Genomic DNA, 192,927 nt, shown 5'->3' on the forward strand with positions numbered 1-192,927 from the left:
GACCACCTGCTGGGCTACATCAACGTGGCGAACCTCAAGCCGCTGAAGCTGGTCATCAACTCCGGTAACGGCGCGGCTGGTCCGGTGGTGGATGCGCTGGAAGCCCGCTTTAAGGCGCTGAACGTGCCGGTCACCTTCGTCAAAGTGCACAACACCCCGGACGGCAACTTCCCGAACGGTATTCCTAATCCGCTGCTGCCGGAGTGCCGCGACGACACCCGCAACGCGGTGATTGAGCACGGCGCGGACATGGGCATCGCCTTTGACGGTGACTTCGACCGCTGCTTCCTGTTCGACGAGAAAGGGCAGTTCATCGAGGGCTACTACATTGTCGGCCTGCTGGCGGAAGCGTTCCTTGAGAAAAACCCGGGCGCGAAAATCATTCATGACCCGCGCCTTTCCTGGAACACCGTCGACGTGGTGTCAGCGGCGGGCGGCACGCCGGTGATGTCCAAAACCGGCCACGCCTTCATCAAAGAGCGCATGCGCGAAGAAGACGCCATCTACGGCGGCGAGATGAGCGCCCACCACTACTTCCGCGATTTTGCCTACTGCGACAGCGGGATGATCCCGTGGCTGCTGGTGACCGAGCTGCTGTGCCTGAAGGGGCAGACGCTGGGCGAGCTGGTGCGCGACCGCATGGCGGCGTTCCCGGCGAGCGGGGAGATCAACAGCAAGCTGGCGCAGCCGGCCGAGGCCATTGCCCGCGTGGAGCAGCACTTTGCGATCCACGCGCTGGAAATTGACCGTACGGACGGCATCAGCATGGCGTTCCCGCAGTGGCGCTTTAACCTGCGCTCGTCCAACACCGAGCCGGTGGTGCGCCTGAACGTGGAGTCCCGTGCTGACACGGCGCTGATGGAAGCCCGAACGAAGGACATTCTGGCGCTGTTGAATCAGTAATAATTGCCCCTCCCGGCGGGAGGGGGAACCGAATACAGGAACAACGATGACGAATCTAAAAAAACGCGAACGAGCGAGAACGAATGCATCGTTAATCTCTATGGTGCAGCGTTTTTCTGATATCACCATCATGGTCGGTGGATTGTGGGCGGTGTGTCGGATCGGCGGGCTGCCGTTCTTATATATGCATCTGCTGATGGCTCTCATTGCGCTAGTCGTGTTTCAGATGATCGGCGGGATGACCGATTTCTACCGCTCGTGGCGCGGCGTGAAAATGACCACTGAACTGATGCTGTTGCTGCAGAACTGGACTCTGAGCCTGATCTTCAGCGCAGGCCTGGTGGCCTTCAGCCATGATTTTGATAATCGCCTCGTCACCTATCTCTGCTGGTATTTGATCACCAGCGTCGGCATGGTGGTGTGCCGTTCCCTTATCCGCTTCGGCGCGGGCTGGCTGCGTAACCGCGGTTATAACCGTCGCTTCGTTGCGGTAGCGGGCGATCTTCCGGTTGGTAAGGTCCTGCTCGACAGCTTCCGCAAAGAGCCGTGGTTAGGGTTTGAAGTGGTCGGGATTTATCACGACGCGAAGCCGGGCGGCGTGCCGTCGGACTGGGCGGGCAATTACGAACAGCTTATTGAAGACGCGAAAGCCGGTAAAATTCACAACGTCTACATCGCCATGCAGATGAGAGACGAATCTCGCATTAAGCAACTGATGCGCGAGCTGGCGGACACCACCTGTTCGGTGATCCTGATCCCGGACGTCTTTACCTTTAACATCCTCCATTCACGCATTGAAGAAGTGAACGGCGTGCCGGTGGTACCGCTGTACGACACCCCGCTGTCGGGCATTAACCGCGTGCTGAAGCGCGCGGAAGATATTGTGCTCTCTTCGCTGATTTTACTGCTCATCTCCCCGGTGCTGTGCTGCATTGCCCTCGCGGTGAAGCTGAGCTCTCCAGGCCCGGTTATCTTCCGCCAGACCCGCTACGGTATGGACGGTAAGCCGATTATGGTGTGGAAATTCCGCTCCATGAAGGTGATGGAAAACGACAAGGTGGTGACCCAGGCAACGCAGAACGATCCGCGCGTCACCCGCGTGGGGAACTTCCTGCGCCGCACCTCGCTGGACGAGCTGCCGCAGTTTATCAACGTCTTCACCGGCGGCATGTCGATTGTTGGCCCGCGTCCGCACGCGGTGGCGCACAACGAGCAGTACCGCTCGCTGATTGAAGGCTACATGCTGCGCCATAAGGTGAAGCCGGGCATTACCGGCTGGGCGCAGATCAACGGCTGGCGCGGCGAAACCGACACGCTGGAAAAAATGGAAAAACGTATCGAATTCGATCTGGAGTACATCCGTGAATGGAGTATCTGGTTCGATATCAAGATTGTTTTTCTGACCATCTTCAAAGGTTTCGTGAACAAAGCGGCGTACTAAGATGAGCTTACGTGAAAAAACCATCAGCGGGGCGAAGTGGTCAGCGATGGCGACCATCGTCATCATTGGCCTCGGTCTGGTGCAGATGACCGTGCTGGCGCGCATTATTGATAATCACCAGTTCGGTCTGCTGACCGTCTCGCTGGTGATTATCGCGCTGGCCGATACGCTGTCTGATTTTGGTATCGCCAACTCGATTATCCAGCGCAAAGAGATCAGCCATCTGGAGCTGACCACGCTCTACTGGCTGAACGTGGGGCTCGGGATTTTCGTGTTCGTGCTGGTGTTCCTGCTGAGCGATACCATCGCCAGCGTGCTGCACAACCCGGATCTGGCTCCGCTGATGCGCACGCTGTCGTTTGCTTTCGTGGTGATCCCGCACGGGCAGCAGTTCCGCGCGCTGATGCAGAAAGAGCTGGAGTTCAACAAGATCGGCATGATCGAGACCAGCGCGGTGCTGGCGGGCTTTACCTTCACCGTGGTGAGCGCCCATTTCTGGCCGCTGGCGATGACCGCTATCCTCGGATACCTGGTTAACTCTGCCGTGCGTACGCTGCTGTTCGGCTACTTTGGCCGCAAGATCTACCGTCCCGGGCTGCATTTCTCTCTCGCATCCGTCTCGTCCAACCTGCGCTTTGGCGCGTGGCTGACGGCGGACAGCATTATCAACTATGTGAATACCAACCTGTCGACGCTGGTGCTGGCGCGTATTCTTGGCGCGAGCGTGGCGGGGGGCTACAACCTGGCCTACAACGTCGCGGTGGTGCCGCCGATGAAGCTGAACCCGATAATCACCCGCGTGCTGTTCCCGGCCTTCGCCAAGATCCAGGACGACACCGAGAAGCTGCGCGTTAACTTCTACAAGCTGCTTTCCGTGGTGGGGATCATTAACTTCCCGGTGCTGCTGGGGCTGATGGTGGTTTCCAGCAACTTCGTGCCGCTGGTGTTTGGCGAGAAGTGGAACGGCATCATCCCGATCCTGCAGCTGCTGTGCGTGGTGGGGCTGCTGCGCTCCGTGGGGAATCCGATTGGTTCCCTGCTGATGGCAAAAGCGCGCGTCGACATTAGCTTTAAGTTCAACGTGTTCAAAACCTTCCTGTTTATTCCGGCGATTATCGTCGGCGGGCATATGGCGGGCGCCATCGGCGTCACGCTGGGCTTCCTGCTGGTGCAGATAATCAATACCGTTCTGAGCTACTTCATCATGATCAAGCCGGTGCTGGGCTCCAGCTACCGTCAGTACATCCTGAGCCTGTGGCTGCCGTTCTATCTCTCGTTGCCGACCCTGGCGGTGAGCTACGGCCTGGGCATCATCCTCAGCGGTCACCTGCCGCTGGCCGCGCTGCTGGCGGTACAGGTTGCCGCGGGCGCGCTGGCATTTGGCGTGATGATTGTGCTGTCACGCAATGCGCTGGTGGTGGAGATGAAGCGCCAGTTTTGCCGTAACGAAAAAATGAAAACGCTGCTTCGCGCAGGCTAGTTATTTAAGAGGCCATTATGAAATTATTAATTCTTGGCAACCATACCTGCGGCAACCGTGGCGACAGCGCCATCCTGCGCGGTTTACTGGATGCAATTAACACCCTTAAGCCTGAGACTGAAGTGGACGTGATGAGCCGTTATCCGGTCAGCTCATCCTGGTTACTGAACCGCCCGGTGATGGGCGACCCGCTCTATAGCCAGATGAAACAGCATAACAACGCCGCGGGCGTGATGGGCCGCGTGAAGAAAGTGCTGCGCCGTCGCTACCAGCACCAGGTGCTGCTTTCCCGCGTGACCGATACCGGCAAGCTGCGCAATATCGCTATCGCGCAGGGCTTTACCGATTTTGTCCGTCTGCTGTCCGGCTACGACGCCATTATCCAGGTCGGCGGTTCGTTCTTCGTCGATCTCTACGGCGTGCCGCAGTTTGAGCATGCGCTCTGCACCTTTATGGCGAAAAAGCCGCTGTTTATGATTGGCCACAGCGTCGGGCCATTCCAGGATCCGCAGTTTAACCAGCTCGCAAACTACGTGTTCGGCCACTGCGACGCGCTGATCCTGCGCGAGTCGGTCAGCCTCGACATGATGAAGCGCAGCGAAATTGACACCTCAAAAGTTGAGCACGGCGTGGACACCGCGTGGCTGGTGGATCACCAGGACGACAGCTTCCAGCCGAGCTACGCGGTGCAGCACTGGCTCGACGTGGCGGCGAAACAGAAAACCGTCGCGATTACCCTGCGCGAGCTGGCGCCCTTCGATAAGCGTTTAGGTACGACCCAGGCGGCGTATGAGAAAGCCTTCGCCGACGTGGTGAACCGCGTGCTGGACAGCGGGTACCAGGTGCTGGCGCTCTCCACCTGCACCGGCATCGACAGCTACAACAAAGACGACCGTATGGTGGCGCTGAACCTGCGCAATCTGGTGAACGATCCGTCCCGCTATCACGTGGTGATGGACGAACTTAACGATCTGGAGATGGGCAAGCTGCTCTCCGCCTGCGACCTGACCGTCGGCACGCGCCTGCACTCCGCCATTATCTCCATGAACTTTGGCACGCCGGCCATTGCCATCAACTACGAACACAAATCAGCAGGCATCATGCAGCAGCTCGGTATGCCGGAAATGGCCGCGGATATCCGTCATCTGCTCGATGGTTCGCTCGGTGCGATGGTGGGCGACACGCTCGGCCAGCTGCCTGCGATCAATGAACGCCTGGCGGTGGCGGTGAAAGCCGAGCGCGAGAAGGGCATTGGGATGGTGAAATCGGTACTTGACCGCGTACGGGAGGGGAAATGAAGGTTGGTTTCTTCTTACTGAAATTTCCGCTGTCGTCTGAAACGTTTGTCCTGAACCAAATCACCGCGTTTATCGATATGGGATATGACGTGGAGATTATCGCCCTGCAAAAGGGCGATACCAAAAATACCCATGCGGCGTATGCCCAGTATGGGCTGGAGGCGAAAACCCGCTGGCTGCAGGATGAGCCTTCCGGGAGACTGAGTAAGCTGCGCCACCGGGCCAGCCAGACCTTGCGCGGGATCCACCGCGCGTCGACGTGGCGAGCGCTGAATGTTTCCCGCTATGGTTCCGAATCCCGCAATCTGATCCTCTCGGCCATCTGCGGGCAAACCGCGCAGCCGTATCGTGCCGACGTGTTTATCGCCCACTTTGGCCCGGCGGGCGTCACCGCCGCGAAGCTGCGCGAGCTGGGCGTGATTGACGGCAAAATTGCGACCATCTTCCACGGTATCGATATCTCCAGCCGCGAAGTGCTGAACCACTACACGCCGGAGTATCAGCAGCTGTTCAGGCGCGGCGACATGATGCTGCCTATCAGCGACCTGTGGGCCGGGCGCCTGAAAAACATGGGCTGCCCGGGAGAGAAAATTGCCGTTTCGCGTATGGGCGTGGATTTGACGCGCTTCACTCGCCGTCCTGTTAAGGTGCCGGGAAAACCGCTGCAGATCATCTCCGTTGCTCGCCTGACCGAGAAGAAAGGCCTCCATGTGGCCATTGAAGCCTGCCGCCAGCTGAAAGCGCGCGGGGTGGATTTCCACTATCGCATTCTCGGCATTGGGCCGTGGGAGCGTCGTCTGCGCACGCTTATCGAACAGTATCAGCTGGAAGATGTCGTAGAGATGCCGGGCTTCAAGCCGAGCCACGAGGTCAAGGCCATGCTCGACGAGGCGGATGTCTTTCTGCTGCCTTCCGTAACGGGCGCCGATGGCGATATGGAAGGCATTCCGGTGGCGCTGATGGAGGCGATGGCCGTAGGTATTCCGGTGGTATCAACCATGCACAGCGGGATCCCGGAGCTGATTAAGTCTGACCACTCCGGCTGGCTGGTGCCGGAGAATAACGCGTTGGCCCTTGCGGACCGATTAGCAGCCTTCAGCGATATTGACCAGCAGGCGCTGGAGCCCGTGCTCCAGAACGCCCGACAAAAAGTGGAAACCGATTTTAACCAGCAGGTGATTAACCGCCAGTTAGCGAGCCTGCTGCAAACGTTGTAACGCCGAGGATGTATGCTGAAAAAGATTACCCGACGCACCTTTGTCTCTTCTCTCTCCGTTCTGGCGGCCACGCCGCTGCTGTCGTCACGCATCGTCCGGGCGGCAAGCGGCAGAACGGTCTCTGTTAATCAGTACAATAACAACGACTGGATCGCCGCTTTTAAGCAGGCGTTTAATGACGGCGACACCGTTGTGGTCCCTGCCGGTCTCACCTGCGAAAACATCAATACCGGCATTTTCATTCCTGACGGTAAAACGCTGCTGATCCGCGGGGCGTTAACCGGCAACGGGCGCGGCCGCTTTGTTCTGCAGGAAGGCAGCAAAGTGATAGGCGAAGGTGCTGGCCGCACGGAGAACATTACGCTCGACGTTCGCGGCTCTGACTGCGTTATCAAAGGGCTGGCCATGAGCGGTTTTGGCCCGGTGACGCAGATCTACATCGGCGGCAAGAAACCGAGCGTGATGCGCAACCTGCTGATTGATAACATCAGCGTAAGCCAGGCCAACTACGCCATCCTGCGCCAGGGTTTCCACAACCAGGTTGACGGTGCCCGCATCACCAACAGCAAATTTAGCCATCTCCAGGGGGATGCGATCGAGTGGAACGTCGCCATCAACGATCGCAATATCCTGATCTCTGACCATGTCATCGACAACATCAACTGCACCAACGGCAAGATCAACTGGGGCATCGGCATTGGCCTCGCCGGCAGCACCTACGATAACGACTATCCGGAGAAGCAAACCGTCAAGAACTTCGTGGTGGCAAACATCACCGGCAGCAACTGTCGCCAGCTGGTGCACGTTGAAAACGGTAAACATTTTGTTATTCGCAATATCAAGGCCAAAAATATTACCCCCGATTTCAGTAAAAAGGCGGGTATAGACAACGCCACGGTGGCCATCTATGGCTGTGATAATTTCATTATTGATAATGTCGATATGGTGAACAGTGCGGGAATGTTAATCGGCTATGGGGTGATAAAAGGCGATTATTTGTCCATCCCGCAGAACTTCAAGCTCAACAATATTCATCTCGATAATCGTCAGCTTGCGTATAAATTGCGCGGAATACAGATTTCATCCGGTAACGCCACCTCGTTTGTGGCGATAACCAACGTGGAAATGCAGCGTGCAACGCTTGAGCTGCACAACAAGCCGCAACATCTTTTTTTACGCAATATCAATGTGATGCAGGAAGCCGCTGTGGGGCCCGCCCTGAAGATTAACTTCGACCTGCGTAAGGATGTGCGGGGTAAATTCATGGCGAAAGACGAGACGTTGCTGTCGCTGGCGAACATAAAAGCAGTGAATGAGAAGGGGCAAAGCTCGGTCGATATTGACCGGGTCGACCAGCAGGTGGTGAATGTGGAAAGGCTTAACTTTGCGCTTCCGCACAGATAATCGACAATCATCAGTTTTGAGACTATTCCTGGCATAAAAGCGCGATCTAATCAGATTACAACTACAGAAATTTGTGATGCTAAGGCGTAACATTGCCCAAGGATTACGGCAAATCATGCTGGCGAAAACAGGTTTAAGAGCTATAATTCGTCAACCATTTTAAGGTGGAAGAAATAATGATTAATTTGAAAGCAGTCATTCCGGTAGCAGGCTTGGGCATGCATATGCTGCCAGCCACAAAAGCCATTCCTAAAGAGATGCTGCCGATCGTCGACAAGCCAATGATTCAGTACATTGTCGATGAGATTGTTGCTGCAGGGATCAAAGAAATCGTCCTGGTTACGCACTCCTCCAAGAATGCGGTAGAAAACCACTTCGACACCTCTTACGAACTCGAAGCGCTGCTTGAGCAGCGCGTCAAACGCCAGCTGCTGGCGGAAGTGCAGTCTATTTGCCCGCCGGGCGTGACCATCATGAACGTGCGTCAGGCGCAGCCGCTGGGCCTGGGCCACTCTATCCTGTGTGCTCGTCCGGTTGTGGGTGATAACCCATTCATTGTTGTTCTTCCGGACATCATCATCGATACCGCTTCTGCCGATCCGCTGCGTTACAACCTGGCGGCAATGGTGGCGCGTTTCAATGAAACCGGCCGTAGCCAGGTGCTGGCGAAACGCATGAAGGGCGATCTCTCCGAGTACTCCGTTATCCAGACTAAAGAACCGCTGGAAACGGAAGGGCAGGTGAGCCGCATCGTTGAGTTCATCGAAAAACCGGATCAACCACAGACACTGGACTCAGACCTGATGGCGGTTGGCCGTTATGTTCTGAACGCCGATATCTGGGCAGAGCTGGAAAAAACTGAGCCAGGCGCCTGGGATCGTATTCAGCTGACTGATGCGATTGCCGAGCTGGCGAAAAAACAGTCCGTTGACGCTATGCTGATGACCGGCGACAGCTACGACTGCGGTAAGAAAATGGGGTATATGCAGGCGTTCGTGAACTATGGACTGCGTAACCTGAAGGAAGGGGCGAAATTCAGAACCCGTATTGAGAAGTTGCTCGCAAACGACTGATATTCCTGCAACGTCTTGGACAAGCGGCAGTCATTATTTTGGTGTATTGAAACATAGCCAAAATGATGACTGCCTTTTTTTATTATTAATCCTATGATTACATAGAGTTACAGGGTTTAAATCTGGATCGCTTTGTAGCGATTTGTGCTTGTTTCTGAGGTCGTTTAGGACGACAATTAACGCCAGTTTTTTGTCTGGATCCAGACAAAAAAATCATTTAATCAGAGATCGCTCAGTGCACTGGTAGCTGTTAAGCCAGGGGCGGTAGCGTGCTCAATTTCTGAAACCGTCAATAAATGCTCAGGTTTCAGAACGCCAGTATCCAGACATATATACTAGACGGAACAGATAACGTGAAAATTCTTGTGACGGGCGGGGCCGGCTTTATCGGCTCAGCGGTTGTACGACATATTATTAAAAATACCCAGGACGACGTCGTCAATGTGGATAAGCTGACCTATGCCGGCAACCTTGAGTCGCTTAGTGAAGTCAGCGAAAGCGATCGATATGTTTTTGAGCATGCGGATATTTGCGATAAAGACGCCATGGATCGCATTTTCGCAAAACATAAGCCTGATGCGGTGATGCACCTGGCCGCCGAAAGTCACGTCGATCGTTCTATTACCGGCCCGGCTGCGTTTATCGAAACCAATATCGTCGGCACTTATGTACTGCTGGAAGCCGCTCGTGCTTACTGGTCAACGTTGGATGAGCAAGCGAAGAAAGCCTTCCGTTTCCATCACATCTCTACCGACGAAGTGTATGGTGATTTGCCGCATCCTGATGAGCACCCGGCATCAGCTGAGCTGCCGCTCTTCACTGAAACCACGGCTTATGCGCCTAGCAGCCCGTATTCAGCATCAAAAGCCTCAAGCGACCATCTTGTTCGTGCCTGGCTGCGTACCTATGGTTTCCCAACTATTGTCACCAACTGTTCGAATAACTACGGCCCGTACCATTTCCCGGAAAAACTGATCCCACTGGTTATCCTGAATGCGCTGGACGGAAAAGCTCTGCCTATTTACGGCAAGGGTGAGCAGATTCGTGACTGGTTGTATGTGGAAGATCATGCGCGTGCACTGTACACCGTTGTCACTAAAGGTAAACCGGGTGAAACGTACAACATTGGTGGTCATAACGAGAAGCAGAACCTGGACGTGGTCCATACGATTTGCGATCTGCTTGATGAGATTGTGCCTAAAGAGGGGTCTTATCGCGATCAGATTATGTATGTTGCTGACCGTCCGGGCCATGACCGTCGCTATGCGATTGATGCACATAAAATAGGTGTTGAACTGGGCTGGAAGCCTGAGGAGACATTCGAAAGCGGGATTCGTAAGACGGTGGAATGGTATCTAACGAATGAGCAGTGGGTGAGTAATGTTAAAAGTGGAGCATATGCTTCATGGCTTTCAACACAATATGGAGATAACAATAAATGAAAGGCATTATTTTAGCCGGTGGCTCAGGTTCACGCTTGCATCCAATTACATTGGGAACCTCGAAACAGTTATTACCGATTTATGACAAGCCAATGATTTATTATCCGCTTTCAGTGCTAATGTTGGCTGGTATTAGGGATATCCTTATTATCACAACTCCCGAGGATTGTGATAGCTTCAAACGTCTCTTGGGAAATGGTGCTCGTTTAGGCATTAATCTTAGTTATAAAGTTCAACCTTCACCAGATGGCCTCGCGCAGGCGTTTATCCTCGGAGAAGAGTTTATTGCGAATGATAAAGTATGTTTAGTCCTGGGGGATAATATCTTTTTTGGACAGGCATTTGGAAAACAATTGCGGCATGCAGTAGATAATTTGAGCGGCGCCACGGTGTTCGGTTATAAAGTAATGGATCCTGAAAGATTCGGCGTAGTCGAATTTGATGATAACTTCAATGCTATTTCCATCGAAGAAAAACCGAAACATCCGAAATCAAATTGGGCCGTTACGGGGCTGTACTTTTATGATAATCAGGTAGTTGAAATAGCAAAAAAAGTGAAACCGTCTGATAGGGGTGAGTTAGAAATAACAAGTATTAACCAAGAATATCTCAACCAGGGGGCTTTAAAGGTTGAGCAATTAGGACGTGGATTTGCATGGCTTGATACTGGAACACATGATTCTCTTCTTGAAGCTTCGCAATTTGTGCAAACTGTCGAGAAGCGACAGGGATTCAAGATCGCTTGTCTCGAAGAAATTGCTTATAATCAAGGCTGGCTGAGTAAAGAAGATATTAAGTCGATAGGGAGTTCACTTTCTAAAACAGGTTACGGGAATTATTTATTAAGCCTTATCAAGTAAGAGTATTTTGAATAAATGAATATCATAAAAACTAAATTAGATGGTCTTTTAATAATTGAACCAAAAGTGTTTGGTGATGAACGTGGTTTTTTTTATGAGACATATCACGAGCAACGCTATAAAAACGCTGGAATTAAAGAGAGTTTTGTTCAGGACAATCGCTCCCGTTCCACAGGTAATGTGCTCCGTGGTTTACATTTTCAAAAAAGAAAGCCGCAAGGTAAATTGGTAACGGTCACCGCTGGTACAGTGTTCGATGTAGCGGTAGATCTACGTGAAGACTCCCCAACTTTTGGTCAGTATGAATCTATTATTCTTTCTGGTGATAATAGGCTCCAGTTTTATATCCCACCTGGGTTTGCCCATGGATTTTGCGTTTTGAGTGACATTGCTGATTTCCAGTATAAATGTACGGATTTTTATGATCCTACGGATGAAGGAGGAATTATTTGGAATGATAATTCTATAAATATCAATTGGCCGATTTCTGAGCCAAATTTGTCTTTAAAAGATAAGGAGCTTCCTTCATTGGAAGACGTTCGTAAGCAATTGAAATTTGGAAAGTAAATGAGTATTTATACAGTAGTCGGCGGGAATGGCTTTATTGGAAGTGAAATAGTAAGACATCTACATTCTTTGCACAAAGATGTGTGGATTCCTGAACGGAACGATCCAAATATTTTTTCAAAAAAACTTGGCACCCTGATTTATTGCGCAGGCAATGGCGATTGCCAACTAAAACCATTTGATGTCTTGACTGCTAATTGCTTATTACTCTCTGAACTTCTCCAGAATGCTAACTTTGACCGCTTAATATATGTTTCTTCCACGAGATTATATATGAATGGGGATGAAAGCTCTGAAACAAGCGATCTGATAATCAGGCAGGATGATAATCGTCGACTCTTTAATCTAACAAAATTAGTCGCGGAAGAATTATGCTTTAAAAGTGGTAAGCCATTTACTATTGTGCGCCCAAGTAATGTTTATGGGGTAGCACTAAAAAGTCCCTTGTTTTTGCCTTCTATAACACGTAATGCAATAATCAACGGACGCATTGATATGTACGTTGATAAAAATTATGAAAAAGATTATGTCTCAGTTACTGATGTAGCGGAAAGTGTCATAAAGCTGAGTAATAACAAAAAAGCTGAAGGAGAAATAATTAACATTGCCTCAGGAACTAATACATCATCAGAACAGATCGCTAGCGTGCTTATTCAAAATACAAATTGCGTTGTGAATTGGCATGAAAATAATGCGACAAAAGAGATATTCCCTATTACAGATATTTCATTACTAAAAAAATTGATTCCTGACTACAAACCTCGTTCTGTTCTGTCTGATTTGTCAGACATGATTCAATTATTCAAAAGTGAACTACAAATTAAATCATGAAACATGTAGTTAGAAAAAAGGATGTTTTATGGGGATACCTCTCTCAATTCTTGAGTATTGCATCCAGTTTACTACTGTTGCCCTTTATTCTTAGATATTTAGGGCAAGAAGAAATAGGGTTATGGTATGTTTTTGTTGCTCTTGCAGGATTGGTACAGCTTTTAGAGTTTGGTCTGTTACCTACAGTTTCAAGGTTTATATCTTATGTATATTCTGGGGCCAAAGATATAACTTATAATAAAATACCTGAATGCAAAGATGAAGAGATAAATCAAGAGCTTCTGAATGCTTTAATAATAGCGGCGAGGGAAATTTATTTTAAAATAACCACTCTCGCATTTGTAGGGATCGTGATATTTGGGAATATATATTTGTACAGTTTGCACACAACTCTAGATTTTCTCTATGTGATGAGTTGTTGGACTCTGTATGGTATAAGTATATGTGTTCAATTGTATTTTGGATATTATAATTCAATTTTGAAAGGAAGGGGGGATCAAACTGTTTTAAATAAAGTTATAGTGTTAACGAAGTCTATCCTTCTGGCCGTTAGTATCCCCATGTTAGTAAGTGGTCAAGGATTAATATCCCTCGCAATTGGATCTGTCATTGCTGTAATCATCGATAGATGGATTATAACCAAGTGTGTCTACAACAATGATCATTATATTATTAAAAATTATATCCCACTTCAAGCAGCAAAAGAGTTAAAAACAATTGTCTGGCAAAGTGCTAAAGACATGGGAATAGTTCAATTAGGTAATTTCCTGTGTGTAAGGGGTAGTATCCTTATAGTATCAAGCTTCATTGGTTTGAAAGCTGCAGCCGCTTATGGATTGACGGTACAAGTAACGATGGTTATTGTGATTGTCGCCTCTATGTTGTTTGGTCTTAATTTACCTCGTATGACTGCTGAACAGGCATTACAGAAATATTCATCTGTTAAGCGGTTATTTAAAAAATCGCTATTGACAGCTAATGCTATTTATATGGCTTCTGCTTTTTCCTTGGTTTTTCTTGGTGATTTTCTTCTAAAACATATAACGCAGCAAACACATTTTTTGCCAACAGAAATGCTAGTGCTATATTTGATCTGCAGTTTATTAGAAATGAATTACTCATTATGCACTTCATATCTAACAACAAAAAACCAGATTCCATTTGTTAAAAGCATGATAATAACGGGGATGTCAATTATTTTGCTTTCTTTTGTGGTCACTTATTACTTAAAGGCAGGGTTGTTAGGGGTGATATTGTCTCAATTGTTTGTACAGTCACTCTATAATAACTGGAAATGGCCGCTAACTGTTTATCAGGACCTAAGAAATGTCAAGAGCTGAAGTCGCAATAATTGATTTACTCAGAAAGAAAGAAGAGCATTATGTTTTTAATTCTTTAACAATTAAAGCTATTAGTGAAGAGAATAAAGCAACTATTTGGTTATCAGATGATGCAACACTAATATCCGAATTAAACTCGGATGTTAAAGTAAATAAAATTAATATCATGAGGACAAAATTATACCTCTGGCTATATTCAACATTGCATCTGGCTGTCATTTTATTAAAGTTACCTAAAACATTAAGTTCAGTCTTTGTACTGTCTGCAACACCTCTTCAGTACGCCTTATTAAGTGCATTGAGCCTAATCATAAGGCCAAAAATTTTTCTTTTTATGCACGGAGAGCTTGGTTATTTAAAAACCCCATCTGGTTTTGGTCAGAAATTAGGACGCTTCTTTATTTCGTTGGGCTTTAGATTTGGTGATGTAAAATTCATTTGTATTAGTTCATCAATACATGAAAGCTTGTCACAGCTTTTCAAAAATAGAACATTTTATTATGTGCAACATCCTATATCCACGCATCAAAAATTGCTAAAAAGCAGAAAGGATATAAACTTTGGGAGCTTTGGCATCCAAAGTGGAAATAAAGGTAGCGACAAGATTTATGAGCTTGCGAATTATATAAGTTCGATGGATTTGACCTGTATCAGGTTGATGACCGTAGGGGTGAGTGATGGAGGGTTTATTTATGATAAATGTACAAATGTTCATCACTTATGCAAAGGATATCTTAAAGAATCACTGATAAGTAAAAATGAATTTTATAGTAATGTTCAGAAAATAGATGTCGCACTTATTTTTTCTGGTCAGTCTACAATTTCTGACACGACATATGACCTGGTATCAAGCGGTGTTTTTGCGGATTGCATTGCCTTTAATATGCCTGTAATAGCTATGCGCAATAAACAGCTGGCTCATTATTTTGAAAGATATGGACAGTTTGGTTACCTTTGTGACTCTGTAAGGGAAATGGCTGATGCAGTCCTGGAAATTGCACAAAACAGAGAACTACTTGATAAATTCGAAGAGGTATTAAGTAAAGTTCGTGAAGATTTTAAATTTGAAAATTATAAAGTAAGAATCGCAGAGATTATGCGGAATGAATAAAATTTCTAAGTATATGGTGTATGTATATATTGCACCAATCATCGTGTCCCTATATTTTATTTATAATACTGGATATCTGTTAGGTGATTTTAGAAGTTATTCCTATAGCTTGGGTTTCACTGAAGCATCCAGTATTTTCCTTTTTTACATGCTGCCATTGCTTTTTATATATTTCATGGTGAAAATTTCTGGGCATGTATATATATATGACTGTGAAAATAAACGCCTCGATGTTATATTTTTTAGATTGTTATTGCTAACTGGTATTATTACTTTACTCTTTGGTGCAAACCAGATTGGGCAGGTTGCGCAAACTGGGTTTTCCGGTTTAATGATAAAAATTGCAAGTAAGTTAAACCCTTTAGCGATACTACCATTACTCACTTTCTCTGCAATATCACACCGAAAGTTTTTAGTAAGTGTAATGATTGTGATCTTCTTTTCTTACATGCAACATTCCTTGCAGGGAATATTCATTAGTATTTTATGTATTGGTGCGTATTACATTGTTAACAACAAAATAAATAGAATTACACTGAACTTTTTATTTTTACTCCCACTCATTTTTATAGGTCCATTACTTGACTTGATAAGCTATGTATATACGCTTAGGAATGAAATGCGTGGAGTGGCTTTCGATTCTAATGAAATACTGTCTCTTACGATTGGTCGCATATCGACAACATCCTCTTTGATTGAAATTCTGCACAATAATTACTTTAGTCAATCAGTTTCTGACTTCTTTAGTCTGGGAATAATGCTCGAAAGATTGCTTGGGATAACACTCTTTGATACAACCTCCCCATCAAATATATTCAACCTGGCAATCGTGGGGCAAGATGCTGGATACAGTATATTTATGGGGATGCCGGGTTTTTTAGCCTTTCTCATGAAAGGAGATGTAACTAGTTTTATATTTAACGTTATAATAATATCATTAGTGCTTGTCAGTATTTACTTGCTAATTCCTGTTTTCAATAGACGTTACAGAATAGTTGCTTTTTTCCTCATTATGTATTTATCTTTTTTGTCATTTGATATATGGGAAATATCTATTGCCTTTCAGACTGTTGTACTCTGGCGCATAATTTTGTTATTTAATAATCTGAGCTTTCGAAGGATATAATGAAGAGTATTTTATTTATAATACCATCAATGTCTCCTGCTGGTGGTATTGAAAGAGTAATTTCAACACTCGTTAATAAACTCTCGGAGCTTTATGAGTGTGATGTACTAACTTTTGACAATAAAGATTATTTTTACCATGTCGATAAAAATGTTGGTCGGCACACCTTAAATCAAAAACTCAATCTTGATATGAATCATAGATGGAGGCGTTTAATACAAGTCGGCACTAACTTTTGGATAACGATATTTAATCTAAAAAGATTTTTTTCGACCAACGTCTACGACTATGTCTATGTAACTCACCCTTTGGTCCATTTAATGCTACTCCTTGCAGGCGTTGACTCGAGAAAAATAATTATAAGTGAACATGGGGCACGTAATAATTATAATAAAATATATAGATTCATTCGAAAAGTTACGTATAAACATTGTCATGCATACTGTTTACCAACTAAAAGTGATTTTGCCTTTTATAAGGAAATGGGTTTTCCGGTGCGGTATACGCCTCACTATAAACCTAATTTAAAATATAGAATGCATGCTGATGATGTTAGAACTGTTTTGTGTGTGGGAAGACTAACACCCGATAAACAGCACTTACTTTTACTAGACATTTGGCGAGAGTGTATACATCAACTACCAAAAGGTTGGTTGCTCCATATTGTGGGTGATGGTGAATTAAAACCAGATATCGAGAAATTTATCACCAACAATAAACTTGAAGATAATGTTAAGTTAAGTTGTGCTGTCCGGGATATATCAGATTTATATTATAACTCTTCAATTTTTGTTTTGACTTCACGTAGTGAAGGCTTTGGAATGGTGTTGCTTGAGGCTATTTCTTTTGGTTTGCCCGCTATTAGTTTTAATTGTCCTTCAGGACCAATGGATATTATCAATAATGAAAACGGATTTTTAATAGAAGATGGTAATCGAGATTTATTCAAAAATAAATTAATTGAATTGATAAATTCAGACGAGTTGCAGGATAGCTTAAGTTCTGGTGCTTATAAATCAGCACAGCAATGGAATGACGAAAAGATAACAGAGTATTGGCAGGATATTTTTAAATGAATTTATCAGTAGTTATACCTGTATACAATGGGGCAAAAACAATTGTTAATGCAGTCAAGTCTGTAGTTGAACAAAAAAAACCTGCTGACAATTTTAATATTGAAATTATCGTTGTTAATGATGGTTCTGTGGATAATACACTACAGGTCTTGAATGAATATGTTTTGGCTCATCGAGTAAAAAATATTTCAATATATACGACTGAAAATGGTGGCGTTTCCAGGGCCAGAAATTATGGAATAAAGAAATCGCGTCATGATTGGATTGGTTTCCTTGATGCTGATGATGTTTGGATTAGTAATAAACTTGAAATACAATATAAATATCTTACAGAATCTTGCATTGAACCCGTTTTTATAGGTTCCGCTCGCAACGAAGAAGCTCTTTTTTTATATGGTAAAAAGATTACTTCGTTGTATAAAGCACGTTTAATAGATCTACTCATTAAAGTTTTTCCGCAAACGTCTACAGCACTGGTGCGCAAAGATGTGATAATGGATTGTGGTCTATACGACACTAACATGACACATAGCGAAGACGCAGATTTATGGGTCCGAATTTGCGCCAGTGGAGGTAATTTTTATTACCACCCTGAATCTACGGTTTTAACAGGCTCTGGAAAGCATAATTTTGGTGACTCAGGCTTATCAGCGAACTTGAAGTTAATGGAGAAAGGGGCCTGTTATATGTTACACAAGGCTCGTAAACGTGGAGATATATCTTTTTTAGTTTATGCTCTCTTGTATATATTCTTTAAAATTAAGTATTTAAGACGTTTGATAATTGTCAAGCTTAGGGGATGAAATGTTTTTCAAAATAAAATGGTTATTCTCAGCATTATTTTTATCTCTCTTCTTAAAAAAAATTAGATTCCCTACGTTTATTGCCTTTCCAGTTTTTTTTAAAGGCCTGAACCGCGTTTCCATTGGAAAACATGTTCGTATTTTCCCTGGGTGTCGGTTAGAAACTCATGGCGATGGTGAAATAATTATAGAAGATGATGTTTCATTAGCTCAAAATGTTCATATCACTTCTGGGGCTAAATTAGTTATCAGGCAGGGAACATTAATTACTGCTAATGTATATATAACTTCTATTGATCATAATTATGAAGAAATTGGTGTGCCAATTCCACGGCAGAGCCACAAATATAGCGAAACTATAATTGGCAAAAATTGTTTCATAGGTATGGGTGTTGCAATTCAGGCTGGTACAATTCTTGGTGAACAGTGCATTGTTGGTGCGAATTCCGTAGTGCGAGGAACTTTTCCTGATTATTGCGTAATAGCTGGGGTTCCTGCAAAAATAATCAAAATATATAATAAAGAGTCAGGAGAGTGGGTTCGTGTTTGAGTCTAAAAAAGCTTTAGTTTTCTGCCCAAAATTTTTCTCATATGATGTTGAGATAAAGAAAGCAATTGAAAACCAAGGCTATGATGTTGAGCTGCATGATGAACGTCCATCCACGAATATATTTATTCGTGCACTTATAAGGCTTGGTTACAACGACATTTTGAAAAAAAAGATCGAAAGTTATTATCTGAAAATTTTTAATACATTGACCGAGCCAGTGGACTTTCTGATCATCATTAGCCCTGAATGTATTACGCCTGAAATACTAAAAAAATTTAGAGAAAAATGCAGTAATATAGTTGTTTATATGTGGGATTCGTTTAAAAACAAACCACAGGCACTAGATTTAATATCCTGTTCCGATGCGTTTTATACTTTTGATTCAAATGATGCTGAATTATATGACATTAAACTTAAGCCGCTCTTCTATTCAAATGTCTATAAGATTGATGAGTTGAGTGAAAGTCCACAATTCGATATATCTTTTATAGGGACTGTGCATTCATCGAGATACGAACAAGTAAAAAAAATATGTTGTGGCTTTAGGTGTTATGTATTTTTCTATTGCCCGAGCTATATCGTTTTCTTATTTAAAAAATATATAACTCGTGAGATTAAAAGAGTTTCGCTTAAAGATGTTTCATTTAGCTCTCTGAGTAAAAAAGATGTTGTTTCGGTAGTTATCAATTCCAGATGTATTCTTGATATATCTCACCCATTACAACAAGGACTTACCATGCGCTCTATAGAAACATTGGGGGCTAAGCGCAAACTAATCACAACTAATAAGAATATCTGTGATTATGATTTTTATAACGAAGACAATATACTTGTAATTGATGGTTCGGTTACAAAAAAACAAATTCAAAACTTCCTGCAAAAAAACTATAAAGCATTAACGGCAGAGTTGTATAATAAATATTCTGTTGATTACTGGGTTAAAGATTTCTTGAGAGATAATTAATGAAAATTATTCCTATAATTATGGCTGGCGGCAGCGGTTCGCGGCTGTGGCCACTTTCGCGTTTGACTTATCCCAAGCAGTTCTTAACGCTTGAAGGTGAGCAAACTATGCTTCAGCAAACAATTTCACGACTAAATAAGCTTGAAATTGAATGTCCAGTTGTTATTTGTAATGAAGAACATCGATTTATTGTTGCTGAACAGCTTAGGCAAATAAATGCTCTCAACGAAATCATTCTTGAACCCATTGGCCGCAATACTGCTCCTGCAGTTGCGTTAGCTGCAATTCAGTGTTTAAAAGAACTTGCTGATAATGAAGACGCCCTTTTATTAATTTTAGCGGCAGATCATCTTATTAAAGATAACGCTGCCTTTATTAACGCCATTAAGATTTCCACATCCTATGCTATAGATGGTAATTTAGTTACTTTCGGTATTGAGCCTTCCTCGCCAGAAACAGGTTTTGGTTATATTCAGGCTGGTGATGAAATAAGCGTTGGTGGAGTTTCTGGTGCCTTCAAAGTTAATGCATTCGTTGAAAAACCAGAACGGATAGTAGCAGAAAGTTTTTTATCTGACGGCGGTTATTATTGGAATAGTGGTATGTTTATGTTTGGTGCTCGGAAGTATCTCTCTGAGCTGCATAAATTCTGCCCTGATATTTATGATTCTTGTAGTAAAGCGATACAATCGCCTGACAAGGATCTGTGCTTTATCCGCATTGATCACGAGATCTTTTCTCGTTGCCCTGATCTTTCTATTGACTACGCCGTGATGGAACATACAGCTAATGCCGTTGTTGTACCGATGAGTGCGGGTTGGAGTGATGTGGGATCATGGTCTTCATTATGGGACATTAGTGATAAAGATGAACGAGGAAATGTTTTAATTGGTGATGTCATAACTCATAATAGTTCAAACAATTATGTCCATGCACAATCTGGACTTGTGACTATGCTTGGTGTTGAAGATTTAATTGTTGTCCAAACTAAAGATGCCATCTTAGTAACTAAACACAATGCCGTCCAGGATGTTAAAAAAATTGTTGAAGAGTTGAAAACGGCCGGTCGTAGTGAATACAGAATCCATCGAGAAGTTTATAGACCATGGGGGAGATGTGATTCTATTGATGCTGGTAAGCGGTATGAAGTTAAAAGAATTGAAGTAAATCCAGGCGAAGGTATTTCCCTTCAAACACATTTCCATCGATCGGAGCATTGGGTTGTCGTTGCTGGTACTGCGAAAGTTACTCTAGAGGATAAACAATTCTTATTAGGTGAAAATGAATCGGTGTATATTCCGGTAGGAGCGCAACATTGCCTTGAAAATCCGGGCAAAATTCCACTAGAAATTATTGAGGTTCGCTCTGGTCCTTACCTTGGGGACGATGACATCGTTCGGATAGCTGATCGATATGGTCGAGTTTAATTTATATACTATGAATACGTTATCTTGTTTTAAAGCCTACGATATTCGCGGCAAGCTGGGCGAAGAGCTGAATGAAGACATCGCGTGGCGCATTGGCCGCGCGTACGGCGAATATTTAAAACCGCAGACCATCGTGCTGGGCGGCGACGTGCGTCTGACCAGTGAATCCCTCAAGCTGGCCCTGGCGAAAGGGCTGCAGGACGCGGGCGTGGACGTGCTGGATATCGGCCTTTCCGGGACCGAGGAGATTTACTTTGCCACCTTCCACCTGGGCGTGGACGGCGGTATCGAAGTGACGGCCAGCCACAACCCGATGGACTACAACGGGATGAAGCTGGTGCGCAAGGGCGCCCGTCCTATCAGCGGCGACACCGGCCTGCGCGACGTGCAGCGCCTGGCGGAAGCCAACGACTTCCCGCCGGTGAACGACGCGAAGCGCGGCAGCTACAAAAAAATCAACCTGCAGAAAGAGTACATCGACCACCTGCTGGGCTACATCAACGTGGCGAACCTCAAGCCGCTGAAGCTGGTCATCAACTCCGGTAACGGCGCGGCCGGCCCGGTGGTGGATGCGCTGGAAGCGCGCTTTAAGGCGCTGAACGTGCCGGTGACCTTCGTCAAGGTGCACAACACCCCGGACGGCAATTTCCCGAACGGTATTCCTAACCCGCTGCTGCCGGAGTGCCGCGACGACACCCGCAACGCGGTGATTGAGCACGGCGCGGACATGGGCATCGCCTTTGACGGTGACTTCGACCGCTGCTTCCTGTTCGACGAGAAAGGGCAGTTCATCGAGGGCTACTACATTGTCGGCCTGCTGGCGGAAGCGTTCCTCGAGAAAAACCCGGGCGCGAAAATCATCCATGACCCGCGCCTTTCCTGGAACACCGTCGACGTGGTGTCAGCGGCGGGCGGCACGCCGGTGATGTCCAAAACCGGCCACGCCTTCATCAAAGAGCGTATGCGCGAAGAAGACGCCATCTACGGCGGCGAGATGAGCGCCCACCACTACTTCCGTGATTTTGCCTACTGCGACAGCGGGATGATCCCGTGGCTGCTGGTGACCGAGCTGCTGTGCCTGAAGGGGCAGACGCTGGGCGAGCTGGTGCGTGACCGCATGGCGGCGTTCCCGGCGAGCGGGGAGATCAACAGCAAGCTGGCGCAGCCGGCCGAGGCCATTGCCCGCGTGGAGCAGCACTTTGCGATCCACGCGCTGGAAATTGACCGTACGGACGGCATCAGCATGGCGTTCCCGCAGTGGCGCTTTAACCTGCGCTCGTCCAACACCGAGCCGGTGGTGCGCCTGAACGTGGAGTCCCGTGCTGACACGACGCTGATGGAAGAGAAAACGCAAGAAATTCTGGCTTTGCTCAGGAAGTGAGGGTCTGCCGCCGGCGTATTTCTGGCGGCTTGACTGTACCTGGATTGTGCAATCAGTGTGACATAGATCAGCAAAAGCTATTCATGTCACCTAATACTGAGTTAACATCTCAACCACATTTCAAGCCGCGCATAAGCCGTGGTGACCACACCTGACAGGAGTATGTAATGTCCAAGCAACAGATCGGCGTTGTCGGTATGGCAGTGATGGGGCGCAACCTGGCGCTCAACATCGAAAGCCGTGGTTATACCGTCTCCGTTTTCAACCGCTCCCGTGATAAGACCGAAGAAGTGATTGCCGAGAACCCAGGCAAGAAACTGGTTCCTTTCTATACGGTGAAAGAGTTCGTTGAATCTTTGGAAACGCCTCGTCGTATCCTGTTAATGGTGAAAGCAGGCGCAGGTACCGATGCAGCTATCGACTCCCTGAAGCCTTACCTTGAAAAAGGTGACATCATCATTGATGGCGGTAACACCTTCTTCCAGGACACCATTCGTCGTAACCGTGAGCTGTCTGCTGAAGGCTTTAACTTCATCGGCACCGGTGTATCTGGTGGTGAAGAGGGCGCACTGAAGGGCCCATCCATCATGCCTGGTGGCCAGAAAGAAGCATACGAACTGGTTGCTCCTATTCTGACTAAAATCGCTGCCGTTGCCGAAGATGGCGAGCCGTGTGTGACCTACATCGGTCCGGACGGTGCTGGTCACTATGTCAAAATGGTGCACAACGGCATCGAATACGGCGACATGCAGCTGATTGCTGAGGCTTATTCCCTGCTGAAAGGCGGTCTGAACCTTTCCAATGAAGAACTCGCGGAAACTTTCACCGAGTGGAACAAAGGCGAGCTGAACAGCTATCTGATCGACATCACCAAAGATATCTTCACGAAGAAAGATGAAGAGGGTAAATACCTGGTTGATGTGATTCTGGATGAAGCTGCGAACAAAGGTACCGGTAAATGGACCAGCCAGAGCTCTCTGGACTTGGGTGAACCGCTGTCTCTGATCACCGAATCCGTCTTCGCGCGTTACATTTCTTCTCTGAAAGAGCAGCGCGTCGCGGCATCTAAAGTGCTGTCTGGTCCGCAGGCTAAACCAGCGGGTGATAAAGCCGAATTCGTTGAAAAAGTGCGCCGTGCACTGTACCTGGGTAAAATCGTTTCTTACGCGCAGGGCTTCTCTCAGCTGCGTGCAGCGTCAGACGAGAACAACTGGGATCTGAACTACGGTGAGATCGCGAAGATCTTCCGCGCGGGTTGCATCATTCGTGCGCAGTTCCTGCAGAAAATCACCGATGCCTATGCTGAAAACGCCGGTATCGCCAACCTGCTGCTGGCACCGTACTTCAAGAAAATTGCGGATGAATATCAGCAGGCGCTGCGTGACGTGGTTGCCTACGCTGTCCAGAACGGTATCCCGGTTCCGACCTTCTCTGCTGCAGTAGCCTACTATGACAGCTACCGTGCTGCTGTGCTGCCAGCTAACCTGATTCAGGCACAGCGTGACTACTTCGGTGCGCATACTTACAAACGTACCGATAAAGAAGGCGTGTTCCATACCGAATGGATGGAATAAGTTAACTTACTCGCTGTAATCAAAACCCGGAGCTTGCCTCCGGGTTTTTTTATGCAAAAAGTGTCGCCTGTTATTCGAAGTAGTCTGAATCTCGCCCCGCTCGTAGTGATTACTCCTGGTTTGCCTTGACAGTTCAGTTTGCCAGGAGGTACAAAGCCCAACAGTTATGTTTATCGCGATGGTCTGGCGGCCATCAGTACAGTTAACTCACAGAAGTCATTAGCGAATGAAAATAACAATCTCCGGAACAGGGTATGTCGGTCTTTCTAACGGCATTCTGATTGCCCAGAATCATGAAGTGGTTGCGCTGGATATCGTGCAGGCCAAAGTGGATATGCTCAATCAGAAAAAATCGCCGATTGTGGATAAAGAAATCCAGGACTATCTCAGCAATAAATCGCTGAATTTCCGCGCCACGACAGATAAAGAAGATGCATACCGCGATGCGGATTACGTCATCATTGCGACGCCTACTGACTACGATCCTAAAACCAACTACTTCAACACCTCAACTGTAGAAGCGGTTATCAAAGACGTTATCGCGATTAACCCTGACGCGGTGATGGTTATTAAATCGACCATTCCTGTTGGGTTTACCAAATCTATTAAAGAAAAGTTCGGTATTGATAATATCTTCTTCTCGCCTGAATTCCTGCGTGAGGGGAGAGCGCTTTACGATAACCTCCATCCTTCTCGTATCGTTATTGGCGAACGTTCTGAGCGCGCTGAACGCTTTGCTGCGCTGCTGCAGGAAGGCGCAGTGAAGAAAGATATTCAGGTGCTGTTCACCGACTCCACCGAAGCTGAGGCGATTAAGCTCTTCGCGAATACCTACCTGGCAATGCGAGTGGCTTATTTCAATGAGCTCGACAGCTACGCAGAGAGTCTTGGCCTGAATACCCGCCAGATTATTGAAGGTGTGTGTCTCGATCCGCGTATTGGCAACCACTACAACAACCCGTCATTTGGCTACGGCGGCTATTGCCTGCCAAAAGATACTAAACAATTGCTGGCAAATTATCAGGCTGTGCCGAATAACCTCATTTCGGCGATTGTTGACGCTAACCGTACACGTAAAGATTTCATCTCCGATTCCATCCTTGCGCGTCAACCGAAAGTGGTCGGCGTATACCGTCTGATCATGAAGAGTGGCTCCGATAATTTCCGCGCCTCTTCCATTCAGGGGATCATGAAGCGCATTAAGGCGAAAGGGGTTGAGGTTGTAATCTATGAGCCTGCCATGCCGGACGATCAGTTCTTCAATTCCCGGGTGATCCGCGATCTGGATGCCTTTAAGAAAGAAGCCGATGTCATCATTTCAAACCGCATGGCGGAAGAGCTGGCTGACGTGGCGGATAAGGTTTATACCCGCGATCTGTTTGGTAGCGACTGATTCTCTGCGTTATTTTGTAAAAAACCCGGCTGAATTGCCGGGTTTTTTATTTTCAAACCTTGTAGAAATCGCGGTACCAGCCGACGAAGTTCTTCACCCCTTCTTTAACCGAGGTTTGCGGTTTAAATCCGATCACCTTATAAAGCGCCTCGGTATCGGCACTGGTTTCCAGAACATCGCCTGGCTGGAGAGGTAGCATGTTTTTCTCTGCTTTTTTACCCAGCGCGTCTTCCAGGGCGGTAATGTAATCCATCAGTTCGACTGGCGAGCTGTTACCGATGTTGTAGACCCGGTAAGGCGCTGAACTGGTTGCTGGGGAGCCGGTCTCAACGGTCCAGTTTGTGTCTGATTGAGGAATAACATCCTGCAGACGAATAATTGCTTCAGCGATGTCATCAATGTACGTAAAGTCGCGCTTCATCTTACCGTAGTTATAGACATCGATGCTTTTGCCTTCAATGATCGCCTTAGTAAACTTAAATAGCGCCATGTCCGGGCGTCCCCACGGACCGTACACGGTGAAGAAGCGCAGGCCGGTGGTCGGCAAGTTGTAAAGATGCGAATAGGTGTGCGACATCAACTCGTTGGCTTTTTTGGTCGCGGCATAGAGCGAGACCGGGTGATCCACGGAGTCGTCAGTGGAGAAAGGCATCTTGCGGTTGAGACCGTATACTGAGCTCGATGAGGCATACAGAAGATGCTGAACATTGTTATGGCGGCAGCCTTCCAGCACGTTGAGATGCCCAATAAGGTTGGCATCTGCATACGCGTGAGGGTTTTCAAGAGAGTAGCGTACACCCGCCTGCGCGGCCAGATGAATCACACGATCAAACTTCTCACTGGCGAAAAGCGTGGCCATATCTTCCCGGTCAGCTAATTCCAGCTTGTGGAAGGTGAAACTCTCAGATTTTAACAGTTCCAGGCGCGCCAGCTTCAGGTTGACATCGTAGTATTCATTGAGGTTATCGATACCAACAACCTGATGACCAGCCTCAAGGAGGCGTTTACTGACATTCGCACCGATAAAACCTGCAGCGCCCGTGACTAAAAATTTCATAGCTTCCCTCATAAACCCTATTTTATAGATGCCGTAACGCATCACATGGCGTCTATGATAGCGCGAAGGGTGTAAGTTACATAACCCATCTTTCCGATATTACTCATCGGATTCTTATAGAAAAATCGCCAGTAATGGATAAACTATACAAACAAAATTATGTTTGCCCTTTTTTTATCAGTTAGGGATTGTATGACGCAAAATAACAATAGCCAGGTCAGCCGAGGCAATGACCCGGAACAAATTGATTTACTTGATTTAATGCTGCAGCTGTGGCGTGGGAAGTGGGTGATAGCCGCCTTTGTTGTTGTTTGTATCGCCCTGGCAATTGGATATTTATCCGTTGCTAAAGAAAAGTGGACCTCTAGTGCAATCATTGCACAACCTGACGCAGCTCAGATTGCCACCTATTCTAATGCGTTGAATATTCTGTACGGTACCGCCGCACCTACAATGACTGACAACCAAACGCGCGCTATCGGCCGTTTTAGCACCTCATTCTCGGCATTGTCACAGGCGCTTGAAAATCAGGCTGAGCCTGAAAAACTGACGATTGAGCCCAAGGTTAAAGATCAGCCGCTCCCGTTAATTGTATCGTATACCAGTTCATCGGCAGAAGCCGCGCAAAAGCAGCTAGCGCAGTACATTCAGCAGGTTGATAAGCAAACGGCTAAAGAACTCGCCGCTGACCTTAATGACAATATTAAGGAGCAGATAAAGACCCTGAACGATTCTCTGAAAAACCAGGAGAAGGTCGCTCAGGAACAGAAAGATCTGCGTATCAAACAGATTGCTGAGGCACTCAAGAACGCTGAAGCAGCGAAAATTACCTCGCCGCGCCTCCAGCAAACCCAGGAGGTGACTCAGGAAACGATGTTCTTGCTGGGAAGTGAGGGGCTGAGATCAATGATTGACAACGAAGCTTCTCTCCCGTTGGTCTTTCCCAGAGCTTATTACCAGACCAGGCGAAATCTGCTGGACATCCAGAATCTGAGCGTTAACCCAGACACGATCCACGTTTACCGTTATGTCATGAAGCCGGAACTCCCTGTGCGTCGTGACAGCCCGAAAAAAGCAATTACTCTTATTCTTGCTGTACTGCTGGGCGGGTTGCTTGGTTCCGGTTTTGTGCTTGGCCGCAACGCATTGCGCAACTACAAACCAAAAGTCTGATTTGCAGATTAAAAAAAACCGGGGATATTCCCCGGTTTTTTTATTTGTGACGTTTGCGAAGATTCTCAATCACCGCCGTCAAATCCAGCTCCTGATCCTGCAGCAGCACCAGCAGATGATACATCAGGTCCGACGCTTCATTCGTCAGCTCCTCGCGGTCATGCACCGTCGCGGCCAGCGCGGTTTCAACGCCTTCTTCACCTACCTTCTGCGCAATACGCTTGGTTCCGCTGGCGTACAGTTTCGCGGTATAGGAACTCTCGGGATCCGCTGTTTTACGCTCTGCCAGCAGCTGTTCCAGTTGATACAGGAACAACCACTGGTGGCTCGCCTCGCCGAAGCAGCTGCTGGTGCCCTTATGGCAGGTTGGGCCGACTGGGTTTGCCAGCACCAGCAGGGTGTCGTTATCGCAGTCAGGCGTTATGCTCACTGCATTCAGGAAATGACCCGAGGTCTCGCCTTTGGTCCACAGGCGCTGTTTCGTGCGCGAGTAGAAGGTCACTTTGCCGCTGTCGATCGTTTTCGCCAGCGCGTCCTGGTTCATATACCCCAGCATCAGCACTTCGCCTGAGACGGCATGCTGGACAACCACCGGCAGTAACCCGTCCGTTTTTTCCCAGTCCAGCTGCGCCTGTTGTTGCTCTGTTAACATACCCTGATCTCCACGCCCTGGTCGGCCAGGTACGTTTTTAACTCACCAATATTAATAATCTGTTTGTGGAACACGGACGCGGCCAGCGCGCCGTCCACGTTGGCGTCGCGGAAGGCTTCTAGGAAGTGTTCCATGGTGCCCGCGCCGCCGGAGGCGATCAGCGGAACGTGGCAGACCGCACGGACTTTTTTCAGCTGCTCAAGGTCATACCCGTTACGCACGCCGTCCTGGTTCATCATGTTGAGGACAATTTCGCCCGCGCCACGCTTCTGCACTTCCTGCACCCAGTCGAGCGTTTCCCACTGCGTCACGCGCGTGCGGCTTTCATCTCCGGTGTACTGGTTCACGTGGTACTTACCCGTTGCGGCGTCATACCAGGTGTCGATCCCAACCACAATACACTGCACCCCAAAACGATCGGCGAGGCGGGTGATCAGCTCCGGGTCGGCCAGGGCAGGGGAGTTAATCGAAATCTTGTCGGCGCCAAACGAGAGAATTTTGGCCGCGTCGTCAGCGGATTTAATACCGCCCGCCACGCAGAACGGAATGTCGATCACTTCCGCCACGCGTGCCACCCAGCTTTTATCGACCACGCGGCCATCGCTGGAGGCGGTGATGTCGTAAAAGACCAGCTCGTCGGCGCCTTCATCGGCATAGCGTTTTGCCAGCGGAACGATGTCGCCAATGATCTCGTGGTTGCGGAACTGCACGCCTTTCACGACCTGACCATCGCGTACGTCCAAGCAGGGGATTATCCGTTTTGCCAGCATTGAATCGCCTCCGTCACAGTAAATTTACCTTCCAGCAGGGCCCGGCCCACAATCACGCCCTGCACACCGGTACCGCGCAGCGCGGCCACGTCGCCGATATCACCGATACCGCCCGAAGACTGGAACGCTACCTGCGGATAACGCGCACAGACCTCTTCATACAGCGAGACGTTGGAGCCCGCCAGCGTCCCGTCGCGGGAGATGTCCGTACACAACACGTGCTTCAGGCCAACGGGCAGATAGATATCGACCAGCTCTTCCAGCGTCACGCCGGAGTTTTCCTGCCAGCCGCTAACGGCCACCTGCTTATTACCCTGTTCGTCAATACGCACGTCCAGCGCCAGCACCAGGGCATCGGCACCAAAGCGGCGGAACCAGCCTTTCACCGTCTCAGGATCTTTCACGGCGGTTGAACCCACCACCACGCGGGCCACGCCAGCCTCCAGCAGCGCCGCGACGTCATCTTCCGTACGCACGCCGCCGCCGACCTGGACGGGCACATCAACGCCCGCAACAAGTTGTTTTAGCAGTGGGATCTGGCGCTTCGCCGGATCTTTCGCGCCCGTCAAATCCACCAGGTGCAGTACCTGCGCACCCTGGGCGGCATAATCCTGCAGACGCGGCAGCGGGTCGTTTCCGTAGTCGCGCTGCTGGCCGTAATCGCCCTGATGCAGACGGACAACCGTACCGTCAATTAAATCTAACGCGGGAATAATCATCACATCTCCAGGAAGTTTTTCAGCAGCTGCGCGCCAGCGGCGCCAGAGCGCTCCGGGTGAAACTGCACGCCGAAGAAATTGTCTTTCTGTACGGCCGCCGTAAACGCCTCGCCGTAGGTGCACTGGGCGATCGTATTCACGTTCACCGGCATGGCGTAGCTGTGCACGAAGTAAAAATACGCGCCGTCTTCGATGCCGCGAAACAGCCGGTCGCCCGCTTTGGCGTACACGCGGTTCCAGCCCATATGCGGCAGAGGCAGGCCGCGATCGGTCATTTTCGGCACGTCTTCATCAATAATGCCCAGCAGGTCAACGCCGTTGCTCTCTTCGCTGCGGCGGCCCAGGATCTGCATGCCCAAACAAATGCCCAGCACCGGCTGGGTACAGGCTTTGATCAGGTCGACCAGCTCGCGTTCGCGAATCTGATCCATCGCCGCCTGCGCGGTGCCCACGCCCGGTAAAAAGAGTTTGTCGGCGCGCAGCACCACGTCCGGGTCACGGCTTACCACCGGCTCATAGCCGTGGCGCGCAATGGCCGATTTCACGGAGTTCAGGTTGGCGCATCCGGTATCCAGAATGACCACGTTCATTACAGCACTCCTTTCGATGAAGGTAGGGCGTCACCTTCCACGCGAATTGCCTGGCGCAGGGTACGGCCAAAGGCTTTAAAGAGACTCTCCACGCGGTGGTGGTCGTTCTTGCCCTTGGTCTTCAGGTGCAGCGTCAGGCCCATGGTGTAGGACAAGGAGCGGAAGAAGTGCTCCACCATTTCGGTGCTCAGATCGCCCACGCGCTGGTAGGTGAAATCAGCTTTGTATTCCAGGTGCGGACGGCCGGAGATGTCCATCGCGCAGCGCGCCAGACACTCGTCCATCGGCAGGACAAAGCCGAAACGGTTAATGCCGCGCTTGTCGCCGAGCGCCAGCTTCAGGGCTTCACCCAGCGCCAGGCCGGTATCTTCCACGGTGTGGTGATCGTCTATGTAGAGATCGCCTTTTACCGTAATTTCCATCCGGAAACCACCGTGGGTGGCAATCTGGTCCAGCATGTGATCGAAGAAACCGACGCCGGTGTGGATCTTGCTGCCGCCTTCACGGTCCAGCCAGACCTTCACATCAATCTGCGTCTCTTTGGTGTTGCGCTCTACGTGGGAATAGCGGTCGCGTTTTGTCAGCTGCTCGCCAATCTTTGCCCAGTTCAGGTTGTTGCGGTCGTAGCGCAGCCCCGCTATGCCCATATTTTCCGCCAGAGTAATATCGGTGATGCGATCGCCGATGACATAGCTGTTGGTTTTATCCAGCGCATCTTCAGCCAGGTAGCGTTCTACCAGCTTCACCTTTGGCTTACGGCAGTCGCACTCGTCGGCCGGCAGGTGCGGGCAAATCAGCACGTCATCAAATACCACGCCCTGAGAGGTCAGCACCTGCATCATCAGATTATGCGGGCCGTCAAAGTCCGCCTGCGGGAAGCTGTCGGTACCCAGACCATCCTGGTTGGTGATCATCACCAGCTTAAAGCCTGCTTTTTGCAGCTTAAGCAGCACCGGGATCACGTCCGGTTCAAAAGCCAGCTTGTCGAATCGGTCGACCTGAAAATCGGCTGGTGGTTCCGAAATAAGGGTGCCGTCACGATCGATGAAAAGGATCTTCTGGGTCATACTTTCTCCGCTTTCAGGGCGTCAATCACGCGCTGGCTCTCTGCGCGGGTGCCTACGGTAATGCGCAGGCAGCCGCTCAGAGAAGGTTGTTTATTCTGGTCTCGTAAGATAATGCCCTGATCCCATAAAGATTTAAATACGGCACTGGAGGCGGTGAAGCGCACCAGGATGTAGTTAGTTTCCGAGTCGAATACCTGCTCCACGCAAGGGATATCCTTCAGGGCGGTCACCAGATACTGACGTTCCTCCAGGATTTGCGCCACGCGCTCGCGCATCGCGTTGATCCCCTGAGGCGTCAGCGCCTGTGCCGCAATATCGGCAACCGGCGTTGAGAGCGGGTACGGGGCGATCACTTTCAGCAGCAGGTCGATGACCTCTTTATTTGCCAGGGTGAATCCGCAGCGCAGACCCGCAAGGGCAAAGGCTTTCGACAGCGTACGCAGCACCACCAGGTGCGGATACTCTTCCAGCCAGCCTGCCAGCGTCGCCTGGGGGCAGAACTCGATGTAGGCTTCGTCGGCAACCACCAGCGCTTTACCGCGCGTCATCTCCAGCAGGGTGCGGATATCCTGCGGGTTGATAATCTGTCCGGTCGGGTTGTTCGGGCTACAGACAAATACCACTTTTACACCATCGAGATTGTCGGCAATGCCCTGCAAATCCAGCTGCCAGTTCTCCAGCGCCTGCACGTTGCGGCACGCTACGCCGAAGGTTTCCGCGCTGACGCTGTACATGCCGTAGGTAGGCTGGCAGTACATCACCGCGTCTTTGCCCGGCTCGCAGAAGGCGCGAATCAGCAGTTCAATACCCTCATCCGCGCCGCGGCTGACCAGCACCTGCTCTGGCTTCACGCCCGCATACTGCGCGTAGTTTTCAATAACGGCCTTTGGCTGACACTCCGGATAGCGGTTCAGCGTTTGCTGCGACAGTTCAAACTGCACCGCCGTCGGGAATTCGTTGGCGTTCAGCCAGACATCCCCTTTACCGCCCAGACGACGCGCCGACTGGTAAGGCGTCAGGCGACGGACATTTTCGCGGGCTAACTCTTCAATGTTCATGCTTGCTCCTTCAGGGCTGCAACGCGCAGCGTAACGGCATTTTTGTGGGCGGTCAGCCGCTCGGCGGCAGCCAGGGTTTCAATAGTAGACGCCAGTGACGCAAACCCTTCGCGGGAGAGCTCCTGCACGGTCATGCGTTTCTGGAAATCCGCCAGGCCCAGGCTCGAACAGGTAGAGGTGTAGCCATACGTGGGCAGCACGTGGTTGGTGCCGGAGGCGTAATCGCCCGCGGACTCCGGTGACCAGTCGCCGAGGAACACCGAGCCCGCGCTGGTAATGCTGTCAACCAGATCGCGCGCGCTGCGGGTCTGAATGATCAGGTGCTCCGGGCCGTACTGGTTGGAGATGGTAATACACTGGTCCAGGTCGCGCGCCACAATCAGGCGGCTGGCCGCTAGCGCCTGACGTGCCGTGTCGGCGCGGGGCAGGTCGGCAAGCTGGCGCTCAACGGCTTCGCCCACGCGTTTCGCCATATCGGCGTCCGGCGTCAGCAGGATGACCTGCGAGTCCGGGCCGTGTTCCGCCTGAGAAAGCAGGTCGGAGGCCACGAAGTCCGGCGTTGCGCCGCTGTCGGCAATCACCAGCACTTCAGACGGGCCGGCAGGCATATCGATGGCCGCGCCGTCCAGACGCTGGCTGACCTGTCGCTTGGCTTCGGTCACGTACGCATTGCCCGGGCCAAAAATTTTGTCGACCTTAGGAATGGATTCTGTGCCGAACGCCAGGGCTGAAATCGCCTGCGCGCCGCCCACCTTATAGACCGCCTGCACGCCGCAGAGCTTCGCCGCATAGAGGATCTCGTCGGCAATCGGTGGCGGTGAGCACAGCACCACTTTCTGACACCCGGCAATTCGCGCGGGTGTCGCCAGCATCAGTACGGTGGAGAAAAGCGGGGCAGAGCCGCCAGGGATATAGAGGCCAACGGACGCAACCGGGCGCGTGACCTGCTGGCAACGCACGCCGGGCAGGGTTTCGACATCCACGGTCTGCAGCTTTTGCGCGGTGTGGAAGGTATCAATGTTTTTCACCGCGATGGCCATCGCCTGCTTGATATCGTCACCCAGACGATTGCTGGCATCAATGATTTCCTGCTCGGTAACCTGTAATGCACCGACTTCCGTCTTGTCAAACTTCGCGCTGTATTCACGCAGCGCGTCATCGCCACGGGCTTTGACGTTATCCAGGATCTCCGCCACGGTGCGTGAGATGCTCTCAGAGGCGGAAATCGCCGGGCGCATCAGTAGCTCGCGCTGCTGTGCGTCGCTACAGGTATTCCAGTCGATGATTGTGTTAAAGCTCATGGCCATTACTCCATCATCTTCTCAATAGGCAGCACCAGGATGGAGCTTGCGCCCAGCGCCTTCAGTTTTTCCATGGTTTCCCAGAACAGGGTTTCGCTGCTCACCATGTGCATCGCCACGCGCTGCTGATCGCCCGCCAGCGGCAGGATGGTTGGACGCTCAGCGCCCGGCAGCAGGGCAATCACTTCATCCAGACGCTCGGTTGGGGCGTGCATCATGATGTATTTGGACTCACGAGCCTGAATCACGCCCTGAATGCGGGTCAGCAGCTTGTCGATCAGCTGCTGCTTGGCGTCGGCCATGTCGCCGTCGCGCTGAATCAGGCACGCTTTAGAGCGGTAGATCACTTCCACTTCGCGCAGACCGTTGGCTTCCAGCGTCGCGCCGGTAGAGACGAGGTCACAGATGGCGTCCGCCAGACCCGCACGCGGCGCCACTTCAACGGAGCCGTTCAGCAGGCAGGATTTAAACTGCACGCCTTTCTGGTCGAGATAACGCTTTAACAGGTGAGGGTAAGAGGTGGCGATACGTTTGCCGTTCAGCGCGGCCGGGCCGTCCCACGCTTCGTCAACCGGCGTAGCCAGCGACAGGCGGCAGCCGCCGAAGTCCAGACGACGCAGGGTGAAATAACGCGGATCTTCGCCCTGCGCGCGGCGGGTCAGCAGCTCTTCTTCCAGCACGTTTTCCCCGATAATGCCGAGGTCAACGACGCCATCCATGACCAGGCCGGGGATATCGTCATCACGCACGCGCAGAATGTCGATTGGCATGTTTTCAGCCAGAGCAATCAGGCGCTGGGTGTGCAGGTTAATTTTAATCCCGCAGCGGGCCAGCAGTTCGCGTGAGTCATCGCTCAAACGGCCTGATTTTTGAATAGCTATGCGTAAGCGTGAGTTATCTAACATTCTTTATTCCTCGTTAACCTGTTTTAACCTGTCTGAATTCGGTCCAAAAAAAAGCCCCCGGAAGAAGATCTTCCGGGGGCTTTTTCATGCGTTCATGCACCACTGGAAGATCCAAACGTCTTCCAGCACACATCGCCTGAAAGACTAGTCAGGATGATGGTGATGATGGTGGTGTTTAAATTGAACGCGTGTCATATAAATTCTCGATGAATGCTTATTCATTTGATGTCTTTTAACCTAAACCAGTTGTACGACATATTGCAAGGGCTTTTTTTGATCATTAATTCATTTCATATTGATGCTATGAATTGTGTGTTCTGCCGGGCTGGCGTAGCCTTATAAAAGACGAGTGAGAGTCAGGAGAATTCGCATGAAAAAGGTCGCAATTGTCGGTTTAGGGTGGCTGGGAATGCCGCTGGCGATGTCATTAGCCGCGAAAGGCTGGCAGGTGACCGGGAGCAAAACCACGGCGGATGGGGTAGAGGCAGCGCGCATGTGCGGTATTGATGGCGTTGAGCTGCGCCTTGAACCGGAGCTGGTGTGTGATGCTGACGATCTGGACACGCTGATGAACGTCGATGCGCTGGTGATCACGCTCCCCGCGCGGCGCAGTGGCCCGGGCGAGTCGTTTTATCTGCAGGCGATGCAGGAGATCGTCGACAGCGCGCTGGCGCACCATGTTCCGCGCATCATTTTTACCAGCTCGACGTCGGTGTATGGCGAAGTTGAGGGCGTTGTTAAGGAGACTTCAGAGCGCCGTCCCGTGACGGCGAGCGGTCAGGTTCTGAAAGAGCTGGAAGACTGGCTGCATAATCTTCCCGGCACGCAGGTCGATATCGTACGTCTGGCGGGGCTGGTGGGCCCTGGCCGCCATCCAGGACGCTTTTTTGCCGGGAAGTCTGCGCCCGACGGCCAGCATGTCGTCAATCTTGTACATCTTGACGATGTTGTAGGCGCGATTGAGCTACTCTTACAGGCTCCGAAAGGTGGACACATCTATAATATATGTGCACCTTCTCATCCGGCACGCAGCACGTTTTACCCGCTGATGGCACGTCAGCTGGGCCTGGCGGCGCCGGTTTTCGGTGAGGCAAAGGATGACAGTAAAGGCAAAATTGTTGATGGCAATCGCATTTGTCATGAGCTGGGGTTTGAGTATCAGTATCCCGATCCGCTGGTGATGCCCATGGAATAAGACCCGCAGCGGAGACGATCGCGCACCAGAAGGGGGGCGAGCATGAAACCGCTGCTGGATGTTCTTATTATTCTGGATGCTCTGGAAAAAGAGGGGAGCTTTGCCGCTGCGTCAGCAAAGCTCTACAAAACCCCATCTGCGCTGAGCTATACCGTTCAAAAACTGGAGAGCGATCTCAATATTCAGATCCTCGATCGCTCCGGACACCGCGCACGTTTCACCCGTACCGGACAGATGCTGCTGGAAAAAGGCCGCGAAGTCCTCCATACCGTTCGTGAGCTCGAAAAACAGGCCGTAAAGCTTCATCAGGGTTGGGAAAACGAGCTGGTTATTGGCGTGGATGATACTTTTCCGTTTTCTCTCCTGACGCCGCTGATTGAAGCCTTCTATCAACACCACAGCGTGACCCGGCTTATTTTTATCAACGGCGTGCTGGGTGGCTCCTGGGATGCCTTAACGCAGGGCAGGGCGGACATTTTCGTCGGTGCACTCCATGAGCCTCCCCAGCTGAGTGATTTTGGTTTTGCCCGGCTGGGCGTGCTGGAGCAGGTATTTGCCGTGGCGCCCCATCACCCGCTGGCTCAGGAACCCGAGCCGCTTAACCGTCGCGTGATTAAAGGCTACCGCGCCATCGTGGTCGGGGACAGCTCTCGTCCGGAATGCTCGGTCTCCTCGCAGCTACTTGATGAGCAGGAGGCCATTACCGTTTTCGACTTTAAAACCAAGCTGGAACTGCAAATAAGCGGCCTGGGCTGCGGCTATTTACCGCGCTATCTGGCGCAGCGGTTTATTGACAGCGGCGCGCTTGTTGAAAAACAGGTACTTGCTCAAAGCAGTAATGAATCGGTGTGGGTAGGCTGGAATGAACAAACTGCCGGGCTTGCAAGCGCCTGGTGGCGAGACGAGATTTTAGCAAATAGTGCTATCGCCGCCGTTTACTCTCAGCCCGACGTCCAGAAATCAGCCAGTTAGTAAAAAGAAAATTGTCCCATGCTTTGCAAAGTATTGCCTTTTGTATCCGATGTGGGGCAAAATGCGGCCGCTGCAACCAAATGAATAATCGACGATATAAAAGGCGTCGGTTATTTTTTTTTGCATGTACGAAACGAAACTAAAAACCAAGAGGCCGGGCTTCGTACCGGATAGATATTTACTAAAATCCGACAGTTGTTGTCGCTGAGGAAGAAAGAAATGGGGCAATTTTTCGCTTACGTGGCGGTTATCACCGTAAAGGAGAATAACTATGTCGCATAACGCAACTCCAAACACCTCTCGCGTGGAATTACGTAAAACGCTTACGTTGATTCCGGTTGTTATGATGGGCCTTGCCTATATGCAACCGATGACGCTGTTCGATACATTCGGTATCGTATCAGGCCTCACAGACGGTCATGTGCCGACGGCTTATGGCTTCGCGCTGATTGCAATCCTCTTTACCGCGCTGAGCTACGGTAAACTGGTGCGTCGCTATCCGTCTGCTGGTTCCGCCTACACCTATGCCCAGAAATCCATCAGCCCGACAGTTGGCTTTATGGTGGGCTGGTCTTCGCTGCTCGACTATCTGTTCGCGCCGATGATCAACATTCTGCTGGCAAAAATTTATTTTGAAGCGCTGGTGCCGTCGATTCCATCCTGGATGTTCGTCGTGGCGCTGGTAGCCTTTATGACCGCCTTTAACCTGCGCAGCATTAAGTCCGTTGCCAACTTTAACTCCGTGATCGTCGTCCTTCAGGTTGTCCTGATTGCCGTTATTCTTGGCATGGTGATTTACGGTGTGTTCCACGGCGAAGGCGCCGGCACTCTGGCGAGCAGCAAGCCGTTCTGGTCTGGTGATGCCCATGTGATCCCGATGATTACCGGGGCAACCATTCTGTGCTTCTCCTTTACCGGTTTTGACGGCATCAGCAACCTGTCTGAAGAAACGAAAGACGCAGAGCGCGTGATCCCTCGCGCCATCTTCCTGACGGCGCTGATTGGCGGTCTGATCTTTATTTTCTCGACCTATTTCCTGCAGCTGTACTTCCCGGATATCTCCCGCTTCAAGGATCCGGATGCGTCTCAGCCGGAAATCATGCTCTATGTGGCGGGTAAAGCGTTCCAGGTTGGCGCGCTGATCTTCTCCACCATTACCGTACTGGCGTCCGGTATGGCCGCGCATGCAGGCGTTGCGCGTCTGATGTACGTGATGGGCCGCGATGGCGTATTCCCGAAAAGCTTCTTCGGCTACGTTCATCCAACCTGGCGTACCCCGGCAATGAACATCATCCTGGTCGGTGCCATTGCGCTTCTGGCGATTAACTTTGACCTGGTGATGGCAACGGCGCTGATTAACTTCGGTGCGCTGGTGGCGTTCACCTTTGTTAACCTGTCGGTTATCTCTCAGTTCTGGATCCGTGAAAAGCGTAACAAGACGCTGAAAGATCACTTCCAGTATCTGTTCCTGCCGATGTGCGGTGCCCTGACCGTGGGCGCGCTGTGGGTTAACCTGGAAGAGAGCTCTATGGTGCTTGGCCTGATTTGGGCGGGTATCGGCCTGATTTACCTGGCCTGCGTCACGAAGAGCTTCCGTAACCCGGTTCCGCAGTACGAAGACGTCGCGTAATGACTTGCCGGGTGGCGCTAGCGCTTGCCCGGCCTACAAAACGACACACCCGTTGGCCTGTGCCAGCGGGCAAAAAAAAGCCGGAGACATCGCCTCCGGCTTTTTTTATACCCCTCGCTCAGACTATCTCTTGCGCGTACTGGAACAGGGATTTCAACAGCGCCTGTTTCTCACCATTCCCCTCATACTGGCCATAAAGCATTTCCAGCTCCTGAGCATAGCTATTAAGGAACTCAGGGGTAAAGACATTGCGACGATGCTGCAGCCAGCGATCCTGCTCTGCCTCGTCCAGCGTGCCGGGGAAGTTACGCGCGCGGTAGTTAAACATCAGCTTTTCGATGCGTTTATCGGCGAAAGTAATATCCAGCGCCGGTAAGTTACGCGGCTCGGTTTGCAGAACGATATTCATCGCCGCGCGGTCGGCATCGCTGAAGAAGCCGTTGTAGAGCTGGGCATCCACGTTTTCAGACGGCACGAACGGCTCCGCCTCGGCAAAGATAGCAACTACTTTCTCGCGCACCTGCGGGTTATCGCGCAGCACTTTCAGGTTATCAAGGCAGCGCTGACGGTTAATGCCCAGTCTGTCCGCATCTTCCGGGCGCAGCGTATTCGCCTGCGCGAGTACCGGACATTTATTGATATGCACCAGTTTGACCGGCACCGCGGGCAGATCGCCGAGTTCATTTTTCGGGGTATAGAGCCGTTCGCGCAGGGTATCGCTGTCGAGCTCCAGCAGCGGCGAAATATCGCCGGCTAAATCCACCATGATGACCGCATTACGGTTGTCCGGATGCCAGGCCAGCGGGGCGACCCAGCTGGTATTACCGCGCCAGGCACCAAACATGCCGGAAATATGCACCAGGGGTTTCATCTGCGGCACGTCGATAAGGGTCATCAGCTTCTGCTTGCTGCGGTGGCTCAGCAGATACTCAAACAGCCGGGGCTGCGCGTTTTTCACCAGCTTCGCCATGGCAATGGTGGCATAGACGTCCGCCATCGCGTCGTGGGCATTGCTGTGCTCGATGCCGTTGGCGCGCGTCAGGTGTTCCAGCCGGAAGCTGGTCAGCCCTTCCTCGTTTTCCGGCCAGTTAATGCCCTCAGGACGCAGGGCATAACAGGCGCGCATGATGTCGAGCAAATCCCAGCGTGAATTGCGGTTCTGCCAGCTCCAGGCATAGGGATCGTAGAAGTTGCGATAGAAGATGTTGCGCGTTACTTCGTCATCGAAGCGGATGTTGTTGTAACCGACCACGCAGGTATTGGGGATGGTAAACAGATCGTGGATGCGTCGGGCGAATTCTGCCTCGTTAACGCCTTTCTCGCGCGCTTCCTGAGGCGTGATCCCGGTGACCATGACCGCCCCGGGCTGCGGCAGGTAGTCATCCGCAGGCTTGCAGTAAAAGACCTCAGGCTCGCCAATAATGTTGAATTCGTCGTCGGTACGGATGGCGGCAAACTGCGCCGGTCGGTCCAGCGCCGGGTGTGTGCCAAAGGTTTCGTAGTCATGGAATAAAAAAGTCGGGCGAGCGGCAGAGTCAGACACCAGTAATACCATCCTGTTAAAAAATGACGTCACTATGGTAAACGATCGTGCGGTTCAGACCGAATAAAAAGCACCGCCGTGACGTAAATTTGCGCGCCAGCTTCAGAGAAAAATCTGCGTTCTGTCACATTTTTTTGCAATTAAGCCAGGTAACGACATCAGAACTCCCGTAAAAAGGTCATCGATTTTTAATGACCTGAGGATATACCGTTGAAACGCCGTCTGTTTATTGCTGTTTCTTTACTCGCTTCGAGTGTCTCATCTGCTTTTGCGGCCGAACCACTGGATTTTTCGCCGCAGCCTCCGGCCATTCAGGCTGGCTCCTGGGTGCTGATGGACTACACGACTGGTCAGATCTTAACGGCGGGCAACGAACATCAACAACGCAATCCGGCGAGCCTGACCAAGCTGATGACGGGGTATGTGGTTGATCGGGCCATTGATAGCCATCGCATTACGCCGGACGACATTGTCACCGTCGGGCGTGACGCGTGGGCAAAAGGCAACCCGGTTTTTGACGGCTCATCGCTGATGTTCCTGAAAGAGGGCGATCGCGTCTCCGTGCGTGATTTAAGCCGCGGTCTGATTGTCGATTCCGGCAACGACGCCTGCGTGGCGCTGGCCGATCACGTGGCGGGCGGTCAGCCGCAGTTTGTGAAGATGATGAACGACTACGTGCAGAAGCTGAACCTGCGCGATACGCACTTTGAAACCGTCCACGGGCTGGACGCGCCGGGCCAGCACAGCTCGGCCTATGACCTGGCCGTACTCTCCCGCGCCATCATTCACGGCGAGCCTGAGTTTTATCATATGTACAGCGAAAAGAGCCTGACCTGGAACGGGATCACCCAGCAAAACCGTAACGGCCTGCTGTGGGATAAAACCATGAACGTGGACGGGCTTAAAACGGGGCACACCTCGGGGGCGGGCTTTAACCTGATTGCGTCCGCCGTTGACGGCCAGCGCCGTTTAATCGCGGTGGTGATGGGGGCGGACAGCCCGAAAGGCCGTGAGGACCAGGCCCGAAAACTGCTGCACTGGGGGCAGCAGAACTTCGATACGGTGCAAATCCTGCATAGCGGTAAAAAAGTGGGGACAGAGCGTATCTGGTACGGCGATAAGGAGCAGGTGAAACTGGGCACCGACCAGGACTTCTGGCTGGCCTTGCCGAAAGCGGAAGTGCCGAACATCAAAGCCAAATACGTGCTGGATAAAAAAGAGCTGGAAGCGCCGATTGCTGCGCATCAGCGGGTCGGGGAGATCCAGCTCTATGACCGTGACAAGGTGGTGGCGCACTGGCCGCTGGTGACGCTGGAAGCCGTTGATAAGGGCGGACTGTTCTCTCGCGTGAGCGATTATCTCCACCACACGCTTTAACCGCTGATGGGCAGACTGGCAGGGTTGCGAGTCTGCTCACATAATAAACACTCCTCGTTTGCCGATAATAGTAATCCAGCTTTATAGTGTATAAATATACAGTAATAAATGGAGGCAGCATGGACTACAGCATCAAGCAGCAACAGAAACGTAAGATTGCCGGTTTTCATTTGGTCGGACCGTGGGAACAAACGGTTAAACAGGGCTTTGAACAGCTGGTGATGTGGGTGGACGGGCGCCACATTGAGCCGCTGGAGTGGGTTGCGGTCTACTACGATAACCCCGATGAGGTCCCGGCAGAAAAACTGCGCTGCGATACGGCCGTTACGGTGCCGGACGATTTCGTTATCCCGGAAAACAGCGAAGGCGTCATGATGACGGAAATCGCGGCCGGGGATTATGCCGTGGCGACGGCGCGCGTGGAAAACTACGACTTCGCCACGCCGTGGTATCAGTTCTTCAACTCTCTGCTGCAGGACAATAAGTACCAGATGGCGCTTAAACCCTGCTTCGAACGCTATCTCAATGACGGCAATGCAGACGGCTACTGGGATATCGAAATGTATATCGCGGTAGAGCATAAAACGGCTTAAGCCTGCTAAATGAAGGGTTTTTCAGCCGGGAGCGATCCGCCCGGCTGAAAACACAGTACAATTGTGATTTGCCGTGTAGCTGGAGAGCGGGTGTGCGTCCCGACAAATCATTAACCCCTTTTGAAATTCGCTTGTACAAACATTACCGCGTGGTGCACGGGTGCCGCATCGCGCTGGCGTTCGTATTGACGTTTGTACTGGTCCGTTTGCTTGATGTTCCGGAAGGGACGTGGCCGCTGATCACCCTGGTGGTGGTGATGGGGCCCATCTCGTTTTGGGGGAACGTTGTTCCGCGCGCCTTTGAGCGAATTGGCGGGACGGTTTTAGGCTCGGCCCTTGGGCTTATTGCCCTGAAGCTGGAACTCATCTCATTTCCCGTGATGCTGGCATGGTGCGGGGCCGCCATGTTCCTGTGCGGCTGGCTGGCGTTGGGCAAAAGACCGTATCAGGCCTTGCTGATTGGGATTACTCTCGCGGTGGTTGTCGGTGCGCCCGCCGGGGATATGACCACCGCGCTGTGGCGAAGCGGGGATGTCATCCTGGGGTCACTGCTGGCCATGCTCTTCACCGGCATCTGGCCGCAGCGCGCTTTTCTGCACTGGCGTATTCAGATGGCGAACTACGTCACCGCCTTTAACCGCGTCTATCAGGCCGGTTTTTCCCCGAATCTGGTCGAACGTCCCCGGCTGGAAAAGCATCTGCAAACAATCCTCAACGACGTGGTCAAAATGCGCGGCCTGATCACGCCCGCCAGCAAAGAAACCCATATTCAGAAATCGATTTTCGAAGCCATCCAGACGGTAAGCCGCAATCTGGTCTGCATGCTTGAACTGCAAATCAACGCCCACTGGGCCTCGCGTCCCAGCCATCTGTTGATGCTTAACGCGCAGACTCTCAAAGAGACCCAGCAGATGACGCAGCAAACGCTGTTGACCATCGCCCATGCGCTCTACGAAGGGAACCCGCAGCCGATACTGGCCAACAGCGAGCGGCTGAATGAGATCGTTGCGGAGCTGAAGCAGTTAATCAATGAACGCCAGAGCGATAACGTTGCGGAAACGCCTATTCATGGCTACGTCTGGCTGAGCATGGAACTGGCGCGGCAGCTTGAGCTGTTATCGCACCTTATTTGCCGGGCGCTGCGCAAATAAAAGGCGTATGTGACGGCTGCTGCTTCGATTCAGCAGCAATTGGGGTTATGATAGCTTTAAACGATATACTCATTGTCATTCGCAGCCGCTGTCAGTAAGGTTATTGTTACAACGGTTGCCTTAACGAATCCGAATCTCACATTATCAGGGGTGTAAAAATGGAAACTACCAAGCCTTCGTTCCAGGATGTTCTGGAATTCGTCCGCCTGTTCCGCCGCAAAAACAAGCTGCAGCGTGAAATCCAGGACGTTGAGAAGAAGATCCGTGACAACCAGAAACGTGTTCTGCTGCTCGACAACCTGAGCGACTACATCAAGCCAGGTATGAGCGTTGAAGCTATTCAGGGCATCATCGCCAGCATGAAGAGCGACTATGAAGACCGCGTTGATGACTACATCATCAAAAACGCTGAGCTGTCCAAAGAGCGTCGCGACATCTCTAAAAAGCTGAAAGTGATGGGCGAAATCAAAAACGGCGAAGCAAAAAGCGAGTAATCGCAGCGAATAGTGAAAAAGGCTCCCTGGTGACAGAGAGCCTTTTTTTATGACTCAGAACGCGGCTGTAGCTGATAAATCCAGGCCTGAACCTGCTTGCCTTCAAGGGTGGTCACCGTGACCTCAACCCGATCGTAGCCGTCTTCAAATTCGTCCAGCATTTGCCAGTGTGCGGCAAGGTTATCCGAGATAAACAGATAGCCTTCGACGCGGGGGCCGTCAGGGTGGAGCACAATTCCCGGGAAGTCCGCCGCGGCGCCCCAGCCGCGTTCGTAAAACGTGCCGGATACGGAACCGGCCAGCCATTCGCCGCCGATGTTTTCAAGAATATGCGCATTAGCGTGGCCCGGGCGCAGCGTGCCGTAGACAAACAGAGCGTTCATTTTCCCTCATCCGCAAAGCAAAAAGCCTGCTTTAAAAGCAGGCTTTTTAAATTTGGCTCCTCTGACTGGACTCGAACCAGTGACATACGGATTAACAGTCCGCCGTTCTACCGACTGAACTACAGAGGAATCGTTGTGGAGGCTTATCTTAGCGGCGAAAAAACTTTTGTCAAACCTGATCTTAGGGAAAACCGACTGATTGCTGATTCTGTCATCAGTTTGTTGTAAATCCACACATCTTTTTCTGGAAAATACTTTGCAGGATTAGCATTTGTCCCCCATCATTTGAAATGGAGTTTCAACTTTTCTCGCTAAGGTCCATTTTGAACGTCACTGCCTCCTTACGCCAGGCGATAACGCGCACGCCGTGGTATGCAAAACGTAAAAGCTATCGTGTCCTGTTCTGGCGTGAAATCACCCCTCTTGCCGTGCCTATCTTCCTGGAAAATACCTGCGTTCTGTTGATGGGGGTTTTGAGCACCTTCCTGGTGAGCTGGCTGGGGAAAGAGGCGATGGCAGGGGTTGGGCTGGCGGACAGCTTTAACATGGTGGTGATCTCGTTCTTTGCCGCCATAGACCTCGGGACGACGGTGGTGGTGGCCTTTAGCCTCGGCAAGCTTGATCCCAAACGTGCACGCGAGGCGGCCCGCCAGTCGCTGATGATCATGACCATTTTTTCGATCGTTCTGGCGGCGGTGATCCACTATTTCGGTAAAGAGATTATCGATTTTGTCGCCGGGGAGGCCACTAACGAGGTTAAAGACCTGGCGCTGACCTACCTGGAAATGACCGTCTTAAGCTATCCGGCGGCGGCCATTGCGCTGATTGGCAGCGGTGCGCTGCGCGGGGCGGGCAACACCAAAATTCCGCTGCTGATCAACGGCGGGATGAATATCCTGAATATCATTATCAGCAGCGTGCTGATCTACGGCGTGTTCTCGTGGGAGGGGCTGGGGTTCGTCGGTGCCGGACTGGGGTTAACCATTTCACGCTATATCGGTGCGGCAGCCATCATCGGGGTGCTGATGGCGGGGATTACTCCCTCGCTGCGTCTGACGCTAAAAAGCTATTTCCGCCCCTTTAATTTCGCCATTATCTGGGAAGTGATGGGCATCGGCATTCCCGCGAGCATTGAATCGGTCTTGTTCAACGGCGGGAAGCTGCTCACGCAGATGTTTGTCGCCGGGATGGGCACCGACGTTATCGCCGGTAACTTTATCGCCTTCTCTATTGCCTCGCTGATTAACCTGCCGGGTAACGCGCTGGGTTCAGCATCGACCATTATTACGGGTAAACGGCTCGGGAAAGGGCAGATAGGCCAGGCGGAGAGGCAGCTGCGGCACGTGTTCTGGCTGTCGACCATTGGGTTGACGCTGATCGCCTGGGGAACCGCGCCGTTTGCCGGGCTGATGGCCTCGTTCTATACCCACGAAGATGACGTTAAAGAGGTCGTTAAGATCCTCATCTGGCTCAACGCGGCCTTTATGCCCATCTGGGCGGCCTCATGGGTATTACCCGCCGGGCTGAAAGGGGCGCGCGATGCCCGCTTTGCGATGTGGGTATCGATGCTCGGCATGTGGGGATGTCGCGTTGTCGCGGGGTATACGCTCGGGGTGATGCTTGGATGGGGTGTGGTCGGCGTCTGGCTGGGGATGTTCCTCGACTGGGCCGTGCGGGGTGCGCTGTTCTACTGGCGGATGGTCAGCGGACGCTGGCTGTGGAAATATCCGCGAAAAAATGCCTGACAATTGCGCGAAGTGGAGAATAATTCGGCAAACGATCGGAAATGTGCATTCTGCCTTTGACATCCCGGGGGAGCATCGATAATATGCGCCCCGTTCACACGATTCCTCTGTAGTTCAGTCGGTAGAACGGCGGACTGTTAATCCGTATGTCACTGGTTCGAGTCCAGTCAGAGGAGCCAAATTTGAAAAGCCTGCTTTTAAAGCAGGCTTTTTGCTTTTCTGCGCAAGGTAAATGCAAAACGGCAACCTTGTTGCCGTTTTTAGTGTGTGCACCCTCTCCCGTGGGAGAGGGTTGGGGTGAGGGCACCAGCCCGCACAATGCACTATCGATCCAAACCAATCGGCGCCGTCGCCTCAACCAGCCACTCACGCGCTTCGCTATTCACCAGAGGTGAGAGCGCCTCGCATACCTGCCGGTGATACGCATCCAGCCACTGCTTTTCCTGCTCGCTCAGCAGATGCAGCTCAACCTGACTTAAGTCGATCGGGATCAGCGTCAGCGAGGCAAATTTGCAGAAACCCGGACGGCTCTCCACAATCTCCACCTGGTTTTCAATACGAATACCGTGGCTATCGCCCAGATAGTAGCCTGGCTCGATAGTCATGATATTGCCCGCGACCAGCGGCCACGGGTTAACCTTTTTGGCGATGCGATGCGGGTTCTCGTGGATCAGCAGCTGGTGCCCCACGCCGTGTCCCGTGCCGTGATCGTAATCCAGCCCCATCTCCCACAGCGGGCGACGCGCAAACGCATCCAGCTGATGCCCCTGAGTCCCAGAAGGGAACTGCAGGGTAATGAGCGACAGGAAGCCTCTCAGCACGGCAGTGTAGTGCAGGCGCTGCTGCGGATCGACGTTACCCCACGCCAGCGTGCGCGTGGCATCGGTGGTGCCGTTAGCATACTGGCCGCCGGAATCGTTCAGGTAAAAATGGTCATGACCGATGGGCTTATTGCTGGCCTCGCTCGAATGGTAGTGGCACATCGCCGCATTGCTCGAAGAGGCGGAGATGGTTGCAAAACTCTGCTCGATGAACCCGGGCTGCTGCTGACGGAACGCAAGCTGCTGCGCCTGCGCGTCCAGCTCGGTGAGCGGTTGTCCTGCCGCCTCGCGCAGCGGCACTTCGCGGCTCAGCCAGGCGAGGAAGTTGACCCACGCGGCCCCGTCCCGGTGATGGCACTCGCGATAGCCTGCCAGCTCGACCGGGTTTTTAGTCGCTTTCATCAGGGTGATGGGATCGGTCCGCCAGACAATTTCTCCCCGTGGCTCAATGGCGAAGCGCAGGGCAACCGGCGCGGAATCGGCATCAATCATCACCCGTTTGCCTACGGCAATCTGCTGGCAGCGTTCAATAAAGGTATCCTGCGGCGCAATGGTGAACGCATTGCGCACATCGTCAGGCAGGGCGCTGGGCTTATTGTCGTTAACAAACCACTCAACGTGACCGTCACGACCGAGAAGGGCAAAGGAGAGCGGTACAGGGCTGTAAGGGATATCCGCACCGCGGACGTTTAACAGCCAGGCGATGTTATCCGGCAGGGTGACGGCGAGATAATCCACATTGTTTGCGGCCAGCACGGCGGCGACGCGCTGACGTTTGTCCGCGCTGCGTTCGCCGCTGTGTTCAACCGGCATCTCACGGATAAGCCCCGCCGGTGCGGCAGGGCGATCGGTCCATAGCGTGTCAAACGGCGAGGCCTTCAGCGGCACCAGCTCGCACGGCGTGGCAGACAGTTGCTCAAATTCCGCGTTGGTCATCAGTAGCGCGTCAAAACCGATGCGCGTTCCTGACTCAACGTTTTCTGCCAGCCATTCCGCCAGCGGCTCGTTGTGCAGGTGGTGGATCTCAACCTCATCCGTATTGACCTGAACGCGCGCCTGAACCTGATAGCGCCCGTCGACGAACAGCAGCGCTTTGTTTTTCAGCACCAGCGCCACGCCGGCCGAACCGTCAAAGCCCGTCAGCCAGGCCAGCTTTTCGTCGTAAGGCGCGCAGTATTCGCTCTGCCAGGCATCCGCGCGCGGGACGATCATCCCGTCGAGATGGCTGGCCTCAAGCCAGTGGCGCAGGGCAGAGAGCGGTGATGTGCTGGACATTGTTTTTCCTTATCGTGATTAGCGGAACGGCGGCTCGTTGAAGGTGCGCAGCTTGCGGGAATGGAGCCTGTCACCTTCAGCCCGCAGCAAATCAATGGCGCGAATACCAATCTGCAGATGCTCGGAGATTGCCCCTTCGTAGAAACGGTTGGCCTGGCCCGGCAGCTTAATTTCACCGTGCAGCGGCTTATCGGAGACGCACAGCAGCGTGCCGTAAGGAACGCGGAAGCGATATCCCTGCGCGGCAATGGTGGCGCTCTCCATATCGATCGCTACCGCGCGGCTCAGGTTGAACCGCAGCGCGGAGGCGGAGTAGCGAAGCTCCCAGTTGCGGTCATCCGTTGTGACGACCGTACCGGTGCGCAGGCGCTGTTTAACCTCTTCGCCCGGCATGCCGCTGACCTCTTTGGTGGCGTCATACAGCGCGCGCTGTACTTCGGCGATGCTCGGGATTGGGATATCCGGCGGCAGCACCGCATCAAGCACGTGATCATCGCGCAGATAGGCGTGGGCCAGCACGTAGTCGCCAATCAGCTGGCTTTCGCGCAGGCCGCCGCAGTGGCCAATCATCAGCCACACGTCCGGGCGCAGTACCGCCAGATGGTCGCAGATGGTCTTGGCATTTGACGGGCCAACGCCGATGTTAATCAGCGTGATGCCCTGGCCGTCGGCGGTGATCAGGTGCCAGGCGGGCATCTGGTGCTTTTTCCACGCCAGGTCGGAAATGGCCTGCTCGGGCGCTTCGGTTTCAGCGGTGATCCAGATCCCGCCCGCGCAGGACAGCGCGATATACGGGCTCTCCGGGTCGAGGATCTGGCTGCAGCCCCAGCGGACAAACTCGTCGACGTAGCGGGTGTAGTTGGTAAAGAGCACGAACGGCTGGAAATGTTCGACTGGCGTACCGGTGTAGTGACGCAGACGCGCCAGGGAGAAATCGACCCGTCGGGCATCAAAGTGCGACAGGGGAGAAAATTCTGCCGGGTGATAAATCCCGTCGGCCGTCTCATCGCCAATCTGGGAAAGTTCCGTCGTCGGGAAGTGGCGGGTCAGCCCCGCGCTCATGGAGCGGTCAAGGGTTAACGCCGAACCGTCAATCACGTACGGATACGGGATCTCATGCTGCGAGGGCTCAACGGCAATGTGCGCGCCGTAATCCTGGTACAGTAGCGTAAGCTGTTCTTCAAGATACGGGCGGAACAGCGCAGGGCGGGTGACGGTGGTGCTGTAGCAGCCGGAGTGGGTAAAGCGCGCGTAGGCGCGGGTTTTGGGATTACTGCTGGCGCTGCCGTCCCAGGTCACAGAGAGCGATGGATAAACAAAAAGGCCCTCGGTTCTGGCCTTTTGGTCGGGAAGTTTCCCTGTTTCGATATATTCGCTGATGGCGCCGCGCAGCGCGTTGACGGACTGTTCATACAGCGCGTCGAGTTTTTCCAGCGCCTGAGCCGGGGTCAGGCTGGAGCCCTTATTATTCATCTCTGTCTCCTTGTTCCACAGGTGTGCGACTCTACCCGATAGTATGTCACACGCCTGTGAAACAAAAGGGAGATCAGCCGTGGCTCGTCTCTTTCATCAGCAGCGCCGTCGCCGCCGACAGCAGGCAGCCGGCCAGCAGATAAATCGCCACGCTGTGCCAGTTGCCGCCGGAGAAGGTCACCAGCGCGGCGGCAATAAACGGCGTAAATCCGCCACCGACCACGCTTGCGACCTGATAGCCCACGCCCGCGCCGCTGTAGCGGTAGCTTGCGCCAAACAGTTCGGTGAACATCGGCTGCTGCACGCACACCACCATGTCGTGAGCGATATTGGCGAGCATGATGGCGAAGAAGACAATCCAGAAGATCGACTGCGCCTCGAGCGCCATAAAGAATGGCCAGGCGCTGAGGGTGCCAATCAGCGCCCCGGTGATGTAAACGCGACGGCGGCCAAACCTGTCAGCCAGCCAGGCGAAGCAGGGGATAGTCAGACAGCTTATCCCGCCGACCAGCAGGCCAATATTCAGGAACAGCTCGCGGGGAAGACCGAGGTTCTGCGTCGAGTAGTTCAGGGCAAAGGCGGTGACGATATACATCGTCAGCAACTCGCACAGGCGCAGGGCGATAATTTTCAGAAAAGCGCCAGGGTGCTGAACCAGCGCTTCCATCACAGGCAGACGCTTTTTGGCGAGCGGTTTTTCCAGCTGTTGTTTTTCAAACTCAGCCGACTCCTCCATCCCGTTACGGATCCACAGCGCGGCGATGACCAGCACGATGCTGAAGATGAACGGAATACGCCAGCCCCAGCTCAGGAACTGCTCGTCGGTGGTGAGCTGGCTGATTAGCGATACCAGCCCGGTGGAAAGCAGAAGGCCCACGCCGTACCCGACCTGTACGCCGCTGCTGTAAAACGCTTTCTTATTTTTCGGCGCGCTCTCTACGGACAGAAGCGCCGCACCGCCCCATTCGCCGCCGACGGCGAAGCCCTGGATGGCGCGCAGGGTGACCAGCAGTACCGGCGCCCACCAGCCGATAGAGGCAAACGAGGGGAGAATACCAATCAGCGCGGTGGCGATCCCCATCATCCAGACGGTGAGCATCAGCATGCGCTTGCGGCCCAGGCGGTCGCCGAAGTGGCCGAAGATCACACCGCCCAGCGGGCGAAACAGAAAGCCGACGCCGAAAGTGGCAAACGCGGCAAGCGTGCCCATCGCAGGGCTGACCTGGGGAAAAAACTCGCGGTTAAACACCAGGGCGGCAGTGATGCCGTAAAGCAGAAAATCATACCAGTCGACGACGGCACCCGCGAAGCTGCCTAAGGCTGCGCGGCGGGCACGATTGAGCGAAGGTGTCTCCTCGTTGGGACGATCGGAGATGAGGGTGGAGTCCATAGTTGTCCTGTCCGTACTGATTTTTTAATTATTGGTATAAGAAAAGGTCACTCACGTTGCGCCCGTCATATAAACGGAACCTATGAGACTACCGCGACAGAACGCCTGAGAAAACGTTTTTATCTTTCCGGATGGTGCTGAATAAATAAATTTCATCCCCGCCTGCAGCGAGATAATTGTGTCTTCTGGCTCCGTTAAAGGCTGAATGGTTTACAGTAATAGTGACCGCTGCGTAAGTTAAGCTGAGGGAATAACGATGCAACGCACCTTTTCGGCATTCTGGATGGTCCTGTTTTTATTCGTCGCACCGCTTCATGCGGAGCCCAACGTCTATGGTGAACAGCGTATCAGCGGCTGGTGGAATGCGCTGACGGATGATATTTCGCAAACCTGGGAAGAGCCCCAACGTTACGACCTGTACCTGCCGTTTCTGAGCTGGCACGCTCGCTTTATGTACGACAAAGAAAAAACCGACAATTACAATGAAATGCCGTGGGGCGGCGGGCTGGGCGTTTCCCGCTATAACGAAGAGGGCAACTGGAGCGCGCTGTTCGCGATGATGTTCAAGGACTCGCATAACGAATGGCAGCCCGCGATGGGCTATGGCTGGGAGAAGGGCTGGTATCTGGATGATGCCAAAGATTTCCGTCTTGGGCTCGGTGCCGCGGCGGGCATCACGGCGCGAGATGATTTTGCAAACTATGTCCCGCTACCGTTTATCTTCCCGCTGTTTTCCGCCGGGTATAAGCGCGGTACCGTCCAGTTCACCTATATTCCCGGAACCTATAACAACGGCAACGTGCTCTTTGCCTGGCTGCGCTTAGGCTTCTAAAGGGTGATCACCTTTTTTGCCACGGCGTTAGACAATACCAGCATGGAGAACAGAACTGAGGTGACGAAGGTGAGCACAATCAACGCCAGCTTCATACCGAGAGAGGTCACCGGTATCAGCGCCGTCAGCAGATGAAACACCGAGTAGTGCACAATATACACGCCGGTCATCGTTTTGCTGATGGCGGCCAGAATGGACTCCTTAAATTCAGCATTGCGGCGAAAGCGCACGCCGTTCGCCGCAATCACCAGCGCGATGATCAAAATGTAAATCTGCGAGCCGGTGAGAATAAAGGCGTTTCTGTCCGCCTTGAACAGCGCGAAGAAAAAGTGGCGCTCGTAAAACCAGGTGAAGAGGTAGATAAACGGGATGGCGACAACCGCCGCCCTGACGACATTTTTGCGGCTAATCCACTCGGCAATTTTCGGGTCGCAAAAGAGTTGCCCCGTCAGATAAAACAGCAGCCATGTCCACAGCCGATACTGCGGTGAAAGAGAAAGGGCGTGCGTTCCAGGATAGAGCGCTGACAGCAGATCGTATCCGTAGGAAAAGAGCAGCAGGGCGGCAATCGCGCCGCAGAACAGCCTTCGCCGCTGGCTGAGCCACTCCACCGCCGGGTGGAAGGTGTAAATCACCACAAACGCAAACACGAACCAGGGCTGGATTAAATACCCGCGCTGATAGGGCTCCCACAGGTAGTAGATCGTAATCCAGAACAGAAAAACAATCACCAGACTTTTAATTTTACCCAGCTGCCAGCGGGTGCCGTGCCGTGATTGTCCGTCGAGATAGCCCGCAACGACAAAAAACAGCGGCGTGGCAATCGTCGAAATAAAGGTTAAAAACCCCAGGATCCAGTGATAGTCATAATCATAATGATCCCAGGTGTTGTAGATGGTAAAGAAGGTCACCGCCGTCATACAGCCCAGCGTCTTGATAATGTTCAGCCCTGTCGCATTCATTGTTGTTTGGCTTCGTCCTTACGATGGAAACACGCATAGATCACGGGGAGTACCAGCAGCGTCAGGATTGTAGCAAACCCCAGTCCAAACATAATCACAACGGTCATGCTCTGGAAGAACACATCCAGCAGCAGCGGAGCCAGGCCAAGTACGGTCGTAAACGCGGTGAGCAGGATGGGGCGCAGGCGCGAGGTCGCGGCGTACACGATCGCCTCGTTCTGATCCTTTTGCGTTTTCTGCTGTTCGATCTCTTCCACCAGCACGATGCCGTTGCGGATGAGCATTCCGCTCAGGCTCAGCAGACCAATCAGCGCCATAAAGCCAAAGGGAATGCCGGTAAGTAAAAATCCCGGCGTGACGCCAATCAGCGCCAGCGGTACGGTCAGCCAGATGGCGACCGCATTTTTCACCGAACTGAACATCAGCACCGTAATGACAAACATCACCAGATACCCGAGAGGTAGCGTAGTGAATAGCCCCTGCTGCGCTTCGCTGGAGTTTTCCGCGTCGCCCCCCCACTCGATGCTGTAGCCGTGTGGCAGGGGAAGGGCATCTACTTGCGGCTTCACCCGGGCGAGAATGTCCCCGGAGGTTTGCTGGCTCAGCGGGTCCGGGTCCGTCTGAACCGTCAGCACCCGCGAGCGGTCGCGGCGAAGGATGAGCGGGTCTTCCCACTCCAGCGAGAAGCGGCTGACGACGTTACTCAGCGGGATATACTGCTGCCGCGTCTGGCTCCAGACCAGCACGTTGTTCAGGTGACTGGCGTCCAGCCGTTCGCTCTCAGGCGGGCGCACCACGACCGGGAGCAGGTCGCTGCCTTCCCGATACAGCCCCGCCCGGCTGCCGGAAAAGTTCATCTCCAGCGCGTTGTCAACGTCCTGCTTATCTACGCCAAGCTCGCGGCCCAGGGCGGCAACGTACTGTGGGCGGATCACCTTGCTGCGGTTTTGCCAGTCGTTCCTGACGCTGCCCGTGGCCGGGTCGCGCGTGAGGATATCGTCCACCTGGCTGGCAATCAGGCGCAGCCGGTCAGGGTCGGGGCCTTTAATGCGCACCTCAATGGCGCTATCGCCGGAGGGGCCAAACATCACGCGTTTGGTGCTGGCGTTGACCTGCGGATAGTTTCGCGCGATGTACTCGTCCACGTGGCGCGTCAGGGCGGAGATGTTGCGCTGGTCGTCCATGCGCACCATGATCTGCGCATAGTTGCTGTACTGGCGCTGTCCGCTGTAGGTCAGAATAAAGCGCATACTTCCCTGACCAATGGTTGAGACGGTGGTCTCCACGCCAGGCTGGCCGTTAATGGTTTTTTCGATATCGCCGGTCATTTTCTCAGTCCACTTGATATCGGTACCGTAGGGTAACCACAGGTCGACAAAGAAAATGGGCGTATTAGACGACGGGAAAAAGTTTTGCCGTACGGCGCCGAAGCCCCAGACAGACGCTGCCAGCAGCGCAGCCATCACAATGAGCGTCGGTGCCTTATGGCGCAGCAGCGTGTTAAGCAGGCGCTGGTAGGCGCGGTAGAGTCGTTTATCGTAAGGGTCTGACTCGTCGGTTTTATCGGGCGCGCTGTTGTTTTTAAACAACCACCACTTAATCAGCACCGGGGTGAGGGTGAGCGCCGAAAACCAGCTCAGCATCAGGGAAATCAGCAGCACCTGGAACAGGGATTTACAGTATTCCCCGGTGGAATCCTGCGACAGCCCGATAGGGGCAAACGCCAGGATGGCAATCACCGTCGCCCCCAGCAGCGGCAGGGCGGAGCGGCGGATGATGTAGTTTACGGCGGTTAACAGCGGGGAGCCCTGCTGTCGGGCAATCAATACCCCTTCGACAATCACGATGGCGTTATCCACCAGCATGCTGAGGGCGATAATCAGCGCCCCAAGCGAGATGCGCTGTAGCTCAATGCCACACAGATACATAATCAGCAGCGTGCCCAGCACGTTAAGGGCGAGAGAAACCGCAATGATGATCCCGCTGCGTACGCCCATAAAAATCAGCAGCACGCCGATGACAATCGCCAGCGCCATCAGGAAGTTAATAATAAAACCGTTAACAGAGTGGCCCACTTCGGCTGCCTGATCGTAAAACAGGTCTATCCGTATGCCGGCCGGTTTTTCCGCCGACATCTGGTTTAGCTTCGCCTCCAGCGCGTGGCCCACGTCGATCACGTTTACCCCGGGAATAAACGAGACGCCCATCGTGACGGCTTTTTTGCCGTTGGCATGGTAGATACTGGCTGGCGATTCGTTCAGCCCGCGCGACAGCGTGGCGATATCCCGCAGACGCGTCGCCGCCCCGGTGCCGGAAGGCGTGATGATGAGATCCGCCAGTTCATCAAGATTCCCGAACTCGCCGGTCGGGTGCAGGCGAATGGATTCGGTGCCGGAGGTGATTTCTCCTGCGCTGGAAACAACGTTAAGTCTGCTGAGCAGGGCGGAAAGCTGGTTCAGCGTAATGCCGCGCGCGGCCATTTTGCTCAGGGAGATATCAATGTTGACCTGCTGGCTAATCGCCCCACCGATGGCGACCTTCGCAACCCCGGGGACCAGAATTAACTCGCGGCGAAGCTGCTCCGCGTATCTCACCAGTTCAGGGTTACTGAATTCATCCCCGGAAATGGCGAAGAAGAAGCCGAACACGTCGCCGAAATCGTCATTCACAAAGGGCGTGACGACGCCGGGCGGGAACTGACGCGAGGCATCACCCACGCGGCGGCGCAGTTCATCCCAAATCTGCGGCAGCTCGTTCGAGTGATAGCGTGACGCGATGTTAACGGTGATTTGCGACAGACCGTTTGACGAGATAGAGCTGACGTTATCCAGATAAGGCAGCTGCTGAAGGGCATTCTCCAGCGGAAGCGTCACCTCTTCTTCCACCTGCTGAGCGGATGCGCCGGGGTAGTGGGTGACCACCACTGCGGTTTTGATGGTAAAGGCGGGATCTTCCAGCCTGCCGATATTCAACAGGGCGAAAATCCCCCCGATGCCCAGCAGCAGGATCGTTAGCCAGACGCGAACGGGGTTATTGATAAATTGACGAGAGATATCCATTACAGTCCCCGTTCACGCGTCCAGATACGCACCGGCTGATTAGCATGCAGCTCCCCAACGCCCGCGGCCACCACGCGTTCGCCCGCCTTAAGCCCGCTGGTAATCACCACGCCTTCGGTGCTCACTTGCCCCACGCTGACCTTGCGGTCTTCAAGATGGAGCGCGTCGCCTTCGCCCGTTACGACCCAGACGTGCGGCTCATTGCGCGGGCTGTTGTCCGGGTTAAAGACTGCCTCAACCGGTACGACCAGCGCCTGAGCGCCCGCGCCCGCCGGGAGGTTGGTTAAATTGATGGTCACCGTACCGCTTACGCCACCGACGGCGGGAAAATCATCTGGCCGCGGCATGGTGAGTATCACCTGCCAGGTCAGGGTATTGCTGTCGCTGCTGCCCGAGTGCTCTTTGTAGACGGCGGTAAATTCCCGATCAGGAATGGCGTTAATTCTCACCACGGGCCGATACTGCGCGTTGCGGATATCAAAGGTCTTAAACAGGTTTTCAGGGATGCTGAACACCACGTCAAGCAGGTCGGTGCGGGTTAACGTGGCAATGGGCTGACCGGGGGACACCACCTGATGATTTCGGACATGTACGCTGGCCACCGTCCCGCTGAAGGGGGCGACGAGCGTCATCTGATTCAGCTCTTCCCGGGCAATTTGTAGCGCCGCATTCGCCGAATCGCGGTTCGCACGCTGCACGTCCATTTCCGCTTTCGAAATCGCCTGCCTGCCCGCCAGCGTCTGGAAGCGATCGAACTGCCTCTGGGCCAGCGTCGCCGCCGTTTGTCTGTCGTTAACCCGCTGCTGGGCTTCACGGGCGTTCAGTCTGGCAAGCTGTTGCCCCTGCTTGATGGCTGCGCCCTGACGCACATCGAGCGCTTCAATTTGTCCTGCGCGCTTGAAGGAAAGGTCTGTGGCATCGCCCGATTCAATGCGGGCGGGGAAAACGCGCTGCTGGGCGTGACCGGGAACCGTCACCTCCGCCACTTTTACCATCCTGGGAAGGGGAGAGTCTTGCTTCGGTTTCGGGTCGCACGCCGTGAGCGTTAACAAAACGAACGGTAAAAGAGAGAGGTAGCGGTTCACTGTATTCCCCTAATAAATAACTGTTTTATTTATTCCATAACCTGGACAGGGGTGACACTATTCTGCCAGAACAGTGACGACCATATAGGTAAATAAACCAATCGCCGTGCTGGCGATAATGGCAAGCGCAATAAACATACCCAGACGGATCAGGCTTAAACCATACATACATTCCTCCATGAGCCGGAAGCGGTAGCTGACTATGAGCATAGTCGGCGAAAAGATAAATGTTAAATAACCATTATCAGTGGGGAGGCGCTAAACCTGATATTCCTGTGCTACGTTTAATGTTAATCATCTTTTTTTACCGTAACTGGCATTAAGGGCAACCCCCTGCATTTAATGCGTTTTTTTGCTTCATTCACTCTCGTGTTGGTTATAAAAAGGATGCTCGATATGTATAAAAACATTCTCGTTCCGGTGGATGTCTACGAGACAAGCCTTGCGGATAAAGCGTTGCAGCATGCACAGTTTCTGGCGCAAAGCGCATCGGGTGACATTCATTTGCTGCACGTCATGCCCAAATTTTCAGCCGAACTGACGCGTGGTTTTATTTCAGATGCGCGCAAAATGGATGAATATATGATTAATAATTCGAAAGAAAAGCTGTCTGACCTGGTCAAAAAAGTAAATCTGCCAGAAGAGCGTGTTCATCTCCACGTCCGTAGCGGAAATGTTCGTGATGAGGTTATTAAGCTGGCGGATGAACTTACCGTCGGCGCGATTATTGTCGGCTCGCGAAATCCAAATATTCAAACCCATTTGTTAGGATCGGAGGCGGCAAGTATTGTTCGTTACGCACATGTTCCTGTTTTCGTTATTCGTTAATTACAGAGAAGCAAGGTGATTTCTGAATAGAACCTGAGGAAGGAACGATGAAAACAGGAAAACCTGAACGTCCGTATTATCAACAAACCGTTGATGAAACCCTGTCGAATATTCACTCCACCCTGGAAGGCCTTAGCGGCACAGAGGCATCAGCCCGGCTTCAGCAGCACGGTGAGAATGCGTTACCGCAAAAAAAGGGCAAACCCGCCTGGCTGCGCTTCCTGGCGCATTTTAACGACGTATTGATTTACGTTCTGCTGGTGGCCGCGTTGCTTAAGCTCTTCATGGGCCACTGGGTAGACATGTTTGTGATCCTTGGGGTTGCCATCATTAACGCGCTGATTGGCCATATCCAGGAGAGCAACGCTGAAAAATCGCTGCAGAGCATTCGCAATATGCTCTCCAGCGAAGCCGTGGTGGTACGACAGGGGAATCATGAAACGATCCCCACCACGGCGCTGGTTCCGGGAGATATCGTGGTGATCCGCGCCGGGGATCGTATCCCTGCGGACCTGCGCGTGATTGAAGCGCATAACCTTCGCGTGGAGGAGGCCATCCTGACCGGCGAATCCACCGTTGTTGAGAAAAACAGCGATGCGTTAAGCGGGGAACTGCCCTTAGGTGACCGGTATAATCTGCTCTACTCAGGCACTACCGTTAGCTCCGGCGGCGGTAAAGGCGTGGTGGTGGCAACCGGGGGCGAGACCGAACTGGGCCACATCAATCAGATGATGTCCGACATTGAAAAACACCGCACGCCGCTGATGGTGCAGATGGATAAGCTCGGTAAGACCATCTTCATCACTATCCTGGTGATGATGATGGCGCTGTTTGTCTTTAGCCTCCTGTTCCGGGATATGCCGGTTTCTGAACTGGTGCTGTCGCTTATTAGCCTCGCCGTTGCCGCCGTGCCGGAAGGCCTGCCGGCCATCATTTCCATCATCCTTTCGCTTGGCGTACAGGCCATGGCGCGTCGCAAGGCCATCATTCGCAAGCTGCCTACCGTGGAAACGCTGGGGGCGATGACGGTCATCTGCTCGGATAAAACCGGCACCCTGACGATGAATGAAATGACGGTCAAAGCGGTGATTACCGCTGACACGACCTATCGCGTAGAGGGCGACAGCTACGAACCGGTGGGGAATATTCACCCCGTAGATGACCCGACGCCCGTCAGCGTGACGCAGGGTTCCCTGCTGGAACGCTACCTGCGCACCATTGACCTCTGTAATGACAGCCAGCTGATCAAAGACGAGCAGGGGCTGTGGAAAATCACCGGGGGGCCAACCGAGGGCGCTCTGAAGGTGCTGGCGGCGAAAATCCCGCTCCCACCGGTCGACACCGAAATGCGCAGTAAAATCCCGTTTGATTCGCAATATAAATACATGTCCACCCTGTACCGGCTGGGCGATGAAGAGGTGATTTTAATCACCGGCGCGCCGGACGTCCTGTTCCGCCTCTGCCAGTACCAGCAGACGAATGACGGACTGCAGCCGTTCGATCAGCCTTACTGGGAAGGGAAGATTGAAGAGTATGCCCGGGAAGGTCTGCGCATGGTGGCCGCGGCCTGGAAACCTGCCCGCGAGGGACAACGCGAGCTGGATCACCCGGACCTGCATGACGGCGTGATCCTGCTGGGTATCGCAGGAATGATGGATCCGCCGCGTCCGGAGGCCATTACCGCCATTGCCGACTGTCTGCAGGCCGGGATCCGCGTGAAAATGATCACCGGCGACCACCCGCAAACGGCAATGAGCATTGGGCAAATGTTGGGGATTGGTAACGCCGCAAGCGCTATCACCGGACGTGAGCTGGAGGCGATGGACGATCGTCAGCTGAGCGACGCCGCACAGCAGTACGATATTTTCGCCCGAACCAGCCCGGAGGATAAATTCCGCCTTGTGCAGGCTCTGCAAAGTAAACAGGAAGTCGTGGGCATGACCGGGGATGGCGTAAATGATGCCCCGGCGCTCAAGCGGGCGGATGTGGGTATCGCCATGGGGATTAAGGGGACTGAAGTCACCAAGGAAGCCGCCGACATGGTGTTAACGGATGACAACTTTGCCACCATTGCCAGCGCGGTGCACGAGGGGCGTCGGGTTTACGATAACCTGAAAAAGACCATTCTGTTCGTTATCCCCAGCAACATCGCGCAGGCCCTGCTGATTATCATCGCGCTGCTGGCGGGGAACCTGATCCCGCTGACGCCGGTCCTGATCCTGTGGATGAACATGGCGACGTCGGCAACGCTGTCGTTTGGCCTGGCGTTTGAAGCGGGTGAGAAGGACATCATGAACCGGCCACCGCGAAAGGCGAATCTCCATGTGATGGACGGCTATGCCATCTGGCGCGTGGTGTTTGTCGGTCTGATGATTGCCATCAGCGCCTTCGTGCTGGAAGCCTGGCTACAGCCGCGCGGCTACTCGGCAGAATTTATCCGCACCGTGCTGCTGCAAACCCTGGTCACTGCGCAGTGGTTCTACATGCTCAACTGCCGCGTTAATGACGGCTTCTCGCTGAGCAAAGGCCTGCTGGCGAACAAAGGGATTTGGATCGTGAGCGGCGTACTGCTGGCGCTACAGCTTCTTATCATTTACGCACCGTTCATGCAGATGCTGTTTGGCACCGAAGCGCTGCCGTTCCGCTACTGGGTCATCACCTTCCTGATTGGTTTTGTGATGTTCCTTATTGTCGAGGCGGAGAAAGTGCTGACGCGCAGGTGGCGCAAAACCGAGGCGTGATAGCGTAAACTGAGAAAGCCTGCCTGAGTCCGGGCTTTCTCTTTTTTGAGCGCAGAAAACTATGATTCGACTTACCTGGTTCGTCCTTACGCTGTGTGCCGCTGTACCCGGTGCGTTTGCCGTAACCTATACGCTTCCGCCGGAAGGCAGTCGTCTGGTGGGAAACCCGATTATCATCACCGTTCCCGAAGGCAACACGCTGCCTCTGGAAGCCTTTGCCGCGCGGTACGGGCAGGGGCTGAGCAACCTGCTGGAAGCAAACCCGGGCGTGGATCCTTTTTTGCCCAAACCCGGCACCCGGCTGGTGATACCCCAGCAGCTGATTTTGCCTGACACCGTCCGCGAGGGCATTATCGTTAACGCGGCAGAAATGCGCCTCTACTACTACCCGCCCGGCGGTAACACCGTTGAGGTGCTGCCCATCGGTATCGGTCAGGCCGGGCGTGAAACCCCGCGTAACTGGGTGACGGCCGTTGAGCGTAAGCAGGAGGGGCCAACCTGGTCTCCGACGCCGAATACGCGCCGTGCCTATGCGGCAGAAGGGAAAACGCTGCCGGCATTCGTGCCCGCCGGGCCGGATAACCCGATGGGGCTGTATGCGATTTATATCGGCAGGCTGTATGCCATTCACGGCACAAACTCGAATTTCGGCATCGGGCTGCGGGTAAGTCAGGGCTGTATCCGTCTGCGTAATAACGACATCAAGTATCTTTTCGATAACGTTCCCGTGGGAACCCGCGTGCAGCTGATCGACAGGCCCGTTAAAGTCACCACGGAGCCGGACGGCAGCAGCTGGGTAGAAGTTCACGAGCCATTATCGCGTAACCGCGCGGAGTTTGAGTCAACCCGGAAAGTGCCGCTGCCTATTTCAGCCGCGCAGCGGACGCAGCTGATAAACGAGGGCGCGGGCGCTGAACTGGAACGGCGGTCGGGAATGCCGGTTAAGATTGGCATGTGAAGGGATAGCGCGGGCTGGTGCCCTCACCCCAGCCCTCTCCCGCGGGAGAGGGTGCAAACACTAAAAACGGCAACCCGGTTGCCGTTTTGCATTTACCTTGCGCAGAAAAGCAAAAAGCCTGCTTTAAAAGCAGGCTTTTCAAATTTGGCTCCTCTGACTGGACTCGAACCAGTGACATACGGATTAACAGTCCGCCGTTCTACCGACTGAACTACAGAGGAATCGTGTGAACGGGGCGCATATTATCGACCTGCGTTCGCCTTGTCAAAGGGTGGATCAACGCCTTTTGATCGTTTGCTGACAAAATCGGCAAAGTGATGTTTTTGGCAGCGGAATGCACCGTCATGGTGCGGGTATACCCCTAATGGGGCAGATCATAAACTGCTGTTTCGGTAATAAAACCCCCTCCATGATTAGGTTTCCTTATTTTCAGGCGCTTAGCGAACAATTTGGACCGCCTGGTAAAAGTGGCATTCATATTGCAAAACCTGTTCAACAACGACAGCCGGTTCCGGCACAGCATTTCGAACAGGGGGCAAAATGAACTTAAGACGACTGAAATACTTCGTAAAAATCGTCGATATCGGCAGCCTGACTCAAGCGGCAGAAGTGCTGCATATCGCGCAGCCTGCGCTGAGCCAGCAGGTGGCTACTCTGGAAGGCGAGATGGATCAGCAGCTGTTGATCCGCACCAAACGCGGCGTCACGCCAACGGAAGCAGGCAAAATCCTGTATACCCATGCGCGCACCATCCTCCGCCAGTGTGAACAGGCGCAGCTGGCGGTGAATAACGTGGGACAGACCCTGAGCGGGCACGTGTCTATCGGCCTGGCGCCGGGAACGGCCGCATCCTCTATTACCATGCCGCTGCTGCAGGCCGTCCGCGCCGAGCTGCCTGAAGTGCTGGTGTACCTGCACGAAAACAGCGGTTCCGTGCTGAATGACAAACTGCTCAACGGCCAGCTGGATATGGCGGTCCTTTACGATCGCTCCCCGGTCGCCGGCATCACCAGCCAGCCGCTGCTGAAAGAAGATCTCTATCTCGTGGGCACCCGCGACTGTCCGGGCCAGAGCGTAGACCTTACCGCCGTGGCAGAGATGAACCTTTATCTGCCGCGCGACTACAGCGCCGTGCGCGTGCGCGTGGACGAAGCGTTCTCCCTGCGCCGCCTGACGGCCAAAATCATCGGCGAAATTGACTCAATCTCCACGCTCACCGCGGCCATTGCCAGCGGAATGGGGGTGACGGTTCTGCCGGAATCCGCAGCACGCTCGCTGTGCAGCGCGGCGAACGGCTGGATGGCGCGGATCACCACGCCTTCGATGAGCCTGCCGCTGTCGCTGAACATGTCTGCACGCGGTTCGCTGTCGCCGCAGGCGCAGGCGGTAAAAGAGATTTTGATGTCGCTGGTCAGCAAGCCGTCGCTTGAGAACCGTGAACTCCAGCTCGTGAGCTGATATTCCATAAAAGCATAAGATGCTGGTTTTTATTATTTGTTCTGCAGCGCGGCTGACTCTAACAATAGAGCTATGTCAGATGCGCCGGAGTGAATCGTGAATTTCCAGCAACTTAAAATTATCCGTGAGGCGGCCAGGCGGGACTACAACCTGACCGAGGTCGCCAATATGCTTTATACCTCTCAGTCCGGCGTCAGCCGCCACATCCGCGAGCTGGAAGAGGAGCTGGGCATAGAGATCTTTATCCGTCGCGGCAAGCGGCTGCTCGGCATGACGGAGCCGGGTAAGGCTTTGCTCACCATCGCTGAGCGGATCCTCAACGAGGCAAGCAACGTGCGTCGTCTGGCGGATCTCTTTACCAATGACGCCTCGGGCGTACTCACCATCGCCACCACCCACACCCAGGCGCGCTACAGCCTGCCGCCGGTGATTAAAGCGTTCCGCGAACTTTTCCCCGACGTCCGTCTGGAGCTCATCCAGGGCACGCCGCAGGAAATTGAAGTGCTGCTGCAAAACGGTGGGGCGGATATCGGCATTGCCAGCGAACGCCTGAGCAACGACCCGCTGCTGGTGGCCTTTCCCTGGTTCCGCTGGTACCACAGCCTGTTACTCCCGGTCGATCATCCGCTGAATCAGGTTTCCCCTCTGACGCTGGAAGACGTTGCGAAATGGCCGCTGATTACTTACCGCCAGGGGATCACCGGACGCTCGCGCATAGACGAGGCCTTCAACCGCAAAGGGCTAACGCCGGACGTGGTGCTGAGCGCGCAGGATTCTGACGTGATCAAAACCTACGTCGAGCTGGGTCTGGGCATTGGTCTGGTGGCGGAACAGTCCAGCGGAGAACGCGAGGACGGGAACCTGGTGCGTCTTGATACGCGTCATCTGTTCGACGCAAACACCGTATGGCTTGGCCTGAAGCGCGGGCAGCTGCAGCGCAACTACGTGTGGCGCTTTATCGAACTCTGTAACGCCGGGCTGTCGGTGGATGAGATTAAACGCCAGGTGATGGAGCCGGAAGAAGTGGCGATTGATTATCAGATTTAGGTGCTGATTTGCCCGGTAGCGCTGCGCTGACCGGGCTCATCGCTTAGCTGAACGGATATTTTTTAAAGACCGCCTGTGATTCGAATGATTCGGTAACCGCCTGAATCTCTCTAAAATCCGCTGCGTTAACGACGTGCGGGATCATCGACTGAATAAACGTCCAGACAACCGTGCTCGTGACGGCAACCTGATCGGGAACGGCGGAGGCCGGACGCGTCTCCAGCAAGGCATTCCATTCCCTGCAGGCCGCCAGCAGCTGGGTGGTAATGCGATCGACCCATAAAGCGTGCTGCTTTTCCACCGGGCGCTGGTTGTGCTCATACACATTTTGCACGGCTTTCTCTGCGGCGGCGAGGATAAAACCCAGCGTCTGAATATCGTTTGCCAGCGCATCCGGCGCGACGGGCAGAAGTCTCCGCTCGGGTGTGGCCTGAGCCTCGAAATAATTCAGTATCAGCGACGAATCCATCAAACGTATTCCGTTATCCAGAATCAGCGTGGGCGCTTTTACCGCGGGGTTGATTCGGGAGAACGCGTCGAAGGTGCTGAATACCGACAGCGGCTGGCTTTCAAACTCAACGCCATAAAGCTCAAGGGAGATCGCCACGCGCCGTACATAAGGTGAATCCATCATGCCAACAAGCTTAATCATCGTTGCCGTTTTCCTGTCTCTGTGAAATAACGCGTCATTGAAGAGGATGAACAGACAGTACAATACAAACTTCCTGGCGAATATCTTCAGTATCTTACCGTAAAGGTTAGTATTACTGACATGTGGGCAAGTTGCCGTTATACATCCAGCGCGGATAAGGGAGTGCTTTCATGTCGGATTTTCCACCCATTGCCAGTTTGCGAAGCTTTGAAGCCGTCGCCCGTCTTGGCAGCGTGACGCTGGCGGCGAAAGAACTCCACGTTACCCATTCCGCAATCAGCCAGCAGATCAAACTGCTGGAGGAGATGGTGGGCGTAAAGCTCTTTATCCGTCAGGGACGCGGGGTGCAGATCAACGAAGAAGGGAGGCTCTATGCCTTACAGGTACGCGAGGCGTTGAACCATATTGCGGATGCCACCCGGCTTGTACAGGTGAAGCCGAGAAAGCAGGAGCTGACGCTGGCGATGGTGCCGTCTTTTGGATGCCACTGGCTGTTGCCGCGTCTGGAACGCTTTCGGGCGAAATATCCGCTTATCACCCTTCGGAACCAGGCCAGCCTGACGGTCACCAGCCTGCAGCAGGAGGGGATAGACATCTCGATACGGATGGGGAAAGGAAACTGGGAAGGGAGCGAAAGCCAGTACCTTTTTTCCGATGAACTCATTGTGGTGGCCGCGCCTGGCTATAACGACGGTGTGTTGCCCGCTACGCCGGCTGAGATTGCAAAAAGTCATATTATTTTTTCCATGGAGTCGTGGAAAACGTGGTGCGTGAATGCGGGGCTGGAGAAAGAGATCGTGCCTGGCGGTTTATGCATTAACGACTCGAATTTAATTATCGAAGCCGTTCGGCTCGGGAAAGGGATCGCGCTGGAGCGCCGCTCTCTGGTTCAGGATGCCATCACCCGGGGTGAACTGGTCCAGCTAACCTCCATTACCGCGCCGTATCCCTGGCCTTACTGGCTGGTGACAGCGCGGTCAACGGAGACGAAGCCGGAGGTGGCTCTTTTTGTCGCGTGGCTGGATGAGGAAGTGGCAGCCTGGCGGCAGTTGACGGGCTGCTGAACTTTTTTCGATGCTGCTCGTAACAAAATGAATATCCAACAAGGGATACATAGAATTACTCCGGCACGCATTCAGTATTTCCGTAACCCCACAAGATTCTGCTTTTCCATCTCTGCATAATCATCGCTATAGCTTTGCATGTATATAGCTTTTGATCTATATTGGATGGGGGGTCTTGTGTGGGCAATTAACACGACGGACAGGTTTGATCGCTGGTTCACTTCGCTTGACGATACCGATCGCGCCAGCGTACTTGCAGCACTGTTTGTTTTGCGAGAGAAGGGGCCGGGTTTATCGAGACCCTACGCTGATACGCTTAAAGGCTCTCGTCACAGCAACATGAAAGAGCTACGTATTCAGAGTAAGGGCGATCCCTTGCGGGCGTTTTTCGCCTTTGATCCAAACCGCACGGGTATCGTGCTTTGTGCGGGCAATAAGATCGGCAATGAAAGGCGATTCTACGATGAGATGCTTCTCGTTGCTGACCAGGAATTCACTCACTGGCTGGATACATTAAAAGAGAGGGAATAGCGCGATGGGAAGAACCCTTGAGCAGCTTATAGCGGATGAAAAGCCGGAGGTTGTCGCCAGCGCTCAGGCGATAGCAACGGATATTTTGCTCAACATTCATCTTGCTGAGTTACGCGAGAAAGTACAAAAAACGCAGGTAGAAATGGCGCAGGCGTTGGGTATCAGGCAACCTACCGTTGCGGTAATGGAAAAGCCCGGGCGCGATTTGAAACTCTCTTCTCTCAAGCGCTACGTTGAGGCGGCGGGCGGAAAGCTGCGGCTTGATGTGGAGCTGCCGGACGGCTCGCACTATGAGTTAGTGCTGTAGGGCAGAAAAGCAAAAAACCTGCTTCAAAACCGCCAGCATGACCGTCACTCGCGGTGATGAACGAATAGATGCAGTTATTTATGGGTAGAAGTGGGGACATGCTGCTGCATCAATTCAACGATCCAGTCAATAAAAACGCGCAGTTTGGCGTTAACGTGGCGGTTCGGCGGAAAGGCCAGGTACAGGGGCATTGGGTTAATACGCCAGTCTTCAAATAGCGGAATCAAGGAGCCACAAGCCTGATGTGCTGCCGCCATATAAACGGGTAGCGCAATCACGCCTAATCCCGCGAGCCCGGCTTCGAGGTAGGCATTGCCATCATCCACTGCAAGCACGTAGCTACCCGTGATTTCAATATGTTCGCTCTCACCGTGCAGTACCAGAGGATCAACCTTACCGGTGCGTGAGGACAAGAATCCCACTATGCGATGGTCCGTGTTTTCCAGCTCTCGCGGATGCGCAGGTGCGCCGAGGCGTTCCACATAGCTCGGTGCGACGTAAACACCGATTTGCAAATCGCCGACATGGCGTGCGATCAGGGACTGGTCGTTGATTTCACCGCCGCGCACGACGCAATCCACGTTGTCGCCGATCAGATCCACCACCCGGTCACTCACGCCCATGTCGAACTGGATATCCGGGTAGCGCGCGTGAAAAGCCGGTAGCGCGGGCACCAGCACCAGGCGGGCAAGAGGAGTGGCACGTCCACCCGTAGTCGCCCCCGGGGCGTCATCGTCGCACTGGACAGGCTGTTTTCAGCATCTTCCATGTCCGCCAGCAGGCGGATGACGCGCTCGTAGTAGACCGCGCCATCAGGAGTTACACCGAGCCTGCGGGTGGTGCGGTGGAGCAGCTTGACGCGCAGGCGCGCTTCCAGCTGTTGAATAAGCTGCGTCACCGTGGTTTTGCTCATATGAAGCGTTTGGGCAGCCCTGGTGAAACTGCCTGCCTCCACCACGCGAGCAAAGGCGCGCATCGCATCGAAACGATCCATCCGTTGTTCTCTCTTTTCACCGATTGTTTGGATATTACAAACAATGATGGACAAAGTCGCTTGTTTATCCGCCCGCTACAGCAACTGTAAAGTGTCTTTATGTTCACCGGGCAGATTTCGCCCCATTACAGAGGCACAAACATGACAACACGCGAAGCCGTTTTTCCCTTCGGTCGGCAGGCGCTCTACGAGCGCAACCGGTATTCACCCGCCATCAAATCTAACGGCTTCCTGTTTGTTTCGGGACAGGTTGGTAGCCGGGAGGATGGTTCGCCTGAAGAGGATCTCAACGCGCAGATCCGGCTGGCATTCGATAACCTTAATGCTGTTCTTGCGGCTGCGGGCTGCACGTTCGATGACGTGGTTGACGTTACCCGCTTTGTCGTCGATCCCGAGTCAAACCTCGACGCTATCTGGAGTATCCTGCCAGAATATTGGGGGGAAGCGCCTTACCCTACGTTGACCGGGATCGGCGTGACGTGGCTGTACGGATTCCAGTTTGAAATTAAGGTGATTGCCAGGCTGCCCTGAGCGTTACGGGTCTTTCCGACGGTCAAAAGACAATACAGCGGGCGCAGCTCCGATCCGGAAGCCGCCTCGCATTTCGTTTATCCGATTCGCCATAATCCTTTGAACCGCAAAAAGAGTTTTCTATTATCAGCCTTCTTAGTTCCGCGCTTCGTTCCCGCCTGCACTGTCCTTCGATGGATAACGGCTTTATGGACACCTAAATACGAAAAGGAAATCACCATGAATCTGATGACTAATTGTGCACTTCCCGCCATAAATGTTATATTAAAATATAATATTCGGAGGTGCGCTATGTATACAACTCGTCTGAAAAAGGTCGGCGGATCCATCATGCTGGCGGTTCCTCCCGCCGTGCTGAAAACGCTGGAGCTGTCGACGGACAGCGAAGTCGGCATGACCATTAATAATGGCTGCCTGATTATTGAACCCCAGAAGCGGCCTCACTATTCGCTTGAGGAGTTGCTGGCGCAGTGCGATCCGCACGCTGAAATGAGCGAAGAGGAGCGGGAATGGATCGATGCGCCTGCGGTGGGCAGGGAGATCCTGTAAATGGACAGAGGGGAAATCTGGCTTGTTTCGCTGGATCCGATTGCTGGCCACGAGCAAAGTGGAAAACGTCCGGTTCTTATCGTATCGAAGGCATCGTTTAACAAGCTGACCCGGCTACCGGTAGTGGTTCCCGTCACCAGCGGCGGAAACTTTGCACGTACGGCAGGTTTCACCGTTTCACTGGAAGGGGCGGGAACAACAACAACGGGCGTTATTCGCTGCGACCAGCCCAGAACCATTGATATGGCTGCCCGGAACGGCATGCGGCTGGAACGCATACCTGACGCCGTTGTAAATGAAGTGCTTGCCAGGCTGGATGCGATTCTGAATTAACATCAGTGACGCAGAAAAGCAAAAAGCCTGCTTCAAAAGCAGGCTTTTCAAATTTGGCTCCTCTGACTGGGATCGCCTTTGCCAATAACTGGCTAATAAGTAAGCTAAACCTGAATTCCTTTTCTGTCAAGACCACCAGAATGACCCCCTCTAAGAAATGTATGCACTTGTAAGAAGAAGCAATGCCCATTGGGGGGATAAGGTACAATCGGTACTCTGCCGGTGCATTATGTTTTAGTGATCTGTGACCGTCCTGCATTGCCACAGACAGCTAGCTGATGAAGATATCCACTGCTTGTCTAGAGAAAACTCCAATGCATTCCATCAGATATACGCAAATTTTTAATCAGGCTGCGAAAAGTGAAATTGATATCCTGAAGGATTTCGGAGAAATCCGAATCAGGGTATAGTAATCTCTGAGCATTAATTAGTAATTGTGTTATGTGGCTTTAACTCATTGATAATAGTGAATAATATTTTTTTTCAGTATGTTGATAAAAATGCAACTTGATTGAAATTTTTCATAAGGATTCGCTTATGGTCAGGGGATTGTTACTAGTTGGAATTATTTTAATAGCAATTATTTTAATGGGGTGCTTCTCTTTTTTACCGGCCTCACAATGGTGGTTTATAAAAAATATCATATCAAATTTTGATTTTGTAAAATCGCTCCTTTCAATTCTTATATTATCATTGATTACTATATTTTTGTTTTTCGGTATTTTAGAGAGAAAATATTCATTAAAGTTAGAAAAATTAACTTTCGGTGGGTTAAATATTTTATTTGATAGTTCTGACTTGCTATATAAAAGATCTGTTCGCAATTTTCTTGATACTAAAAGAAGTGTGTTCAAAATTGATCCACATTCTGACTCATTTGAGGAGGTTTTTAACTCTTTATATGATATCTATAATTTCATTCGTGTTGAAATAAGAGTGCTGGATGTTAAGCGGAAAAGAGATATGGAGTTGTATCGTATATCTAATAAAATGCTAAAAAAACTGAATCAATTGCTTACCAAACATCAGAATAATTACAGGCGTTGGCATAAGTACATCTCAACAAACGATATTGTATTGACGAGGGATAAGGATTCTAACGGTGAAAATGTTTCTTTAACTTATCATTTAACACCAATTGGAATAATCCAGACTCATTACTATCATTTCAGCCAATTGATGGCTGATTTTGAATGCATTAATAAATTTTTCTGTGAGGAAGTTAGTGGTATTTTTAACATCGATATTGCTAAGTGGGAGGAGTAATGCATAAAACTTTTCTGAGTTATCATCATGCAAACGAACAAGATTTGAAGGACGGAATCATTGAAGCATTTGGTGGTGCGTCATTTATTGACAAGTCCGTAAGTGACGGGGATATCAGCAGTAATGTCAGTGAAAATTACATTATGCGGAAAATTCGGGAGGACTATCTTGGTGACTCTACCGTAACAGTAGTACTCATAGGTACAGAAACTGCCAACAGACCTTTCATTAACTCAGAAATTCAAGCATCTTTATGGGGGGCGAATCCTGCTGGATTAATCGGTGTAATTAGAGATGAAATATATTCGAGCGTATTTAGCTCTGGTGTATGTAGTGATGTTTTTTGCAATTGCGGCATTGGAATTAGAACCATTGATTGGGGTTATGAACATTATCTCCCTTGGTTAATTAAAAAAAATCATAACTTTTCAAAAGTCGTCCCTCAGTATGAGGATATGGATGTTTATTGCTCACTAGTTAAGTATTCAGATTTTATAGGGAATAGTGAATTTTATATTAACCAGGCATTTGATGAAAGAAATGTTATGGAACCAGCAGCAAAGAAAAATCCCGCGGATGTTCCTGCTATAAGAACTAATTTACTATGGTGATTAGATTGTTTTTACGCTAAGATAAATTTAAGGGGTCAGATATGTATAATAGCGGAATAATTAAAAGAAAGGTTTTTTTAAGTTACCACCATGATGGTGACCAATATTACTATAATGAATTCTCAAAAAAATTTCATGACGAATATGAGGCTGTAACGGATAATTCCCTTGATCGTCGAGTTGATAGTGAGGATATTGACTATGTCATGCGACGTATTCGTGAGTGTTATATCACAGGGACTTCATGTTCTATTGTCTTGGTCGGTAATGAATCATGGGGGAGGAAATATATTGACTGGGAAATTAAAGCGACGCTTGATAAACAACATGGACTTATTGGTGTCCAGTTACCAACATTGTTATCAAATTCTTCTGGACGAGTGAATGTGCCCGCTCGACTCAGTGATAATATTGATTCTGGATATGCACTGTGGGTAAGTTGGGCTAATTTTACAGCTAACATTTCGTCGTGTAGGGGATATATCGAACAAGCCAATTGCCGTAGTAATACTCTGATAAGAAATACTCGTGAACGCCGCTTAAGGAATGCATAATATGCTTGAGACGAATTTAGCAAAACCATTTCTTGTTGTTTATATCATTTGGCACCCGGATTTCGCCGCTGGTGCTGGACTGGCTGAAATATTGCGGGGACACTTTCGTCGGGAACTCTATCAGAACGTTGCTGGAGGAACCGGTTTAAGTGTTATTTTTCGTTCTGAGCCTCTACCTGAAACGGGGAAGCCGTTGCCGATCAATTTTTCAGAATCAGAGACCACCGCAGTCCTTATACTTGCAGAATCATGTATGGCAAATGATCCTGAATGGGGGACTTACCTTCGGGAGCTATCCGCGCAGTCGGAAATAGCTGGACTGGGTACACATCTTTTCCCCATTGCTATTGAAGTAGAAGGATTAAATCTTGGACTGGAAGAGCAGGCATTGCGCTGGGACCAATGGATACAGGATGGGAGTAACAATACTGCAAATCTTCATATACGATTGATTAGTGAGCTTACATACGAATTTTGCAGGATGCTGCGCCATTACCTGGAACATCTGAAACAACCAGAAAAAGATGAAGATGATTTGCTTAATTATCTCAAGAAAGTTCAGATATTTCTTAGCCATTCTAAACATGATGAAGATGGAGAGAGGATTGCTCGTTTGATACGTGAGCAATTACATAGTGGACATGGGTTAAGTTCATTCTTTGATGTCCATGATATCCCTGCTGGGCTTCGGTTTCATCAGGTGCTATTGAAACAGCTGGCGCAAAGCGCAGTTGTTGCCATACATACCGACTCTTATTCCTCGCGTGAGTGGTGTCGCAGAGAGATTATAGAAGCTAAACGTAATAGTGTACCTTTAGTTGTTGCCAACTGTATTAGCGAATTGGATGAAAGGGGATTTCCTTATATGGGAAATGTCCCCATAGTGAGAATGGATCCCCAGCAGGCTGAACGAATTAATATCATTATTGCACGCCTGCTTGATGAGGTTCTGAAAGATTTTCTGTGGCGTTGTCGTATACAATTGGTTAATACTAAACAAAGTGCAGTGCAGTGCAGTTTGTTCCACGTGCGCCGGAGTTAATTTCACTTGCTGGTTTAAAGTTCCCCGGTATTGGGCAACCTACAATTGTATATCCTGACCCACCCTTAAGTTCGGAAGAAGAGCGATTATTTGAAGAAGTTAAACCCGGTATCAGGCTTAGAAGTTTTACCGAATGGCTGGCAGAGGGAACATCATGACTTATCGTGAAATGCTTAGTCAGCATATTATTGCAATATCTACATCAGATAGCCCAGATATGCCTGTATTGGGGTTAAGTAAACAGCATTTATATGACGCGATGACAGAAATTGCGCGTCATTTATTAGCCTTGGGAGCCAGGATTGTTTATGGCGGAGATCTACGTGCTAATGGTTTTACTGAACTGTTATTTGAGTTAGTAGCACGCCATAGAAGAGATGCCGATGAGGGGGATGAACGTTCCAGTATATTGAACTATCTTGCATGGCCGGTGCATATGCAAAAAGATGCCAGTGACTTGGAAAGGCTCAGTGCGGACCTGAAAGGAATGGCAAGACTTGTTTTGTTCAATCGCGATGGCGAGCCGTTACCAATGGCAGAACGAGCCCATTACATAGCAACTATTCCTTCTGATGAAGATTGGGCAATAGGTTTGACAGCAATGCGACATGTTATGTTATAAGACACACATGCCCGTATTATTCTTGGCGGGCAGGTTGATAAGTATAAGGGGGCAATGCCCGGTATAGCAGAAGAGGCTGTATTATCACTTCGTGCTAAACAACCCCTTTTTATTATGGGAGGCTTTGGTGGATGTGCAAAAGATATCACGGAGTCTCTGAATATTGTGGCATCTGACGGAATGCAGCAACGCAACTGGAGAGGGCGGGAAGAATTTGCCGGTTTTTCTTACAAGGATCTGAACAATGGACTTACTGAGTTGGAAAATGTTGTGCTAGCACAGACTCCTCATGTAGATCAGGCTATCGCTATGATTTTGAGAGGGCTTTTTCGATTAGTAAAACGTGGCTGAAAAAAATCTATCGTCCATTTTATGTATCAGCTTAGACTTAATTTGGAACTCTAATGGCGCAGAGCTAAATCTAATCTTACAGACAGTTCTGTGCCGAGAGCGGACGTGTCTATCAGAACGGCTTGCACTATTGTTCGGATATATCAAACCCTCAATTAATCTTCCGACTTTTTCTGTAGTCTTCTGCCATTTTTTTTTGTGCAATCAAGATTTTCCTTTCCTTTTCAGGAAAGAAACTATAATCTAAAAAGTTATCAATTCTTTCTTTAGTGCAAATTCTAATGATGTCAGGTGTGTAATATTCATATATAGGATCGAAATCTCCGTTGACCTTCATCATTATTTCAGCATCTAGTATTCTACGATCTAACTCATTCAAACTTAAATTCAACCAATGCATTAACTCATGAAAACTGTTAATTGGATCTATTTGTTTCCCTGTGTAGTGAGAAACATCAAATGGATAGGTAATCTCTTCATCGATAATTAAGTCGGTAACAATAATGAGAATTACAGCGCATGAAAGGATTTCTCTATCATCAAACATTTCATATCTAAGTTCATATTTTATCCTTGTTTTCTTTGTATGCCCCCAGTATCTAGTGCTAGTTAAAATAGCACGATTCAAAAAAGATTTTAATATATTAGATTGCACAAGATGGTTTGTTTTTTTCTTAAATTCGTCAAGTGTATACAAACTTATATTTGTATGCTTCGTGGCTTCTATTGCACCTGATTGAAAACCTTTTTTTGAAATGATGAAACCTCTATCGGCACCGGTATTTTGAAGCACTGTAAAAAAAGCATGAACAATTTCTTTTGTGACATTACTATTCCAATACTTAGCCTCTACGAACCATTTGAAATCAGTCCCAAGATATTTGGATTCCACTACCACATCTATATTCGAAATTCCTCTTACACCTTCTACTGTAACATTCGTCTTAGCGTTGGCACCTAAATTTTTAAAATGTTCACAAATCTCTTCTTGGAAATTATACCAATCTGTATCGATATTTTTCTTATGGTTGCTCATTTAAACTTCCTCTTAATGTCTGGTGCATAGTGGGCATGATAGAAGAATGATATCTGTCGAATATTCTGGCGATGTCATACAAGGAATCATCATGGTTATATCTGTCCCAGATAATCGCTTTCTGTTCTGGCTTGTAGTTAATAGACGTTCTTCGTTTCATGGTAACACCCCCCTTGATTAAGGATGGCATTGCATCGATACGTTGAACTCACAGCTCAAAACTGACGATCAGATTTGATTGTACGCTGCCAGAGAAAAGAGTCAGTTCAATTTTGAGCTAATAAATTTTATATGTAACAATTTGTTAAATCAGGCAGGTGTCACTTACATAAATAAACCGTTTATCTTACTGATTATACACCACACTCAATCGAATGTCTTTTTACTGGGCATAACGGTGGAAGCTTTGGGCTTTATTTTTTTTAGAATATTTAATGATGTCTGAGGTACTATTTAACGCCTATCTAAAGAATATAACAGCAAGCTATTTCATGAGTTTTTGTCTAGACTCCCTCCGGGAGAGTAACAGCGATGGTTGAAAAAATGATAGACTAAAAATATATGGAACACAAAATATGTGCACCTATCAATAAAGTTCTCCAGTTCGCTGATCTACACGTTTATAGAAATCAGAAAAATTGCATGGGTCAGATATAACTGAATTTTTATCACTTCTAAAATCAAATTCAATTCTTTTTATAAGGTTAATGGCTGGTATTGTAGAATTTAAAGGAATCTTTTTATAGTTTCTAATTCTATGATATTCAAGAGAGTCTAAGTCTACTTCAATCGCTTTATTACCGAAATAATAAAAATGATCAGAAATCAACACGTTATTAGAACTAGTATCTCGTTCAAGATTTGTCATGTTAAATGAACCATCAGGATTGCTATGATGAGAATCTTCTTGTATCCATTCATTTTTTTCATTTTGATGGTAGATGTTATCGCCCAGAATTTGTACATGACTACCATTTCTAGCAGGCTTTTTGATAGAAAACCTGGTATCCTCCCAATAAGCATTGAAACTAATTTTTTCTGAAACTTTCATTAATAGGATACATTTTTTTTTAGCTGATTTTAAATTAGCTCCACCAACTCCGAGTATCCAATCACCCACTTTAGCAGACTTTCTAATTCCAGGTTTGCATGTTGCCAAGGTACAACTTCCATGAAATGGATTGGGTGCAAAACCAAAGTCTCTCGTTATTGCATAGACATAAAGGTAAGAGTTAGGCTCAATTAGCATACGACATTCCCACCTTGAACTTTATCACGATCCGTACCATCAGGTTTTTCAAATGAAGTTTTACCTTCTAGTGCGTTGATAATGGCGTCACTTCTCCAGGCCACTATAGAGGTTGCATACTTTTCGAGATTCTCTGGTAGTTTTACATCGCCTTTTAAACCATTTTCATATACACCTATGATTGGTTTTCCAAGTTGATGAGCTACTTGAATTTCCCAGTTTACCCAAGGTCTGGTATGCGTTTCTTTCCCGATAACAACTATAACTTGACTAGCCCACCTCATTTTCATTCTAAGTAAACGTGCAATCGTTCTATCACTAAGTTTTTTTTCCTCAACTCGTTGCTGGTTTTCAGGTTTCATTCTGATAGAACTATTACGTAAATGATAACCTTTTGCTGCAGCTAAACGAGAAATCCCATCAACACTAGCGTCATCTTTATGATGATGGCTAACAAAAACATTTTTCTTAATTTCTTTAACCATTTTAAAATCCTTTGTAATTTTCTAATTATAAAATAATTCTATATTATTACTTTGATAATGATACTTTTGTTTCGGTCTTTTATTGTTAAATTTAGTTCGGCATCTTTTATCTATCTCGCATGCACCACTATTTTCCATATCCATTAATGTGTAAACTCTTTCTTCTTTAGGCAGGAAATGGAATATTTCATCCATGTTCCAGTGTTCATTATATTTTTCTGCGATGTTTTTTTGGTTAATAGTGAACCAGAACAAACACTCTTCGCTATTCATTCCATCTCTATTAGAAAAAATCCAATTAATTCCTCTTTCACAACCAGGACCTGAAATAACAAAATTCAACTCTGTAAACGGAAAACTGGCTAAGTATGTCAGATCTATGAAAATTTGATATGCTAGAAAATTCCCAATCCCTGAAAATGATTTTAAATGTTCAAAAACTTCAAGCTGATTTCTTGATGATTTTACACCATTAACGATTTTATCTTGGTTATAATAAACAAATTTGATCATTCTAATTACCATGTCATTTTCCGTTGTGCCCTCTATATTTTCTAAGTATTTCCCGAAATTAAACTTCGGACCTCCTAAAATATAGGCTGCACTAAAAAATACATAGCCTGGTTTTTTTATGGATATATTGAGAGTCTTCTCCCTGATTTTTTCATTAATATCACGAATCGTCATATTTGTGAAATCAAAGGGCGCATCAATTTCATTGAATGTATCGCTTTTATTTACCACTCTAAATAGAAATGAATTGAGTATTTTATTATCATAACTCAATTTATCATTGTTTGTTATATTTGTTAATAACCACTTGGTTTCTTTGTCCCATGTTCTTTTAGTATTTACAAATTTATAGTTTCTCAATATCTTGTCTTCTGTCCAATATGGCGGAAGGTTAAGTATCTCTTTCTTGTAATATATAGAGGTTCTCTCTCGTTGATGATAAAACCATTCCCTGATAACAGCTTCATTTAAGATGGGTTTAGCGGTTTTAATTTTCATTTCTCTGACATTACAAAAAAGTTGATCGTTTTTACTGTTCACTAAATAATACCCTTTCGAAAAAGTTTTTAAAACTATCAATTCCGTTCACACTATTGTTAAAATGATAGTCTGATTTTGTTTTGTTCTCATTTACATACTTGTCAATTTCGTATCTTTTATAATTATTATTTTCCCGTTCTATATGAACTATTGTGAATTGATTGTTCTTACACCATGCGAATTCTTCATTTGATCTTATGTCAGTAATTATTATGTTTTTATTCGTCCCTTCATTTTCCTCTAAAACTTTCAACTCTTCTGATAGCATTCTAATAAATATTTTTTCTTCAATTTCCCTTAGTTTGTCTAAGCTCAGCCATATATCTCTTGGTGAATGGTTGATAAAGTCGCCTGTAGGTAAGGTTATATTGAGTGATAACGTTTTCTTTTCAGGGCTATAATCCTTTTCCATCCAAGGGTAAATATGATTGGCCAATTTTTTGAGTTGATCGCTAAATGATAATCTAACAAATTCATAGTTGGATATTAGATAATTAGCAAGGAAATCTTTTCCACTACCCGATATTCCCATGAATGCAATTTTCATAGGCGCTCCTTATTAGAATTATTGAAGTGATTGGAAGTTACGCTTAGATTGAAATCATCGCTTAACTTAGCTGTTAACACTATTGGTTGTTTAAACCTTTCCTGAAAAATATATGATAAAGCTGCTTCTGCATATCCCCAGAGTAAATTTCTTTCAGTTTCTACAAAATGTTCAATAAATATTTTTTTTAGTTTTTCAGTTTCCTTCTCTATTGTGTCTATTTTATATGCATTTTCTGTTATTATTCTTTCAAGGAATAAGACTATATCACAGAATAATGATTTTATAATTGGTAGTGATGGAGGAAATGATATTTCATCATCGTTTATCAAATCTGTCATTTGTTCTTCTTTTCTTTTGTGTATTTCATTGGCTTGTTCTATTCTATCATCATATATATGAAGATTAGTTACTGAATGATGTAAGTATCCTAGTTTAATCTCGCTATCAACTTCCCTCTGTAACATTGAAAGTACTATCTCTTGAAGTAAACTAAACTCGAAAATGTTTATATTGCTTACTCCAAATATTAGATCGCCACTTCTTTGGACTATTTTAATATTTAAATTTTTTTCAGGAGTGATAAAAAAATGAATTAAGTTATTACAAGGTATATCGACACTATGTTCTATGTTGTATAATTTTATGAGGCTTTCACTTGTATCTCTGTCAGGCATGTATAGGCTAATGACCGCTCTTCTTGTAAATATTCCTTCGTTTTTGAATTGTTGCACGACATTTTCAAGTTGCCCGTGAGCGTATAGTCTTTCTCCATAAGCTGCTCGCCAAGTGACACCATCATCTGAGTATTTAGGCGCTCTTGCTAAAAAAAAAGTTAGATATGGTTTAATTCGGTTATCGCCTGCAAATACCCATATAGCTTCAGCAAATGTGGAGAATATGTTGTTTTTTCGACCCGCTAAACTTAAATGTCTTGATCTAGGGTTTCGCAAGATCATACTAACATCATAAATAGTTATAGCATCCCCATTCCTTGTCGAAACACGAACTCCTTCATTAAGCACTTTTTCCAAGAGTTTCATTATTACATCGTTAATAGTTTCTCCGTAAATGACGTGCATAAACAAAACCTCATGCTATTAAAAATATTTTTCTAGTTGATATAGTTTATTGGACCTAATCCAGAATTTGGTCCAGCCATAGTCTGGACTAACCGGATAGCACGTATCAATCTCTTGCTGCTAAGAACAGGCTCGAACGTGATAGCCAATTGGCTTCCAATGTAGAAAGTGAGACCTCGACCCACGCTACCGCCCTCAGTTGCCTAGGCACTGCACTTGTATGAATATTTACAAATGTTACTCATGTTATGGGTTTGGTCAATCTGGCAATCAGATAATTACGAAACTTTAGACTTATTACTTAAGTGGGGGGGGCGAGTAGCTAGCTAGTAAGATCGCCTCTTATATGTACTAGAAGCACAACTGACAATGTTGGTTACTACCAAAACCATAGTCACACCTGCGTAGCAAGCTGGGGCCGCTCGTTACGCCCGGCTGCCCCGGTTAAGGCGCTGTGGCCTGTTTCAAGAAATCTCTAACCCCGGGTCCGGGAGGTGTTAGATAGACTCTATGCCGCGTTCAATACGTAGACAGCCCAGAACAGGTAGTGATTGATGCCGGAACGAGACAATTTAACAACAAACCGCCCCCAGTTAGCAGAACCGTCTCGTCCGGCAGGAAAGCATGCTAACACCTACATGAAGTTCCTGTCAGTGCCAGTCTCCGGCTCAACATCACCAAATCTGCTTTTCACCACTGCGGAGTAAGGGGTGCTACGCCCGGCTATGCAGGGGCAATTTTTTTCTCCTGTGTGCTTTCCGTTCCCCGTATTCGCTTCCGGTTAATCGTTTCCCAACACAACCCGTCCCGCAAGGGTAAATGGCACGCATTCTGCGCCCTTGCAGGACAGAACGATGCCGGGAAAGCGAACCGTCAGGCGATACGAAGACGAAAATCACACACTGGCGGAGAAAAAACCATGACGAATTCCCTGCATACCTCCCTGACAAGAGCCCCTAACGCCGCAGCGGCGACCAGCGTATCCCCGCTGGACCCGTCAGGCTCCTCAAAAACGAAATTTTCTAAAACCAGAACCGACATTTATCAGACCGTCACCGACAACATCATTGCAGCGCTGGAAGCCGGTGTTAAACCCTGGTCCTGCCCGTGGCAGCGTGTATCCGGCATGTCTGGATTGCCATCTAATTACGCCACCGGCGTAGCCTACAGTGGCATGAATATCATGTTGCTGTGGAGCAGTGCATCAAAACAGGGGTTCAGTGATTCACGCTGGTTGACCTATAAACAGGCGCAGATGGCAGGTGGACAGGTTCGCACGCGTGAACGTGGCACCACAGCCATTTTCTACACCACGCTGGAGAAGGAAAACGACGCCGGAGAAATTGACCATATCCCGATGCTGAAAACTTTCACCGTGTTTAACGTTCAGCAAATCGACGGCCTGCCCCTGACGACTGAAACTGTCAGTCCGGAAGCAACCTTTGACCCGTTGCCGCAGGCTGAGAATCTGTTACGGAAGAGTGGCGCAAACATCATTGAGAAAGGACAAAACGCCTTTTTCAACCCCTCAACTGATGAAGTCTGGCTACCGGAGCGCCATCTGTTTTCGAATGCGGCTAACTTCTACGCTACCGCCCTGCATGAGCTGGTTCACTGGAGTAGTGGCAAAAAACGCCTGAACCGTGAAATGAAAGGGAAGTTTGGCAGTGCCGATTATGCAGAGGAAGAACTGGTGGCGGAGCTGGGAAGTGCTTTTCTGATGGCGGACCTGGGGATTGATGGAGAGGTACAGCATGAAAGCTATATTGCTTCCTGGCTGAAAGCGCTGAAAAACGACAGGCGCTATATTTTCAAAGCGGCCAGCGCCGCCTCTAAAGCACATCGTTACCTGATGGATAAACTCTGAGACCGGAATCAGACAACCGCAAGGGAATGCGGTTACATGGTTTTTACCGGCAACGCTGCAAGGCGCAGACTGAGGCGGAACGCAGCACAGCGAGTACCGAACAGTCTGCGCCTCGCAGTGGAATAAAAAAATTCCGGCCTGGCGGTATCGCCGCCAGGCCGATGAGGCCATCACGATGGCCTGAGTAAAAGCTTATGTATAGCTGCCTAATGACAGGTGTTTCAGTTCATCAAAGGTATAAATGCGAAACACCCGACGGTGGCGTTCTTCCAGCGGGACGTGCTGATGGTTGATGATGACATGCCTGATGCTGTCAAACAGCAGTTCAAGCGCACGCTTCTTCTGTGGATCGGGCACAACATAAAAAACGTAAATCCACTGCTTGCGGGTACGTGCCAGCAGGTGGCTTGCCATGATCGACTGATAACGGGCCCGGGTTTTCAGGCGGCGCTCGGTTTCAATGGCAATAATGTTACCGTCAGGCAGTGTCAGTAACCCGTCCGGGCGATGTTTCACCTGATACTGGCTGATAAAAGTGGTCCGGTCGCCGTTAATCCATCCCGAAGCACCTTTTTTCTCCAGAATAAGCCTGGCGGCCTGATTATCAAGATGGTGCTCCAGCGTCCAGCCGGTGATTTTTGATGGTTCAAACCGCGCAGGAAAGATTTTATCATTCGGGGTTAATACCACCGCCAGCCCGTCGCTGGTGATCCCCCATAATGAAATCCTGATTGTCCGTGATTCAAGCATATGCTTCTGGATTAACCCCATTCGCTCCGTTTTTGCCAGCAGCGAATAAAGCGACTTATGATCCCGGAAACCAAATAACTGCATCAGCGTTTTAAAATCACTGTAGGTTTCTTCTTTCAGGAAGTTCAGCAGTTGTTTTATTTTTTCGTTGTTACGTGTCTGGCGCTCATGAAAGGACGAAATCAGCATAACCGCTCCTTAAAAATCCAGCGGGGACAGGTGTTCTTCATCATCAGGTTTCGGCTTTACCGGTTTTACTTCGATTTCGTCGAAGAAAAGAGCCGGGTGCGTTGTCATCACATCCGGCATGGCTGGTTTATCATCCTCGCTAAAATCCAGCATGATCTTCACCGGGGCTGCCGTTGCGGCAATATCAGGGGAAACTGAAAAGATTTTTAGCTGACGCTTTCTGACCTTTATCGGTGAAATCAGTGAGGCAGAAGGAAGCGTTTTTGTCGTAAAGATAAAGCTGACAAAATCGGGCAGGTTCAGGATCATATTACTGTCAATAAAGAAACGTTCGGCCTGGCGGATTGTACGCTCACTGTCGATGGTTTCCGTCAGCATATTATCCGTCTTGGCCTTGCGGAGTTCGTCATCCACCAGAATCGTGCCTGACATTCTCGCCACCCATTCCGCTGTATCCGGGTCCATAACCCGGTAAACCAGTTTGAATTTGGCATTTTCAACGACCGCACCGACAACGGCGTCACCTTTCAAATCTGCCGGGCAGTCTTTTAAATCGGCAATGGACTGGTGGTCCATAATAATATGCACGCCTTTATCACGCGCCGCACCTAAACCTTCCAGCGCTGGCCGGGATAAATGGTATTTCAGTTCGGAAAGATAAATAGCTATGGGGCGGGGGACGTTTGTTACACGGTTGCGCCTTTCTGCTAACTGGTAAAGGCGAACCAGCAGCATCCGCTGGGCGGTAATAATTTTACTGTTTCGCATGGAGCCGACAACATAACAGCAGCCGCCTTCATCAAATATGTGCTTAAGCGAAAAGCCTTCTGGTGAGTTAATGGCATTGAGTAATGCCTGCTCTTCAACCTTCCCAAAGAACGCTTTGATTTTTTCGGCAACTCCCTGAACGTAATCACCATTATAAACATCACGGATTGTTGCCGATGGATTATCACTGACAAATTGTGCGGCGATACGCGCGGCTTTTCGGTCGTCGATCCGATAAAAGTCAGATTCCTGACCTTTTTCCGCCAGACTGAAACCGGCAACAAACAATTCTTCCAGTTCATCGGGCGTGATATCTTCAATCAGATTTAACTGGTATTGCTGTTTTCGCAGGTCAATTAAGGCAAAGGGTTTGCCTGCATCCTCGCAGGCTTTGCGGTAAAGATGCGGTGCCCATTCATCATCCTTTGGGTCCATAACAAACACACCTTCACCAGCAATAATACTTTGATAAAGCAATATCCCGGTGGCAACCCCTTTACCGGCTCCGGTGGTGCCGATAATATCCGCGTGCTGTTTCTGCCAGTCTTTTAGCGGGAGATACATTGGTTCGTTCTCCCTGTCCATGCCGATAAATAGCCCTTTACTCAGGTCGATATAATGCAGCGGGTCATAATGCAGTGTTTCCGGTAGCAGGGATTTTACGGTGCGGACATCAGTACGTAATTCCCGTTCAAGGGTGGTCTTTTTAACAAGGCGTTTCTTTATTTTGTCCAGTTCCGGCGTGAATACCCGGCGAAGCATAATATGAAAAATAATCCCGGTTACAGTGAAAGCAATCCGTACTGACCACGCCAGTGCTGAGTTATCACTGGTGAGTCTGATTTTATACAGCCACTGAAAGGATCCGATAACTATCGGAGCCAGTGTGCCGGAGAGAAAACACAGCAGGGAAAAAGCAATAATCAGCTTTTTCCAGAGTGGAGCTTTCTGCCGTTCATCGCTTTTCATTGATGCAAAAAACGGCATCGTCAGCCCCGCTAATAACGCCAGCATCAGTTGTTGCTGTTGCACAAAAGCGAGCAGCACCAGCATCTCGTTCACTATCGGGGACAGTGAAGCGGCAAGCTTATTTAAAATCATCGAGCCTCCTTCGTCAGCGATTCGCCCCATGACATCGCCCCGTCAGTTCGCCCCACGGTGTCGGGCGAAAAGTCGGGGCGAGCGTATGGGGTAAAGAAGGTGGCCGCTGTGCGGCCATGTGCCGGAAAGCATGCTTCCCGGTACGAAACGGTGTGCGCCAGTACATGCGGGCTGGACGCCCTTATTGTCTGTCGCATGGGGGTAATGTCGTGGCTGGACGCCGCGCCAAAACCCCCAGGGTCAACGGCGGCACACCGTCGCACGCTACGCGCGACCACCCCCTTTAAGACGGTCGCTTTCGCCTTTTTCTTCCCTTTGCTCGTTCCTCGCTGCGGGAATAAAACGGAAGCTGACCTTTAAAGAGGGTGGTCGCGCCACGCTACCGGCTTTTGGCCGGAGACTTGGCTGCGACGGTGTGCGGGGCTGTGCCCCCCGGTAAACCGCTGTCGTGGGCGACAGCTTTTCGCTCGCTGGGGCGGCGAAATTTATCCGGCTCCCCCCGGCCTGCAAAATCCGCGTGGGCGCGGCTGTTTGCAGGTGAGGCGCGGTGCCTGAAATATTTTCGCTCCTTAATCCGCGAAAATATTTCTGTCCGCTGCCTCATTTTTACGGCCCCTGTTTCTTCGCTCCTTAATCCGCGAAAAACAGAAGCCGTAAAAACCTGAAAACCGTCATGCTCTGTGCCGTCTCGCCAGTATTAACCACGAACGCGGCCATATTTACTGATAATTTGACCGATGGCCGCCGGGTCTGCCAAATCACATTCACTTAAAAATAATTGTCTGGCATCGGCCGTATGGTCAGGAAGAAAGCCGTGTTTATTCTTTTTCACGATATTAAAGAATGCACGTTCAGCGGAATGACATTCACTGCCGCCGCCATTTCCGGTTGCTTTACCGTACATACATAACACCACTTCGCAGGCATCAGCAGCCAGTACAGTTGTTGAACATGACGCAATAACGCAGAACAATAATACGGAGGATATTGCTTTTTTCATTTCAGTTACCGTTATGATTAATGAAAGGTTACGTATTTTGATAATGTTATTTACCGGAGTTATTTTCTGAATGTCTCTTTCATGCTGTTTAAATGAACTGGCTTAAAGTAAATATCATGCATCCGGCGAACATCGCCGTGTATATCAATACTGACGATGACATCAATGCTTTTAAGTACCTTGCGTAACAACACATCAAAAGGAATGTTCCGGCAGTCAGGGTTTTCATAGCAGCGGTCAATGATCCCTTCAATGCATTCTTCCGGGCTGCCCGCATGCAGGGAGGTGATTAACCCCTCATGCCCGGAGCCGACAATTTTCAGCGCGTCCCACGCTTCCTGCCCACGAATTTCCGCCAGTAATATCCGGTCAGGGTTCATACGATAATTAGCCCGGATCAGTCTGCCAGGGGTGATAATGGCGTTATCCCCGGCATCCGCCGGGTAAAAAAGATGCACATAATTGGCATGGTGATAAAAACGGATTTCGGGATTATCCTCAATCGTTACCAGCCGGAGATGCAGCGGAATATAATGCAGCAGCGTTTTCATATAGGTGGTTTTGCCGGAGCCGGTTTCACCCACAATAAAAATCGTTTTGCCGTATTCCACCGCCTTTTCCATAAAGCGGGGAATATTCCCGCTGTGATATAACCGGACCAGTGCATTATCCTGGCTTTTCGTTTTTTCCTGACCGGCCACGCGCTGATAAAATCCCGCATCAATCCATGACTGATGTGTTTTCTGCTCAAACGAGGGTTTGCGCAGCGTAATGGACACCGTATTACGTTCGCAGGCCGGGGGAATAATCGCCTGAACACGTTCGCCGGATCCTAATGTTGCAGAAAGGATGGGTGATGTATCGTCAATATTATCGTCATGCCAGGACGCCAGCGCTCTGGCAAAAGCATGACACTGACGCAACGTGATGGGGGATGCCTGTTTTTGCCATTTTCCCCGAATTTTTGTATGCAGCTCACCCGGTCGGTTAACCGCAATTTCTGTCAGGCCATCCTGAGCAAGAAAATCACCAAACAGACGGTTTTTCATAAAATCCAGTGACAGGTTTTCAGCGCTCATACCATTTCTTTTTCAGCCGTAGTTGATAAACAGAGGAAAAATCAATATCCGTGCCGGTCATGATGCCGATCACATCGCCCTGGTTCAGGTACATCGTGGGCGGGATACTGATGCTGTTTTCCAGTGTCGTTTTCGCCATTTCCGCCGTGGCGGCGCGGGTGTTTTCGGTATAGTCAGTATTGCGGTCTTTACCCGGCGCGGCATCTGATGCCGCTGCCGCCACGTCCTGCACGGTACTGAGCATCAGGGCGTTGCCGAAACGCTCCCAGAAATGGCTGTCGATCCAGCCCGCGATCCCCGCCTCACCGAGGGGGCCGGTGGCCTGCGTATCGGTGAGCGGGATTTGCAGGCTGCCGGGCTCCGGCGTGCGCAGCTCCGTCCACAGCACAAACATCCGGCTGCGCCCATGTTGCAGTGCGCCGGTGCGGTAGACGCCACGGGCGACCGTTCCTGCCGGGATCAGCTTCACATGGTTACTGGCGCTCCAGACATTCTCACCGATCAGGCAGGAGATATGACCGCCAACATCGGATACGAAGCGCCGCATCATCGAACACGGAATATAACGATCCACGGGGATATAGAGATCAGGATCGAGGCCCAGCCGCCTGACACCAGTGACACGGGCAACGCCTGGATTGCCATTGTTATTGCTGTCTCCCGGTGCTGTCGTATCCGGGCAGCGCAGACGTCCATTTTCGCCACTGACCAGTACAGACTGACAGGATGTGTACGCCGTGGAGGCAGACGGGCTGCCCGACGTTCCCGCGTTGCTGCGCGATCCGCTTCGGAACGTGCGTGTATCGTCGCCTGACCCTGTGCTGCCGCTGTTCAGCCCGTTTGCCAGTGCTGCCGCCTTGTTCAGGGCGGGCGGCCCGGGCGGCAGAGCTGGTGTGGCCGGGGCGCTCTGACTGGCAGGGCCTGCGCTTTCCTGCCTCCCTGGCCCGAACAGGCCAAACGGGTTACTGTCCATGCCCAGATTCTTACGCTCCTGCTGCACCGCCCCGGAGGAGGGCGGCGGTGCGGTGTCAGATTCTTTCTCATCCCCCCTTTTCAGGGCGCTGAGAAGACGATCGCCACCGGATGCCAGGGCGATGACCAGGACCAGACTCAGCAGGCTGACTATCAGTGTACGGTGACCGGACGTCTTACGGAAACGGGTCACTTCCGGCTGGCCGGGCGGCGTTTTCTGCTCCGGCTCCTGATATGCCATTGCCGCGCGGGCGCGTTCGCGGGCTTCTGCTTCCCGTTCTGCGGTGGTTTTTTTCGGTTCGTCCGGGAAAGATTTGTCGGTCATTTTGCCTCCAGCGTAACGGAGGGTGAAACAGTGTCACTGTTGGTCAGCGGGATACGCCCGGATCCGTCGTTTTCGACCCCCACCACCGAGGTGCCGTAACGCAGAACCAGCTGCGTCGATGCCGGAACCACCACCACGGTGTAACTGCCCCGTTTAACCGTTCCGGGCGTGACCGCCTGCTCCTGGCCGTTAACCACCCGGAAAACGGAAGGCAGGGTCTTCGTGGGGGAAAAACCGATATACGCGAAACGACCGTCATCCCAGGTAAAGTCCGGGGCGATGAAGGCTGAGCCTGCTGCCACCCGTTTTGTATAGCGCCAGTTGCGCGGCGTGGTGGCCTGCCCGAATGCCGCCGCTATCCGCTGCCGGTCCAGTGCTTCCTGCTGATGTTGCTGACGGGCGGCGCTGGCGGCGGCAGTCTTTTTTCGCAGTTCGTCGGGATAGCGGTAGCGGATAACAAAGGCCTGAGCGGGCGAGTCGCGGTCCAGCACGTTCAGCTCCAGGCTGTAATCGCGCTTCGAGGTCACCACGAACAGATTGGTTTTCCAGTCTTTTGCCGTCGGCAGAAACACCTGGTTGACGTTGTTGCCGCTGGCATCCGTGACCGGCTGGGTAATCGGGTTCGGGCTGACGCCCACCCGGTTATCGCTTTTCGTCACGGTCCAGCCTCTGGGAAAACCCGCCTGCGCATCAATAACGGTTTCATCGTCGTCAAACATCAGCATGGTGACGTAACCGGGGCGGGTACTGACGACCGTGGCGTTCTGGCTGTTGTATGTGATGTTCTGCATCCGGCTGTCATACGCGCTGCCGCGCGGTGTCGCTGCGCTCCATGCCACGCATGACGCCAGTAAGCCAGAGAGGAGCAGGGTATGTTTCAGCATCATTCCCCCCTCAGCTCTTTATCGCGCTGGTAGCTGGTGACGATAAAGCCCAGCGGGTTGACTTCGCGCTGGCTGTCGGTCAGTTGCCGGTGCGGGACGTAGCGGTAAGTGAGACGGATATTCCACACATCCGTTTTCATAGAATTATCAGCAATACGACGAATTGTGCGCTTGATACGCAGTGTTGCCAGATTATCCGGCCCGGTGGCAGGCGCATGCACATTGGAAATAATGTCGATATAAACGACATATTCCGCCTTGTTAAAAATCACGTCCGGTGCCTGGTCGCCGTTAAACCCGTCCAGATAGTCCCGGTTCATGCTGTCGCTGTTAAATAACTGCACGTCGTCATAATCACGCTGGAGGGAGAAATAATTATATCCCTCGCGGAGTCTGACATAGTGTGCTGCCAGTGAATGCGCCAGTGCCTTTTCAGACGAAATATCCCGTTCCTTCACGCGGGTCATATATTCATAGCGCCCGGTCTGTTTATCCACTGACCATAATTCAGTGTCGGTGGTTTTCAGTGGCAGCAGAATAATAATGGCCGCAATCGCCATTGCGGCCAGAATCAGTCCGGTAGCGGCCACCCGCCAGGCGGTTTTTCGGGAACGCTCTTCCTTTTCCAACTGGATGGATTCAAAAGAGCGGGAAGCATTAAGAATGTTCTGAATATCAGGCATGGTGAGTCAGCTCCTGAATGATGGTGGGGGAATTCACCGGCTCGGGTTCGCCGGATACCGGCGGAAGGTCGCCCTGATGCCGTGCGCAGCCCGTCAGCGCGCACAGCATCAGAAGGATGATGCTGAATTTCATGGAAGCCCCTTATCGTATGGATGCAGAAATGCCGCACCGGTGGCGCTGGCCACGGCGTGACGGGGAAAAGGAAATTAACGGTCGGAAGGATTAACGGTAACGCTGCCGGTTCAGGCGTTTCATGCTTTCGATGGCGGCGGCGCGTTTCTGCCAGGCGCTCACGGTTTTACCCGCGCCTGCGCCGGCGAGCCTGCCGGCCGCCGCGGCGGCGGCCATGCCGCCTTTCGCAGCCAGGCGGGCTCCGCCCTTTACCCCCGGCCCGGCGAGGTCGGCGGATTTGTTCGCCAGTCCGCTCAGGCCACTCATGGCGGCACCCTGCAGCACTGCCTGTACGGCGGCCCCGCTGAGTGCGCTCGCGAGCTTCGCGGAGAACCAGACCACCACACCCGCTGCAATCCCGGCCAGCAGGCACTGCGCCGCCAGTGTTACCATATTGGTTTCAGCGGATGTTTTTGTTGCAGCATCCAGTATCTTATGCAGGTAATTAATGGCGATACGGATGGATAAAGCAGAAAACATGATCGTTAATATTGCCGCGAAAATTGTTCTCAGCCAGTTATCAAACATCGGCTTAAGAAAACCGTACAGCAGGCAGAAAATAAAGAGCGGCGCGGTGGTCGTCATTAACAGGATGGTGATTTCGGCGAGCAGATTGACAAAGGTGGCTGCCATCAGCAGGACAATAGAGCCGCCCCATACCAGGACTTCGGCAAGGCCACCATTCAGTTTGACGTAAGTTGAGGTGTCCATATTAAATAACTTTTGCCCCAGCGCCTGTGCCTTTTCCCAGACGGTATCGAGCAGCGCCCAGACGTTATCATCGCCGCTGATACCGTCTTTGAGTCCCTGGATAGCCGCTACCGCCATATCCAGCCAGCCATCAAGGTTTAACGCAAAGGTGGTGATCAGCAACATGCGGCCCACATCCCAGGCGACATCTTCAACCGGGGTCCGGAGTTTGCCAGCCAGCGTCTGATAACCGCGAAACAGTATAAACAGGGTAAAAGAGCTGACGATGATGACGCTGATCATCGTGCCGTAAGTGGAAGACTGACCTTCCAGTACGGCATTCAGTCCATCCATGATGTTTTTGTCCATACCAACAAAAATACCACCGGACATGGTGCCTCACCTGATATATAAAGAAAGGATATAGAAAACAGGGAGGATTCCCTGTTTTGCTGGAGGAGAAATTACTGTGTCACTGCATTTCGTTTTTCAGCTTCCTGCTGAAATATCGCCTCGAATTTCTCCTTAACCCCGGGCTGGCCTTCCTGTGCAAACATAAGTGCTGCCCGGTGGGCAAATTCGCAGTTATCGCTTGCCTCACCATCCTTCAGGCATTGCGTATAAACCACATAAGTTTCGTCAGGATGCTGCTTATACCAGGCTTCGGATTTGGTTTCCTTGCAGCCGGACAGTAATATCACGCCTGAGAGTGTGCATAAGGTGAATAAGGATCTGAGCATGGATAACCTCCTTATAAATTATTAAGGTCAGCAACAGGTGCCGTTAGTTGCTGCTGTTCAAAGGCTTTCTGTCTTTGCTGTTCCAGCAATGTCGTTCGCTGTTCAGCCTGTCTGACAGACATCTCCCACTGATTCGTCAGCGCATTTAACTGTACGCTTTTCGCCGCGATGGCGTTAGCCAGATCCTGAGACTCTTTCGAGTCCTGCGCATTTGATATACGGTCAGATAAGTCTGATATGTCGCTGAGTGTGCTGTTAATCCTGTTTTCAACGTCAGTGGTATTCTCAATCGCCATTGCCTGATTGAGGATCATCTGTTTACAACTGTCGGCCAGGGCCTGAGACTTTATTCCTTCCTGTTCCTCGCTGCATACGCTGAACGATTTGTATTTATTGTAAAGGTTTTGCAGTTCAGCAGAATATGAACTGTTCTGCGTGGTCAGCAGATCATGCAGTGAAATACCGTTCTTACGGAGATTATCAATATCGGTTTTCAGGCTTCTGGCATCACTGAGAAAACCCTGAATATCCCGCACGCCGGTTGCGGTAGCCAGTTGCTTCTTATATGCATCAAGTTCACTTTTATAATGGGTAACTGTATCCTCCCATTGCTGTAGTTTCTGCATCCACTGGTTAATGGATTCGGTATTCTGCACGGCGTCAAAAACCGGTATTCCGGCGCTGAACGCCTGTGCTGAGAAAAATAACGATAATGCCAGAAGGTGATTCCTGGAACGCATTGATATTACCTCCGGTTGGCTTTCAGATTGCCCGGTCAAGAAACGTATCTTTCCATTCATCAGGTCGCATACCGTCCTGATAAATGGCATCGAATATTTTCAGGTTGTCTTCACTGGCGCTGAGAAGTCGGGTGAGTTTACCCAGTCCGGACAGATCCATTTTCGCCATTGCCACAAACGGGCGGGTTTCTCCGGCCCGCAGCGGTGTTTTCAGGATGACCATATAATGCTCGCCCGGATCCAGGTTCCTGACCGTCTCATAAACGCTGTCCGGCACTTTCATTTTCTCCACGTAATCTGTATAGCTGGCTTTCGGATTGGCGAGGAAAATCTGGGTACCGCACTGCTCAATAATCGCCGGGGCGATGGGATGTCTGACGATTTCATCCGGTGACTGTGTTGCCGGGACGAAGATCCCGTTCAGCTTACGGATAACTTTCAGCATATTGAGCGAGAAACGGGAAAATTCGACATCGGCCAGCCAGCGCCAGAACTCATCCATAAACATCACCAGGCGGCGACCGTCCAGAAGACTGGTCACACGGTACAGCAGGTAAAAGGTCACGGGACCGCGAATATCGTCATCATCCAGAAATTCGGTGCCGTCGATACCAACGTTATCGACATCGCTGATGGTGAAAGTATCAGCCTCGTTATCAAACACCCAGCCGAACTCGCCCCCCTGCGCCCACTGTTTCAGGCGAATACGCAGCCCGTTGGTGCGGGCGTCTGTGGTCGGCGGCTCCGGCAGCACTTCCAGCAGCCGGGTGATCCCGTACCGACGGTACTCCGGCGGGTAGTCCAGCATGATGGTGTCCACGGCGGCACTGATCCGCTCCTCATCGCGCGGATCGAGCGGCTTACCGTTGCGGCGGCACAGCATGCGCACCAGCCGTTTGATGAAACTGATGTTCCGGCGGGTTGGCTCCAGCGCAAACGGGTTGAAGCCGGTGGACTCGCCGGTACGGATGCGGAAATAACGCCCGCCCGCCTGGCGGATCGCCATTTCCGCCGCCCGATCCTTATCGAAATACACCGTGGTCAGCCGTTTGTTGGTGGCAGAAGGCGCAAATGTCGCCGGGTTGCGGTACTTCTGCATCAGTTGTTGCATGACAGTCATCAGCAGGGTTTTGCCTGAACCGGTTTTCCCGATAATCGCCGTATTCCCCGGCGTTTTCTCACCGGTGTCATCTCGCCTGGCCTGGCTGTCGTGCAGGTTCAGGTAATACCCGCCACCACCGGGAGATGTGAGGATGGCGATGGCTTCCCCCCATGGATTGCCGCTGCGTTTGTGGGGATGGAAGTTATGCAGGCAGGCCATATCGGCAAAATTCTGGCTGCTGACGGCCACCAGTCGGGGGCGCAGCGTATAGACACCCGGCAGTTGTGCCAGATATGCAGCGGGCAGTGACATGGAGGAAAGCGTCGTCATAATGCCGAGATCGGCGAAAGGCTGCGCCAGCATGTTGGTATCTTTCACCACCTGAGTGGCGTTGTCCGACGACACCAGCAGGGAAAAGTGGAATTTCCCGCAGGACACATGCCCGGACTGGAGCAGGTCGCGCAGTACTGTCAGCTCTTCACGTTGCGACAGCGCGTCATCGTCTGCCGAATTCAGTCGTTTTTCCGCCAGCCGGATATGATTCTGCGCCTCATCCCGTGCCATACAGGTAAAGGACTGCGTCAGAACATACTCGCTTTCGGCGTACAGCAGCGCATCCAGCATACCGGTATGGGTTTCCGGGGAATAATCCTTAATCTCCAGGCTACGGAAGAAGCGGGAGCCGCCGACCGTCCGGCATTCACCGGTGTCGGTGGTGAAAAACACGTCCGGCGTACTGAGCGTTTCATAAAATGGTGAGCGCGTTACGGCCACCTTCTGCCACCGACCGGTAAGCAGACGATGGAAGAACGCCAGTTGTGAGGAATACACGCGACCATTTTCTTCATATATCCCCAGCGGCGTTGCCATATAGCGGGATAATGAAGATTCCAGTGCTTCACGGTATTCCTGCATGATTTTGAGCGCGTCATCCAGTGCTGGCTGGCGTTTACCGTGCGACTGCGCCTTCATGGTTTTCTTCTCAATCTGAGAGAACGGTGCGTAGCAGACGGAGAAAAACAGCCGGTGCCGCCAGAACGGTTTTTCTTTTACCGGCTGGTAATACCGACGTGTTATCTCATCGGAAAAGGGAATGCCCGAACAGGCTTCAAAAGCATCATGATATTTTTCACGGAGCCGGTGAATATATAATGTTACCGGCAGACCCTCATACGAACGAATAACGTTATTCAGATGCGTGGCCATCAGGGTCAGGTGATGTTCATCTTCACATTCAAAGACCGTGCCGCCCAGCTCCCAGGTGGCAACAAAATCACGGTGACGATTTCTGATGACGTAAGGGTGAATATGGGAGGAATACGGAATATACTTATCCAGCGTGATACGCTCGTTTAATTTCATTTTCTGAATAAACTCCGATACATCAACGTTATCGTACTGGTTTGCCAGAAGGGCATTTGCACCAAAATAGTTATTGGTGAAAAGCCGCCCACGGGTTTTAAATGCCAGCCAGAGCAGCCCAAAATAATGGATATCCTTACGGGCTTTATTTTTCATTTCCGCCCAGGCCGGGATCAGCAACAGTACCAGGTAATAGCTGACATAGACCGCCAGCAGGACGATGGCCCCGCTGACAAGAACGAACGGCACCAGAGGAATGCCCATAATGGCGGCTGGCCGCGTAAGTGCTTTATTCAGCGTAGCCATCGTTGCCTCCCTTATGATGCCCAGTAGGCACCGAAGCCGGACGCGCCAACAATCAGGATCGCGCCGATGATGACGTTACGTATGTCATGCAGGCTCTTGCCATCGAACAGCACCTTGTAGCCCACCCACATGGTTGCCAGCGTGATGGTGACGGCGGCCAGTCCCAGCAGACCGGTTGAGGTGTTGCTCAGTGTTTCATTCGCCTTGTTAAATCCGCCATCTACCGCCAGCGCCGGAGTGGACAGCAGGAGTGAAGCAGCAACTATATTGCATTGACGCATGATCATTTCTCCTCGTGAATGACAACAGGAACGGTGCCGCGAATGACGGCGTTGGGATAATGGAGGGAAGTCAGGACCGGCGCAGTGGCACCGACAGGCTCGCCGCTCAGTACAACGGCGGGATAACGGACAGAGGGCTGTACGTTCCGGTCAGGGGTACGCTGCCGGTCTTCCCGCGTGGACGGGACGACATAGCCAATGCGCTGTACGTAGCTGGTCTGGTTAAAGGCGGATTCTGGTCGCAGGCCGGTTTCAAAGTTGCCGGAGTAGTAACAACTGAGCGCCCGTTTCAGGGTGCCGCCGCGCCGGTAACAGTCATCGAGAATGCGCTCAAATACCGACAGATTGACGCAAGGGTTAAGCAGGTCGCTGGCCGTGACGCCGTAATGGCGGAAATTGGTGCTGGTGATTTGCATCAGGCCGACCGAATAGCGTCTGCCCCGTGCTGCCAGCCGTCCGGTGAGGCGGATCGCCTCCGACAGGCTCGTGGGGAAATGTGAAATCACGCCCCGGCTGTCTGGCAGAATTTCAGCAATGGCGTAAGGGTGGAAACCGGATTCGACCCGCGCCACGTCAAGCGACGTGGACGGGTGAATACTGGCGGCGCACTGCACCGCCAGTGCCAGAAAGGCAGTGGTGGAAAGCATGCTGGCCTCGTAACAGAGAGACTGGCGGCTTACAGAAAAGTACGCCGCCGGAGGAGAGGAAGAGAAAATGGATTAAGCGGCAGAGGCATCCTGCGAAATGTCGCTGTCTTCTCTGGGTTCGAGCAGCACCAGCCTGCCGGAAACAGCAATACCGGGTATCAGCACGATATTCAGGCCGGGCTTGCCGTTATGCGCGAAGCCCACGCCAACTTTTGTCCAGTACGTGTTTTTTTCACCCTGTGCATTGGGCTGGCTTTCCTGAGTGACAAAGACGTGATAAACGGGTTTCCTCATGGAATTTCCTTTAATCAAAACAACAGTGAATGAAATAAACCGATCACATCCCGATTCTGCATTCCGGTTTTAACGGGTCAGCGAGAACATTCAGCGGCACCCTGAATTGTGGTTACGTGACAGCCTGATCCCGGTTGTTAAAGAGCGATACCTGGCCCGGACGAATTAACGTCCATCAAGGCAACCATGCAGTAATGGCATTTTCAGATTCATATATTTTGCCAGGGATATAAATGATAAAGTCAAAATGAAAATAAGAGAGATATCCTGACAAGGATTATCATATGCGGAAGGAAAGCGAAATATACGTAGCAGACAATAAATAGGTATTTATATTTTCATAGAACCAGAAAGACATGCAGGGAAATAATATCCCCGCACGTCTTTATCGCTATTATCAGCGTCTGCAACGCTCAAGTTGTTCCTGACATTCGGTACAAGTTGCTATGCCAGGCAGTGTCTGCCGTCGTTTTTCAGGAATGGGTTTACCACATACACGACAGCAGAATAATGATGGCGTTGGTCCCGGTTTAAAGCGATTCTGCTCAATCATCTCCTCCAGTCGCTGTTCATTAAATTCCTGATCGCGATCGATCTCATCCGGCATATGACGTCCTCCTGTCAGCGGCAACTTCCTGTTCGCAAAGTGCAATACGCTTCCAGACCGTAGTGAGTAAAAGTCCTTCGGTCTTCGGCAGTAGGGCTTCCGTCACCTGCATCATAGCCATCAGAGCATCAGGCGATTCAAGGTTTTCCACCCGGCACTGTTGCCATTGCAGCCAGATAGCCGCATCCGTCTTTTCATCCGGTTCAGGTGTCCGGCCATACGGCACGCTGACACCCAGCAACCTACGGCGAAGGCAGACTTCATTTGATGTCAGGCCAAAATAGTGGTTGAGCAACGCGATAGAGCCACCCAGGCGGATAGCCCGGTTAATCTCCTGTTGATGCCGGTATTCTTGGCGGGCCTGCGCCAGTAAATGATGCAGAACATCATGGCGGACAATGATCGAAACAAAGGGTGCCGCCGCCCGGCTGACAGTAAACAGTTCATCAAGGGATAACTGATCAAGAGCATTTATTTCGTCGATAGTAAATCCCAGAGATTCACAGTGGCGAATATTGCCTTCTTTCAGTGCATGCAATGCATTGGCTATGATGGAGTAATTAATTGATGGGATCATCCGGTTATCGCCTCATGCTATTTCTGGAGAAGTTCAGAAAATAAAAAATAGATGGACATTTTCAACTGCCCTCGCGTCCGGATAATTTCAGGTTGATCCACTCATCAATTTCGGATTCAAGCCATGCCACACTGGATGGGCCTATCTTGATTGAACGAGGAAAGGTTCCGTTTTTCATATACAGGTAAATCTGAGAGCGTTTAAGACCGGTTTTTTCTTCAACCTGTTTCAGACGTAATAACTGATGTGCTGTCATCGTTTTCTCCTGTGGTGGAAATAAACGGGGTAAGCCCGGAGACAACAAAAAAACACGGTGAAAGGTGAAGGAAAAGCTAATGAACCCGTATTAAGCGCGGGTAACCTCTTAATACGGGTTATGTATCGAGACGGATAAATATCTGATCAGTTAGATAAGGATGTAGAAGAAGGAGAACCCCGTTCCAGCGCATTTTTCAGCGTATCGCCACTCAGATGGTCTGTAATACCATCATGAAAGGCCCACTGTTCAAAAATGGACAGAAGTTTATAGGGCTGCCGGATTAGTGGGCTGATCGTCTCATTATGTTTGCAGGCCAGCCAGAAAAAACGAGATAATGGTGTTGATATTCGTGTTGAAGATAATGGTTTCATTTTGTTCTTAATCTCTATGTTAATGAATTTATCAAGTTCAGCGTGTCGAATGACAAACCAGGCATCCCGAGGTAGAACATGAGCCGGGAAATACTCTTTTTCCAGGTAATCGTGTATCCTCTGAGAGAATATTTCTTCATGTACATCTTGTGAAATATTTTTAGGGAGTTGCATGATTTTTTGTTTTATTCTTTTTTTCCACGTTACCCTGTCGAATAGTTGATATATTTCCCCCTGTAAGCTGACTGTTATGCCATGATTAAAATCAATGGCTCCTGTTACAGGTAAGGGGATTTTAAGGGAATGGGCAAGTAATCTCTGTATTAGAACATATTCATATCCAATCAATGGAGTATCAATAACTCTCTGTGTGGGCATGATATATTTGCCAGCAGTGCTAATAATAAAGTTATGCCCGTTAAGAAAGGTTTTTTTGTCAAGAAGGCATAAACGATTTATTAATGACATTTCAGATGTTCTAAGCCTTACTTTGTAGCCTGACCTTTGAATTTTCCGTAATGTAAATGGCGACTGAAAGTAAATGGAGAGACGAATGCTACCATGTAGTGCATGCCTGTAAATGTCACTTTTTTTTAATTTCCAACCTTTTTTATTTATTATCTCGACTGCTTCACTTATAGTCAGCCAGTCAGGCGAACTATGTTTTGTATTTGATAATGGTTGTTTTTTTGACATGATAATTCTCCTCTGTTTTTATTGGTTTTTTCAAAAAAAATTCATAAAATTTCTCAGTGGAATTTATTTCAGGGTGCGGTATCTATTATGTTGTGAGGTCTGGATTATTTTGAAACGGAGGCTGCTTAGCGCTTCAGGCCCCCGTGTTCGGCCCAATGTTTAGCAGTAGACAAAAAGAAGAACGAATACCAGATTAAGAGCCTATCTCAATAGGATCTTATTCCAGACAATAAGACCACAGGCAAAATGCAGCATGGCCTTGTAACTTTCGGTCTCCTTTTCCCATCGGGTCAGGGCCCGGCGAAAGTGATTCATCCAGCTATGAGTCCCCTCAACGACCCAACAATGGGCCTTGCAGTCATATTTTTACTGGCATCAGACTCCTCTTTACGGGACTGGATATGCGGCTCGTAACGACCGCTCAGCAGATACGTTTTTCAATCACTCCGCTTCGTAACCATCGCTCCTGTCCTGCTAAAATGCGTCGTGGATGCTGCAGAAATAAAATTTAATGATGCGCTTAATCATCCGGCCCCGTAGTCACGGGGGCCACGCTTTTTACGGCGTACAGGGTTCAATAAAGTATCCGGCCCGCTGCCGAACTTTACGCGGAATCGGGCCAGATTCTGTACTTAATTATCGGCATCGATCCCGATATTAACCATCTCGCGCGTCTCCATTACTCTTTGCTTATTGGCAGCATGCAGAATACGGCTAAGCAGCAGCCCAATCGCCAGCAGGGAAATCACGGAGAGCGCCAGCCCGTTCCATCCCGCTTTGGCAAAAACGAAACCGTTGAGGTAGCCCAGCACCGCCCCGCCCGCGTAATAGCAGAAGAGATAAAATGCCGTTGCCTGTCCTTTAGCATGAGAGGCGTGCCTGCTCACCCAGGAGAGAATGGTTGAGTGTGAGGTAAAGAAGGCCACCGAGAGGACAACCACCCCGAAAATAAATACCGCCGCGGTGGTGGCAAAAATGCTGATGGCGGCGCCGACAATCATCACCATCAGCAGCATGCTAAGCATATTCATGGCGCCAAACCGCACGGCCAGCCTGGCGGTCGTCGGCGCGGAGAAGAAGGTTAGCGCAAAGCTCACGGGGATCAGCCCGATATGGGTAAATGAGAGATTGAACGGTTCGCGGTGAAGATAGAAGGCGACGAAGTTAAAAATAGAGGTAAAGGAGCCGAAGAGAATAAAGCCGATAACGTAGGCCAGAGAGATATTTCTGTTTTTAAAATGTTCAATACCGCCTTTTAACATCTGCGTCAGGTTTAGCGCGGTGCTCGGGGTAAAGTTTTTCGACGCCGGAAGGAAATAGAGAACGTAAAACGCCATAAAGATCAGCAGACCGCCAAACAGCATGAAAATAACGTTCAGCGAAACGTGTTCCATCATCAGCGTGGCGAAAACCCTGCCCGACATGCTACCCAGCGAGTTACCAAAAATAAAATAGCCGGTGACTACGCCCGCCAGAACGGGAGATACCTCTTCGCAGATATAAACGGTGACCGCCGCCGTGATGCCGCTGACGGCAAGGCCAAGCAGAGCGCGATAAAGCACCAGCTCCGGCCAGGCGCTGACGGTCGTGCACATCAGCGTCAAAATGCCGCCTAGCAGCAGTGAAACGACGATAGTTTGCTTGCGTCCAAAGCGGTCGGAAAGGCTGCCGGTAAACAGCATGGCCAGGGCCAAACAGCCGACTTCGGCAGACAGGATCAGGCCAACCTGATTAAGCGGAATATGGTAAACCTCCGCCAGCTTTGGCAGCAGCGCCTGAATAGAGTATAGAGAGGCAAGCTCCGCCAGTCCGGCCAGCGGCAGCGTGAGCAGTATGGGTAAATAATTTCTGAGTCCGATGTTATTCGCTGCTGGCTTCATTTTTATTCCTCACAATTTCTTTAGATAATTTTGGTGGTACGCGCGATATGCCCAAAAAGCGTTAGCGCATCATCAGGTTGTCTGTTCAAATAACCATAGGATTTATACATTAATTATTGCCACGCGATACTCACCAGGCGTAATAGATTGAATTATGAATCGTGCATCTTATTTATTTCCAATGATCTTACGCTCAGCCAGCGTGCAGCGAGCTGAGAATTAACTCTTGCATTATTATTTTTTTTCACTTTTCAAGCTATTGCGATCACACTTTTATTAGTAGATCGCCAGATCATCGCTCATGGATAAAAAAATTAATAATATCATTGTGTTACATAAAACACGATCCGTGTTCTTTGGCCTCATGGCTGTATGTCATGCTTTTACTTAAGCTTTTTCGCTGCGGTTGCTAATATTCTGGTGACGTGAGCAATGCCTTTTGTTATTGCAGTATATAAGCAAGGTGATCCAACCATGAAACCTAAAACGTTGTACGATAAAATAATCGATGCACATATTATTCGACAATTAGACCAACAGGGTAATGTGCTGCTGTATATCGATCGCTCTATTTTGAATGAGTATACCAGCCCGCAGGCGTTCAGCGGATTACGCGAAGCGAAACGTCAGGTCTGGCAGCCAAAAAGTATTTTACTCAACGTCGATCACGTTAACCCAACGCGCCCCGAGCGCACTAAAGAGATGACCGATCCGGGCGGTGAACTCCAGGTTCGCTATTTTGAATCGAACAGCCGGGATTTTGGCCTCGAGCTTTTTGGCGTGATGGATGAGCGTCAGGGTATCGAACACGTTGTCGCCCACGAACAGGGGATGGTGCTGCCGGGCATGGTGATTGCTGCCGGTGACAGCCACACCACCACCTACGGCGCTTTTGGCGCATTCGGCTTCGGCATTGGCACCTCTGAAATTGAGCATATGCTGGCGACGCAGACGCTGGCCTATAAAAAACTGAAAACGCTGCGCGTCCGGGTGGATGGCGAGCTGCCGTTTGCCGCGACGGCAAAAGATATTGTCATGCTGCTTATCGCCCAAATCGGCGCGGATGGCGCGACGGGCTACGCAATTGAGTTTTGCGGCGAAGCGATCGCTGCGCTGAGCGTCGAAGGGCGCATGACCGTCTGCAATATGGCGGTTGAAGCAGGGGCGCGCGGCGCGTTCATGGCGCCCGACGACAAGGTATTTGCCTATATCAAATCCGCGCCGCGCGTCCCTAAGGGCGGAATGTGGCAGCAGGCTCTCGCCCACTGGCGCACTCTGCACAGCGATGAGGGCGCGGTCTTTGATAAAGAAGTGGTGCTTGACTGCGCAAACCTGACGCCGCGCGTCACCTGGGGAACCAGCCCCGATCAAGGCGGCAGCATCACCGATATCGTTCCCAACCCTGCCGATGAGCAGGACCCATCCAGGCGGCGCGACATGCAACACGCGCTGGCCTACATGGGGCTTGAACCCGGCATGCCGCTCAGCGGCATCCCTATCTCCCACGCCTTTATCGGCTCCTGCACCAACGGGCGTATTGAAGATCTACGCGCCGTCGCACAGGTGCTGCGCGATAGAAAAATCGCGCCGGGGGTCAGGGGAATCATCGTACCAGGCTCAACCCAGGTACGCGCCCGCGCCGAACGAGAAGGGCTGGCGAAAATCTTTATTGCCGCGGGATTTGAATGGCGCCAGTCCGGATGCTCGATGTGCCTTGCGATGAACGAGGACGTACTGATGCCGGGCGATCGCTGTGCGTCGAGCACCAACCGCAACTTTGCCGGTCGCCAGGGCGCGGGAGCAAGAACCCATCTGATGAGCCCGGCAATGGTGGCCGCCGCCGCGGTAGCCGGTCACCTGGTCGATGTACGCCAGTTTTTGCAGCAGGAACAATAGACAAAATGGAACCTTTCAACAGCGTTACCGGCATTGCCGCACCGATGATGGCGGCCAACATTGATACCGACGTCATCATGCCCAAACAGTTCCTTAAGGGCATCGATCGCAGCGGACTGGATAAGGGTGCTTTTTACGACCAGCGTTGGTTAGCCAGCGGCGAGCCCAACCCCGATTTTATTCTCAACCGCCCCGAGTGGCGCGGCGCGACGTTTCTGATCGTTGGCCCTAACTTTGGCTGCGGCTCCAGCCGCGAACACGCGGTTTGGGGGCTACGCCAGCTCGGTATTCGGGCGCTTATCGGCACCAGCTTCGCCGGTATTTTTAACGACAACTGCCAGCGCAACGGCGTGCTAACCCTGACGCTTTCAGCAGTGGATATCGACCTGCTGTCCCAGGTGGCAGGTAATCCGACGAGTAATCACATCACCGTTGATTTACAGCAACAACGCATTCAGGCAGGGGAAACAGCCTTCTCCTTTGCCGTGGATGAACTGAAAAAGCAGATGCTGCTGCAAGGGCACGATGCGATTAGCTACACATTGCAATATCAGCAGGAAATACGTGATTTTGAGGAGCGCCACTTTACCACGCACCCGTGGCTTGTGGCGTAGAACGTAAGAACGACTCTGAGGAGTGAGCAGAACATTATGAAACTGGTCAGTTTTATGCATCAGGGCGGCAAAAATAGCCGCGATAAAAGTTACGGCATATGGACCGAAAACGGCGTTATCGATCTGGGGACGCGGATAGGCGCACGTTATCCGACTATCAAATCACTGCTGGCTGGTGACGCTTTGGTCGAAGCTGCCGCTTACGGACAGCAGCAGCCGGACTACGCACTGGAGGATATTAGCTATCTTCCGGTTATCGAAGATCCGAACAAAATCATCTGCGTGGGCATGAACTACGCCGACAAGCGCCTTGAGTTTGACGAAAAGAATAACGAACCCACGCTGTTTATTCGCTTTGCCGATTCGCAGACCGGTCACAACGGCACACTGCTCAAACCGGAAGCCAGCGCTGAATTTGATTATGAGGGCGAGCTTGCCGTCATTATTGGTAAAAGCTGCTTTCACGCTAGCGCCGAACGGGCCCTGGAGTACGTGGGAGGCTACAGCTGCTACATGGATGGCTCCGTGCGCGACTGGCAGCATACCTGGTATACCGCCGGTAAAAACTGGCCGCAGACCGGCTCGTTTGGACCCTACTTAACCACTCAGGATGAGATTGTCGATCCACAGGCGCTGGCTATCCACACCTGGCTGAACGGGCGGATGGTACAGGACGATAACACCAGCAATATGGTACATAAGATCGCCGAGCTTATTAGCTATATCAGCACTTTTACTCGCCTGATGCCTGGAGATGTGATCATTACCGGATCGCCGGGTGGTGTGGGTAAAAAGCGCGTTCCCCCGTTATTCTTACGCCAGGGTGACCGCATTGAGGTGGAGATTGAGGGGCTTGGCCGCCTGAGCAACACGGTCAGCGAGGCGCGTCAGGTGGTTGAGATACCAGCCTGAGCGGAGAAAACATAAGGAGTTTGATGATGATAGTTACCACTGAAGGCATTAAAGATAAAGGTGAGTCTGCCTTTATTCCTGGCTTCCGGCTACTGGACGTTGAACTGGGCAATGGCATCCGCCTGCGCGCTGCGGTTGGCGGTCAGGGTGAGCCGCTGCTGATGCTGCACGGGCACCCGCAAAACCATGTAACCTGGCGCAAGATTGCCCCCACGCTTGCTCAACGCTTTACCGTCATCATGCCCGATATTCGGGGATACGGTGACAGCAGCAAGCCGCCGAGCGACCCCGAGCACCGCACCTATTCCAAGCGCGAGATGGCAAAGGATATCGTTTTGCTGATGGCGCGGTTGGGCTTTAACGACGGGTTTGCCTTTATCGGGCACGACCGCGGCGCTCGCGTCGGGCATCGCCTGGCGCTGGACTATCCGCAGCAGGTTAAGCGCAGCGTCTTTATTGATATCGCGCCAACGGCCACGATGTATGAACGTACGGATAAGGCTTTTGCCACGCGCTATTTTTGGTGGTTCTTCCTGATTCAGCCCGCGCCGCTACCGGAGAAGCTGATAGCCTCCGACCCGACCTTCTTCCTGCAAAAGCACATTAGCGGACAGTTGAAAACGCCAGGAGCGACGGAGCCGGAGGTATTTGCCGAATATCTGCGCTGCTATCAGAACCCGGAAACGCTGCACGCGGTTTGCGAAGATTACCGGGCGGCGGCCACGATAGACTTGGCTGACGATGAAGCCGATAAGCATCTGCGTATCGGAAGCCCGCTTTTGGCCCTGTGGGGTGCAAAAGGCACCGTAGGCCAACTTTATGATGTAATATCAACGTGGCAGGAAAAGGCGTTGAACGTGAGCGGCGTGCCAATGCCTTGCGGACACAGCCCTCAGGAGGAGTGCCCGGAGGAGATGCTCAGGGTCATCATGCCCTTCCTTTCCTGAAGGTTCTGCGCCGCCAACGAGGCTCGAGAACGGGCCTCATTTTTTATTCTCCGGATGGCATGCACATGAGCACTCATGACAAGCAGCGGGCGCAGTGGCCGCTTATCGAAGATCTGAACGTTTTTCTGACCGTGGTGCGCAAGGAGAGCTTTGCCAACGCGGCGGCTGAGCTTGGGCTATCGCCCTCCTATGTTAGCAAGCGTATCGGCCTGCTTGAAAAAAGTCTTGGCATGCGCCTGTTTTATCGCAGCGCCCGCACTATCCGGCTCACCGCCGACGGGCATAAGGCGCTGAGCGGAGCGATCTCCGTCCTGGACAGCATGGACGAGTTCGTGTCGGGGCTTGCCGCCTGGCGCGACGCCATCGAGGGAAATATCCACATTAGCTGCTCGTTTGGGTTCGGTTCAACGTACATGGCAAACGCGCTCTCCGCGCTGGCGGAACGCTACCCGGCGCTAAACGTTAAGCTCACCCTGACCGACCAGGTGGTTGACCTTATCGAAGAGGGCGTGGATCTCGAGATCCACGTCGGCGACGATATTAAAGATCTCTACATTACCCGCAGGCTCTCGCTCAATCGACGGGTGCTGTGCGCCGCGCCGCAGTATCTTGCCAGGCACGGCACACCAGCTCAGATAAGCGATCTCAAGCAGCACAAGTGTCTGGTCATCCAGGAGCGTAGCGCGCAGTTCGGTGTCTGGCCGCTCACCAACGGGCTCGACAGCACGCAACTGCATATCGGCAGCCAGCTTTCCTCCAACAGTGGCAGAGTGGTGCTGAACTGGGCGCTTAACGGCCACGGGATTATTCTTCGCTCCCTGTGGGAGGTTCAGCGCTATCTGACGAGCGGTGAACTGGTGCAAATTCTTCCGTCGTGGCATCAGAGCGCCAACATCTGGGCTGTTTACTCCAACCGCACTTCAGGTTCGGCAAAGCTGAAGGTATGCATCGATTTCCTGATGGACTATTTTCAGCAAACTCCTCCCGTCAGCGACGCGCTGTGGGGAAAAATAACGTCTGAGGATGGGAAGAGCCAGCTTTGTTAACGAAGGGCCTGCTGGCGCGCTATCGGGACTGGTAAGAGGTCCTTACCACGCCGGGTTTCAGCCTGGAGCCGTTAGCTCCGTCGGCAAGTCTCCCACATCCTCCCAAGTTACTCCATCGTGGTATTTGTATCTTTCCTCATACAGTAGGGGCTGAACGATAGACCCATAAAATAAAGCCGTACCAGCATGGGCTGATACGGCTTTATTTTAGCTAAAATGTCTCGTGGGTATTTTTTCGTACTCGAATAAAAGGTGGTACATATGCTTCCTGGCATGTATCCAGATAATCCGACCACCACTGCATCATGGCCTTGCGGGCTTCAAGATGCTCTGCTTTGTGTATATAAGCCAGGCGAACGGTGTTTCGTTCCTGGTGACTCATCTGGCGTTCAACGGCGTCCTGAAGCCAAAGTCCGGATTCCATCAGAGCGCTACATGCCATTGCCCGGAATCCATGTCCGCAGACATCTACTTTCGTATCATAGCCCATCAGTTGTAGTGCCTTGTTGACCGTATTTTCACACATTGGCTTGTAAGGGCTATGGTCACCGGGGAATACTATTTCCAGATGACCTGAGATTTCCTTTATTTGTTTCAGTATACAGATGGCCTGTCGGGACAACGGCACGATATGCGGTGTGCGCATTTTGGCACCACGTCCGGAATAACGCACTCCTGTAATGGTCTCGCGTGTGGCGGGTATGGTCCAGATCCGGTTTCTGAAATCAATCTCGTTCCAGCGTGCAAAACGCAGTTCACTGGAGCGAATGAACAGATGCAGCGTCAGCATGACCGCCAGTCTGGTCAACTCACGGCCCTGATGATATCCCTCAATGCGTTCAATCAGCTCAGGCAGCCGTTCAAGCGGCAGGGCGGGATAATGCCGTCTGACGGGCGGAGCCGTTACACCATCAAGATTTGCCGCCGGGTTGGTGTCGATCAACCCCTGATGGACCGCATGGCGCATGATGCTGCAAAGGTGTTGCCGCGTGCGGGACGCGACTTCCAACAAGCCTTTTTCTTCAATGCCTTTCAGCAGGTCAATGAAATTCCGGGGTTTAAGTTCTGACACTGACTGATGTCCGATAATCGGAAAGATATGATTGTTCATGCTGGCAAGCAGACGGTCAGCAGTGTTCTGTGACCATTTCCTGTTACTTTTATGCCATGACAACGCCACGGTTTTAAACACTTTTTCCGGTGTGCCTGCAATGCGTTCAGCGGCCCGCTGCTTTGCCGGGTTGATGTTCAGCGCCAGCATCTTACGGATACCTTCACGTTGTTGTCGTGCATCAGAGAGGGAAACAGCAGGATAAGCACCCAACGCAATACGGGATTCCTTACCACTGATACGATACTTGAGATACCAGTGACGTGAGCCGCCGGGTTTGATAAGAAGATACAGACCGTGAGAATCGGAAACTTTGAAGGGTTTTGCGGATGGTTTTAAGTTGCGGATTTTTGAGTCGTTAAGAGACATTTGGGGGTCACTCCGTCATCGAACCAACTTGACCCCAAATCTGACCACCAAATTCTCCCGATGCGGAGGGTAAACTGAAAATACATCGGGAAGACTTTTCACGCTAACTTATTGAATCTGAATCACACAGGGATTTGCAAAGCGGCATGAAAACAAGAATCTGGCTCCTCTGACTGGACTCGAACCAGTGACATACGGATTAACAGTCCGCCGTTCTACCGACTGAACTACAGAGGAATCGTGTGAACGGGGCGAATATTATCGACCTGCGTTCACCTTGTCAAAGGGGGAAATTAAACTTTTCGTTCGTTTGCCGACAATTTCAGCAAATCGCTGATTTTATAGCAAATTCGCGTTGAAATTACACAGCAAAATGCGCCGCCCGCAGGCGGCGCGCAGGATCAGAACAGTACGGAGTAGTTCAGACCAAACGTACGTCCGCGGCCTTTATAGGTATACAGCCCCGGTGCGCCGTAGGTTGGGCTATACAGCCCCGGTGCGCGCTGGCCCCAGGCGGTGGTGTAGTCTTTGTCCAGCAGGTTTTCCACGCTGAAGCTGACCTTACCCACCGGCAGGGCGTAGCTGCCCAGGAAGTCGACCGTGTTATAGCCATCGATCTTCTTGCCGTCGGAATCTGACACGTCAAAGGTCTGCGTGCTCTGCACGCGCAGGGTCCAGTCGCCCGGCGCCCAGTTGACCCATGCGCTGGCTTTCGACGGGCTGGCGCTGTCAACCGTCAGCTTCTCCCATTTGCCGTTTTCGCGCGTTTCAGACTTGATGGCGTTAAAGTTCGCACCGGTGCTCCAGTCGCTGTCGGTGAAGAAATAGTCCACCTGACCTTCAACCCCGTAGATACGACGCTTGTCGTCTTCCAGGTTGATGGTCATATCCGTCTTGTTGATGGTGATGGTTTTATCCGAGAGCGAGTAATACGCCGCGACCTGCGTGCGCAGATTATCGCCGGTATAGCGCCAGCCCAGCTCATAAGCGTTGACCTTGATACCGTCCAGCGTCGAGTCGTTCACGTTGACGCTGTTCAGCAGGCGATAGTGACCGTTGCTGAGCTGATAGGTGCCGGAGCCGTAGTACTTCGCCAGGTCCGGAATTTCGAAGCCCTGGGAGAAGTTAAACCACAGCTGCTGCTGTTCGGTCAGGCGACCGAGGATCCCGGCGTTAAACAGGAAGTTGTTGTAATCGGTTTTCCCGCCCGGCACCGCGTCGGCGGAGGTGGCTTTCCCGGTGGCGATGGCCTGCTGCTGGGTGTAACCGACAAAGTCGTCTACCTTGTTCTCGGTGTACTGATAACGTACGCCGCCGCTCAGGGTGATGGCGTCAATGTCGTAGCTGGCCTGCAGGAACGGGGCGAGGTTGGTGATGCTGTAGCCCGGGTAACGGCCCACGTTGTAGGCGTTATCCAGCTCCATGCCGCCGCTCGCCGCGGCCTTGCTCAGGTTGAAGAACTGCTGGTTGGCATCGAAGGTTTCGTGGTCGGCATCCACACCCCAGGTCAGCGTTAAATCGTCCACCGGCTTGCTGTTCAGCGTCAGCTTGCCGCCGTAAAAATCGGTTTTCTGCTGGGACGCGCCGATGCTGCTCACCACGCCTTTGGTCAGGGTCGGGAACGGATAATAGGTCAGGCTCTCGTCGCGATAGTAAATCTGCGCGACCAGATCCTGGCCCCAGAAATCGGTATTGGAGTACTGCAGGTTAATCAGATGGCGCTCGGTGCCCGGTACGCGGTCAGAATCAAGATTATCTTTGTTGTACGCGGTCGCATCGCCTGTTACCGCCGAGAAGTTCTTCCCGAGATACAGGCCATGCTTGCCGTCGGACTCGCTCTTGTAGTACTGGGTCGTCAGCTGCAGCTGCTGACGATCGTCAATGTTGATGGTGCCTGTGCCCATCACATCTATACGGTCGGAATACTGGAGGCCGGTCTGGGTGTTATCGATAATCACCTCGTTGCCTTTGCCGTCATACCAGCCGCCGTAGCGCTGATACGACACCGACAGACGACCGGAGGCGTTGTCGTTACCGCCGCTTACGGCTGCCGACACGTTCTCATCGCGATCGTTGTGGCTGTTAAACCCGCTCTTTGCCCCGGTCTGGAACTCCACTTCGGTATCCGGCTGGCCTTTTTTGGTGACGATGTTCACCAGGCCGCCGGTGCTGCCGCCGCCGTAGAGCGAGGTGGCGCCGGAGATCACTTCGATACGGTCAATGTTGAACGGATCGATAGAGTCCAGCTGGCGGCTGTCGCTGCGGGACGAGTTCAGGCGAACGCCGTCCACCATCACCATCATGGAGCGGCCGCGCAGGTTCATGCCGTAGTTGGTACGGCCCTGGCTGCTGACGTCCATACCTGGGATCAGCTGTGCCAGCACTTCTTTAATCTCTTTCCCGCCCTGAACCTGCTGCTCAATTTCAGCCCGTTCAATGACCCAGGTGGTCTGCGCCATCTCCGCCACGCTGCGGTGCGCGCGGCTGGCGGAGACCACGATATTTTCTTCCTTTTGTTCTTCCGCCCACGCAGAGGTAGAAAGCATTGCAAGCAAGCAAGGATTTAAAACCCAAAGATGAGAACGTTTCATTGTTATGTTGATCCTGATTGTGTGTGTCAGTACTCGGTGGTTTTTGCTAACGATTTAAAAACCGGGCTGTTCTCCGGGCTGGTGGTGCTGCGCCAGTGGATAACGCCGGGTGTGGTAGCCAGCTCAAACGGCTCGTCGGCGTGCGCGCGATTAAGAATTCGCGCCGCGCGCCAGGCCATCAGGCTGAGCTGGGGTTCGGCAATGCCGAGACGGTGCATCCCAGCATTCACGGCGAACAGGCGGTTGCTCTGCGGGCCGTCCCATTCGAGGGTGAAATCGTTGTTAATGCAGAAGGCTTCGTCCGTATCCAGATGCAGGCGGTGAGACAGCGGCGCGAGGAACGCGGGCTGCACGGCGCGGTAGCCGGTGGCGAAAATCACCACGTCGCTCTCCAGCTGCTCGCGGCCGCCGTCGAGGTGATGCTGAATGCTCAGGCGATGGCCGTTTTCCTGGCGCGTCAGCGCCGTCACCGAGCGGGACGGCAGGAGATGCGCCCAGGGTTTTTCACGCAGCACTTCGAAGCGGTGGTACATGGCGCGGTAAATCGCCAGCAGGGACTCGGTGGTGATCCCGTCGGACGTCATCTTCTGCTCGTGCAGCATCTGCCGACGGGCCTCTTCACCCAGCGTGGAGAAGCTGTCCACGTACTCCGGCGTGAAATACTCGTTGGCAAAGGCGGCTTCATCCAGCGCATTATAGTTATTGCGGCGTGATACCCAGTTCAGGCTCAGCGGCTGGCCCCATTCGCCGCGGAAGATATTCAAAAACAGGTCGGCGCCGCTCTGGCCGCCGCCGACGACGGTGACGCGCTTGCCCGCGAGATCCGGCGTGCGCAGCATCATCTCGCTGGCGTGGAAGCAGGTATCGTCCTGCGCGGTGACGCAGTCAGGCAGGTTGATCTGTTTGCCAATCCCCACGCAGACGTGGCGCGCCAGGAAGCGGTCGCGCTGGGTCACCACCTCAAACAGGCCGCTTTTCTCATCAAAGCTCACCTGCTGTACCTGCTGGCTGAAGGCGAGATTGGTAAGGTTTTCCGCCGCCCAGCACAGGTAGTCCGCAAACTCTTCGCGGGAGACGGTGCGCTGCTCGGTGGTCAGGAAGCGGTAGAACTTTTTGCGCTGCACCAGGTAGTTCAGGAAGCTGTGGCGGTTGGTTGGCTCCACGGCGCTGACCAGATCCTTCAGGAAGCTGGTCTGCATGTGGCAGTCCGGCACCATCATTCCCGGGTGCCAGGAGAAGTGCGGCTTGCGCTCAAGGAACAGCGAGCTAAAGCCGTCCAGCCCTTCGGCCAGAGCGGCGATGCTGAGGTTAAACGGGCCAATACCAATGCCGATGAAATCATAGGTTTTCATTGCGCTGACTCCCGGGAGGCGAGAAAAAGAGGGTTATCAAGGTCGGTGACGTAGTTCGGCAGCATGCGGCTGCCGCCGTCGTGTTCGGAGAAGGTCAGTTTGACCGGGTTGAGGATCACGCGAATAATCTGCGGCTTGAAAAGATCGAATTTGGCGAAGCGTTCTGCCAGATCCGGGTGCGCCGCCATATAACCCCGTAAAACCCCGGCCAGAATCTGGTAGAAACGCGTTTCGCTCACGCCGCATTGCAGCGTGAGGCGCGAGATAAAGCGCAGCACCGTCACAAAGTTACCGGTTTGCAGATCGTGAATAATGTAATCCGCGCTCAGGCGCGCCGTGACGGCCTTCACCTGCTCCGGCAGGCTCCGGGCCTGCGGGAAATCCTCATCCACCAGGCGCATATCGCCCTGGAAATCTTTCAGCAGGATGCGCTGCGGGACGTAGTCCTTAATCACCAGCGTCACGTTCTGGCCGTGGGCGATCAGCGCCACGCCGTAGCGGCAGAGCAGGTGATAGAACGGGATCACCGTTGCCTCGAACAGCTTTTCAAGCCACGCGTCGGCGCTTAGCCCCGAGCGTTTAATCCACGCGTCGATCAGCGGGCGCCCGGCGTTATCGGTTTCCATCAGCGCTGCCATCAGCACCGCCTGTTCACCATCTTCTACATAACAGGACGGATTCTCGCGCCAGATCACCCCCAGCATCTCCTGATAGCGGTAGGGCGCTTTCGGCAATGCGGCATAGCCCGGATGCGACAGATATCCGGCGGCGGGTTCGCCAAGCACCTGTGCACCGGAGCGGATCAGCGTGGCGTCGGTAGCGAACTGCTGCTGCAGCCAGCGCGAAGCCAGCGGCCCGGCGGCAATGTATTTGCCCGGAATGCCGCGATAGCAGGAGGTGTTGTAGATGGTCAGCGGAAGCTTGATGTCATACGGCGCGCGACGGCTGGCGTTAGTGAGCGTGCGCAGGGACTGCTGCGCCAGATACTCGTCGCCAAATTCGCCCAGCTCAACCATCTCACCGCGCGCCAGCTGCGCCAGGAAATGAACGGCGATCTTCTGCTGCCACTGCCACGGGTGCAGCGGCACCGGCAGCCAGCCGTCGTCGAGACCCAGCGCCTGCCAGCGGGCGTTGAAGCGGGCGCGCTCGGCGTTGTCCATGGCGCTGGCCAGCAGAGCGCTGATATCGCAATCGGCGTCGCTGCTCCAGACCAGATGCTCTCGCTGAACGGCGACCCAGTGCAGGCGAAAACGTCCGCGATACTCAGGCGCGTACTGACGCAGCGCGTCCAGGCCCCAGCCGCGGCGACCTTTGTTGAAAATAAACTTCGGGTGACCGCTCATCAGACACTGTAATTCGTCCGGGTCGAGGTGGATCAGCGCGTCCGCGTCCAGCGCTTCACGCGCCTGCAGCAGCTGCATGTCGCCGCGCAGCGTGGCGTAGAGATCTTCCATATGCTCTGCCGTTTGCGCGTCGCTCATCTCCAGCACTTTCGCCAGCTGCAGCAGCGCGCGTTCCGCTTCCACGGCATCGCCGCTGGCTGTAGTCAGGCTGTCCGGGTCGATATGCAGCCAGCCCCAGATCCCGCGCGTGGCGCGAAACTGCCAGGACTCGTTGCCCATGGCGATGCGCCAGCCGTTCGACGAAACCGGCTCAGCGCGCAGGGTGCGTTCGTACTCCAGCTCGGCGAGGATCTTCGCCACCATCTCGCGGTTCACTTTCTGCCAGAGCGCGTTCACAGTTCCACCTCGCTGAAGAAGCGGTGGCGCTGGCTCATGATGAGGCGCGAGCGCTTGTGCGGGAAGTCGAACTCTTTCACCGTGTCGAAACCGGCGGAGGCCAGATGGCGGAACAGGCGCTGGTTGTCGAAGCGCGGCTCGGCGACAATTCGCGCGGTGCGCGGTTCATCGAGATACAGATAGTGGCTCAGGCCGCGCAGCCAGCTGCGGATGTACTGTGCGCCGCGCCAGTTCTCTTCGCCCACCAGCATGTGCAGCCCGCGGTCAAACGGCTGCCAGCGGTAGTGGCGGCCAATGCGGTCTTCTGGCGCCCAGTAGAGCTCAAAATAGCCGAACGGCTGGTCATCGAAGCAGCCGATAACCGGGTAGCAGTAGGTCGAGTCAAGCTGGCGGCGCAGGTAGTTTTCCTGCTCGACCTGCGGGCCCGCCATCTCCCAGAAGGCGTTCACGCGCGGGTTGTTCATCCAGCGCGTAAAGCGCTCGCCGTCCAGCGCCACGTCGACCACGCGGAAGCTGAGGGTGCGCTTAATTTGCTGATCGTAACGACGGTATACTTCGCCCTGCGGGCGGTGAGGACGCAGCGGGAAGTACAGCTGACGGCTTTCATCAAACTGCATCCCGCCGCTGGCCTGCGGCCGTTCGCCTTTCAGCCACAGCGGCAGCTGCCAGAAGGTTTCGCGTGCCAGATAGTCCCCGTGGGCCAGGCTAAACAGCGCCTGCGCCTGGGGGGCATCCTGCCAGGCTGCCCAGGGCAGGGTAATGCCGGTCAGCGCGGGCGCGGCAACAAACAGCTGATCGAGTGCTTCGACCAGCCAGCCGTCCGGGATCCCATTCAGACGCTCCAGCACCGCGCTGCCGTCGAGACCCAACGTCAGCGGCAGCGCGCGATCCGTTGCGGTGCAGCGAAAGCCGTAGCCGGAATGGACGATATTCGCGATGGACATTACGCCTTCTCCTTGTAAAACGGGTTGCTAAAGTCGAAATAGATCACCGCCGGATCGACGATGGTGTTTTCATTGCGATCGTGCAGGTAGCAGAAGAAGTTGCCTTTGCAGTTCCATGTCGGGCTGTCGAGGACGTAGTCGAGGCAGCGGGTCTGCTTCGCCGTGCGGCGCAGTTCGGCCAGCGCGTCGCGCACGCGGGACATCAGGTTCTCCTCACTGTCGAAACCGGCGGCGGCGAGGGCGGCGGTGACGGCAAGGGTAGAGTTCAGCAGCAGGTAATAAGGGAAGTAGCGCAGCAGCTGGCTCTCACCGAAGCGGTTTTCCACCTCCGTTTCGCCCGCTGAATTCAGCCACGCGTCGGCACCTTCGGTCCACGCGCTGCCCTGGCAGTCGCGGTAAATCAGCCCGACGGGGAAATCCTGCTGCATCTCAACGAGGATATTTTGCTGGTGCGCCAGCAGGACCAGGCCGTAGTCCGCCTCGGCGCTGAACAGCGGGAGCAACACGCGGTCGCAATAGGCGTCCAGCCAGCAGCGGGCGGCCTGGGCGAGGGGTAAATCCAGACGCTGGCTCAGACGGCGCACCGCGGAGGCCAGCAGGCTGTCGCCGCCGTCCGGCGCAGCCTGGGTCAGGCTCACCAGCACGTTGGTCTGGGTGTCTGGCGTATCGAACAGCAGATTGACGCGCAGGGCCATCAGGCTCTCATCCTGAATAACGCCGCTTTCGTCACGCAGCCCCGCCCAGCCGTCCTCCTGCATCACGCGCATGGTCGGGTAGCGGGCCTGTAATTCTTGCCAGCGTTCCGTTTTCGCCAGGCGCGCCAGGCGCATTCCGCGCTTAACTTCTTTGACCGACAGCGTGCGCACGGAGTTGGTCAGGCGCACGCTGAGGGAGAACTTAATCATGTCGCTGTTGGTTTCGCTGTACAGCGAGCGGGACGAGCTGGTAGGCAGCCACTGCGCGCCCGCTTCGCCCAGATCCTGCAATGAACCGTTTTCCGCCAGACGCTGGCACCAGTCCTGCTCCAGCAGAAAGTCGGCCTGCCACGGATGCATCGGCAGCAGCCAGCGGGTGTCGGTGAAGTGGCCGAGCAGCTCAGGCGCGCTCTGGGCCGCGAAGCGCAGCAGGCGCTCACGCAGGGAGACGTTCAGGCTGTCGCCGGCAACGAGCGCGCTCTCAACGGCAAACCAGCGCAGCGGGAAGCGGGAGGCGAAATCAGGAAGATAGCGACGCGCCTCTGTTTCGTTGAACGGCTCGTGCGACTTCGGCGCCGGGTGAAACGCGTGGCCGACCAGCAGCGCCTGTTCCGCTTCAGCAAAAGTCAGTGGCTTATCGCGCAGGTTTACCCAGCCGTGGCGGAGATCGATCGCCTGCCAGGTGTGGGCATGGCTTTCGAGAACGCGCTGCTTAAAACGCGCCAGCGTATCGGCATCCAGCGAGCCTTTTACTGACGGTTTTTCAAGAATTAAATCAACCAGTTGATCAAATGTGACGGCGTCACCGTCATCACTGTTGCTCTGAAGAAGCGTGGCCGGGAAACGGTACTGATGATGCTGGGTGGGAGAGAAATAGCGTACCGGAACCCGAAGCGCCTGGGTTTGGGACAGCGGGATATGAATGTTCGGTAACGCATCCGCAGCGGTAGCGGGGAGATAGCGCCAGTCCTTCGTTTCGCGCAACAGGGCGTTCAAAAAACACTGGGCTGCAACGTCTGTACCGGCAGAGCGGGTCAGAGCACGCATAGATGTACCTCATTCCATGATTGATAATAATTCTCGTTATGATATTCATTCTGTTTACAGTCGCAACCATTTTTGCAATATTTGTTTTCATAAACTTCATGATTTCCACACATTTATTGACACTATGTTCACATTCTCATGCGCACTGACTCAGAAACATTGACCGAAAAGGTCATCTCAAAAGCCAACTGGCCCCTGGCGCTATGTGCGGGTTTATTAGGTATCGGGCAAAACGGCCTGCTGGTGATGCTCCCGCAGCTGGTGACCCTGACCGGGCTGTCGCTCTCGGTCTGGGCCGGTCTGCTGATGTTCGGATCCATGCTCTTTTTACCGGCCTCGCCCTGGTGGGGACGCCAGAGCGAGCGGCGGGGATGTAAGGCCGTGATGGTGGCCTCGCTGAGCGGCTATCTGGCCAGTTTCGCCGTCATGGCGCTGGTGGTCTGGGCGATGGCGGCCGGAAGGCTGGATACCGTCTGGGGACTGGCGGGACTGATTCTTTCACGTCTGCTTTACGGACTGACGGTCTCGGGGCTGGTGCCTGCGGCCCAGACGTGGGCTATTCAGCGTGCGGGGCTGGAGAAGAGAATGGCGGCGCTGGCGACGATAAGCTCCGGCCTCAGCTGCGGACGTTTGCTCGGCCCGCCGCTGGCGGCGCTGATGCTCAGCGTCAGCCCGGTGGCGCCGCTCTGGCTGATGGCGATCGCGCCGTTAATCGCCCTGCTGCTGATTCTTCGCGAAGCCGCAGACCCGCCGCTGCCGCCGGTGGCGCACCAGGCGACCCGCCTGCAGGCCTCGATGCTGCCGTTCCTGCTGCTGGCGCTGCTGCTGGCGGCGCTGGTCAGCCTGATGCAGCTTGGCCTGTCACCGCATCTTAGCCCTCTGCTGGAGGGCAACGCCCGGGAGATCAGCCATCATGTTGCGCTTCTGCTGAGCCTGGCCGCGCTGGCCACGCTCGCGGCGCAGTTTCTGGTGGTCCGCCCGCAGCATTTCACTCCGGTGACGTTGCTCTGCATCGCGGCGGTGTTAATGGTCGCAGGGCTTGGGCTGATGACCGTCGCGAGTTTAACGCTGTTCTACGTAGGGATTGTTATCACTTCACTCGGGGCGGCGATGGCCACGCCGGGCTACCAGCTGCTGCTGAACGACAGACTGACCACCGGGAAAGGGGCGGGCGTCATCGCCACCAGCCACACGTTAGGCTACGGCGTCAGCGCGCTGCTGGTGCCTGTGGTGACGCGCTTTTACGGCGAGCAGTCTTTGACGGTGGCCGCATGGGGAATGGCAGTGTTGTTTTTAGCGTTGAGCATAGGGGTACGGTCAACCGAGCGGACCCCTTCTGAAAAGCCTTAATGGATCTGGCGGGAGGAATGGCCGCCAGACTCCTCATTTTGCCGCAGACGCTGGAGCGGATCCTGCTGATAAAACTGGCAGAAACGCTGCCACAGCGCCGGGAAGCGGGGCGCGAAGAGCTCGGGCGCGCTGAAGAAATACTCCGAGAGCACCGCAAAGCACTCGGCCGGGTCGGTTGCCGCATAGGCGTCAATGCTGGCCGCGCTTTCGCCCACCAGGTCTATTTCATCCTGAATGTTATCCATCGCCGCGTGCAGATCGTGCTCCCAGCCCGCCACTTCGCGAAGCGGGATCAGCGGAACTCCGCTGGCGCGATCGCCGTTGCGGGTATCGAGCTTATGCGCCACTTCATGGATAACCAGATTAAAACCGGACGCATCGAACGAGTCCTGAATGTCGAGCCAGTTGAGGATAATCGGCCCCTGCTGCCAGCTTTGTCCGGACTGCACCACGCGCTGGTTGTGCACCAGCCCAATGTCATCTTCCCACTCGTCATCGACGATAAAGGGGGCCGGATAGATCAGCACCTCGTGGAAACCGTCCAGCCACTCAATGCCGAGCTCAAGCACCGGCAGACAGAAAAGCAGGGCGATGCGCGCGTTTTTCAGGGGATCGAGTTCGAAACCCTGCAGTGGAACCAGGCGTTTTTGCTGTAAAAAACGATCCGCCAGCTGAACCAGTTTCGCTTGTTCATCCGGCTTAAGATTAGCCAGAACAGGGATCGTCAGCGCGTCATCCCATGGCAGCGCCATATCCCGGCCAGCTTCATTCGTTTTCCAGGGCCACTTTATCATCGCTTTGCTCGCAAACTCGTCACTTGAACAAAAATGGGAAAGTCAGGTTTGGTTAAGATGCCAGAAAATCGCTCACTGCGACAATTCCAGCCTGAATAAACTATCATTCGTACGTAGCGGTGGGTAGCGGTTTACGGGCATCACCTTCATTTTGTGAAGTCTGTCGTAGCCTGCATCCACCGGTCTGGTGAAGAAATCAGTACGGTATTGAAAAGATGAGCGATTTCAAAGGTAACAAGCAGGACCTGCCCAGCCGGGCGTGCGCGCACTGCCAGCGGCCCATGACGTGGCGCAAGAAATGGGCGAAATGCTGGGATGAGGTCAAATACTGTTCCGAGCGCTGTCGCAGGAGCCACCGTTGACCGAACTGCGCCTGATCCTCGGCGATCAGCTTAATCCGCACCACAGCTGGTTTGATGCCTGCAATCCAAATGTCATTTACGTGATGCTGGAGCTGCGGGCAGAAACCGCGTACGTGCTTCACCACGCTCAGAAAGTGATCGCCATTTTTGCGGCCATGCGCGCGTTTGCCTCTGCGTTAAAAGAGAAGGGGCATCGGGTGAGGTATGTCCGGCTCTCTGACGACTCAAACCGCGGCGCGCTGGAAGACAATCTCAACGCGCTTGTCGCGCATTACGGCGCCGACAGGGTGATATGGCAGGAGCCCGACGAATGGCGCCTGGACACGCAGCTGCAGGCGTGGGCGAAAGCGGCGTCCGTCGAAACGGCCTGCGTCAGCAGCGAGCATTTCTTCACCACCCGTGAACAGGTGAGCGCGTTCTTTGCGACGCGCAAAAGCTGGCGAATGGAGTACTTTTACCGGGAAATTCGTCGTCAGCACGGCGTACTGTTAACCTCAGAAGGCGAGCCGGAAGGGGGAAAATGGAATTATGATGCTGAAAATCGCAAGCGCTGGTCCGGCGAGCCGCCCGCGCCGGAGGATTCGCGTCCGCGCCACGATTATTCAGCCTTATGGGCGGAGATCCAGTTCTGCGGCGTAAACACCTTCGGCGAACCGCAGGCCGGGAATTTTCGCTGGCCGCTCAACCGTTCGGAAGCTAAAGCCAGGCTGGATGAATTTATCGCTCGCGTGCTCCCGCAGTTCGGCGCCTGGCAGGACGCGATGCACGCTGAGGAGCCTTTTCTGTTCCACTCGTTAATTTCATTCGCGCTGAACACCAAAATGCTTAATCCCCGGGAAGTGGTGGCTGCCGCCCAGCAGGCATGGCGTTCGGGCCATGCGCCGCTGCCTGCCGTCGAAGGGTTTATCCGACAAATTCTCGGCTGGCGGGAGTACGTGCGTGGGATCTACTGGTCGCAGATGCCGGGCTATCGGAAGCTGAATGCCTTAGACCAGCACGCCCCGCTGCCGGACTGGTTCTGGACCGGCAGGACGCAGATGCGCTGCCTGGCGCATGCCGTTGGACAGTCGCTCACCGAGGCTTACGCCCACCATATCCAGCGCCTGATGGTCATCGGGAACTTTAGCCTGCTCAGCGGCCTGTCGCCGCAGGCGGTTCATGAATGGTATCTGGGGGTCTATATTGATGCCTTTGAATGGGTGGAGCTGCCCAATACCCTTGGCATGAGCCAGTTTGGCGATGGCGGGTTGCTGGCCAGTAAACCCTACGTCTCGAGCGCGTCGTATATTCATAAGATGAGTAATTACTGTCAGGGGTGCCGGTATCAACACAGCCAGCGTACCGGAGAGCTGGCGTGCCCCTTCAATGCCCTTTACTGGGATTTCTTTGCGCGCAACCAGGCGCGTCTGGGTAACAATCCCCGCCTGGGCATTGTCTTTAAACAGCTTGCGGACATGAAGGAAGAGGAGCGGCAGGCCATTGCCGATCGCGCCGGGTATATTCGCCTGCATCTCAACGAGCTCTGACGTATTTCACCACCGCGCCGGTTGCGGCGGGTTAATAAGACGCTATTATTTTTGACTTTGTTGCGTATTCCCTGACAGGACATCCAGACGCTATGCCCGTGAATTTTGACCTTAACGATCTTTATGCTTTCAGAGCGTTAGTGGAATACGGTAACTTCCGTGTCGCTGCTGAATCTATCTGCTTATCCCAGTCGGCGCTGAGCCGCAGGATTGAAAAGCTGGAAGCCGCGCTGGGAAATCGGCTGTTTGACCGTACCACCCGCCGCGTGGCCTTAACGTTATACGGGCAAAACTTTGCTGAACGCTCCGCGCAGCTGCTCGACAACGTTGAGTCAATGCTGGCGGATGTCGATAAGGTCAGCGAAGAGCGGACGGGGCTGATCACGGTTGCCACGGTCCCTTCCGCGGCCTGTTACTTTATGCCCGATGTGATTCGTCGTTTTCAGTCTCGCTATCCGCGCGTTCGCATTAAGCTCATCGACAGCAGCGCGGGGAATGTGATTGACGCCGTGGCCCGAAGCCAGGCGGATTTTGGTATCAGCTTCGCAGGAAACCTGCCGTCTGACATCGAATTTTTCCCGCTGGTGGAGGATGTCTATGTTGCGGCGTGCCGAAAGGATCACCCCCTGGCGCAGAAGAGTCATCTGACGTGGCAGGCCTTTTACCAGCAGGATTATATCTCCCTCGATAAAACGTCAGGCAACCGTAACCTGCTCGATCGGATGCTGGGGGATATCGTTCCCGAACGCCCGAGCGTATGCGAAACGCGCCACGTTACCACGATGCTCGGTATGGTAGAGGCGGGGATCGGCATTGCTGCCGTTCCCGCCATGTCGATGCCGACGTCAGAGCACACGCTGCTGACGCATCTGCCGCTGGTGGCGCCGGAAGTGAAACGCACCGTGGGGCTTATCCGGCGCCGGGGGCGCATCCAGTCCTTCATTGCGGCTGAACTGGAAAAGCAGATTACCGAGCAGTATCGCCGGACGTAACGGGGATCATCCCCGTCTCCTGGATGACGGCCCTTGAGGGCGATGAGGCGAGATAGGTCAGCAGCGCTTTCCCCTCCGCGGGATGTTCGGCATGGCGGTTGACCGCACCCGCGAAGCGCGTGATGTACTGCAGATTATCCGGGATTTTCCCGATAAAGGTGACGCCCTGAACCGGCAGCAGCTCGCTGACCTGCTGGAAGCCCACGGCGTATTTTCCTTTCGCCACTTCTGAGGCGACCGGGATACGCTCGACCATTGTCGCTTTACCCGCCACTTCTTTTTCGATCCCCATTTTTTTGAACAACGTCTGGCTGACGTACCTGCCGCTGGCGCTGTCAGAGTAGGCGATGGAGCTGGCCTGCAGCAGCGTTTTACGCAAAGCTGCCTCGCTGCTGATATCAGGGACATCCGCACCTTTTTTCACCACCATGCCAACGGGGGAGTCCGCGAGTTCCGTTCGCGAACCCGACTGGGTCTGGCCGGCTTTTTCGAGCTTCTCCAGCGCATCGCCCACCATAATCACCACGTCGGCTTTCTCGCCGCGCGCCAGTCGGTTTGGGATCGCCTGCGGCGTAGCGCCCATTGAGGGGCCAGGGATGATCACGATTTTATCCCCGGTCCTGCGTTCATAGTCCGGGGCCAGCTTTTCCAGGGCGGCCTTGAAGCCGCCTGAAATCATGACTTTCACGTCCTGGGCACAGGCATTAACGCTCAGGAGCGTCAGCACCAGCGCGCTGGCGGTAAAGCGATAGGTGCGTTTCATACTGCCCCCTGTGACTTGACGGTGTTTTGCAGCGATACCGCGCGGCGGCGGTAGAGGTAGAGCGTGGCCAGCAGGGCGCACACGGCGGCGAAACTCATCCAGTAGCCAGGCGAGGCTTTGTCACCGGTGTATTCAATCAGCGCGGTGGACATGACCGGGGTAAAGCCGCCAAAGACCGCCGTTGCCAGGCTGTAAGCCAGAGAGAACCCCGCCACGCGCACTTCAGCAGGCATAATCTCCGTCAGGGCCGGGATCATCGCGCCGTTGTACAGGCCGTAGAGGAAGGAGAGCCACAGCAGCACGATCAGCATCATGGAGAAGCTGGGCGCGCTCGCCAGCAGCGTCAGGGCAGGGTAGCTGGTCGCCAGCGCCAGCAGGGCCATGGCAATCAGCACCGGCTTGCGCCCGAAGCGATCCGACAGCGCGCCGCCCACCGGCAGCCAGATGAAGTTAGAAATCGCCACCAGCAGCGTGACCAGCAGGCTGTCCGAGGCGCTGAGCATCAGCACCTTTTTGCCAAAGGTGGGGGCGTAGACGGTGATCAGGTAGAACGCGGTGGTGGTCATCGCCACCATCAGCATGCCTGCGACCACCACCTGCCAGTTGCCAAGGAGCGTTTTAAAGACCTGACGCATCTCCAGATGCTGGCGGCGCGCGCTGAACTCTTCCGTCTCCTCCAGCTTGCGGCGCAGGAAAAAGATAAACGGCACGATTAAACAGCCGAACAGGAACGGGATGCGCCAGCCCCATTCGCGAATGGCGCTCTCCTCCATCAGGGCATTCAGGGCAAAGCCCATCGCCGCGGCGACCATAATAGCGACCTGCTGGCTGCCGGACTGCCAGCTGGTGTAAAACCCTTTGCGGCCCGGCGTGGCGATTTCAGCCAGATAAACCGAGACGCCTCCAAGCTCCGCACCGGCGGAGAAGCCCTGCAGCAGACGGCCCGTCAGCACCAGCAGCGGCGCCCACAGACCGATGCTTTGATAAGAGGGGATAAGGACAATCAGGAACGTCCCCGCCGCCATGATGGAAAGCGTGACGATCAGCCCCTTTCTGCGACCTACCTTGTCGATATACGCGCCTAGCACGATGGCGCCTATTGGACGCATCAAAAAGCCCGCGCCGAAGACGGCGAAGGTCATCATCAGCGACGCAAATTCACTGCTCGCCGGGAAGAACGTGTGGGCGATGTAGGTGGCATAGAAGCCGAACAGAAAGAAATCAAACTGCTCAAGAAAGTTGCCGGACGTCACGCGGAGTATGGCGCCCGCTTTCGAGCGTACGGTTGCAGGTGAGGTTGAGGAAAACATGGTTATCTCCAGTTTATTGTTGACGTTTTACGCGTCTGTTTTTGAAAACTGGATCAGGATGAGGAAATAGATAAGCGCAAATGCCGCATCGGCTGATGCACGTTTTGCATGAATAGCCTTCGCGGGATCAATACAATTAATGACAACAATAACTTAACAATTAATTGATTTTTTATTCACCACTTTTTGCTAAGTGGCTGATATCACGGTTTTGTGACATGACGCAGGCGCATGTCTGTCTGCGACTGCCGGGCAGCGTTGCGCCACCCGGCCTGTCTCAACCTAGCGCTGTGAACAACCCGCGCACTGTTTGTTCTGGATCTGCTGGAAGAAATCGTTGCCTTTGTCATCCACCAGGATAAACGCCGGGAAGTTCTCGACTTCAATTTTCCAGATGGCTTCCATTCCCAGCTCCGGATACGCGACGCATTCCAGGCTCTTAATGCTGTTTTGCGCCAGCACCGCTGCCGGGCCGCCAATGCTCCCCAGGTAGAAGCCGCCGTGTTTATGGCAGGCGTCGGTTACCTGCTGGCTGCGGTTGCCTTTCGCCAGCATGATCATGCTCGCGCCGTGGGATTGCAGTAAGTCCACATACGAGTCCATACGGCCAGCCGTGGTCGGGCCGAGTGAGCCAGAGGCGTAGCCTTCCGGCGTTTTGGCCGGGCCTGCGTAGTAGATCGGATGGTCTTTAACGTACTGCGGCAGTTCTTCACCGTTGTCGAGCAGCTCTTTCAGCTTCGCGTGGGCAATATCGCGCGCCACGATGATGGTACCGTTCAGCGACAGGCGGGTAGAGACCGGGTGCGCGGAAAGCTGCGCCAGGATCTCATTCATCGGCTTGTTCAGATTGATGCTCACCACGTCGCCTTCACCCTGCTGACGCAGTGATTCAGGAATATACTGACCCGGGTTGTGTTCCAGCTTCTCAATCCAAATCCCGTCGCGGTTGATCTTCGCTTTAATGTTGCGGTCTGCGGAGCAGGAGACACCCATGCCGATTGGGCAGGAGGCGCCGTGGCGCGGCAGGCGGATCACGCGGATATCGTGGGCGAAGTATTTACCGCCGAACTGCGCGCCGAGGCCGAGGTTCTGCGCTTCCTGGAGCAGTTCCTGTTCGAGCTGAACGTCGCGGAACGCCTGGCCGTGTTCGTTACCTTCCGTCGGCAGCGCGTCGTAGTAGCGCGTGGAAGCGAGCTTCACGGTTTTCAGCGTGGCTTCCGCTGACGTTCCGCCAATCACAAACGCGATATGGTAAGGCGGGCAGGCCGCAGTGCCCAGGGTGCGCATCTTCTCAACCAGGTAGTTTTTCAGCTTCGCCGGGGTGATCAGCGCTTTGGTTTCCTGATAGAGGTAGGTTTTGTTGGCAGAACCGCCGCCTTTTGCCATGCACAGGAATTTGTATTCGTCCCCGTCCACGCTGTAGAGATCGATCTGCGCGGGCAGGTTGGTGCCGGTATTCACCTCTTTATACATGTCCAGCGCCGCATTCTGCGAGTAGCGCAGGTTATCTTCAATGTAGGTGTTGTACACGCCCTGGCTCAGCGCCGCTTCGTCACCGCCGCCGGTCCAGACGCGCTGGCCTTTTTTACCCATGATGATCGCGGTGCCGGTATCCTGGCAGGTTGGCAGCACGCCTTTTGCGGCAATTTCAGAGTTACGCAGGAACTGCAGGGCAACGTATTTGTCGTTCTGGCTGGCTTCCGGGTCGTTCAGGATCGCGGCAACCTGCTTCTGATGGGAAGGACGCAGCATAAACGCGGCATCGTGGAAGGCCTGCTGCGCCAGCAGGGTCAGGGCTTCCGGCTCTACTTTCAGCACTTCCTGACCGTCGAATTCGGCAACGGAGACGTGCTCTTTGGTCAGCAGGTAGTATTCGGTGTCGTCATGGGAAAGAGGGAAGGGGTTCTGATAAAAAAACGGTTTATTCGACATAGTATTGCTCCACAAAAATAAAACCGCCGGAGGAGAAGTCCGGCGGTCAGGAATCAGAACATCATGGACATCCACGGATAGCCAATCAGCAGCAGGGCCGCCAGGAAGATGGCACCGAAGATAGTGCCGAGGCGCCAGTAGTCTTTGGTTGGCAGGTAGCCGCTACCGTAGTAAATCGGGCTTGGGCCAGTACCGTACGGGGTGATGATCCCCATGACGCCCAGCGAGGTCACCATCAGCAGAACGAACACTTCCATATTCATGCCAGGGATGGTGGAGGCGATGGTCAGCATCGCAGGCAGCAGCGCCGTGGTGTGCGCGGTGGTGCTGGCAAACAGGTAGTGCAGCAGGAAGAACGCCAGCAGCAGGACGACGGTCGCCACGCCCGGAGAGATACCGCTCATCAACAGACCGCCTTCTTTACCTAACCAGCTGATAAAGCCGGTCGAGGAGAGGCCATCCGCCAGTGCCACCAGGGTGGCGAACCAGACGAAGGTGTTCCATGCGGCCTTGTTACCGGTGATATCGTTCCATTCCAGCACGCCGGTCCACAGCATCAGACCGACAATGAGCAGGGCTGCCATGGCAGGCTCAATCCACGCGGCGGCGAAGATCCACATCAGCAGCGCACAGCACACGAACACCAGCAGCAGAATTTCGTTGCGGGACAGTTTGCCGAGTTTTTCCAGCTCACGGGTCGCCCACAGCGGCACTTCGTTATTCACTTTGACTTCAGGTGGGTAGAACCAGTAGGCCAGCAGCGGCATGGCCAGAATCAGCAGGATACCCAGCGGCAGGAAGGCGAGGAACCAGGTGCCCCAGGAGATATCAATCCCAACCGTACTTTTCACCAGCGCCAGGGCCAGCAGGTTTGGCGCGAGGGCGGAGAGGAACATTGAGCTGGTGATACAGGCCGCGGTGATCGCCACCCACATCAGGTATGAACCAATTTTACGCGCGCTTGGGTCATTAGGTTTTGAACCGTACAGCGGCGGCAGGTTAGCGATAATCGGGTAGATGGTCCCGCCGCTGCGCGCGGTGTTGGACGGGGTGAACGGTGCCAGCAGCAGGTCAGCAAACGTGATGGCGTAACCGAGCGTCAGGCTGCGACGGCCGAGATACTTCACCAGAATCAGCGCCAGACGGCGGCCGAAGCGGGTTTTGTCATAGCCAGCGGCGAACATAAAGGCACCGAAAATCAGCCAGACGGTAGAGTTACCAAACCCGCTCACCGCCCACTTAAAGGAGGCGCCCGCCAGCTTGAATTTCGGGTCAGCCAGCTGATCGGGGCTGAACAGCACCCACTGGCTGCACAGGGCGATGGCAACCACGCCGGTCAGGCCGATCACCGCACCCGGCAGCGGTTCGAAGATCAGACCGACGATCACGCCGACAAAGATGGCGAAGTAGTGCCATGCGTAAGGCGGCAAGCCTTCAGGAACGGGAACAAACAGCAGCAGTACGGCGACGATGACGGGTAGCGCCATCATCAGCAATCGTTTTGCGTTTCCATTTGATGCCTGGTTCGCCACAGGGGGCGTTACAGCAGTTTTTGTATTCATAGTTTCACGTCTTAAGTTGTCAAAAATTCGGTCGCACTGAAAAAGCACTTTCTTAAGTTTCTTTGCTTTTTTTAGTTATTAAAGGTGCTTTCCTGTATTTTCAGTAATAGCGATTTAACGCGTTTTCGTGTGCGTTAAATTAAAAAATGATGATGTTTTTATATTGCGCTTTTGAATGCCATAACTATTGATCGCGATCAAAAAAATAGAATTGCAGCGTTATTTTTATGCTTTTATTAATAACCACTCTGGCGTATGTGGTTATTGCCTGTTTTTTGCGTGTTTTTTATCATTTCTTTAACAATATAGATTTTGGTGTGATTGCAACGTTTTGTTTTTATTGGTTTTGTGTGTTTTATGGTGAATTGGTTTTACCATTCATATTTTAACGGTTTTTAAATTATTGTGAATGACTGAATTACAATCGCTAACACCAATGTGTTATTTGTGTTATCGCAGGGATTAAATAGTTTTTTAACTAACGTAATAACTTTAGAAACTAAAAAAATCATTATATTAATATCATGACATCGGCATATAACGACGAAATAAAAAATCAATCCGATAACGAATTCTTAATTTTTAAAAGTTTGGAGTTTCTATTATGAGCACTAACGAACGCATTCTTAGCCCCTTCACATTACCGAATGGCACTGAACTGAAAAACCGTTTGTTAATGGCCCCTATGACAACCTGTACCGGCTATTTTGACGGCACCGTCACCAGCGAGCTGGTGGAGTACTATCGGGCCCGTTCCGGCAGCATTGGCACCATCATTGTGGAATGCTGCTTCGTCGACGATCTCGGTCTCGCCTTCCCGGGTGCCATCGGTATTGATAATGACGAGAAAATTGCCGGGCTGGCGAAAATCGCGGAGGCCATCAAATCCAAAGGATCGAAGGCGCTGCTGCAGATCTACCACGGCGGCCGCATGGTCGACCCAAAACTGATTGGTGGCCGTACCCCGGTTGGTCCGAGCGCCGTAGCCGCGCCGCGTGAAGGTGCCGCAACGCCGGTTGCTCTGACCGCTGAAGAAGTGGAAGGCATGATCGGCAAGTTTGGTGAGGCGGTGCGCCGCGCCATCCAGGCCGGTTTCGACGGCGTGGAAATCCACGGGGCGAACACCTATCTGATTCAGCAGTTCTACTCCCCGAATTCAAACCAGCGCGACGACGAGTGGGGCGGCAGCCGCGATAACCGCGCGAAGTTCCCGCTGGCCGTGCTGGACATTACCCACAAAATGGTGCGCCAGTACGCGGACGATGCGTTTATTATTGGCTACCGCTTCTCCCCTGAAGAGATGGAAGTCCCGGGCATCCGCTTTGACGACACCATGTACCTGCTGGAAAAACTGGCGGCGCGCGGCGTGGACTATCTGCACTTCTCCGTCGGCGCGACCCTGCGTCCTTCCATTGTCGACACCCAGGATCCAACTCCGCTTATCGAAAAATACTGCGCGATGCGTTCTGAAACGCTGGCGCAGGTTCCGGTCATGGGCGTGGGCGGCGTGGTGAATGCTTCCGATGTGAATGAAGCGCTGGACCGCGGTTACGACCTGATTGCCGTTGGCCGCGCCACCATCGCTTACCCGGACTGGACCGACCGCATCGCGGCCGGGGAAAGCCTGGAGCTGTTTATGGACAGCACCAAACGCGAAGAGCTGAGCATTCCTGAACCGCTGTGGCGCTTCTCGCTGGTGGAAGCGATGATCCGCGACATGAGCATGGGCGAATCCAAATTCAAACCGGGTACCTTTGCTGAGAAGGTGCAGGATGACGCTAACGAACTGGTGATTAACGTCAGCCTTGAAACCGACCGCATTGCGGACATCGAACTGGCCTCCGGCCCGAGCGAAGACGTTGAGTTTGTAACCAGCTTTGAAGAGATCCGTACCCGCATTCTGGACGCCAATACCCCGCACGTGGATGCCATCACCGGCGCAACCAGCCAGAGCGAGGCGGTGAAGAAAGCGGTCTCGAAAGCGATGCTGAAATCCAGCAAAGCGCTGGCCGCGGAAGAGGGCGTTGATCCGAACGAAACCCGCAGCGTGGACGTGGTCGTTGTCGGCAGCGGCGGCGCCGGTCTGGCGGCGGCGATTCAGGCTCACGACGAAGGCGCGAGCGTGCTGATTGTCGAGAAAATGCCGACCATCGGCGGGAACACCATTAAAGCCTCTGCCGGTATGAACGCCGCCGAAACCCGCTTCCAGCGCGTGAAGGGCATTCAGGACAGCAAAGAGCTGTTCTATCAGGAAAGCCTGAAAGGCGGCGGCAACAAGAACAACCCGGAACTGCTGCGTCGCTTCGTCGAAAACGCGCCGCAGGCAATTGAGTGGCTGGCCACGCGCGGCATCATGCTGAACGACATCACCACTACCGGCGGGATGAGCATCGACCGTACTCACCGTCCAAAAGACGGTTCAGCAGTAGGCGGCTACCTGATCAGCGGCCTGGTGCGTAACGTCAACAAACGCAACATCGAGGTGATGCTGGATACCTCCGTCAGCGACATTATCTTTGAGAACGGTGAAGTGACCGGCGTACGCCTGACTACCGAAGAGAACGAAACCGTCACCGTGGCAACCAAAAGCGTGATTGTCGCCACCGGCGGCTTCAGCGCTAACAGCCAGATGGTGGTGAAATACCGTCCTGATCTGGAAGGGTTCGTTACCACCAACCACAAAGGGGCAACCGGCGGCGGCATCGCGCTGCTGGAGCGCATCGGTGCTGGCACCGTGGATATGGGCGAAATCCAAATTCACCCAACCGTTGAGCAGAAAACCTCGTACCTGATTTCCGAATCTATTCGCGGCGGCGGGGCGATTCTGGTTAATCAGAAAGGGGAGCGCTTCTACAACGAAATGTCGACCCGCGATAAGGTCTCGGCGTCAATCATCGCGCTGCCGGAGAAATACGCATACATCGTCTTTGATGAGCACGTGCGTGCCAAAAACAAAGCCGCGGATGAGTACATCGCGAAAGGTTTCGTGACCAGCGCCAGCTCGCCAAAAGCCCTGGCTGAAGCGCTGGGGATGGATCACCACGCTTTCCTCGCGACGCTGGAACGTTACAACGGCTTCGTTGAAAAACAGCACGATGACGATTTTGGCCGTACTACCGCGCTGCGTGCGCCTATCAACGAAGGGCCGTTCTACGCCATTCAGATTGCACCGGGCGTGCACCACACCATGGGCGGCGTGACCATCAACACCGAAACCTGCGTGCTGGACAGCAACCACAACGTGCTGCCAGGGGCGTTTGCGGCCGGTGAAGTGGTCGGCGGGATCCACGGCGGTAACCGTATCGGCGGTAACGCAGTGGCAGATATCATTATTTTTGGTACGCTTGCAGGACATCAGGCGGCTATGCGTTCGAAAAAGCAGTAAGACCCCTGTGTTGTAGGCCGGATACGCCCAGCGCTATCCGGCATTTTCCCCGGCGGCGCGGTGCTGGCCGGGGCTACATCTGAGGACTCCATCCATGCCTGATAGCCATCGCGTTTACAGCTACTCCGCCGTCCTGATGGGCTCACCCATTCTCCTGAAACTCTTCTCCCACGACGAAGCCCTCGCGTCCCGCGTGTTTCGCCTGATCAAACAGTACGAAGATCTGCTCACCGTTAACCGCGCGCACTCGCAGGTGATGGACATCAACCATGCGGCTGGCCAGCATCCGGTTACCGTCAGCCGGCCGGTGTTTGAGCTGATCCGCTGTGCCAAAGCGGCAAGCCTGTTCAGGGACAGCGCCTTTAACCTGGCGATAGGTCCGCTGGTGAAGTGCTGGAAAATTGGCTTTCAGGGGGACAGCGTTCCGCCTGCCGATGAAATCGCGTCGCTGCTGGCGATAACCCGTCCTGAAGATGTCCTTCTTGATGAGGCCAGCAGCAGCGTGTTCTTGACCAGAGCGGGGATGGAGATCGATCTGGGGGCCATTGCCAAAGGCTATATCGCCGACAGGGTGCGTGATTACCTGCATAAAGAGGGCGCTGAGCTGGGGCTGATCAACCTCGGCGGAAACATTCAGACGTTAGGCTCGCCGGAAGGAGGCTGGAGCGTGGGGCTGAAAAAACCGTTCGCCGGTGATGCGCTGATCGGCACGATGACCGTAGAGAACCTCTCCGTCGTGACGTCGGGAACGTACGAGCGCTACTTTGAGCAAAACGGCAGGCGCTATCACCATATTCTCGATCCGCGCACCGGGTATCCGCTGGACAACGAGCTGGACAGCGTAACGATTGTTTCGAAAGACTCCATCGACGGCGATATCTGGACCACGCTGATGTACGGCATGGGCGTCGAAAAAGGCTGCGCCGCCCTGCGCGCGCGCCCCGATATTGAAGCTATCTTTGTGACCAAAACAAAAGAAGTGGTGTTCTCTTCAGCACACCACTTCCGCTTTACCCTGCTGGATAACGACTACCGCGTTACTGACAGTATTGCTTGAGCAGGCCGGTCTGCTCCGGCTGGAGACGGTAGCGATACACCGGACGTCCGGTGGCACCGTAGTGAATGCTGGTGAACAGAATGTTGATTTGTGCGAGCCAAATCAGGTACTTGCGGCAGGATACGCGGGAGATATTGACCGCGCTTGCCAGGTCATCGGTAGAAAATTCCGTCTCCGGGTGAGCGTCAATCCACTGGCAAATCGTGCGCAGCGTTTGCGGCGTTAACCCCTTCGGCAGCTTTTTACTGTCCGCCAGTTCCGGCGCCCCGCCGTGGATCAGCCGGTCGACGTCGGCCTGCTCATAATACTGGTGCGAACCCATCAGGCTGTGCTTTGCCTTCCAGCCGTTCAGCGCCTCTTCAAAGCGCGGGAACTGGAACGGCTTGATCAGATAATCCACCACGCCGTAGTGGATGGAGGTCTGGATCGTGGCGGCGTCGGCAGCCGACGAGATCATAATCACATCGATCGGGCGACCGGATGCGCGAATAACGGGCAGCAAATCCAGCCCATTATCCTGCTGCATATAGACATCCAGCAGCACCAGGTCGACAGGCTGCCCGGGGTTATTAATGATGGCCTCGGCCTGGTTTAGCGTGGAGGCGACGCCGCAGCAGCTAAAACCATCAACACGGTTGACATACAGACGGTTGAGGTCGGCTACCATGGCGTCATCATCGACAATTAATACATTTATCACGCGATATTCCTCTCGCTATCCCAGGGGATGTGAACAAAAAATTGGGTAAATACGCCTGGCTCAGACTCGACGCTGATATCGCCGCCGAGGTTCTGGATTTGCTGGCGAGCAAGGAACAGCCCAACGCCACGGTTTTCACCTTTTGTTGAGAAGCCCTTTGTAAAAATAGCCTCCAGCTGAGCGGGTTCAATGCCGGGGCCATCGTCGCTGACTTCGCAGCTGAGCCAGCCATTCTGATAATGCAGCAGAAGGCCGATCTCACCTTCCTGCTGTCCTTCCATCGCGTCGAGCGCGTTTTCAATGAGGTTACCCAGCACGGTGATCAGCACCGCGACCTGCTCTTCGCTCGCGGTATCCGGTATCTGGCATTCATCCGCCAGCGTCAGGGTGACGCCCGCTTCTTTCGCCCGATTGATTTTACCCAGCAGGAACCCGGCAATCACCGGGGATTTTACCTTGCTCTGTATCGTACCGATATCCGTCTGGTAATTATGTGCCGTCTGGATGATGTACTCTTCCAGCTTGTCGTAGCGCTTCATGTGCAGCAGGCCCAGGATCACATGCAGTTTATTCATAAACTCGTGCGTGTGGCTGCGCAGGGCGTCGACGTAGTTGACCATGCCATCAATACGCTGCATCAGCTGGCTGATTTCCGTTTTATCACGGAAGGTGGTGATGGCGCCGATCACCCGATCCTGACTTTTAACGGGCACCATGTTGCACAGCAATAGACGCCCGTTACAGCTGATCTCCTGATCCTGGCGCGCGACGCCCGTCTTTGAGACTTCGCGCAGGCTGGCCAGCAGGGGGGCGCTGGCATTTTCGGTCTGCTTGCCGGAAGGGAGAAGCAATATTTCTCTGGCGGTCTGGTTGATCATCGTCACGCGCCCGTGAATATCGACGGCCAGCACCCCCTCGCGAAGCGACTGCAGCATCGCCTGACGCTGTTCGAACAAGGCGGAAATTTCGTAAGGTTCGAGCCCGAACAGGATGCGTTTCAGTACCCGCACCAGACCCCAAATCGCCATGGAGCTCATAAAAATACTGAATAAAATGGTCCAGACGGCGTTTAGCCGCCCGCGAGCGATCTGCTCTTCAACCTTTTTCAGGGAGATACCTACCGCCACCACGCCGATCTGCTCGTGCTGGCCGTCGTAGACTGGGGTGAAGACGCGAAGCGCTTCGGCGAGCGCACCCCGGTTTACCGATACGTTCTCTTTGCCTTCAAGCGCGGGAGTTAAATCGTCACCGATAAAATGCAGCCCCAGCAGCGCCTCGTTCGGGTGAGAGTAGCGGATCCCGCGCATATCGGTTACCACGGTGAACAGCAGATCGTTTCGTTTCGTCACCGCCTGGGCGATGGGCTGAATAATATTCTCCTGCGGTGCCTGCATCAGGCCGCGCTGGATCTCCGGGCTGTTTGCCAGCGTTCTGGCAATACCCAGAGCCGTATCTTTTACATCATCGCGGGTCGCCCGGGTGATTTGCACGGAGTAGAGCGCAAAAACCACCAGCAGCACAGAGGCAATAATCGCGCACACCATCAGCGTGACCAGGGTGTTCAGCTTCATGGGGCGCTTGCGCGTCGGAAGGAAAGGCTGCAAATCGCTCATCAACACTCCGCGATGATTAAGAAAGGGGTAATTATCGCCGATGACGCGCTTTTCTTAAAGCCATGTAAAGGCGTGGATTTGGTCCTCTTTTCGTGACCCTCCTCGCAGGTCATCTATATAAAACACTTTATAGTGTGTGGGTACTCATAATAAGGAGGCTGTTTATGAGCGTTATGCTTACCGGTTCGGTCAAGGAAAGACGGCACGCCAGCACGATGAATATTGATAGATTGTCCACGCTGGACATGCTGAAAGTCATTCACCAGGATGATGCACTCATTTCTGCTGCGATTACCCCCTGTTTAAATATTATTGCCCGCGTGGTGGACAACGCCGCCGCGACGCTCAGCCACGGCGGTCGCCTGATCGTCGTTGGCGCGGGGCCGTCAGGGCGCGTAGCGCAACAGATTGCCGATGAATATGCGCCGGGCAAAACCCCTGTAATGGCCGTTACGGCACAAGAAGGGGAAGGGAGCTACGAGCGCGGCGTTGCCGATCTGCAGGCCATCAAGTTTGGTGAACACGATATGATGCTGGCCGTGACCGTCAGCGGAAAAACGCCGTGGGTCTGGGGGGCAATGCGACATGCGTGGTCGCTGGGTTCACCGGTCGCTATTGTTACCGGTGATGCGCAAAGCGAAGCCGCGCAGCTGGCGAGCATGGTTATCGCTCCGGAGCTGGGGGCCGACGTCGTCGCAGGCTATATCAACACCAAAGCGGGGATCGCGCAAAAAATGATCCTCTCGATGATTGCCACCGGGCTGGCCGTCCGAACCGGACGGGTTTACAGCAACCTGCGCGTGGATCTTGAGGCAAGCACGACCAAATGGGCTGAACGGCAAATCGCCATTGTGATGGAAGCGGGGGGATGCACACGGGCCGAGGCAAAAGCCGCGCTTGAGAGCTGTAACCATAACTGTAAAACGGCGGTGTTGATGGTGCTGACGGGGCTGGATGCGTGGAAAGCCCATGAACTGCTGGCGCAAAATAACGGGTTTATTCGCGTGGCGCTGCAGGAAGCGCCGTAAGATCTTCAGATAGTAAAAAGGCCGCAATTGCGGCCTTTGGTATTTTGGGGAATTAGAACTGGTAGGTCATGCCTACGCCAACGATGTCATCAGTTGAGATGCCATTGGCTTCGTAGAAGCTTTCATCGTTGTCCAGCAGGTTGATTTTATAATCAACGTAAGTCGAGAAGTTTTTGTTGAAGCTGTAGGTCATACCGAGATCGATATAGTTCACCAGATCCTGATCAACATAGTCGTAATTATTACCTGGGTTGTAATCATTGCCGCCAATGTCTTTACCTTTGGAGTAAACCCATGCCAGAGACGGACGCAGGCCGAAGTCGAACAGGTACTGCGCGACGGCTTCAAAGTTCTGAGTCTGGTTGGCGATACCAACATTACCATATGGCGTCATGTTGCGGGTTTCCGCATACATCATGGCCAGGTAAACACCTTGCGCATCATATTTTGCGCCAATGGTCCAGGCTTCAGCGCGTTCGCCACCTGCATACGGGCTGTAGCGGTTGTAGTTACCTGCACCGTATGCAACCTGTTTGTTCGTGCGGTCGGAAGATGAATATGCCGCACCCAGGCTCAGTCCGAAGTCAAAATCATAGGTGGTAGACATACCAAAGCCGTCGCCGTTCTGGAAACGAACATTGTCATGGCCATTTTTCGTGCCTTCCTGACCTTCTGTTGCATCCTGACCTTCGTTCGCACCCTGATACTGCAGCGCGAAATTCAGGCCCTCAGCCAGACCGAAGAAATCCTGGTTACGATAGGTTGCCAGACCGTTAGCACGACCGTTCATAAAGTTATCGGTCCAGGTGTAAGAGTCACCGCCAAATACAGGCAGCATATCGGTCCAGGCTTCAACGTCGTACACGACGCCGTAGTTACGGCCATAATCAAATGAACCGTATTCGCCATATTTCAGGCCAGCATACGCCAGGCGGTTAAACGATTTGTCACCCGCGCCCTCGGTATTATTAGCGAAGGTTTTGTATTCCCACTGGCCGTAACCGATCAGATCGTTAGCGATCTGGGTTTCGCCTTTGAAACCAATCTGCACATAGGTTTCGTCGCCGTCGTCGGCAGGGTTGTCAGAGAAGGTATGACGCGCGTCGACTTTGCCGTACAGGTCAACTTTGTTGCCGTTTTTGTTGTACATTTCAGCCGCATTGGCTGCGCCTGCCATTAATAACGCGGGTACCACAATTGCCAGAACTTTTCTTTTCATTATATATTCCCTTCAAGCATAATCTATATGAATATATGTAATCACCCTCCGCAATTACAGGCTTGATACTATTCCAGGAAGTGTTATTTAGTTTCAAAAATAAATGTAATTAAATCCTATGAAATATTGCTAAATATTTCTATTAATCTCTTTATTTTTCTGGTGAATTAATTCATTGAATTTATATGGTGTAATTATTATTAAGTATTTCGTGGTTCTATTTTTAAATTGATTTAATTCGGCTATGTTATAATTGATTCTCTTTTAAACAACAGGATATGACGATGGAACTTGCCCGGTGGCAGCAGCGATTTGAGCGCTGGCTTGAGGAAAACCACAGCACCGACGATACCGCACATGATATTTCGCATTTTCGTCGGGTCTGGATGACGGCGCAAAAAATAATGGATCACCAGGCGGTGGAACCGCTGGTGATCCTGACCGCATGCTATTTCCACGATATTGTCAGCCTGCCGAAAAACCATCCCGAACGCGGCCGGTCATCCCAGATGGCAGCGCGCAGGACGTGTGACATTCTGCGCCGCGACTTCCCGAACTTTCCGCCAGAGCATACTGCCGCCGTCGCGCACGCGATTGAGGCGCACAGCTTCAGCGCCGGGATTGCGCCACAGAGCATGGAAGCCAAAATTGTGCAGGACGCAGACCGGCTGGAAGCGTTAGGCGCTATCGGCCTGGCGCGCGTCTTTGCCGTCTCGGGCGCGCTGGGCGTGCCGCTTTTTGATGCAGACGATCCCTTTGCCGATGCGCGTATCCTTGATGACCGTGCGTTTGCCCTCGACCATTTTCAGACCAAGCTGCTGCGATTGCCTGATACAATGCAAACGGAAATGGGCCGCGAGCTGGCACGCCACAATGCCGATTTCCTGATCCAGTTTATGGCGAAACTCAGTGCCGAATTACACGGCGACTGCATCGGGCTGGATAGCCAGGTGTTGAGCCGCTTCCGTCGCAGTTTGCGCAACTGAACTGTGGTAATCTGTTTCCAGTCTTTACTCTCCGGTTAAAAGAATGCAGGAAAATCGATCAGTGACAGAGCCCGCGCCCGAGCAGGCTGAGAAATCAACGGCAACGGTGCAGGCGTTGCTGCGCCAGCTGTTGGATATCTATGATGCTAAAACGCTGGCCAATCTGCTGGTGGCGCACGGCGAGAGCCACTGGAGCCCGGCGATCCTTAAGCGTCTGCTGACCAGCGAACGCGCAGGGCGTCGCCTGAGCGAAGGCGAGTTTCGTTATCTGCAAAACCTGCTTCCGCGTCCTCCTGCCGCGCACCCGAACTACGCCTTCCGCTTTATCGATCTGTTCGCCGGTATCGGCGGCATCCGGCACGGTTTTGAAGCTATCGGCGGACAGTGCGTGTTTACCAGCGAGTGGAACAAACATGCCGTCCGGACCTACAAGGCCAACTGGTACTGCGATCCGCACGAGCACCAGTTCAACGCGGATATCCGCGATGTCACCCTGAGCCATAAAAGCGGCGTGAGCGATGAACACGCCGCCGAGCACATTCGCCAGACGATCCCGGCGCATGACGTGCTGCTGGCCGGCTTCCCGTGTCAGCCCTTCTCGCTGGCCGGTGTCTCCAAAAAGAATGCCCTTGGACGCGCCCACGGCTTTGCCTGCGATACCCAGGGAACGCTGTTTTTTGATGTGGCGCGCATTATTGACGCCCGTCGCCCGGCCATCTTTGTGCTGGAAAACGTCAAAAATCTAAAGAGCCACGACGGCGGAAAAACCTTCCGCATTATTATGCAGACCCTGGATGAGCTGGGTTATGACGTGGCCGACTCGCAGGACATGGGCGCGGACGATCCTAAAATCATTGATGGGAAACATTTTCTGCCCCAGCATCGCGAACGTATCGTGCTGGTGGGTTTCCGCCGCGACCTCAATCTCAAGGGGGATTTCACCCTTCGTGATATTCCGTCTTTGTATCCCGAGCGTCGTCCTACCGTTGCCGATCTGCTGGAACCTGTCGTTGACGCGAAATTTATCCTTACCCCGGTGCTGTGGAAATACCTCTACCGCTATGCCAAGAAACATCAGGCGAAGGGCAACGGCTTCGGTTTTGGGATGGTAAACCCCAACGATCCGCACAGCGTGACCCGTACGTTGTCCGCTCGCTACTATAAGGATGGGGCAGAGATCCTGATCGACAGAGGCTGGGACAAGGCGCTGGGTGAAAAAGATTTCGACGATCCGCACAACCAGCGCCACCGTCCGCGACGCTTAACGCCGCGGGAATGCGCCCGGTTGATGGGATTTGAGACCCCGCAGGGTTACCGCTTCCGCATTCCTGTTTCGGATACCCAGGCGTACCGCCAGTTTGGTAATTCGGTGGTGGTTCCCGCGTTCGCGGCCGTGGCAAAACTGCTGGCCTCGCGCATCAGACAGGCGGTGGCACTCCGTCAGGGTGAGGCCGTCAATGACGGATGTTCACGATAAGGCCACGCGCAGCAAAAATATGCGTGCCATCGGCACGCGTAACACCGCCATCGAAAAGCGCCTGGCCGGGCTGCTGACGCAGGCGGGGTTTGATTTCCGCGTGCAGGATCCCGCGCTTGCGGGTCGCCCGGATTTCGTCATCGATGCCTGGCAGTGCATCATCTTTACCCACGGCTGTTTCTGGCATCACCACGACTGCTACCTGTTTAAGGTCCCCGCGACGCGAACCGATTTCTGGCTGGATAAAATTGGCAAGAACGTCGAGCGCGACAGACGGGATCTCACCGCGCTGATTGCGCAGGGCTGGCGGGTGCTGATCGTCTGGGAGTGTGCGCTGAGAGGCAGATTAAAACTGAACGATACCGATCTGACCGAGCGGCTGGAGGAGTGGATCTGCGGCGGCGGCCAGACCGCGCAGATCGACATGCAGGGTATTCACCTGCTTACGGTTTCTCCACCTCGCAAGGCGTGACCACCGGTTTTGCGGGCAGTAAATATTTGCCCAGGGTGACCAGCACGACGGCAAAAACAATCACCCCTAATGCCAGCCATTCAACGGAAGAGAGCGTTTCTCCCCCCAATCCCGTCCCGAGCAGCACGGCCACGACCGGGTTGACGTAGGCATAGCTGGTGGCGACTGCCGGCGAGACATTGCGGATCAGGAACATATAGGCGTTAATGGCGATGATGGAACCAAACAGCGCCAGGTAGCCTACCGCCAGAAAGCCCGACAGCGGCGGCAGGGTCGTCAGCTTTTCTCCCGTCAGCGTGGAGGCGAGCAGCAGTACAATCCCGGCGGCGAGCATCTCAATCGCGCCCGCCATCATGCCGGTCGGCAGTTCGATACGCGAACCGTAGACGGAACCAAACGCCCAGCTCATCGAGCCAATCAGGATGATGATTGCGCCCCACGGATTCCCGCTCAGGTTACCGCCGCTGTTCAGCAGAATGATGCCGGCAAGGCCAATACCAATCCCCAGCCATTCCAGCTTGCGGGTGCGGATACCGAAAAGGCGGCTAAAGCAGAGGGTAAACAGCGGTACGGTGGCAACGACCACGGCGGCGATCCCGGACGGTACGTTCTGGTGCTCGGCAATCGTTACAAACCCATTTCCCACCGCCAGCAGCAGCAGGCCGATCAGGGCGGCATTCAGCATCGGGCGCAGCGGGGGAAGCTTATGCCCGCGCAGCAGCAGGAAGGCCAGCAGCAGCACGCCAGCCGAGAGAAAGCGGATGCCCGCCATCATCAGTGGCGGCCAGCTTTCCACGCCGATGCGAATGACAAAGTAGGTTGAGCCCCAGATGATGTACAGCGAAAAGAGTGCCCCAATGAGCGGTAGCAATTGCCGGAAACGCATAATCCCTCACGACGAAATAAAAAGGTCGCTGATAGTAAACGCGAAAACTATCTCGCTGGCGAGCCCTTTAATTGTGTAGCTGATGTGAATTTTTTGTTGACGTGAGGTGGGTGTTTCCGGGTTTGCGCTTTTGCTCCATACTATTCACCTAATTACCAAAAAATGAAGGATTAAGATTTTGGCAGGAAGTAGCTTATTAACATTGCTGGATGATATTGCGACCTTACTGGATGACATTTCAGTGATGGGGAAACTGGCGGCGAAAAAAACCGCAGGCGTGCTGGGAGATGATTTATCGCTTAACGCCCAGCAGGTGAGTGGAGTGAGGGCTAACCGTGAACTGCCGGTGGTGTGGGGCGTGGCAAAAGGCTCCTTCCTGAATAAGGTGATTCTGGTCCCGCTGGCGCTGCTGATCAGCGCGTTTATTCCCTGGGCCATCACGCCGCTGCTGATGATTGGCGGGGCGTTTCTCTGCTTCGAGGGCGTAGAGAAGGTCCTGCACTCCTTTAGCGCGCGCAAGCAGAGCGATACGCCGGAGATGCGCCAGCAGCGTCTTGAAGCGCTGGCCGCTCAGGATCCGAAAACCTTCGAGCGCGATAAGGTCAAAGGCGCCATTCGGACCGACTTTATCCTGTCCGCAGAGATTGTCGCCATTACGCTGGGTATCGTGTCTGACGCGCCGCTCCTGAATCAGGTTCTGATCCTCTCCGGCATCGCCATTCTGGTCACGGTCGGCGTCTACGGCCTGGTGGGTCTGATCGTCAAGCTGGATGATATCGGCTACTGGCTGGAGGAGAAATCGAGCGCGGTGGCAAGAGGCATCGGCAAAAGCCTGCTGGTGCTGGCCCCGTGGCTAATGAAGAGTTTGTCGGTGGTGGGCACGCTGGCGATGTTCCTCGTGGGCGGCGGGATCGTGGTGCACGGTATCGCGCCGCTGCACCATGCTATCGAACATTTTTCCTCGGCGCAGGGGGCCGTTGTCGCGGCGATTCTGCCCACGCTGCTGAATCTGGTGCTGGGCTTCATCATTGGCGCTATCGTGGTCGCGGCGGTGAAGCTGGTTGAAAAAATTCGCGGCACGTCGCACTAATTGTTACCCGTTATGGGGTGCAAAAAGACCATTCCTCGTCTAAATTGAAACAGTTTCACCCTGATACAGGAGGCAGGTATGGTCTTTTTGGTCAGTGATGAAGTTAAGCCTAAGAAGGGCGGCCCACGTATGATTGTCACCGGGTATTCCAGCGGAATGGTGGAATGTCGGTGGCACGATGGCTATGGCATCAAGCGGGAAGCATTTCGTGAAGATGAGCTTCAGCCGGGGGACGGGCAGCACCAGCGGGACAAGGCTTAATCACATAACGCCCGGCTTTGCCGGGCGTTTTTATCTCCAGTACCGGGTGTAAGGCAGCGATCAGGGAGTGTGTGTGCAGCGCGATACCTTTGTTGTAAGACAATCTTTTTTGCAATGGCTGCATAAGCGTAGCAATCCGGGGTTGATTGTTAATCTCTGTTTCCTGGTTGTTCTGGTATTTTCGACTCTACTGACCTGGCGTGAAGTGGTGGTACTGGAAGAAGCGTACATCTCCAGCCAGCGTAACCATCTGGATACGGTGGCCAGTTCGCTGGACAGGCAGCTGCAGAACAGCGTCGACAGGATGCTGTTGTTCCGTCAGGGCATGCATGATGCGATCCAGACGCCGCTGGCATTTGATGTACTCCAGAATGCGGTGTCACGCTTTAGCTCAGTCCGCATGCTCCCCACCTGGCAGCTTGCCGTTGATAAAAAACGCACCCTTCCCATTAACGGTGTCTCGGATGCCTTCGTCGAGAAAACCACGTTTCTGAATCGTGACGCCGAACGCCTCAGCCACGAGATTTCTGCCACGCTCGAAGTGGGGTATCTGCTCAGGCTGGCGTCGTCGAGAGCGCAAACGGAAGCGCGCGTGATCTACGTCTCCCGCGCCGGGTTTTTCATTTCCACCGATACGCCGGATCAGGCGGGCGACATTACCTCCCGCTATTACCATCTTGTCACGCAGTCCTGGTTTACCCAGCAGTCAGAACGGAACAATCGCGCTCGCGCGGTGCGCTGGTTCATCTCCACCCCCTCATCCTGGACCAATGATGAACGTATGATCACCGCCAGCGTTCCCATCTATTTCGACCATTACTGGTATGGCGTCGTGGCGATGGATTTTACGTTGGGCACCATGCAGCGTCTGCTGGCCGATGCGACGGAAGACCGAACGGAAGGGGAGTATCAGCTGTACGATACCCGGCTCAATATGATTGCCACCTCTGCCCATACGGAAAACGCGGTTAACCATTTTGACGAACGCGAAACGGCGCAGATTGCGCAGGCGATTGAGCACGCCACCGGCGGCGGGATCCGCCTCGGAAGCCGTTTTGTGAGCTGGGAACGACTCGATCACTTCGACGGCGTTGTCCTGCGGATCCACACCCTGCACGAAGGGGTACAGGACGACTTCGGCAGCATCAGTATCGTGCTGGCGCTGATGTGGGCGCTCTTTACCGCCATGCTGTTGATCTCGTGGCTGGTGATCCGTCGCATGGTGAGTAACATGTACACGCTTCAGCACTCGCTCCAGTGGCAGGCCTGGCATGATCCGCTTACCCGGCTGAATAATCGCGGCGCGCTGTTCGACCGCGCAAAATTGCTGGCGGAAACCTGTCGCCAGCAGTCGCTGCCGTTCTCGGTGATTCAGATCGATCTCGACCATTTTAAAAATATCAACGACCGCTTCGGCCATCAGGCCGGGGATAAGGTGCTCTCCCACACGGCAGGGCTGATTGCCAGCGCGTTACGCAAGAATGATGTGGCAGGGCGCGTAGGCGGGGAAGAGTTTTGCGTCGTCCTGCCGGGGATCGGTCTGGAGGAGGCGAGAAGCGTCGCGGACCGTATACGTTGCCGGATCAACAGTAAGGAGATCCTGGTGAAGAAGAGCACGACCCTGCGCGTCAGCGCGTCGCTTGGGGTCAGCAGCGCGGATGAAGCGGGTAACTACGAGTTTGAACAGCTGCAGTCCGTGGCGGACGTCCGGCTGTATCAGGCCAAACAGAGCGGGCGTAACCGGGTCGTCTGGCGGGATTAGGAGAGGAAGTGATCCAGCCCCTCCTGCCAGCCCGCCGGGCCGGGCTGCCGGGTGTGATAAACCCGGGCAGGGTTATCGTCCCGTAGCGTGATGCCCTGGCGGTTAATGCCCTTAATCACCACCGCGAAGTCAACGCTGTCGAGCAGCGGCGCATCATTGGGACCGTCGCCGAGCCCCAGCGTGGTGGGTTCAATCTCTTCCAGCTCGCGGTATTGCTCAATCAGCCAGTTCACCGCAACGTCTTTGCCGCAGCGGGCGTCCAGAACATGCCAGAAGCGTGCGCCCTGCAGGCATTTCAGGCCGACATTCGCCAGCTCCTCTTCAAACTGGACCAGTTTCTCGTCGGTATCGCGCCAGATGAGCGTGACGGACGCTTCATGCTTGCGGGCAAGCGCCGAACGGTAGCGCGTCAGGCCGGTCCACTCGCTGATAACGTGCTCATCCACGTCGTCAAAGGTAGTGAATTTATAGCCCGTCTGCAGGCGAATTTGTTCGATTCGCGGGCGAATATCCCGGTGCGTCATCCCCCTTATCTGGCGCTGAACCTTATCCCAGCGCACGTCAGGCTGAATCACCGCGCCGTTCTCGGCAATAAAAGGCAAGCCTTCCAGCCCCAGATCCAGCTGGAGATCGAGCATCTCTGCCGCGGTCTTGCTGCTGCAAAGAATAACCGGAACCTGATTATCCAGCAGCCTGTCCAGCCAGGGCATGGCGGGTTGCCACTCATAGGTGTGAATATCCAGCAGTGAACCATCCAGGTCAGAGAAAATCAGCAATGTATCCCGCAGTGAAGGCATAGCGACTCCTGGTAACAGATGTGTCTCGCTCTAAGAAAATTCCTAAAAAATAATGAAGGCGAAAACCGGAGAAAAGAGGAATGCTCCTGGCAAACCCGCATTCGGCGTGTGTTATTGCTCATAACAAAAAGCATTATGTTAAAAATATTATATTCATCGTAAGAATATATGCTTGTCAGCCAAATTCGTTGGGGATAGTGTGGCATGTACATCAGATTTCCTGGTGTAACGAATTTTCAAGTGCTTCTTGCATAAGCAAGTTTTGATCCCGGTCATCCCCATGGCCGGGATTTTTTTCGCCCTACCGATTGGCTTCAGACACGCTAAAGTCGTGAATATCAAGCTCGAAGGCCTCCGCCAGCTCGCGATAGGTGTGATAATCCCTTCCGTTGACAATGACGCGGTCCGAATTGTCGTCCGACCGGCGGACTTCTGACTCACTGATCTCATTGATGGCGGCCAGCAGGGCATCGACATCCACCTCGACTTCGCGCTTGATGGTGTCGCTGTACTCTTTATCGGTCTTCATTACGGGGTTCCTCTTTCAGCCGTGTCCAACGGTAAGTATAGACTGTGTATAAAAACGCCAATCACGCCGGGCGGCGATGTGCGTTTTTGCGTTTTGTTCTACACTGGCTCAAAACCAGAGGAGGAATGTATGAAGGTCAACGATCGGGTAACCGTTAAAACGGACGGTGGGCCGCGCCGCCCGGGTGTGGTGTTGGCAATTGAAGAGTTTAGCGAAGGCACAATGTACCTGGTATCGCTTGAAGACTACCCGCTCGGCATCTGGTTTTTTAACGAACTGGGACATCCGGACGGTATTTTTGTCGAGAAGGCGGAGTAGCACGGCGTCGGGTAGCACATCGCGTGCCCGACAACCTTTCCAGAAGCAAAAATCTCTGGCCAGGCCAGAGATCAAAGGTAGGGTGCACAGGTCTTAAGCGACTAACGCATGTTGACGAAAATCCCGTTCGTCACATTATCGGTCAGGCGTACCACGTGGTAGATCACTTGCTTATTATGCGTTTTAATTTTCCTTTTAATATTTCCTTTGTGTGACGAAACGGTTTTCGCTTTAATATTCATCTGGTCAGAGATCTGAATAGTTCCTTGTCCCGCCATCCACATTCGCAGCATACTTGATTCAGTCCTGCTTAATGATAGGGTGGGTAAGTTAACCGCTCCTACATTTTTAACTTCTTTATTCAAATAATCACCCAGAATGTCATCCAGCGACTCGGGTTTAATCGATTTAGAACTGATCAATAAATTTTTACGGACCAACAAATACTCATCGAAATGGATATTCGCGATCGCCATAAAAACAATAAACAGGGTTTTTGGATGCTGATTAATGATTTGCTTAATGTGCTGACTGTTGGCTGGATCGTGAATGAAACAGTCCTCATTAATAAACACCACGCCTGGTTTTAGTTCGTCACAAGCGGCTGCGAGTTCGTCAACGGTGTGTGCATCGTTGATGTCTCTCTTTCTTACCCCTCTGCTTGCCAGGTACCCGGTTAACCCTAGCCGGGTGTAGCTGCATAAATCCATAATGATCGTTGACATGGCATACCCTCACTCAATGCGTAACGATAATTCACCATCTGCCTGAGAGCTCAAAACAGCCATACGGGATGGAAAAAAATAATAAACCTGTGAGCATGACAAAGACTTTCAGGCGGACTCACTATCCCGTAAAGTTACGTATAATTTGCCAGGAATCTTCTTAAAGTAAAGTAAATATTAAGTATTGTGAGATGGTTAGAAACAATTAAACCGCGTCAGATATATCCTGGAAGATGTTTTACGCGTTTTATTTTAGGAATATCCTCAGAAAGACAATAGCAACAGTGAGGGCTATTATTTACGTGGCAGCTCGCTGACAATATCCGCTAACAGGTTGAATATCTCGCCGAATAAATGTTCACAGAAGGGAGCGATAAGTGGCATCAGTAATGACATTAATAAAATCCCAACCGTCAGCGTCAGCGGAAAACCAATGACAAACACCGAAAGCTGCGGCGCCATTCGGTTGAGTAAACCTAACGCCAGGTTGACGGTCAGCAGCAGGGTGATGATCGGCAGCGCCAGCATCAGCCCGTTGAGGAAAATCAGCCCCGCAGCGCGAGTAAGCGCGAGGAAAGCGTTGCTGTTCACCGGATTTTCGCCAATCGGCAGCGTATGGAACGTATCCACCAGCATGGAGATAAGCCAGAGATGGCCGTTGAACGACAGGAACAGCAGCATGGCGAGCAGATCGATAATACGCGCCAGCACGGGCATGTTGAGATGACTGCCAGGGTCAACAAACGTGGCGAACGATAGCCCCATCTGCAGGCCGATCAGTTCCCCTGCGGTACGCACCGCGGCAAAGGCGAGCTGCATGGTAAAGCCGACGGCGACGCCAATCATCACCTGCTGCAGGGCCACCCACACCGCGTTCGCCGAGAAGATCGGAATATCCACGGGGGGAAGAGAGGGCGCGACGATAATGGAGATGATAATACCCAGCCCCACCTTGACGCGCTTGGGTATCGATTTCTCACTGAGAATCGGGGCGGTGGATATCAGCGCCATGATGCGCAGCATCGGCCAAAAATAGACGCCGAGCCACTGAACCCACTGGTCGCTGGTGAAGTGCAGCATCGTCAGGTCAGCCGATGATGTACGGCAGATTGGTAAACAGGTTGCGCATATAGTCCAGCAACAGGTTCAGCATCCACGGCCCGGCCACGATAATCGCCACGAACACGGCGATGATTTTCGGGATGAACGACAGCGTCATTTCGTTAATCTGCGTGGCGGCCTGCAGGATACTGATAATCAGACCGGTAACCAGCGCGACAAGCAGCAGCGGCGCGGCAACGGCAATCGCGATTTTCATCGCTTCCGTGCCCATCATCATGACCGATTCGGGTGTCATTGCCGTTCCTTAACTGTAGAAACTCTGCGCCAGCGAACTGACCAGCAGCTGCCAGCCGTCGACCAGTACAAAGAGCATGATCTTAAAGGGCAGGGCAATGGTCGCGGGCGGCACCATCATCATCCCGAGCGCCATCAGGACGCTGGCGATCACCAGGTCGATAATCAGGAACGGAATAAAGATGGTAAAGCCAATCTGGAACGCGGTTTTCAGCTCGCTGGTGACATAGGCAGGCAGAAGAATACGCATTGGCACCGCTTCCGGTCCCTGCATCTCGCCGGTGTTGGACAGGCGGGCAAAGAGGGCCAGGTCGGCTTCGCGCGTCTGGCGCAGCATAAATTCCCGCAGCGGCTGCGCGCCTTTATCCAGCGCCTCCTGCATGGAGATTTTGTCTTCGCTGAACGGCTGATAGGCGTCGGTATAAATCTTGTCGATCACCGGCGACATAATGAAAAAGGTCAAAAACAGCGCCAGCCCCAGCAGAACCTGGTTTGGCGGCGCGGAAGGGGTTCCCAGCGCGTTTCGCAGCAGACCAAAGACGATGATGATGCGGGTGAAGCTGGTCATCATCAGCAGGATGGCCGGAATAAACGTCAGCGAGGTGATGAACACCAGCGTCTGCACCGGAAGCGACCAGCTTTGTCCGCCGCCCGCGAGAGGGGTGGAGACCAGACCGGGCAGCTGTGCATAGACCGCGGGAGCAAACAGGCCAACGCCCGCAAGCGTCAGGGATAACAAACGGCGCATCAGGATCTCCCGGAACGCTTAAGCAAACTCTTCATGACGGACTGAAAATCCGCAGGGGCGTCTGCGCGCTCGTCCACCACAACAGGGGCGGGCGGCAGCTTATGTAATACGCTGATGTTTGAGGCCGTGACGCCCAGGACCAGACGCGCATCGTCTACCTCGACGATGACCACGCGCTCGCGTGGACCCAGCGTGGTGCTGGCGCTGACCTTCAGGCCGCGGGCACCGGCGGTTTTACCCGCCAGGCCAAAGCGCTTCGCCAGCCAGGCGGCGATAAGAATAAAGGCAATAATACCAAACAATGCCCCGCTCACCTGGAGCAGAGGCGAGCCGGGAACGGCAGAAGGCTGTGATATTGTTGCCTGGGTTTTCATGCTTAACGGCTCAGACGACGCATACGTTCAGACGGGGTAATGATGTCGGTGATGCGTACGCCGTATTTATCGGCAACCACCACCACTTCACCCTGGGCAATCAGGTAACCGTTGATCAGAATATCCAGCGGCTCGCCGGCCAGACCGTCAAGGGCCACCACGGAACCCTGCGTCAGGCGCAGCAGCTCTTTAATGGTCATGCGGGTGCGTCCCAGCTCAACGGTCAGCTTAACCGGGATATCCATAATCAGGTCGATGTCCTGCAGCGTGCCGCTGACGTCACCGCCGCCGAGCTGCTGGAATACGGCATCCGCTGCACTTTTGGCCGGGGGTGCTTTTTGCTCGTTTAACGCGTCAGCCCACAGATCGTCCAGTGCTCCGCTGTTCTCATCGGACGGATTGTTCATGTCACTCATTTGGGCTGTTCCTCATTCAGCGAATTCAAAATCGGGTTGATCAAGTGCTCAACGCGTAACGCATACTGACCGTTAATCGTGCCGTACTGGCTTGTCAGCACGGGGACACCATCCACATGGGCAATAATGCGGTCGGGTTTTTCTATCGGCAAAACATCACCGGGTTGTAATTTCAGGATCTGAGATAACCGCAGCGGGATATCGGCGAAGCTCGCCACCAGCTCAAGCTGCGAATGCTGGACCTGGCGGACCAGGTTTTCACGCCAGTTCTGGTCTTCGTTGCGGGAGTTCTCCAGCGGCGGGTTCACCAGCAGCTCGCGCAGCGGTTCGATCATGCTGAACGGCAGGCAGATGTTGAACTCGCCGGTCAGGTTACCGATCTCCACGTGGAACGGCGTGTTAACGACGATATCGTTCGGGGAGGTGGTGATATTGGTAAATTTCACCTGCATCTCAGAACGGACGTACTCCACTTCCAGCGGGTTAATCGCTTTCCACGCGTCGCTGTAAGACTCCAGCGCCAGCTTCAGCATGCGGTTAATGACGCGCTGTTCGGTATGGGTGAATTCACGACCTTCTACTTTGGTCGGGAAACGCCCGTCGCCGCCGAACAGGTTATCCACCGCGATGAACACCAGGCTTGGCGAAAACACCACCAGACCGGTGCCGCGCAGCGGCTTCAGATGAATCAGGTTAAGGTTGGTTGGCACCGGCAGGTTGCGGGCAAACTCGTGATACGGCTGAATGCGGATCGCACCCACCGTAATATCCGGGCTACGACGCAGCAGGTTAAACAGCCCCATACGGAACTGACGTGCAAAACGTTCGTTAATGATCTCCAGCGCCTGCAGACGTTCACGTACCACGCGACGCTGGGTATTCGGGTCATAGGGACGAATATCGCTATCGCCGCCAATACCCGGTTTAGGATCATCATTGTTATCGCTGTCGCCGTTGAGCAGCGCATCGATTTCTGCCTGAGAAAGAATACTGTCGCCCATGTCGTTACCGCAGAATGAATGCTGTATACAGAACGTCAGTGACTTCCTGCTTAGGTTGGCCGTTTACCAGCGGGGTCGCCAGCGTTTGTTTAATGGCGTCGACCAGCTTTTGCTTACCCACATCGGTAGCCAGCGCCGAAGCGTCCTGACGAGAGAACAGCAGCAGAAGGCGGCTACGCACTTCAGGAAGGTAATCGTTCAGACGTGAACGGGTGGCTTCATCTTTCAGGCGCAGCGTAATGCCAACGTAAAGCACGCGATCCGCATCACCCAGATTGACGGTGAAGGTATCCAGCGGGAAGAACACTGGAGCCGGCGGAGGCGGTGCTTCAGCTTTGGCTGCAGCGGTGGTCGGTTCCTGCTGCATACGCCAGTAACTATAGCCCGCGGTAGCGCAGGCGGCGAGCGTGATCAACACCAGCAGCGGGATCCAGATGGAACGCTTACTTTTTTTGGTGATAGCGGAGTCAGTCATCTGATACGAGCTTCCTGTTTCGGTACAGCTTAATAAGGTGATTATCCCGTGTCCTGCTGTCGTCAAAGCGTGGAAAAGACGGGGATAATCACGCTACCTCTGGCGTTTAGGCGAAGATGTCTACGGCACTGTTACCGCGCGCTGCGGACTGCAGGGCGGCAGGAACAGGCAGTAGCTCATCGCTCTCTTCATTAAAACCGCCGGTGTTGCCGGAACGCGAAGCCTGGTGCTGCTGCTGGGACGAGGACTGCTGCTGCCCGGCGAAGCTCTCGCTGCTGACGCTGCTCTGCGCAAGCTGAATGCCGTTTTCCGCCAGTGAGGTCCGCAGTACCGGCAGCGCGGCTTCCAGTGCCGCACGAACATGGCTGTGCGCAGAGACCATCTGCAGCTGGGCCTGGTTATCATCCAGCTTAAGCGAAATTTGCACCTGACCCAGATCTTCCGGGTGCAGGCGCAGCTCTGCCGTCTGCTGGCCCTGCTTAGTGAACAGGGTGATGTGCTGGCTCAGGGACTGCTGCCATTCGTGGGTCCCCAGAGGCTGGCTTAATACCGGCGCGCTGGCGACGGTGGCGGCCGTCTGACTGGTCGCATGGCTGGACATAATCGGTGCCAGAGTAGCTGTTGGTGATGATGATGAAGACGAACTGGCGAGCTCCTGCTTCTCTGCCGCCGCGGCTACGGCCGGTGTAGCAGGCGCGTTGCCCTGCAGGGCCGGCTCGTGATTTTTCACCTGGTTCTGATAAGGCGTAGCACTCTGCGCTTTATCGTGGCTTCCCGCAGACGCGTTCAGGGACGGTTGGCCCGCGCCGTTTGAAAGCATCGCGGAATTCAGCGTTGAGGTGGCGGAAACGCCCTCACTGCCTGCCGCGCGAGAGGCGGTAGTTTGCTGCTGGTGCGGCAGCATCGCCATCAGGGCGCTTAATCCGGCCAGCTCTTCTTCGCTCAGCTCGCTTTTACCGTCATCTTTGCTGTTCGCCGCATTGAGCGTCTTCAGCGCGTCGCCCTTGGACAGCGGCACCAGCCCGGAAACCAGCGTATCAAGCGACGTGACGGGCAACGTTTCATCGCCGTTCAGCGCGGTCTGGCGCGAGAGCAGGTCGGCGATTTTGGCCTGCAGGGTGGTATCCCCTTTGGCGTCCTGAGCCACTTTTGACAGCTTACTGCCGGCGGCTTTCAGGTCAGCCAGGGTCAGCGGCGCATCTTTGCCCTTGCCCGTTGCGTCCGAGAGGGCGCCCGCCAGCAGAGAGAGAAAGTCCTGTGCACCGTCGGTGCCTTTCCCCGTTTGCGTGCCGCCTGACAGGTCGCTGTCGCTCATCAGCAGTTGTTGCAGTGTGATCATTCCGGTTTCCTCATTGATGCGCGCTGGGCAAACTCATCCATTTTCTTCTGATCCAGACGGTTTTCCGCCAGGGTCGTTGCCGCGATCTGTCTGTCCTGTAAAGTCTGCCAGGCCTGCAGTCGCTGCTTCTTCTCGCGCCAGAAATTCAGCGCGGTATCGACTTTCTGGGTCCACTGGTTAAGCTGCTGGCGATGCTGATCTATCGCCTTCTCCAGCGTCTGGATAAACTGCTGATAGTTAATCCAGCGCTGGCTGCCAATGCCCTGTGTCATATCGGTATTGAGGTTGGTGCGATATTCATGCTGATAGTCGATCAACATCTTCAACTGTTCTTCAGCCTGCTGGCACCCGCGTCGCATTGCGCCTAGCTGCAATGCGGCATCATCAACTTCTTTTTCAGCCAGATCTTTCAGCGTTGATAACGCGCTGTTTTGCGCCATGACCTTCGCCCTCCACCTGTGTTACACCTGCGGGAAAATCAGCTCCAATGCCTGAATTGAATCTTCCCAGTCGGCGCGTTCAAAAATGCCTTGTTGCAAAAATGCCTCCAGCTGCGGCCACAGGCTAATCGCCTTGTCGAGCATCGGGTCGCTGCCTTTGGCATACGCCCCCACGCTGACCAGATCGCGGTTGCGCTGGAAGCTGGAAAGCAGTTGTTTGAAGTTACGCACGCGGGCGTAGTGCTTCTCGGTTATCAGCGCCGTCATTGCGCGGCTGATAGAGGCTTCAATATCGATGGCCGGGTAGTGCCCGGCTTCGGCCAGACGGCGCGACAGCACAATATGACCGTCAAGGATCGCGCGCGCGGAGTCGGCAATCGGGTCCTGCTGGTCATCGCCTTCCGTCAGTACCGTATAGAACGCGGTGATGGAGCCGCCGCCGCTGATGCCGTTCCCCGCGCGTTCCACCAGCGCAGGGAGTTTGGCGAATACCGAAGGCGGGTAGCCTTTGGTCGCCGGTGGCTCACCGATGGCCAGCGCGATTTCACGCTGCGCCATCGCGTAACGGGTCAGGGAATCCATGATCAGCAGCACGTGCTTGCCGCGGTCACGAAAATCTTCGGCGATACGGGTGGCATACGCGGCACCCTGCATGCGCAGCAGCGGCGACACGTCTGCCGGTGCGGCGATCACCACCGAGCGGGCGCGGCCTTCCGCACCCAGAATGTTTTCAATAAAGTCTTTTACTTCACGACCACGTTCGCCGATCAGCCCCACGACGATCACGTCGGCCTGGGTATAGCGCGCCATCATGCCGAGCAGGACGGATTTACCTACGCCTGAGCCGGCGAACAGGCCCATACGTTGTCCACGTCCCACGGTCAGCAGGGCGTTAATCGGGCGCACGCCGGTATCCAGCACATGCTCGATAGGGGTACGCTGCAGGGGGTTGAACGGTTGGGTGATCAGCGCGCCGGTTTCGGTGGTGTCCGGGGAGGGCAGTCCGTCGAGCGGTTTCCCGCTGCCGTCCAGCACGCGGCCCAGCAGGGCAGGACCGAGCGGCAGCTGTTTCCCGCTTTGCAGCCCATCGCCAGAAATGTTTTTGGCATACACGCGCGCGCCGGGCAGAATGCCTTCCACCTCTTCAAGCGGCATCAGGAACAGGCGCTGGCCGTTAAATCCGACCACTTCGCTTTCAACTTCACGCGTTTCCAGTCCATCCTGACGCTCAATGACGCAGGTCGCGCCCAGCGGAAGCTGCAGGCCGGTGGCTTCGAGAACCAGACCGGTGGCGCGCGTCAGTCGCCCATAACGACGAACGGATGGCAGTTGCGCCATCTTCGTCTCAAAGTTGTCGAGCGTGGTGAGCCAGCGGGTGAGGCGCGCGGTCATCAGACGACTCCCGGTGCCGCCAGGCGGCACAGTTCCTGCCAGCGGGTGGCGACGCTGGCATCCAGATCGCCTTCATCGGCAGAGACTTTGCAGCCGCCGTGATGTAGCGACGGGTCGCCGCGCAGACGCCAGCCGTGCAGGTTAAGCGTCGCGCCCAGGCTCTCTTCAACGCGCTGCAGGTCGTCCGGATGGACGCGCAGCTGAGGTTTCCCGCTGAACAGCGGCTCCTGCTGAAGCAGACCCTGAATTTGTTTGATCAGCGCGGTGTTATCCACCACGGGCGTCTGGCCGATGACCTGACGCGCGGCTTCCAGCGCCATCTGCATCAGTCGCGAGGCAATCACGCTGTCCAGCGCGTCCAGGGTGTGCTGGAACTCGCTGACCAGCTGCTGCATGCGGGCATGGATCGGCGCCTGCTGCTGGCGCGCCTGATCGATACCGTGCTCTAACCCTTTCGCCAGACCTTCCTGATACCCCTGCTCGTGGCCTTTCTGGCGGCCTTCGTTCAGACCGGCGTTATAGCCCTGCTCGTGCGCCTGCATTTGCAGCTGCGCCAGCATCTGGGCCTGCTGCTCCTCTTCGGTCAGCTCGGGCTGCTCGACGTCCGGGTCAAGCTCTTCGGTTGCGATGACGGCCGGCGTGAACTCGGAGAGGGGAGGCGCCAGATCGTCCGGCGTCCAGCGCTTCCAGGGCAGCTCATTAGACATAGGTGTCGTCTCCGCTGCCAATCACCATCTCGCCGGTTTCCGCCAGACGACGAACAATAAGCAGAATGGCTTTCTGTTCGTTTTCCACCTGAGACAGACGAACCGGGCCGCGGTTGGCAAGGTCGTCGCGCAGGATATCGGCCGCACGCTGAGACATGTTGCGCAGGAACTTCTCGCGCAGCGGCTGCTCGGCGCCTTTGAGGGCGATAAGCAGCGACTCGGAGTCCACTTCCTGGAGCAGGCGCTGGATGCTGCGGTCGTCCACTTCCACGAGGTTTTCGAACAGGAACATCTCGTCGATGATTTTCTGTGCCAGCTCGCCGTCGAATTCGCGAACCGCCGTAATGACGGCCTCTTCCTGCTGCGTTTTCATCAGGTTGATGATTTCCGCCGCCGTTCTCACGCCGCCCATTTTGCTGCGCTTGAGGTTCTGACCGTCGAGCAGGTTGTTCAGCACTTCGGTCAGCTCCGCCAGCGCGGCCGGCTGGACGCCGCCGAAGGTCGCGATACGCAGCATCACATCGTGACGCAGGCGCTCTTCGAACAGCGCCAGAATATCGGCAGCCTGACCACGTTTGAGGTGGACAAGGATGGTGGCGATAATCTGCGGGTGCTCGTCGCGAATAAGGTCGGCGGCACTCTGCGGCTCCATAAAGTTGAGCGTTTCGATACCGCTGGCGGTATCGCGCGTTTCCAGAATGTCTTCCAGCAGGCTGGAGGCACGCTCTTCGCCCAGCGCCTTGACCAGCACGGAGCGGAGGTAGTCGTTGGCGTTGATGTTGAGCGCGGCAAACTGTTCCGCTTCCTGTTCAAACTCTGCCAGCACTTCGGTCAGCTGCTTGTTGGAGATCTGACGCACGTTGGCCATGGCCGCACTGAGAATTTGCACTTCTCGCTGGGAGAGGTGTTTAAACACCTCTGCCGCACGATCTTCGCCAATGGTCATCAGCAGGATGACGCTTTTATCGGTGCCCGTAAGCGTATTACTCATGTTCGTTACCCATCCACTGGCGGATGACCAGCGCCACGACGCGCGGATCGTTATCTGACATTTCGCGAATGCGCTGGCTCATGACCTCAGCGCCCATGCGCTGGTTAGCACGACGCTGCTGTATCTGTTCATCTTTGCTGAGGCGCACTTCAACCGCTTCTTCCGTTTCCTGACGCGTGTTCATCTGTTCGCGAGCCGCTTTCTCGGCTTCAGCACGGCGCTGGAGCTGCGGACGAACGCCCTTACGCCACAGCAGCCACGCGACAATCAGCACCAGCAGCCAGCGTCCTGCGGACATCAGCTGGTCGATAAACGCCTGCTGTTGCCAGAACGGCAGTTCACCGCCGGTCTCATCAACCGAGTTGAACGGTGAGTTCACCACGTTGAGGGTATCGCCGCGCTTCTCGGAGTAACCCATCGCTTCACGGGTCAGGTTTTCAATCTGCTTCATCTGCTCGGCAGTCAACGGCAGCGGTTTGCCGTCCGCCAGCGTTTTGTAGTTCACCACTACCGCAACGGAAAGACGCTGAATATCGCCCACGTTCAGTTTAGTGTGGCGAATCGTCCGATCCACTTCGTAGTTCGTGGTTTCGTTACGGCTGCTGGTGCGCGGACCGGCGTTATTGGTCGTTGAGGTGGTCTGCTGATTATTTTGCTGACCGTTCTGCTGATTGGCCGGCGGCGTAGAAATCGGTGCCGCGTTAGCCGGGGCAGGCTGGTTAGACAGCGCGCCCGGCACGCCGCCCGGGTAGGCACCGCCGACCTGCTCGTTCGAATTGATCTGGCGTGAACGCATCACCGCCTGAGCCGCATCGCCGTTCGGGCTGTACTGCTCTTCAGTTTGTTCTTTGTTCGCGAAGTCGATCTGCGCGGTTACCTGCGCGTGCACGTTGCTGTTACCCACCACCGGGCCGAGGATCGCTTCAATACGGCGCTGGAGTCGGTTTTCGACATCGGCGGCATACTTCAGCTGCGCATCATTCAGATCGCGACCGGCGGTATTGGACTGCGTCAGCAGGTGACCGCTTTGGTCAACCAGCGTCACGTTACCCGGCGGCAGACCGGCGACGGCGCTGGAAACGAGGTGCGTCACCGCGCTGATTTGCCCTTCGTCCAGCGCGCGGCCGGGTTCAAGGTTCACGGTAACGGAAGCTGAAGGTGATTTCTGTTCGCGGACAAATAAAGAAGGTTTAGGCATCGCCAGGTGCACGCGGGCACTCTTCACCGGGCCTAATGTTTCAATGGTGCGGGCCAGTTCACCTTCCAGCGCACGCTGGTAGTTCACCTGCTCGCTGAACTGGCTGATACCGAATTTTTCCTGATCCAGCAGCTCAAAGCCAACCGCACCGCCCTTCGGCAGCCCCTGCTGAGCCAGACGCAGACGCAGTTCGTGCACCTTATCAGCCGGGACCTCAAGCGCACCGCCATTATCGGCAAAGCGATAAGGGATGTTCATCTGGGTAAGCTGGGTGACGATGGCGCCGCCATCCTGATCGGAAAGGTTGCTGTAGAGCGTCCGGTAATCAGGGCTTTTCGCCCACAGGACCATCGCTACAAGGATCGCAATTGCGGCAGCGCCTGCCACGATCAACGGGATTTTAGGATTCGCGCGAAGGCGGTTCATCCACTCGAATGATTTATTCTGCGGCGCTGTCGATGCTGTTGCACTCATTGCGCACCTCTTAAATCCTGGTGGTTTACGTTATTCGTGTAGAGAAACAAAACTGACTCCCGGGTCGGCAAACACGACAAAAGTTCCATATTGATGGCCCTGCCATTATTTGATGATTCGTGATTTTCTATGCGTCAAATAACCTGGTTTTTTCATGCTATTTACCGCCATTATCTTATTGACAAGCTGTTAGTCTTGACCGCGTAAAAAACCATCCAGGGGAGAGTCATGGCTATACAGGGCATTGAAGGGGTAATCAGTCAGTTGCAGGCAACGGCGATGACGGCCCGTAATCAGAATGTGGCAGATCAGCAGCCGAGCATCAGCTTCGCGGGGCAACTGCATGCCGCTCTTGACCGTATCAGTGATACCCAGACCGCCGCGCGCACTCAGGCCGAAAAGTTCACCCTCGGTGAGCCGGGCGTGGCGCTGAATGATGTGATGACCGATTTGCAAAAAGCCTCGGTTTCCCTGCAGATGGGGATCCAGGTGCGTAACAAGCTGGTGTCTGCGTATCAGGAAGTGATGGGGATGCAGGTTTAGGTTAACTAACCTAATGATATTTATAATTAATAACCGCCCCTACCCACGATGTGGGGCATGAGCGGGGCAAATCCTCTTCGTTTTGGTTCTGGACAGGTGCCTCATCTGTTCATTTGCCTTCCAGAACCGAACTCTCTGGTTCATATCTCGCGTTATGTTACGTCTTCATGATGCAGATTTATGTTTCACCGGGACTGCCCTGATAAAATGTAACTCCTTTATTTTACAGGGATAGAAAAGTGAAAAGAGCGTTTCTGGTTTCTTCCGCATTTTTACTGGCAGGTTGTTCCGCTAAATACAGCACAAATAATATTCAGGAGCGTACAGAGCACCTGGTAAAAGATGTCTCGGTTGTGATTTCTCAGCCAACTGATGGCGTTTATGATACTCACACATATTCAGGTTCTGGCAGAGCAACGGCCGACGCTGTAAAAGCGGCATTTTTACGGCATTCCGATAATGTTACTGTTTTTGCTGACTGTGATGATGTTACATGTCTGAAAGCTAACCATTCAATCAGCCGCGGATATTATGTGGTTCCGCAGATACTGCATTGGGAAGATCGCGCAACTGAGTGGTCTGGCATTCCTGACAAGATTGAAGTGAAAATCACTGTTTATAATGCTGAATCCAATAATCGGGTTGCATCGACCATTATCAACGGCAAAAGCAAGTGGGCTACCTTCGGTGGCGATCACCCGCAGGATTTGTTGCCGGAGCCGATAAACATGTTCGTCTCTAGCCTGTATTAGTTATCCTTCAGACTCCTTGCGAAACCCCATATAACCGGGGTTTTTGTCTGCAAGTGGTAGACAGGAGCCTCAGGAGAGTGCGTGATAGGTATAGTTTCAGACCTGTCGATCTTCGCTGGCAGCCGCAGCGCTTTAATGCCACAATATTTTTTTCTTCGAATGCAGGAAAGATGATGAAAAAAATAGCAATTGCTGGCGCGCTGCTGGCACTGACCGGGTGCGTTCAGGTCGATAACTATAACGACGTGATCAAGCATCCTGTCCCGGCGCATCTGGCGGGATACTGGCAGTCGAAAGGGCCGCAGAGCAACATGGTCAGCCCGAAGGCGATTGCCACGCTGGTGGTGACGGAAGAGGGCGATACGCTGGACTGTCGTCAGTGGCAGCGCGTGATTGCCGTGCCGGGTAAAATCATGCTGCGTTCAGACAGTTATTACAACGTGACGCGTAAGCTGGATATCTATCCGCTGGAGCGCGATGGCTCGACGCTTGAGTATGACGGGCTGGAGCTGCAGAAGGTCGACCGTCCAACGGTTGAGTGTGCCGATTACCTGAGCAAGAATCCGCTCGAGAGTAAACTACCCTAAGGGTAAACGCAAAACGGCAACCTCGTTGCCGTTTTTGGTGTTTGCGCCCTCTCCCTGTGGGAGAGGGACGGGGTGAGGGCATCAGGCCCCACGTTTCCCGTTCTACAACGCATCCTCTATCACCCAAACGCTGACGCTTCCCCCATTACAGGTAAACGTCCCTTCGCCATCCGCCGCCGTGGTGATGGTTTCTTCGCGATTGCCGAGAAAATCCCGCCACGTTTTGTTGCCGTAGTTTTCCCCAAGACAAATCACTTTTTCACCATCATCCCCGTTCGACATCACCACCACGCAGCCGGGATCGTCTTCCGTACCGCTGCGGCTGAAGGCGATGCAGTTTGGATGGTCGAAAAACAGCGTTTGCACGCCGTGGGCAAAACGCTGGCGCGCGAGGATCAGCTCGTGAAGCTGCTCAATGACCGGCATATCAATATGGTACGTTTCACCGTCGCCTCCCGCGTCGTCATAGCTGGCGCCGAAGAGATCCGGATAAAAGACGCTCGGCACGCCATTTTCCCGCAGCAGGATCAGCGCGTACGCCAGCGGTTTAAACCAGGCTTCGACCGGTGCTTCCAGCGCCTGCAAAGGCTGGGTATCATGGTTCGCGACGAGGGTGACCGCATGAAACGGATCGGCTTCCACCAGGGTACCGGTGAAGATTTGGCTCATGTCGTAATCCCGGCCCTGACGTGACGCCTCGTGGAATTTCATCTGCAGAGGGGCATCAAAGAGCATGGTTTTGCCTTCGACCTGGTCAATATAGGCCTGAAGTTTATCCACCTCATGGGACCAGTATTCCGCCACGATAAACAGCGGCTGGTCGGCGACTTCCTGGACGTGCTCAATCCACTCTTTGTAAAACCAGGCGGGAATATGCTTGACGGCGTCCAGACGAAAACCGTCGCAGCGCGTCTGTTCCATGACCCAGCGGGCCCAGTATTTGATCTCCTCGGTCACGGCGTGATTGCGAAAGTCGATATTTTCGCCCATCAGGTAGTCGAAGTTGCCCATCTCATCATCAACCTGATCGTTCCAGCCTTCGCCGGTGTAGTCGTTGACGATTTTAAAGATGCCATCTTCATCGGGGTTTTCAATATGGTCGACGCCGCTGAAGCATTTGTAGTCCCAGATAAACTGTGAGTACTGCCCGGCCCGGGCTGGGAAGGTGTAGCGAGTCCAGGCTTCGCATTCAATGACCTCGTCATCGATTTGCGTGCGGTCCTGTTCGTTCACGCGCTGAACGCGCACGGGCTCTTTTTCATCGGCGCCCATTTTGTGGTTGACCACCACGTCCAGCAGCACGGCAATGTCGTTGCTTTTAAGGGCATCAATAGCCTCCAGCAGCTGCGCCTTGTCGCCGTATTTCGTGGCGATACTGCCTTTCTGGTCAAACTCGCCAAGATCGAACAGGTCATAGGTGTCATAGCCGACAGAATACCCGCCGGATGCCCCTTTACAGGCGGGCGGCAGCCAGATCATGTTGATGCCGATTTCGTTAAGATTGGGAGCTAACGCCGTGACCTCTCGCCACAATTCACCGCCAGCAGGGTAGTACCAGTGAAAACATTGTAACAGGGTGGGGTTTTTCATCATCCTTGCTCCAGAAGCCATTGGCAGACTTCTGGAGTATGGATGAAGAAATCATAGTTGTGTGTCGCGGGTCAAACTTTCTGGATAAAGAATATTCCCTGACAGCTTTCCATAGGTAGACGTGATGGATTGCTGTTTGCCGGTTTGATCAATCAGATTACGCAGTTCGTCCATGCGGACCTTCAGCAGTGCCTTTAGCGCATTCTCGTTTTCAAGGATCATTTCCAGCAGCGCACGCGCTTGCTCAACCTGAGCCGGAGGGCATGACATGATGGGCGTTTGAGATATCTTTTCCACCAGTTGAACGTAATGCATTTCCTGCTCGATAAGCGCATCCCATTGACCAGAATGTGCGAGATTTAGCATAGCAATGCTCTGAGCATGTAACGCCTGCCAGTGGCTAAGCGCTGCGCTGGGATTATTCATCAAAATTATCCTGAAATAGAGGACGCATTGGGGCCGATTTGCTTCCACGCATCCGCAATGTTGTTTAATAAACCCTCGACTTCAACAATTGCGTCTACGTCGTTACTGACATTCGCCAGCAACAAACGTCGAACCATATATTCGTACAAGGAGGCAAGATTACCGGACAACTCGCTCTCAACCTCCATGTTCAGTCCTGCTTTTAAACCGTTGTCGATGATATTGATGGCTTTCGTTAACGCTTCGCCTTTCTCACGAATTTGTCCGGCTTCCATGAACAAACGCGCGCGAACAAGGGCGCTATGCGCCCCGTCGAACAACATGACAATCAGCTGGTGTGGACTGGCATTCATGACTGCGCTTTCGACTCCTATCTGCTGATAGGATTGAACACCAGAGGTCTTATACATATCCACTCCTGAAGGCTACGACTATTTTTGTGAGAACTGTTGGGTCAGGTAGTTGGCTGTATTGGTCATTTTGGTGACTAATACGTCCAGACTGGTGAACTGGGTTTTGTAACGCGCCATGGTGGCATCAATAGTGGCTTCCATAGCGTCGTAACGCTCACCCAGAGTTTTTAGCGTTTTGTTGATCCCGTCTTTCGCGTTCTGGATCACCCCGGCGCTGCCGGTACTGGTGCTGAGCATGGTGGTCAGCGTGTTGTTCATCTGAGTGGCCATACCGGTTTTCTTGCCGTCACCGACAAAATACTGCTGTACGGCGTTCGGGTTCTCGGTCAGCGCTTTTTTCAGCTTATCGGTATCGACTTTCAGGTTACCGACGGTACCGTCAGAACCTTTTACCGGGTCCTGGGTAATTCCCAGTTGGGCCATGATCTGTACCGAGCCGCTCTGCACTTCGGTCAGCAGGCCGCGCAGCTGAGACTGGATCCCGCGCACGTTTGCATCACCAACAAGTGCCCCGTTGCTGGCTGACTGGCTGCCGGCGCCTGCATCAACCGGAACATACTTCGTCAGGCTGTTAATGGTGGACTGCAGCGAGTTATACGCCGTGACCCAGTCGGTGATCGCCTTCTGGTTCGCATCCGTTGCGCGAGTCACCTCCAATGTTTCATCTGCCTTGCTTTCTGCTTTCAGCGAGAAAGTCACGCCAGGCAGGGCATCGGTAATGGTATTCGTCTGGCGCTCAATCGAAATGCTGTTCACTACCACAATTGCGTTTTGAGCTCCGGTGTTAACCGTCAGTGCGCCCGTTTTTGTGGTTGAGTTGTAACCAATTGCGTTTTGCAGCTTATCGTCGCCAGTGACGCTGATCGTCATTTCACCATCCGTACCGGTGGTTTTAGATGACAGCATCAGGCGGTAATCACCGTCTTTCGCTTTAATGACGCTGGCGGTGACGTTGCCGTTCGCTTTATTAATGGCGCTCGCAATCCCGGCCAGAGACGTATCGCCATCCGCCAGGGTGACCTCTAAAGGCGTTTTCGTGCCCGGCTGGGTGATGGTGATTTTTCGCGTCGTACCTGTCGTATCGCCCAGCAAATCCGTGTTGTTTGCATAGGAGCCGGTAGTCAGTGCCTGTGCTTTTGCAACCTGGTTGACGTTGACAACAAAGGAACCCACGGACGCGTCTGCCGTTGTCGTGGCGGTAAAGGCCGTGTTGGTGCTGCTAACGGACGTTGAGTTCCAGGTGGTTGCTTTACCCAGCGCAGCGGTCGCAGTCTGCAGCGATGTCATGGCGCTCTGCAGTTTGCCGTAAGCGCTTAACTGTGCGTTATACGTTGATTGCTGGGAAGTAATCGTCGTCAGCTTGGTTCTTTCTGCTGCATCCAACTGATTATATAAATCCCCGAGTCCTGCAGAACCTATCCCGAGGTTACTGATAGTAGCCATGCATATTTTCCTTAAAATACGAAAGTAGTTCAGGACTCTTATCGGCCTCTCAACGTAAAAGTTTACGATGGTGAGAAAAAAATAATCCAAAGAATAGGCACGTCCTGGCGGGGTAAATGAAAGGATTGCACTTTAGGGTCATTATCCGTGCATTGAAAACACGAATAAGAGTGTGCCTTTTTTGTCATCTCTTTGCGCGTTAAAAAAGCATAAATAATAACGCTCTGATGGACCTTAATTGATTTTTTAAAAATAAAATGATTAAAAATCAGCGTGTTGTAATTTTTTCAAAATTGATTCTAAAGTCTTTTGGGGACCCGTCGATAACCTTGTTGACGGTGAGAGACGCTGTGAGTGTTAGGCACCGGACCTAAAACCCAATTTTTGAAGGAAACAAAATTATGGCAGTTATCAATACTAACCTGTTGTCCCTGACCACTCAGAACAACCTGAACAAATCTCAGTCTTCTCTGGGCACTGCTATCGAGCGTCTGTCCTCCGGTCTGCGTATTAACAGCGCGAAAGACGATGCTGCTGGCCAGGCGATTGCAAACCGCATGACCGCTCAGATTAAAGGCATGAACCAGGCTGCGCGTAACGCCAACGACGGTATCTCCATGGCGCAGACTGCTGAAGGTTCTCTGAACGAAATCAACAACAACTTGCAGCGCGTTCGTGAACTGGCTGTTCAGGCAAGCAACGGCACCAACAGCACCTCTGACCTGGCCTCTCTGCAGGATGAAGTTACCGCGCGTCTGAATGAAATCAACCGCGTTGCAGGCAAAACTGATTTCAACGGCATCAAACTGCTGGACGGCACTGCAGGTACTGCTGGTGTGGTTAAAATTCAGGTTGGCGTGAACGACGGCGACACCATCGATCTGGACCTGAGCGGTGCAAAAGCTGACACCACGACTCTGGGTGTTGCTGCTATCGACCTGAAAACTATGACCGCTACCGACCTGGGCACCATCGACGCAGCTATCGCTAAAGTTGATAAAGCACGTTCTGGTCTGGGTGCTGTGCAGAACCGTTTCACTTCTGCAATCAACAACCTGAACAACACCTCAACTAACCTGTCTGCTGCTCAGTCCCGTATCCAGGACGCTGACTACGCAACTGAAGTTTCCAATATGTCCCGCGCGCAGATCCTGCAGCAGGCTGGTACTTCTGTTCTGTCTCAGGCAAACCAGGTTCCACAGACCGTTCTGTCTCTGCTGCGTTAATTTTACGCGTGAAACCCCGCTTCGGCGGGGTTTTTTTATCTCTGCTATTTGAGAATCCGCCTGTGAAACAAATCAGTGTCACTCAACCAAAGCTGGTCGCAGATTTTTCATGTGTCGGTGGGGAATGCCGTGAACATTGTTGTCAGGGCTGGACCATCGCGTTTGATAAATCCTCCGTTAATCGCTATCTGAACAGTAAAAATGCCGCTATTCGTCAGACGGCGAAAACGGCGATAAAAGTCACCAAAAAAAACTATGACCACTGGGGTGAAGTGATTTTCCATACGGAAAGTAAAAACTGCCCGTTTATGGATACGGAAAAACTCTGTTCTGTTCATAGCGCCATGGGCATCCAGGCCTTAAGCCCAACCTGTACGTCGTTTCCGCGGACAAACCGGGTCTATAAAAATGAAATCGAAAAATCGCTGAACCTCTCGTGTCCGGAAGTGACCCGACTTCTGTTGAACGATCGGGAGTCTATGTCGTTGATGGAATCTGTCATTGTTCAGCAGGACGTCAATAATGCGCCGATGATTGATTTGAAGGCAAAGGTCATCAATCTCTTCTGCCAGAATATTTTCAGCGTTGAGGGCGTCAGCGTTGAAGAACAGGTTTACGCCGTGGTGAAATTCCTCATGGTGGCGGAAAAGCTCGATAATCTCGAAGAGAATATTAGCACGCTCGAAACGGTCTATTTCTCGCTGGTTAACGAACTGGTGAGCGGTAAAATCAAAACGGAATTAGGCGGATTTAATCAGAACTACAGCCTGAAATTCGCGTTAATTTCGCTCATCCAGAGCTACTTCACGAAGAAAGTGACAGCCCGCGGTGGTGCGGTATTAAACCGTTATTTTACTCAGCTTTATCAACAATTTGAGACTGCGGGTGACACCGTGCCGGCAGAGAAGGTCATGGAGAACATCGAGTCCGTCTGGCGCGATGTGGCGGGCAGTTACCTGGCGACCCATGACCATTTATTCAAGAACTTTTTTAAATACAAACTCTGGGAGCAGGGCTTCCCGCAGAACAATGGCCGCAGCATGTTGAATAACCTTTATTTAATCGTTGCGGAGTTCTATTTCCTTAAAACGTTACTTGCCGGTCAGGCGATCGTGGCGGGGAAAATTGAACAAGATAATATTATTGATGTTATTTACAGCTTCCACTCCCTTAGCCAGCATAATCAGGAAGCGGGAAAGCTCTTTCATCAACATATAGATAGCGTCAAACTGGGCGACGATCTTTCATTGTTACAACTGTTAATTTAGCCAGAAAAGTTGCCCCTGTTGTGGGCAACCTCAGAATAACCTCACTTTATCCCCCTTTTTCATCCAATTGAACGCCCTGCAGAATCGGATAATCATGCCGATAACTCAACTAACGCAGGGCTGTTTATCGTGAATTCACTCTATACCGCTGAAGGTGTAATGGATAAACACTCGCTGTGGCAGCGTTATGTCCCGCTGGTGCGTCACGAAGCATTGCGCCTCCAGGTGCGCTTGCCGGCGAGCGTGGAACTCGACGATCTGCTACAGGCGGGCGGTATCGGGTTATTGAATGCAGTTGACCGATACGACGCTCTGCAAGGAACGGCATTTACGACTTACGCAGTTCAGCGTATTCGTGGTGCGATGCTGGACGAGCTGCGCAGCCGCGACTGGGTGCCGCGCAGTGTTCGCCGCAACGCGCGCGAAGTGGCGCATGCGATGGGGCAGCTGGAACAGGAACTGGGACGTAACGCAACGGAAACCGAAGTGGCGGAGCGTCTTGGCATTGCTGTTGAAGAGTATCGTCAGATGTTGCTCGATACCAATAATAGCCAACTCTTCTCTTATGACGAGTGGCGCGAAGAGCATGGCGATAGCATCGAGCTGGTGACGGACGAGCACCAGCATGAAAACCCGTTACACCATTTAATGGAAGGGAATTTACGCCAGCGCGTCATGGAGGCTATTGAAGCTCTGCCTGAACGCGAACAGCTGGTATTGACCCTTTATTACCAGGAAGAGCTTAACCTCAAAGAGATTGGCGCTGTTCTGGAGGTGGGAGAGTCGCGGGTGAGCCAGCTGCACAGCCAGGCCATTAAACGCTTACGAACCAAGCTGGGTAAGTTATAGGTGATTGATTCACCTGAAAAATGCCGCACAACGTATTGACAACCAGGAGTTATCATGACGGTGCAGCAATCTAAAAGACGGCCTTTAAGCCGCTACCTGAAAGACTTTAAACACAGCCAGACGCATTGCGCCCACTGTAACAAGTTACTCGATCGTATCACGCTGGTTCGCCGGGGCGAAATCGTCAATAAGATTGCGATTTCGCGTCTCGACACGTTGATGGACGAAGCAGCATGGCTCGAAGAGCAAAAAGAGTGGGTGGCGCTTTGCCGTTTCTGTGGGGATCTCCACTGCAAAGAGCAAAGCGACTTCTTCGACATTATCGGCTTCAAGCAGTTCCTGTTTGAACAAACGGAGATGAGCCACGGCACCGTTCGCGAATATGTGGTTCGCCTGCGCCGCCTTGGGCAACATCTGACCGTAAACAATATCTCTCGCGATCTGCTGAAAACCGGTTATCTGGATGAAAATCTGGAGCCGTGGCTGCCTGCGACCAGCACCAACAACTACCGAATTGCGCTGCGCAAGTATGCGCAATACAAGGTACAAATGCCGGGTGCCATAAAGCAGAAAGCCCACGCCGGAACAACTTCTGATATATATTAAAAAAGAATAAGATGTAGCGCAGTCGCCTTTGACGTTGCAGGCGATTTCTCTACACTACGTAAAAATTCCACTATATCGGGGTATTTATGAAATTTGCACTTCTGGGTCGTCAGGCGCTGATGGGTGTTATGGCCGTTGCGCTGGTTGCGGGTATGAGCGTGAAAACGTTCGCCGCAGAAAACCTGCTGAATAAAGTAAAAGAGCGCGGTACGCTGCTGGTCGGGCTGGAAGGAACCTATCCTCCGTTCAGCTTCCAGGGCGATGACGGTAAGCTGACCGGTTTTGAAGTGGAGTTTGCTGAAGAGCTGGCGAAGCACCTCGGCGTTAAAGCGTCACTGAAACCGACCAAATGGGACGGTATGCTGGCGTCGCTGGACTCAAAACGTATTGATGTGGTGATTAATCAGGTCACCATTTCTGACGAGCGTAAGAAGAAATATGACTTCTCTACGCCGTACACCGTGTCCGGTATTCAGGCGCTGGTGAAGAAAGGCAACGAAGATGGAATCAAAACTGCCGCGGACCTGAAAGGGAAGAAAGTCGGTGTCGGTCTGGGTACCAACTACGAAGAGTGGCTGCGCCAGAACGTGCAGGGCGTGGATATCCGCACCTATGATGATGACCCGACGAAATACCAGGATCTGCGCGTGGGCCGTATCGACGCCATTCTGGTTGACCGCCTGGCCGCGCTGGATCTGGTGAAGAAAACCAACAATACCCTGGCGGTAGCGGGTGATGCATTCTCTCGTCAGGAATCAGGCGTTGCCGTTCGTAAAGGTAACGAAGACCTGGTCAAAGCGATTGATTCCGCGATTGCTGACATGCAGAAAGACGGCAGCCTGAAAGCGCTCTCCGAGAAGTGGTTCGGTGCAGACGTCACGAAATAAGCTTCTGCCGTAAAAAAAGGCGCTTTTAAAAGCGCCTTTTTTATTTCTTTCGCGTCTGCGTGCATAATGAAAAATATCACATTTTGTCAGAGTTACCGGAGAACCCATGTCACTACAGAATTTAACGCGCTTTCCCCGCCTGGAGTTCATCGGCGCGCCGACGCCGCTGGAGTATCTGCCGCGATTTTCTGATTATTTAGGGCGCGATATTTTTATTAAGCGTGACGACGTGACGCCGATGGCGATGGGGGGCAATAAGCTGCGCAAGCTGGAGTTTCTGGCGGCTGACGCACTGCGCGAAGGCGCGGATACGCTCATTACCGCCGGGGCTATCCAGTCCAACCACGTTCGTCAGACGGCGGCAGTGGCGGCAAAGCTCGGGCTCCACTGCGTGGCATTGCTGGAAAACCCGATTGGCACGCGGGCAGAAAACTATCTTACCAACGGTAACCGCCTGCTGCTGGATCTGTTTAACGTGCAGGTCGAAATGGTGGAGGCGTTGACCGACCCGACCGCCCAGCTCGACGAGCTGGCGACGCGTCTGGAAGCGCAGGGGTTCCGCCCCTACGTTGTCCCCGTCGGCGGTTCGAACGCGCTGGGCGCGCTGGGGTATGTGGAGAGTGCGCTGGAAATCGCGCAGCAGTGCGAAGGCGCGGTAAGCCTCTCCTCCGTGGTTGTTGCGTCCGGCAGTGCGGGCACGCATGCCGGGCTGGCGGTGGGGCTGGAACAATTGCTGCCGGACGTCGAGCTGATTGGTGTGACGGTGTCCCGCAGCGTCGCGGATCAGAAGCCGAAAGTGGTTACTTTACAACAGGCGGTAGCCGCGCAGCTGGAGCTGAAGGCAAAGGCCGATATTCTGCTCTGGGACGACTATTTTGCGCCGGGTTACGGCACGCCTAACGAAGAGGGCATGGAGGCGGTGAAGCTGCTGGCGCGCCTCGAGGGGATACTGCTCGATCCGGTCTATACCGGCAAAGCGATGGCCGGACTGATTGACGGCATTGCGCAGAAACGCTTTAAGGATGAAGGGCCGATTTTATTTGTCCATACCGGCGGGGCGCCTGCGCTGTTTGCCTACCATCCTCACGTCTAAAAATCAGGTCGAAAAATAATAATGCAAGAAAGTATTCAACTGGTTATTGATTCTCTGCCGTATCTGCTGAAAGGTGCGGTATTTACGTTACAGCTCAGTATCGGCGGGATGTTCTTCGGGCTGGTGCTGGGATTTGTGCTGGCATTAATGCGCATGTCACCCATCCTGCCGGTACGCTGGCTGGCGCGCTTTTATATTTCCGTATTTCGCGGCACGCCGCTTATCGCCCAGCTCTTTATGATCTACTACGGCTTGCCGCAGTTTGGTATCGAGCTGGATCCGATCCCCGCAGCGATGATTGGTCTGTCGCTCAATACCGCGGCGTATACGTCAGAAACCCTGCGAGCGGCGATCTCCTCCATTGACAAAGGGCAGTGGGAGGCGGCGGCCAGTATCGGGATGACGCCATGGCAGACGCTGCGTCGGGCCATTCTGCCGCAGGCGGCGCGCGTGGCGCTTCCACCGCTGAGCAACAGCTTCATTAGCCTGGTGAAAGATACGTCCCTGGCGGCAACGATTCAGGTACCGGAACTGTTCCGTCAGGCGCAGCTCATTACTTCGCGCACGCTTGAAGTCTTTACTATGTATCTGGCCGCCTCGCTGATTTACTGGGTGATGGCGACGGTGCTGTCTGCTCTGCAAAACTACTTCGAAAACCAGCTTAACCGCCAGGAGCGTGATCCAAAATGAGTGCTATCGACGTCAAAAACCTGGTGAAAAAATTCCACGGTCAAACGGTGCTCCACGGAATCGATCTTGAAGTCGAGCAGGGTGAAGTGGTGGCGATTATCGGACCAAGCGGTTCGGGAAAAACGACGCTCCTGCGCAGTATTAACCTGCTTGAACAGCCGGAAGGCGGCACTATTCGGGTAGGGGAGATAACGATTGATACCGGGAAATCCATTAGCCAGCAGAAAGGGTTAATTCGCCGCCTGCGCCAGCATGTCGGCTTCGTTTTCCAGAGCTTTAATCTCTTCCCGCACCGTACGGTGCTGGAGAACATTATTGAAGGACCGGTCATTGTAAAAGGTGAATCGAAAGAGGACGCGACGGCGCGCGCGCGCGAACTGCTCGCTAAAGTCGGGCTGGCGGGGAAAGAGACCAGCTATCCGCGCCGTCTGTCGGGCGGGCAACAGCAGCGCGTGGCGATAGCGCGCGCGCTGGCTATGCGCCCTGACGTGATCCTTTTTGATGAACCGACCTCTGCGCTCGATCCGGAACTGGTGGGTGAGGTGCTGAACACCATTCGCCAGCTGGCGCAGGAAAAACGGACGATGGTGATCGTGACGCATGAAATGAGCTTTGCACGCGATGTGGCTGACAGAGCCATCTTCATGGATCAGGGGCGGATTGTGGAGCAGGGGCCGGCGAAAAGGCTGTTCGCTAATCCTCAGCAGCCGCGAACCCGTCAGTTCCTTGAAAAATTCCTGATGCAGTAGCATTTTTGCACTAATTTGCTCCAGAAATTTAGGCTGGAGCAAATTATTCTCCCTTCGGGGGCAGTCGTTTGTTTTTTTATTCCATCCGGCCCTGATAAACCTTATCAATAGTAAAGTTAATTGTGCTAATGCCGATATTTTGTAGTTAGAAAAAAGTTTTATGTGTTAGGTTATATTCACCATAATAATGATTATCTTTTCAGAGGCTTCATTTAGTAAGTATGAAGGATTCAGACTTTTTCACCTGGCGACGGGATTGCTCCCTCCGGTTTCAGGAATTGACCTGTGTCGACGAGGTATATCAGGAATTACAGCGACAAACTCAGACGCTTGAATTCGATTGTTACTCGCTCTGCGTGCGCCATCCCGTGCCGTTTACCCGGCCTAAGATCTCTGTGCATACCACTTACCCAAAGCAGTGGATGGCGCAATATCAATCCGCGAACTATTTCGCTATTGATCCCGTCTTAAAACCGGAGAATTTCATTCAGGGTCATTTACCCTGGACAGACGCATTATTCGCTGACGCGCAGGAATTATGGCACAGCGCGCAGGACCACGGTTTACGCGAGGGAATAACGCAGTGTCTGATGTTGCCTAATCATGCGCTCGGCTTCCTGTCTGTTTCCCGTACTAGTGTACTGGCAGGGCCTTTTGCCCGTGAGGAAATAGAACTGCGGCTGCAAATGCTGGTGCAAATGGCCTTAACATCTCTGGTGCGTTTTGAAGATGAGATGGTCATGCCACCTGAAATGAAATTCAGCAAACGCGAGCGCGAAATTCTGAAATGGACTGCGGAAGGGAAGACGTCAGCGGAAATAGCGATCATTCTCTCTATCTCAGAGAATACCGTTAACTTCCATCAGAAAAATATGCAGAAGAAATTCAATGCGCCCAACAAAACCCAGATTGCGTGCTACGCGGCGGCAACGGGACTGATCTGACGGGATAATACGTTCTGCGTGACAGACGAGCAAACGGCTGAATGCACTGCATCCAGCCGTTTTTTGTTACTGGCGGTAGGCTTGTTTGATTTGCTTAACGGTGTTAGCAAATACCGCAGATACAGCCTGGTCTTCCATCTCCGCGATTTGTTTTTCCATTTTAATGATCACACGACCGGCATCCGCCTGGCCCATCGCCTGCAGCATCAGCGTCAGCAGTGCTTTCAGGCAGTTTACTTCCTGTGCCAGTTCCTGGTTATTCTCCGCAGTGGCAAATTCAGGTGTGCTCATTTATTTTCCTCATTATTTAACGGCGCTAAAGCGCGACGACGAAAGTCAAGGCGGCGGAGTATACCACAAGCTGAAGCAAAAAATGCAGCGGTTGTTTTTCGTACTTTTACGTTGATGTTTAATTGCGTAAACAGAACGTACCGGTAAACTAAACCGTCGTGAAAGGCTATTAATTGTTTATGCCCGGTTCGCTTGCCGTTAATTATTGTTACAAAAATTTGAGATCTGTTTTTTTGCAGGAAAAGCCTGCAAGTTTTTTGTAACTTTTTGAATACAGATGCTTAAAAAAAGCTGCAAAAGCGCGGAATGCATGGTCTCTCTTTCCACGGACTGTACAGCCTAATTTCCAAAAACGAGAGCAAAATCGAATAGCCGGTTTTTTAACGTTTTAATCTTGCGAGGAAAACCGTTAATATAAACCAAATTATCACTCAGTAGCGTTATCCCTATTCTGGAGACATTTCCTTTGATCAACGTCCTTCTTGTTGATGACCACGAACTGGTGCGCGCAGGGATACGACGCATTCTTGAAGATATTAAAGGTATTAAGGTTGCCGGTGAGGTGTGCTGCGGCGAAGATGCGGTAAAATGGTGCCGCACAAACTCGGCCGATGTGGTACTGATGGATATGAACATGCCCGGTATCGGTGGCCTTGAAGCAACACGCAAAATCGCGCGTACCTTTGTTGATACAAAAGTCATCATGCTGACCGTGCATACCGAAAACCCACTGCCCGCGAAAGTGATGCAGGCGGGCGCAGCGGGCTACCTGAGTAAAGGTGCTGCGCCGCAGGAAGTCGTCAATGCAATCCGTTCCGTGTTTGCCGGACAGCGCTACATTGCTTCCGACATTGCTCAGCAGATGGCGCTGAGTCAGATTGAGCCCGAAAAAACCGAATCACCGTTTGCCAGTTTGTCCGAGCGTGAATTGCAGATTATGCTGATGATCACCAAAGGTCAGAAGGTGAATGAGATCTCGGAGCAGCTGAATCTCAGCCCGAAAACGGTGAACAGCTATCGTTACCGGATGTTCAGTAAACTGAACATTCATGGCGACGTTGAACTGACGCACCTGGCCATCCGGCACGGTTTGTGTAATGCGGAGACGTTGTTAAGTCAGTGAGTGATGTGTTCGATTCAAAAGCATTTCTGAAAACCGTAACCAGCCAGCCTGGCGTCTATCGCATGTATGACGCTGGCGGTACGGTTATCTACGTGGGGAAGGCAAAAGATCTTAAAAAACGCCTCTCCAGCTATTTTCGCAGCAACCTGGCCTCCCGAAAGACCGAAGCGCTGGTCTCACTCATTCAGAATATTGATGTCACCGTCACGCACACCGAGACAGAAGCGCTGCTGCTTGAGCACAACTATATAAAGCTCTACCAGCCGCGCTATAACGTTCTGTTGCGTGATGATAAGTCCTACCCGTTTATTTTTCTGAGCGGCGATACCCATCCGCGCCTCGCGATGCACCGCGGTGCAAAACACGCCAAGGGCGAATACTTCGGGCCGTTCCCTAACGGCTATGCCGTGCGTGAAACGCTGGCGCTGCTGCAAAAAATCTTCCCTATCCGCCAGTGTGAAAACAGCGTTTACCGTAACCGCTCGCGCCCGTGCCTGCAGTACCAGATTGGACGCTGCCTGGGGCCTTGCGTGGAAGGGCTGGTAAGTGAAGAAGAGTATGCCCAGCAGGTGGATTATGTGCGCCTGTTCTTAGCTGGAAAAGACGATCAGGTCTTAACGCAGCTGATCGCGCGGATGGAAAAAGCCAGCGCCGCACTCGAGTTCGAAGAGGCCGCGCGTATCCGCGACCAAATCCAGGCGGTGCGCAGAGTCACTGAGAAACAGTTTGTCTCGAATACCGGCGACGATCTCGACGTCATCGGCGTAGCCTTTGACGCCGGGATGGCCTGCGTGCACGTGCTGTTTATTCGCCAGGGCAAAGTGCTCGGCAGCCGCAGCTATTTCCCGAAAGTGCCCGGCGGTACTGAACTGGGTGAAGTGGTGGAAACCTTTGTAGGCCAGTTCTACCTGCAGGGGAGCCAGATGCGCACGCTGCCTTCTGAGATCCTGCTCGATTTTAATCTTGACGATAAAACCCTGCTGGCCGATTCGCTCTCTGAACTGGCGGGCCGCCGGGTGAATGTACAAACCAAACCGCGCGGCGATCGTGCACGTTATCTTAAGCTGGCGCGAACCAATGCGGCGACGGCACTCACCACTAAGCTGTCGCAGCAGTCGACGGTCAACCAGCGTTTAACGGCCCTGGCGACGCTGCTGAAGCTTCCGGAAGTGAAACGGATGGAGTGTTTCGACATCAGTCACACGATGGGAGAACAGACGGTGGCCTCCTGCGTGGTGTTTGATGCGAATGGCCCACTGCGCGCCGAGTATCGCCGCTACAACATCACCGGGATCACGCCGGGCGATGACTATGCGGCCATGAATCAGGTGCTGCGTCGTCGCTATGGTAAAGCCATAGAAGAGAGCAAAATTCCGGATGTGATCCTGATTGACGGCGGGAAAGGGCAGCTCGGCCAGGCGAAAGCGGTATTTGAATCGCTTGATGTCAGCTGGGATAAAAACCATCCGCTGCTGCTGGGGGTCGCAAAAGGGGCCGATCGTAAGGCCGGTCTGGAGACATTGTTCTTCGAGCCGGAAGGCGAGGGCTTCAGCCTGCCGCCGGACTCCCCGGCGCTGCACGTCATCCAGCATATTCGCGATGAATCACACGATCATGCTATCAGCGGTCACCGCAAAAAACGGGCGAAGGTGAAAAACACCAGTAGCCTGGAAACGATCGAAGGCGTGGGGCCAAAACGTCGCCAGATGCTGCTGAAATATATGGGCGGATTGCAAGGATTACTCAACGCCAGCATGGAGGAAATTGCAAAAGTGCCGGGTATTTCGCAAGGGCTGGCAGAAAAGATCTACTACTCGTTGAAACATTGAGGGCTCTGTAGCAACATAGAGCTAAATTTTACTGACAACAAACAGTTACCGTCATTATGCAATTTAATATCCCTACGTTGCTCACTCTCTTCCGTGTCGTACTCATCCCGTTCTTTGTACTGGCGTTTTACCTGCCGGTCGTCTGGGCACCTTTCGCCTGCGCATTGATCTTCCTGATCGCAGCGGTCACCGACTGGTTTGATGGCTATCTGGCGCGCCGCTGGAATCAAAGCACCCGTTTCGGTGCCTTCCTCGATCCGGTGGCAGACAAAGTGATGGTCGCTATCGCCATGGTGCTGGTAGCCGAGCACTATCATACCTGGTGGGTAACGCTGCCTGCGGCCACTATGATCGGTCGCGAAATCATTATCTCTGCACTGCGCGAATGGATGGCGGAACTGGGGAAACGCAGCAGCGTGGCGGTCTCGTGGATTGGTAAAGTCAAAACGACGGCGCAGATGGCGGCGCTGGTCTGGATGCTCTGGCGTCCGAACGCCTGGGTTGAATGGGCGGGAATTGGTCTGCTGTGGGTGGCGGCAGTGCTGACGCTGTGGTCCATGCTGCAATATTTGAACGCTGCGCGCGGCGATTTGCTTGATCAGTGATCGTTTCGCCGTAATTTTCAGCAAACGATCCAGGGATGCAAAAAATAACGTTGACTCATAACGTCATATCAGTAGAATGCAACGCATCGAACGGCGGCACAGCAAGCCGGACGGTAATGAAATCAAGTGGTTAGAAGTTTACTTGATGACATGCGGGAATAGCTCAGTTGGTAGAGCACGACCTTGCCAAGGTCGGGGTCGCGAGTTCGAGTCTCGTTTCCCGCTCCAGATTAAAGACATGCGCAGTAGCGGGTGTCAGTTTGAAAAGTTTTACGGCGCGTTAGCAAAGCGGTTATGTAGCGGATTGCAAATCCGTCTAGTCCGGTTCGACTCCGGAACGCGCCTCCACTTTCTTCCCTGGCCGGATGGTGGAATCGGTAGACACAAGGGATTTAAAATCCCTCGGCGTTCGCGCTGTGTGGGTTCAAGTCCCACTCCGGCTACCATGGGAAACAAAGAATAATCAAAGCAATAAGCAGTGTCGTGAAACCACCGAAAGGTGGTTTTTTTGTGCCTGTAATTTCTGTTCACTTTTTTCGTCAGCTTGACTCGCCACAGGAAAAGGACAATCCTGTCCCGTACACTCTACATCAACCATTTTACCTTTTTTATTAAATAGATAGTCATGTTTAAAGACGGTTGTGTTTTAGTCGAGTATCTTCAAGTTTCGAATGAAACACGGTTCGCATAAATTGATGCAAATCAAACTGATTTAAGTTAATGCATTTCTAATATTAATTAATTCGCGCAAAAAAATAATAGTGATGTATCTTAGCCGTAGCGAGAAGACGTTTAATTTGATAATTGCTGGTGGCGATTCGCTATATTGTCGGATCAAACCGTCAGTCTTATGTTCACGGGGTTAAGTCCTGGCAAGGAATGTCTTTACCAGATACACACCTATCTCAGTTAACAAAATGTATATTTTACAATAACAAGAAGCCGTATCCCTGTCGGGAAAGACTCTAGATTTTAAAAGAATTGGATAATTAAAAATGAAAAAAATAATGATAGCTGCTTTTTTATCAGTAGTGATGACGGGATGTGCTAATAATCCTAACGCCTCTGACTATGAATTATGTCAGGCTATGAGCGGTGACACGTTCACCAGCGGGTCGGAAGCGGCTCAAATGATGCAAGCCAGAATACAGGCGGGCACTTCTACGGTCAGTGCGGCAGATTGTGCGGCTATTGCACAAAGTACGGCAGCAGGATGGCAACAAAAGGCGGCTAACCTGAATGCAGCTAGCGCTGCATATAATCAAAGTATTCAACCTAAACCTACCCTGGAAACTAATTGTAATCCGACTATAAACGGCGGTTTTACCTGTACGCAGCAATAATGAGTCCTTATAGCTTAACTTTGTGATAAAACGCGTTATTCACAATCCTCATCGTTCGCGCTATATGGGTGCAAGTCCCATCCGGGTTCCATGATAAACAAAGAATAATCAAAGCAATAAGCAGTGTCGTGAAACCACCGAAAGGTGGTTTTTTTGTGCCTGAAATCCGCCAGTCACACCCCACCCAAATACGCCTTCCTCACCTCCTGATTTCCCAGCAGCTCCTCGCCGCTGCCGCTCAGCCGGATCTGCCCGTTAACCATCACATACCCGCGGTCGGAAAGCTTCAGCGCGTGATGCGCATTCTGCTCCACCAGAAAGATGGTCATGCCGTTGCGGGCCAGCTCGCGCAGCGTCTGGAAGATCTGTTTCACCACAATCGGCGCCAGCCCGAGGCTCGGTTCATCCAGCAGCAGCAGCTTCGGACGGCTCATCAGCGCCCGGGCGATCGCCAGCATCTGCTGCTCTCCGCCGGACATGGTCATCGCGCGCTGCTTGCGTCGCTCCTTGAGGCGCGGGAACAGGTCGAACATGGTTTGCATATCATCAGTGGCAAACTGGCTGCCGATGGGGATGGTCCCCATCAGCAGGTTTTCTTCAACGGTCATATCCGGGAAGATTCGTCTGCCTTCCGGCGCCTGCGCAATGCCGCCGGACGCGACGTAGTGGGTGGATTTATGGCTGATATCTTCGCCGCCGAAAAGGATCTGTCCGCTGCGAATACGGGGCTGGCCAAAGATGGACATCAGCAATGTCGATTTACCCGCGCCGTTTGCGCCAATCAGCGCCACGGTTTCACCCTTATTGACCTCGAGGGAAACCTGTTTAAGCGCCTGAATGACGCCGTAAAACACATCCACCTCGCGAAATGCCAGCAGCGGTTCGCTCATAGATTGACCTCGCTTTCATCCGTACCCAGGTAGGCGGCAATGATCTTTTCATCATGCTGGATCTGCTCGGGTTTTCCCCTGGCAATAACATCCCCGTGGTCGAGCACGATAATGTCGTCCGAAATCTCCATCACCATCCCCATATCATGCTCAATCAGTAATACCGTGATGTCATGATGATCCCGCAGAAAACGAATAATGCTGCTGAGCTTATGCGTTTCAACCGGGTTAAGCCCGGCGGCGGGTTCATCCAGACAGATCATTTCCGGGCCGGTGCACATTGCTCGCGCAATTTCCAGACGCCGCTGCTGGCCGTACGACATCTCTCCCGCCAGACGATTGGCGCACTCCACCAGATCCACCACTTCCAGCCAGTAGAAGGCCCTGTCCAGGGCGTCGCTTTCCGCCCGCCGGTATGCCGGCGTATTTAAAATCCCGGCGAGCAGATTGCGGTTAACGCGCATATGCTGCGCAACCAGCAGGTTTTCCACGACAGACATCTCGCGAAAAAGACGGATATTTTGAAACGTGCGGGCCAGCCCTGCGCGGTTGACCAGATGCGTTCCGCCAAACATTTTGTAGAACAGACGCTGCCCGAACTGCGCGGGGTTAATCCAGTCACCCGGCTGGAATTTTTGTCCGAGCACCTGAATAACGTTGGTTGTTTTATGGCGGGTATTAAATAAAATGTTGCCGCCGGAGGCCCTGTAGAAGCCCGTCAGACAGTTAAACACGGTTGTTTTCCCCGCCCCGTTTGGCCCAATAAGGGCGGTAATTGAGCCACGCTGTACGTCCAGGTTGACGTCGTTTAGCGCCTTAATTCCGCCGAAGTGCATCATCAGATGTTCAACGCGTAATATCGTTCCGTTCATGGTGCGACACCCTTACGCACGGCGAACCCGCTGCGGTTAATGCGGATCAAACCGCGCGGACGCCAGATCATCATCACCACCATGAGCATGCCAAACAGCAGGACGCGGTACTCGGCAAAACTGCGCAGCAGTTCCGGCGTTACCGTGAGCACAAAGGCGGCCAGCACCACGCCAAGCGTTGAGCCCATCCCGCCCAGCACCACGATGGCGAGGATCAGTGCAGATTCAAAGAAGGTAAAGGAGGTCGGGTTCACGAACCCCTGATAGGTGGCGAAGAACACCCCGGCAATGCCTGCGGTCGATGCGCCAAGCGTAAAGGCCGACAGCTTAACCAGAACATGATTTAACCCCATTGAGCGGCAGGCAATTTCGTCTTCACGCAGGGCTTCCCACGCCCGACCAATCGGCATCCGCGTCAGGCGGTGCTTGATATAGAGCACCAGCATCACCACCAGGAACAGCACCGCGTAGATAAAAATAAACTTCATGTTCGGGTTATAGGTCAGGTGGAAAAATTCGTGGAAGGGCACGCCGCCTTCTTTCGCGCGTCGCCCAAATTCCAGACCAAAAAAGGTGGGGGGAGGGGCCGACACGCCGTTTGGTCCGCCGGTGAAGGTCAGCCAGTTGTTCAGTATCAGGCGAATGATCTCCCCGAACCCGAGTGTGACGATGGCCAGATAGTCACCGTGCATGCGCAGTACCGGGAAACCGAGCAGGGCACCTGCGGCGGCGGCCATGATTGCCGCCAGCGGCAGCATGCTCCAGAAACCTAAGCCGAGATACTGGTATCCCAGCGCCAGACCGTACGCCCCAATTGCGTAGAACGCGACATATCCCAGATCCAGCAGGCCGGCCAGACCCACGACGATGTTCAGCCCCAGACCGAGAAGCACGTAGATCAGCCCGAGAATGGCGACGGTCAGCACATATTTCGTGGCGACAAACGGAAAGCAAATCGCAAGAGCAATTACCAGAGGAATAATCCAGCGCATGCGGCTTTTGTATTCCGGTGGCCGGACATATACGCCCGCGCTATCGGCTTCGAAGCGTGCCTGGAAACGGGCGCCCGCGGCGGTACCTAAAAAGGCGCTCAGCAGAAAACGCCCGAGCATGACGATGCCGACCATCCAGGCCAGCCGCTGCCCGGCGAAGTTAAAGCTGTAACCGTCCAGCACCACGCCCGCAATGGGGCCGAAAATAACCAGCGCAATCAGTCCGGAAAAAATCGCGTCCAGAATGCAGCGTTTAAGTGAAAAACCGTGTGATGTCATCATTCTCTCCCTCACACGTTGGCCACAAACGGGCGCCCAAGAAGGCCCTGGGGGCGGAAAATCAGGATCATGACCAGCAGGCCGAACGAAAAGACATCTTTATAGTCCGAGTTCACCATGCCCGAGAACTGGGCTTCCGCCACGCCCAGGATAAGGCCACCGAGCATCGCGCCAGGGAGGGAGCCGATGCCGCCGAGTACCGCCGCGGTAAAGGCTTTAATGCCGATCACGAACCCGACGTAGAAATCAAAGGTGCCGTAATTCATGGTGATCAGCACGCCTGCCAGACCGGCCATCGCCGCGCCGATGACGAAGACCAGTGAAATAATCCGGTCGGTGTTAATGCCCAGAATGGAGGCCATCTTACGATCCTGCTGTACCGCGCGGCACATCCGGCCCAGCCGGGTATGGTTGATAATCCAGGTGAGCACCAGCATGCCGGCAAACGAGGCAACCAGAATAAACACTTTGGTGTAGGTTATCTGTACGAACCCGTCGCCCAGATGCAGGCGAATCACGCCGTCCAGCATGGTCGGCACCCCTTGCTGGCGCGGACCCTGGCTCAGCTGCGCGTAGTTTTGCAGAATAAGAGACATCCCAATGGCGGAGATCAGCGGCGCCAGGCGCGTCGAGTTGCGCAGCGGCTTGTAGGCGATACGCTCGATGGTCCAGCCGTACACCCCGGTTACCACGATGGTGAACACCAGCGTCCCGAGAATGAGCAGCGGGAACGACTGCAGACCGAAGAACGAGAGCAGCGCCAGGCCAATGGCGCAGAGATAGGCGGAAATCATATACACTTCGCCGTGGGCGAAATTGATCATCCCGATAATGCCGTACACCATGGTGTAGCCGATGGCGATTAAACCGTAGACGGAGCCCAGCGTTAAGCCATTGATTAACTGTTGCAGGAAGAATGTACTCATCTTAGCGCGCTCGTTTTATAGGCTGCGCGATGCGCGCAGCCTGATGTTTATTACGCGCCGACGGGCAGGCCCGCCGACGTTGAGCGTGACTCCGTCCCGTTACTGCACTTCCTTATATTTGCCTTTGTCGTCCCACTGGTAAACCACGTAGTCAGACACTTTCAGATCGCCTTTGCTGTCCCACGCTTTTTTGCCCATCACCGTGTCGACGGAATTGGCTTTCAGCCACTCGCTGGCTTTGGCGGAGTCCTTGCCGCCGGTTGCCTTGAAGGCTGCGGCAATGGCCTGTACGGAGGCATAGGAGTAAAGGGTGTAACCTTCCGGCTCGAATTTACCGGCGCGGAATTTCTCGATAACCGCTTTACCGTCCGGGATAAGGCGCGGATCTTTACCGAAGGTCATGTAAATGCCGTTGGTGTATTGCGGGCCACCCGCGGCGGTCACCATCTCTTCGTTGACAATGCAGTCGCCGGAGAAGAATTTCGCCTGCACGCCCTGTTCACGCATCTGGCGAACCAGCGGACCGGCTTCCGGGTGACAGCCACCGAAGAACACGACGTCCGGTTTTTGCGCGCCGATCTTGGTCACCAGCGCGTTAAAGTCTTTTTCACCGCGAGATAACCCCTCATACATCACATCCTGAACCCCGCGTTTCGCCAGCGCCGCTTTGGTGGCGTCAGCCAGACCCTGACCATAGGTGTCTTTATCGTGAATAATCACCACGCGTTTGGCTTTCAGCTTGTCGATGATGAAGTCGCTGGCAACCTGACCCTGCTGGTCATCGCGTCCGCACATGCGGAACATATCGCTCATGCCGCGTTCGGTGATCAGCGGGTTAGTTGAGCCGGGGGTAATCGCAATAATGCCCGCGTCGCTATACACCTCGGAGGCGGGCATTGTGGAAGAGGAGCAGAAATGGCCGACCACGGCGTTGACTTTATCCTGGTCAACTAAACGGTTGGCGACGGCCACGGCCTGCTTGGGCTCGCAGGCATCATCCCCCTGAACCAGTTTGATCTTCTCGCCGTTAATGCCGCCTGCGGCATTAATGTCTTCAGCGGCCTGCGTTGCGCCGTGCCAGTACTGATCGCCATAGGTGGCATTCGGACCCGTGAACGGCCCGGCCACGCCAATCACAATATCTGCCCGGGCGGAAAACGCCGTCACCAGGCAACCGGCCAACACAAGAGAAAGAGGAGTTCTGATTAATTTCAGCGACATTATTATGTTCCTTAGCAAAGAGGTTTTTGCACCACGGCGTAAACCCGAACGCCCGACGGCGCAGCCAATCCGAAACACGAGCAAGAACAAAATGCACTAAACGAACAAGATACAGACGGCATCCTGCATATTACGGCGAGATTTCCCTGCGCAGAGGCGCGCGAAGAACGTTAAGCAAAAACGTTGCCAGAATGGTTAACCCATTGACGGGCATGCGACATGTTTGAGTATAGAGCGCCGCGTTATGCCGCCTTGCGGGAGGAGAAGAAATTACAGCGGAGATCACATATCGTTAACAATAAAGCCCATAAGTTGTGCAAAGGTCACGATTTGCACGTTTTTGCAGCAATAAAGACCTAAACTTCAGCCCGGAGAGGCGTGAGATATGTGTTAGGATCGTTTCCTTTTGCAGGAGTATCAGCGATGACTGAAGGCCCATTGAATGAAAGCGAAATGGCGTGGCTTGAAGAGACGTTAATGTCTTACGGTCATGATGACGCGTCCGTGATTGACGTGTCCGAACTGGACGGCATGCTTACCGCAGTGCTTTCCGGTCCTGTTGTCGTTGAGCCAGATGCCTGGCTGGTGGCGGTGTGGGGTGGCGAGAAGTACATTCCGCGCTGGAAAAACGATCGTGAGATGAATCGTTTTATCGATCTCTGCTTTAAGCATATGAACGATATTGCCGAGCGCCTGAGCGAGTACCCGGATCAGTTTGAACCGATGTTCGGTTATAACGACGTTGACGGTGAGAGCTATACCGTGGTGGAAGAGTGGTGCTATGGCTATATGCGCGGCGTGGCGCTGACGGACTGGTCAGCCCTGCCGGAAGCCCTGAAGGCCGATCTTGACGTGATTGCCCTGCACGGGACGGAAGAGAACAGCGAAAAGCTGGATGAACTGTCCGAAGAGGAGTATATCGCCAGCATCGAAAGCATCCAGCCTGCGGCACTGCGTCTATATCAATACTGGGTAAACAACCCGCAGCAGCCGGAAGTGAAGAAGCCGACGGTGAACGGCACGAAGGTCGGACGTAACGATCCGTGTCCTTGCGGCAGCGGGAAGAAGTTTAAGAGCTGCTGTTTGCACTAATAAAAAAGGGGCTGATGATAGCCCCTTTTTTATTTAACCCACTTCCGGCAGCATCCCGGCTGCAATCAATACCTGCACCAGAATAATCACCACCCCACAGCCAAACACAACGCACAGCAGCGGTTTTCCTCCCGCCACGCGATATCCCTGCTGAGGATGCTGCTGGCGGCTCTTCCACGCCAGCAGGGAAGGGAGCAGCAGGGCCAGGATAGAGAGCGCTACCCCTGCGTAGCCCAGCGCCATCACAAACCCGCGTGGGTAAAACAGCGCAAAAGCGAGCGGCGGCAGGAAGGTGATGGCCCCCGTCTGCAACCGTCCGGCCGCGGTATTGCGACGCTGGAACAGGTCGGCCAGATAATCAAAAAGGCCGAGCGCCACGCCCAGGAACGAGGTTGCCAGCGCCAGGTCGGCAAACAGGTGTACCGCCAGCTCCACGTGCGGGGAGGTGACGACCTCGCGCAGCGCCAGCAAAAAACCGTTCAGGCCAGCATGTTGCGCCATCAGCCCAATAAAGGTCGAAGAGTCAATGCTGCCCAGCGTCACCAGCTGCCAGAAAATATAGGCGATCAGCGGGATCGCGCTGCCGATTACAAAGACGCGACGCAGCTTGCGGATATCGCCGTTCATATAGCTGACGATGCTCGGCACGCTGCCGTGGAAGCCAAACGAGGTGAAAATGACCGGGATCGCGGAAAGCGCCAGCCCTTTTTCCAGCGGCAGCGTCAGCAGGTTGACCTTGTGCACGTGCGGCGCCAGCAGCACCAGCATGACGATCAGGAAGAGAATTTTGGCGCTGAACAGAAAGCGGTTAAACAGATCGACCAGCGATGTCCCCACGCAGACCACGCCGCCGCCGATGAGCGCAAAGAAGATAGCCCCCGTCGCCGGAGTAATGTCAGAGCCAAACCAGTCGTTGACGCTGGAGGCGATGAGTTCCCCGGCGCCGCTGATATAGGCGGCGGTCAGGGCGTACATCAGGAACATCATGCTAAAGCCGGTTATCCACTGGCCGTAGCGTCCCAGATAGCGCGCCGCAAGCGAACCCAGACCGGTGTCGGCGGGCACGTGCTGGTAAACCTCAAGCAGCAGCAGGGCGGTGTAGCACATCAGCGCCCAGAGCGTACCCAGCAGCAGCAGGGTCATGCCAAATCCTACGCCCGCGGCTGCCAGGGGCATTGCCAGCATTCCTGCGCCAATCGTCGTTCCGGCGACGATAAAAATACTTCCCAGGGTTCTGTTTCTCACGCTTTCCTCTACAACGATGCTTAACCGCGACAAAATCTGCGGCGCAGAGTAAGGGAAAAGCCGTAACTCGTCAAATCACCGTTACAAGTGGTGTAATGAATAATTTACGGATAGTTGGCGATCTGATCCTTTTTAGGTGGATGCCTACTTCATAAGGACAATATTGCTGGGCGATATTCCGGCGTAACGTAAACAATAAATATAAATTATCAAATTAAGTGAGGGTTTTATGGCTGGGGAGAATCCCTTCACCGCGGCATGGAGCCGGGGAGGTAACCTGTTGTGCCATGGGCACTGGATAATCAGCTGGCAGAACCAACCCCTGATACTTCCCGAGTCCCGTCGCGAAAAGGATATGGGCACCTGGGCAATCTATTCGGTTATCGATCCTGAAGATGAAACCTTTGCGCAAGGCTTACAGGAAGATGAGTGGATCGTTGAGAATGTCGACTGGTTAACGGATATGTTCTTCGAGGTGGGGATTCTGCTGGAGACGTCCAGCTACCGCTATTTTTACCAGGCGGTGAATCCTCATGACTGGCGCTGCACCAGCTGCGCGGGGTGTATGTAAATCAGCGCGGTGCCGGAAACCGGCACCGCGCTGAAATTAATTCTGCGTATCGAGAGTGGAAAGTTCTTTATCAATAAAGTAAAGACCTTCGCCGGATTTCCCCACCAGAGATAATTTATCCAGCACGGATTTAAACAGCTTCTCTTCTTCGTGTTGCTCAGCGACGTACCACTGCAGGAAATTAAAGGTTGGGTAATCCTGGCTGGTCATCGCCGCATGAACCAGTTCGTTAATTTTCTGCGTGATCAGCTGCTCGTGCTCGTAGGTGGCGCGGAACAGTTCATCGAGAGAATTATACTCAGCGAAAGGTGATGTCACGGTTTCAATGCGCGGCAGGCTGCCCGTATCCGTAAGATAATCAAACAGACGCTGCATGTGGGTCATCTCTTCCTGAGCGTGACGACGCAGAAACGCGGCCGCACCTTCGAAGCTGTGGTAGCTGCACCAGGCGCTCATCTGCTGGTAGAGCAGGGATGAAAAAAGCTCAAGGTTCATTTGTGCGTTGAGCTTGTCGATCATTTCAGTTTTCAGCATGGTGACGCTCCGGATTTTTATTTCTGGTTCACAATGAGCGACACTATAATTTGTTATTTAATTATTTGCAAAACGTAAAATTTTTATTTTATTTATTTAAAATACGAATGGGAATAAAACGCATTGGCGATTTTTATAATTTATTAATGAGAATTGTTTTTGTTCGTAATGAAATATACTGCCAGCAAACGCTGGCAGGGTTGATTAATACCAGGGGTTATTTGACTTAGGGTTAACGGCGTAACCCATACATTTATACTGGATAGTCACGCTCTCGTTCAGGCACAAAGAGCCGCTCGTCAGGGTGCAGGTTTTGATGGGCTGACCATAGGCTGAGGCGGTGGCATACCCCATGCTCTGACACGCTTTTGCCGCCGTGCCGTTATTCACATACTCATCGGAATACGCATTTTGCAGCGCTGCCTGGCCGTAATCGAGGCGGACGATGCCGTTCGGCGCGTCGAGGCTGCTGACTTCAGCCTGGCGGTTGATACTACACCCCGCGAGCAGCAGGATTGTGCCGGCTACAATGACTCTTTTCATGGTTCGCTCTGAGTGGATGGAAATATCTTATCGTACCCGCAGATGCCCGCTGCAATGCCTGGAATAGCCGGACAATCTGCCCTCACTCTTCGCAACGGGTCAGAGGGGAGTGCTATCAGGACAACCTCTTATAAAAATGTGATGAGCATCACAAAATGATTGATTTTTGTGATAATGGTCATATTATAAGCACGTTGACAATAAAGTTGTATAACAAGTTAATGGAGCATCATCGTGAAACTGCGCAAAATCCTGAAAAGCATGTGGGCCAATTACTGCCGCACGTTCAAAGACGTGCCGCCAGGCGCCATGTTCTGATTAAAAAAACCTGCTTCGGCGGGTTTTTTTGTACCTGCAGGCGATGAAGGGAAGATGTCAGGGGGGGGGGTTTGCTACTATGGCGGCCTTTAAATAAGGAGAAAGCCCATGTCACAAAACCTGAGCGCCGATCAGGAACTGGTCTCTGACGTTGTCGCCTGTCAGCTGGTTATCAAACAAATCCTTGATGTTCTGGACGTGATTGCGCCGGTTGAAGTGCGCGAGAAGATGTCTACGCAGCTGAAAAACATCGATTTCGCCAGCCATCCTGCTGCCGCTGACCCGGTTACGCTTCGTGCGATCCAGAAAGCCATCGCGCTGATTGAACTGCGATTCACGCCGCAGGGTGAATCCCACTAAAACAGGGGTAGGGGCGACGGCACGTGTCGCCCTTTGAAGCGGTTAAAAGAACGTCTGGACCAGCAGGTAGCTCGCCGCGCACGCGCAGCTTACCCCAATCAGCCCTGGCAGAATAAAGCTGTGGTTGATGATGAATTTGCCGATGCGGGTGGTGCCTGAGCGGTCAAAGCCGATGCAGGCCAAATCACTGGGATAGGTCGGGAGGACAAAATAGCCGTAGGACGCCGGGAAAAAGGCGATCAGCATTTTCGGGTCGATGCCGAGCATGAGGCCCATAGGCGCAACGGCCGTCAGCGCAGCCGCCTGGCTGTTCACCAGTTTTGATACCAGAAACAGCACAATGGCATACGTCCACGGGTGGCTCTTCACCACGCCTTCCAGCGCCAGCTTTAACTCGTCGAGATGCGCCTGGAAAAAGGTATCGCTCATCCACGCCACGCCGAACACCGAGAAGATCGCGACCATACCGGCCTTAAACACCGCGCCGTTGGAAATGGCCGACGCATTGACCTTACAGGCCATCAGCATCACGGCGCCCGCAATTAACATCATCATCTGAATGACAAGGTTCATCGACAGCGCCGTCATTTTGCCTTTCACTTCAAAAGCGGGGCGCAGTTCCGGGAATGCCCCCAGCAAAACGACCACAGCAATACCGGCAAAGAAAATCCACGTGGACCAGTAGGCCTGTTTAGGGAAACGCTGATTCATTAACGTCTCGGTCCCGCCATAGATAAATTCGCGCTGCTTAGGATCTTTCAGCTTTTCCTGAAACTCTATGTCGTCAGCCAAATCTTTCCCACGGCGTAAACTCCACAGGGCCGCAATGGCTACGCCGAAGAGCGAAGCGGGAACCGACACGGCGAGAATTTCCAGAATCCCCCACGCGTGGCCGATCCCATGCTGTGCCGCCAGGATAGACACCAGCGACACAACGGCAACGGAAACGGGGGAAGCCGTAATCGCCATCTGTGATGCCACCGAGGCCACGGCCATGGGGCGCTCGGGGCGGATCCCTTTTTTGAGGGCGATATCCGCGATGATGGGGAACATGGTGTAGACCACATGGCCGGTGCCGCACAGAAAAGTCAGCATCCAGGTGGTGAAAGGGGCGAGCAGGGTGATGTGCTGCGGGTGTTTGCGCAGCAGACGTTCGGCAAACTGCATCATGACGTTGAGGCCGCCCGCAGTCTGCAGCGTAGCCGCACAGCCAATCACCGCAAGGATGGTCAGCATAACGTCAACCGGCGGTTTACCCGGTTGCAGACCAAAGACAAAACATAAAATAAAAAGACCAATACCGCTGATTAACCCAAGCCCCATACCGCCGAAACGCGTACCCGTCAGCAGGCAGAGGAGAATGACAACAAACTCAATGGTGATCATGATGCTCCCTCGTCAATGATTATGTAACTAAATAAATCATCACACGTTGTGTGGTTAATCATTGGGAGCCAGATCTGATTTGTTAAATTTCAGCAAAAGCAGAAGGTTGGAGATGGGAGGGGGCCTGCTCCCCGGGACGGAAGCAGGCCAAAAACTCAGTGGTGCTGAACCGCCACAATGTCGAGCAGATGACGGTCGGTTTGCTCAGGACATAAACCCGCCTGCTGCGCATTATGGATTTCATCCGCCAGCGTCTTCAGCAGCATGCCATCCTGCTGCTGCTCTTTGTCCATATCGCGTAAGAATTTGAGCGTTGTAATATCCTGCTGCGCTTTGGCTTCATCGGCCAGTTTGCTGAGCGTGCTGCAGCGTTGCTCGTACTCTTCAAGCGTTTTCTGAAACAGTTCTTCCAGGCAGGAGTAGTTTTCGTTGATCCCATCAAGGGCTTTAACGACAGGATTTGCCCCTGCGGCTTTCAGAAAGTTAAAGACACGCATCATATGGGTGACGTTACTTTGCGCCTGAGAGCGAAAGAATGTGGCAGACCCCGTGAGGCTATTCTCGGCACACCACGCGCTTAAGTGAAGGTGCAGGTTTGAGGCGTAGAACTCAAGGTTCATCTGCGCATTAAGTTTTTGCATCATCGTTTGGGTAGCCATACTCATATCCTTATTGACTGTGGGACGTGATGTCCGTTGCGTAACCTGAGCGCCAGGCAAATACGAAGAGAAGAGCAGAAATAGACATTCTGCCGTGACCGAAGTCGACCGAAATTCACTTCCTGTGTTCGATATAAATAAGCATACCCTTGTATTGGGTCTAAGAAAACTCTTAATCAGACTATATTTACCATACATTACAAAGTTTAATATAGTACAGAAATACAATTAGCTCGCCATGAATTGAATGTGACTTAATGGACTAATAATTAACGATTTTTATCGTGATGACACACTGTTACTCTTTCGAAAATATTAAGTTGGAATATTACTCCGGGAAAAGGAAAAATACGGATTAATCATTTCTAATATATGATGTGTCAATAAAATTGCGCTAAATCAAATTCTGCGGAATAACGTTTTTTCAGGTGCGTTGTACATTCGTGATGAAAAACATGTTGAACCCCTTAACGCCAGGTGCCGTTTTGCCCGCTGAAAGGCATCAGGGATATCTTGGCTAATTTTATGGATAATTCTGCTTAACCCCCTTCCATTTGTCTGACAAATCCTGCCTTTTTTATGTCATTTTTCGCTGAATTTATGTACGCAATTACTGTAATTCTGCGGTGTGATGGGGCTCTCTTATGGATGATTAATTTCCCGCTAAAACTATCACCAGCAATAACGCTTATGACGAGGTAAGCGCTAATGCCTTGTTTTAAGTCCGATTAAATAAGAAGCACGCACTTATTCCCTACAGAAAAGATTGCTAAAGCTGGAGTTTACCATGCACAAATTTACTAAAGCGCTGGCGGCCATCGGTCTGGCTGCCGTTATGTCACAATCCGCTATCGCTGAGAATTTAAAACTCGGTTTTTTGGTAAAACAGCCCGAAGAGCCCTGGTTCCAGACTGAGTGGAAATTCGCAGATAAAGCCGGGAAAGATTTAGGTTTTGAAGTCATTAAAATCGCCGTGCCTGACGGCGAAAAAACCCTGAACGCCATCGACAGCCTGGCGGCCAGCGGTGCAAAAGGTTTCGTTATCTGTACTCCGGATCCAAAGCTGGGGTCGGCAATCGCGGCGAAAGCGCGCGGTTACGATATGAAGGTCATCGCGGTTGACGATCAGTTCGTTAATGCCAAAGGCAAGCCGATGGACACCGTCCCGCTGGTCATGATGGCGGCGACCAAAATCGGCGAACGCCAGGGCCAGGAACTCTATAAAGAGATGCAAAAGCGCGGCTGGGATGTCAAAGAGACCGCGGTGATGGCTATCACGGCTGACGAGCTGGACACCGCCCGTCGTCGTACTACCGGTTCAATGGATGCGCTGAAAGCGGCTGGCTTCCCGGAAAAACAGATCTATAAAGTCCCAACCAAATCCAACGATATCCCGGGCGCTTTCGACGCCGCGAACTCTATGCTTGTCCAGCATCCGGAGGTCAAACACTGGCTGGTGGTCGGCATGAACGACAACACCGTGCTGGGCGGGGTGCGCGCGACGGAAGGCCAGGGCTTCAAAGCGCCTGACGTGATCGGGATTGGCATCAACGGCGTTGACGCCGTCAGCGAGCTGTCCAAAGCGCAGGCTACCGGCTTCTACGGTTCTCTTCTGCCGAGCCCGGACGTTCACGGCTACAAATCCAGTGAGATGCTCTACAACTGGGTAACCAAAGGGGCCGAACCGCCGAAATTTACTGAAGTGACCGACGTGGTGCTGATTACCCGCGACAACTTCAAAGAGGAGCTGGCGAAAAAAGGGCTGGGCGGTAAGTAATACGCTGTGATTGTGCCCCTCATGCATCGTGAGGGGCCAGACGTACACACTACAGGAATCACGGAGACGTTATGCGACAGTCTGATCCGTATCTCTCTTTTCGCGGCATCGGGAAAACTTTCCCCGGTGTTAACGCGCTGACCGATATCAGCTTCGACTGCTATGCCGGCCAGGTTCACGCCCTGATGGGGGAAAACGGCGCGGGGAAATCCACGCTGTTGAAGATCCTCAGCGGCAACTACGCGCCTACGACCGGCACGCTGGCCATTCGCGGCGAAGAGGTGGCGTTTGCCGATACCACGGCGGCGCTCAATGCCGGGGTGGCGATCATCTATCAGGAGCTGCACCTCATTCCCGAGATGACCGTGGCGGAAAACATCTATTTAGGACAGCTCCCGCACAAAGGCGGTGTGGTAAATCGTTCGCTACTTAATTATGAAGCGGGGCTGCAGCTTAAACACCTGGGTCTGGACGTCGATCCCCAGACGCCGCTGAAATATCTCTCCATCGGCCAGTGGCAGATGGTTGAAATTGCCAAGGCGCTGGCGCGTAACGCCAGAATTATCGCCTTCGATGAGCCCACCAGTTCGCTCTCTGCGCGTGAAATTGAAAATCTGTTCCGCGTGATCCGCGAATTGCGTCAGGAAGGCCGTACGATTTTGTATGTCTCGCACCGCATGGAAGAGATATTTGCCCTGAGCGACGCCATCACCGTCTTTAAAGACGGGCGCTATGTGCGCACCTTTACCGACATGCAGCAGGTTAACCATGACCAGCTTGTTCAGGCGATGGTTGGACGCGAGCTGGGTGATATTTATCACTGGCAGCCGCGTCAGTACGGCCCTGAACGTCTGCGTCTGGACAGCGTCAAAGCGCCGGGCGTGCGCACGCCGATTTCGTTATCCGTTCGCAGCGGCGAAATTGTCGGCCTGTTTGGTCTGGTGGGGGCGGGGCGCAGTGAATTAATGAAAGGCCTGTTCGGGGGGACCCGAATTACCGATGGGCAGGTTTCTATTGATGGCGAACGGGTCGATATCCAGAAACCGGCCCACGCGATCAGGGCGGGCATGATGCTCTGCCCGGAAGACCGTAAAGCCGAGGGGATTATTCCGGTGCATTCGGTACGCGACAACATCAATATTTCCGCTCGCCGCAAGTTTATTCGCGCAGGCTGCCTGATAAACGATGGCTGGGAGTCGAGCAACGCCGACCACCATATTCGCTCGCTGAATATTAAAACGCCGGGTCCGGAACAGCTGATCATGAATCTGTCAGGCGGAAACCAGCAGAAGGCGATTTTAGGCCGCTGGCTGTCGGAAGATATGAAGGTCATTTTGCTGGATGAGCCGACGCGCGGTATCGATGTGGGGGCAAAACACGAGATTTATAACGTGATCTATGAGCTGGCAAAACGCGGCGTGGCGGTGCTCTTCGCCTCCAGCGATCTGCCGGAGGTGCTTGGCGTGGCCGACCGCATTGTGGTGATGCGTGAAGGCGAAATTGCCGGTGAATTGCTTCATGAACAGGCGAATGAACAACAGGCGTTGAACCTCGCCATGCCTAAAGTCAGCCAGGCTGTCGCCTGAGTAAGGAGTTAATGATGTCCTCTGTTACTACATCCGGAGCGCCGAAGTCGAAGTCGGCGCTGAGTTTTGGACGTATCTGGGATCAGTACGGCATGCTGGTGGTCTTTGCCGCACTGTTCCTCGCCTGCGCGATCTTTGTTCCTAATTTTGCCACCTTCATTAATATGAAGGGGCTGGGGCTGGCCATTTCCATGTCCGGGATGGTGGCCTGCGGGATGCTGTTCTGCCTGGCCTCCGGCGATTTTGACCTGTCGGTGGCGTCGGTGATTGCCTGTGCGGGCGTCACGACGGCAGTGGTAATCAACATGACGGAGAGCCTGTGGATTGGCGTTCTCGCCGGTCTGCTACTCGGCGTCATCAGCGGTCTGGTGAACGGTTTTGTTATCGCACGCCTGAAGATTAACGCTCTGATCACCACGCTTGCGACGATGCAAATTGTCCGCGGGCTGGCCTATATCATCTCCGACGGTAAAGCGGTGGGGATTGAAGACGAGCGCTTCTTTACCCTGGGTTACGCCAACTGGCTGGGGCTGCCTGCGCCAATCTGGCTGACCGTGGCCTGCCTGATCCTGTTCGGCTTCCTGCTCAACCGGACCACCTTTGGCCGCAATACGCTGGCGATTGGCGGTAACGAAGAGGCCGCCCGTCTGGCCGGGGTGCCGGTGGTTCGAACCAAGATTATTATCTTCGTGCTCTCAGGGCTGGTTTCTGCCGCCGCGGGGATTATCCTGGCTTCGCGTATGACCAGCGGCCAGCCGATGACCTCTATTGGTTACGAGCTGATCGTCATTTCTGCCTGCGTTTTAGGGGGCGTTTCCCTCAAGGGCGGCATCGGAAAAATCTCATATGTGGTGGCCGGTATCCTGATTTTAGGCACGGTGGAGAACGCCATGAACCTGCTGAATATTTCGCCGTTCTCGCAGTACGTCGTGCGTGGTCTGATCCTGCTGGCAGCCGTGATTTTCGACCGTTACAAGCAAAAAGCGAAGCGTACCCTGTAACCCGTTTTCCCGACTTTTATTGCTCAACTTATAACCATAGTTGACCCCTTAACCGCCCCGCCAGTAAAACTGGCGGGGCGGTTGTCAAATGGCGAGCGACGTCACACTGTCTATACTTACATGGCTATGAAAGAGGTAAAGGCGTTTACCTCTCGTAAACCGTAAGGAGGAAAAGGGTGGCTGACATGTTAACCGCACCGCCTGTACTGCCCGGACACTATGCTTTCTTTTTCGATCTCGACGGCACGCTCGCCGGGATAAAACCGCACCCTGACCAGGTGTCTATTCCGGATGCGGTGTTACAGGATTTGCATCAGCTCTCGCTCATGAACGAGGGAGCACTGGCATTGATATCAGGGCGCTCAATGGCCGAGCTGGATACGCTCGCCAGTCCTTACCACTTTCCGCTGGCCGGTGTACACGGAGCGGAGCGCCGCGACATCCATGATCACACGCATATCGTTTCACTCCCTGACGCACTCACGCAAACGCTCCAGAAGCAGCTTTCTGCTGCGCTGGAAGCGCTGCCTGGCACCGAGCTGGAAGCCAAAGGTATGGCCTTTGCCCTGCATTATCGTCAGGCGCCGCAGCATGAGGAGGCCGTACTGGCGCTGGCTCAGACGGTCGCGGATGCCCATCCACAGCTGGCGTTGCAGCCCGGCAAATGCGTCGTGGAGTTAAAACCGAAAGGGATTAATAAAGGCGCGGCCATCGCCGCGTTTATGGCGTCGCCGCCTTTCAAAGGGCGAACGCCCGTTTTCATTGGGGATGACCTGACCGACGAGGCCGGGTTTCGCGTGGTGAATCAGGCCGGAGGGATCGCCGTCAAGGTGGGGCCTGGTGACACGGTTGCCGAATGGCGGCTGGCGGATGTCGCCAGCGTCTGGCAGTGGATATCTGACATCGCTAACCAGCAACAACAACAAATAGCGCAAAGCAAAGGGGGAAACCATTATGGGTCGCTTAGTCGTCGTCTCTAACCGAATCGCACCGCCGGATGATAAAAAAGCCAGCGCGGGTGGCCTGGCGGTAGGGGTGTTAGGTGCCTTAAAAGCCGCTGGCGGGCTGTGGTTTGGCTGGAGTGGGGAAATCAGTGAAGAAGAGAAACCGCTCGATAAGGTGACGCGCGGAAACATTACGTGGGCTTCATTTGCATTGAAAGAGAAAGACTATGACGAGTATTACTCGCAGTTCTCAAATGCCGTCCTGTGGCCTGCGTTCCACTATCGTCTTGACCTGGTCAAATTCCAGCGTGAATCCTTCGAAGGCTACTCGCGCGTAAATGCGCTGCTGGCGGATAAACTGCTGCCATTAATAGAGGAAGACGATATTTTATGGATCCACGATTATCACCTGTTGCCCTTCGCGAGAGAGCTGCGAAAGAGGGGGGTGAATAACCGGATTGGCTTCTTCCTGCACATCCCGTTCCCGACGCCGGAAATTTTTACCGCGCTGCCGCCGCATGAAGAGCTGCTGGAGGCGCTGTGCGATTACGATTTGCTGGGCTTCCAGACCGAAAATGACCGCCTCGCGTTCCTTGACTCCGTGTCTGGCAAAGCGCGTCTGGTGACCAAAGGCGGGAAAACCCATACGGCTTGGGGAAAAACCTTCCACACCGAGGTCTATCCAATAGGGATTGAACCTGACGAAATCGCGGAGCAGGCTTCTGGCCCGCTGCCGCCGAAGCTGGCGCAGCTTAAGAATGAACTCAAGCACGTGAAAAATATCTTCTCGGTTGAGCGTCTTGATTATTCCAAAGGGCTGCCGGAACGCTTCCTGGCGTATGAAACGCTGCTGGATAAATACCCGCAGCATCACGGGAAAATTCGCTATACCCAGATTGCGCCGACGTCGCGCGGTGAGGTTCAGGCCTATCAGGATATTCGTCATCAGCTGGAGACAGAAGCAGGGCGCATTAATGGCCGCTACGGCCAGCTGGGCTGGACGCCGCTGTTTTACCTGAATCAACACTTTGACCGTAAGATCCTGATGAAGGTCTTCCGCTATGCTGACGTTGGGCTGGTCACGCCGCTGCGCGACGGGATGAATCTGGTAGCGAAAGAGTATGTGGCGGCCCAGGATCCTGCCGACCCGGGGGTTCTGGTGCTTTCCCAGTTTGCCGGAGCCGCAAATGAGCTCACGTCGGCGCTCATCGTTAACCCTTATGACAGGGATGACGTGGCGAACGCGCTGAATCGCGCCCTGACAATGCCGCTCACGGAACGTATTTCCCGCCATGCTGACATGATGGAGACGATCCGGAAGAACGATATTAACCACTGGCAGGCGCGTTTTATTCAGGATCTCCGGAATATCGCTCCGCAAAGTCATGAAGGCGATCTGCAAAAAAAGATCGCGACCTTCCCTAAACTCGCCTGATTTACTGCTGGGGGGCTAATGCCCCCCAAGCGGCACTAACAGCACATCGACCTGGCTCGACGCGACAATAGATTTCGCCGCGCAGGCTGCCCGCGATAAAAAGCTGTGGTTATGGTTCCCGCAAATCACTAAATCTATATTTTGTCTGCGACACATATCGAGAATATGGGCGTTAAGTTCCCCGGTCGCAATAACAGTTTCATAAACAGGATATTGTGCCTTTTCCACTAATTCGCGCAGAAATTGCTGCGTTTCTTCCTGCAGAACCTCGCGAATATCCTCCAGCATGGGGGCGGCCAGCTGATTATACATCTCCGGCTCTGCGGCGAGGGTGATGAGGCTGATGCGGGCATTGTGGGGTCTGGCAATGGAAACCGCCCGGGCGACGAGCTGATGGCTTTCGGGGGAAACTGCAACGGAAACAAGAAGATGGGAGTAACTCATGGCGCACTCCTTAGATGTCTGAAAGACAGCGTTTAACCACCTTTACCGCGAAATCTCCGGTTCTGCAAGAGCAGATTACGACATTAGTGTGAAGCTTATCATAATTATTCATTAATTATTCTTATAAGAAGAATAACTGAAAAATGCGCCTAAATGAAAAAAATTAACAACTTAACGTAAATCACACAAATCCACGCCTGGACTGTTAAATCGTTTTGATGTGTTACAAACTCATTTCGAATGATCACGTCCTGAAACATCTTTTTTGTGCTACCTGCATAACTATATGTTTTTTCACGGTAAGAAAAATGTTTCCAGGAGAGGGGCCTGATGTAAATGTTTCCGCGCGGCGCTTACGGCATGAAAAGCACGTTGCATGCCAGTTTGGATCACCCTTCTGCATGAGTATTCGTCAATTAAGAATACAAAACAGTACCGATTGGCTAAATTTTGACCAAATTACAAGTCATACTGATGGATTTATGGGTCATATTCACTTAAATTGTGTGACGTGGATCACATTTTTTTTAAATTTGAGGGTGGCTGGATTGTATGTGTCAAAACTGACGAGTAGAGTTTGCGTCGAATTAGGAAAAATCTTAGTTATTTGTAAGAAATGATAAATCATGTAAGAGACGCATTCGCGGTTTCTCTCTTACGGTTTCAGTGAATACAAACCTAAGGAAGTTGCGATTAAGTGGTCCGCAGCTCCCGATATGACGCCCCAAACCGTCCTTTATCGACGTCCTGTGGCTCAAT

185 protein-coding genes, 7 tRNA genes, 4 pseudogenes and 1 other annotated feature are annotated in these 192,927 nt (G+C 52.9%); of the genes and pseudogenes, 98 read left to right on the plus strand and 98 right to left on the minus strand.

Features of this window, described 5'->3' with window-relative positions; translation table 11 throughout:
* The 22 genes from QMN93_RS10375 to ugd form a co-directional block, all read left to right on the plus strand.
* The coding region (locus tag QMN93_RS10375; RefSeq protein ID WP_323630723.1) for a phosphomannomutase CpsG at positions 1–903 on the plus strand (903 nt) is incomplete at its 5' end.
* 46 nt (positions 904–949) lie between these two features.
* Positions 950–2,344 carry an undecaprenyl-phosphate glucose phosphotransferase gene (gene wcaJ / locus QMN93_RS10380; protein WP_033145973.1) on the plus strand — a complete coding sequence of 465 codons (1,395 nt, stop codon included), beginning with the start codon at positions 950–952 and terminating at the stop codon, positions 2,342–2,344.
* A 1-nt stretch (position 2,345) separates the two neighbouring features.
* Positions 2,346–3,824, plus strand: coding sequence for a colanic acid undecaprenyl disphosphate flippase WzxC (gene wzxC, locus QMN93_RS10385; protein WP_039262643.1), 1,479 nt, complete (start codon positions 2,346–2,348; stop codon positions 3,822–3,824).
* Between the two features lie 17 nt (positions 3,825–3,841).
* Positions 3,842–5,122: a colanic acid biosynthesis pyruvyl transferase WcaK gene (wcaK, locus tag QMN93_RS10390; protein WP_193140318.1), complete on the plus strand. Its 1,281-nt coding sequence runs from the start codon at positions 3,842–3,844 to the stop codon at positions 5,120–5,122.
* Positions 5,119–6,339 carry a colanic acid biosynthesis glycosyltransferase WcaL gene (gene wcaL, locus QMN93_RS10395; RefSeq protein WP_193140316.1) on the plus strand — a complete coding sequence of 407 codons (1,221 nt, stop codon included), beginning with the start codon at positions 5,119–5,121 and terminating at the stop codon, positions 6,337–6,339. The genes wcaK and wcaL overlap by 4 nt, the downstream gene beginning before the upstream one ends.
* 12 nt (positions 6,340–6,351) lie before the next feature.
* On the plus strand, positions 6,352–7,743 hold the full coding sequence (gene wcaM / locus QMN93_RS10400) for a colanic acid biosynthesis protein WcaM (protein ID WP_323619273.1): 1,392 nt from the start codon (positions 6,352–6,354) through the stop codon (positions 7,741–7,743).
* Between the two features lie 176 nt (positions 7,744–7,919).
* Positions 7,920–8,816 (plus strand): GalU regulator GalF, encoded by an 897-nt coding sequence (gene galF, locus QMN93_RS10405; protein WP_029742022.1) that lies wholly within the window; start codon positions 7,920–7,922, stop codon positions 8,814–8,816.
* A gap of 353 nt (positions 8,817–9,169) precedes the next feature.
* Complete coding sequence (rfbB, locus tag QMN93_RS10410) at positions 9,170–10,258, plus strand: dTDP-glucose 4,6-dehydratase (RefSeq protein ID WP_193140314.1); 1,089 nt, start codon at positions 9,170–9,172, stop codon at positions 10,256–10,258.
* On the plus strand, positions 10,255–11,118 hold the full coding sequence (gene rfbA / locus QMN93_RS10415; protein WP_115875788.1) for a glucose-1-phosphate thymidylyltransferase RfbA: 864 nt from the start codon (positions 10,255–10,257) through the stop codon (positions 11,116–11,118). Before rfbB ends, rfbA begins: the two co-directional genes overlap by 4 nt.
* Positions 11,119–11,133: 15 nt before the next feature.
* The gene (rfbC, locus tag QMN93_RS10420) at positions 11,134–11,685 is read left to right on the plus strand and encodes a dTDP-4-dehydrorhamnose 3,5-epimerase (RefSeq protein ID WP_087822992.1); all 552 of its coding nucleotides are present in this window, start codon (positions 11,134–11,136) and stop codon (positions 11,683–11,685) included.
* Entirely contained in the window at positions 11,686–12,516 is an 831-nt protein-coding gene (locus tag QMN93_RS10425) for an NAD(P)-dependent oxidoreductase (protein WP_193140312.1), read from the plus strand.
* Positions 12,513–13,856, plus strand: coding sequence for an O-unit flippase-like protein (wzx, locus tag QMN93_RS10430; protein WP_193140310.1), 1,344 nt, complete (start codon positions 12,513–12,515; stop codon positions 13,854–13,856). Before QMN93_RS10425 ends, wzx begins: the two co-directional genes overlap by 4 nt.
* Positions 13,843–14,967: a glycosyltransferase gene (locus QMN93_RS10435; protein ID WP_193140308.1), complete on the plus strand. Its 1,125-nt coding sequence runs from the start codon at positions 13,843–13,845 to the stop codon at positions 14,965–14,967. Before wzx ends, QMN93_RS10435 begins: the two co-directional genes overlap by 14 nt.
* The gene (gene wzy, locus QMN93_RS10440; RefSeq protein WP_193140306.1) at positions 14,960–16,093 is read left to right on the plus strand and encodes an oligosaccharide repeat unit polymerase; all 1,134 of its coding nucleotides are present in this window, start codon (positions 14,960–14,962) and stop codon (positions 16,091–16,093) included. The genes QMN93_RS10435 and wzy overlap by 8 nt, the downstream gene beginning before the upstream one ends.
* Positions 16,093–17,169, plus strand: coding sequence for a glycosyltransferase family 4 protein (locus QMN93_RS10445; RefSeq protein ID WP_193140304.1), 1,077 nt, complete (start codon positions 16,093–16,095; stop codon positions 17,167–17,169). The genes wzy and QMN93_RS10445 overlap by 1 nt, the downstream gene beginning before the upstream one ends.
* Positions 17,166–17,972 (plus strand): glycosyltransferase family A protein, encoded by an 807-nt coding sequence (locus QMN93_RS10450; protein ID WP_193140302.1) that lies wholly within the window; start codon positions 17,166–17,168, stop codon positions 17,970–17,972. The genes QMN93_RS10445 and QMN93_RS10450 overlap by 4 nt, the downstream gene beginning before the upstream one ends.
* Before the next feature lies 1 nt (position 17,973).
* The gene (locus QMN93_RS10455; RefSeq protein WP_087822985.1) at positions 17,974–18,522 is read left to right on the plus strand and encodes a DapH/DapD/GlmU-related protein; all 549 of its coding nucleotides are present in this window, start codon (positions 17,974–17,976) and stop codon (positions 18,520–18,522) included.
* Positions 18,515–19,486: a lipopolysaccharide biosynthesis protein gene (locus QMN93_RS10460; protein ID WP_087822984.1), complete on the plus strand. Its 972-nt coding sequence runs from the start codon at positions 18,515–18,517 to the stop codon at positions 19,484–19,486. The genes QMN93_RS10455 and QMN93_RS10460 overlap by 8 nt, the downstream gene beginning before the upstream one ends.
* Positions 19,486–20,913, plus strand: a complete 1,428-nt coding sequence (locus QMN93_RS10465; protein WP_193140300.1) for a mannose-1-phosphate guanylyltransferase/mannose-6-phosphate isomerase — start codon at positions 19,486–19,488, stop codon at positions 20,911–20,913. Before QMN93_RS10460 ends, QMN93_RS10465 begins: the two co-directional genes overlap by 1 nt.
* A gap of 10 nt (positions 20,914–20,923) precedes the next feature.
* Complete coding sequence (gene cpsG / locus QMN93_RS10470) at positions 20,924–22,294, plus strand: colanic acid biosynthesis phosphomannomutase CpsG (protein WP_264884703.1); 1,371 nt, start codon at positions 20,924–20,926, stop codon at positions 22,292–22,294.
* A gap of 167 nt (positions 22,295–22,461) precedes the next feature.
* On the plus strand, positions 22,462–23,868 hold the full coding sequence (gene gndA / locus QMN93_RS10475) for an NADP-dependent phosphogluconate dehydrogenase (RefSeq protein ID WP_028013772.1): 1,407 nt from the start codon (positions 22,462–22,464) through the stop codon (positions 23,866–23,868).
* A gap of 226 nt (positions 23,869–24,094) precedes the next feature.
* Entirely contained in the window at positions 24,095–25,261 is a 1,167-nt protein-coding gene (ugd, locus tag QMN93_RS10480; protein WP_033145958.1) for a UDP-glucose 6-dehydrogenase, read from the plus strand.
* A 52-nt stretch (positions 25,262–25,313) separates the two neighbouring features.
* On the opposite strand, the gene QMN93_RS10485 is transcribed toward ugd, so the two are convergent.
* Positions 25,314–26,318: an NAD-dependent epimerase gene (locus QMN93_RS10485; RefSeq protein WP_069303054.1), complete on the minus strand. Its 1,005-nt coding sequence runs from the start codon at positions 26,316–26,318 to the stop codon at positions 25,314–25,316.
* 192 nt (positions 26,319–26,510) lie between these two features.
* On the opposite strand from QMN93_RS10485, the gene wzzB reads away from it, so the two are divergent.
* Positions 26,511–27,491 (plus strand): LPS O-antigen chain length determinant protein WzzB, encoded by a 981-nt coding sequence (wzzB, locus tag QMN93_RS10490; protein WP_193139636.1) that lies wholly within the window; start codon positions 26,511–26,513, stop codon positions 27,489–27,491.
* 40 nt (positions 27,492–27,531) lie between these two features.
* Here wzzB and hisIE read toward each other — a convergent pair whose 3' ends face one another.
* The 9 genes from hisIE to hisL form a co-directional block, all read right to left on the minus strand.
* Positions 27,532–28,143 (minus strand): bifunctional phosphoribosyl-AMP cyclohydrolase/phosphoribosyl-ATP diphosphatase HisIE, encoded by a 612-nt coding sequence (hisIE, locus tag QMN93_RS10495; RefSeq protein ID WP_193139634.1) that lies wholly within the window; start codon positions 28,141–28,143, stop codon positions 27,532–27,534.
* Entirely contained in the window at positions 28,137–28,913 is a 777-nt protein-coding gene (hisF, locus tag QMN93_RS10500; RefSeq protein ID WP_023330862.1) for an imidazole glycerol phosphate synthase subunit HisF, read from the minus strand. Before hisF ends, hisIE begins: the two co-directional genes overlap by 7 nt.
* Complete coding sequence (gene hisA / locus QMN93_RS10505; RefSeq protein ID WP_126331275.1) at positions 28,895–29,632, minus strand: 1-(5-phosphoribosyl)-5-[(5-phosphoribosylamino)methylideneamino]imidazole-4-carboxamide isomerase; 738 nt, start codon at positions 29,630–29,632, stop codon at positions 28,895–28,897. The genes hisF and hisA overlap by 19 nt, the downstream gene beginning before the upstream one ends.
* Positions 29,632–30,222: an imidazole glycerol phosphate synthase subunit HisH gene (hisH, locus tag QMN93_RS10510; RefSeq protein ID WP_032636077.1), complete on the minus strand. Its 591-nt coding sequence runs from the start codon at positions 30,220–30,222 to the stop codon at positions 29,632–29,634. Before hisH ends, hisA begins: the two co-directional genes overlap by 1 nt.
* Positions 30,222–31,289, minus strand: a complete 1,068-nt coding sequence (hisB, locus tag QMN93_RS10515) for a bifunctional histidinol-phosphatase/imidazoleglycerol-phosphate dehydratase HisB (protein ID WP_193139631.1) — start codon at positions 31,287–31,289, stop codon at positions 30,222–30,224. Before hisB ends, hisH begins: the two co-directional genes overlap by 1 nt.
* A complete protein-coding gene (gene hisC, locus QMN93_RS10520; RefSeq protein ID WP_032658765.1) occupies positions 31,286–32,347 on the minus strand; it encodes a histidinol-phosphate transaminase in 1,062 nt (353 codons plus the stop codon). Before hisC ends, hisB begins: the two co-directional genes overlap by 4 nt.
* Positions 32,344–33,648, minus strand: coding sequence for a histidinol dehydrogenase (gene hisD, locus QMN93_RS10525; protein ID WP_193139630.1), 1,305 nt, complete (start codon positions 33,646–33,648; stop codon positions 32,344–32,346). Before hisD ends, hisC begins: the two co-directional genes overlap by 4 nt.
* A 5-nt stretch (positions 33,649–33,653) precedes the next feature.
* Positions 33,654–34,553: an ATP phosphoribosyltransferase gene (gene hisG / locus QMN93_RS10530; RefSeq protein WP_028018500.1), complete on the minus strand. Its 900-nt coding sequence runs from the start codon at positions 34,551–34,553 to the stop codon at positions 33,654–33,656.
* A 45-nt stretch (positions 34,554–34,598) separates the two neighbouring features.
* Positions 34,599–34,722 (minus strand) — a sequence feature (His leader region).
* Entirely contained in the window at positions 34,698–34,748 is a 51-nt protein-coding gene (hisL, locus tag QMN93_RS10535; RefSeq protein WP_001364200.1) for a his operon leader peptide, read from the minus strand. (Overlaps the previous feature by 25 nt.)
* A 175-nt stretch (positions 34,749–34,923) precedes the next feature.
* Here hisL and QMN93_RS10540 point away from each other — a divergent pair, with 175 nt between their 5' ends.
* The 4 genes from QMN93_RS10540 (at position 34,924) to plaP (ending at position 38,350) form a co-directional block, all read left to right on the plus strand.
* Positions 34,924–35,748 carry an SDR family oxidoreductase gene (locus tag QMN93_RS10540; RefSeq protein ID WP_167819253.1) on the plus strand — a complete coding sequence of 275 codons (825 nt, stop codon included), beginning with the start codon at positions 34,924–34,926 and terminating at the stop codon, positions 35,746–35,748.
* Between the two features lie 42 nt (positions 35,749–35,790).
* Positions 35,791–36,720, plus strand: coding sequence for a LysR substrate-binding domain-containing protein (locus QMN93_RS10545; RefSeq protein ID WP_112778168.1), 930 nt, complete (start codon positions 35,791–35,793; stop codon positions 36,718–36,720).
* Between the two features lie 219 nt (positions 36,721–36,939).
* Positions 36,940–37,002 (plus strand): membrane protein YoeI, encoded by a 63-nt coding sequence (gene yoeI, locus QMN93_RS10550; protein ID WP_099458931.1) that lies wholly within the window; start codon positions 36,940–36,942, stop codon positions 37,000–37,002.
* A complete protein-coding gene (gene plaP / locus QMN93_RS10555) occupies positions 36,992–38,350 on the plus strand; it encodes a putrescine/proton symporter PlaP (protein WP_023312362.1) in 1,359 nt (452 codons plus the stop codon). Before yoeI ends, plaP begins: the two co-directional genes overlap by 11 nt.
* A gap of 118 nt (positions 38,351–38,468) precedes the next feature.
* Here plaP and sbcB read toward each other — a convergent pair whose 3' ends face one another.
* The gene (gene sbcB, locus QMN93_RS10560; RefSeq protein WP_232938331.1) at positions 38,469–39,896 is read right to left on the minus strand and encodes an exodeoxyribonuclease I; all 1,428 of its coding nucleotides are present in this window, start codon (positions 39,894–39,896) and stop codon (positions 38,469–38,471) included.
* Between the two features lie 207 nt (positions 39,897–40,103).
* On the opposite strand from sbcB, the gene dacD reads away from it, so the two are divergent.
* The 4 genes from dacD (at position 40,104) to QMN93_RS10580 (ending at position 43,508) form a co-directional block, all read left to right on the plus strand.
* A complete protein-coding gene (gene dacD / locus QMN93_RS10565) occupies positions 40,104–41,270 on the plus strand; it encodes a serine-type D-Ala-D-Ala carboxypeptidase DacD (RefSeq protein ID WP_064672779.1) in 1,167 nt (388 codons plus the stop codon).
* A gap of 119 nt (positions 41,271–41,389) precedes the next feature.
* Positions 41,390–41,863, plus strand: a complete 474-nt coding sequence (gene sbmC / locus QMN93_RS10570; RefSeq protein ID WP_033145946.1) for a DNA gyrase inhibitor SbmC — start codon at positions 41,390–41,392, stop codon at positions 41,861–41,863.
* A 92-nt stretch (positions 41,864–41,955) separates the two neighbouring features.
* On the plus strand, positions 41,956–43,014 hold the full coding sequence (locus tag QMN93_RS10575) for an FUSC family protein (protein WP_023312358.1): 1,059 nt from the start codon (positions 41,956–41,958) through the stop codon (positions 43,012–43,014).
* Between the two features lie 158 nt (positions 43,015–43,172).
* Positions 43,173–43,508 carry a DUF496 family protein gene (locus tag QMN93_RS10580; RefSeq protein WP_008499467.1) on the plus strand — a complete coding sequence of 112 codons (336 nt, stop codon included), beginning with the start codon at positions 43,173–43,175 and terminating at the stop codon, positions 43,506–43,508.
* 47 nt (positions 43,509–43,555) lie between these two features.
* On the opposite strand, the gene QMN93_RS10585 is transcribed toward QMN93_RS10580, so the two are convergent.
* Together QMN93_RS10585 and QMN93_RS10590 are read right to left on the minus strand one after the other, a co-directional pair.
* The gene (locus QMN93_RS10585) at positions 43,556–43,891 is read right to left on the minus strand and encodes a gamma-glutamylcyclotransferase family protein (protein ID WP_096151388.1); all 336 of its coding nucleotides are present in this window, start codon (positions 43,889–43,891) and stop codon (positions 43,556–43,558) included.
* A gap of 53 nt (positions 43,892–43,944) precedes the next feature.
* Positions 43,945–44,020, minus strand: a tRNA-Asn gene (locus tag QMN93_RS10590).
* 161 nt (positions 44,021–44,181) lie between these two features.
* On the opposite strand from QMN93_RS10590, the gene emmdR reads away from it, so the two are divergent.
* Together emmdR and QMN93_RS10600 are read left to right on the plus strand one after the other, a co-directional pair.
* Positions 44,182–45,636 (plus strand): multidrug efflux MATE transporter EmmdR, encoded by a 1,455-nt coding sequence (gene emmdR / locus QMN93_RS10595; RefSeq protein WP_123244567.1) that lies wholly within the window; start codon positions 44,182–44,184, stop codon positions 45,634–45,636.
* 103 nt (positions 45,637–45,739) lie between these two features.
* Positions 45,740–45,815 (plus strand) — tRNA-Asn (locus QMN93_RS10600).
* 144 nt (positions 45,816–45,959) lie between these two features.
* On the opposite strand, the gene QMN93_RS10605 is transcribed toward QMN93_RS10600, so the two are convergent.
* The 3 genes from QMN93_RS10605 to shiA all read right to left on the minus strand — a co-directional run bounded on the left by QMN93_RS10605 (position 45,960) and on the right by shiA (position 50,595).
* The gene (locus QMN93_RS10605) at positions 45,960–47,732 is read right to left on the minus strand and encodes an aminopeptidase P family protein (RefSeq protein ID WP_193139541.1); all 1,773 of its coding nucleotides are present in this window, start codon (positions 47,730–47,732) and stop codon (positions 45,960–45,962) included.
* A gap of 18 nt (positions 47,733–47,750) precedes the next feature.
* Positions 47,751–49,205, minus strand: coding sequence for an AMP nucleosidase (locus QMN93_RS10610; protein WP_048976440.1), 1,455 nt, complete (start codon positions 49,203–49,205; stop codon positions 47,751–47,753).
* A 73-nt stretch (positions 49,206–49,278) separates the two neighbouring features.
* Positions 49,279–50,595, minus strand: coding sequence for a shikimate transporter (gene shiA, locus QMN93_RS10615; protein WP_048979815.1), 1,317 nt, complete (start codon positions 50,593–50,595; stop codon positions 49,279–49,281).
* 256 nt (positions 50,596–50,851) lie between these two features.
* Here shiA and pagP point away from each other — a divergent pair, with 256 nt between their 5' ends.
* The gene (pagP, locus tag QMN93_RS10620; protein WP_193139539.1) at positions 50,852–51,427 is read left to right on the plus strand and encodes a lipid IV(A) palmitoyltransferase PagP; all 576 of its coding nucleotides are present in this window, start codon (positions 50,852–50,854) and stop codon (positions 51,425–51,427) included.
* Here pagP and QMN93_RS10625 read toward each other — a convergent pair.
* Genes QMN93_RS10625 through QMN93_RS10635 form a run of 3 tightly spaced genes read right to left on the minus strand, consistent with a single transcriptional unit; the run spans position 51,424 to position 56,533 of the window.
* Positions 51,424–52,389, minus strand: a complete 966-nt coding sequence (locus QMN93_RS10625; protein WP_069303050.1) for an acyltransferase — start codon at positions 52,387–52,389, stop codon at positions 51,424–51,426. The genes pagP and QMN93_RS10625 overlap by 4 nt on opposite strands.
* A complete protein-coding gene (locus QMN93_RS10630; RefSeq protein ID WP_193139535.1) occupies positions 52,386–55,448 on the minus strand; it encodes an efflux RND transporter permease subunit in 3,063 nt (1,020 codons plus the stop codon). The genes QMN93_RS10625 and QMN93_RS10630 overlap by 4 nt, the downstream gene beginning before the upstream one ends.
* Positions 55,448–56,533 (minus strand): efflux RND transporter periplasmic adaptor subunit, encoded by a 1,086-nt coding sequence (locus QMN93_RS10635; protein ID WP_048976429.1) that lies wholly within the window; start codon positions 56,531–56,533, stop codon positions 55,448–55,450. The genes QMN93_RS10630 and QMN93_RS10635 overlap by 1 nt, the downstream gene beginning before the upstream one ends.
* Before the next feature lie 396 nt (positions 56,534–56,929).
* Here QMN93_RS10635 and QMN93_RS10640 point away from each other — a divergent pair, with 396 nt between their 5' ends.
* The 3 genes from QMN93_RS10640 to ldtA all read left to right on the plus strand — a co-directional run bounded on the left by QMN93_RS10640 (position 56,930) and on the right by ldtA (position 61,060).
* The gene (locus QMN93_RS10640) at positions 56,930–57,361 is read left to right on the plus strand and encodes a universal stress protein (RefSeq protein ID WP_023312348.1); all 432 of its coding nucleotides are present in this window, start codon (positions 56,930–56,932) and stop codon (positions 57,359–57,361) included.
* Positions 57,362–57,408: 47 nt separating this feature from the next.
* Positions 57,409–60,102 carry a cation-transporting P-type ATPase gene (locus tag QMN93_RS10645; RefSeq protein WP_193139533.1) on the plus strand — a complete coding sequence of 898 codons (2,694 nt, stop codon included), beginning with the start codon at positions 57,409–57,411 and terminating at the stop codon, positions 60,100–60,102.
* A 61-nt stretch (positions 60,103–60,163) separates the two neighbouring features.
* Positions 60,164–61,060, plus strand: coding sequence for a L,D-transpeptidase (gene ldtA, locus QMN93_RS10650; RefSeq protein WP_193139531.1), 897 nt, complete (start codon positions 60,164–60,166; stop codon positions 61,058–61,060).
* 145 nt (positions 61,061–61,205) lie between these two features.
* Here ldtA and QMN93_RS10655 read toward each other — a convergent pair.
* Positions 61,206–61,281: transfer RNA gene (locus QMN93_RS10655), tRNA-Asn, on the minus strand.
* A gap of 319 nt (positions 61,282–61,600) precedes the next feature.
* Here QMN93_RS10655 and nac point away from each other — a divergent pair.
* Entirely contained in the window at positions 61,601–62,518 is a 918-nt protein-coding gene (gene nac, locus QMN93_RS10660) for a nitrogen assimilation transcriptional regulator NAC (RefSeq protein WP_008499475.1), read from the plus strand.
* A 96-nt stretch (positions 62,519–62,614) separates the two neighbouring features.
* The gene (gene cbl, locus QMN93_RS10665; protein ID WP_023336219.1) at positions 62,615–63,565 is read left to right on the plus strand and encodes an HTH-type transcriptional regulator Cbl; all 951 of its coding nucleotides are present in this window, start codon (positions 62,615–62,617) and stop codon (positions 63,563–63,565) included.
* Between the two features lie 43 nt (positions 63,566–63,608).
* Here the strand turns inward: cbl and QMN93_RS10670 are convergent, their stop codons facing one another.
* Positions 63,609–64,217, minus strand: coding sequence for a glutathione S-transferase (locus QMN93_RS10670; RefSeq protein WP_143346794.1), 609 nt, complete (start codon positions 64,215–64,217; stop codon positions 63,609–63,611).
* 170 nt (positions 64,218–64,387) lie between these two features.
* Between QMN93_RS10670 and QMN93_RS10675 the strand changes: the two genes are divergently transcribed.
* The 3 genes from QMN93_RS10675 to QMN93_RS10685 all read left to right on the plus strand — a co-directional run bounded on the left by QMN93_RS10675 (position 64,388) and on the right by QMN93_RS10685 (position 66,119).
* Positions 64,388–65,281 (plus strand): LysR substrate-binding domain-containing protein, encoded by an 894-nt coding sequence (locus tag QMN93_RS10675; RefSeq protein ID WP_193139529.1) that lies wholly within the window; start codon positions 64,388–64,390, stop codon positions 65,279–65,281.
* A gap of 177 nt (positions 65,282–65,458) precedes the next feature.
* Entirely contained in the window at positions 65,459–65,812 is a 354-nt protein-coding gene (locus QMN93_RS10680) for a type II toxin-antitoxin system RelE/ParE family toxin (RefSeq protein WP_193139527.1), read from the plus strand.
* 4 nt (positions 65,813–65,816) lie between these two features.
* Complete coding sequence (locus QMN93_RS10685; RefSeq protein WP_058841454.1) at positions 65,817–66,119, plus strand: XRE family transcriptional regulator; 303 nt, start codon at positions 65,817–65,819, stop codon at positions 66,117–66,119.
* A gap of 74 nt (positions 66,120–66,193) precedes the next feature.
* Here the strand turns inward: QMN93_RS10685 and QMN93_RS10690 are convergent.
* Positions 66,194–67,113, minus strand: a pseudogene (locus QMN93_RS10690) (LysR family transcriptional regulator).
* Between the two features lie 141 nt (positions 67,114–67,254).
* Between QMN93_RS10690 and QMN93_RS10695 the strand changes: the two are divergent.
* The 8 genes and pseudogenes from QMN93_RS10695 to QMN93_RS10730 all read left to right on the plus strand — a co-directional run bounded on the left by QMN93_RS10695 (position 67,255) and on the right by QMN93_RS10730 (position 72,972).
* A complete protein-coding gene (locus QMN93_RS10695; RefSeq protein WP_193139525.1) occupies positions 67,255–67,644 on the plus strand; it encodes a RidA family protein in 390 nt (129 codons plus the stop codon).
* A gap of 291 nt (positions 67,645–67,935) precedes the next feature.
* The gene (locus QMN93_RS10700; protein WP_033145928.1) at positions 67,936–68,193 is read left to right on the plus strand and encodes an antitoxin; all 258 of its coding nucleotides are present in this window, start codon (positions 67,936–67,938) and stop codon (positions 68,191–68,193) included.
* The gene (locus QMN93_RS10705) at positions 68,194–68,526 is read left to right on the plus strand and encodes a type II toxin-antitoxin system PemK/MazF family toxin (RefSeq protein ID WP_064672767.1); all 333 of its coding nucleotides are present in this window, start codon (positions 68,194–68,196) and stop codon (positions 68,524–68,526) included.
* 537 nt (positions 68,527–69,063) lie between these two features.
* Positions 69,064–69,792 (plus strand): hypothetical protein, encoded by a 729-nt coding sequence (locus QMN93_RS10710; RefSeq protein WP_032454839.1) that lies wholly within the window; start codon positions 69,064–69,066, stop codon positions 69,790–69,792.
* The gene (locus tag QMN93_RS10715) at positions 69,792–70,403 is read left to right on the plus strand and encodes a TIR domain-containing protein (RefSeq protein ID WP_081178148.1); all 612 of its coding nucleotides are present in this window, start codon (positions 69,792–69,794) and stop codon (positions 70,401–70,403) included. Before QMN93_RS10710 ends, QMN93_RS10715 begins: the two co-directional genes overlap by 1 nt.
* A gap of 41 nt (positions 70,404–70,444) precedes the next feature.
* Positions 70,445–70,957, plus strand: coding sequence for a TIR domain-containing protein (locus QMN93_RS10720; protein ID WP_081178146.1), 513 nt, complete (start codon positions 70,445–70,447; stop codon positions 70,955–70,957).
* Between the two features lies 1 nt (position 70,958).
* Entirely contained in the window at positions 70,959–71,999 is a 1,041-nt protein-coding gene (locus QMN93_RS10725; protein ID WP_323619263.1) for a toll/interleukin-1 receptor domain-containing protein, read from the plus strand.
* A gap of 169 nt (positions 72,000–72,168) precedes the next feature.
* Positions 72,169–72,972, plus strand: a pseudogene (locus QMN93_RS10730) (hypothetical protein).
* A 151-nt stretch (positions 72,973–73,123) separates the two neighbouring features.
* On the opposite strand, the gene QMN93_RS10735 reads toward QMN93_RS10730, so the two are convergent.
* The 7 genes and pseudogenes from QMN93_RS10735 to QMN93_RS10765 form a co-directional block, all read right to left on the minus strand.
* Positions 73,124–74,008 carry a restriction endonuclease gene (locus tag QMN93_RS10735; RefSeq protein WP_022065025.1) on the minus strand — a complete coding sequence of 295 codons (885 nt, stop codon included), beginning with the start codon at positions 74,006–74,008 and terminating at the stop codon, positions 73,124–73,126.
* Positions 74,009–74,024: 16 nt separating this feature from the next.
* Positions 74,025–74,168: pseudogene (locus QMN93_RS10740) on the minus strand (IS30 family transposase); the annotation flags it as partial.
* Between the two features lie 426 nt (positions 74,169–74,594).
* A complete protein-coding gene (locus QMN93_RS10745; protein WP_071888388.1) occupies positions 74,595–75,257 on the minus strand; it encodes a hypothetical protein in 663 nt (220 codons plus the stop codon).
* The gene (locus QMN93_RS10750) at positions 75,251–75,742 is read right to left on the minus strand and encodes a TIR domain-containing protein (protein ID WP_022065023.1); all 492 of its coding nucleotides are present in this window, start codon (positions 75,740–75,742) and stop codon (positions 75,251–75,253) included. The genes QMN93_RS10745 and QMN93_RS10750 overlap by 7 nt, the downstream gene beginning before the upstream one ends.
* A gap of 21 nt (positions 75,743–75,763) precedes the next feature.
* Positions 75,764–76,795 carry a nucleotide kinase domain-containing protein gene (locus QMN93_RS10755; protein ID WP_032454841.1) on the minus strand — a complete coding sequence of 344 codons (1,032 nt, stop codon included), beginning with the start codon at positions 76,793–76,795 and terminating at the stop codon, positions 75,764–75,766.
* On the minus strand, positions 76,785–77,342 hold the full coding sequence (locus tag QMN93_RS10760) for a hypothetical protein (RefSeq protein ID WP_032454842.1): 558 nt from the start codon (positions 77,340–77,342) through the stop codon (positions 76,785–76,787). Before QMN93_RS10760 ends, QMN93_RS10755 begins: the two co-directional genes overlap by 11 nt.
* Positions 77,339–78,424, minus strand: coding sequence for a thymidylate synthase (locus tag QMN93_RS10765; protein ID WP_323619261.1), 1,086 nt, complete (start codon positions 78,422–78,424; stop codon positions 77,339–77,341). Before QMN93_RS10765 ends, QMN93_RS10760 begins: the two co-directional genes overlap by 4 nt.
* Before the next feature lie 919 nt (positions 78,425–79,343).
* Between QMN93_RS10765 and QMN93_RS10770 the strand changes: the two genes are divergently transcribed.
* Positions 79,344–80,291 carry an ArdC family protein gene (locus QMN93_RS10770; RefSeq protein ID WP_200022174.1) on the plus strand — a complete coding sequence of 316 codons (948 nt, stop codon included), beginning with the start codon at positions 79,344–79,346 and terminating at the stop codon, positions 80,289–80,291.
* A 192-nt stretch (positions 80,292–80,483) separates the two neighbouring features.
* Here QMN93_RS10770 and mobC read toward each other — a convergent pair whose 3' ends face one another.
* The 21 genes and pseudogenes from mobC to QMN93_RS10875 form a co-directional block, all read right to left on the minus strand.
* Positions 80,484–81,230, minus strand: coding sequence for a MobC family replication-relaxation protein (mobC, locus tag QMN93_RS10775; RefSeq protein ID WP_081178134.1), 747 nt, complete (start codon positions 81,228–81,230; stop codon positions 80,484–80,486).
* Positions 81,231–81,239: 9 nt separating this feature from the next.
* Positions 81,240–83,099 (minus strand): type IV secretory system conjugative DNA transfer family protein, encoded by a 1,860-nt coding sequence (locus QMN93_RS10780; protein WP_081178132.1) that lies wholly within the window; start codon positions 83,097–83,099, stop codon positions 81,240–81,242.
* 697 nt (positions 83,100–83,796) lie between these two features.
* Positions 83,797–84,099: a TrbM/KikA/MpfK family conjugal transfer protein gene (locus QMN93_RS10785; RefSeq protein WP_080899431.1), complete on the minus strand. Its 303-nt coding sequence runs from the start codon at positions 84,097–84,099 to the stop codon at positions 83,797–83,799.
* Between the two features lie 59 nt (positions 84,100–84,158).
* Positions 84,159–85,178, minus strand: a complete 1,020-nt coding sequence (virB11, locus tag QMN93_RS10790) for a P-type DNA transfer ATPase VirB11 (protein WP_032454847.1) — start codon at positions 85,176–85,178, stop codon at positions 84,159–84,161.
* Positions 85,168–86,475 carry a VirB10/TraB/TrbI family type IV secretion system protein gene (virB10, locus tag QMN93_RS10795; RefSeq protein ID WP_032454848.1) on the minus strand — a complete coding sequence of 436 codons (1,308 nt, stop codon included), beginning with the start codon at positions 86,473–86,475 and terminating at the stop codon, positions 85,168–85,170. Before virB10 ends, virB11 begins: the two co-directional genes overlap by 11 nt.
* Positions 86,472–87,362, minus strand: a complete 891-nt coding sequence (gene virB9 / locus QMN93_RS10800) for a P-type conjugative transfer protein VirB9 (RefSeq protein WP_170993359.1) — start codon at positions 87,360–87,362, stop codon at positions 86,472–86,474. The genes virB10 and virB9 overlap by 4 nt, the downstream gene beginning before the upstream one ends.
* Positions 87,359–88,042, minus strand: coding sequence for a virB8 family protein (locus QMN93_RS10805; protein WP_032454850.1), 684 nt, complete (start codon positions 88,040–88,042; stop codon positions 87,359–87,361). The genes virB9 and QMN93_RS10805 overlap by 4 nt, the downstream gene beginning before the upstream one ends.
* A complete protein-coding gene (locus QMN93_RS10810; RefSeq protein WP_032454851.1) occupies positions 88,035–88,175 on the minus strand; it encodes a hypothetical protein in 141 nt (46 codons plus the stop codon). Before QMN93_RS10810 ends, QMN93_RS10805 begins: the two co-directional genes overlap by 8 nt.
* Positions 88,176–88,265: 90 nt before the next feature.
* Positions 88,266–89,297 carry a type IV secretion system protein gene (locus QMN93_RS10815; RefSeq protein WP_061069979.1) on the minus strand — a complete coding sequence of 344 codons (1,032 nt, stop codon included), beginning with the start codon at positions 89,295–89,297 and terminating at the stop codon, positions 88,266–88,268.
* A gap of 71 nt (positions 89,298–89,368) precedes the next feature.
* Positions 89,369–89,644, minus strand: a complete 276-nt coding sequence (locus QMN93_RS10820; protein WP_032454819.1) for an EexN family lipoprotein — start codon at positions 89,642–89,644, stop codon at positions 89,369–89,371.
* Positions 89,645–89,655: 11 nt separating this feature from the next.
* Positions 89,656–90,384: a type IV secretion system protein gene (locus QMN93_RS10825; protein WP_032454820.1), complete on the minus strand. Its 729-nt coding sequence runs from the start codon at positions 90,382–90,384 to the stop codon at positions 89,656–89,658.
* A gap of 22 nt (positions 90,385–90,406) precedes the next feature.
* Positions 90,407–93,154, minus strand: a complete 2,748-nt coding sequence (locus QMN93_RS10830) for a VirB3 family type IV secretion system protein (RefSeq protein WP_032454821.1) — start codon at positions 93,152–93,154, stop codon at positions 90,407–90,409.
* Between the two features lie 11 nt (positions 93,155–93,165).
* Entirely contained in the window at positions 93,166–93,441 is a 276-nt protein-coding gene (locus QMN93_RS10835; RefSeq protein WP_200022178.1) for a TrbC/VirB2 family protein, read from the minus strand.
* The gene (locus QMN93_RS10840; protein WP_032454823.1) at positions 93,438–94,082 is read right to left on the minus strand and encodes a lytic transglycosylase domain-containing protein; all 645 of its coding nucleotides are present in this window, start codon (positions 94,080–94,082) and stop codon (positions 93,438–93,440) included. Before QMN93_RS10840 ends, QMN93_RS10835 begins: the two co-directional genes overlap by 4 nt.
* A 72-nt stretch (positions 94,083–94,154) precedes the next feature.
* Entirely contained in the window at positions 94,155–94,376 is a 222-nt protein-coding gene (locus tag QMN93_RS10845) for a hypothetical protein (protein ID WP_081178126.1), read from the minus strand.
* Between the two features lie 397 nt (positions 94,377–94,773).
* Positions 94,774–94,983 carry a TraR/DksA family transcriptional regulator gene (locus tag QMN93_RS10850; RefSeq protein ID WP_032454825.1) on the minus strand — a complete coding sequence of 70 codons (210 nt, stop codon included), beginning with the start codon at positions 94,981–94,983 and terminating at the stop codon, positions 94,774–94,776.
* Complete coding sequence (locus QMN93_RS10855) at positions 94,973–95,560, minus strand: DUF2857 domain-containing protein (RefSeq protein WP_032454826.1); 588 nt, start codon at positions 95,558–95,560, stop codon at positions 94,973–94,975. The genes QMN93_RS10850 and QMN93_RS10855 overlap by 11 nt, the downstream gene beginning before the upstream one ends.
* Before the next feature lie 61 nt (positions 95,561–95,621).
* Entirely contained in the window at positions 95,622–95,816 is a 195-nt protein-coding gene (locus QMN93_RS10860; protein ID WP_032454827.1) for an AlpA family transcriptional regulator, read from the minus strand.
* Between the two features lie 146 nt (positions 95,817–95,962).
* Positions 95,963–96,886, minus strand: a complete 924-nt coding sequence (locus QMN93_RS10865; protein WP_323619250.1) for a hypothetical protein — start codon at positions 96,884–96,886, stop codon at positions 95,963–95,965.
* A gap of 201 nt (positions 96,887–97,087) precedes the next feature.
* Positions 97,088–97,345, minus strand: a pseudogene (locus QMN93_RS10870) (IS5/IS1182 family transposase); the annotation flags it as partial.
* Positions 97,346–97,518: 173 nt separating this feature from the next.
* The gene (locus QMN93_RS10875) at positions 97,519–98,766 is read right to left on the minus strand and encodes an MFS transporter (protein ID WP_032454829.1); all 1,248 of its coding nucleotides are present in this window, start codon (positions 98,764–98,766) and stop codon (positions 97,519–97,521) included.
* A gap of 474 nt (positions 98,767–99,240) precedes the next feature.
* Between QMN93_RS10875 and leuC the strand changes: the two genes are divergently transcribed.
* The 5 genes from leuC to QMN93_RS10900 all read left to right on the plus strand — a co-directional run bounded on the left by leuC (position 99,241) and on the right by QMN93_RS10900 (position 104,181).
* Positions 99,241–100,662 (plus strand): 3-isopropylmalate dehydratase large subunit, encoded by a 1,422-nt coding sequence (gene leuC, locus QMN93_RS10880; RefSeq protein ID WP_032454830.1) that lies wholly within the window; start codon positions 99,241–99,243, stop codon positions 100,660–100,662.
* 5 nt (positions 100,663–100,667) lie between these two features.
* Complete coding sequence (gene leuD / locus QMN93_RS10885; protein ID WP_032454831.1) at positions 100,668–101,276, plus strand: 3-isopropylmalate dehydratase small subunit; 609 nt, start codon at positions 100,668–100,670, stop codon at positions 101,274–101,276.
* A gap of 36 nt (positions 101,277–101,312) precedes the next feature.
* A complete protein-coding gene (locus QMN93_RS10890; RefSeq protein WP_032454832.1) occupies positions 101,313–102,188 on the plus strand; it encodes a fumarylacetoacetate hydrolase family protein in 876 nt (291 codons plus the stop codon).
* A 23-nt stretch (positions 102,189–102,211) separates the two neighbouring features.
* Positions 102,212–103,135 carry an alpha/beta fold hydrolase gene (locus QMN93_RS10895; RefSeq protein WP_032454833.1) on the plus strand — a complete coding sequence of 308 codons (924 nt, stop codon included), beginning with the start codon at positions 102,212–102,214 and terminating at the stop codon, positions 103,133–103,135.
* A gap of 65 nt (positions 103,136–103,200) precedes the next feature.
* Positions 103,201–104,181, plus strand: coding sequence for a LysR substrate-binding domain-containing protein (locus QMN93_RS10900; protein WP_050442677.1), 981 nt, complete (start codon positions 103,201–103,203; stop codon positions 104,179–104,181).
* Between the two features lie 211 nt (positions 104,182–104,392).
* On the opposite strand, the gene QMN93_RS10905 is transcribed toward QMN93_RS10900, so the two are convergent.
* The 7 genes from QMN93_RS10905 to QMN93_RS10935 form a co-directional block, all read right to left on the minus strand.
* Complete coding sequence (locus tag QMN93_RS10905) at positions 104,393–105,661, minus strand: integrase arm-type DNA-binding domain-containing protein (RefSeq protein WP_200022182.1); 1,269 nt, start codon at positions 105,659–105,661, stop codon at positions 104,393–104,395.
* 161 nt (positions 105,662–105,822) lie between these two features.
* Positions 105,823–105,898, minus strand: a tRNA-Asn gene (locus QMN93_RS10910).
* A 164-nt stretch (positions 105,899–106,062) separates the two neighbouring features.
* Positions 106,063–108,252 carry a TonB-dependent siderophore receptor gene (locus QMN93_RS10915; protein WP_045142987.1) on the minus strand — a complete coding sequence of 730 codons (2,190 nt, stop codon included), beginning with the start codon at positions 108,250–108,252 and terminating at the stop codon, positions 106,063–106,065.
* Between the two features lie 26 nt (positions 108,253–108,278).
* Complete coding sequence (locus QMN93_RS10920) at positions 108,279–109,604, minus strand: lysine N(6)-hydroxylase/L-ornithine N(5)-oxygenase family protein (RefSeq protein WP_064672766.1); 1,326 nt, start codon at positions 109,602–109,604, stop codon at positions 108,279–108,281.
* Positions 109,601–111,343, minus strand: coding sequence for an aerobactin synthase IucC (gene iucC / locus QMN93_RS10925; RefSeq protein WP_319022770.1), 1,743 nt, complete (start codon positions 111,341–111,343; stop codon positions 109,601–109,603). Before iucC ends, QMN93_RS10920 begins: the two co-directional genes overlap by 4 nt.
* Positions 111,340–112,287 carry a GNAT family N-acetyltransferase gene (locus QMN93_RS10930; RefSeq protein WP_193139522.1) on the minus strand — a complete coding sequence of 316 codons (948 nt, stop codon included), beginning with the start codon at positions 112,285–112,287 and terminating at the stop codon, positions 111,340–111,342. Before QMN93_RS10930 ends, iucC begins: the two co-directional genes overlap by 4 nt.
* Complete coding sequence (locus tag QMN93_RS10935) at positions 112,287–114,029, minus strand: IucA/IucC family siderophore biosynthesis protein (protein ID WP_193139520.1); 1,743 nt, start codon at positions 114,027–114,029, stop codon at positions 112,287–112,289. The genes QMN93_RS10930 and QMN93_RS10935 overlap by 1 nt, the downstream gene beginning before the upstream one ends.
* Positions 114,030–114,167: 138 nt before the next feature.
* Between QMN93_RS10935 and QMN93_RS10940 the strand changes: the two genes are divergently transcribed.
* A complete protein-coding gene (locus QMN93_RS10940) occupies positions 114,168–115,379 on the plus strand; it encodes an MFS transporter (RefSeq protein WP_193139518.1) in 1,212 nt (403 codons plus the stop codon).
* Here QMN93_RS10940 and mtfA read toward each other — a convergent pair.
* Positions 115,376–116,173, minus strand: coding sequence for a DgsA anti-repressor MtfA (gene mtfA / locus QMN93_RS10945; RefSeq protein WP_033145920.1), 798 nt, complete (start codon positions 116,171–116,173; stop codon positions 115,376–115,378). The two genes, QMN93_RS10940 and mtfA, sit on opposite strands and share 4 nt — an antisense overlap.
* A 215-nt stretch (positions 116,174–116,388) precedes the next feature.
* Between mtfA and QMN93_RS10950 the strand changes: the two genes are divergently transcribed.
* From QMN93_RS10950 to QMN93_RS10960, 3 genes are all read left to right on the plus strand, one after another.
* A complete protein-coding gene (locus QMN93_RS10950; RefSeq protein ID WP_071891562.1) occupies positions 116,389–116,535 on the plus strand; it encodes a DUF2256 domain-containing protein in 147 nt (48 codons plus the stop codon).
* Positions 116,532–118,061 carry a cryptochrome/photolyase family protein gene (locus QMN93_RS10955; protein ID WP_193139517.1) on the plus strand — a complete coding sequence of 510 codons (1,530 nt, stop codon included), beginning with the start codon at positions 116,532–116,534 and terminating at the stop codon, positions 118,059–118,061. The genes QMN93_RS10950 and QMN93_RS10955 overlap by 4 nt, the downstream gene beginning before the upstream one ends.
* 92 nt (positions 118,062–118,153) lie before the next feature.
* A complete protein-coding gene (locus QMN93_RS10960) occupies positions 118,154–119,053 on the plus strand; it encodes a LysR family transcriptional regulator (protein WP_193139515.1) in 900 nt (299 codons plus the stop codon).
* Here QMN93_RS10960 and QMN93_RS10965 read toward each other — a convergent pair.
* From QMN93_RS10965 to QMN93_RS10980, 4 genes are all read right to left on the minus strand, one after another.
* The gene (locus QMN93_RS10965) at positions 119,028–119,816 is read right to left on the minus strand and encodes a substrate-binding domain-containing protein (protein ID WP_193139513.1); all 789 of its coding nucleotides are present in this window, start codon (positions 119,814–119,816) and stop codon (positions 119,028–119,030) included. The two genes, QMN93_RS10960 and QMN93_RS10965, sit on opposite strands and share 26 nt — an antisense overlap.
* A complete protein-coding gene (locus QMN93_RS10970; RefSeq protein WP_045356692.1) occupies positions 119,813–121,126 on the minus strand; it encodes an MFS transporter in 1,314 nt (437 codons plus the stop codon). The genes QMN93_RS10965 and QMN93_RS10970 overlap by 4 nt, the downstream gene beginning before the upstream one ends.
* Before the next feature lie 282 nt (positions 121,127–121,408).
* Entirely contained in the window at positions 121,409–123,058 is a 1,650-nt protein-coding gene (fumA, locus tag QMN93_RS10975; RefSeq protein WP_039263795.1) for a class I fumarate hydratase FumA, read from the minus strand.
* Positions 123,059–123,111: 53 nt separating this feature from the next.
* A complete protein-coding gene (locus QMN93_RS10980; protein WP_193139511.1) occupies positions 123,112–124,620 on the minus strand; it encodes a DASS family sodium-coupled anion symporter in 1,509 nt (502 codons plus the stop codon).
* A 604-nt stretch (positions 124,621–125,224) separates the two neighbouring features.
* On the opposite strand from QMN93_RS10980, the gene QMN93_RS10985 reads away from it, so the two are divergent.
* Positions 125,225–128,005, plus strand: coding sequence for a flavocytochrome c (locus QMN93_RS10985; RefSeq protein WP_069303034.1), 2,781 nt, complete (start codon positions 125,225–125,227; stop codon positions 128,003–128,005).
* 94 nt (positions 128,006–128,099) lie between these two features.
* A complete protein-coding gene (locus QMN93_RS10990; protein ID WP_193139509.1) occupies positions 128,100–129,062 on the plus strand; it encodes an FAD:protein FMN transferase in 963 nt (320 codons plus the stop codon).
* On the opposite strand, the gene dcuR is transcribed toward QMN93_RS10990, so the two are convergent.
* On the minus strand, positions 129,043–129,762 hold the full coding sequence (gene dcuR, locus QMN93_RS10995) for a two-component system response regulator DcuR (RefSeq protein WP_033145914.1): 720 nt from the start codon (positions 129,760–129,762) through the stop codon (positions 129,043–129,045). The two genes, QMN93_RS10990 and dcuR, sit on opposite strands and share 20 nt — an antisense overlap.
* Positions 129,759–131,375: a sensor histidine kinase gene (locus QMN93_RS11000; RefSeq protein WP_064672756.1), complete on the minus strand. Its 1,617-nt coding sequence runs from the start codon at positions 131,373–131,375 to the stop codon at positions 129,759–129,761. The genes dcuR and QMN93_RS11000 overlap by 4 nt, the downstream gene beginning before the upstream one ends.
* Before the next feature lie 164 nt (positions 131,376–131,539).
* Here QMN93_RS11000 and QMN93_RS11005 point away from each other — a divergent pair, with 164 nt between their 5' ends.
* The gene (locus tag QMN93_RS11005; RefSeq protein ID WP_033145912.1) at positions 131,540–132,403 is read left to right on the plus strand and encodes an N-acetylmuramic acid 6-phosphate etherase; all 864 of its coding nucleotides are present in this window, start codon (positions 131,540–131,542) and stop codon (positions 132,401–132,403) included.
* A gap of 52 nt (positions 132,404–132,455) precedes the next feature.
* Here the strand turns inward: QMN93_RS11005 and ompC are convergent, their stop codons facing one another.
* A complete protein-coding gene (gene ompC, locus QMN93_RS11010) occupies positions 132,456–133,622 on the minus strand; it encodes a porin OmpC (protein WP_193139507.1) in 1,167 nt (388 codons plus the stop codon).
* 284 nt (positions 133,623–133,906) lie between these two features.
* Between ompC and QMN93_RS11015 the strand changes: the two genes are divergently transcribed.
* The 3 genes from QMN93_RS11015 (at position 133,907) to QMN93_RS11025 (ending at position 136,557) form a co-directional block, all read left to right on the plus strand.
* Positions 133,907–134,608 (plus strand): phosphohydrolase, encoded by a 702-nt coding sequence (locus tag QMN93_RS11015; protein WP_193139505.1) that lies wholly within the window; start codon positions 133,907–133,909, stop codon positions 134,606–134,608.
* 61 nt (positions 134,609–134,669) lie between these two features.
* Entirely contained in the window at positions 134,670–136,085 is a 1,416-nt protein-coding gene (locus QMN93_RS11020) for a DNA cytosine methyltransferase (RefSeq protein WP_039263788.1), read from the plus strand.
* Positions 136,066–136,557 (plus strand): very short patch repair endonuclease, encoded by a 492-nt coding sequence (locus QMN93_RS11025; protein ID WP_182383779.1) that lies wholly within the window; start codon positions 136,066–136,068, stop codon positions 136,555–136,557. The genes QMN93_RS11020 and QMN93_RS11025 overlap by 20 nt, the downstream gene beginning before the upstream one ends.
* Here QMN93_RS11025 and yedA read toward each other — a convergent pair.
* Complete coding sequence (gene yedA, locus QMN93_RS11030) at positions 136,529–137,443, minus strand: drug/metabolite exporter YedA (protein ID WP_033145907.1); 915 nt, start codon at positions 137,441–137,443, stop codon at positions 136,529–136,531. The genes QMN93_RS11025 and yedA overlap by 29 nt on opposite strands.
* A gap of 178 nt (positions 137,444–137,621) precedes the next feature.
* Between yedA and QMN93_RS11035 the strand changes: the two genes are divergently transcribed.
* The 3 genes from QMN93_RS11035 (at position 137,622) to dgcQ (ending at position 140,556) form a co-directional block, all read left to right on the plus strand.
* Positions 137,622–138,533, plus strand: a complete 912-nt coding sequence (locus tag QMN93_RS11035) for a DUF808 domain-containing protein (protein WP_032658668.1) — start codon at positions 137,622–137,624, stop codon at positions 138,531–138,533.
* Between the two features lie 78 nt (positions 138,534–138,611).
* Positions 138,612–138,794: a YodC family protein gene (locus QMN93_RS11040; RefSeq protein ID WP_023312315.1), complete on the plus strand. Its 183-nt coding sequence runs from the start codon at positions 138,612–138,614 to the stop codon at positions 138,792–138,794.
* Between the two features lie 73 nt (positions 138,795–138,867).
* Positions 138,868–140,556, plus strand: coding sequence for a cellulose biosynthesis regulator diguanylate cyclase DgcQ (gene dgcQ / locus QMN93_RS11045; RefSeq protein WP_064672749.1), 1,689 nt, complete (start codon positions 138,868–138,870; stop codon positions 140,554–140,556).
* Here the strand turns inward: dgcQ and QMN93_RS11050 are convergent.
* A complete protein-coding gene (locus QMN93_RS11050; protein ID WP_033145905.1) occupies positions 140,553–141,353 on the minus strand; it encodes a mannosyl-3-phosphoglycerate phosphatase-related protein in 801 nt (266 codons plus the stop codon). The two genes, dgcQ and QMN93_RS11050, sit on opposite strands and share 4 nt — an antisense overlap.
* Before the next feature lie 301 nt (positions 141,354–141,654).
* Positions 141,655–141,882 (minus strand): YodD family peroxide/acid resistance protein, encoded by a 228-nt coding sequence (yodD, locus tag QMN93_RS11055; RefSeq protein WP_008500310.1) that lies wholly within the window; start codon positions 141,880–141,882, stop codon positions 141,655–141,657.
* A gap of 129 nt (positions 141,883–142,011) precedes the next feature.
* Between yodD and dsrB the strand changes: the two genes are divergently transcribed.
* Positions 142,012–142,200, plus strand: coding sequence for a protein DsrB (gene dsrB / locus QMN93_RS11060; RefSeq protein WP_013097741.1), 189 nt, complete (start codon positions 142,012–142,014; stop codon positions 142,198–142,200).
* A gap of 101 nt (positions 142,201–142,301) precedes the next feature.
* Here the strand turns inward: dsrB and rcsA are convergent, their stop codons facing one another.
* The 14 genes from rcsA to fliF form a co-directional block, all read right to left on the minus strand.
* Entirely contained in the window at positions 142,302–142,925 is a 624-nt protein-coding gene (gene rcsA, locus QMN93_RS11065) for a transcriptional regulator RcsA (RefSeq protein WP_008500313.1), read from the minus strand.
* Between the two features lie 294 nt (positions 142,926–143,219).
* Positions 143,220–144,005, minus strand: a complete 786-nt coding sequence (gene fliR, locus QMN93_RS11070; protein WP_008500314.1) for a flagellar biosynthetic protein FliR — start codon at positions 144,003–144,005, stop codon at positions 143,220–143,222.
* A gap of 7 nt (positions 144,006–144,012) precedes the next feature.
* Positions 144,013–144,282, minus strand: a complete 270-nt coding sequence (gene fliQ, locus QMN93_RS11075; RefSeq protein WP_008500315.1) for a flagellar biosynthesis protein FliQ — start codon at positions 144,280–144,282, stop codon at positions 144,013–144,015.
* Positions 144,283–144,291: 9 nt separating this feature from the next.
* Complete coding sequence (gene fliP / locus QMN93_RS11080) at positions 144,292–145,029, minus strand: flagellar type III secretion system pore protein FliP (RefSeq protein WP_033145903.1); 738 nt, start codon at positions 145,027–145,029, stop codon at positions 144,292–144,294.
* Positions 145,029–145,403 (minus strand): flagellar biosynthetic protein FliO, encoded by a 375-nt coding sequence (gene fliO / locus QMN93_RS11085; RefSeq protein ID WP_023312309.1) that lies wholly within the window; start codon positions 145,401–145,403, stop codon positions 145,029–145,031. Before fliO ends, fliP begins: the two co-directional genes overlap by 1 nt.
* Before the next feature lie 2 nt (positions 145,404–145,405).
* A complete protein-coding gene (gene fliN / locus QMN93_RS11090) occupies positions 145,406–145,819 on the minus strand; it encodes a flagellar motor switch protein FliN (RefSeq protein ID WP_023312308.1) in 414 nt (137 codons plus the stop codon).
* Entirely contained in the window at positions 145,816–146,820 is a 1,005-nt protein-coding gene (gene fliM, locus QMN93_RS11095) for a flagellar motor switch protein FliM (RefSeq protein ID WP_023336184.1), read from the minus strand. Before fliM ends, fliN begins: the two co-directional genes overlap by 4 nt.
* A gap of 4 nt (positions 146,821–146,824) precedes the next feature.
* Complete coding sequence (gene fliL, locus QMN93_RS11100) at positions 146,825–147,295, minus strand: flagellar basal body-associated protein FliL (RefSeq protein WP_023312306.1); 471 nt, start codon at positions 147,293–147,295, stop codon at positions 146,825–146,827.
* A 106-nt stretch (positions 147,296–147,401) separates the two neighbouring features.
* Positions 147,402–148,634, minus strand: coding sequence for a flagellar hook length control protein FliK (gene fliK / locus QMN93_RS11105; RefSeq protein ID WP_182383778.1), 1,233 nt, complete (start codon positions 148,632–148,634; stop codon positions 147,402–147,404).
* On the minus strand, positions 148,631–149,074 hold the full coding sequence (gene fliJ / locus QMN93_RS11110; RefSeq protein ID WP_023312304.1) for a flagellar export protein FliJ: 444 nt from the start codon (positions 149,072–149,074) through the stop codon (positions 148,631–148,633). The genes fliK and fliJ overlap by 4 nt, the downstream gene beginning before the upstream one ends.
* Before the next feature lie 21 nt (positions 149,075–149,095).
* On the minus strand, positions 149,096–150,466 hold the full coding sequence (fliI, locus tag QMN93_RS11115; RefSeq protein WP_023336182.1) for a flagellar protein export ATPase FliI: 1,371 nt from the start codon (positions 150,464–150,466) through the stop codon (positions 149,096–149,098).
* The gene (gene fliH, locus QMN93_RS11120; RefSeq protein WP_023312302.1) at positions 150,466–151,173 is read right to left on the minus strand and encodes a flagellar assembly protein FliH; all 708 of its coding nucleotides are present in this window, start codon (positions 151,171–151,173) and stop codon (positions 150,466–150,468) included. The genes fliI and fliH overlap by 1 nt, the downstream gene beginning before the upstream one ends.
* Positions 151,166–152,164 (minus strand): flagellar motor switch protein FliG, encoded by a 999-nt coding sequence (fliG, locus tag QMN93_RS11125; protein WP_023312301.1) that lies wholly within the window; start codon positions 152,162–152,164, stop codon positions 151,166–151,168. Before fliG ends, fliH begins: the two co-directional genes overlap by 8 nt.
* Complete coding sequence (gene fliF, locus QMN93_RS11130) at positions 152,157–153,836, minus strand: flagellar basal-body MS-ring/collar protein FliF (RefSeq protein WP_182383776.1); 1,680 nt, start codon at positions 153,834–153,836, stop codon at positions 152,157–152,159. Before fliF ends, fliG begins: the two co-directional genes overlap by 8 nt.
* Before the next feature lie 228 nt (positions 153,837–154,064).
* Between fliF and fliE the strand changes: the two genes are divergently transcribed.
* The 3 genes from fliE to yedD all read left to right on the plus strand — a co-directional run bounded on the left by fliE (position 154,065) and on the right by yedD (position 155,718).
* Entirely contained in the window at positions 154,065–154,379 is a 315-nt protein-coding gene (gene fliE / locus QMN93_RS11135; protein WP_008500329.1) for a flagellar hook-basal body complex protein FliE, read from the plus strand.
* A gap of 239 nt (positions 154,380–154,618) precedes the next feature.
* Positions 154,619–155,131, plus strand: coding sequence for a DUF4823 domain-containing protein (locus tag QMN93_RS11140; protein WP_182383775.1), 513 nt, complete (start codon positions 154,619–154,621; stop codon positions 155,129–155,131).
* 173 nt (positions 155,132–155,304) lie between these two features.
* On the plus strand, positions 155,305–155,718 hold the full coding sequence (gene yedD / locus QMN93_RS11145) for a lipoprotein YedD (RefSeq protein ID WP_023312299.1): 414 nt from the start codon (positions 155,305–155,307) through the stop codon (positions 155,716–155,718).
* A gap of 102 nt (positions 155,719–155,820) precedes the next feature.
* On the opposite strand, the gene amyA is transcribed toward yedD, so the two are convergent.
* The 4 genes from amyA to fliD are packed head-to-tail and all read right to left on the minus strand — an operon-like array spanning position 155,821 to position 159,590.
* Positions 155,821–157,308, minus strand: coding sequence for an alpha-amylase (gene amyA / locus QMN93_RS11150; protein WP_039263834.1), 1,488 nt, complete (start codon positions 157,306–157,308; stop codon positions 155,821–155,823).
* Positions 157,309–157,359: 51 nt separating this feature from the next.
* On the minus strand, positions 157,360–157,734 hold the full coding sequence (gene fliT / locus QMN93_RS11155) for a flagella biosynthesis regulatory protein FliT (protein ID WP_033145899.1): 375 nt from the start codon (positions 157,732–157,734) through the stop codon (positions 157,360–157,362).
* Positions 157,735–157,739: 5 nt separating this feature from the next.
* Positions 157,740–158,144, minus strand: a complete 405-nt coding sequence (fliS, locus tag QMN93_RS11160) for a flagellar export chaperone FliS (protein ID WP_033145898.1) — start codon at positions 158,142–158,144, stop codon at positions 157,740–157,742.
* Between the two features lie 21 nt (positions 158,145–158,165).
* Positions 158,166–159,590: a flagellar filament capping protein FliD gene (gene fliD / locus QMN93_RS11165; protein WP_033145897.1), complete on the minus strand. Its 1,425-nt coding sequence runs from the start codon at positions 159,588–159,590 to the stop codon at positions 158,166–158,168.
* 401 nt (positions 159,591–159,991) lie between these two features.
* On the opposite strand from fliD, the gene QMN93_RS11170 reads away from it, so the two are divergent.
* The 9 genes from QMN93_RS11170 (at position 159,992) to sdiA (ending at position 167,902) form a co-directional block, all read left to right on the plus strand.
* On the plus strand, positions 159,992–160,816 hold the full coding sequence (locus tag QMN93_RS11170; RefSeq protein ID WP_033145896.1) for a flagellin: 825 nt from the start codon (positions 159,992–159,994) through the stop codon (positions 160,814–160,816).
* A gap of 62 nt (positions 160,817–160,878) precedes the next feature.
* A complete protein-coding gene (gene fliB, locus QMN93_RS11175) occupies positions 160,879–162,084 on the plus strand; it encodes a flagellin lysine-N-methylase (protein WP_064672746.1) in 1,206 nt (401 codons plus the stop codon).
* A gap of 129 nt (positions 162,085–162,213) precedes the next feature.
* On the plus strand, positions 162,214–162,933 hold the full coding sequence (locus QMN93_RS11180; protein ID WP_039263779.1) for an RNA polymerase sigma factor FliA: 720 nt from the start codon (positions 162,214–162,216) through the stop codon (positions 162,931–162,933).
* 54 nt (positions 162,934–162,987) lie between these two features.
* Positions 162,988–163,539 carry a flagella biosynthesis regulatory protein FliZ gene (gene fliZ, locus QMN93_RS11185; protein WP_008500339.1) on the plus strand — a complete coding sequence of 184 codons (552 nt, stop codon included), beginning with the start codon at positions 162,988–162,990 and terminating at the stop codon, positions 163,537–163,539.
* Positions 163,540–163,625: 86 nt separating this feature from the next.
* Complete coding sequence (gene tcyJ / locus QMN93_RS11190; RefSeq protein WP_182383773.1) at positions 163,626–164,426, plus strand: cystine ABC transporter substrate-binding protein; 801 nt, start codon at positions 163,626–163,628, stop codon at positions 164,424–164,426.
* Positions 164,427–164,532: 106 nt separating this feature from the next.
* On the plus strand, positions 164,533–165,519 hold the full coding sequence (gene dcyD, locus QMN93_RS11195) for a D-cysteine desulfhydrase (protein ID WP_112778414.1): 987 nt from the start codon (positions 164,533–164,535) through the stop codon (positions 165,517–165,519).
* A 21-nt stretch (positions 165,520–165,540) separates the two neighbouring features.
* The gene (tcyL, locus tag QMN93_RS11200; RefSeq protein WP_014884380.1) at positions 165,541–166,209 is read left to right on the plus strand and encodes a cystine ABC transporter permease; all 669 of its coding nucleotides are present in this window, start codon (positions 165,541–165,543) and stop codon (positions 166,207–166,209) included.
* On the plus strand, positions 166,206–166,958 hold the full coding sequence (gene tcyN / locus QMN93_RS11205) for an L-cystine ABC transporter ATP-binding protein TcyN (protein ID WP_182383772.1): 753 nt from the start codon (positions 166,206–166,208) through the stop codon (positions 166,956–166,958). Before tcyL ends, tcyN begins: the two co-directional genes overlap by 4 nt.
* Positions 166,959–167,179: 221 nt before the next feature.
* Positions 167,180–167,902 (plus strand): transcriptional regulator SdiA, encoded by a 723-nt coding sequence (gene sdiA, locus QMN93_RS11210; RefSeq protein WP_058841423.1) that lies wholly within the window; start codon positions 167,180–167,182, stop codon positions 167,900–167,902.
* Between the two features lie 66 nt (positions 167,903–167,968).
* Here sdiA and QMN93_RS11215 read toward each other — a convergent pair whose 3' ends face one another.
* On the minus strand, positions 167,969–168,193 hold the full coding sequence (locus QMN93_RS11215) for a DUF2594 family protein (RefSeq protein ID WP_069303024.1): 225 nt from the start codon (positions 168,191–168,193) through the stop codon (positions 167,969–167,971).
* A 466-nt stretch (positions 168,194–168,659) separates the two neighbouring features.
* On the opposite strand from QMN93_RS11215, the gene uvrY reads away from it, so the two are divergent.
* The 7 genes from uvrY to QMN93_RS11250 all read left to right on the plus strand — a co-directional run bounded on the left by uvrY (position 168,660) and on the right by QMN93_RS11250 (position 173,093).
* Positions 168,660–169,316 carry a UvrY/SirA/GacA family response regulator transcription factor gene (gene uvrY / locus QMN93_RS11220; protein ID WP_182383771.1) on the plus strand — a complete coding sequence of 219 codons (657 nt, stop codon included), beginning with the start codon at positions 168,660–168,662 and terminating at the stop codon, positions 169,314–169,316.
* Positions 169,313–171,145: an excinuclease ABC subunit UvrC gene (gene uvrC / locus QMN93_RS11225; protein WP_032658637.1), complete on the plus strand. Its 1,833-nt coding sequence runs from the start codon at positions 169,313–169,315 to the stop codon at positions 171,143–171,145. Before uvrY ends, uvrC begins: the two co-directional genes overlap by 4 nt.
* Positions 171,146–171,201: 56 nt before the next feature.
* Positions 171,202–171,750 carry a CDP-diacylglycerol--glycerol-3-phosphate 3-phosphatidyltransferase gene (gene pgsA, locus QMN93_RS11230; RefSeq protein ID WP_028019572.1) on the plus strand — a complete coding sequence of 183 codons (549 nt, stop codon included), beginning with the start codon at positions 171,202–171,204 and terminating at the stop codon, positions 171,748–171,750.
* A gap of 152 nt (positions 171,751–171,902) precedes the next feature.
* Positions 171,903–171,978 (plus strand) — tRNA-Gly (locus QMN93_RS11235).
* Positions 171,979–172,024: 46 nt separating this feature from the next.
* Positions 172,025–172,098 (plus strand) — tRNA-Cys (locus QMN93_RS11240).
* 11 nt (positions 172,099–172,109) lie between these two features.
* A tRNA-Leu gene (locus QMN93_RS11245) sits at positions 172,110–172,196 on the plus strand.
* A gap of 549 nt (positions 172,197–172,745) precedes the next feature.
* Positions 172,746–173,093: a hypothetical protein gene (locus QMN93_RS11250; protein ID WP_126327672.1), complete on the plus strand. Its 348-nt coding sequence runs from the start codon at positions 172,746–172,748 to the stop codon at positions 173,091–173,093.
* Positions 173,094–173,266: 173 nt separating this feature from the next.
* Here the strand turns inward: QMN93_RS11250 and QMN93_RS11255 are convergent, their stop codons facing one another.
* The 5 genes from QMN93_RS11255 to QMN93_RS11275 all read right to left on the minus strand — a co-directional run bounded on the left by QMN93_RS11255 (position 173,267) and on the right by QMN93_RS11275 (position 178,273).
* Positions 173,267–173,983 carry an ABC transporter ATP-binding protein gene (locus tag QMN93_RS11255; RefSeq protein ID WP_182383759.1) on the minus strand — a complete coding sequence of 239 codons (717 nt, stop codon included), beginning with the start codon at positions 173,981–173,983 and terminating at the stop codon, positions 173,267–173,269.
* Positions 173,980–174,855: an ATP-binding cassette domain-containing protein gene (locus QMN93_RS11260; protein ID WP_182383758.1), complete on the minus strand. Its 876-nt coding sequence runs from the start codon at positions 174,853–174,855 to the stop codon at positions 173,980–173,982. Before QMN93_RS11260 ends, QMN93_RS11255 begins: the two co-directional genes overlap by 4 nt.
* The gene (livM, locus tag QMN93_RS11265; protein ID WP_069303023.1) at positions 174,852–176,126 is read right to left on the minus strand and encodes a high-affinity branched-chain amino acid ABC transporter permease LivM; all 1,275 of its coding nucleotides are present in this window, start codon (positions 176,124–176,126) and stop codon (positions 174,852–174,854) included. The genes QMN93_RS11260 and livM overlap by 4 nt, the downstream gene beginning before the upstream one ends.
* An 11-nt stretch (positions 176,127–176,137) precedes the next feature.
* Entirely contained in the window at positions 176,138–177,052 is a 915-nt protein-coding gene (locus QMN93_RS11270; RefSeq protein WP_193139503.1) for a branched-chain amino acid ABC transporter permease LivH, read from the minus strand.
* Between the two features lie 99 nt (positions 177,053–177,151).
* Complete coding sequence (locus tag QMN93_RS11275) at positions 177,152–178,273, minus strand: branched-chain amino acid ABC transporter substrate-binding protein (RefSeq protein WP_033145885.1); 1,122 nt, start codon at positions 178,271–178,273, stop codon at positions 177,152–177,154.
* 423 nt (positions 178,274–178,696) lie between these two features.
* Between QMN93_RS11275 and QMN93_RS11280 the strand changes: the two genes are divergently transcribed.
* Positions 178,697–179,365 (plus strand): YecA family protein, encoded by a 669-nt coding sequence (locus QMN93_RS11280; RefSeq protein WP_029741940.1) that lies wholly within the window; start codon positions 178,697–178,699, stop codon positions 179,363–179,365.
* Between the two features lie 33 nt (positions 179,366–179,398).
* Here the strand turns inward: QMN93_RS11280 and tyrP are convergent, their stop codons facing one another.
* Complete coding sequence (tyrP, locus tag QMN93_RS11285) at positions 179,399–180,550, minus strand: tyrosine transporter TyrP (RefSeq protein ID WP_233099212.1); 1,152 nt, start codon at positions 180,548–180,550, stop codon at positions 179,399–179,401.
* A 289-nt stretch (positions 180,551–180,839) separates the two neighbouring features.
* On the opposite strand from tyrP, the gene QMN93_RS11290 reads away from it, so the two are divergent.
* Positions 180,840–181,181, plus strand: a complete 342-nt coding sequence (locus tag QMN93_RS11290; protein ID WP_143346819.1) for a hypothetical protein — start codon at positions 180,840–180,842, stop codon at positions 181,179–181,181.
* A 36-nt stretch (positions 181,182–181,217) separates the two neighbouring features.
* Here QMN93_RS11290 and ftnA read toward each other — a convergent pair whose 3' ends face one another.
* Complete coding sequence (gene ftnA / locus QMN93_RS11295) at positions 181,218–181,715, minus strand: non-heme ferritin (protein ID WP_023336146.1); 498 nt, start codon at positions 181,713–181,715, stop codon at positions 181,218–181,220.
* Between the two features lie 204 nt (positions 181,716–181,919).
* A complete protein-coding gene (gene yecR / locus QMN93_RS11300; RefSeq protein ID WP_023336145.1) occupies positions 181,920–182,258 on the minus strand; it encodes a YecR family lipoprotein in 339 nt (112 codons plus the stop codon).
* 234 nt (positions 182,259–182,492) lie between these two features.
* Here yecR and azuC point away from each other — a divergent pair, with 234 nt between their 5' ends.
* Both azuC and QMN93_RS11310 read left to right on the plus strand, forming a co-directional pair.
* Positions 182,493–182,576: a stress response protein AzuC gene (azuC, locus tag QMN93_RS11305; RefSeq protein WP_014884364.1), complete on the plus strand. Its 84-nt coding sequence runs from the start codon at positions 182,493–182,495 to the stop codon at positions 182,574–182,576.
* A gap of 108 nt (positions 182,577–182,684) precedes the next feature.
* Positions 182,685–182,936 carry a DUF2766 family protein gene (locus QMN93_RS11310; RefSeq protein ID WP_008500405.1) on the plus strand — a complete coding sequence of 84 codons (252 nt, stop codon included), beginning with the start codon at positions 182,685–182,687 and terminating at the stop codon, positions 182,934–182,936.
* Positions 182,937–182,978: 42 nt separating this feature from the next.
* On the opposite strand, the gene QMN93_RS11315 is transcribed toward QMN93_RS11310, so the two are convergent.
* Positions 182,979–184,322 carry an anaerobic C4-dicarboxylate transporter gene (locus QMN93_RS11315; RefSeq protein ID WP_023312271.1) on the minus strand — a complete coding sequence of 448 codons (1,344 nt, stop codon included), beginning with the start codon at positions 184,320–184,322 and terminating at the stop codon, positions 182,979–182,981.
* Positions 184,323–184,477: 155 nt separating this feature from the next.
* A complete protein-coding gene (locus QMN93_RS11320; RefSeq protein WP_023312270.1) occupies positions 184,478–184,981 on the minus strand; it encodes a non-heme ferritin-like protein in 504 nt (167 codons plus the stop codon).
* Between the two features lie 787 nt (positions 184,982–185,768).
* Between QMN93_RS11320 and araF the strand changes: the two genes are divergently transcribed.
* The 5 genes from araF to otsA all read left to right on the plus strand — a co-directional run bounded on the left by araF (position 185,769) and on the right by otsA (position 191,724).
* A complete protein-coding gene (araF, locus tag QMN93_RS11325) occupies positions 185,769–186,758 on the plus strand; it encodes an arabinose ABC transporter substrate-binding protein AraF (RefSeq protein WP_003859687.1) in 990 nt (329 codons plus the stop codon).
* A gap of 71 nt (positions 186,759–186,829) precedes the next feature.
* On the plus strand, positions 186,830–188,344 hold the full coding sequence (gene araG / locus QMN93_RS11330) for an L-arabinose ABC transporter ATP-binding protein AraG (RefSeq protein ID WP_029742192.1): 1,515 nt from the start codon (positions 186,830–186,832) through the stop codon (positions 188,342–188,344).
* Positions 188,345–188,358: 14 nt separating this feature from the next.
* Complete coding sequence (gene araH / locus QMN93_RS11335; protein ID WP_029742191.1) at positions 188,359–189,345, plus strand: L-arabinose ABC transporter permease AraH; 987 nt, start codon at positions 188,359–188,361, stop codon at positions 189,343–189,345.
* A gap of 176 nt (positions 189,346–189,521) precedes the next feature.
* Positions 189,522–190,325: a trehalose-phosphatase gene (otsB, locus tag QMN93_RS11340; protein WP_033145880.1), complete on the plus strand. Its 804-nt coding sequence runs from the start codon at positions 189,522–189,524 to the stop codon at positions 190,323–190,325.
* On the plus strand, positions 190,300–191,724 hold the full coding sequence (otsA, locus tag QMN93_RS11345) for an alpha,alpha-trehalose-phosphate synthase (RefSeq protein ID WP_069303015.1): 1,425 nt from the start codon (positions 190,300–190,302) through the stop codon (positions 191,722–191,724). Before otsB ends, otsA begins: the two co-directional genes overlap by 26 nt.
* 15 nt (positions 191,725–191,739) lie before the next feature.
* On the opposite strand, the gene uspC is transcribed toward otsA, so the two are convergent.
* Complete coding sequence (uspC, locus tag QMN93_RS11350; protein ID WP_033145878.1) at positions 191,740–192,168, minus strand: universal stress protein UspC; 429 nt, start codon at positions 192,166–192,168, stop codon at positions 191,740–191,742.
* Positions 192,169–192,927: the final 759 nt, after the last annotated feature.

The organism is Enterobacter sp. R-1.6.2 (assembly GCF_035064085.1).
GTDB classification, from domain to species: Bacteria; Pseudomonadota; Gammaproteobacteria; order Enterobacterales; family Enterobacteriaceae; genus Enterobacter; species Enterobacter asburiae_B.

Bases quoted from the DNA above. Each gene is read 5' to 3' on its own strand.
- QMN93_RS10640 (WP_023312348.1), top strand. From the start codon at position 56,930: ATGTATAAAAACATTCTCGTTCCGGTGGATGTCTACGAGACAAGCCTT.
- QMN93_RS11005 (WP_033145912.1), top strand. From the start codon at position 131,540: ATGAGCGTTATGCTTACCGGTTCGGTCAAGGAAAGACGGCACGCCAGC.
- tcyN (WP_182383772.1), top strand. From the start codon at position 166,206: ATGAGTGCTATCGACGTCAAAAACCTGGTGAAAAAATTCCACGGTCAA.
- QMN93_RS10985 (WP_069303034.1), top strand. From the start codon at position 125,225: ATGAGCACTAACGAACGCATTCTTAGCCCCTTCACATTACCGAATGGC.
- wzxC (WP_039262643.1), top strand. From the start codon at position 2,346: ATGAGCTTACGTGAAAAAACCATCAGCGGGGCGAAGTGGTCAGCGATG.
- fliM (WP_023336184.1), bottom strand. From the start codon at position 146,820: ATGGGCGACAGTATTCTTTCTCAGGCAGAAATCGATGCGCTGCTCAAC.
- araF (WP_003859687.1), top strand. From the start codon at position 185,769: ATGCACAAATTTACTAAAGCGCTGGCGGCCATCGGTCTGGCTGCCGTT.
- shiA (WP_048979815.1), bottom strand. From the start codon at position 50,595: ATGGACTCCACCCTCATCTCCGATCGTCCCAACGAGGAGACACCTTCG.
- QMN93_RS11320 (WP_023312270.1), bottom strand. From the start codon at position 184,981: ATGGCTACCCAAACGATGATGCAAAAACTTAATGCGCAGATGAACCTT.
- virB10 (WP_032454848.1), bottom strand. From the start codon at position 86,475: ATGACCGACAAATCTTTCCCGGACGAACCGAAAAAAACCACCGCAGAA.
- QMN93_RS10670 (WP_143346794.1), bottom strand. From the start codon at position 64,217: ATGATTAAGCTTGTTGGCATGATGGATTCACCTTATGTACGGCGCGTG.
- fliT (WP_033145899.1), bottom strand. From the start codon at position 157,734: ATGAATAATCCCAGCGCAGCGCTTAGCCACTGGCAGGCGTTACATGCT.
- fliZ (WP_008500339.1), top strand. From the start codon at position 162,988: ATGACGGTGCAGCAATCTAAAAGACGGCCTTTAAGCCGCTACCTGAAA.
- QMN93_RS10820 (WP_032454819.1), bottom strand. From the start codon at position 89,644: ATGCTCAGATCCTTATTCACCTTATGCACACTCTCAGGCGTGATATTA.
- hisB (WP_193139631.1), bottom strand. From the start codon at position 31,289: ATGACCCAGAAGATCCTTTTCATCGATCGTGACGGCACCCTTATTTCG.
- QMN93_RS10465 (WP_193140300.1), top strand. From the start codon at position 19,486: ATGAAAATTATTCCTATAATTATGGCTGGCGGCAGCGGTTCGCGGCTG.
- uspC (WP_033145878.1), bottom strand. From the start codon at position 192,168: ATGAGTTACTCCCATCTTCTTGTTTCCGTTGCAGTTTCCCCCGAAAGC.
- fliG (WP_023312301.1), bottom strand. From the start codon at position 152,164: ATGAGTAATACGCTTACGGGCACCGATAAAAGCGTCATCCTGCTGATG.
- ompC (WP_193139507.1), bottom strand. From the start codon at position 133,622: ATGAAAAGAAAAGTTCTGGCAATTGTGGTACCCGCGTTATTAATGGCA.
- QMN93_RS10815 (WP_061069979.1), bottom strand. From the start codon at position 89,297: ATGTCCGGTGGTATTTTTGTTGGTATGGACAAAAACATCATGGATGGA.
- QMN93_RS10715 (WP_081178148.1), top strand. From the start codon at position 69,792: ATGCATAAAACTTTTCTGAGTTATCATCATGCAAACGAACAAGATTTG.
- hisH (WP_032636077.1), bottom strand. From the start codon at position 30,222: ATGAACGTGGTCATTCTGGATACCGGATGCGCCAACCTGAACTCCGTG.
- fliF (WP_182383776.1), bottom strand. From the start codon at position 153,836: ATGAGTGCAACAGCATCGACAGCGCCGCAGAATAAATCATTCGAGTGG.
- QMN93_RS11260 (WP_182383758.1), bottom strand. From the start codon at position 174,855: ATGAACGGAACGATATTACGCGTTGAACATCTGATGATGCACTTCGGC.
- QMN93_RS10845 (WP_081178126.1), bottom strand. From the start codon at position 94,376: ATGAGGAAACCCGTTTATCACGTCTTTGTCACTCAGGAAAGCCAGCCC.
- QMN93_RS10705 (WP_064672767.1), top strand. From the start codon at position 68,194: ATGGACAGAGGGGAAATCTGGCTTGTTTCGCTGGATCCGATTGCTGGC.
- rcsA (WP_008500313.1), bottom strand. From the start codon at position 142,925: ATGTCAACGATCATTATGGATTTATGCAGCTACACCCGGCTAGGGTTA.
- virB9 (WP_170993359.1), bottom strand. From the start codon at position 87,362: ATGATGCTGAAACATACCCTGCTCCTCTCTGGCTTACTGGCGTCATGC.
- emmdR (WP_123244567.1), top strand. From the start codon at position 44,182: ATGGAGTTTCAACTTTTCTCGCTAAGGTCCATTTTGAACGTCACTGCC.
- fliO (WP_023312309.1), bottom strand. From the start codon at position 145,403: ATGAAAACCCAGGCAACAATATCACAGCCTTCTGCCGTTCCCGGCTCG.
- QMN93_RS10805 (WP_032454850.1), bottom strand. From the start codon at position 88,042: ATGCCTGATATTCAGAACATTCTTAATGCTTCCCGCTCTTTTGAATCC.
- tcyL (WP_014884380.1), top strand. From the start codon at position 165,541: ATGCAAGAAAGTATTCAACTGGTTATTGATTCTCTGCCGTATCTGCTG.
- QMN93_RS11250 (WP_126327672.1), top strand. From the start codon at position 172,746: ATGAAAAAAATAATGATAGCTGCTTTTTTATCAGTAGTGATGACGGGA.
- fliP (WP_033145903.1), bottom strand. From the start codon at position 145,029: ATGCGCCGTTTGTTATCCCTGACGCTTGCGGGCGTTGGCCTGTTTGCT.
- QMN93_RS10455 (WP_087822985.1), top strand. From the start codon at position 17,974: ATGTTTTTCAAAATAAAATGGTTATTCTCAGCATTATTTTTATCTCTC.
- QMN93_RS10810 (WP_032454851.1), bottom strand. From the start codon at position 88,175: ATGAAATTCAGCATCATCCTTCTGATGCTGTGCGCGCTGACGGGCTGC.
- yecR (WP_023336145.1), bottom strand. From the start codon at position 182,258: ATGAAAAGAGTCATTGTAGCCGGCACAATCCTGCTGCTCGCGGGGTGT.
- hisD (WP_193139630.1), bottom strand. From the start codon at position 33,648: ATGAGCTTTAACACAATCATCGACTGGAATACCTGTAGCGACGCACAG.
- leuC (WP_032454830.1), top strand. From the start codon at position 99,241: ATGAAACCTAAAACGTTGTACGATAAAATAATCGATGCACATATTATT.
- QMN93_RS10920 (WP_064672766.1), bottom strand. From the start codon at position 109,604: ATGAAAACCTATGATTTCATCGGCATTGGTATTGGCCCGTTTAACCTC.
- plaP (WP_023312362.1), top strand. From the start codon at position 36,992: ATGTCGCATAACGCAACTCCAAACACCTCTCGCGTGGAATTACGTAAA.
- hisA (WP_126331275.1), bottom strand. From the start codon at position 29,632: ATGATTATTCCCGCGTTAGATTTAATTGACGGTACGGTTGTCCGTCTG.
- wcaL (WP_193140316.1), top strand. From the start codon at position 5,119: ATGAAGGTTGGTTTCTTCTTACTGAAATTTCCGCTGTCGTCTGAAACG.
- pagP (WP_193139539.1), top strand. From the start codon at position 50,852: ATGCAACGCACCTTTTCGGCATTCTGGATGGTCCTGTTTTTATTCGTC.
- QMN93_RS11310 (WP_008500405.1), top strand. From the start codon at position 182,685: ATGTCACAAAACCTGAGCGCCGATCAGGAACTGGTCTCTGACGTTGTC.
- QMN93_RS10435 (WP_193140308.1), top strand. From the start codon at position 13,843: ATGTCAAGAGCTGAAGTCGCAATAATTGATTTACTCAGAAAGAAAGAA.
- fliS (WP_033145898.1), bottom strand. From the start codon at position 158,144: ATGTATAAGACCTCTGGTGTTCAATCCTATCAGCAGATAGGAGTCGAA.
- QMN93_RS10445 (WP_193140304.1), top strand. From the start codon at position 16,093: ATGAAGAGTATTTTATTTATAATACCATCAATGTCTCCTGCTGGTGGT.
- QMN93_RS10610 (WP_048976440.1), bottom strand. From the start codon at position 49,205: ATGAATAATAAGGGCTCCAGCCTGACCCCGGCTCAGGCGCTGGAAAAA.
- fliH (WP_023312302.1), bottom strand. From the start codon at position 151,173: ATGTCTAATGAGCTGCCCTGGAAGCGCTGGACGCCGGACGATCTGGCG.
- QMN93_RS10540 (WP_167819253.1), top strand. From the start codon at position 34,924: ATGAAAAAGGTCGCAATTGTCGGTTTAGGGTGGCTGGGAATGCCGCTG.
- QMN93_RS11015 (WP_193139505.1), top strand. From the start codon at position 133,907: ATGGAACTTGCCCGGTGGCAGCAGCGATTTGAGCGCTGGCTTGAGGAA.
- nac (WP_008499475.1), top strand. From the start codon at position 61,601: ATGAACTTAAGACGACTGAAATACTTCGTAAAAATCGTCGATATCGGC.
- rfbA (WP_115875788.1), top strand. From the start codon at position 10,255: ATGAAAGGCATTATTTTAGCCGGTGGCTCAGGTTCACGCTTGCATCCA.
- fliI (WP_023336182.1), bottom strand. From the start codon at position 150,466: ATGACCGCGCGCCTCACCCGCTGGCTCACCACGCTCGACAACTTTGAG.
- QMN93_RS11050 (WP_033145905.1), bottom strand. From the start codon at position 141,353: ATGCCTTCACTGCGGGATACATTGCTGATTTTCTCTGACCTGGATGGT.
- QMN93_RS11025 (WP_182383779.1), top strand. From the start codon at position 136,066: ATGACGGATGTTCACGATAAGGCCACGCGCAGCAAAAATATGCGTGCC.
- QMN93_RS10935 (WP_193139520.1), bottom strand. From the start codon at position 114,029: ATGCGTGCTCTGACCCGCTCTGCCGGTACAGACGTTGCAGCCCAGTGT.
- wzzB (WP_193139636.1), top strand. From the start codon at position 26,511: ATGACGCAAAATAACAATAGCCAGGTCAGCCGAGGCAATGACCCGGAA.
- QMN93_RS10785 (WP_080899431.1), bottom strand. From the start codon at position 84,099: ATGAAAAAAGCAATATCCTCCGTATTATTGTTCTGCGTTATTGCGTCA.
- wcaJ (WP_033145973.1), top strand. From the start codon at position 950: ATGACGAATCTAAAAAAACGCGAACGAGCGAGAACGAATGCATCGTTA.
- ugd (WP_033145958.1), top strand. From the start codon at position 24,095: ATGAAAATAACAATCTCCGGAACAGGGTATGTCGGTCTTTCTAACGGC.
- QMN93_RS10580 (WP_008499467.1), top strand. From the start codon at position 43,173: ATGGAAACTACCAAGCCTTCGTTCCAGGATGTTCTGGAATTCGTCCGC.
- QMN93_RS10645 (WP_193139533.1), top strand. From the start codon at position 57,409: ATGAAAACAGGAAAACCTGAACGTCCGTATTATCAACAAACCGTTGAT.
- hisF (WP_023330862.1), bottom strand. From the start codon at position 28,913: ATGCTGGCAAAACGGATAATCCCCTGCTTGGACGTACGCGATGGTCAG.
- QMN93_RS10685 (WP_058841454.1), top strand. From the start codon at position 65,817: ATGGGAAGAACCCTTGAGCAGCTTATAGCGGATGAAAAGCCGGAGGTT.
- QMN93_RS10855 (WP_032454826.1), bottom strand. From the start codon at position 95,560: ATGATCCCATCAATTAATTACTCCATCATAGCCAATGCATTGCATGCA.
- QMN93_RS11215 (WP_069303024.1), bottom strand. From the start codon at position 168,193: ATGAGCACACCTGAATTTGCCACTGCGGAGAATAACCAGGAACTGGCA.
- wzy (WP_193140306.1), top strand. From the start codon at position 14,960: ATGAATAAAATTTCTAAGTATATGGTGTATGTATATATTGCACCAATC.
- QMN93_RS11255 (WP_182383759.1), bottom strand. From the start codon at position 173,983: ATGAGCGAACCGCTGCTGGCATTTCGCGAGGTGGATGTGTTTTACGGC.
- rfbC (WP_087822992.1), top strand. From the start codon at position 11,134: ATGAATATCATAAAAACTAAATTAGATGGTCTTTTAATAATTGAACCA.
- dcyD (WP_112778414.1), top strand. From the start codon at position 164,533: ATGTCACTACAGAATTTAACGCGCTTTCCCCGCCTGGAGTTCATCGGC.
- QMN93_RS10725 (WP_323619263.1), top strand. From the start codon at position 70,959: ATGCTTGAGACGAATTTAGCAAAACCATTTCTTGTTGTTTATATCATT.
- QMN93_RS10545 (WP_112778168.1), top strand. From the start codon at position 35,791: ATGAAACCGCTGCTGGATGTTCTTATTATTCTGGATGCTCTGGAAAAA.
- QMN93_RS10970 (WP_045356692.1), bottom strand. From the start codon at position 121,126: ATGTTTTCCTCAACCTCACCTGCAACCGTACGCTCGAAAGCGGGCGCC.
- wcaK (WP_193140318.1), top strand. From the start codon at position 3,842: ATGAAATTATTAATTCTTGGCAACCATACCTGCGGCAACCGTGGCGAC.
- hisIE (WP_193139634.1), bottom strand. From the start codon at position 28,143: ATGTTAACAGAGCAACAACAGGCGCAGCTGGACTGGGAAAAAACGGAC.
- QMN93_RS10960 (WP_193139515.1), top strand. From the start codon at position 118,154: ATGCCCGTGAATTTTGACCTTAACGATCTTTATGCTTTCAGAGCGTTA.
- mobC (WP_081178134.1), bottom strand. From the start codon at position 81,230: ATGCTGATTTCGTCCTTTCATGAGCGCCAGACACGTAACAACGAAAAA.
- yedD (WP_023312299.1), top strand. From the start codon at position 155,305: ATGAAAAAAATAGCAATTGCTGGCGCGCTGCTGGCACTGACCGGGTGC.
- fliD (WP_033145897.1), bottom strand. From the start codon at position 159,590: ATGGCTACTATCAGTAACCTCGGGATAGGTTCTGCAGGACTCGGGGAT.
- QMN93_RS11275 (WP_033145885.1), bottom strand. From the start codon at position 178,273: ATGTCGCTGAAATTAATCAGAACTCCTCTTTCTCTTGTGTTGGCCGGT.
- QMN93_RS11170 (WP_033145896.1), top strand. From the start codon at position 159,992: ATGGCAGTTATCAATACTAACCTGTTGTCCCTGACCACTCAGAACAAC.
- pgsA (WP_028019572.1), top strand. From the start codon at position 171,202: ATGCAATTTAATATCCCTACGTTGCTCACTCTCTTCCGTGTCGTACTC.
- fliJ (WP_023312304.1), bottom strand. From the start codon at position 149,074: ATGGCGCAAAACAGCGCGTTATCAACGCTGAAAGATCTGGCTGAAAAA.
- QMN93_RS10940 (WP_193139518.1), top strand. From the start codon at position 114,168: ATGCGCACTGACTCAGAAACATTGACCGAAAAGGTCATCTCAAAAGCC.
- QMN93_RS11280 (WP_029741940.1), top strand. From the start codon at position 178,697: ATGACTGAAGGCCCATTGAATGAAAGCGAAATGGCGTGGCTTGAAGAG.
- QMN93_RS10780 (WP_081178132.1), bottom strand. From the start codon at position 83,099: ATGATTTTAAATAAGCTTGCCGCTTCACTGTCCCCGATAGTGAACGAG.
- QMN93_RS11270 (WP_193139503.1), bottom strand. From the start codon at position 177,052: ATGAGTACATTCTTCCTGCAACAGTTAATCAATGGCTTAACGCTGGGC.
- QMN93_RS11000 (WP_064672756.1), bottom strand. From the start codon at position 131,375: ATGAGCGATTTGCAGCCTTTCCTTCCGACGCGCAAGCGCCCCATGAAG.
- amyA (WP_039263834.1), bottom strand. From the start codon at position 157,308: ATGAAAAACCCCACCCTGTTACAATGTTTTCACTGGTACTACCCTGCT.
- yodD (WP_008500310.1), bottom strand. From the start codon at position 141,882: ATGAAGACCGATAAAGAGTACAGCGACACCATCAAGCGCGAAGTCGAG.
- QMN93_RS10700 (WP_033145928.1), top strand. From the start codon at position 67,936: ATGTATACAACTCGTCTGAAAAAGGTCGGCGGATCCATCATGCTGGCG.
- hisG (WP_028018500.1), bottom strand. From the start codon at position 34,553: ATGTTAGATAACTCACGCTTACGCATAGCTATTCAAAAATCAGGCCGT.
- QMN93_RS10485 (WP_069303054.1), bottom strand. From the start codon at position 26,318: ATGAAATTTTTAGTCACGGGCGCTGCAGGTTTTATCGGTGCGAATGTC.
- wcaM (WP_323619273.1), top strand. From the start codon at position 6,352: ATGCTGAAAAAGATTACCCGACGCACCTTTGTCTCTTCTCTCTCCGTT.
- QMN93_RS10980 (WP_193139511.1), bottom strand. From the start codon at position 124,620: ATGAATACAAAAACTGCTGTAACGCCCCCTGTGGCGAACCAGGCATCA.
- QMN93_RS10950 (WP_071891562.1), top strand. From the start codon at position 116,389: ATGAGCGATTTCAAAGGTAACAAGCAGGACCTGCCCAGCCGGGCGTGC.
- QMN93_RS11315 (WP_023312271.1), bottom strand. From the start codon at position 184,322: ATGATCACCATTGAGTTTGTTGTCATTCTCCTCTGCCTGCTGACGGGT.
- QMN93_RS10825 (WP_032454820.1), bottom strand. From the start codon at position 90,384: ATGCGTTCCAGGAATCACCTTCTGGCATTATCGTTATTTTTCTCAGCA.
- QMN93_RS10890 (WP_032454832.1), top strand. From the start codon at position 101,313: ATGAAACTGGTCAGTTTTATGCATCAGGGCGGCAAAAATAGCCGCGAT.
- sdiA (WP_058841423.1), top strand. From the start codon at position 167,180: ATGAAGGATTCAGACTTTTTCACCTGGCGACGGGATTGCTCCCTCCGG.
- QMN93_RS10735 (WP_022065025.1), bottom strand. From the start codon at position 74,008: ATGAGCAACCATAAGAAAAATATCGATACAGATTGGTATAATTTCCAA.
- ldtA (WP_193139531.1), top strand. From the start codon at position 60,164: ATGATTCGACTTACCTGGTTCGTCCTTACGCTGTGTGCCGCTGTACCC.
- fliK (WP_182383778.1), bottom strand. From the start codon at position 148,634: ATGATCACACTGCAACAACTGCTGATGAGCGACAGCGACCTGTCAGGC.
- mtfA (WP_033145920.1), bottom strand. From the start codon at position 116,173: ATGATAAAGTGGCCCTGGAAAACGAATGAAGCTGGCCGGGATATGGCG.
- QMN93_RS10875 (WP_032454829.1), bottom strand. From the start codon at position 98,766: ATGAAGCCAGCAGCGAATAACATCGGACTCAGAAATTATTTACCCATA.
- galF (WP_029742022.1), top strand. From the start codon at position 7,920: ATGATTAATTTGAAAGCAGTCATTCCGGTAGCAGGCTTGGGCATGCAT.
- fliN (WP_023312308.1), bottom strand. From the start codon at position 145,819: ATGAGTGACATGAACAATCCGTCCGATGAGAACAGCGGAGCACTGGAC.
- QMN93_RS10760 (WP_032454842.1), bottom strand. From the start codon at position 77,342: ATGAAAATTGCATTCATGGGAATATCGGGTAGTGGAAAAGATTTCCTT.
- QMN93_RS10895 (WP_032454833.1), top strand. From the start codon at position 102,212: ATGATGATAGTTACCACTGAAGGCATTAAAGATAAAGGTGAGTCTGCC.
- QMN93_RS10625 (WP_069303050.1), bottom strand. From the start codon at position 52,389: ATGAATGCGACAGGGCTGAACATTATCAAGACGCTGGGCTGTATGACG.
- fliE (WP_008500329.1), top strand. From the start codon at position 154,065: ATGGCTATACAGGGCATTGAAGGGGTAATCAGTCAGTTGCAGGCAACG.
- QMN93_RS10605 (WP_193139541.1), bottom strand. From the start codon at position 47,732: ATGTCCAGCACATCACCGCTCTCTGCCCTGCGCCACTGGCTTGAGGCC.
- hisC (WP_032658765.1), bottom strand. From the start codon at position 32,347: ATGAACATTGAAGAGTTAGCCCGCGAAAATGTCCGTCGCCTGACGCCT.
- QMN93_RS10450 (WP_193140302.1), top strand. From the start codon at position 17,166: ATGAATTTATCAGTAGTTATACCTGTATACAATGGGGCAAAAACAATT.
- QMN93_RS10930 (WP_193139522.1), bottom strand. From the start codon at position 112,287: ATGTCCATCGCGAATATCGTCCATTCCGGCTACGGCTTTCGCTGCACC.
- tyrP (WP_233099212.1), bottom strand. From the start codon at position 180,550: ATGCTGGCAATGCCCCTGGCAGCCGCGGGCGTAGGATTTGGCATGACC.
- tcyJ (WP_182383773.1), top strand. From the start codon at position 163,626: ATGAAATTTGCACTTCTGGGTCGTCAGGCGCTGATGGGTGTTATGGCC.
- QMN93_RS10585 (WP_096151388.1), bottom strand. From the start codon at position 43,891: ATGAACGCTCTGTTTGTCTACGGCACGCTGCGCCCGGGCCACGCTAAT.
- QMN93_RS10905 (WP_200022182.1), bottom strand. From the start codon at position 105,661: ATGTCTCTTAACGACTCAAAAATCCGCAACTTAAAACCATCCGCAAAA.
- QMN93_RS10425 (WP_193140312.1), top strand. From the start codon at position 11,686: ATGAGTATTTATACAGTAGTCGGCGGGAATGGCTTTATTGGAAGTGAA.
- QMN93_RS11040 (WP_023312315.1), top strand. From the start codon at position 138,612: ATGGTCTTTTTGGTCAGTGATGAAGTTAAGCCTAAGAAGGGCGGCCCA.
- yedA (WP_033145907.1), bottom strand. From the start codon at position 137,443: ATGCGTTTCCGGCAATTGCTACCGCTCATTGGGGCACTCTTTTCGCTG.
- QMN93_RS10850 (WP_032454825.1), bottom strand. From the start codon at position 94,983: ATGCCGGATGAGATCGATCGCGATCAGGAATTTAATGAACAGCGACTG.
- QMN93_RS10745 (WP_071888388.1), bottom strand. From the start codon at position 75,257: ATGCTAATTGAGCCTAACTCTTACCTTTATGTCTATGCAATAACGAGA.
- araH (WP_029742191.1), top strand. From the start codon at position 188,359: ATGTCCTCTGTTACTACATCCGGAGCGCCGAAGTCGAAGTCGGCGCTG.
- QMN93_RS10900 (WP_050442677.1), top strand. From the start codon at position 103,201: ATGAGCACTCATGACAAGCAGCGGGCGCAGTGGCCGCTTATCGAAGAT.
- QMN93_RS10965 (WP_193139513.1), bottom strand. From the start codon at position 119,816: ATGAAACGCACCTATCGCTTTACCGCCAGCGCGCTGGTGCTGACGCTC.
- virB11 (WP_032454847.1), bottom strand. From the start codon at position 85,178: ATGAGCGCTGAAAACCTGTCACTGGATTTTATGAAAAACCGTCTGTTT.
- livM (WP_069303023.1), bottom strand. From the start codon at position 176,126: ATGACATCACACGGTTTTTCACTTAAACGCTGCATTCTGGACGCGATT.
- QMN93_RS11290 (WP_143346819.1), top strand. From the start codon at position 180,840: ATGGCTGGGGAGAATCCCTTCACCGCGGCATGGAGCCGGGGAGGTAAC.
- QMN93_RS10720 (WP_081178146.1), top strand. From the start codon at position 70,445: ATGTATAATAGCGGAATAATTAAAAGAAAGGTTTTTTTAAGTTACCAC.
- QMN93_RS10630 (WP_193139535.1), bottom strand. From the start codon at position 55,448: ATGGATATCTCTCGTCAATTTATCAATAACCCCGTTCGCGTCTGGCTA.
- sbmC (WP_033145946.1), top strand. From the start codon at position 41,390: ATGGACTACAGCATCAAGCAGCAACAGAAACGTAAGATTGCCGGTTTT.
- ftnA (WP_023336146.1), bottom strand. From the start codon at position 181,715: ATGCTGAAAACTGAAATGATCGACAAGCTCAACGCACAAATGAACCTT.
- gndA (WP_028013772.1), top strand. From the start codon at position 22,462: ATGTCCAAGCAACAGATCGGCGTTGTCGGTATGGCAGTGATGGGGCGC.
- QMN93_RS10990 (WP_193139509.1), top strand. From the start codon at position 128,100: ATGCCTGATAGCCATCGCGTTTACAGCTACTCCGCCGTCCTGATGGGC.
- QMN93_RS10765 (WP_323619261.1), bottom strand. From the start codon at position 78,424: ATGCACGTCATTTACGGAGAAACTATTAACGATGTAATAATGAAACTC.
- QMN93_RS10695 (WP_193139525.1), top strand. From the start codon at position 67,255: ATGACAACACGCGAAGCCGTTTTTCCCTTCGGTCGGCAGGCGCTCTAC.
- QMN93_RS10835 (WP_200022178.1), bottom strand. From the start codon at position 93,441: ATGATCATGCGTCAATGCAATATAGTTGCTGCTTCACTCCTGCTGTCC.
- fliL (WP_023312306.1), bottom strand. From the start codon at position 147,295: ATGACTGACTCCGCTATCACCAAAAAAAGTAAGCGTTCCATCTGGATC.
- fliR (WP_008500314.1), bottom strand. From the start codon at position 144,005: ATGCTGCACTTCACCAGCGACCAGTGGGTTCAGTGGCTCGGCGTCTAT.
- leuD (WP_032454831.1), top strand. From the start codon at position 100,668: ATGGAACCTTTCAACAGCGTTACCGGCATTGCCGCACCGATGATGGCG.
- QMN93_RS10860 (WP_032454827.1), bottom strand. From the start codon at position 95,816: ATGACAGCACATCAGTTATTACGTCTGAAACAGGTTGAAGAAAAAACC.
- araG (WP_029742192.1), top strand. From the start codon at position 186,830: ATGCGACAGTCTGATCCGTATCTCTCTTTTCGCGGCATCGGGAAAACT.
- dsrB (WP_013097741.1), top strand. From the start codon at position 142,012: ATGAAGGTCAACGATCGGGTAACCGTTAAAACGGACGGTGGGCCGCGC.
- fumA (WP_039263795.1), bottom strand. From the start codon at position 123,058: ATGTCGAATAAACCGTTTTTTTATCAGAACCCCTTCCCTCTTTCCCAT.
- QMN93_RS10710 (WP_032454839.1), top strand. From the start codon at position 69,064: ATGGTCAGGGGATTGTTACTAGTTGGAATTATTTTAATAGCAATTATT.
- otsA (WP_069303015.1), top strand. From the start codon at position 190,300: ATGGGTCGCTTAGTCGTCGTCTCTAACCGAATCGCACCGCCGGATGAT.
- QMN93_RS10750 (WP_022065023.1), bottom strand. From the start codon at position 75,742: ATGGTTAAAGAAATTAAGAAAAATGTTTTTGTTAGCCATCATCATAAA.
- QMN93_RS10840 (WP_032454823.1), bottom strand. From the start codon at position 94,082: ATGCTTTCCACCACTGCCTTTCTGGCACTGGCGGTGCAGTGCGCCGCC.
- wzx (WP_193140310.1), top strand. From the start codon at position 12,513: ATGAAACATGTAGTTAGAAAAAAGGATGTTTTATGGGGATACCTCTCT.
- QMN93_RS10770 (WP_200022174.1), top strand. From the start codon at position 79,344: ATGACGAATTCCCTGCATACCTCCCTGACAAGAGCCCCTAACGCCGCA.
- QMN93_RS10675 (WP_193139529.1), top strand. From the start codon at position 64,388: ATGTCGGATTTTCCACCCATTGCCAGTTTGCGAAGCTTTGAAGCCGTC.
- QMN93_RS10915 (WP_045142987.1), bottom strand. From the start codon at position 108,252: ATGAAACGTTCTCATCTTTGGGTTTTAAATCCTTGCTTGCTTGCAATG.
- cpsG (WP_264884703.1), top strand. From the start codon at position 20,924: ATGAATACGTTATCTTGTTTTAAAGCCTACGATATTCGCGGCAAGCTG.
- QMN93_RS10865 (WP_323619250.1), bottom strand. From the start codon at position 96,886: ATGTCAAAAAAACAACCATTATCAAATACAAAACATAGTTCGCCTGAC.
- fliQ (WP_008500315.1), bottom strand. From the start codon at position 144,282: ATGACACCCGAATCGGTCATGATGATGGGCACGGAAGCGATGAAAATC.
- QMN93_RS10830 (WP_032454821.1), bottom strand. From the start codon at position 93,154: ATGGCTACGCTGAATAAAGCACTTACGCGGCCAGCCGCCATTATGGGC.